Raw genomic sequence first — 225,059 nt, forward strand, 5'->3', positions numbered from 1 at the left:
CAGTCGAGCCGGCCGTTCGATGCCAGCCGATAAACCCGCCCGCTCGGATCATGCAGCCCGGTCTGGCCCTGATCGGTGAAGTAGATATCGCCGTTGGAGGCGAGATGCAGATCGTTGCAGCCGCGGAACGATTCCGAATTGCGCCCGGTCAGGACCGGCTTGACGCGGCCGGCTGCGGCATCGAGCTCCATGATGCCATGCCTGTAGTCGGCGACCAGGATGCGTCCGTCGGCTGCGATCTTCAGCCCGTTCGGCCAGCCCTCATATTCGATCACGAGCGACCATTCGCCATGGGGCGCGATGCGAAAGATGCGGCCGAACGGAATGTCGACGATATAGAGATTACCGTCCTTGTCGAATGACGGCCCCTCGATGAAGCTCTCGGTCGGTATGTTCGGCCGGTTGGCATCGGCCCAATCGGTTCGCACGCCCTTGCGGCGAAACTTTTCGGGCATGGCGGTGAACAGCCTGGTCTCGATCAGGCGCGGCGGCGTTTCCAGGTACATCATGGTTGTTGTGGATGTTGAAAGGAGCGCGGCACCATACGGCACATTAGCCGGCGCGTCGATTGGGGTGGTCCACATTGCAATGGTGCGGGCGCTGCGTAGGGTGGGTTAGCCCCCGGGGCTGCGCGAAGCGCAGTCCCTTGGCGTACCCCCCTCTTTCGCTTCCGCATTGACGAAGAGTGGTGGGTTACGCTGCGCTAACCCACCCTACGAGACCTATCCCGCCGCGCTCGCGACCTTCGCCTGCTGTGCAGGCACTTCCGTCATCGCAATCAGGCGTTTCAGCTCGGGGATGCAGGAGCCGCAATTGGTGCCGGCCTTGAGCTTGGCGCCGATGTCGGCGGCGGTGCGCGCGCCGCTGGCGATGCTGTCGCAGATGGTGCCGCGGCCGACGCCGAAGCAAGCGCAGACGATGGGGCCGGTCGAGGCCGCGCCTTCGCTTGACCTGCCCGACAGCAGCATGCGGCGCTGCTCGTCGCTGACCTGATCGGCCGCGAACAGGCTCTTCACCACCTCCCAGTCGCCGGCATCATGCGCGGGGCCGACGAACAAGCAGGTCTCGATTCGATCCCCAACAAACGAAGCCGCGCGAAAAACCCCGCCGCCGAAATCGCGATATTCGGCAACATCCTCGCCGGCGACGCTCTCGAGCCAGGCGGGCCAGCGGGCGAGATCCGCGTTGTCGGCGAAGAGATAGCCGAAGCCGCCGCTGACGGTGACGCGCGTCCACAACAGGTTCTGCGGCAGATCGAGCGGGTTGCGCGACAATGCAAAGCCGCGGAAGACAAATTCGTAAGGCGCGATCGCGGCCGGCGTCGCCTTGGCTTCCGGCTGCCCCGAGAACGGATCGGTGAACGGTGCGACCATCGCCCCGACGCGGCCGTGCGAGGCGTTCATCGCGCTCCAGTGGATCGGCACGAACAGGGTGCCGCGCTGCTGCCACTCGCTGACGACGACTTTCAGGATGCACTGGCCGTAATCGGTGGTGATGCGGGCATAGCCGTCATGGACGATGCCGTATTTGCCGGCGTCGTCGGGATGGATCTCGACGAAAGGCTCAGGCAGATGCGCGCCCAGGCGCTGGCTCAGGCCGGTGCGCGTCATGGTGTGCCACTGGTCGCGGATGCGCCCGGTGTTGAGCCTTAAGGGGCGCGACGGACCGGTCTCGCCGCGCAGCGCCGGCACCTCCGGCGCAACGAAGCGGCCCTTGCCGTCATTGGTGAAGAAGCCGCCGGCAGCGAAGAAGCGCTCGCCGGGCGTCCCGCCCTCGCGCACCGGCCATTGCACCGGCTTCAAACCATCGAAGGCATCGTCCGACAGCGAGGTCAGCGCGCCGATGTCGAAATCGCGGCTGCCATTGTTCTCGAATGCCGAGAGCGCGGCATGCTCGCGGAAGATATCGGCGGCCGATTTGTAGTTGAAGCTGTCGCCGAAGCCGAGACGCTTTGCAGTCTCGCTCAGGATCCACCAGTCAGGACGCGCTTCCCCCGGCGCCGGCAGGAACGCGCGCTGGCGCGAGATGCGCCGCTCGGAATTGGTCACCGTGCCCGACTTCTCGCCCCAGGCCAGCGCCGGCAGCAGCACGTGCGGGCCGGCCGCGACGGTGTCGTTGGAGAGCACGTTCTCGGACACCACGAACAGCTCGAGCTTCTTCAGGGCATCGCGCACCATGTCGGCATCGGGCAGCGACACCGCGGGATTGGTGCCCATCACCCAGAGCGCCTTGACCTCGCCGCGGTTGATGGCCTCGAACAGCTGCACCGCCTTCAGGCCTTCATGGGTGGCGATGCGCGGCGCCTTCCAGAACCGCCTGACACGGTCGATGTCGGGCGGCGTAAAGCCCATATGGGCGGCGAGCATGTTGGCGAGGCCGCCGACCTCGCGGCCGCCCATCGCGTTGGGCTGGCCGGTCAGCGAGAACGGCGAGGAGCCCGGCTTGCCGATGCGGCCCGTGGCGAGATGGCAGTTCAGGATGGCGTTGACCTTGTCGGTGCCCTGCGCCGACTGGTTGACCCCTTGCGAATACAGCGTGACGACCTTCTCGGTGTCGCGGAACATCCTGAAGAAGGCGGCGACGTCCTGCTCGGAGAGGCCCGTGGCGAGCGCGGTCGCAGTGACGCTGCCGGCAATGTTGCGCGCGCGCGCCAGCGCATCATCGAAGCCAGACGTGTTCTGCGCGATGTAATCCTGGTCCAGCACGCCATTGTCGGCGAGATGCACGAACAGGCCGGAGAACAGCGCGGTGTCGGTGCCGGGCTTGAGGCCGAGGAAAAGGTCGACATCGCTGGCGGTATCGGTGCGGCGCGGATCGATCACGATCATGCGGGCGCCGCGCTCCTGCCTATTCTTCAGCATGCGCTGGAACAGCACCGGATGGCACCAGGCCGCGTTCGAGCCGACGAAGACGAGCAGATCGGCCTGGTCGAGATCCTCATAGCAGCCAGGCACCGTGTCGGCGCCGAAAGCGCGGCGATGGCCCGCAACCGAGGACGACATGCAGAGCCGGGAATTGGTGTCGACATTGGCGGTGCCGACAAACCCCTTCATCAGCTTGTTGGCGACGTAATAGTCTTCGGTGAGGAGCTGGCCGGAGAGATAGAACGCGACCGCGTTGGCGCCATCGCGCGCCACGATGTGCTGCATGCGGTGGGCGACGTGGTCCAGCGCATCGCTCCAGGCAACGCGCTCCAGCACGCCCTTGCAGCGGATCATGGGATAGAGCAGCCGCCCTTCCAGGCCGACGGTCTCGCCCAGCGCCGAGCCCTTCGAGCACAGCCGGCCGAAATTGGCGGGATGATCGGGGTCGCCCGCGATTGCTGCACCACCCTTACCGTCGGGCGTTGCGAGCACGCCGCAGCCGACGCCGCAATAGGGACAGGTGGTCTTGGTAGTGCGGAGATTTGGATCGATCGCCGTCATATCACGCCGCTTTCGAAGGCTGCGCCAGCGCGCGGCCGAACATCATGTCGGTGCGGATCGAAGCGACCTTGTCGCGATTGCGGATCAGCTCGAGGTACCAGAGCGCATCGATCGTATCGCCGATCAGCACCGCCCCGGTGAGCCGACCGTCGGCGATGACGAGCTTCTTGTAAGTACCGCGCCTGCGATCCGACAGCACGAGGCTCTCGCTGCCCTCCCCGCCCACGAAGTCGCCAGCGGAGAACACGCTGACGCCGGAGACCTTCAGATTGGTCGAGACCACGCTGCCCTGATAGGCGGCGGGCCGGCCGGCCAGATGCTGCGCCAGCACGCGCGCCTGCTCGTAGGCGGGCTCGACCAAGCCATAGCAGGTGCCGCGATGCTCGGCGCATTCGCCAAGCGCAAAGATGTCGGACGCGGAGGTCTGCATCACGTCGTTGACGACGACGCCGCGGTTGACCGCGATCCCCGCCTCCTTCGCCAGCGCGACGTTCGGCTTGATGCCGGCGGCGAAGATCACCGCATCGGCCTCGATGCGGCTGCCATCGGCGAGCTCGACGGCCTGGACGTGGCCCTTGCCGTGGATGCGGGCCGTCGCGGCATTGAGCATGACGCGGATACCCTTGCGCTCGACTAGCGTCTTGAGCAGGTCGGCCGCGGGCGCGTCGAGCTGACGCTCCATCAGCCGATCCATCAGATGCAGCAGCGTCACGGGCGCGCCGGCCTTGGCGAGACCGTAGGCCGCTTCCAGCCCGAGCAGGCCGCCGCCGACCACGACGACGCGCTTCCTGGCCGCGGCCAGTGTCAGCAGCAGGTCGACGTCGCGGGTGTCGCGAAACGTGTGCACGCCGGCAAGATCGGCGCCTGGCACGTTGAGCCGCAGCGGCGTCGATCCCGTGGCGAGCACGAGCTTGGAATATTCCATGCTCTCCTCGCCCGCGATCTTGAGCTCACGGCGGCCGACATCGATCTCGCTGACGCGATAGCCGTAGCGCACCGTGACGCCGCGGTCTCGCCACCAACCGGCCGGCCGCAGCTCGATCTCGTGCGAGCCGGTCTCGCCCGCCAGCACGGAGGAGAGGAGCACGCGATTGTAAGCGAGCCGCGGCTCTTCGCCGATCACGGCGACCGCATAGCGGCCGAGCGCGGTCTTGGCGAGCTCGTCGACCAGACGCGCGGCCGCCATACCGTTGCCGACGATGACCAGCGGTTCACTCACAACGCATCTCCTATTCGGCGGCCTGCGCTTGCGCGCCGTAGGCCTCGGACATCATGTAGCCGGACAGCACGCCATAGGCGTCCCTCCAGGCTGCGGCGAGTTCAGGCGTCCAGGCTTCGCCAAGGCCCTTCTCGAGGGTCCACAGCAAGGTGGCGCCGACCACGGGGTAGTGCTCGGCCTTGGCGCCATAATCGACGTGACGCTTGGCGAGCGCGGAGGCCGCGGGAAGAATCGATTCCAGGTTCGACAAGCCGCCGACTACGGCGGCGAGCATGCCCATCAGCTTCTTGCGCTGCTCGGTCATGTCCTCGGGAAACATCGCGCGCACGGACGGCGCCACCTCGAACAGTCGGTCGTAGAACAGCACCGCGGCGGCTTCCGAAATCGGGGCGACCTTGGCGAAGCTCTGCTGAATGAGAGTAATCTGCTCGGGCGTCATGATGTTCTCCTGTCTGTTTCGGTCTGCCTTCGTCCGCGCCATTGCGGACAAAGTTCATGGATCAAACGTCATCAGAGAGACTTCTCCCCGCGTACGGGGAGAAGCGACATTCGTGCCAGTTTGTCGTGCTCACACACGCGCCTCGGCGAGGCTTGGCGCGCCTTCGCCCTGCGGGCTGCGACGCAGGTAGAACCACCAGGTCAGAGCGAGGCAGGAGGCGTAGAAGGCGAGATAGACCACGAGCGCGAGCTGCGGCCCGCCGGTCATGGCGATCGACTTGCCGAAGCCGCTCGGGATCAGATAGCCGCCGACGGCACCGACCGCGCCGATGAAGCCGACCGCCGCGCCGCTCTCGATGCTCGCGGTCTTCAGGGCAGCGCTGCGTGCCGCATCGCCCTTGCCGCGCACCTTGAACAGGTTCTCCTCGCGGAAGATCGAGGGGATCATGCGGTAGGTCGAGCCGTTGCCGATGCCCGTCGTCACGAACAGGATCAGGAACATCGACAGGAAGCCGATGAAATCCTTGTGCCCCACGAAGTAAAGCGCGCCGACCGTGGCGCCCGCCATCACAATGAAGTTCCAGAAGGTGATGATGGAGCCGCCGACCCGGTCTGCGAGCCAGCCGCCGAGCGGACGCGACAGCGAGCCGACCAGCGGGCCGAGGAAGGCGATCGAGATCGTCACGGTGGGGAATTGCGTCTTCAGCAGCAGCGGAAACGCCGCCGAATAGCCGATGAAGGACCCGAACGTGCCGATATAAAGATACGCCATGATCCAGGTGTGCTTGCGCTTGACGATCGCGAGCTGGTTCTTCACCGACGATTTCGCCGTGGTGAGGTTGTTCATGAAGAACACCGCGCCGAACACCGCGATTGCGATCGGCAGCACCCACATCAGGCCGGCATTCTGCAGGAAGATGCCGTCGACGGGCGTCGCCTGATACAGGTTGAGGACGGCGAGCGTCATCAGGATCGGGGTCAGGAGCTGCACGCTGGAGACACCGATATTGCCGCCGGCCGCGTTGAGGCCGAGCGCCCATCCCTTCATCCGGTCGGGAAAGAAGAAGGAGATGTTGGTCATGCTGGAGGCGAAATTGCCGCCGCCGAGACCCGCGGTCGAGGCGACCAGCAGCATGAGCCAGAACGGCGTGTCGGGCTGGCTGACGAAATAGGCGAGCGACAAGGTCGGGATGAACAGGATCGCCGCGCTGAAGATGGTCCAGTTGCGGCCGCCGAACGTCGTCACCGCGAAAGTATAGGGAAAGCGCATGAAGGCGCCGATCAGGCCCGGCACGGCGACGAGCTGGAACAGCTGGTCGGTGGTGTAGTGGAAGCCGGCCTGCGGCAGCTTGGTGGTGACGATGCTCCAGATCAGCCAGACCGAGAAGCCGATATGTTCGGCGACGATGGACCAGATCAGATTGCGCCGCGCGATCGACTTGCCGGTATTGTTCCAGAACGCCTCATCCTCGGGGCGCCAGTCTGAAATCCAGCTGGAGTTCAGGGTCGGATTCTTCGTCATTGCGTATCCCTTCCAGGCTCACCGCTGCGTCGTTGCAGGCTCTGCCTCCGGCCACGGAGGCGCGCTCCGAGGCTTCACCCCGGTGGCGAGATCACGATGCTGATTGATGATGTTGAGGGACGTCGTCGTTGGCGTCGCGCAAAGACGTTTCAATTTCCGTGCCAGTTGCGCGCACGCAGGAAACACAGGGATTTCAGGATGTTATTCGTATTGCCCGAATCGTTTGCAGGGCTTTTCCGCACGCAAAATTTGCGTTTCGCTCAATCCCTGTGCGACGCACAAGGATTGAGCTTGATGTCGATTAATTAAGCGCGGGCGTATCCCGCGTGAACGCGTGATCTACGCGGCTTCGACGAAGCGATGACGCTCGTAGAGGAATTCGAGCACGCGCTGGCGGCACTTCAGATAGGTGGCGTTGGTCGCGAGGTCGAGCCGCTTGCGCGGCCGCGCCAGCGGCACCTCCAGCACCTCACCGATGCGCGCGCTCGGTCCGTTGGTCATCATCACGATGCGGTCGGACAACAGCACGGCCTCATCGACGTCGTGGGTGATCATCAGGATGGTGTTGCCGAGCTTCTGATGCAGCGCCATCACCGAGTCCTGCAAGTGGGCGCGGGTCAGCGCGTCGAGCGCGCCGAACGGCTCGTCCAGCAGCAGCACCTTCGGCTCCATGGCCAGCGCCCGCGCGATGCCGACGCGCTGCTTCATGCCGCCGGAGATCTCCGATGGACGCTTGTCCCTGGCATGGGCCATCTGCACGAGGTTGAGATTGTGCATCACCCAGGCGTCGCGCTCGGCACGGGACTTGGTCTTGGCGAAGACCTTGTCGACGCCAAGCCTGACGTTTTCGTAGACGGTCAGCCACGGCAGCAGGCTGTGGTTCTGGAACACCACGGCACGATCGGGCCCCGGCGAGTTCACCTCGCGGTTTTCCAGCAGCACGCCCCCCATCGTGGCGCCGGTCAGCCCTGCGATGATGTTGAGCAGGGTCGACTTGCCGCAGCCGGAATGGCCGATGATCGAGACGTATTCGCCCTTCTCGATCGTCAGATTGATGTCCTTGAGCACCTCCGTGGTGGCGGTGCCGCGGGTGAAGACCTTGTCGATGTGGTCGAGTTTCAGGTAGGCGGTCATGTCCCCTCTCCTCAGTTCTGCGCGGTGCCGCGGGTGACGACCTTGCCGAGCCCCGCGATCAGGCGGTCAAGCACGAAGCCGATGATGCCGACATAGAACAGCGCCAGGATGATCTCGCTGATATGCGAGGAGTTCCAGGCGTCCCAGATGAAGAAGCCGATGCCGACGCCGCCGATCAGCATTTCGGCGGCGACGATCGCGAGCCACGACAGGCCGATGCCGATGCGCAGGCCCGTGAAGATGTAGGGCGCCGCCGCCGGGATCATGATCTTGGCGAAGAATTCCAGCGGATTGAGCTGCACCACCGCGGCGACGTTGCGATAGTCCTGCGGGATGTTGCGGATGCCGACCGCGGTGTTGATGATGATCGGCCAGATCGAGGTGATGAAGATGACGAAGATCGCGCTAGGCTGGCCGTCGCGGAAGGCCGCGAGCGAGAGCGGCAGCCAAGCGAGCGGCGGAATCGTGCGCAGCACCTGGAACAGCGGATCGAGCCCGCGCATCGCCCAGACCGACTGCCCGACCAGCACGCCGAGCGCGATGCCGGCGATGGCCGAGAGCGAATAGCCGAAGGCGACGCGCTGGAGACTGGCGGACAGATGCCAGAACAGGCCCTTGTCGATGCCGCCACGGTCGAAGAACGGATCGAAGATCAGCTCCTTGGTATCCGCAAACACTTTTGAGGGCGGCGGCAGCGCCGAGCCGGCTCTGCGGCAGACCAGCTCCCACACCAGCGTCAGCAGAGCGATCACGACCAGCGGCGGGATCACGCGCACGGCGGTCTCGCGTGCCATGCGTGCGTAAGCCTCAGTACGCGGGGGACGCTTCGGCGTCAGCGTGACGACCGGCGCAATCGTTGCGGCAGGCGTCGCGGTCTCAACCTCGATCTTCGTGGCAGTCATGTTCATCGCTATCTCTCTCCGGCGTGGCAGGGACGATGCGGCCGCCCCTAAAGGCGGCCGCAGGGCTCCATCAGACTTCGACGCGCTTGATCGCGAGCGACTTCAGATAGGCGGCCGGATTTTCGGGGTCGAACACCTTGCCGTCGAAGAAGGTCTCCTTTCCGCGCGAGGTGGTGGCCGGAATGTCGGCGGCGGCGACGCCGAGGGTCTTGGCCGCATCGCGCCACATGTCCTCGCGGTTGACCTTGGCAATCAGCGCCTTGGTATCGAAGTTCGGCTCATACTTGCCCCAGCGGATGTCCTCGGTGAGGAACCAGAGATCGTGGCTCTGGAACGGATAGGAGGCATAATCGCGCCAGTACTTCATGACGTGCGGCGAGTTCTCGACCACCTTGCCGGGGATGCCATAGTCGAACTTGCCGGCGGTGCGATCGTAGACGTCCTCGACCGGGCAGTTGATCCACTGCCGCTTGGCCATGATGGCGGCCAGCTCCTGCTTGTTTTCCGCCTTGTCGGCCCATTGCTGGGCTTCCAGCACGGCCATCAGGATCGCCTTGCTGGCCTTCGGGTATTTGTCGACGAAGGCCGCGCGCATACCGAAGGACTTCTCCGGATGCTTATTCCAGATCTCGCCGGTGTTGACGGCGGTGTAGCCGATGCCCTGGTGGATGAGCTGGAGATTCCAGGGCTCGCCGACGCAGAAGCAGTCCATGGTGCCGACCTTCATGTTCGCCACCATCTGCGGCGGCGGCACCACGATGGTCTCGATGTCCTTGTCGGGATCGATGCCGCCGGCGGCGAGCCAGTACCGGATCCACAGATCGTGGGTACCGCCGGGGAAGGTCATCGCAGCCTTCACGGCCTTGCCGGACGCCTTCTTCTTCTCAAGCGCCGCCTTGAACGGCGCCGCATCGGTGCCGAGCTTGAGGTCGGCATATTCCTTGGCGACCGAGATGCACTGCGCATCGAGATTGAGCCGCGCCAGGATGTACATCGGCGTCGGCTGGTTGTTCTGCGTCACCTTGCCGGCCGAGATCAGGTACGGCATCGGGGTGAGGATGTGCGCGCCGTCGATGCCGTTGCCTTCGGAGCCGAGCACGAGGTTGTCGCGCGTGGTGCCCCAGGACGCCTGCTTCTGCACGTCGGTGTCAGGCACGCCGTGCTTGGCGAACAGGCCCTTGTCCTTGGCGACGAACAGCGGGCCGGCATCGGAGAGCGCAATGAAACCGAGCTTGGCTCCCTTGACCTCGGGGCCTGCGTCCTGCGCGAAGGCGCCGGCGGGGAAATTCAGCTTGGCGGCGGCGAGCAGTGCGGCGGTCGAGCCGGTGGCTTTCAACAATTGACGGCGGCTGAGGCCAGTCTCGGAGGGCCGGCGAATGCGCTTGGTCATAGGTCGTGTCGTCCTTTTGCGTCGTTGCGGAATGATTGCGTCAGTGCGCACGAGCAGCCCGTCCGTCCGTGACGCCAGAAAAAGGCGCATGCGAACGCGCGACGGGGAGACCCCGTTTGGGTGCGTCAGCAATTCGGATGAGAAGTCTCGCGGGACGGCTTCAATGGCGTCGACCTGGAACTATTCAAGCTTCATGCCAAGCCCGCCACCGCCAAAAATGATGGATAATCAGACGCTTGGTAATTCCGCGCCTGACTAGCGCAGCCCTGTTCCGCACGCGAAATTTGCGGTCTGCTCAATCCTTGTGCGCCGCACAAACGTTGTGCAGTCGCTCAAGCAAGAGGCGGCGCAGTTCTGCCAATCATCCCCCTGCAGCTGACATCTAGATGAATTTGCTAGCTTTTTCGATCGACGCGCCACGGCACACAAATTGCTTCTAAGGTTGCGTCAACGACGACTGCGGCTTGGCCGCATTGATGCAGCCTCTGGCGGCTGCATCCCGGAAGCTCACCTGCTTCGCGGTCTCCGGCTTCAGAGTCCTCGTGACGCGATTCCCAAGGCTTCCAAACTTTCCATAGCCCTCGTGCGCGGCAGGCTGCCCGCACGGCCGATGACGTTCAGCCGCGCCCTCGTCGGGGGCGTGTCGATCTCACTTACGAAGCAAAGGAACCATTGATGTCGTATCTCGCGCCTTCGGAATTCGTCACCAAGATGGTGGATGCGGGCGAGTCCAAGATTTTCATGTCCACCCGGGATACCATTATCCGCGCCTACATGGCCGGCGCGATCCTGGCCCTCGCCGCCTGGTTTGCCGTCACGATCACCGTGAACACCGGCCAGCCGCTGGTCGGCGCGCTCTTGTTCCCCGTCGGCTTCGTCATGCTCTATCTCCTGGGCTTCGACCTCCTGACCGGCGTGTTCGTGCTCTCGCCGCTCGCGCTGATCGACAAGCGCCCGGGCGTTACGCTCAACGGCGTGCTGCGCAATTGGGGTCTCGTCTTCGTCGGCAATTTCGCCGGCGCCTTCACCGTCGCCTTCATGATGGCCTTCGTCACGACCTTCGGCTTCACGCAGGCGCCCGACAAGGTCGGCGCCGCCATCGGCAATATTGGCGAGGGCCGAACCCTTGGCTATGCCGCGCACGGTGCGGCCGGCATGGCGACGCTGTTCCTGCGCGGCATGCTCTGCAACTGGATGGTCTCGACCGGCGTCGTCGGCGCCATGATCTCGACTTCCGTCCCCGGCAAGGTCATCGCGATGTGGATGCCGATCCTGGTGTTCTTCTACATGGTGTTCGAGCATTCCGTCGTGAACATGTTCCTGTTCCCGTCGGGCCTGCTGCTCGGCGCGAAGTTCTCGATCATGGATTATCTGATCTGGAACGAGATCCCGACCGTGCTCGGCAACCTCGTCGGCGGCCTCGCCTTCACCGGCATGACCCTCTATGCCACCCATGTCATGACCCTGCCGAAGCGCCAGGCGGAGAAGCCCGCGAAGCCCCGCGTCGCGGCCTGATCGAATAGGTCTCGACAGGGGAGCCTCGCCCAAGCACGGTGAGGCTCCCCTCTCCCGGTGATGACGATGCCCCGCGGACTCCAGATTTCGGTCGGCCAGCATTCCGACAAGGGTCGCAAGCCCATCAACCAGGACTTTCACGGCGTCCTGATTCCGGAAGAGCCGCTGCTCAGCCTGAAGGGCATCGCGGCCGTTCTCGCCGACGGAATTTCCTCGAGCACGGTAAGCCAGATCGCCAGCGAGTCGGCGGTCAAGAGCTTCCTGATGGACTATTACTGCACGTCGGAGTCGTGGACGGTGAAGACCTCCGCCCGCCGTGTGCTGGAGGCGACCAATTCCTGGCTGCATGCGCAGACGCGCAAGAGCCAATATGCCTATGACCGCGACAAGGGCTATGTCTGCACGCTCAGCGCCATGGTCATCAAGGCAACCACCGCGCACATCTTCCATGTCGGCGATTGCCGCGTCTATCGCGTCGCCGGCAAGGCGCTGGAGCAACTGACCGACGATCACCGCATCATCGTCTCGTCCGAGCAGACCTATCTCGGCCGCGCGCTCGGCATCAATCCGCAGCTCGAGATCGACTATCAGGCGATCGAAATCGAGGCCGGCGACACCTTCCTGCTGGCAACCGACGGTGCGTACGAGTTCGTCGATGCGCGTTTCGTCACGAGTGCAATCGACGAGCACGCAGCCGAGCTGGACGGGGCGGCGAAGGCGATCGTGGAGGAAGCCTATCGGCGCGGCAGCGACGACAACATCACCGTGCAGATCCTGCGGATCGATGCGGTGCCGCAGCGCGATCCGGCCGGCATCTTCAATCAGAGCTCGGAATTGCCGCTGCCGACGCTGCCGGAGCCGCGGGCGATCTTCGACGGCTACCGGATCGTCCGCGAGATCCACGGCAGCAGCCGCAGCCATATCTACCTCGCCGTCGACACCGAGACCGAGCAGCCGGTCGCGCTCAAGCTGCCGTCGGTCGACCTACGCGACAACGCCGCCTATCTCAAGCGCTTCTTGATGGAAGAATGGATCGCACGCCGGATCGACAGCCCGCATGTGCTCAAGCCGCTGTCGCAGTCGCGGCGACGCGGCTATCTCTACGTCGCGACCGAGTTCGTCGAGGGGCAGACCTTGAAGCAGTGGATGACCGACAATCCGCGGCCCGATCTCGAAACCGTGCGCGGCCTCATCGAGCAGATCGCCGCAGGCCTGCGCGCCTTCCATCGCATGGAGATGCTGCATCAAGACCTCAGGCCCGACAACATCCTGATCGACAAGACCGGCACCGCCAAGATCATCGACTTCGGATCGGTCAGGGTCGCCGGCGTGGCCGAGGCGGCGCCGCCAGGGGAGGCCGACGAAATCCTGGGCACCGTCCAGTACACGGCGCCGGAATATTTCCTGGGGCAAGGCGGCTCGCCGCGCTCCGACATGTTTTCTCTGGCCGTGATCTGCTACCAGATGCTGACGGGAAAGCTGCCCTACGGCACCCAAATCGCCAAAATCCGGCGCAAGGCGGATGTGCGAAAGCTTAAATATCGCGCCGCCGACGATGACCGCAACGTTCCCGCCTGGGTCGACGGCGCGCTCCGGCGCGCGCTCCATCCCGATCCCTACAAGCGGCACGAGGATCTCTCGGAATTCATCTTCGAGCTTCGCACGCCCAACCCGGCCTATCTCGACACGCGCATCACACCGCTCCTGGAGCGCAGCCCGCTGATGTTCTGGAAGCTGACAACGGCGGCGCTCGCCTGCGCCCTCGTCGTGCTGCTGGCCTTGCTGCATGCGCGCTGATCAAGATTGCCGCTCGCCACATGATTAATAGCGAGCGGCGCAGCCAGCCCGCCTGCGCTTCTGCTCTGGCAAGCCTCAAACGGGGGCCGCGATCTCGGCGACGAAGTCGCGATAGGAGCGCAAGGGACGGCCCAGCATGCCGGTCAGACGCTCGACGTCGCCGGGCTCAGGGATCATTCCCTCGGTGAGGAAGCGCTCGCCCATCACCCGCATGTCGAAAGCCATCCAGGGCGGCATGAACTGGCTGAGGTTCTTCTCGAACCCTGCGGTGTCGTCTCCGCCGTAGGCGATCGCGCGGCCGAGCACCTCCGACCAGATCGCGGCGGCCTTCGCGCCAGTGAGTGTCTCAGGGCCAACAAGATTGATGCGTTCGAGCGGAAGCGGCGCTGCGGATGTCTCGCGGCGGATCAGTTCGATCGCAGCGATCTCGCCGATGTCGCGCGCGTCGATCATCGCAAGCCCCTTGCTGCCGATCGGCATCGGGTAGACGCCATATCCGGTCACGGCATCCTTGATCATGAGCTCGTTGTTCATGAAATAGGCGGGCCGCAGGATGGTCGCCTTGAAGCCCATCTGCTCGATCATGCGCTCGACCCCGAACTTACCGGCGAAGTGCGGCACATTCACGTAGAGGTCGCTGTGAATGACCGAAAGATAGACGAACCGCTCGATGCCGGCTTCGCGGGCAAGGTTGAGCGCAGTCAGCGCCTGAGTGAATTCGTCCGGCACCACGGCGTTGAGCAGGAACAGCGTCGAGACGCCCGAAAACGCAGCGCGCACGGAATCGACGTCCAGCAAGTCGCCTTGTGCGACGGCGACACCTGCCGGAAGGTTGGCCTTCTCGGGATTTCGGACGAGTGCGCGCACATCGGCGCCGCGCTTGACGAGTTGCTCGACGACGTTGCGGCCGATGGTGCCGGTGGCGCCGGTAACGAGGATGGTCATGGGATCACTCCGGTTGGGTTTTGGAAGACACCCGGAAACTAATGATCCACACGCGAGCCGATAGACGCTATATTTGGACAGACCGTCTCACTGGTGGAACAGATGGATTTGCTTGCGCTTGCCGATTTCAATCTCGTCGCCCGTCACGGAGGGTTCGGAAAGGCCGCGCGGGCAGCGGGACGTCCGAAAGCGACCTTGTCTCGACGTGTGTCCGAACTGGAGAGCAGTCTTGATCTGCGTCTGTTTGAGCGCGGCGGGCGCACGCTCAAGCTCACCCAGGAAGGGCGCGCGCTCTATGAACGGACGGGCGCACTTCTCACCGAGCTCGACGAAACCGCGGCCGCGATCGCCTCGGGCGGAGACAAGCCAAAGGGCAGGCTGCGGATCAGCGCACCCCTGCTCTTCTCGCAAACCGCGATGGGCCGTCTCGCGGCCGGCTTCGCCCTTCGACATCCGCAAGTCCGGCTCGAAGTTACGACCGATGACCGCTACGTCGACATGATCGAGGAAGGCTTTGATCTCGTGATCCGGGTCAATCCCGATCCGGATGAAAGCCTGGTCGGCCGCATCTTCTTGCGCGACCGAATGCTGGTCGTCGCCAGCCCCGCTCTGAAGCACCCGAGAGGAAACCTCGCCGTTCCGGCCATCGTGCGCGGCGATGACAAAGCTGCGGTTTGGGACATCAGACGGCCAAGCGGCCCATCGCACATCGCGATCGATCCCGTGCTTCGACTGTCATCCCTGATGATGGTTCGCGATGCCGTGAGAGCCGGTATCGGTGCCGCAAGGCTGCCGCTGTCGCTCGTCAGCCACGATCTTGCCGCCGGCACGCTCGTTCGATGGGGCGACGTCGAGGGAGCCGACATCGCCCTATGGACGCTCTATCCCTCGCGGCGATTGCTCAGTGCGCGCGTCTCCGCTTTCCTCGATTATCTGAGAGACGCCTTTCCAAAGGGAACGCCCGACGAGTTGGCAGCCTATATCGGGGGATGACTGAGATTTCGCATCCTCACGCCGGCTCGGTCGCCTTCATCCCGAGCGGCTTCGGTGCCATGCCGCCGCCCGGCTTGAGGTGGAATTCGTAAGTCATCAAATGCCACCGCCCGTTCGCCTTGGTACCGTCGGGCATCTCAAGGTCGTTGCGCGGCTCGACCTTGGCGACGAGGTCGTCCTTCACGCCGAACACCACGTCGGAGTCGAGATATTTGTCACCGTCCATGAAGACGTGCGTGATCAGCGGCTCATAGCCTCTGGCATTGACCAGGAAGTGCACATGCGCCGGGCGCATCGGGTGGCGGCCGGTCTGCACGATCATTTCGCCGACCGGACCATCGGTCGGGATCGGATAGCTGCACGGCAGGATGGTGCGGAAGAAGAAGCGGCCATCGTCATCGGTGATGAAGCGCGCCCGCGCCGAGGCGCCGACCTCATCGTAGTTCGGCTTCTGGGAATCGTAGAAGCCGTCGTCATCGGCGTGCCAGACGTCGACGGGAACGCCGGCGAGCGGCTTGCCCTCGAGATCGGTGACGCGGCTCTGCACGAACATCCGCTCGCCGGTCTGGTTGTTCGGCGAGATGTCGGCGCCGTGCGCAGTCACCTTGTGCTCGCCGACATAGAACGGGCCGAGCACTGTGGTCTCCGTGGCACCGTCGCGATCTCTGTGATTGACGGCGTCGACCAACATGGAGACGCCGAGCACGTCGGACAAGAGGATGAATTCCTGGCGGGTGTCGGTGCATTTCTGCCCGGTCCGGGTCAGGAAATCGATGGCATATTCCCATTCCGCGAAGGTGAGACCGGTCTTGCTCACGTAATCGTGCAGCGAGCTCACCAATTCCTGCAGCAGAAATTTCGCGCGCGCATCGGGCGTGTGGTCGAAGCTCCTGACGACGGCTTCGGTGAGTTCGGTCTCGGTGAACTGAGTCATGGTGCGTTTGCCCTCGCGTTCTTCTGGTTGGCCCTGGCGGGCTCCTTGCGTTCCGAGCCCGAGTCTACACCAGCCGGCCCGGCCTCGTTAAGCGCAACCGGCTTGGAATGCGGCCGTCATTTCGGTATCAACTTTCCGACAAAACGCCCCGGAGGAACTGATGCTCGCCCCCACCCCCGCTTCGCCCGAATCCGTCGGCATGTCCAAGGCCGCGCTCGACCGCGTCGATGCGCATCTCAAGCGCCGGTACATCGATGCCGGGCGTTTCCCGGGCACGCATCTCCTGGTCTACCGCCGCGGCAAGGTCGCGCACAGCTCGGTGCAGGGCTTTGCCGATGTCGAGCGCAAGGTGCCGGTGAAGGACGATACGATCTATCGCATCTATTCCATGACCAAGCCGCTCACCAGCGTCGCCTTCATGATGCTGGTCGAGGAAGGCCTCGTCGCCATCGACGAGCCCGTCGCGAAATATATTCCGGAGTGGAAGGACCTCGGCGTGTTCGTCGCCGGCACCTATCCGGCGTTCCTGACCCGGCCGCCGTCGCGGCCGATGCTGATCGTCGACCTCTTGCGCCACACCTCCGGCCTAACCTATGGCTTCCAGCAACGCTCCAACGTCGATGCCGCCTACCGCAGTGAAAAGATCGGCGAGGTCGAAAAATCAGGCACACTCCAGACCATGGTCGAGGGCCTGGCCAAGATCCCGCTGGAGTTTTCGCCGGGCGAGTCCTGGAATTACTCCGTTGCGACCGACGTGATCGGCTATCTCGTCGGCAAGATCTCCGGCATGCCGTTCGAGCAGTTCCTGAAACAGCGCATCCTCGATCCACTCGGCATGACCGACACCGACTTCCACGTCCCGGCCTCGAAGGCGCATCGCTTCGCCGCCTGCTATTCCGCCGATCCCGGCGGCGGCATGACCTTCCATGCGGGCCAGCGCCGCGAGGGGTTGACGCTCCAGGACGACCCGGCAACGAGCTCGTTCCTGTCGCCGCCCTCGTTCATCTCCGGCGGCGGCGGGCTGTGCTCGACCGTTGCCGACTATCTGACCTTCTGCCGTGCGCTGCTCAATGGCGGCGAGCTCGGCGGCGTCAGGCTGATCGGGCCGAAGACGCTGGCGCTGATGACCACCAACCACATTCCGGGCGGCCGTGCGCTGCCGGACGTCTCGCGCTCGCTGTTCTCGGAAGCGACCTATAACGGCATCGGCTTCGGTCTCGGCTTCGCCGTGACCATGCGCCCGGCCGAGACATTGATCGCCGGCAGCCCCGGCGAATACAATTGGGGCGGCGCCGCCACGACCTCGTTCTGGATCGATCCGGCCGAGGACCTGATCGCGATCTTCATGACGCAAGTGCTGCCGTCGAGCGCCTATCCGATCCGCCGCGAGCTGCGCAGCATGGTCTACGCCGCGATCACCGAAAGCAATCTGTAGTCCACCGCGACGACCCCGCGACGCCGGCCGCGGGATCACGCCATCGCCCCTCACTTGAGCATTTCCGGCACGATCAGGCGCGGCAGGAACAGCGACACGCTGGGCCAAATGATCACCGCCGCCAGCACGAGTAGCATCGGGATCAGCATGATGACCGTGTCCTTCAGGGCATAGCGCAGCCGCACGCCCGCGATCGAACAGGCGATCATCAGACAGAGGCCGTAGGGCGGCGTCACCAATCCGAAGGCCAGCGAGACGATGGAGATGATCGCGAACTGGACCGGATGCAGATCGACGGACCTGGCGAGCGGCTCCAGCACGGTGCCGACGATGATGATCGCGGGGATGGCATCGAGAAAGCAGCCCACCACCAGAAAGCAGAAGGCGATGAAGAAGCCGGCCGCGACGGGACCCATGCCCCATGTCGAAACGTTCGCCAGCAGTTCTTGCGGGATCTTGTAATAGGCCAGCAGCCAGCCGAACGCACTGGCGGTGCCGACGCAGAACAGCGCCACGCCGGCGAGGCGCCCAGTGTCGAGCAAGGCTCTGTACAATTCACGGATTCCCGTCTCGCGGTAGAAGAACGCCGAGAGCACGACGGAATAGAGCACGGCAACGCAGGCGGACTCGGTCGCGGTGAACCAGCCGAGCAGAATGCCGCCGACGATGATGAACGGCGTTATTAACGCGGGTATCGACCGCCAGATGGCGCATCGCATGTCGACCCAGGTCGACTTCGGATAGGTCGGGTAGCCGCGGCGCACCGCATAGACGTGCACCGTCGCCATCTGCGCGCCCGCGATCAGCAGCCCGGGCACGATACCGGCCAGATACATCGCCGCTATCGAGGTCGAGATCAGACCGCCCCACACGATCATCAGGATCGAGGGCGGAATGACGACCGCAAGAACCGCGGAGGCCGCCGTGATGGCAATGGAAAACGAGAGATCGTAGCCCTCCTTGGTCTGCGCATCGATGAAGATCTTCGATTGGCTCGCCGCATCCGCAGTGGAGGAGCCGGAGATGCCGGCAAAGAACACCGACAGCACGACGTTGATCTGCGCCAGCGACCCCGGCCAGTGCCCGACCATCGAGCGCGACAGCGCCACCAGGCGATCCGTGATACCGCCGATACTCATCAGGTTCGCCGTCAACAGAAAGAACGGCACCGCGAGCAGGATGAACGAGTTGTACGCGTTGAAAGTCTCCTGCGCGAGCGTCATCAGCGACAGGCGCGGCTCGATCAGAAGGATCGGCACGCAGGCAAGGCCCAGCGCGAAGGCGACCGGCACGCGCACGATCAGCAGGCCGACGAAGACCCCGAACAGCACCATGGCGGCCTGTCCGGCAGAAAGTACAGTGCCGTTCATTGCTGTGCCCCGACCAGAACGCGCAGTTCATCGAGCATCTGTTCGCCCGCAAACACGATCCAGGTCACGCCGGCCACCGGCCAGGCAACGTGGATCAGCCAGAGCGGCAGATCGGCCAGCTCCGAGGTCCTGTTCCAGGCGAAGCGTGTGAATTCGATGCCGGCCGACACGAACACGAGGGCAAGTGCCAGCACGCCGAGCCGCGCGATGATCCGCACTGCGGCCTCCGACCGCCGCGACAAATCGGGCCACACGTCGACCTCGAAATGCTGAGCCTCGCGGATGCCGACCATGGCGCCGATCATGATCGTCCAGATGAACAGGAATCGCGCCATCTCCTCGGTCCAGATGTAGGAGGGAATGAACGGCGTGTAGCGCGAGACGATCTGCAATGTGACGGGGATGACCAGGATGCCGACGCAGGCGGCAAGCAGGAATTCCAACAATTTCGCATAGGCCGCGGTGACGCGACGCCACAGCGACGGTGTGGACGGGACGTGCATTTCGGACATTGGAGCTCCGTACGGCGCTCATCCGCCATGTCCGGGCAGGAAGCGGGGCCTGCCCGGAATGCTGTCGGCGGACAGGGCGGCCTCAGACGACGTTGATCTTCTCGAAAATGCCCTCCGCGCCGATCTCCTTGGCGTAGGTGGCCATCACGGGGTCGGCGAGCTTCTTCATGGCGTCCCGCTCCTCGAACGGAACGCGCTTGAGCTTGCCGGCCTTCTCCAGCGTGTCGAGCTTGACGACCTCCTCGCTCGACTCGAGCTGGCGGCCGTAATCGCCGGCCTCCTTGCCCGCTTTCATGATCGCGTCCTGCAGATCCTTCGGCAGGGTCTTCAGCGTCTTGACGGAAAAGCAGATCGGCCGGATCGACACGGCGTGCTGGGTCAGGTTGAGATGCGGCGCCACTTCATAGAACTTCATCGCCTCGACGCCGGCCGCTTCGTTCTCGCCGGCTGATATCACCCCGTTCTGGATCGCGTTGTAGACTTCGTTATAGGCGATCACCGTGGGGCTCATGCCAACGGCCGCAAAGGTCTTCGACCAGATCGGCGCGCCCTGCACGCGCACCTTGAGGCCCTTGAGGTCGGCGAGGTTCTTGAGCGGCTTGTTGGCGAAGATGTTGCGGATGCCGCCGCCGGCATAACCGATCAGAACCACGTCCGCCTTGGCCGCGACCTCGTCGGCGACTGGCGCCAGGATATTGGCTTCGACCACCTTGTTCATGTGCTCGATGCCCTTGAACACGAAGGGCGCATCGATGAACGGGGCGGCCTTGGCGAAGGTCGACATGTGAGCCGGCGAGACGATGCCGTAATCGACTGCCTTGCCTTGCGACATGTACTCGAAATACTGCTTCTCGAGGCCGAGCGAGGAGTTCCTGTGCAGGGTGAAGTTGACGGGCTTGCCGTAATATTTCTTCACCAGCTCCTCGAACCGCAGCAGGGCCCGATTGAAGGCATGGTCGTCATTGAACTGCACGGCACCGTTCAGTGTGATCGGGGCTTGCGCCCTCAGGATCGACGGCATGCCGATGGCAGCTGCCGCAGTGGTTGCACCGATCCCAGCGAGAAATGACCTTCGCTTCATCGTCTCCCCTCCCTTTGATGCTCCGGCCCTGTCGCCGGGCCGTGAGCGCAGCCGTTATGCGGCTTGCGAGAGGCAAGCGTATGAAAAACCTCGGCGGGACGGAAGTCATTTCGCGTGGGCTGGAGCTACCCCTTCGTCGCAGGACTGCACGTAAACGCCTGCTGCACTGCAACTCGCCGCTTCGGTATGCGGCGGAGGCGCGAGGTCTCCGGCGATCAGGAGCGCGCTGGACGGACGGCGAAAATTCGTGGCGCAGCACAATTCCTGCGCCTATGGTCTCTTCAAAATCATTGTCCGGTGCTGCCGCGCCGGAACCGGGACGCCTGCGTTTGCCAAAGCTTACCCTGCCCGTTCGGCTCGCCTCCTTGTCGCCGGAACGACGCTACCGCTGATCGTTTTCGCGGTGGGCCTTGCCTATTACAACTACCATCAGGATCGCAGCGAGGCTGCGCGCCGTTTGCTGGAAACGGTGCGTAGCATGCGCATGGTGCTCGATGCCGAGGTGCAGCGGATCACGGGGGCTTGCCCTGCCGCGCGGCGTCGTCTGCACTGTGACCTGCACGCTGGAGGAGACGCTTTGATCCGCGGTCCACGCGCATATCGCAACGCAACACGGGGTGTGCTGCGACAATTGCGCTTGCACTCATCCATTCATCCGATGTTAAACATCCGATGATTGCAGCTGCCGGGGCGTGGCAGCCAAATGCAAACGAACCAGCCGCGACAGGCCGGACGGGAGAAACGTACGAGTGGCAAGAGCGCGCCCGAGCCCCGTCGACAAGCCGATCAAGCCCGGCCGCATTCGCGCCGTGCTCACGACGCTCGGCCGGGAGATCGCGCAGGATCTCATTCCGGTCGGGACAGCCCTGCCGCCGGAGCCTGAGCTCGAAGCCCGCTTCGGAGTCGGGCGCGGCGTGGTGCGCGAAGCCATCAAGACGCTCGCCGCCAAAGGTCTGGTCAGCGTGCGGCCGCGCCACGGCACGCACGTGCTGCCGCGCCACGAATGGAGCCTGCTCGACCGCGACGTGCTGAGCTGGCTGGTCGGTCAGGACGAGCCGGATCGGGACCTTCTGCTGGCAATCCAGGAGGTGCGCTCGATCATCGAGCCCGCTGCCGCAGCGCTTGCGGCCGAGCGTGCAACAAGGAACGACCGCTGGCGGATCGACACGGCCCTGGCGGCGATGCAGACTGCAAAGGACCAGGCCAGCGCCCTCGCTGCCGACAAGGCTTTCCATCTCGCCATCCTGGACGCGACCCACAATCCGGTCCTCCAGGGCTTTCGCGGCGCGATCGATACCATTCTGGGCACCGTCTTCACCGTTGCCGTCGGCGGCCCCGGCGGCTGGTTCAAGGACAATCTGCCGAACCACGTCACGGCGGCGCGGGCCATCGAGAGCGGCAACCCGGAGAAGGCGCGCGCCGCGATGGAACGGCTGCTGGGCTACACCCGATCGAAGCTGTCGAACCGAAAGACCATTATCGCCGCGGCGGCTCGCAAAGCGGACGGATCGACCCTGCGCGCCGTCAGGAAGCCGAGCCTCAACCGCAAGAGAAAGCGCCATGCACCGTGACATGAGGGGCTCGGCCCGGATCCCCGCTCCGCGCGGATCGCGAGGAGGATCGCAACCGATACAGATATGCGATTCCACGAGACGCGGCTACGATACCAGCAATGATCAGTGGGAAATGCCGGTACAGGCATAGCTGAGCGTCAGGGAGGTCCGAATGCAGCTGACGGGCAGTCTGAAAGGCCGATCGTCGCGGCTGATGCGCAGCGTCAACTCGCTGGCCGGCGCTGCAATGTTCGTCGCGCCGCTGCTTGCGCTGGTCGCGGTCTGGGCCGCCGTGATCCCGCTGTTCAACGTCAATCCGCGCGTGTTTCCCTCGGTCGGCGCGGTCGGCACCGCCGCGCTTGACTCGATCCGGGACGGCACGTTGTTCGCCCATGTTGGCGCCAGCCTCTTGCGCGTCGGCCTGGGGACCCTAATCGGCATCGCCACCGCGGTGCCGCTCGGTATCGCCATGGGCGTCAGCCCGACGGTCGCGGCCTTTCTCACGCCGCTGTTCCGGTTCTTCTCGGTGCTCGCCGGCATTGCCTGGATCCCGATCGCGACGCTGTGGTTCGGTTACGGTTTCGGCGCGATCGTCTTCGTGATCTTCAACGCCGTATTCTTCGTCGTCGCCTACAACACGCTTCTCGGCGTCAGGACCATCCCGCACACGCTGCGCAACGCTGCCGCCTCGCTCGGCGCCGGCCGCTGGGCGCTGCTGACCGAAGTACTGCTGCCGGGCGCGCTGCCCAATATCGTCACCGGCATTCGCACCGGCCTGGGCTTTGCCTGGCGCGGCCTGATCGCCGCGGAGATGATCGCGACCAATGTCGGGCTCGGCTACATGCTGTTCGTCGCGCGCGATTTCTACCGCACCGAGGTGATCGTGTTCGGCATGATCGTGATCGGCGTGCTCTGGCTTCTGATCGACCGTCTGTTGCTCGTCCCGTTGGAACGCGCGACCATCGAGCGCTGGGGCATGGTGAGGCGCGCATGAACGTCCTGCTGCAAATCTGGGCCGGCTATGCCCGCCTGACCCGGCGCTGGCCGGGCATCGCCGCGATCATTCCCTTCATCCCGGTGCTGGCGCTGTGGACCGCGGTCAGCGAGGCCGGGCTGTTTCCACGCGCGTTCTTCCCCGGCCCGGCCGACGTCATCCGCGCATTCTTCACGCTGACCTACAAGGGCATCCTGCCCGACTATCTCCAGGACAGCCTGATCCGGCTCGCGACCGGCGCCGCGGTCGGCATGGCGCTCGGCATACCCTTGGGCATCCTGATCGGCACCAGCCGCTGGGCGCATCGCATCTGCTGGCCGGTGCTGCTGTTCTTCCAGGCCATCGGCGACATCGCCTGGCTGCCGATCCTTCTGATCTGGTTCGGCTTCGGTCTGACGACGATGACCTTCGTCATCGTCTACACCGTGCTGTTCCCCGTCGTGCTCGACACCGTGCTCGGCGTCGAATCGGTACCGCGCGATCTGTCACGCGCCGCCTTGAGCCTCGGGGCTTCGCGGGCGCGCGTGCTCTGGGAGGTGACGCTGCCCGGCGCCCTGCCCAACATCATCACCGGCCTGCGCAACGGACTCGGCTACGGCTGGCGCGCGCTGATCGCGGTCGAGATGATCGTCGGCACGTCGGGCATCGGCTTCATGATGTTCGATGCGCGCCGCGCCGGGTCGACCGTCGAGATCATCCTCGGCATGATCATTCTCGGACTGCTCTGGTACATCGTGGACGCCTGGATTCTCGCCCCGCTCGAGCGTGCGACCGGCCAGCGTTGGGGACTGGTGACATCATGAAGACGCTCTCGCTGCGCAATCTCGGCAAGACCTATTTCGACCCTTATGCAGGCGCGCATGTCACCGCCGTCCACGACGTCTCACTCGACGTCGAGCCCGGCGAGTTCATCTCGGTGGTCGGCCCCTCCGGCTGCGGCAAGACGACGATCCTGAACATGATCGCCGGCTTCATTCCCTATTCGAAGGGGGACATCCTGCTCGACGGCAAGCCGGTGCACGGGCCCGGCCCCGAGCGCGGCGTCGTGTTCCAGTCGTTCGCGCTGTTTCCCTGGAAGACCGTGCTCGACAATGTCGGCTTCGGGCCGAAGATGCGCGGCGTGCCGAAGGCCGAGCGCGACCGCATCGCGCATGAATATCTCGCGCTTGCCGGGCTCTCGCATGCGGCGCACCGCTATCCCAACGAGCTCTCCGGGGGCATGCAGCAGCGCGTCGGCGTGGTGCGCGCACTCGCCAACAACCCCGACGTCCTCTTGATGGACGAGCCGTTCGCCAGCGTCGACGCGCAGACGCGCATGACGCTCCAGGAGGAACTGACCCGCATCTGGCAGGAGCGCAAGCCGACGGTGATCTTCATCACTCATGACGTGTCGGAAGCGGTGTTTCTCGCCAATCGCGTGGTCGTGCTGTCGAAGGGACGCGTGCTCGACGAGATCGCGGTCGACCTGCCGCGTCCTCGCATCTGGGACGATCTCGTCAGGGATGATGAGTTCAAGCAGCTCTCGGCGCGCGTGCTGCAGATGGTGCGCGCAGCATGAGCATCGCCTCCGAAGCCTTGCGATCACCCAAGCTGCGCATCGCGCTCGGCGCAATTGCGGCATGGGCGCTGTTTCAGCTCTGGCTGACCATCGCGGCGCCCGGAAAGATCTCGCCGCAGCTCACGGGCACGTCGGAAAAGGTGAACGTGCAGATCGAGCTGCCGTTCACGCCGGAGCGTTTCCACGTGCTCGCCTTCCAGCAATACGGACGCGTCTCGGGCACGGACGAGCATTCGATCGAGCTGCGCGGTGTCAAAAGAACGGACCTCAATGCCGTGGCCCGGCCCTATTGGGTGACGGCGGTGGGGCCGATAAAAGAGGGAGGCTGAGACTATGAAACGACTCTTGCTGCTTGGATTGGCGCTTCTCGCCGGCATGGTGCCGGCAAGCGCCCAAACCCTGACGAAACTCAAGGCCGGCATGGTCACTGGCATCGACCAGATTGGCCTGCCCATCGCGCTCGAGCGCGGCTTCTTCGAGAAGTACGGGCTCGACGTCACGATCGCACGCCCCTACGCCACCGGTGTCGACGCGCTGAACGCGTTGCAGGCCGGCGAGAGCGAGATCGTGCAGGTCGGCGTACCCATGATCGGCGCGGTGCTGCGCGGCATGGACCTCGTCGCGCTGGGCAATTACAGCGGCAACGCCACCAAGGCCGGCTCCGATGCCACGATGGCGATCATCGCGCGCGAAGGCTCGGGCATCGTCAAGGGCGACCTGTCGACGTTGAAGGGCAAGAAGATCGCGGCGTCGTTCGGCACGATCAACCATCTCTACATCCTGGCGACGCTGGAGAAGGCCGGACTGAAACCCGACGACGTAACATTGGTCAACACCCCGCCCCCGGACATGACCGTCGCCCTGCTCGCCAAGGGCATCGACGCGTTCTCGGGCTGGGACCCCTGGCCGATCGTCGCGGGCAAGGACGTGCCGGGCGCCGTCGAGATCATTCGGGGCGGCGACGTGATCTCCTATATCGGCTTCAACGTCGCGCTGCGCCCATGGGTGCAGGCCAACGGCGAGACGATCGAGAAATTCCTCGCCGCCGTCTCCGAGGCCGACCAATGGATGCGCAAGAACCCGAAGCTGGCGGCACAAGTCGCGACGCGCTGGATTCCAGGCCTGAAGCAGGAGGTCGCGGAGGCCGCGATGCAGTTCAACATCCAGCAGGCGGACCGCCGGCTGTCGGCGAACAATTACCGCGCGCTGTGGAGCGCCCAGGACCGGCTCACCCGGCTCGGCATCCTCAAATCGACCTTCGATGTCAATGCGCATATCGAGCCGAAGCACATTCTCAAGGTCATGAAAGACCGTCCTGAGCTGTTCGCCGACCTACCGCCGATCCCGGAGACGGCGGCGATCACGCCGGGCTACGTGTTCAAGCCCTGAGCATTGTTGCAAACGTCCAGACCGGCGCCATGCACGCCGGTCCGGCCTATCGTCTGCAACGCTGGCGGGCGTCTGGTCTAGACGGTCGAGATGCCGTCGATTGGGCTGATATCCCCGACGAAACGCAGCAGGTCGGCCATCGTGAATTCGCCCGGCACTTGCGACGGCAGCGTCGGCTTCCAGGTCTTGCCCTTGAGCCAGAGATACGACTGGTGGTCGCCATGGACGAGGCCGACGAAGACCTCGGCAAGCAGGGTCGCGCCGACCGGGCCGAGCCTTTCGCCGCTGCCCCGCTGCTCCGCCTCCTTGAGGATGTAGTACCAGAGCGGGGTGTTTTGGTGCAGGCCATGCTTTTTCGCCACGGCGCCGTCGCTCCCCTTCGAGATTTCTTCCGGCGTCAGCGGATTCTTGATCTTCATGGCCTTGGCGACGTCCTGCCCGGACGGCAATCCCAGCAACACGCCGCGCTTGAGGTTGCGGAACGGCAGGCTGCCGCCATCACCAGGCAGGGTATGGAGTTGCGGCACGATGAACGGGTCGATCTTGCGGGAGGGATTGAAGCCCACGCCGGCAGGATTGTTCGGCAACAGCTTATAGTAGCGCCGCCAGTCGATGATCCAGTTGCTCGAAAGCACCGGAAGCGGGAGCGGCGGCTGAATTGGGTTTGGTGCCAGATCGCCGATGATGCCGCCCGACAGCCCGGTGAACCTGAACAGCAGGTCCAGGGTCGCCGGCGCGAGGCCACCGGGCGTGAAGATCCGGTTGTGGCTATAGATCTGGCGCACCATGCTGTGGCCGAGACGATAGACGGCGCCCGAAAACTCGACGGGCATGTAGGGGATCTTCTTGAAGCGGTAGAAGCGCCGCCCCTGCTCGAGGATCTTCGCGACGATCCCCTTCTCGGTGATCCGCTCCACGAAATCGTGCAGGACCATCCATTGGTAGTGCCAGGTCACGATCCGGCGCGCTTCCTCGAAGATCTCGCCCGCCGGCTTGCCGGACGCCGCGAGCTGATCGCAGACCTTGTTGTGAAACTTCAGCATCGCAAGGTGGGTTTGCGCGACGACCAGGTTCTCGTCGTTGCGGTGATCGCCGATCAGGGCAAACCCCTCGGGATTGCGCGGCAGGTCGTTGCGATGATCGCCGGTGATGTCATCGACGTTGACGGTCTTGCCGATCAGCAGCTTGGGGCCCGGTGTCTTGCCGCTGTCGCTGGCCGAATTGCGCGCGTAGAGATGACGGCTGCCGTCGGGGCCGAGACCATAGACGCTGTCGAGATCGAGTGCGGGCGTGCGGAAATTCGTGACCGCCGTCGGATCGGCTTCCTTCTCGCCGAAGGAGGTCAGATCGAGCGTGATGTCGTGATCCACGAATTGGCCGAGATAGGTGAAACCCGCGGGGACGTTGAGGTTGTTGCCCGCGGCGTCGCCGGGGGCGGGATCCTTCATCGCGTCGGCGAGCTCGCGCAGCGGACCGTCGTCGACAGCCAGCGGCTCCAGGGTCGGAAACATCCGGCCAAACATGCCCGGATCGTCGTGTCCGGAGAGCGTATCCAGAAATTGTCGCGTCGGTTGACGTCCGGCCTTGCCGTGACCGGGATGAACATTCACGTCGGTTCCCATCGCTTGCTCCTGCTTAAAATGCTGTAAGGGAGAGGGGCGCCGAAGATGTCGATTGGCCTAAAATACTCGTTTCAGTATACGTTCTGAAGAATTGCCCCTCAGGGTGCAGTACGAGAGAATATTACCACAGATTGCATTCTGTGGATGGGCCCTGCCGCGAGGCCTTTTGCCCCACCGACGACACAGGCTTTTGATCGTCCGAAGCTCGAGCAGGACAGACTAAGGCGCGATCGACGCGTCGGCTGAATCTCTCAGCGCGTCACCGCTTGGCAGCGAACCGCGACCAGATTTCAGCGTCCGTGTAGAAGTCCACGCCGCCATCGAGATCTCTCACCAGCCACTCGCCGAGATAGACGATCTGGGTGCCGCTGCGCCGCTCGTGCCGAAGCTCGAATTTTCCGTCGGCATCCTTCTGCAGCGAGCAATTCGACTGAACCCAGTTCGGCCACTCCTGCAACGGCTGCCCCAAAAATTGCCAGGCAACCAAGGCCGCGTTGTCCGACAGGGGTTCTAAGCGCAGTGTCTTGGCCACGTGATCTCCACCATGCGAGTTGTCCTCCGATGAAACGCCTCGGGACCGGAAAGGTTTGGAATCGTCGTTCCGTGGCAGCATGCCTGACCGATTTCAACGGTTCCTCTACTTTTTCGTCCGTGAAAACCCGGTCCCCGCGCGCCCTAACCGATCGTCTGCAGCACCGGAAACGTCTCCAGCAGCCAGATGCTCACATTCGAGACCGCGCCGGTGAGAAAGCCGATGCCGGTGAGCACCATCAGGACGCCCATTGCGCGCTCGACGTTGACGAGGTGGCCCTTCATGCGCGCGAACAGCGCGGAGAACTGTTCGATCATCAGCGCGGCGATCAGGAATGGGATGCCGAGGCCCGCGGAATAGACCGCGAGCAGGCCGGCGCCCCTCGTCACCGTGGCTTCCGCCGCGGCGACCGAGAGGATCGCGGCGAGGATCGGGCCGATGCAGGGTGTCCAGCCGAACGCGAATGCGAGGCCCATGATATAGGCGCCCCACAGGCCGACCGGTTTGGGGATCGGCAGGCGTCCTTCCCGCATCAGAAAGCCGATCCGCGTCAGGCCGAGGAAGTGCAGGCCCATGATGATGATGACGATGCCGGCGAGGATCGACAGCTCCGCCGACCAGGCACGGATCAGCCCGCCGATCAGCGAAGCGCTGGCGCCGAGCGCCACGAAGATGGTGGAGAAGCCGAGCACGAACAGGAGCGCCGACATCATGATCGCGCGCTTGGAGGCCGCGACCGGCTCGTCGCTCTCGACATGCTCGATCGTGGCGCCCGTGAGGTAAACCAGATAGGGCGGAACCAGAGGCAGGACGCAAGGCGAGAGGAAGCTGACGAGGCCGGCAATCAGTGCGGCCGGAATCGAAACATTTTGCATGATGCAATCGGAGCCATCTCAGGCCCCGTCAGGGCGCGCAGGGAACGCGCCCGGCCCGGAGCCGAACCGGCTCTGGTGTAGCCCATGCCCGAGAATGCGCAACAGAGGCGCACAAAGCCAGGGCTCCGCCCGATGCCCTCCGTGATCACAGATGCGGCATCGGGACGCGCACAAACCTCGCCGGAAAGCGAGATTGGGCGGCGCGGCTACTTCACCACGCGGAGCAGCGGACGCCGGGGCTGGTCCTGCGTCTGCTTGGAAGGGGGCAGCGGCTCGCTGGCAGCGCTCCGCAGCATTTCGTCGCACAGCGCCTTGAGATCGGCACTGTCAATTCCTTTCAGTTTCATCCTGACGTCGAGGATGACGATGGACAGCATCTCGGCCGACTCGCGGCTGTTGCAGGCATTGAGAACCCTGCGGCACTCCTCGAGCGTTTCCAGCACCGACTGCAACTGTTCGTCTGAATGCGACACCGGCGTTCTTTCCGTTAATTCGGCCTGCGAGACGTATCTGTCACGCCCCCTTCGGCCCCCATGGAAGACGATAGATAGCACGAGGCGACTGTGCCTTCGAACCTGATTTCAGTGTGTTTCTGCTGTGGAACCGGGTTCCCGCTCGCATCGCCATGCGGCGCCTTTGGCGACCGCCGCAATGCTCCGGGAGCGAACGCCTGACGCGGTGCGATTGATCCAGCAACGGCGAAGAGCACCGACTCCTGCGCAAGACCGTTCATTGCAGTCAGCGCCGGCACTCCCGCAGCCATCTCGCGGCTCGCAACGGAACTCACGTCATACCCCTCACTCGAGCCGATTAGCCTCGCCCGAATTCCCAGCCCATGGGAGCATCCAAATACCGCCCTAAGGTAGTAAGGATGACGTTCAAAACTCGTCGTTCCCCAACCCGTCGTGGTTGTGGTTTGCGCCAGATTCTGCCAGTTTAGCGTTCCAAAGGGAATTGTATGCACTCCTTGGCGGAAAGGGGCGTTCCTCTGGAGGAACGCCCAAAGACAAATATCAGCGGCCTCTCCGACTGGGACGCCGCCCGCATATTTTTGGAAGTCGTCCGATGCGGAAGCTTTCGCTCGGCGGCCGAGCGCCTGTCTCTGTCGATCAACGCCGTGCGGCGCCGAATCGACGATTTCGAACGCCAGACCGGCACCACGTTATTCACGCGCGACGTCCACGGCACCCATCTGACCGATGAGGGCGCCTTGGTAGTCTCCGCTGTCGAACGCATGGAGGCGGCCACCTTCGACGTGCTGCGCGCCAGCGATTCGATGGCCAACGCGCTGTCGGGCGAGGTCCGCGTGGCCGTCACCGAAGGGCTCGGCACATTCTGGCTTGCCCCCCGCTTGGTCGAATTCCAGCAGGCCTATCCGAAGATCCTGGTGGACCTGCATTGCGCGATGCGCTCGGCCGACGTCTCGCGCCACGAGGCCGACGTCGCCATTCATCTGTCCCGTCCCTCGGCGCTGGACATCAAGCTGGTGCGGCTCGGCCGCATGCATCTGATGTTCTGGGCCTCGGAGAAATACATCGCAAAGCATGGCGCGCCGCGCTCGGCGGCGGAATTGATCAAGCATCGTCTGGTGCTGCAATTCGCCGACCAACTCGCCGCCAAGGAATCCTTCGAAAGCTTCTTCCCGGGCGTGTCCGAACGTGACCTTCTGGTCATGAAGACCAACGTCTCCAGCGCCAACTATTGGGCGGTCGCGAATGGCGCCGGCATCGGCGTCTTCCCGAGCTACGCCATTGCGCTCGGCGGGAAATTAATTCCACTGGAGGTCGAGCTGAACCGACCGCTGGATATCTGGCTGTCCTACCACCCTGGTAGCGGCCGTATCCCGCGCGTGCGGCACATGATTGACTGGCTGATCGAGGCTTTCAATCCGGCCCGCTTCCCGTGGTTTAAGGAAGAGTTCGTGCACCCGCATGAATTCAAGGACTCGTATATGGGCGAACCCCTGACCCAGCTCTTCGGGGGATTTTCAACCGAAGAACAAAGGTGAAAACAGAGATGAAAGCAGCGGCCAAAAGAATGAAGCAGCGCAGCGCGGGCAAGCCGGACATCGAGCTTGGCAAGCGGATCCGTCTGCGGCGCGTCGAGATGAAGATCTCGCAGGCCGAGCTCGGCGAGAAGCTCGGCGTCAGCTTCCAGCAGGTGCAGAAATACGAGAAGGGCGTCAATCGCGTCGGCGCGGCCCGGCTTCAGCAGATCGCCTCCGCCCTCGATGTGCCCGTGACCTTCTTCTACGACGGCGACAACAAGGCCCGCGAAGTCGAGAGCCTGCTCTTTCTCGATTCGGCCTTCAGCCTCCGCCTGCTGCGCGCCTACAGCAAGATCAAGGATCAGACGGTGCAGCGTCAGCTCGTCTCGCTGATGGAATCGATCGCGGCGAACGAGAGCTGAGGCCGGTCGACGGTCCGGCCTTCACGGCCGACGTTCAATCCGCCGCGTCACGGGGGCGCGGCCGGATTGCACGAGATCGGCCGAAAGATGTCTGCGCGCAACCGCGCGCGGCCGGTCTCGGGGCGGCATGGCCGCCCCTTTTTGTTGGCGGTCTTCCCCCGACCTTTCCGCCTCCGTCGAACGCCGCGCGCCATGCAATCGCAGCACAGGCGGATGCAGGCTCTGCTCTCCCGCGCCGGTTGACCGCGGCGGCGCCTGCGCCGCACATTGCGCCTCGCCACCGAGCAGCGAGCGCGCGATGCCAGACGTTATCAGCACGACCGGAACACCTTACGCCGACGGCAAGATTCTGACGCACACGGCCGATGGCGTCGGCGTGATCACCTTCAACAATCCCGACAAGCGCAACGCGATGTCGCTGGAGATGTGGGAGGGATTTGGCGAGGCGTTGACGGCCTTGCGCGACGACGACACGGTGCGCGTCGTGATCCTGCGCGGCGCCGGCGGCAAGGCGTTCGTCTCGGGTGCCGACATCAGCCAGTTCGAGAAGGTGAGGCACAATGCGGCGGCATCCGAGCAATACGCCAAGCGCAGCGCCGCCCAGCGCGCGCTGCTCGCCGATTATCCCAAGCCGACCATCGCCTGCATCGACGGCTATTGCCTCGGCGGCGGCATGCAGGTCGCCATGCTCGCCGACATCCGCCTCGCCTCGCATGAAAGCCAGTTCGGCATTCCCGCCGCCAAGCTCGGCATCGCCTATGGCTATGACGGCCTGCGGCATCTGGTGTCGCTGGTCGGGCCGTCCTGGGCGCGGCTGCTGATGTATACGGGCATGCGCATCGATTCCGCCGAGGCGCTGCGCATCGGCCTCGTCGAGCGCGTGTTTCCGCAAGGCGAGCTCTGGGGCGAGACCATGGCGATGGCCGAGACGATCGCGCAGAACGCCCCGCTCGCGATCAAGGCGGCCAAGATCACAATCGCGCAGGTGCTGAAGGACGAGAGCCGGCGCGACATGGAGGCGATCAAGGTGATCGGCAATGCCTGCATGGACAGCGCGGATTTCCGCGAGGGCCGGCAGGCCTTCATGGAAAAGCGGAAGCCGCAGTTTAGGGGGAAGTAATTTCGTCGTGGAGAGAGGCCAGGAGCACAGCCCCTACAGCGCTCCCAGCACCGCTTTCGTGATGTCAGCCGTGCCATTGCCGCCGCCGAATTCCATCGGCTTGATGCCGCCGGCATAGACCTGGTCCACCGCACGCTCGATCGTCTCGCCGGCTTCCGCAGCGCTCTCGATGCCGTGCTTGTCGGCGAGCCAATCCAGCATCATCGCGGCGGACAGGATCATGCCGGTGGGGTTGGCCTTGCCCTGCCCCATGATGTCAGGCGCCGTGCCGTGGCACGGCTGGAACACCGCGTACTTGTCGCCGATGTCGGCGGACGGCGCCATGCCGAGGCCGCCGATCAGGCTTGCGGTGATGTCGGAGACGATGTCACCGAACATGTTCTCCATCACCATCACGTCGAAATCCCAGGGACGCTTGACCAGCATCGCCGAGCAGGCATCGACATAGAGCCGGTCGGTCTTCACGTCAGGATGCTTCTTCTCGATCTCGTCGAAGATGCCGCGGAAGAACGCGAACGCCTTGAATACGTTCGCCTTATCGACGCAGGTGAGCGCGCCCGGCTTGCCGCGCGCCTTGCGCCGCTCGGCAAGGCGAAACGAGAACTCGAACAAACGCTCGGAGGTTTTGCGCGTGATCACCATGGTCTCGCGCGCGTCCTCGTGGGTGACGACGCCCTTGCCCATCGAGGCGAACAGGCCTTCGGTGGACTCGCGGATCACGACGAGATCGATGCCGCGCTGGTCCGCGCCGACGATCGGGCTCGGTACGCCCGGAATGAGGCGCGCCGGACGCACGCCGGCATAGAGATCGAAGATGAAGCGCAGCTCGATCTGCGGCGCGATCTCGGTGTTGTCGGGGTAGCGCACCGACGGCAGGCCGCAGGCTCCGAGCAGGATCGCGTCCGCCTCCTCGCAGAGCTTGATGGTGCTATCCGGCATCGACTTGCCGGTCGCGAGATAATGGTTGGCGCCGGCCGGCGCCTCGGTGAAGCGGAAGCCGAGGCCGGACTTCTCGCCGACCTTGCGCAGCACCTCCAGCGCCGGCGCCATGACTTCAGGGCCGATGCCGTCACCGGCGAGCACGGCAATGTGGAAGGCGTTGTTTGCGGACATTTAAGGCCTCAAGGGAGGTGTCAACCAGGTCGTCATTGCGAGCGAAGCGAAGCAATCCAGAACTGCATCCACGGAGACATTCTGGATTGCTTCGTCGCTTCGCTCCTCGCAATGACGAGGGAGAGAGCATTCGTTACGGCGTCAGCACCGTACGCCCGACCACCGCGCCCTGCTGCAATTGCAGCAGCGCGTCGTTGGCCTTGGCGAGCGGTTGCGGCGTCACCGGGATCGGCGGCACCTTCTTCGACCGCACCAGGTCGAGCAGCTCCTGCGTCTCGCGCAAGTTTCCGACATAGCTGCCCTGGATCGTCACCGCCTTGATCGGAATCAGCGGCAACGCCCAGGTCGCGCCGCCGCCGAACAGGCCGACAAGGACGAGCTTACCGCCCTTGGTCAGGCAGTCGAAGCCGAGCTGCGTCGTAGCAGCGTTGCCGACGAGGTCGATCACGGCGCGGATAGGGCCGCCCGCCTTCTTGGCAAGCTGCTCCAGCGCGTCAGGGGCCTTGGGATCGACGGTCGCAAGCGCACCGGCCTTCTCCGCCGCCTCGCGCTTCCTCGCGTCGATATCGACCATGATCGCGCCCTTGCCGCCCATCGCCTTGAGCAGCGACAACGCCATCAGGCCGAGGCCGCCGGCGCCGAACATCACGATCGGCGTGTCGAAATGCTGCTCGACCTTCTTCAGCGCGCTGTAGGTGGTGACGCCCGAGCAGGCATAGGGCGCGGTCGTCGCGGGATCGAGGCCCTTCAGATTGAGCAGGTAGCGCGGATGCGGCACCAGCATGTGATCGGAATAGCCGCCGTCGCAATAGACCCCGAGCGAGCGCGGCGTCAGGCACATGTTCTCGTCACCGGCGAGGCACGTTGCACATTTGCCGCAGCCGATCCAGGGATAGACCAGCCCGACATCGCCGACCTTCAGGTCGCCCTGGTCGGTCGGCTTCACGTCGGGGCCGAAGGCGAGGACTTCGCCGACCGTCTCGTGGCCCATGGTCAGCGGCAGGTTGATGCCGCGGTCCTTCAACGAGAGCGGCTTGCGGCCATGGCCGAGATCGTAGCCGCCTTCCCAGATGTGGAGGTCGCTGTGGCAGACGCCGGCGGCCTTCACCTTGATCAGCACCTGCGTGCCCGAGGGCTGCGGCGTCGCCTCGTCGACCTCCTGCAGCGGCGCCTTGAAATCGGCAACCTTGAAACTCTTCATCGGCGTCCTCCCGCATGCTTCTTGTTGTCGCGCCACCATGCCATGGTCGGCGCGACCAGACAAACCGGTCTTAGTTCAGGCCAGCGGATGATGGCAAGCCGCGAACTGGCCGGGTGCGACCTGGCGCAACTCCGGTATCTCCGCGCTGCAACGCTGATCCGCGCGCGGGCAGCGGGTGCGGAAGCGGCAGCCGGACGGCGGCGCAATCGGCGATGGCGGCTCGCCGGCCGCCACACTTTCGGCGGGTCGCACGTCCGGATCCGGCACCGGGATCGCCTGCAACAGCAGCGCGGTGTAGGGATGCGCAGGCCGCGCGAACAATTGCTCGGAGGGGGCGACCTCGCAGAGCCGGCCGAGATACATCACCGCGACGCGGTCGCTGACCGCTTTGACCACCGCGAGGTCGTGCGCGATGAACAGCAGCGTCAGACCGAAGCGCGCCTTCATCTCCTCCAGCAGGTTGAGGATCTGCGCGCGAATGGAGACGTCGAGGGCCGACACCGGCTCGTCGCAGACGATGAACTCCGGGTTGAGCACCAGCGAGCGCGCGATACAGATGCGCTGGCACTGGCCGCCGGAGAATTCGTGCGGCAGGCGGGTCGCCACGAGATCGGGGTCGAGCCCGACCGCGGAGAGCACCTCGTGAACGCGCCGTTTGCGCTCGGCGGCATCCTTGATCCCGGCGATGATCAGCGGCTCGGCGACGATGTCGCCGATGCGCCGGCGCGGATTGAGCGAAGCAATCGGATCCTGGAAGATCAGCTGCACGCGGCGGCGCATCCGGCGCAGCGCCTCGCCCTCCATCGCGGTGAGGTCCTCGCCGTCGAACATCACGCGGCCGGACTTGGCGCGGCGCAGTTGCAGCACCGCGCGCCCGAGCGTCGACTTGCCGCAGCCGGATTCGCCGACCAGCCCAAGCGTCTCGCCGCGCGCGACCTGGAGGCTGACACCGGAAACGGCATGAACAATCTTGTTGCCGAGGCCGTATTCGACCACGAGATTGTCGACGTTGAGAAGCGGCGCGGGGCGCGCGGCAAGCTGCATCATGCCTCGATCCCCTCCGTCATCCGGATCGGATGGAAGCAGGCATAGAGATGTCCCGACACCTCTGCGCTGGTCAGGACCGGTTTGGCCTCATGACAGCGCCCGCCGGCATAACTGCAGCGCGGCGCGAAGGAGCAGCCCTTCAGCGGGCGCGTCGGATCGGGTGGACGGCCCGAGATCGCCGGCAGCGGCGTATGCGGCGCGGTATCGAGCTTCGGGATCGCCGCCAGCAGTGCCTCGGTGTAGGGCATGTGCATGCGCTTGAACAAGGCTTGCGTCGGCGCGCGCTCCACCACCCGGCCGGCATACATCACCGCGACCTCGTCGGCCCGGCCGGCGACGACGCCGAGATCGTGGGTGATGATGATCATCGCCATGTGGCGGCGGCGCTGCTCGCGCGCGAGCAGATCGAGGATCTGCGCCTGGATGGTGACGTCAAGCGCGGTGGTCGGCTCGTCCGCGATCAGGAGCTTCGGCTCGCAGGACAGTGCGATCGCAATCGCGATGCGCTGGCGCATGCCGCCGGAGCATTGATGCGGATATTGCGCGAGCCGCTGCTCCGGGGCGGGAATGCCGACGGCGGCGAGCAGCTCGATGCTGCGGGCCTTCGCGGCGGGAGCGTCAAGCTCGAGGTGCTCCTGGATCGTCTCCATCAGCTGCGTGCCGATGGTGAGCACAGGGTTGAGCGAGGTCATGGGGTCCTGGAATACGACCGCGAGGTCGCGCCCGCGCAGCCGCCGCAGGCTTTCAGGCTCGAGCCGCACCAGATCCTCGCCGTCGAACATCACCCGGCCCGTCAGCTTCGCCTTCTTCGGCAGCAGCTGCAGCACGGCGCGCGAGAGCATGGTCTTGCCGCAGCCGGATTCACCGACGATTCCGAGCGTGCGGCCGGCCTGCAGCGAAAGGTCGACGTGATCGACCGCGCGCAGGTTTCCGCGCGAGGTCGGCAGCTCGACCGCGACATCCTCGATGGCCAGGAGCGGCGCGGTCACAGTGCCCCCTGACGTGGGTCGGTGAGAGCCCGCAAGGTGTCGCCGACGAGGTTGAACGCCAGCACGGTCGCAAACAGTGCTGCCGCCGGCAGAAAGGCGAGGCGCGGCGCGACGTCCAGACTGTCACGTCCCTCCCCGATCATGCTGCCCCAGCTCGGCATCGGCGGCGGCACGCCGAGGCCGAGGAAGGACAGCGCGCCCTCGACCACGATGGTGACGGCGACGCCGAGCAGGAAGAAGGCGAGCAGCGGCAGGATGACGTTCGGCAGCAGCTCGCGCAGCAGGATGCGCGCATGGCTAGCCCCTAACGCCTCGGCGGCGATCACGAACTCGCGCCGCGCCAGCGTCAGCGTCGCCGCGCGCGCCACGCGCATGAAAGCGGGAATGCCGAGCACGCCGAGGACAATAGTGAGGTTGGGGACCGACTGCCCGAGATAGGCGACCACCGCGAGCGCGAAGATCAGCGGCGGAAAGGCGAGCAACACATCCATGCTGCCGACCACCAGCGTCTCGAACCGGCCGCGGAAATAGCCGGCCAGCAGGCCGAGCGCGCCGCCGATGACGAGGCCGATCATGGGCGCGATCAGCCCGACCGTTAGCGACACCCGCGCACCAAAGATCAGCCGGGCGAGCTCGTCGCGGCCGAGCCCGTCGGTGCCGAGCCAATGTTCCCCGGAGAAGGCGGCGCGCCGTTCCAGCATGTCCATATCGGTCGGGTTCTGCAGCGGCAGCACCGGCGCCAGGATCGCTAGCGAAAGGATGATCGCAACCCAGGCGCTTGCGATCCAGAACAACAGGCCGAGCTTGGGCTTGCGGCCGACCGGCGCAGCTACCTCCTCGTCCTGGATCGACAGCTCAAGCGTGGCCATGGCGGATCCTGGGGTCGAGCACGGCATAGAGCATGTCGACGATGAAGTTGACGATGACGAAGCCGCAGGCGACCAGCAGCACCACGCCCTGGAGAATGACGAGGTCCCGGGTGTAGATCGCCCCGACCAGCAGCCGGCCGATGCCGGGCAGCGCGAAGATCGTTTCCACGATCAGCGTGCCGCCGAGCAGGCGACCGATATTGATGCCCGTCACCGTCACCAGGGTCAGCGAAGAAGGCTTCAGCGCATGCACCAACAGGATGCGCGATGGCTTGAGACCCTTTGCTTTCGCCAGCGCGATATAGTCCTCCTGCAACGTCGCGATCATGTCGGAGCGCAGCACCCGCATGATGCCCGGGCATTCCGCCAGCGCCAGCGTCAGCGCCGGCAGCACGAAGAAGCGCAAATTGGCCAGCGGCGCCTCGGTGAACGGCACATAGCCGGTCGCCGGCAGCCAGCGCAGCTCGACCGCGAACAGATAGATCAGCAGGATCGCAGTCAGGAACGACGGCATCGACAGCATCGCGAAAGCGCAGCCGGTCATGAAGCGGTCGAACGCACCGCCGGCGCGCGCGGCACAGGCGATCGCGACGGGAACACCGATCAGGAGCCCGATGAACTCGGCCATCAGCATCAGCTGCAGCGAGACCGGGATGCGTTCGGCCACCGCCTGCAGCACCGTCTGCCCGGTGCGAAACGAGCGGCCGAGATCGCCCTGCACCACGTGGCCGAGCCAGCTCAGGTAACGCCACCACAGCGGCTGGTCGAGTCCCATGTCGCGGCGCAGCGCCGCGACGTTCTCCGGCGTTGCCTGATCGCCCAGGATGACGAGCGCGAGATCGCCCGGCAGCAGCGAGGCGATCAGGAACGTCAGCAACGAGACGGCGAGCAGGACCGGCAGCATGGCAAGCAGCCGCCGCGCGACGAAGTTCAGCATCGCGCGGTCATTCCAGCCAGGTGGTCGAGACGTCGATCACGCCGTTGTAGATCTTCGGAAAGCCCTTCAGCTTGGCGCTGGACAGCGCGTAATAGGTATTCTGGAAGGTCCAGAACCAGATCGCCTCCTTGTTGATCAGACGGCTGATGGCGCAATAATCCTCGGTGCGCTGGCCGATGTCGGCGGTGACGCGCGCATGGTCCAGAAGCTTGTCGAGCTCGGGGTTCGCGTATCCGGCGAGCGCCAGCGGGCTGCCGCTGCGGAAATTCGCGTACATCTGCGGATCGGGATCGGCGAGATCGACGATGCGCCACGGCGTCAGCTGGAACTGCCGGGTGAAGGCGCGCGTCGGAATCGTGGCCTGGTCGACCTGCTCGATCTCCATGTTGGCGCCGACGCGCTTCCAGAATTGCTGCAGCACTTGGCCGACCATGCGGCCGCGCGGCGTCGCCGTCACCAGCATCTTGAACTCGACCGGCTTGCCGTACTCCTTGATCAGCGCCTTGGCCTTCTCAACGTCGAACGGCAGCGCCCCGTCGTCCTTGCACTTGACCCAGGAGCCGTCGCCGTAAGGATTGCTCGCGGGCCGGCTCAGGCCGTTGCTGATCGCTTGCGACATCTTGGGACGGTCGATCGCCATCACCAGGGCCTGCCGCACCCTCACGTCATCGAACGGCGCCACCTTGGTGTTGAAGGCGTAGACCTGCGCGCCCGAGCCCTTGTAGGTGTGCACGGTGAGCTTGGGGTCCTTCTGCGCCCTCATGATGTTGTCGGCGTCGTTCTCGTCATCCCAGATGATGTCGGCCTCGCCCGATTGCAGCGAGGCAAAGCGCGACTGCGCGTCGGGCAGCGGCTTCAGGACGATGCGGTCGAGATACGGGCGACCCTTGTCCCAGTAGTTCGGGTTCTTCTCCAGCACCATGCGGTCGCCGGCGGTCCATGATTTCAGGATGTACGGGCCGGTGCCGACGGGATTGCGGTTGTAATCGTCGCCCTTGGTCTTCCAGGCGGTCGGCGAATGGATGACGTTGTTCTGGCTCTGGATGGTGATCGTCGCCGGCAGGTTCACGGAAGGATCGGTGAGATTATAGACGATTGTGTATTCGTCCGGCGCCAGCACCTCCTTGACGTTGGTGATGTAGAAGGCGCAGCGGCACTTGTTGGCGGGGTCCTTCTGCCGGTCGAAATTCTCCTTGAAGGCCTGCGCATTGAACGGCGTGCCGTCGTGGAATTTGACGCCTTCGCGGAGCTTGAAGGTCCAGGTCTTGTAGTCCTCGGAATGGCTCCAGGACACCGCGAGCTTCGGCGCGGCCTCGCCCTTGTCATTCAGCGTCGTCAGCGTGTCGAAGATCGCGGCGGCAGCGGTGAAGGTCGAGGTGTCGTAGACGCCGACCTTGAGCGGATCGAAGCCTGCGATCTCCAGCTCCTGACCGACGGTGATGCTGCCGCCCGATTTCTGCGCCTGCGCTGGCGTAGCCAGTGCAAATGCCGCAACGAGGAAAATAGGCACGCGCCTGCGTGCCAAGGCCGCCGCGTTCGTCATGGTTCCTCCCGGGATCCCTCGTCCGATGTTTCGGATCGTGAATGACTCGGAGGCGAGCTTGGCGACAAATGCCCGTCTCGGCAAGAGGAACGAACGAGAGTTCGAACGCCGCATGTGGCGGCGATGAGACTCAGGATGTCGCGGCCGTTTTGCCTGGCGGAATTGCCGTACCGTCCGCAAGGCCGATCTCCTGGCGCAACGCGTCGGTGTGCTCCCCGAGCACGGACACGGTCTTGGCCGGCGCCGTGTCAGCCCCCGACATCCGAAACGGCAGGTTGAGCACCTGGAACGAGCCGCCCTCGTCCCGCACCTCGGAGAGTGCCTGGCGGTGCGCAAGCTGCGGATCGGCCAAGGCCTCGGACACGCTGCGATAGGCCGAGGCCGGCACGCCGGCAGCGCCAAGCACGCGCAAGCACGCATCGGTCGAAAGCTGCCGCGACCAGATTTCGACGCCGTCCATCAGCTCGGCCCAGTTCTCGCGGCGCGCGGCATAGGTGGCGAAACGCGGATCGGAGACCCAGTCCGGGCGGCCGATCACCCCCATCAGAGCCTGGAACGTCTTCTCGCTGGCGATCGTGATCATGACGTAGCCGCTTGCCGTCTCGGTCGGTCCGAACATCGGGCGTGGCGGCGGCGGCACCGCGAATTGCGAGCTCTGCAGCTCGGTCAGCGTCAGCGACAGCATGGTTTCCAGCATGGAGACGTCGATGTGCTGGCCGGCGCCCGTCACGCTGCGTTGATAGAGCGCCGACGCGATCGCGCCAAAACCATAGGTCCCGGTGACGACGTCGGCGTGGTAGATACCGCAATAGTCGGGACGGTTGCGGCCCGGCTGGTAGGCGAGATGGGCCATGTCATAGCCCGAAGCCGCGTGGATCACCGGGGCGTAGGCCGGCAGCTCGGCCGAAGGGCCGGTCTGGCCATAGCCCGAGATCGAGCAGTAGATCAGCCTCGGGTTGACCTGACGCAGGCTGTCGTAGTCGAGCCGAAGGCGGCGCATCACGCCGGGACGGAAGTTCTCGACCAGAATGTCCGACGTCGCGGCCAGCCGGCGCACCGCCTCCTTGCCGTCCTCGGACTTGAGGTCGAGTACCACGCTCTTCTTGCCGACATTGAGCTGGCCGAACGCGGTGCTGCAGCCGTTGCGGAGGGGAGGCCGGGTCCGCATCGTCTCGCCGCCATCGGTCTCGATCTTGATGACCTCGGCACCCATGTCGGCGAGCATCCGTGTACAATGGGGCCCGGCGATGGTGGTCGAAAAATCCAGCACCCGCAGGCCCGCGAAGGCCTTTGTCGTCGTCCCCTCATGCTTATCTGCTAGCTGCATGCCTGCCTGCGCCCTTGAACTCGTGGAACCATCGAAGATCTTTGTTGTTGATGCGGCGACCCTAGAGGGCGGCGGCTGAGTAGGAAAGTGTTTACCGAACAGACGTGCCGCGTGGGCGGGCTTTGGATTTCCAGCACAACTGGACCCGTTCTTGCATAGCAGCAAGCGGGGTCGAAAGAGGGCGGTTGTTCTTGAGGGTCTTGTTCGTCACCACGGAGATGGACGACTTCGTCCGCGTCGGCGGACTGGGCGCCGTTTCCGCCGCCCTCCCCCGCGCACTTCGCTCCTTCGCCGATATCCGGATCATGCTGCCCGGCTATCGCGACATCATCGAGCAACTCACGCATATTCAGGTCGTTGGCCGCTGTCCCGCATTCGCGGAGATGCCGGCCTGCTCGCTCGGCCGTGCCGCGACCAAGGACGGCCTGCCGGTCTATGTGCTGTTGTGCTCGCAGCTCTACGACCGACCCGGCAACCCCTATGGCGACGAGTTCGGGCGCGATTGGCCCGACAACGACATCCGCTTCGCGCGCTTCGCCTCGGCCGCCGCTGAGCTCGCCATGGGCAAGCTGGACAAGAATTGGGCAGCAGACCTGATCCATGCCAACGATTGGCAGGCCTCGCTGGTGCCGGCCTATCTGGCCTGGCAGGGCGCCAAGCTGCCGTCCATCCTGACCATCCATAACCTCGCCTATCAGGGCCTCTTCCCGAAGGACTCGCTGCGGCGGATCGGCGCACCGGAGAGCTCCTTCCACATCGATGGCGTCGAGTTCTACGATCAGGTCTCCTTCCTCAAGGCGGGCCTCGTCTACGCCTCGCACCTCACCACGGTCAGCGGCACCTATGCGCGGGAGATCACCACGGCCGAATTCGGCTGTGGCCTCGAGGGCCTGCTCCGCCTGCGCTCGGACGCCGCCGAGCTCACCGGCATCCTCAACGGCATCGACGAGAGCTGGGACCCGCGCTCCTGCGCCCAGCTCGCCCAGCAATTCGGCGCCGGCGACTGGGTCGGCAAGAAGGCGAATGCGGATTACGTCCGCAAGCAGTTCGGGCTGGCGGTCTCGCGCGGGCCGATGTTCGGCATCGTCGCGCGCCTCGTGCACCAGAAGGGGATCGACCTCGTGCTGTCGGCGGCGGACGAGATCGTCGATGCCGGCGGGCAGATCGTGGTCACCGGCTCCGGCGAGCCGGCGCTCGAGCAGGCCTTGATCGACGCGCACCGCCGCCGCCCCGACGCAATCGGGGTTGCGATCGGCTTCAACGAGGCCCAGGCGCGGCGCATCTTCGCCGGCAGCGACTTCACCTTGATGCCGTCGCGGTTCGAGCCGTGCGGGCTCAGCCAGATGTACGCCCAGCGCTTCGGCTCGCTGCCGATCGGTCACCAGACCGGCGGCCTCGCCGAGACCATCAGCGACGGCGAGACCGGCTTCCTGTTCTCGAGGCCGTCGCGCGAGTCCTTCCTCGGCGGCGTGCGACGGGCCTTCTCGGCCTTCATGGCCCACGATCAGCTCGACACCATGCGCCGCAGCGCCATGGGGCGCTCGTTCTCCTGGAGCATCTCGGCCGGCAGCTACAGCGCGCTGTACCGCAAGCTGGCGTCGGTGTGAGGCACCGCTGTCATTCCGGGGCGCGCCGTTTGGCGCGAGCCCGGAATCCATCGCTCCGCCGGAAATGCTGGGAGAAATGGATTCCGGGCTCGCGCTCCGCGCGCCCGGAATGACAAGCTGCAACGAGCTTGCCTCGAGTCCCTATTTCCCGCGCACATCCATCTGCGGACGGCCGATCCAGGCGCGATTAAGACACCGCGTCATCCAGTCGGGCCGCGCTTCGCCCCGCAGCCGCGCCTGCGCTTCCTGGTAGGGACCGACATAGCGCAGCCGGCCAGGCAATTTCGGATAGACGCGCCGGATCCACCGCAGCGCGTGATCGGCGGATCGGATCGCACGCGCGTCGAGCTCGAAGCCGAAGCCCGCGCGCAAGCGCTCGGGCAGCATGCTCGCGGAGAGCGCGCAATACCAGCGCGGCGGCCGCAGCCACGGGCGCGCGCCGCTGAATATCTGCGCGGCGATCTCGCGCGCCGCAGGGCCAACGGTTAGCGTCTCCGACTGCGCCATTGCCTTGGTGTAGGCGACGAAGCCGGACCAGTCCGCCGGCAAATCATCCCCCTTTAATCCGAAGAGGGCGCCGTACAGCCTGGCCTCGCTCCAATAGCGATCGCGCTCCTCCGCCGAGAGTGGCGGCAGCACCAGATCATGTGCCATGAGCGCGGTCTCGACCAGCGTGGCGTGGACCCAGCGCAGCGCGGGGATGTCGTTGGCGCAGTAGCGCGAGCCGGCCGCGAACGGCCCCACGGTCTCGGGCATCTCGCCGACGATCATGCTGTGACGCCGATGCAGCTGCCGGGACGACAGCAGCGCCCGGTCCAGCGAACCGAACACCATCGTAAAGACGATGTCGAAGGTGCGATGGAAGCGGCCGATCGGATCGGCAAGGGTGCGCGAATGCTCGGCGATCGCCGCCGCCACCCAGGGATGGGCCAGTTGCAGCAGCAGCGCACGGCCGGCGCCGAGAAAGAGCACGGCCTCCCGGTCGATCTGCCAGGTCAGTGAGGCCGGACCGAATACGCCCGCGACCGGTCCCGCCGCGTTGGCACGCAGCGTCTCGAGCGACTCCTCCAGATCTTTCTCAGCGACCAATTGCAAGCCTCGCGACGAAGATACGGCGACCATACTCCGGACCGCGCGCCTGCAAAATCGTCGTCGTGCGAGGCTATGACGGACAGAGCCTCACTCCGCCGCCATCGGCATCTCGTCCATATGCTCGTGCAGCACGACGCCGGCGAGCGGATCGAATTCGCCGACCCAGGGCTTGCGCGCCAGCACCGATTTCGTGTGCGCATAGCCGGCGTGCCAGCGCCGCGTGATCCCGGACGGACTGAAGTCGATATCCTTGGTATGGGTCTCGTGCTCGAGCTGCGGCGCCAGCAGCCGCACCACGTGCATGCGGGTCGGGCAGCCGTAGCTCGTCAGTTCCCTCACCGCGGGATCGTTGCGCTCGCTCTCGGGCAGCCGCGCCGCGAGCTGGTTAATGACGTGGCGCAGACGATGGGCCTGCTGCTGTCGCACGATCTGGCTGGCGATGCGGCTGGAATATTGCACGTCCTTGTGCCGGTTCAGCACCTCCGCCATCGTGGTCGGCTCCGGCCCGACCGGATTCCACAGATGCACGGAGAAGATCAGCGAGTTCCTGCGTGGATTGTCGTCGAACACGGCTTCGGTCGGCGTGTTCGACAGGATGCCGCCGTCCCAATAGAGCTCGCCGTCGATGCGCACGGCGGGGAAAGCCGGCGGCAGCGCGCCCGAAGCCATCACATGCTTCACCGTCAGCTCGCCGTCGCGGCTGTCGAAATAGCGCATTTCGCTGGTGCCGACATGAGCCGCACCGACCGTCAGACGCGGCGCGCAGCGGTTGGCGAGATCAAAATCGACGAGCTCGCTCAGCGTCTTCTCCAGCGGCGCGGTCGAATAATAGCCGGCGTGATCGGCGCCCAGCGGATAGGAATCGCCGGCATGGGCCAGCGGATTGGGCCGGAAGAAACCGGCAATGCCGTGGGTCACGGTCGACCAATAGGCCAGCTTCTCGTTGAAGCCGGGAAACGCGGTGCGCCAGTTCCAGACCGGCTGCTGCTCCATCCGCTTCCAGAACTCACGCAAGCGCGCGAGGCGGTGCTCGGGCGCGTTGCCGGCGATGAGGCTCGCATTGATCGCACCAATCGAGGTGCCGATGATCCAGTCCGGCTCGATGCCGGCTTCGTGCAAGGCCTGGTAGACCCCGGCCTGGTACGAGCCGAGCGCGCCGCCGCCCTGAAGCACGAGCACGACCTGACCCGGCAGGTCGAACTTCCTGTGCTGCGAATTGTCCTGCGTGCTCATGTCTCGCTCCTGGTGAGCTTGCGCCGTTCGAGTATTCGACTTGCTGCGCCGGCCCATGTCAATGCGCGGTCCAACCGCCGTCGACCGGCAGCGCAACGCCGGTGATCGAGGCCGCCGCGTCCGTCGACAGGAACACCGCGAGTGCGCCGAGCTCCTCGACCGCAACAAAGCGCTTGTTCGGCTGTTGCGCCAGCAGCACGTCGCGGATCACCTGATCGCGGGAGATGCCATGGGCCTTGGCCTGGCCGTCGATCTGCGCCTCGACCAGCGGCGTATGGACATAACCAGGGCAGATTGCGTTGCAGGTGATGCCCTGCTCCGCCGTCTCCAGCGCCGTCACCTTGGTGAGGCCGACGATGCCATGCTTGGCGGTGACATAGGCTGCCTTGAACGGCGAACCGACCAGGCCGTGCGTGGAGGCAATGTTGATGATCCGGCCGAAACCGTTCTGCCGCATTGCCGGCAAGGCGAGCCGCGTGGTGTGGAAGGCCGAGGACAGGTTGATTGCGAGGATCTGGTCCCACTTCTCGACCGCAAACTGGTCGAGCGGCGCGACATGCTGGATGCCGGCGTTGTTGACCAGGATGTCCAGCCGGCCGGATTGGGCCACCGTTGCCGCGATCATCTCGGCGATCGATTTCGGCCTCGTCATGTCCGCCGGCGAATAGCTGGCCTTGACGCCGAACTCGGCGGCGATCTGCTCGCGCGTTCGGCCGATCTCGCTGGCGACACCAAGGCCATTGAGCACGATGTCGGCGCCCGAGGCGGCGAGGGCCCGCGCGATACCGAGACCGATGCCGCTGGTCGACCCGGTGACAAGCGCCACCTTGCCGGCAAGCACGCGTGATGAAGCGGACGTCTGCGTCTTGATGGGAATATTCATGATCCAGACCTCTTCTCAGCGCGACACCGCGCCAGGCTGGAGCGAAATGTGCGGGATCTCCGGGATTTGCGGAAATGCCGGTTGGCTTCCGAGTCGATACGTCCGCGCTATCGCAGGCGGGATGTCATTTTTCGCCCTGATCGGCTAGATTTCCGGTCGATTTTTGCTGGGAGCCGATCCATGGAAATGCACCAGGTCCGCTATTTCCTCGCGGTGGCGCAGCTCTTGAACTTCACGCGCGCGGCCGAGGAATGCAACGTCACGCAGCCCTCGCTGACGCGCGCGATCAAGCAGCTCGAGGCCGAGCTGGGCGGCGACCTGTTCCGCCGCGAACGCCCCGCCGCGCAATTGACTGAGCTCGGCCAGCGCATGCATCCACTCCTGAAGCAGTGCTATGACGCGGCCATCGGCGCGCGCTCGCTCGCCTCCTCGTTCAGGAGCGGAGAGATCGGTGCGCTCCGCATTGCGCTGACGCATTCGATCGACCTCGCTTTGCTGATTCCGCATCTCAACGAGATCAAGCGGCAGTTCAACCGGCTCGAATTCCGCTTTCTGCGCGGCTCGGGCCGGGAGGTCGGCGACTTCCTGAAGAAGGGCGAAGCCGAGCTCGGCATTGCTGCCGAGATCGACGAGGCCTGGGACCGGCTGGATGTCTGGCCGCTGTTCACCGAGAGCTTCGAGCTCGTCGTCGGCGACGGGCATCGGCTGGCCGGCCGCAGCTCGGTCGAACTGGACGATCTGCGGTCGGAGCTGCTGCTGAGCCGAACTTTCTGCGAGCACGCGCGCCGCATCTCCGCGAGCCTGCGCGAGCACGGCATCGACATCGAACAGGGGCATGAGGTCTCGAACGAGCGCGACTTGATCGAGTTGGTCGAGGCCGAGATGGGCATCGCCATGGTGCCGCACACCTCGCCAGTGCCGGAGCGGCTGACGCGCGCCGCGGTCACGGGGCTGGACGCCCGCCGCACCGTCAATCTCTATGGGGTCGCCGGCCGGCAACGCACCGCCGTGGGCAACGCCGTGATGCGCATGCTACGCGGCGCCGACTGGCGCGAGATCGCGGGGTAGTCTTTACAGTGTCGACCGCCCTTCCCCTCTCCCCCTGTGGGAGAGGGTGGCTCGCCGCATAGCGGCGAGACGGGTGAGGGGTATCTCTCCGCGACTCCAATCCTCATTTGTGATTGCGGAGGCAACCCCTCATCCGGCGCTTCGCGCCACCTTCTCCCACAAGGGGAGAAGGAAGAAAGCGTAGCTCAATTCTCCCGGCTCGTGCGCTCCAGCGCTTCGATCAGATCGTCGATCTCCATGCGCTTGCGGAAATCCGGATCGACGAAGCGGGCCTTCACGATGCCGTCGCGTCCGACCACGAACACGGCCGGGATCGGCAGCATCCAGCCGTCATTGCCGTGGAATTTCGCCATGTCCTGATAGGACAGCAATTGCTGGATCTCGGCACCTAACCAGATCGCGAGGTCGAGCGACAGCGCATAGCCGTTGTCGAGATCCGTCAGGACCGGAAACGGCGCGCCGGATTCGGCCTTGAGCTGCCCGGTATATTCCTGCGTCTCCGGCACGATCGCGACGACCTGCGCCCCCATCGCCTTGATGCGGTCCAGCGCCTGGACCACGGCGCGGACATTGAGCCGGCAATAGGGACACCAATGGCCGCGGAAGAACATCACCGCGACGGGGCCTCCCTCCAGCAGCGAGGGCAGCGACACGAGACGGCCACCCTCGTCGGGCAGCATGAACGGCGGCATCGGGTCGCCCGGCCGCGGCGCGGTCTCGCCGCCGCCGTTGTCGCTCAATCGCGCGACCAGGCGATCGACCGCCTCGCCATAGGCCGGAAAGACCTCGCGGCTGGCATCTGCATAGGCGCGGAGCTGTTCGTTCAGCGTGCTGTCCATGTCGCGGCAGCGCTGGAACGCGAGCCTGAGCTGTTCGGCATCGGCTGGCGAGAGAGACGTCATCTTCCTGCTCCGGCTTCCTTGCGGGCGAATATTAGTTTCCCGGTTCGCCCGCCCGCAAGGGGCGACCGCAATCGGGCGTGCTGGCATCGGACGCCGGATGCTGCGAAAGCGGAAATGCCGATGCCCAATCGGTTCGATAGCTGCCGCCTATCGGCATAGCGCGGGGCTATCGCATCGAAAGCAAGCCGGCATTTCAACATGGAAAAGGTCTCGACGAAGCTCCTGCCATAGCCCGCGGCCGACAGGGCTCGCGGCCAACAGAGGAGACTTTCCATGTCTAGCCATCTCACAATGTCGCGCGTGGTTTGGACAGGCGTTGCCGTTCTCGGCGCGCTGACATTTGCGACGCCGGTTTTCGCCGGCGAATGTCCGGCCGGCAAGACCAAGCCGAATGCGCAGCCGATGGTCGACTACAAGCCTGTCGGCGTCACCGACGTGACGCTCGGCGCGATCGATCTCGGCAAGCAGCCCGCCCGTATTGAGGGCCGCGAGCTGCGCTTCCGCAAGCTGACCATCGAGCCCGGCGGCATCGTGCCCTGGCACAGCCATGAGGACCGTCCGGCCCTGATCTTCGTGCAGCAGGGCGAGATCGTCGAATACGCCTCCAACTGCGTCGACCCGATCGTGCACAAGGCCGGCGACATCCGCCCCGAAGTCCACGGCACCTCGCACTGGTGGAAGAACCTCGGCAAGGAGACCGTCATTCTCTATGTCGGCGACGTCCGCAAGGATCCCAACGACCGCCATATGTAATTCCGTGCGGCCATCCTTCGAGACGCCCGCTTCAGGCGGGCTCCTCAGGATGAGGACGGAGTGTGCGGCAGCAGCCTCGGCGGCCACGATGTCGCTTAGCCTCATCCTGAGGAGACCGCCACCGGGTCGGCGCAGAGCGCGGCCCGATGACAGGCTCCGCGGTCGTCTCGAAGGACGAGGCGCGCGCTCGGGGCATGCCGGGGCATGAGGGAGCGCAACGACATGACCGATCTTTCCGCATCGATCAAACCGATCGCGACGACGATGAATGCGCATTCCCCTGGCTTCGCGTTTCGCTCGCTCGTGATCGGCCTCACCGCATTCCTGACGGTCGTCGATCTCTTCGCGACGCAGGCGATCCTGCCCTCGCTGACACGGCACTACGGCGTCACACCCGCGGCAATGGGCTTTGCCGTCAATGCCAGCACCTTCGGCATGGCCGCAGCCAGCCTCGTCGTCGGCTTCTTCAGCCCGCGCATCGACCGGCGAACGGGCATCCTGCTCAGCCTGGCCCTGCTTGCGGTCCCCACCAGCCTGCTAGCTGTCGCGCCCACTCTTGCCGTCTTCACCGCGTTGCGGGTCGCGCAGGGCCTGTGCATGGCGTCCGCCTTCGCGCTCACCCTCGCCTATCTCGGCGAGCAATGCAGCGCCATGGACGCCGGCGGCGCCTTTGCCGCCTACATCACCGGCAATGTCGCCAGCAATCTCGTCGGCCGGCTGATCTCGGCCGCATTGGCCGATGGCCTCGGCCTCGCCTGGAACTTCTACTTCTTCGCGGCGCTCAATCTTGCCGGCGCGGCGCTGGTCTATCTCACCGTCAACCGCGTGCCGCCGATGCATGCGATGACGCCGGCGGCTTCGCCGCTCGCCGCCACCATCGCGCATTGGCGCAATCCGCAGCTGCGCGCCTCTTTCGGCATCGGCTTCTGCATCCTGTTCGCCTTCATCGGCACCTTCACCTACGTCAATTTCGTGCTGGTGCAGCCGCCGCTGTCGCTCGGCATGATGGATCTCGGCCTCGTCTATTTCGTCTTCCTGCCGTCGATCGTCACGACGCTTCTGGCCGGCAGGGTGGCGGCGCGGCTGGGAACGCGGCCCACGATCTGGGGCGCGCTCGCTGTTGCCGGGCTCGGCCTGCCCTTGATGCTGTCGCCGCGTCTGGGCGAAGTGCTCGCCGGCATGGTCCTGGTCGGGGTCGGCACATTCTTCGCACAGGCCGCCGCGACGGGTTTCGTCGGACAGGCCGCAGCCGACAATCGCGGCATCGCCAGCGGGACCTATCTTACGTGTTACTTCTGCGGCGGACTGGTCGGCACCGCCGTGCTCGGGCGCCTGTTCGACGCTTTCGGATGGCAGGCGTGCGTATTCGGCATGGGCGCGGCGCTCGCTGCCGCAGCCCTGCTTACATTCGCCCTGAAACGCTAGCGCTTGGCCGGCGCTTCCTGCGGCGGCTCGTCGTCGGCGATCGCGCGCCAGGCGGCGCCGTCGAGATCGTCGTACTGGCCGCTCCTGAGCGACCACAGGAAAGCGACGAGACCGGCACCTCCGAGCATCAATGCCAGCGGGACCAGGATGACCAGTATCTCCATTACACGATCTCCCGCGAGGCGCTGCGGGCGCGCAGCGAGTTCAGCATCACCAGGATCGACGATCCGCTCATGGCGGCAGCCGCGATCAGGGGCGTCACGACGCCGCTGATCGCAACCGGCACCGCGAGCACATTGTAGCCGATCGCAAGCCAGAGGTTCTGCCGCATCAAATGCAGCGCCTTGCGCGAGGCGTCGATGGCGGCGACGACGGGAGCCAGCGGCCGGCCGAGGAAGACGAGATCGGCGGTGGCCTGGCTGAGATGCGCGGCCGAGATCGGCGACATCGAGACATGGGCCGCCGCGAGCGATGGCGCATCGTTCATGCCGTCGCCGACCATCAGCACTTTCGCACCGCGCCGTTTCAGCTCCTCGATCCGCGCGATCTTGTCGGCCGGGGTGACGCCGGCGCGCCACTCGGGGATGTCGAGCGATTGGGCCGCGGCCTTCACGGCCGGCTCGCGATCGCCGGACAGGATCTCGATGCCGATGTTGCGCGCCTTCAGAGCCGCGATCACCGCCTTGGCATCGGGTCGCAGGCCCTGGCGAACCGAGAGGATGAATTTTTCGCTGCCCTTGCTGAACGCGACGATGGAAGCTTCGGGATCGACCAAGGCGCTGCCGACCAGCGCCTCGGCACCGCAGAAGGAGGGACGGCCGAGGCGAAGCTCGAGGCCGTCGACGGTCGCACGGACACCCTGCCCGGCCTCCTCCACCGCACTGAGGATCGGAGACTTCGCACCGGCAGCTTGCGCGACGGCGGCAGCCACCGGGTGATGGCTCGACAGTGCGAGCCGGCCGGCGAGTTCGAAGACATCGGCGGGAATGTCGGCGGCATTCATCACTTCGAGCTCGGGCAGCGTCAGCGTGCCGGTCTTGTCAAAGATCACATGGTCGGCTTCAGCCAGCCGCTCGATCGCATCGCCCGCATTGAGCAGCACACCGGCCTTGAACATCGCGCCCGAGGCCACCGTCTGCACCGTCGGGATCGCAAGCCCTAGGGCGCAGGGACAGGTGATGATCAGCACGGCGACGCCGGTCACGATCGCATCGTGCCAGCTCGCACCGGCGAGGACCCATCCGAGAATGGTCAGGAGCGCGGTCGCATGCACCACCGGCGCATAGAGCCGCGAGGCCCGGTCGGCAAGGCGCATGTAGCGCGAGCGCGCCTGGAGCGCGTTGTCGAGCAGCCGCGTGATCTCGGCGAGCAGCGTCGCCTCGGAGGCGGCCGAGACTCGCACCCGCAAGCTGCCGAAGATGTTCATCGATCCCGCATAGACCGGCGTGCCCTGCTCGGCCGTGACATAGAGCGTCTCGCCGGTGATCAGGCTCTGGTCGATCTCGGAACGCCCTTCGATCACGGTGCCGTCGACCGCGCAGCGCTCGCCGGGCCGGAGCAGCACGATGTCGCCCGGATTGATCGCCGCCACCGGCACCTGCGAGATCTCGTCAGGCCCGATGAACTTCGCGGCCGTCTCAGCCTTCAGCGCGGCGAGATTGCCGGCGACCGCGCGGGTCCGCCGCCGGATGTTCTGGTCGAGGAAGCGGCCGACCAGGAGGAAGGTCAGCAGCATGATCGCGGCGTCGAAATAGGCATGCTCGGCGTGGTGGATGGTCTCGACCACGGACATGCCGAGCGCCAGGATCACGCCGATCGAAATCGGCACGTCCATGTTGGTGGTCTTGGCCGACAGAGCGCGCCAGGCCGAGCGGAAGAACGGCTGGCCGGCATAGGCCGCCGCCGGCAGAGCGATCAGCGCCGACAGCCAGTGGAAGAAGTCGCGCTGCTCCGGCAGCATGTCCGAGACGTTGCCGGACCACACCGGGATCGACAGCATCATCACGTTCATGGTGGCGAACGCGGCGACCCCGAGGCAGCGCAGCAGGAAGCGGGATTCGGCGACCTCGGCCGCTTCCGCGCTCTCGGTCTCGAACGGATAGGCCTTGTAGCCGAGCTCCTCGAGCCGATCGATGAAGCGGCCGGGGTCGAGCGTACCCGCCTTCCATTCCAGCGCAACGCGGCGGTCGGTGAGGTTGACGCGGGCCAGAGTGACGTCGGGGATGGCCGAGAGCCCGCGCTCGATCTTGGCCATGCAGCCGGCGCAGTGAACGCCCTCGACGGCGAGATCGATGTGCCGGAGGCCCTCGCCCGCATCGCGGACGTAATGAGAGAAATCGCGCGTGACCCGCATGACGGAATCCTTCAGTTCAGGATCACGCGGTTGCGCGACATGAACACGCGCGTCCCCCGCGCCTCGCCCTCGATCACCAGGTCCCATTGGCCCGGCGCGACGGACGCCGCATTGCCGCGATAGAGGCCGATGCCGGCTTCGCTGAGCTCGACGGCGAGGTCGGCGCGCTTGTCGGTCGGCCGCTCCAGCCGGCCGCCGAACTTCAGCCCGGAGATCGGCTGGCCGCCGGCGTCGCGGGCCTCGACCTGGACCGAGGCGCCGCCGTCGTTGCGGCGCTCGACATGGGCGTTGACCTTCCACTTCCGCGCGGCCTGGTCCTGCGCCGCCGAGATCTCGCGATCGTAGACGAGGCCCGCGGCATAGGGGCTGTCGACGTCGGTGCCGGGCAGCGTTGCGATGGCGAGCTTCATCATGGTGGCGTTGACGCCGATAACGAGGCCGAAGAAAGCGACCAGCATCAGGAAGACCTTGGTTCCGGTCAGCGGCTTGGATGACATGGTGGTCTCCTGATCTTACGGCGCGACAAAATTGTCGGTGGCACTCGCGGCGACACCGAGCCCGATGTCCATGACGTGGAAGCGGACCGGAATCGATTTCTCCGGATTGTTTTCGGCCGGCGCGGTGACCAGCAGCCGCAGCTCGCTGGTCGCATCGCGCGGGATCACGATGATCGGACGGTCCGGCGTGACCGAATCGATGCCGACGACGTGCATCGTGGGGTTCACGGGCCCCTCGACGTCGATCGCGATGACGCGGTCGTAGCCGCTCTTGTTCAGCAGCCGCACCGTATAGGCGTTGCGGATCGAGCCGTCGCTCAGCTTGACCGCGACCGGGTTGCGGTCGTGCAGCACGTTGACGTCGAGCAGGCTGCGGGTCGCCAGCGTATAGATCATGAAGCCGCCGACGGCCGCGATAATGGCACTATAGACGACGGTGCGAGGCCGGACGATCCGGTAGATCGGCGCCTTGCCTTCCTGGCGGCGATGGATGTTGATGTCGTTGTCGTAGCCGATCAGCCGCTTCGGCCGGCCGATCTTTGTCATCACGTTGTCGCATGCGTCGATGCAGAGGCCGCACTGGATGCATTCCATCTGCGGCCCGTTGCGGATGTCGATGCCGGTCGGGCAGACCGCGACGCATTGGTAGCAGTCGACGCAATCGCCGACCTGCTGGCCGAGGGCGCGCAGCTCGGCGGCCTTTTTCACCGAGGTGCGCTTCTCGCCGCGGTCATAGCGATAGGTGACGTTGAGCGCCCATTCGTCGGTGAGTGCGGCCTGAATGCGCGGCCACGGACACATATAGGTGCAGACCTGCTCGCGCATGAAGCCGGCGAGCAGATAGGTCGTCGCGGTGAGGATGCCGATCCAGATATAGGCGAGCATCGGCCCCTGGAAGGTGACGAGCTCCTTCACCAGGGTCGGCGCGTCGTTGAAATAGAGCACCCAGGCGCCGCCGGTCCACCAGGCGATCATGAGCCAGATCGAATGCTTGAGCACGATCTCGGAGATGCGCTCCAGCTTCATCGGATCGGACGATTTGTCCTTCTTCATCCGCTCGCGCCGGTCGCCCTCGATCAGGCGTTCGACCGCGTAGAACAGGTCGGTCCACACCGTCTGCGGACAGAGATAGCCGCACCAGATCCGCCCGCCGATGGAGTTCATCAGGAACAGCGCCACCGCGGCGACGATCAACAGGCCCGTGAAGTAATAGACCTCCTGCGGCCACAGCTCGATGAAGAAGAAATAGAAGCGGCTGTTGGGAAGATCGATCAGCACCGCCTGGCTCGGCGCGCCGAGACCGCGATTCCAGCGCACGAAGGGCAGGAAGTAGTAGACGCCGAGGCAGAATGCCATCAGGCCCCATTTGATCCGGCGGAAAGTACCGGAGACGCTCTGGGGATAGACCTTCTTGCGGGCCGCATAGAGCGGCCCGACGTCGTCCGCGGGCTTCAGTTCGTTCGGATTGACGGTCTTGTTCATCGCCTCGAGCTTCTTCAAAGGTGCGATTAAACCTAGACCCGGCACCGCCGCGCAGGTTGATCCAACGCAAACGGGGGCGCTTTTCTTCGCCCCCGCCGGAAGTCGTCGCTCGCGGATCGGCCTATTTGCCGCCGCCGAGCGAGTGGACGTAGACCGCCATCGCCTTGATGGTGGCGGGATCGAGCCGGCCTTCCCAGGCCGGCATCACGCCGGCGCGGCCCTGGCCGATGGTCTCGATCAGGCTCGCCTCGTCGGAGCCGTAGAGCCAGATCTTGTCGGTCAGATCAGGTGCGCCCATCTCCTGGTTGCCCTTGCCGGCGTCGCCGTGGCAGGCGGCGCAATTCTCCGCGAAGATCTTCTGGCCCTTGGGGGCGTCATAGCCGTTGCGGGTCGACAGGCCCGACAGCGACCGCACGTAATTGGCGGCGGTGACGATCTCGTCGCCCTTCAGCACGCCATCCTTGCCGAAGGCGAGCATCTGCCCCTCATGGGTCTTGGCATGGCCCGACCGCACGCCGAACTGGATGGTCTGCATGATCTGGTCGAGCGAGCCGCCCCACAGCCATTCGTCATCGTTCAGGTTGGGATAGCCCTTGGACCCCGTCGCACCCGTGCCGTGGCACGGCGCGCAATTGTCGCCGAACACCGTCTTGCCCTTGGCGCGCGCAAGCGCCAGCAGAGCCGGATCCTTCTGGATGTCGGCGAGCGAGGCCGAGCCCAGCGCCGCCATCTTGTCACCCCGGATCTTCTCGAGGTTGGCGAGCTCGACCGCGACGTCGGCGCGCGAGGAGTAACCGAACAGGCCGGTGGTGTTGCTTTGGATCAGCGGCCAGGCCGGATAGACGATCCAGTAGCCGATCGACCAGACGATGGTGAGATAGAAGGTGATCACCCACCACCGCGGCAGCGGCGTGTTGAGCTCCTTGATGCCGTCCCACTCGTGTCCGGTCGTGGACTTGCCGGAGACGGAATCGATGTCGCTAGAATGATCGGTCATGGTTTCTCACTCCTCCCGCAAGGGCAGGTGCGCTGCCTTGTCGAACGCAGCCTTGTTACGGGGCCAAAATGCGTAGGCGATGATCGCGAGAAAGATCGCGACGAACACCGGTGTCCAGATCGTCGTCACGAGATCGGACGCAAGATTATGGACGGTCAGGATGGCTTTCATCGTTCATGCCTTCTCAGCGAAGATTGGCTTTCTCGTTGTAGATCTTGAAGTCGACCAGCGTGCCGAGCATCTGCAGGTACGCGACCAGCGCGTCCATCTCGGTCGGCGTGCCGGTCTTGCCGTCGAAATTGCGTACGACGGCCTTGGCGTAGCGCTTGGTGAAGGCGTCGGTGCCGGCATTGTCCGGATCGGCCTGGGCCTTCAGGTCGGCGGCGGCATTGGCGAGTTGCTCGTCGCTATAGGGGACGCCGACGGTCCTGAGGGTGCGCATGTCGCCGGCGATCGCATCCGGGTCGATCTCGGCCTTGCTGAGAAACGGATAGCCGGGCATCACGGACTGCGGCACGATCGCGCGCGGGTTGGCCAGATGGGTGACGTGCCACTCGTCGGAATATTTGGCGCCGACACGGGCGAGATCCGGGCCTGTGCGCTTGGAGCCCCACTGGAACGGGTGATCGTACATGCTCTCGGCGGCGAGCGAGAAATGGCCGTAGCGCTCGACCTCGTCGCGCAAGGGCCGGACCATCTGCGAATGGCAGAGATAGCAGCCCTCGCGGACATAGACATTGCGCCCCGCCAGCTCCAGCGGCGTGTAGGGCCTGACCCCATCGACCTTCTCGATCGTGCTCTTGAGGTAGAACAGCGGAGTGATCTCAACGAGACCGCCGATCGCAACCACGAGGAGGATACCGACGACCAGGATGATCGAGTTCTTTTCGAAGATTTGGTGGCGTGTCCAGAACGACATTGCTTGAGCTCCTCATTCCGCCGGCTGAAGAGCGACGGGCATCTGGACTTCCTGTTCGCCGACGCGAACCGTCATCCAGAGATTGTAGGCCATGATCAGCGAGCCGATCAGGAACAGGCCGCCGCCTGCGGCGCGGATGATGTAGAAGGGATGCATCGCCTCGACGGTCTCGATGAAGGAATATTCGAGGAAGCCGAGCGAGGTGTAGGCACGCCACATCAGGCCTTGCAGGATGCCGGACACCCACATCGCCGAGATGTAGAGAACGATGCCGAGGGTGGCGACCCAGAAGTGCCAGTTGACGAGCTTGAGGCTGTAGAGGCTCTTGCGGTTCCAGGCCCACGGCACCAGGCAGTACAGCGCGCCGAAGGAGACGAAGCCGACCCAGCCGAGCGCGCCGGAATGCACGTGGCCGATGGTCCAGTCGGTGTAGTGGCTGAGCGAATTGACCACCTTGATCGACATCATCGGGCCTTCGAAGGTCGACATGCCGTAGAAGGCGACGGAGACCACGAGCATGCGCAGCACGGGATCGGTGCGCAGCTTGTCCCAGGCACCCGACAGCGTCATCAGGCCGTTGATCATGCCGCCCCAGGAGGGCATCCACAGCATGATCGAGAAGGTCATGCCGAGCGTCTGCGTCCAGTCCGGCAGCGCCGTGTAGTGCAGATGGTGGGGACCTGCCCAGATGTAGAGGAAGATCAGCGCCCAGAAGTGGATGATCGAGAGCCGGTAGGAATAGATCGGCCGCTCGGCGCGCTTCGGGATGAAGTAGTACATGATGGCGAGGAAGCCGGCGGTCAGGAAGAAGCCGACCGCGTTGTGGCCGTACCACCACTGGAACATGGCGTCCTGGATGCCGCCCCAGGCGACGTAGGACTTCGAACCGAACACCGAAACGGGCAGCGCCGGGTTGTTGCCGAGATGCAGCACCGCGATCGTCACGATGAAGGCGAGATAGAACCAGTTCGCAACGAAGATGTGCGGCTCCTTGCGCTTGAAGATGGTGGCAAGGAAGACGAGCAGATAGACGACCCAGACGATGGTCAGCCACAGATCGGCGTACCATTCCGGCTCGGCATATTCCTTCGACTGGGTGACGCCGAGCAGATAGCCGGTGCCGGCGATCAGGATGAAGAAGTTGTAGCCGAGCACGACGAACCACGGCGCGAGGTCACCGGCAAGGCGCGCGCGGCAGGACTTCTGCACCACGTAGAAAGAGGTCGCGATCAACACGTTGCCGCCGAAGGCGAAGATCACGGCGGAGGTGTGCAGCGGACGCAGGCGGCCGAAGCTGATCCAGGGCAGATCGAAGTTCAGCGCGGGCCAGGCCAGCTGCGAGGCGATGATGAGGCCGACGAGGAATCCGGCAATGCCCCAGAACATCGCCATGAAGGCCGAGAACTTGATCGGCCCCATGCTGTAGTTCGGGCGGCCGTTGATCTCCTGGGCCGGCAGCGCCGCCGGCCGCTCGAAGTAGCGGTTGACGATGAAGAACACCGCAGCGAGACTCGCCGCCGCGCTGAGCGCAGCGTGGAACGCGAAGGGCGCATCGAGCGCCTTGGCCGAGGCGATCACGCAGAGGAAAGCGGTGACTGCGAATACGACAGCCAAGCCGCTTTCACCGATGGTCATGGATTTTGAGATGGAGGGCTGGCTCATGCGGATTCTCTCTGAAAGAACACGCTGCCAGAAACCACATCCACCCTCGCGGCGAATTGATTGAAATCAAGATAGATGGATTTCTGTTAATGTGAGCCGATGCAGTGCCAGTTGAAATGCCCTCTCCCCTTGTGGGAGAGGGCAGCGAGAAGGTGCGGCAAACTCACTTGGGTGAGGGGTTGGTTCCGCACGAAAAGTTTTTCCGTTGAAGCGGACCCCTCATCCGGCGCTTCGCGCCACCTTCTCCCGCAAGGGGAGAAGGGAAGAAAGATAGATAACCTCCGTGAAATCACGGAGGTTGGAACAGAAGGATCCAGACGTCACTCCCGCGCCGTCGCCTTGAGCGCCGCGATGACGTCCTCGCGCGCGATGATGCCGACCAGCTTCTGTGTGCCGTCCAGCACGATGATGCTCCTGATGCGGTGCTCGACCATGATCTGGAGCACGCGCGTCAGCCGCGTGTCGGGGCTGACATAGATGAACTCGGGCGTCATGACGTCGCCGATCTTGCGGCTCATCAGGTCGTCGTAGCGCGGCAACATCTGGCTCGGCGTAAAGGCGAAGCACTTCAGGATGTCGAACTTGGTCACGATGCCGACCACCTGCCCGTCGTCTTCGACCGGATAGGAATTGAAATCGTCGGTCTCGAACATCTCGCTGAGCTGGAACAAATCGAGGTCGCGCTGCACCGTCTTGACGTTGCGCGTCATGTAGCCGTCGACGGTCTGTTCAAGAAATTGGTACACGGCGCGTCCTCCTCGATTCCTCAAACTGGCCGGACGATGGTCAGTGCGACAGCAGCACGCTGCGGACGGTTTGCGTCACCAGATATTGCGTGACGCCTCCTAGGATCAGTTCGCGAAATCTCGAATGACCATAGGCGCCCGCGACGATCAGGCCCGCGCCGGTGTCGCCGGCGACTTTCTCCAACCGCGCAGCAGGGGTTTCGTTTCCTGCGGCCTCGAGGACCCGCGCAGTCGCGGTGATGCCGTGGCGGCCGAGCCAGGCGGCAACGTCGCTGACACCGGCCATCACGGCCGAACGGTCGTCGCCCCGCTCCGGGATTTCCACGATGGTGACGTCCTTCGCCTTGTGCAGCATCGGCAGCGCGCCCGCCACCGCCCGCCGCGCCTCCGGCGTGTCCTTCCACGCCACCAGCACGCTGCGCAGGTCGAGCCAGTTGGCCCGGTCGGGAACGACGAGCAGCGGGCGGCCGGTCTGCATCACCAGGTCCTTGGGACTCGCCAGCGAGAAAGCATCGGAGAAGGCCGGGCTCTGCCCGCCGCTGACGACGATGTCGGCGCAACGCGCCTGCGCCGTGACGAAGCGGGCCGGATAATCCATCGCGCTGCGCCACTCCGCGTGTCCACCGCGATTTTTCACGGCCGCGCGGAATTGCGCTTCGAGCCCGGCCAGCCGCCGCTTGATCGAAGCTTCGCCCTCGTCGATCAGCGCTTGCGCCTCTGCGCCGTCGGTGAAATAGAGCGGCGGGACGAACTGCGCCGCAGCGACCCCGACGATGGCCGCCTCGAATCGTTCGGCGAGCTCGCCTGCGACCTGAAGACGCGCTTCGTTGAGTTGATCGAGCGCCAGGCTGACCATGACGGTGGCGTATGTCATCGGGAAATCTCCAGCATTACAGAATTTTTTGAATCCTAGACCTGCTGCCGCGCAACAGGCTGAGCTAGATCAAATCGAGGTCTCTGGGTGCCCACTCTCCCGGAATGGGGAGTCCGGCAGTGGATTCAACGTCCGCGCTTGCCTCCGGCCGAGCCTTGGGCGACATTGCTGAAGCGGTAACGGCATCCTGCCGGTCCGCCGAGAATAGGAGCAGAACCTTGGCGCCGACCCGCGGGAACCATCCGGCAGACGATGGTCGGGGCGAGCATTTCCGAGTCCGCATCGAGGGATTCGGGGTCGGCACCTGGGACCTCGACCTGCAGACTCGCGAGCTCGACTGGTCGGACACGGCCAGGCGACTGTTCGGCCTGCAGCCGGACCGGGCCGTCAGCTACGATCTCTTTCTTTCCCTGTTGGAGCCGGGCGATCGGGACCACCTCCTGAAGGCGATCGGGCGCACATCGGAAGGTGGCGGGGGCCTCGACTTGTCCTTCAAGGTCAGCGGCGCGTCCGGAAACGGCCAATGGATCCGGGCCAGGGCCGGCGTGATCCGGGACGATGCGGGCATGCCGCGTCATCTCAGCGGGATATTCCTGGACATCAACGAGGAGAAGCAGCTCGAAGAGGCCCTGCGGTCCCAGGAGAATCATCTTCGCTCGATTCTCGAAACGGTGCCCGATGCCATGATCGTCATCGATTCACGCGGCATCATGCAGCTCTTCAGCAGCGCGGCGGAGCGGCTGTTCGGCTACAGCAGGCAGGAAGCCATCGGCCGGAACGTGAGCATTCTCATGCCGGAACCCGATCAGTCGCGTCACGACAGCTATCTCACGCGCTATCTCAGGACCAATGATCCGCACATCATCGGCATCGGCCGGATCGTGACGGGCAAACGCCGCGACGGCACGACCTTCCCGATGCACCTGTCCGTCGGGAAGACGCAACGCGCGGGCGAGCCCCATTTCACCGGCTTCGTGCGCGATCTCACCGAGCACCAGCAGACCCAGGCGCGGCTCCAGGAGCTGCAATCCGAGCTCGTGCACGTGTCGCGGCTGACCGCGATGGGCGAGATGGCTTCCGCGCTCGCCCACGAGCTCAACCAGCCGCTGGCGGCGATCAGCAATTACATGAAGGGATCGCGGCGCCTCCTCGCCGGCAGCACCGATCCCAACATGCCGAAGGTCGAAAGCGCGCTGGACCGCGCGGCGGAACAGGCGTTGCGCGCCGGCCAGATCATCCGCCGCCTGCGCGACTTCGTCTCCCGCGGCGAATCCGAGAAGCGGGTCGAGAGCCTGTCCAAGCTGATCGAGGAAGCCGGCGCGCTCGGGCTCGCCGGCGCGCGCGAGCAGAACGTGCAGCTCCGCTTCAGCCTTGATCCCGACGCCGACCTCGTTCTCGCCGACCGGGTGCAGATTCAGCAGGTGCTGGTCAACCTGTTCCGCAACGCGCTCGAGGCGATGGCGCAGTCGCAGCGGCGCGAGCTCGTCGTCGCCAACACCCGTGTCGCCGACGGCATGATCGAGGTGGAGGTCTCCGACACCGGCATCGGCTTCCGGGAAGACATCATTCCAAACCTGTTCCAGACCTTCTTCACCACCAAGGACACCGGCATGGGCGTGGGACTCTCCATCAGCCGCTCGATCATCGAGGCCCATGGCGGCCGCATGTGGGCCGAGAGCAACGCAGCGGGCGGAGCGACCTTCCGCTTCACCCTGCCGGCAACCGACGAGAGCTGATCCATGACGACCAAGGGAAATGTTTACGTCATCGACGACGACGCGGCGATGCGGGACTCGCTGAACTTCCTGCTGGATTCCGCCGGCTTCGCCGTCACTTTGTTCGACGACGCGCTCGCCTTTCTCGAAGCCCTGCCCCGCCTCGGTTTCGGCTGCATCGTCTCCGACGTGCGCATGCCCGGCCTCGACGGCATCGAGCTCTTGAAGCGGATGAAGGCGCAGCAAAGCCCATTCCCGATCGTGATCATGACCGGTCACGGCGACGTGCCGCTGGCGGTCGAGGCGATGAAGCTCGGGGCGGTCGACTTCCTGGAAAAACCATTCGATGACGACCGTCTCACCGCCATGATCGAGTCGGCGCTCCGCCAGGCCGAGCCCGCCGCCAAGAACGAGGCCGTCGCGCAGGACATCGCTGCCCGCGTCGCGTCCTTGAGCCCGCGGGAACGCCAGGTCATGGAGGGGCTGGTCGCGGGCCTCTCCAACAAGCTGATCGCCCGCGAATACGACATCAGCCCGCGGACCATCGAGGTCTACCGGGCCAACGTCATGACCAAGATGCAGGCGAGCAGCCTTTCGGAACTGGTTCGCCTCGCGATGCGCGCCGGCATGCTCAACGATTGAGGCAGGTCAAGGCGACTTCACGGCGCAGTGCTAGCCAGACAGCATGGTTGAGGTCAGCCCACATCGTGCGCGGCCGTCGTCCTCCCCACAACCCACCGTCTTTGTGGTCGATGATGATGCCGCAGTTCTCGGATCCCTGCGGTTCCTGCTGGAGACCGACGGCTTCGCCGTGCGGACCTTCAGGAGTGGCACGGCGCTGCTCAATCTCGGCGCCGCGCCCGGGCCGGACTGCTACGTCATCGACTACAAGATGCCCGACATCAACGGCATCGATTTGACCGGCCGGCTTCGCAAATCCCACCGCGACGCGCCCGTGATCCTGATCACCGGCTATCCCGACGAGAACATCTCGGCCCGGGCCGCGATGGCGGGCATTAAGGACGTGGTTTTGAAGCCGCTTCTCGACGAAAACCTGGTCAAGTGCATCCGCCACGCCATCCAGGACCGCCCCGGAGCGGGACCTAGGGACTCTACGTAGGTAAACATCCCTAAGATAACGCGCGAAATTTCCGGATTGCGTGTTTCATCGTAGCAGTGCTCCATCACAACGGAGATGGCGCAGATGCTAACCCAGACGCTCAACACCCAGGCGATCAACACCCAAATCGGTGGCAAGATTGCTCCTGCCCACCCCGTTACCGACCAGTTCGGCGCGATCGCGGGCCATGTCGGCCTGGTCGCCACCGAGTTCTCCTACGGCAAGGACGAGGAGATCTATGGCGAGGAGGAGGCGGCCGAATATGTCTATCAGGTCGTGACCGGCGCGGTGCGCAGCTACAAGCTTCTCTCCGACGGCCGCCGCCAGATCGGCGCCTTCCATCTTCCCGGCGACGTGTTCGGCCTCGAATCCGGTCCCACTCACCGCCTCGCCGCTGAAGCCATCATCGACACCACAGTCCGCCTCGTGAAGCGCGCCAGCCTGGAAAAGGCCGCCGGCACCGACGTGCAGGTCGCCCGCAAGCTCTGGGCCATGACCGCCGGCGAGTTGCGCCATGCCGAGGACCACATGCTGCTGCTGGGCCGTAAGACTGCGATGGAGCGTGTTGCGACCTTCCTGCTCGAAATGGACCGCCGCCTCGCCGTCGCCGGCATGATGGCACTGCCGATGTGCCGCCGCGACATCGGCGACTATCTCGGCCTCACCTTGGAGACCGTGTCGCGCGCGCTGTCGCAGCTTCACGCTCAGGGCATTCTCGGTTTCTCCGGTGCCCGCCAGATCGTGCTGCGCAACCGCCAGCGTCTGCACAATCTCGACGCCTGATCCTCAATCTTCCTCCCCACCCACTTCGGCCGGCTGAATTCGTTCAGCCGGCCATTTCTTTGGTGGCTGTCAGACCCGTGCGCCGCGTCTCCGGCATCACAAAGAAGATCAGTAGGAGCCCCGCTGCGGCAACGCCGGACAGCCCGATGAATGCGGTGGCATTGCCGAACTTGTCGCTGACATAGCCGCCAAGCACCGTGCTCAGCGACGCGCCGATGCCCGTTGCGGTGCCGACGATCCCCTGCGCCAGGTTGAAATGCCCGCTGCCGAACGCGACGTCGGCGACGATCAGCGGGATCATCACCGCGAAGACCGCCGCGGTGATGCCGTCGAACACCTGCACCAGCACCAACAGATACGGATCGCGCACGGTCGCAAACAACAGGCCGCGAATCGCCAGAGCACCGAATCCGATCAGCAGCAGCGGGCGCCGGCCCCACGCTTGCGCCTTGCGCCCGACCGTCGGCGACAGCAGCGCCACGATCGCTTGCGGAACGACGATGCAAAAGGCGACGAGCACGGTCGCCCATTGGCTCGATCGCGCCGTCACCGCGCTCGCCATCAGCGGCATCATCGCGGCGTTCGCGAGCTGCAGCAGCAGCACGCTGAGCGCGAACACGATGAGCGGGCGCTGCCGGATCAGGTGCCAGATATTGGGATCGCCGCGGTCGGCGGCTTCAGGCGGCAGCTCGCCGTGACAGCGCCTGATGTCGACCTCGTTCTCGCGGATGCGCGACAGAGCGATCAGGGTTGGAATCACGAGCAGGAAGGTGACCAGGAAGACCGAGCGGCTCGATAACAGGTAGCCCGCGGTGCCCATCACCGCCGCCGCGACGCCGTTGCCGAGCGAGGCGAAGCGCGCGTTGCGCCCGAGCCGCTCGCCGATCGCAAGCGGGCCGACGAGGCCGAGGCTGATCGCGGCGATCGCCGGCCCGAGCACGCAGCTCGCCATCGCATGCAGCGTGGCGGCGGTCACCACGACGGCGAAGATCGGCATCGCCGCATAGGCCAGCGCGCAGGCGCCGATGGTCGCGATCGCGAGGGCAGCGACGAGGCGCTCCGATTTCGCGGCATCGATGATCGCGCCGCCCGGCATCTGGCCGATCAGGGCGACGATGCCGCCGATCGACAGCACGAACCCGATCTCGACCTGGGTCCATTTCTGCGTCGTCAGATAGACCGCGATGAAGGGACCGAATCCGGTCTGCACGTCGGCGAGGAAGAAGATGAACCAGTCGAGACCGCGCAGGCTCTGGCGCGACGGCGCCGGAATGCCCGCAGCCGCCGGCTCCGCGACGTTGTCCTGCTCGACGACGCCGCCGCGATCTGCATGATTCGGCTTCCTCGACAACAGCACGGGCGGTCAGCCCTCCCTGCACCTCACTGAATCGCTTGCAGCGGCTGAAGGCTGCCGGACGCGCCGAGCACGACGATCGGCGTGTCCTCCTTGTATTCCGGTGCGGCCGCGACCTGCGCCTTGGTCAATTCCAGCGTGATGCTGTCCTTCTTGTTGGCGATCTTGCCGAAGCGCAGCGCGTTCCAGTCGACGACGATCTTGCGGCTGCCGACGCCGAGGAAGCCGCCGAAATCGATCGCCGCAGCGCGGACATGGCCGGTGCGATCGACGATGACGTCGACGATGCGACCCATGTCCTCGCCGGCGGCGCTGCGAACGTCGCGGCCGAGAACGCCGTGGGCCTCGCTCGCGCCGATGATGGTCACCGATGGCGGCGGCGCGGCGTCCTTGGGCGTGACGGGCACCGTGGAAGCCGGCGGTTGCACATTTGCCGGTGCCTTTGCCTCGCTCGGGGATGCAGGCGGCTCCTCGGCCGCGCGCGATTCGGCGACCGTCAAGCCCGCGACGATCGCCACGCCCAAGACCAACCTTCCGATCGCACGCATGACCTCCTCCTCGCGCCTCTAGCGCGCCAGCACGATCGAGACCTGGATCTGACCGCGCGTGCGCAACACTTCCAGCGCCACGTCGTCGCCGTGACGGCTGACGCGAAGATCGACGCTGGATTCGCCAAGGCGCAGATCGCGCAGGATCACCTCGTTGAGGAACGCCGGCAGATGCGGGTTGCGCAGGCGAATCTCGCCGCGCGCGACGTCGAACTCGAGGCCGAGCGCCGCCTCCAGCAACGTGAACGGCGTCGCGCTGGCCCAGGCCTGCGGCGCGCAGGCGACCGGGTACAGCGTCGGCCCGCGCCGCTTCTCGCGCCGGAAGCCGCAGAACAATTCGGGCAGCCGGCGCAAATCCATGTAGGTCGCGGCGTCGAACAGCCCCTTAAAGACATGCGCCACCGAATGCTTGAGGCCGTAGCGCGCCAGCCCCAGCGCGATCAGCGCGTTGTCGTGCGGCCAGATCGATCCGTCATGGTAGGACATCGGGTTGTAGCGCACCTCGCCTTGCGCGACGGTGCGGATGCCCCAGCCCGAGAAGAAATGCGGCCGCATCAGATCGGCAGCGACGAGACGCGCGCGGTCCTCGCGGACCATGCCGCTGAACAGGATCTGCCCGGCATTCGAGGTCCTGACCTTGCAGGGCCGCTTCTTGCCGTCGAGCGCGAGCGCATAGGTGCCGAGCTCCTCGCACCAGAACGCCTGCTCGAAGCGCTCGGCGAGCGCCCTGGCTTCGGCCTCGAGCTTGCGCACGCGGTCCGGCTTGCCGAGCCGCAGCGCGCAACGCGCCGCGAGCTGCTTGGCGGCGAAGACGTAGCCCTGGACCTCCGCGAGCGCGATATTGCCCTCGGCAAGCCGGCCGTCGGCATGGAAGATCGCGTCATAGGAATCCTTCCAGCCCTGGTTCGCCAGCCCTTTCTCGGTCGCGCGCTGGTATTCGACGAAACCGTCTTGGTCGGGATCACCAGGGCCGTCGATCCAGGCCAGCCCCGCCTCGATCGCCGGCCACAGCTCGATCAACGTGGCCTCGTCGCCGGTGCGCTCGAAATAGCTGCCTGCGAGCAGCACGAACAGCGCGGTCGAATCGACGCTGCCGTAGTAATGCGCGAACGGGACTTCCCCGAGCGCCGCCATCTCGCCGCCGCGCATCTCGTGCAGGATCTTGCCGGGCGCGGCGTCCGCGAGCGGATCGACCGCCGCGGCCTGGAAATGCGCGAGCCGGCGCAGGACGCCCTTGGCAATGCGCGGATCGACCCAGAGCATCTGCAGCGCGGTGATGAGGCCGTCGCGCCCGAACGTCGTCGAGTACCAGGGAATGCCGGCATAGGGATAGCGTCCCTGCGGCGTCTCGGTCATCAGCATGTTGAGGTCGGCCATGGCCTGGCACAGCACCTCGTTGAAGATGTTGTTGGAGGTCTCGATGCTGGCCGCGCCCATGGTCGACTGCCGCATCTCGCGGCGGTGCGCCAGCAGACCCGGGAAGAACCGCACCGGCTTCTCCGTCAGCGGCCGGTTGCAGGACACGGCCACGAACAGCGATTTGGCCTGGTGCGGCTCCAGGTCGAGCTCCCAGGTCGCAGCGTTGACCGAGAGCCGCGTCGGACGCGGATCGAAATGCAGGCCGGTGGTCCGCTCGGCGTCGTCAAGGCCGCGATACTCGAACAGGACGTCGGTCGGCCCGAGCAGCCGGCCGGTTCCGACGCCGCGGCGCGGCCGCCGCTCGCCGCGAACCTCGAACAGATCGGCGAAGTCGTTGCCGAACAGCAGCGTCAGCTCGAAGCTGGTGCGCCGGTCGCCATGGTTCTGCACGCCGATGCGCTGGTAGGCGGTGCCGCGCCACAGGAAGATGGTGCGCACGACGTGCAGCAGGTCCTTTTGCAGAACGAGGTTGCCCTGCCGGTAGATGTCCGGATTGGTGAGATCGACGGTCAACGCCGAATTGTCGTCGCGCAGATTCGAGCCGAGCAGCAGCGGCTGGAGATCGTCGAGCACGAGCTCCAGCCGCGCAAGATAGCGCGTGTCGTGATGGAACAGCCCGTCCGGCCCGCCAGCGGACGCGCCGATGTCGCCGTGGCTGTCGAGCACGATGAAGGTGTCGTCGTGCTTGAGCGAACGCCGCGGCCGGGCCGAGGGCCCGGTCATCGGAATGTAGAAGGGCTGTTCCGCGACCTGTTCCGGGGTCCGCGTCACGGAGACGAACTGGGTTACGGCTTCTGCCGACATGAGCTGCTCCCCTGCGCTTGATTCGAAACGCGACCGACTCGAGAACGCGACTGTTGGTTTACGCGGCGGCTTGCGCGAGCCGGCTCATTTCCTGCGTGACCAGCTCACGATACGGCCCGTGACCCTGCATCAGGCGCTCGGGCGAGCCGTCCTCGATGATCTTACCATTCCTCAACACCACGACACGATCGAAATTGCGCAGCGTCGCAAGGCGATGGGCGATCGCGATCACGGTGCGGCCGCGCATCAGGCGCGACAGCGCCTCGCGGATCGCCTCCTCGGATTCGCTGTCGAGCGCGGCGGTCGCCTCGTCCAGCAGCAGGATCGGCGCGTCCTTCAGGAAGGCGCGCGCGATCGCGATGCGCTGGCGCTGGCCGCCCGACATCTTGACGCCGCGGTCGCCGACCATGGTGTCGAGGCCCTCGGGCAGGCTCTCGACGAAGTCGCAGCGCGCTGCGATCGCCGCGCGCAGCACCTCGTCGTCGGTCGCGTTCGGCCGGCCATAGCGGATGTTCTCGCGAATGGAGCGATGAAACAAGGAAATGTCCTGCGGCACGACGGAAATCGCCTCGCGCAGGCTCAGCTGCGTCACCTTCGAGATGTCCTGGCCGTCAATGGTGATATTGCCCTCGTCGACGTCGTAGAAGCGCTGCAGCAGCGTGAACAGCGTCGACTTGCCGCCGCCGGACTGGCCGACCAGTCCGACGCGCTGGCCGGGCTGGAGGCGCAGGCTGAAGCGCTCGAAGATCTTGTCGCTGCCGGGATAGCCGAAGGTGACGTTGTTGTACGCGATGGCCGCGCCGCTTTTGACCAGGGGCTCGGCCTCGGGATGATCGCGGAGCTCGTGCGGCACCAGCAGCGTGGCGATCGCCTCTGTCAGACGCGCGACGTGCTGGGTGACGTCGACCAGCGCCACCGCGAGATCGCGCGTCGCGCTCAGGATCGAGATGCCGAGCGTACAGACCAGCACGACGTCGCCGGTCGTCGCTTGGCCCTTCTGCCAGAGCGAGATCGCCCAGGCCATCAGCGCAATGGTCAGAAGCACGGTGATGACGGCATGCAACAGCCGCAGCTTCTCCAGATAACGCAGGCTGCGGCTGCGCGCGGTCAGCTCCTGGTTCACGGTCGCGTCGAACCGCTCATGCTCGTGGCTGATGCCGCAGAAGGCGCGCACCAGCGGCATGTTGCTGATGACGTCGATCATCTCGCCGTCGACCAATGCGGCCTTGTCGGCGAAATCGTCATGCAGCGGCTTGCCGGCCGCGGCCAGACGAAACATCGCAACCACCATGCCGCCCGCGATCGCGATCAGGCCGAGCGCCATGTAGGGACTGACGGTTCCAATCAGGATGATTGCCGCAATTGTGGCAATGCACGGCGGCAACACATTCCAGACGAACATGTTCTCGACGGTGAACACCGCGTTCGAGGTCGCGGTGATGCGGCTCGTCAGCATGCCGGGCATCCGGTCCGAGAAGTAGCTCGGGGCGTGCCCGGTCAGATGACGAAATATGTCACGCCGTAAATCGCCCGTGACCCGGACGAAGGTGAAGCTCGCCGTCCAGCTTGCGATCCGCCACAGGAAGTTGTCGGCGGCAATCAGTGACATGAGCAGAATGAATGCCAGCCATACGCCACCGCCATACGAGGGACCGGCCGACAAGGCGTCGACCAGAGCTTTGACGCCATACTGGGTGCCTACGGAGCAGGCAACGGCCCCCACGACCGCGGTCAGGATCACCAAATGCGACGCGAGACGACGCCGGAGATAGCGCAGGACAAAGGCAAATGGCCTACGCGCGTACCCAGAAAGCTGATCCATATGGCTGTCGCCCCGTTATGCTGATTTTTCGTTTCGTTACTGGTCGAGTGAACATCGACCGCTTCGCCTCGGTTCCCGGGCAATCCCATCACGACATGCGGATGCGGACGATGTGCGAAGATGTAGTGGCAGCATCGCGACGCTCCGCCGACGTGTCGAATATGTAACGTTCGGGGGAAGGAACTTCGCAGGTGCGGGAACGTTCCCTCGTCTGGCATTGCCGGTGCCGTTAAGGCGGGGGTTTCAACTTCATGATCGCAGAGGAGATGGTGAGATGCGCATCGCGCAGGTAGCTCCGTTGACGGAGGCTGTTCCACCCAAGCTGTATGGCGGCACCGAGCGGGTGGTGCATTGGTTGACGGAAGAGCTGGTGGCCCTGGGCCATGACGTGACGCTTTTCGCCAGCGGCGACTCGCGGACATCGGCCAAGCTCGATGCATTATGGCCGCGGGCGCTTCGGCTCGACGGTTCCGTGCGCGATCCCAACGCGCTGCACATGGTGCTACTGGAGCGGGTGCGGCAAAAATGTGACGACGAGGAGTTCGATTTCCTCCACTTCCATCTCGACTATTATCCCTGGTCGTTGTTCCACCGCCAGCCGACCCCGTTCGTGACGACGTTGCACGGCCGGCTCGATCTTCCCGAGCATCAGCCGGTCTTCAACACGTTCACCAAGATGCCGGTCATCTCGATCTCCAATGCGCAGCGGCGGCCGGTGCCGCAGGCGAACTGGGTGACGACGATCCACCACGGCCTGCCGGAGAAGCTGCTGACGCCGAAGCCGGCGAAACAGGAATACCTCGCCGTGCTCGGCCGCATCGCGCCCGAGAAGGGCGTCGATCGCGCCATCAAGATCGCGACCCATTGCGGCATTCCGCTCAAGATCGCGGCCAAGGTCGACCGTGCCGACCAGGATTATTACGACGAGCTGATCCGGCCGATGATCGAGAACAATCCGTTGGTCGATTTCATCGGCGAGATCAGCGATCACGAGAAATCGGATTTCCTCAGCGGCGCGCTCGGCCTCTTGCTGCCGATCGACTGGCCGGAGCCGTTCGGCCTCGTCATGATCGAGGCCATGGCGTGCGGAACGCCGGTCGTCGCCTTCAACCGCGGCTCGGTGCCGGAGATCATCGACGAGGGCCTCACCGGCTTCATCGTCGAGGACGTCATCAGCGCCGCGGGCGTGGTGAACCGGCTTCCGCAACTCGACCGCGCCGCGATCCGCAAGCAGTTCGAAACGCGCTTCACCGCGCGGCGCATGGCCCTGGACTACCTCGCCGCATATCGCAGCCTGACCGAGGCGCAGGCACCGCGGATCAAGCTGGTGAGCAGCGCGGAGTAGGAAGGCAACTTAGGCGCAAACCTCATGGCCGGGCCAGTACCGGCCATGATTTGCGTAAGCGCCCGGCCCTATCAATTCGTCATTGCGAGCGCAGCGAAGCAATCCAGGATCTTTCCGCGGAGGGACTCTGGATTGCTTCGCTGCGCTCGCAATGACGGAGGACTTGGCGACGGCCTCCTACCCGACCCTCACCCGCTTCGGCTCGGCGATCTCGAACATCCTTCCTACGCCGCTCACCCCGCTACATCCCCAATAGCCGCGGCAGCCACAGCGACAGGCCCGGCCAATAGGTCACCACCACGAGGAAGCCCAGCATCGTCAGCAGCCACGGCCACACTGCGACCGTGAGCTCGGTGATCCCCATCTTGGCGATGCCCGAGGCGACGTAGAGATTGAGGCCGACCGGCGGATGGCACAGGCCGACCTCCATGTTGACCGTCATCAGGATGCCGAAATGGATCGGGTCGATGCCGAGCTTGACCGCGACCGGAAACAGGATCGGGGCCATGATCAGGATGATCGAGGACGGCTCCATCACGTTGCCTGCGAGCAGCAGCAGGATGTTGACGAGCAGCAGGAAACCGATCCAGCCCAGGCCCTGGTCGATCATCCATTGCGCCAGCGCCTGCGGCACGTTCTCGTAGGTCATCAGGAACGAGAACAGCACGGCATTGGTGATGATGTAGAGCAGCATCGCCGAAAGGTTGGCCGACGACAGCAGCACGCGCGGCACGTCGCGCAGCTTCAGGTCCTTGTAGATGAACACCGCGACGATGAAGGCGTAGACCGCGCTGACGGCGGCAGCTTCAGTCGGCGTGAACAGGCCGCTGTAGATGCCGCCGATCACGATCACGATCAGGAGGATGCCCCAGATCGACTTGCGGAACGCATCGAGACGCTCCATGAAGGTCGCCTTCGGCATCCGCGGATAGTCGTTGCGCCAGGCGCGATAGAACGTCGTCATGCCGAGCAGCGTGGCGAGCGCAAGCCCCGGCACGATGCCGGCGATGAAGAGCTTGCCCACCGAGCTGTTGGTGGAGACGGCGTAGAGCACCATCGGGATCGATGGCGGAATCAGAATGCCGAGCGAGCCCGACGTCGTGATCACGCCGGCGCCGAACCGCTTCGGAAAGCCTTGCGCGACCATCGCGGGCAGGATCACTGAGCCGATCGCCACCACGGTCGCCGGCGAGGAGCCGGAGATCGCGGCGAACAGCGCGCAGGCGACCACGCCCGACAGCGCGAGCCCGCCATACCAATGGCCGACCAGCGAGGTTGCGAAGGTGATCATCCGCCGCGCCACACCGCCATGGGTCAGGAAGTTGCCGGCGAGGATAAAGAACGGGATCGCCATGATCTCGAAATTCTCGATGCCGGTGAACAGCTTCAGCGCCACCGATTCGGTTCGCACGTCGGTCAGCGTGAACATGAAGCTGAGCACGGTCAGACCCAGCGCAATCGAGATCGGCATGCCGGTCAGCATCAGCGAGATCAGCAGCGCGAACACGATGAAGACGCGCAGGCCCTGCGGCAAGGTGATGACATGGGCCGCATGCGCGAAGCACAGCGCGACGATCAGGACCGGCAGCAGCATCAGGATCCAGCCGAGCGGGCTGCGCTCGTCCCGGACCACCTGGGTGGGCGTGACCGGCGCAGGATGCACCGGATCCGCCTCGACGCCCTCGACGCCCGCCATATCATGATGCGGCAGCTCGCCGGTGCGGTAGAACGACCAGGCGACCTGCAGGAAGCGGAAGCACATCAGGCCGGAGCCGATCGGAATGGTGAGATACACCACCCACATCGGCGCCTCGAGGTCGTTGGACTGTTGGCCGCTGTGCCACATGTGGCTGACGAAGGCGGCTCCGAAATAGCCCACGATGGCCGTGAACAGCGCGCCGCACAGGAGGCCGAAGGTGATGATGCGGCGGCGCGAGCCGCCCGGCAGGATGTTGACCAGCACGTCGACGCCGACATGGATGCCGGTCCGCACGCCGTAGGCGGCGCCGAACTTCGCCATCCAGATGAACATGTAGATGCAGAGCTCCTGCGCCCATGACAAATCGAGGGCGGCAAGCCAGGCGAACGTCGCGCGCGCGGGCACGGCGAGGACGGTGAGGTTGCGGGCTTCCGCCCATTTGGCGAGGTCGATCGACAGCCCGGCGCCGTAACGGTGCACCACCGCGACGAAGATGAGCGACGTCGCAGCCGCGATCATCGTCGCGATCAGCCATTCCTCGAGATGATCGAGAAAACGATTCAGCACACGCAGCAACTTGGTCCCCCCGGATTGGATCATTCAAGCGCAACGGCCGGGAGCGCAATTGCCCCCGACCGTTGGTATTGTTGTTATTGGGCCGCAGCCGTCGGTAACAACGAGAGCTAAGCGCTGCCAAGCTAACGTGATGACCGCCGGATGCGCAAGCCGGCATCCGCGCGTGTCCAAGGCAACGCGTGCTATGCCGCGTTGCGGCAGCGCCATCAGCCTTTCCGTTGCGCGACCATGAAGAGGCGCCGGAACGGGAACAGCGTCTGCCCCGCCGCATTCTTCGGATAGGCGCTCGCGACGCGCATCCCGTAGGCGGCTTCGAATGCGGCCTTCTCCTCGCCTTGGAGCACGTCGAGATAGCGCGTCAGCCAGGTGCCCTTGGTCCATTCCTTCACGGGATTGTCGCCTTCGAGCACCTGCAGGTATTCGGTCTCCCAGATGTCGATGTTGGCCGACATCGGCGCGAGCAGATCGTGATAGAAGGCCGGCCCTTCCACCGGCGGCCGGGTGACGAGATGCTCCACCTTGGACCGCCATGGGCCGTCGAGCGCAGTCTCGCCGATCAGCACATGCGAAGGCGCGAGGAAATTGCGCGGCATCTGCACCGCGAGCATGCCCCCGGGCGTCACCTTCTCCATCAGCGAGGGAAACAGTGCCGCATGATTGGGCAGCCAATGCAGTGCGGCATTGGAATAGATCAAGTCGTACTGCCCAGCGGGATTCCAATGGCCGAGATCCTCATGTGACCATTCCACGTCAGGCGCGGCCTTGCGTCCTGCCGCGACCATCTCCGTCGAGCCCTCGACACCGGTCACGCGTGCCTCCGGCCAGCGCTCCCTGATCAATTTGGTGACGTTGCCGGCGCCGGCGCCGAGATCGGCGATCGCGCGCGGGGCAAAATCGGGAATCCGCATCAACAGGTCGACGGCGGGCCGGAGCCGATGGCCGGAGAACTTCAGATATTGCTGCGGATCCCAGACCATCCTTCGACGCCTTTGTTCTTCGTATTTCCCTCGCCAAGGCTCTTGTCCTTCGGCAAGCCTCTTGGTTACCACTGCTCGTCCCGGTCGGGCAATTCGCAAGCCCGCGGGACAGAGCGGCAAACGAACAACAAAAAGCAGGCAGGACCAAGGGAGCGTGCGACCATGGACCTCGGGCTCAAATCGAAAACCGCTGTCATCACCGGCGCGAGCATCGGCATCGGCCGCGCCATCGCCAGGGGCCTCGCCGCCGAAGGCGTGCGCGTCATCGGCGTGGCGCGCCGTACCGATCTCCTCGCCGAGCTGGTGAAGGAGATTGCTACAAGGCAAGTGCACTCCCTCTCCCGCTTGCGGGAGAGGGCTGGGGAATGTTTCCGCAATGGGATAGCCCCGAGAGGAGAAAGCCCTGACCCGCGCCGGAGCCTGTCGTCGGGCGCGCCGTGGGCGCGAGCCGGTGGCGTGACCTCTCCCGCATCCGCCTTAAGGCTTCGGCTGACAAGAGCGGGAGAGGTTGCACCGAGCCCGTGGCAATCGATTCAACCTAAAGCCATTCCGCTCTAACTGCGCATCCGACAGCCTCATTGTCGCCGGACCTCACGGTTTGACGTAGCTCCAGCCCTGTTCCTGCAGCTCCATGACGCGGACGACACCCGATTTGACCACCGTCGCCTGCGGAATCAGATTGATGTCCTTGTTCTCCGCCTTCCGCATATTTTCCTGGGTGTTGCCGCAGGCTTTGAAGGAGATTTCGGGATTGCTCATCGCGAGCACCTCGATGCGTGGCTTTACCGGCGAGGTATCATCGCGCAGCATATGAAGACCGGGACCAAAGGTGACAATCTCGATTGAGACTGGTTCACCGAGATCGCGGTAATATTGCGCGACATTGGTGGCATTGTTGAGCGTGAGGTTCATCATCGCAGGTTCGTTGGAATTGACCTGCAATATCAGCTGGTGCGGCTTTTTGACGATCTCGGGTTTTGTCGCCTGAGCCATCGCCGCCCGTGTCGCAGCGGTTTGCTTGCTCGTGTGAGTCTGCCCCGGCTTGCTCACGTGCATCCGTCTAGTCGGTTGCTTCGGATCGCGTGCTTGATTCTTCTCGCTCATCTGCGGGATCAACTGGTTGTCCTGTTGCGCCTGCGCGCTTGGTTCGACCAGAAGCACCATCGCCAGGCCGCCGATGATTGCTATCGTCAACTTCGGATTGATCATCTCGTGTCTCCCGTTCCTTGACCATCACCTTCCCGGTCTGGCGACGCTATGTGGCCATTTGCATGCAGCCGCCATTCTCTTGCGCACGTTCTCGAATCCGCTGAGCAGGAACTGTCCGTCTTGCACCTGACCAGTGCGGGCGAAAAGGCGCACGACGATGTGACCCTCGTCGGGTAGCGCGTTCAGCAACTTTACGACGTCGCCCCCGAAAGCGACGCCGGAGCCGAATGACGGCGACGCCGCCGCGAGTTGCATCGGCGTGTCCGCATTCAGCCGAAAGGAGATGACGTATTCGTTGGCGCTCCGTGACAGCGCCGGTCCGGCGACCGTGACTTCCGTTCGGCCTTTGCGGCAGTGGATTGCGAGTTGCATCGTGGCTCCATCCGAGCCGCCAACCGAAAAGGTGGTGGCGGTGACGACGGGTGAATAGTCGACCGGCGAGGTGGTCTCGCTGATCAGCCAGCCGCCGTCTGACGCCCGCCGCCCGGGCGGCGGAATCTTACGTGAAAGTTCTTGCAGGCATTCCAGCCGGCCCCGCCCTTCCATCGCCGAACAAGCCCGAAGTGACTCGACGGCATCGCCCGTGTCTTGCGCGTAAGCGATTCCGCAGGCTACGTTCAAGGCGACGGCGAACGGAGGAACGGCACTCTTCATGGCCTCGCCTGTACGCTGCGTGCCTTGCGATCCAGCCATTCCTGCGCAGCCGGGAAGCGGGTGAGCCCGGGGACGGACGCCGCGAGATTGATGGACTGCCATTTCGGATCGAAGCCTGGTGCCTGCAGGCGGTCAATCCGCGAGAACAGGTACTCGACGAGGCGCGCCACGCGTTGATAGCGGTTTGAGCGTGGCGGCCAGTTGAATGCAACGAGAGCCGTCGGCACGGCAAGAGTCGCAACCCGCTCACCCTGTTTGATCAGATTGGGATACTCGTTGGCGTTCAAGGTCGCCGGCAGATAATAGTCCTCGAACTTCCTGTCGTAATGGACCGGCAGGAACTTGAATCCAGCTTCCCAGCGGCCTCGCACGAAGGCGTCCACGGGTTTCGACGTGATGAACACGACGGCCGACATCTCCCCCTTGCGCATCTGTTCCAGGGCAAGCTGATGCGGAATGAACGTCTTGTCGACGTCGATGCCGAGGCGGCTGAAGATCAGCGGACCGGAATAGGCGGCTGCGGTGCCCTGAGTATTGAAGTTCACCTTCTTGCCGGCAAGGTCCTGCAGGCTCGTGATCTCCGGCCGCACGAAGATGTGCAACTCGGACGGAAACAGATTGAGCAGATAAGTGATGCGGCTTTGGATCTGCGGAACCTGAAGCTTGTACTCCTCGAGCGCGTCGGAATTGATGATCGCCGTATCGACACCACGCAGATAGAGCAGCGCATTCAGATTGTCGGTGGCGCCCCGGGTGACGATCGGCAGGAGATGCAGCTCTGCTCCGTCGTCGACGACACGGGCCATTTCTGCCGCGAGGCGGATCGGCGCGCCCTCGAGCAGGCCGCCCGCGAGCCCGACGGTCCAGGCGTTCATCCGGCCCTTTTCGCTCTCCTGAGGGAGCGGCCGTCGGAGCATTTGTGCATCCGCCTTGGCCGATCTTGCGGTTTGTGCTTCCAGGCAAGTCGTTTGAAGCAGCACGGCAATCGGCACCAGCGCGGTGAGCACGAGCGACGAGAGCGACCTTGGCAGCTTGTTCATGTCGTTCCTTTCCGGATCGCCCACCGTCACCACCCTTCCCGGCATGAATGCAAAGCCCACTCTCAGTGATGCAATGCATCCAGTCGTTCCTTGGCTCCGCGGATGCCGCTCCTGTGTGCCTTCGCGTAGAGCTCGCGCGCCTTGGCCGCCTCGCCGCGCGTTCCATAGGCACCCCAAGCCGACAGAACCGCCGGATCATATGTCTCCGCGAGCATGAAGGTCGCCTGCGCACTGTTCTTCTCAGCCGCAAGCTCGAGCACAATCCGCGCTGCACCGATATTGCCCTGATCGAGCAACGCTCTGGCACGCGGGATCAATCGGGCCTCCACCTCGTCCTGGCCTGGATTCGTCGGCGGCTCCGTTGCGGTCACGTTCTGCGCCGTCGACAAGGTCGGGCCGCCGTTTCTTTGCGCCGCCGGGGCGTGCTGATCGATAAGGCGCGATACCGAGGCGATCTCGCTCTCCCTGGCTTCAGTCCTGCTCCGCTCCCGCTCCAGCGACTGTCGCAGTTCGGCGATCTCCCGGTTCGCTGCCTGTCTCTGCTGCGAGGCTGCATCGTTCGCCTCGCGCAGATGCCCGTTCAGCGATTCGATGACGCCGCGCGTTTGCGCAAGCTTGCTCTCCAGCGCGGCAGCATGAGCCTGGGCCTCTTCGAGGGCACGGCGTTGTTGCTCGGCGTTCGCCGTTGCCGACCGCGCGGCGTCCTCTTGTTGCGCGAGGGCTGCGTTCCTTTCGCGCTCCTGCTGCAAGGACTGCCGCAATTCCGCGATCTCCCCGCCCACCGCCTCGCTTTGCTCCGCCGTCGCACCGTCGGCCGTAGCCGATCCGCCAGTCATGCCGGCAAGCTCGCTCGCGAGGGCGGCGGCGCGTGACTGCGCCTCGTAGCGTTCTTGCTCAGCGCTTGCCGCTATCGCCTGCGCGGCGCTCACTCGCTTCGCCAGGACGGCGCTCTTTTCCCGCTCCTGCTGCAGGGACTGCCGCAGTTCAGCGATCTCCCACGCCGCCGCATCCCTCTGCTGTGCGGCCACCTCGTCCGCCTCGCGCGCCTGCGCGATACGAGCCTCTACTTCGCGGCGGGTTCCGGCAAGTTCGTCCGCGAAGGCGGCGCTGCGGGCTCGCTCAATTTGAAGAGACTGCCGCAGCTCCTCCGTGGCAGTTTCCGCTGCATGCGTGCGCTGGACCGCCTCTTCGAGCTCCCTGCGCGCGCCGGCCAGTTCACCGGAGAGCGCGTCACTGCGCCCGTCGGCGTCGAGCCGTGGTGGCGGGCCCGCCGCGCTTGCGGAGACCGCCTGAATCGGGGCCTCGGACATTTCGCTCTGAAGGAGTGCTGGCGATCCGGTCGCGAAGTCAGGCCGCTGGTCGAGGCCGGCGGCGCTCCCGCCGTCGATTCGAGTTGTTTCGGCAGTCGGTTGTGCGTTGAACGGGTCGAAAGCACCGAGCAGGGTCACCCCAGCGAAGATAAGGGCGACCAGAACGACAGCTGCAATGAGCGAACTACCCGTCTCCTCCGGATCGATATCCTCGGTCTCACCCCACCAATGGGTCCGTGAAGAGCGGAGCGCTGAGCCGTCCTTTGCGCCCCATCTGCCCGTCTCGGGCGACCCGTGACCGAGCTCCTCCGCCGCATCTTCTATTCGGGTGCTTTCTCGGTCCCTGGGTGCAGTATCGATTGATTGGCGCATGCATCACGCCTCTCTCAAGAGCAACTCCAATGGAGCGATCGCCCAGCCTGTTCGCATGGTTTCGGCACCCGATCAGAACACGCGTAGATAATGTGTTGCGGCGCGGCGACACGCCCAAATTAAATATAGCAATTAACTCAAATACATATAATTTTGACCATATTCAAAAGTCAAATTAAATATGCTCGTCGGATGCCGTTAAACACCTCATACATCGCATGGAATATAGGGCTGGCGCCCCGAATCTGCGTATCTGACCATGTTCTCGTCGCGTCTAGGCATGGAGGAATGACCATGCGCATTGCATTGCCGTATTTGGGAATTGGCGTCTGTTTGTCTGTTGCCAGCTGGTTGGTGCTCGGGCTTGTGCTCTAGCAGCGGTTTTCCGTAAGAACTCGGAATCGAACTGGGGTGGTCGCGCAAAATCACCGATCCAACGGCGCTTTGATCTTTGGCATGTTCCGATCGCGGTCGGCGACGTCCCTGCCGCGCGTGTCAATCAAATTTCATGAACCTTTGCTATGGTCATCAACACTCATAGGTTTAAGTCCATTCTGTTTCTTGGCCCAGCTGTTCATTTCCTGACAGTCATAGTTTAGGGCGCGTCATGAGTACTCGTGGTCAGTGCGACCGTATTGCGATTCTGCGTCAACGTGTTTTGTCGCTCAGCTCTCAACTGACGGAGCTTCAGAACCTTCGTACCCGCCTGGAAAAGGCTGAGGAACGACGAATGCGCAAACGTTCAAAAGTTACTGGTAGCTTGGCGATGCGGCGCCGATCTTGGCAGTAGGCGAGTCGACAGCCCAAGCCCGCGTTGGGAGCGCCTCAAATTTCGAGGATCGTAACTCCCGGATGCGGGTCCTTCACTTGCCTCATCGCGCCCATGCCCGTTACACACCCAGGCGTGTCCCTTCAGTTGTTCTCGTGCCACCACAGCTGGCTCGAGATCGCCGAAACGGCCCGGCTTGACCGCATGAGTGCGCTCGTAGTGTTTTGGGCCTCGCGGGTGCGATACATCACGGGAGCGGTGATCCCGGTGGATGGGGGGTTTGCGGTATCAGTTCTAGGAATTCATGCGATGCGTTCGACATTGAAGAGCGTGAGGGTTGGGGTCGGTCTCTTGATGCTCCTCGCCGCAGTTCACTTGACCTCCGCCGCGTTCGGCGAGGACAAGCAGAGCGCCGGCAGTCGAGATGAGACTGCCGCCTTCGATCCCATCCGGTTTGGAGGCAGAACGGATTTCCAGGTCTCAGCCCTCGCCGAGGTCCCACGGCAGGTGGCGCGCGCAGCACAACGCGAAAACTGCGACGTCGAAAAAGGCATGAAAGAGATTCCGCTTCGCTTCTTGGTCGAGAGAGAGCGCCGTTTCGTCCTCGTATATTGTCAGTGGATCGTGGGAAGTCATCTCGTCTTCGACCTTAAGGACGCGCGCCATCCGAAGCTCGTCGCGTTTCCATTCTTCGCACAGAACACCGGGTTCGGCACCACGCCGCGGCCGGGCCTCATCACCTGGCGAAAGGAGGCCGGCGTGTTCGAGGCTGAGACCGGAACAGACATGTGTCCGAGCTCTCGCCTTCGTCACGTCTACCGCCTGGGAACGACCGAAGGCTATACCAGTGGCACCAGCAGCTTCGTGCTCGTCCGCGTGGATGTCACGGCGCGCGGCTGTGGGGGTGACCAGCCGTGGTCGACGGTGTGGCAAGCACCGAACTGGCCGGAGTCGATGATCGTGCGGTGAGGACGAACGTGAGGGATGGCCAGGTTATCGCACATGACTTGGCCGGTGCGCACGCCTCGTCCTTCGAGACGGCGCTTACGCGCCTCCTCAGGATGAGGCTAATCGGCGTCAGTGTCTTCCGAGACTGCAGCCACACACTCCCTGCTCAGGAGCCCGCCTGAGCGGGCGTCGCGAAGGATGGCACAGAAAAAGGCTCTCGGCCCTTCGGTGGATGGCGGGTTGCGGTATCAGGTCTAGGAGCGAAGGCTCTCGTCCCAAGGATTGCTGCGCCGCGGAATAGTCGGGGTTACGGCAACGTTGATTTGCGTCAAGCGAGTGGTCGAGTCGTTGCGAGATCGTCGCGCGCTATCGGCGAGCCGACACGTGACTGCAGATATCCGTGTTGATCGTCTGTTGACCGGCGATCGCTTCGCATGGCGACCGGCCTTTGGAGTGCGCGCGGTGAACGTTTGGACGCGTTGGGTGCCCGGGATCGATACGCTTCGGTACTACGAAGCGGCCTGGCTTCGGCATGATGTCTTCGCAGGTCTCGTGCTGGCGACCATGCTTGTCCCGGTCGGAATTGCCTATGCCGTGGCGTCCGGTCTGCCGGGCATCCACGGCCTCTACGCGACCATCGTCCCGCTTCTGGCCTACGCGATGTTCGGTCCGAGCCGCATCATCGTGCTCGGACCGGACTCGGCGCTGGCAGCTGTCATCCTCGGCGTCATCGTCCCCCTGTCCGGCGGCGATCCGGTCCGCGCCGCAATGCTTGCCGCCATGATGGCGCTCGTTTCGGGAACGGTGCTCATTGTGGCCGGCATCGCACGGTTAGGGTTCGTGACGGAGCTGCTGTCCAAGCCGATACGGTACGGCTACATGAACGGGATCGCGCTGACCGTTTTGATCAGCCAGTTGCCAAAGCTGCTCGGCTTCTCGATCGAAAGCGAAGGACCGCTGAGAGACCTATGGGCGATCGCCGTTGGGATCGGTGATGGCAAGATCAATTGGGCCGCATTCGCAGTCGGATTTGGTACGTTGATCGTCATCCTGCTGCTCAAGGACAGCAAGCGACTGCCGGGAATCCTGATTGCCGTCGTCGGAGCGACCCTTGTCGTCTCACTCCTTGATCTGGGAACTGGTTATGGTGTGAAAGTCTTGGGGCCACTTCCACAAGGTCTGCCGGCCTTCTCCATTCCCAGGATCGGCTATGGCGATCTGATCCCCGTGCTGGCCGGCGGCTGCGCCATCGCTCTGGTCTCGTTCGCCGATACCAGCGTGTTGTCGCGAACCTATGCTGCTCGTCTGGGCGACAAGGTCGATCCGAACCAGGAGATGGTGGGCCTCGGCGCGGCCAACCTGGCGACCGGCTTTTTCCAGGGCTTCCCGATCAGCAGCAGTTCCTCGCGCACGCCCGTTGCCGAAGCCGCCGGCGCCCGCACCCAGCTCACATGTGTCGTCGGCGCGTTTGCGATCGCGTTCCTTCTGTTGGCTGCGCCAAACTTGTTGCAGCACCTGCCGAATGCCGCATTGGCCGCCGTGGTGATCGCAGCCGCAATCGGCCTGATCGAGATCAGTGATCTCAAACGAATCTACCGGATCCAGCGCTGGGAATTCTGGTTGACCGTGCTGTGCTTCGTGGGCGTAGCCGTGCTCGGCGCAATTCCCGGAATCGGCCTCGCCATCGCGGTCGCCATTGCCGAGTTTCTGTGGGACGGCTGGCGTCCGCACTCCGCAATTCTTGGGCGGGCGCAGGGCGTCAAGGGCTATCACGACATCACGAGATATCCCGATGCCCGCCTGATACCCGGACTAGTGCTGTTCCGCTGGGACGCGCCGCTGTTCTTCGCCAATGCCGAGTTCTTCAAGGAACGTATTCTGGCCGCGGTCGAGCAATCGCCGACACCCGTGCGCTGGCTGGTCGTCGCCGCTGAACCGGTCACGAGCGTCGACGTCACCGCCTGCGACACAATTGCCGAACTGGACGAGGCGCTCCACGTCAGGAGCATCGAACTTTGCTTTGCCGAGCTGAAGGATCCCGTGAAGGACAAGCTGAAGCGGTTCGGGTTGTATGCGCAGGTCGGCGAAGCCCAGTTCTTTCCGACCATCGGCTCGGCCGTCTCGAGCTACCTCCACATCAACAATGTCGAATGGGAGGACTGGGAGGATCAGGTCGAGGTCGGTCGTCACGTCGGGTCTTGACGAGCCGGCCAGCGCGACAACCAGCGCAGGGCCGCACCTGCGGCCATTTTCGGCGAGCATGGCGGCCAACCGCCAGACCGCCGCCGGCAATAAGCGAGTCATTGCTGAACCGCGGGCGCGCACTTCGTGCCCGTCTTCGGGGAACATGGGCCCAATCCAATCGTTGCCTCCGCTCCACTGGAGGAAAGTTCATGCCCAAGAAATCGCTCGCCGAAATCTCAAAGGAAATGGCCGGCATCGACATCGCCATTCTCTCGACGCACACCGAGAACGGCGAGATTGCCAACCGTCCGATGAGCAACAACGGCGACGTCGCCTACGACGGCACCTCGTACTACTTCACCTACGAACAGGCGCGAACGGTATCGGACATCCAACGAAATCCCAAGGTAGCGCTCGGATTCTCATCGGAGGCGGGCCTATTCTCGAAGGGAATCTACCTCGCGGCCGAAGGGACTGCCGAGCTGATCCGCGACAAGGCCGCCTTCCAACAGCATTGGACCAGCGACCTCGACAAGTGGTTCGACAACGGCATCGATACGCCGGGCATCGTCCTGATCAAGGTCAAAGCCAAGCGCATCACTTATTGGACGGGCCGCGAAGAGGGTGAGGTCGTGATCTGACCGACGCGGTGATCGTGCGCCGATTCCTCGATTGGTTCTTCAGGAGCCGCGAAACCGGTGCCATCACCATCGCGCAATGGCCTAACCTCATCCTATGGATCGTGATCGTCGCGGGCCTTCTGCTTTGGATCTGGCCTTCCGCGGGAAGAGCCAGCGTCGCCCTGACAATCGTCTTGAAAGGCGGACTGATGATTTGGGGCGCCGACGAGATCATCCGCGGCGTGAATCCCTGGCGGCGCTGCCTCGGCGCTGCGGTCGTCGTCTACGAGCTCATCACGCTTGTGCCGTAAGGTGGGTTCGACGAAGCACGCCTAACCTTCGTGGTTTGCTGCTCCCTGCGCATCGCGCCGCCATGCACCCGGGCTGACGCCGACGATCGCGGCCTGGAGCCGGCATTTTCTCGTACGACCAATAGCCTACCGGAGCGAGATCGAGGGGCACCGAACTTCACCCCTGCCCCGCCGGCGGGACCACGTAGAGCGTCAGCGCGAACACCGCATAGATGAAGATCAGCAGGGCGCCGACGAACCAGGCCGAGCGCCCGCTGGCCGTGATGAAGGCCGACGTCACCGTCGCGATCATCATCATGGTGACCGCGCCCGGCCAGAACTGCAGGTCCATCGGCTTCGGCCCCACGACATAGCTGAGCAGCACCAAAGCGGGTGCGACGAACAGCGCGATCTGCGAGGCGCTGCCGAGCGCAATGCTGACGGCCATGTCGAGCCGGTCCTTGCGTGCCGCGGCGAAGGCCACCGCGAATTCCGCGGCGGCGCCGACCAGCGAGACGACGATGAAGCCGACGAAGGCCGGGCTCATTCCGAAGGTTTCCGCCGCCTTCTGCACCGATTCGACGAAGATCTCGCTGACCAGCGCGACCAGCACGGTGACGACCAGCAGCGTGCCGACGGCTGTTCCGATCGGCCAGTGCGCCTCCTTGTCGCCGTCGCCGTGACCGGCGCTTGCAAACAATTCCTTGTGCGTTCGCAGCGAGAACAACAGGCCGAGCCCGTAAGCTGTGATGAGCAGGACCGAAATGCCGAGGCTGAGCTTGTTGAGGATGCCCCCGCCCTGCGGCAGGTGGTCGAGATCGGCGACCGCCGAAGGCGCAAGCAAGGCGACGGTCGCCATCAGCAACAGGCCGGACGAAAGCCGCGCACCGGCGCGGTTATATTCCTGCACATGATAGCGCAGGCCGCCGAGGAGCAGGCAGGCGCCCAGCATGAACACCGCGTTGGTGACGATCGCGCCCGCAATCGAGGCCTTCACCAGCATGTACTGGCCGGCGCGCAGCGCCGTGATGGCAATGATCAGCTCGGTCAGATTGCCGAGCGTTGCATTGAGCAATCCGCCCACGGCATCGCCGGTCTTGGCGGCAACCGCCTCGGTGGCGTGGCTGAGCAGCGCCGCGAGCGGAACGATGGCCAGCACCGCGAGCACAAACAGCAGCGTATGGGAATGCGGCGCCACCGCCTCGGCCACCAGCACGATGGGCACGAAGGCCAGCATCCAGAGCAAAGGGGTATTCCGGATTTCCCTGAGCAAAGTCTGCATGTGGCCGCCCTTCCATCGATGCGCTGATGGAAAGGTCAGGCGGCCGCGCAGGTCGAGTGTTGATCTGTCTCAAGGTCGGCGTGGTGGAGGCGGCGCGCGCAGGACGCGCATGCGGCCTGCTCCCGACCGCTCGCTGGCACGCTGGCATCCTGCCAGTGTTTTGCCCGACGGGTCAACCTGATCGCGGCTGCGACCGCCGTTTGCGACACGGCGGGAAAATGCCTTGTCGATCAAAGGGCCTTCTACTGTGCATGGGGTTGTTTTTCGACTTTCTTCATTTGGCCTCGCCCTGCGCTCGCAGCGCAGCCGCATCGCCTGACCTTCGCGCATACACAGCATGCAAGCTTGCGCCTGTGGAAGCCGGCGCCTCCGTAGTACATGCCGAACGTCCCCCATGGCTACGCCGCCGGAGCAGCGCGCCAACAAAAATGACGATCACGTTACCTGCCGCCGCGCGCGAGCCCGACAATCCCACCGCCGACGGTCTTCCGTCGACGCAGCGGCGCTGGGCGGTTGCCGCAATCTTCACTGCGCTCGCGATGGCCTCGCTCGACACTGCCATTGCCAACATCGCCCTGCCGGCCATCGCCGCCGACCTGCACGTCACGCCGGAGCAGTCGGTCTGGGTCGTCAACGTCTACCAGATCGCGCTGGTGGCGACGCTCTTGCCGCTCGGGGCGCTCGGCGAGATCGTCGGGCACCAGCGCATCTATCTCGGCGGCCTGATCCTGTTCACCATTGCCTCGCTGTTTTGCGCGGTGGCATGGTCGCTCGACAGCCTGTTGCTGGCGCGCACGCTGCAAGGGCTGGGCGCGAGCGGCATCATGAGCGTCAACACGGCGCTGGTGCGCTTCGTCTATCCCGGCCGCATGCTCGGCCGCGGCTTCGGTCACAACGCGCTCGTGGTCGCGACCGCCTTCACCTTCGGACCCTCGATCGCCTCCGCCATCCTCGCCTTCGGACCCTGGCCGTGGCTGTTCGCCGTCAACATCCCGTTCGGCCTCATCGCCATCGGCATCGGCTTTGCCATGCTGCCGAAGACCCCGCGCGCCGATCACGGCTTCGACTTGCTCGGCGCGATCCTGGCCACCGCCTGCCTCGGCCTGTTCATCACCGGCATCGGCAGCGCCGCGCACAATCTGTCGCCATTCGTGGTCGGCATCGAGCTGGTCACAGCCCTCGTGCTCGGCGTGATCCTGACCCGCCGCCACGCCGATCATCCCGCGCCGATGCTGCCGATCGACCTGTTCGCCAGGCCGATGTTCGCGCTGTCGGCGGCAACGGCGGTGTGCTCCTTCGCCGTCCAAGGCCTCGCCTTCGTCTCGCTGCCGTTCTATTTCGAGGATGTGCTCGGCCGCTCGCAGGTCGAGACCGGCTTCTTCATGACGCCCTGGCCGCTGGTGGTCGGCATCATGGCGCCGATCGCAGGCCGCCTCTCCGACCGCCATGCCGTCGGGCTGCTCGGCGGCATCGGCCTCGTCCTGCTGGGTCTCGGCATGGCGCTGCTCGCGACACTGCCGCCCAATCCCGCCATTGCCGACATCATCTGGCGGATGGTGATCTGCGGCATGGGCTTCGGCTTCTTCCAGGCGCCGAACATGAAGGCGGTGATGGCAAGCGCGCCGCCGCACCGCAGCGGCAGCGCCTCCGGCATCGTCGCGACCGCGCGCCTAACTGGGCAGACCACTGGCGCGGCGCTCGCCGCCGCCTGCTTCGCACTCGCTGGCCACGAGGGCGCGACGCTGGCGCTGGCGCTCGGCGCGGGCTTTGCCGCGCTCGGCAGCGTGATGAGCTTCCTGCGGCTCGCGGTGAAGTAAGGCCTCAGGCCGCCGTCACGCCGACAGCCACAGGAGAGACGGCCTCGTTGTCCAGCGCGGCCAGGCGCTGGTCGATCGCCGCGATGACCTTGCGCGAGTACGGTCCGAGATGCGCATAGGCCGCGATCATCTGCACGGCGATGCGTGCGGACGACGTGTCGCGCTTGGCGCAGTTCATGAAGGTCTGCCAGAGCGGCCCCCGCGCCTCAGGAAGCGCGGACACCACCTTGTGCACGGTCTCCATGGCTCCGAGCTTGGAGCGGATATCGCCTTCGGCAAGCTCGGAACGCTGCCTCGACCGGTCGAGCAGCGTCATCAGGCGGTCGACACGTGCTGCATAGGCCGCCGGGCTGTAGATGTGTTCCAGCACCCGCTTGTAGTCCGTCAGGATGTCGCGCAACGGGCGGACCGGATCGAAATTGATGCCCGCCGTGCACTGATCGGCGCCAATCGTCGGCGCCACGTCGTGCCCGGAATGCAGCCGGCCTTCGCGCTCCAGCCGGCGCGTGAGCTGCGTGTTGGGCAAGGCATAGAGCAGGCCGACCATGGCGACGGGGATTGCCGCCTCCTCGATGAAGTCGATCATCGCCTCCGCCATCGAGACCTTCTCGTTGTCGAAGCCAACGATGAAGCCCGCGGTGACGAGCATGCCGGCGGCGTAGATCTTGTGGATGCTCTCGGCGATGTTGCGCCGCGTGTTCTGCTTCTTGCGCATCGCGACCAGCGTCGCCGGGTCCGGACTTTCGATGCCGACGAAGATGCCGAAGAAATTGGCCGCACCCATCAGCTCCAACAGCTCCGGGTCGTCGGCGAGATTGACCGAGGCTTCCGTGGAGAATTCGAACGGATAGCCGTGCGTGCGCTGCCATTCGGCGAGCTTCGGCAGGAACTGCCGCAGCGACTTCTTGTTGCCGATGAAATTGTCGTCGACGAAGTCGAGATGACCGCGATAGCCCATCTTGTAGAGCGTCTCGAGTTCGACGAACATCTGCTCGATCGTCTTGGTCCGCGGCACGCGCCCGTAGAGCTCGATGATGTCGCAGAATTCGCAGGTGAACGGACAGCCGCGCGAATATTGCACACCGAGATAGAGATAGTCCTCGAACTTGAGCAGGTCGAAACGCGGCACCGGCGTCTTGGTGACGTCAGCCTGGAACTTCGGTGCGGTGAAGAGGCCGGATCGCGCGCCGCTCTCCCAGGCCGCGATGAATTCGTTCATGACGCTCTCGGCCTCGCCGAGCACCCGGAAATCGGCCCGTTCATAGATATGGGGGCTCGAGGTGGGGTCGGGTCCGCCGACCACGACCGGCTTGCCGGCAGCGCGGCAGAGCTCGATCAGACGCAACGTGTCGGCCTGCTGGGGCAACATTCCGCCGGTGAAGACGACGTCGGCCCAGGCGAGATCCTCCTCCCCGAACGGCGCGGTGTTGCAATCGACCAGCCGGACGGTCCAGCTCTCGGGCAGCATCGCGGCGACGGTGATCAGGCCCAGGGGGGCGGCCGGGCGCTTGACGCCCAGCACTTTGCAGGATTCGCCGAAGGTCCAGAAGGACTCTGCCGAGAACAGCGGGTAGAGCATCAGTACGTTGCAGGGACTCGGCACGTTCATGGAACTCCTTTTGCGTCGGCGCAGTGTACCAAAGCGCCCGCGACTTGCACCCCGGCAATAGGGACAAACTGTCGCCGCAGCGCAAGCCGCGCGGGGCCCTGGAACCGGCATTCACAGCCGGACGTCGCCTCAAGCCGCGGATTGGCGCCCTCGGAACAAGGCCTCAACCCGAATCGATTGCGAAGGGATGAGCCAAAACGGCGTCCCGGTCCATACCCAGAGCGGGGGCCATGCGCCCTGGTCGCGCTCGGTTTGTTGATTTGAACCTCGGACTGTTGATTTGAACCGTTCCAGTTTGCCGCACACATTGCGCCCCTGAGTTCAATCGGTGGATTGGGCCAATCAGGGGACTTGCGATGGCAAACCTAACAATCAACGGAAAACCCTTCACGCTCGACGTCGAGCCGGATACGCCGCTGCTTTGGGCGATCCGCGAGAATGCCGGCCTGACCGGCACCAAATACGGTTGCGGCATTGCACAATGCGGTGCCTGCACGGTTCACCTCGACGGCGTTGCGATGCGCTCCTGCGGCATCTCGGTCAGCGAGGCCGAGGGCAAGCAGATCACCACCATCGAGGGGCTCGCCTCGGGCAATACGCTGCACAAGGTGCAGGAGGCCTGGATCGCCCAGGACGTGCCGCAATGCGGCTATTGCCAGAGCGGCATGATCATGGCGGTGGCCGCGCTCTTGAACGAGAAGCCGAAGCCGACCGACGCCGACATCGACGAGGCCATCACGAATATCTGCCGCTGCGGCACCTTCCAGCAGGTGCGCGAGGCGATCCACACGATCGCGAGCGCGTAAGGAAATCCCCACATGAACAAGCATATATCGCCGCGGCTCAACCGCCGCGCCTTCGTCATCGGCACCGCTGCGGTCGGTGCCGGCCTTGCCATCGGCCTCGACCTGCCCTTCGGCGGCCCCGCCGTGGTCCGCGCCGCCGACGGCTCGCCGGAGATCGGCGCCTGGGTCGTGGTCAGGCCCGACGACACCGTGGTGATCCGCATCGCCCGCTCGGAGATGGGTCAGGGCTCGCTGACCGGCCTCGCCCAGCTCGTTGCCGAGGAGCTCGAATGCGACTGGACCAAGGTCACGACCGAATATCCGACGCCCGGCCAGAGCGTCGCGCGCAAGCGCGTCTGGGGCGATTTCTCGACCGGCGGCAGCCGCGGCATCCGCTCCTCGCAGGACTATGTCCGCAAGGGCGGCGCCACCGCGCGCGTGATGTTGATCCAGGCCGCAGCCGACGCATGGAAAGTGCCGGCGTCCGAATGCAGGGCCGCGAACAGCATCATCACCCATACGCCCTCGGGCCGGACCACGACCTATGGCAAGGTCGCCGAAGCTGCGGCGAAGCTGACGCCGCCGGCGGACGTCAAGCTGAAAGATCCGAAGGACTGGAAGCTGATCGGCAAGGGCGTCAATCGGCTCGACACCGCCGACAAGACCACCGGCGCGATGATCTACGGCGTCGACGTCAAGCTGCCGGGCATGCTGAACGCTGCGATCAAGGACTGCCCGGTGTTCGGCGGCAAGCTGAAGAGCTTTGACGAAGCCAAGATCGCCAACATGAAAGGCGTCAAGAAGGTGGTCAAGGTGGGCGATACCGCGGTCGCGGTCGTTGCCGACACCTGGTGGCACGCCAAGACCGCGCTGGAGGCGCTGCCGATCGTCTGGGACGAAGGCGACAACGCCAAGGTCTCCAGCGAGTCGATTGCGAAGTGGCTGGCCGAGGGCCTCGACAATGCGCAGCCGGCCTATGTCGGCAACAAGAACGGCGACGCGAAGGCCGCGATTGCCAGTGCGGCCAAGAAGGTCGAAGCCGTCTACTCCTATCCCTACCAGAACCACGCCACGATGGAGCCGATGAACGCCACCGCGCTCTACACGGCCGACAAATGCGAGGTCTGGTGCGGGACGCAGAACGGCGAGGCGGCGTTTGCAGCGGTGCTGGAAGCGTCCGGCCTGCCGGCCGAGAAGTGCGACGTGCACAAGGTGATGCCAGGCGGCGGCTTCGGCCGGCGCGGCCAGACCGACTATGTCCGCCAGGCGGTCATGATCGCCAAGCAGATGCCGGGCACGCCGATCAAGCTGCTGTGGTCGCGCGAAGAGGACATGGCGCACGGCAGGTATCACCCGATCACCCAGTGCAAGATGACCGGCGCGTTCGATGCCAACAACAACCTGATCGCGCTGCACTACCGCCTGTCCGGGCAATCGATCCTGTTCTCGCTCCGCCCCGAAGCGTTGCAGAACGGCATGGATCCCGCGGCATTCCAGGGCGTCGCCCAATCCGGCGAAGCCGCATTCGGCTATTCGGTGCCGAACCTTCTGGTCGAGCATGCGATGCGCAACCCGCACGTCCCGCCCGGCTTCTGGCGCGGCGTCAACGTCAACCACAACGCGATCTACATGGAATGCTTCATGGACGAGCTCGCCCATGCCGCAGGCCAGGACCCCCTCGAATTCCGTCGTAAGCTGATGGGCAACCACCCCAAGCACCTCGCGGTGCTCAATGCGGTTGCCGAGAAGATCGGTTGGACCACGCCGGCGCCGCAAGGCGTCTATCGCGGCATCGCGCAGGTGATGGGCTATGGCAGCTATGTCGCCGGCGCCGCCGAGATCTCGGTGACAGAGGGCAGCAAGATAAAGGTGCATCGCATCGTCGCCTCCACCGATCCGGGCTACGTCGTCAATCCGGCGCAAGTGGAACGGCAGGTCGCCGGCTCCTTCGTCTATGGCCTCTCCGCGCTGTTCTACGGCGGCTGCACGGTGAAGGACGGCAAGATCGAGCAGACCAACTTCGACACCTACAACTCGATGCGCATCAACGAGATGCCGAAGGTGGAGGCGGTGATGGTGCCGAGCGGCGGGTTCTGGGGTGGCGTCGGCGAGCCGACCATCGGCATCGCGGCGCCGGCGGTGCTGAACGCGTATTTCGCCGCGACCGGCAAGCGCATCCGCCATGTGCCGCTGCGCGACCAGAACATCACCTTCGCGTAAAGCATGATCCGGAGAAGCGTGGAGCGGTTGTCCGAAAAGATCATGCTCAAAGGACAAATCGCGGCGGCCGTATCGGCCGCCGCAGCATTTTCCGGACAGGTCTCATGAATGCGCCGGTGACGCGGCGGAATGCCGTCCTCGGCATCGCCGTCGCGGCTACATCGCTCGCCGCCCCTTCGATCCTGCGCGCGCAATCGGCGGGCCGCGTCGTCGTGGTCGGCGGCGGCTTCGGCGGCGCGGCTTGCGCCCGCGCGCTCGCGCGCGCCGATGCTAAATTGCAGGTCACCCTGATCGAGCCGAACCAGACCTACATCTCCTGTCCATTCAGCAACGAGGTGATCGCGGGCCTGCGCGAGATCGAGGCGCAGCAGTTCGGCTATGACAAGCTTGCCGCCGGGGGCATCAGCATCGTCATCCAGGCTGCGACGGGCATCGACACGCAAACGCGTCGTGTGACGACGGGGGATGGCACCACGTTCGGCTATGACCGCCTCGTGCTCTCGCCCGGCATCGACTTCCATCTCGAAGCCCTGCCCGGCTACGACGGTGCCGCGCCGGAGACGATGCCGCACGGCTGGAAGGCCGGCGCGCAAACGCTTTTGCTGCGCCGGCAATTGGAAGCGATGGCGGACGGCGGCACGATCGCCATTGCAATCCCGGCCAATCCTTCCCGGTGCCCGCCAGCGCCCTACGAGCGCGCGAGCCTGATCGCGCATTACCTGAAGTCGAGAAAGCCGCGGTCGAAAGTTCTGATCCTCGATGCCAAGGACGCGTTCTCTCAGCAGCGGCTGTTCGAGAAAGCGTGGAAGGAGCTCTATGGCGACATGATCGAGCGCGTCGCACTGTCGCAAGGCGGCCGCGTCACCTCGGTCGATCCGACGATGCGAACCATCGTCACGGAGTTCGGCAACTACACCCCTGACGTCGCCAACGTCATCCCGCCGCAGCGCGCGGGGCGCATCGCCGCCATCGCGGGCGCTGCGGACGCGACGGGCTGGTGCCCGATCGATCCCGTCACGTTCGAGTCGAAACTCGTTTCGAACGTCCACGTCATCGGCGATGCCTGCCTCGGCGGCGGCATTCCCAAATCAGCATCCGCTGCGAGCGCGCAAGGCAAGGCCTGTGCTGGAGCGATCATGAATCTCCTTGCAGGCCGCGCACCGGAGGCGCCACGCCTGACAGGCGTCTGCTACAACGTCGTCGCGCCCGGTTACGGCTTTTCGCTGGCCGGCAATTACGAGCCCAGGGGCGACATCTTCGCCGAGGTCGAGGGCGGCGCCACCAGCCCGGTCGACGCGCCGCGCGAATTGCGCGCCCGCGAGGCGGACGAGGCCGAGCGCTGGTTTGAAACCATCACGGCGGACACCTTTGGCTAGAGCACCGATCCATATCGCAGCGCTGATTTCTGCCAGCCTCGCCTGCAGCGCGAGCGCGGACGAGCTCGTGCCCTACACAATCGTCGGCGACGGCATTCCCGCCTCGCTCACCGGCTCGCCCAGCGATGCCACGCGTGGGCGCGCGCTGGTGCTCGCACGCACGACGACCTGCATCCTCTGCCATTCCGGCCCATTTCCGGAAACGCGGTTCCAGGGCGACCTCGCGCCTGATCTTGCCGGTGCCGGGAACCGGTGGTCCGCGAGCCAGTTGCGGCTTCGACTGGTCGATGCCTCGCGCTTCAATCCGGACACCATCATGCCGTCCTATTATCGCAACGACGGCCTCGTCCGCGTCGGACGCAACTTCGCCGGCAAGCCGATCCTGTCGGCTGCGGAGATCGAGGACATCGTGGCTTTTCTTGCAACGCTTCGGGACTAGGTTTCATGCCAACCACGCGACGACAATTCTTGAACCTCGCCGGAGGCGTGACAGTCGCCGGCACGGTCCCGATCGTGACGCTGCGGCCGCTTCAAGCGACGCCGGCGATGCTCAACGCTGCGATCCGTAACCTCGTCGGCGAAGCCCAGCTTCGCAGCGGCAGGATCAGGCTCGACATTCCGCCGCTGGTCGAGAACGGCAATACGGTGCCGATAACTGTCAGCGTTGCAAGCCCGATGACGGCGGACGACCACGTCAAGAGCATCCACGTCTTCAACGAGAAGAACCCGCAGCCGAACATCGGCAATTTCTATCTTGGTCCCTCCTCCGGCCGAGCCCAGGTCTCGACCCGGATCCGGCTCGCCGACACCCAGAAGGTGGTCGCGATCGCGCGCCTGTCCGACGACACGTTCTGGCAGGTTGCCGCCGATGTCGTCGTGACGCTGGCGGCCTGCACCGAGGAGATGAACTGATGGCCGCCCTCATCAACGTTCCCTCGAAAGCCAAACGCGGCGAGATCATCGAGATCCGCACGCTGACCTCGCACATCATGGAAACAGGATTCCGCCATACCGCGGACGGCAAGCTCGTGCCGCGCGACATCATCACGAGCTTCATCTGCCGCTACAACGGCGCCGAAATCTTTCGTGCCGACCTGTTTCCGGCGATCGCGGCGAACCCATATTTGTCGTTCTTCACGGTGGCCAAGGAGAGCGGCAAGTTCGAGTTCGAGTGGATCGGCGACAACGGCTATTCGTCCACCGCATCGGCATCGATCAGGGTCGAATGATTGTTTGGCGCGCGATAGCGGCGGCGATATTCCTCGTCACAGGCCCAGCCCTGCTCGCCGCAGAGATCCCGCCCGATGCGCGCCGCTCCGGCTATGCCTTCATGGGCCCGGACACCCGGGCGATGCAGGACGACGACACCGCCAATCCCGGCATGCTGTTCGTGCTCGACGGCGAGCAGCTGTGGAAGAAGAAGACCGGCAGCGCCGACAGGGCATGCGCCGATTGTCATGGCGATGCGCGCACCAGCATGAAGGGCGTCGCGGCGCGTTATCCTGCCTTCGACAAGGCCCTCGGCCGTCCCGTCACGCTCGACCAGCGCATCAATCTCTGCCGGGCCAATCATCAGCAGGCGACGCCGCTACCTTACGAGACCCGCGACCTGCTCGCATTGTCCGCCTTCGTCGCCCACCAGTCGCGTGGCAATCCGATCACGGCCGGCGACGATCCGCAGCTCAAGCCGTTTGTCGACCAGGGCCGCGACCTCTTCATGCAGCGCGAAGGCCAGCTCAACCTTGCCTGCACCAACTGCCATGACGACAATTTCGACAAGCGCCTCGCGGGCGCTCCGATCACGCAAGGACAGCCGACCGGCTATCCGCTGTATCGACTGGAATGGCAGACGCTGGGCTCGCTGGAGCGACGGCTGCGCAGCTGCATGAGCGGTGTCCGCGCCCAGGCCTATGATTACGGCTCGCCCGAGCTGGTCGCGCTCGAGCTCTATCTGATGTCGCGCGCGCGCGGCCTGCCGATGGAAACGCCGGCGGTGCGGCCCTGAAACAGCAACGGCCGGACCATCCGCCCGGCCGTTCCGCAACAATGAAGCCGGGCCTACTCCGCCGGTGCGGCCGACATCTCCGGATGCGCGGCATAGTGTTCGCTGGCGCCGAGCTTGCTGGCCGCGAACAGGCCGGCGGCCATCACGGCGTAGGCCAGCGCGACCGTGGGGGTCACGCCAAAGCCGCCGCCGATGCCGACGGCCTCGCCATGCATGAAGCCGAAATAGGTCAGGATCGCCCCGACCAGCGCAAAGGCGGAGGCCTTCTCGAAATCGCGCTCGATGATGAAGACACCGATAGCGCCGAGGATGAGGCCGCCGAGGATGGAGCCGCCGCCCATGACTTCGAGGCCGTGATAGAACACGCCCTGCTGCGGCAGCGCCGCCACCGCTGCGGTCTTGACCGCGTCGGCCTTGTCGGCCGCCATCCCGCCGACGGTTGCTGCCGCAGTCATGGTCGAGGCCAGCATCGTATCGATCTGGAGCTTGGCCCAGGCGGCAAGGTGCGGGGTCAGTGCCAGCACGATCGCAGGCGCGTGCTTGACCGGCGTGGTCTGGAACGCCTGCGCGCCGATCAGCATGCCGATGTAGAGCAGGATCGGAGAGATCGCGACCACGGGCACCAGCGCCAGCAGCACCGAGATGATGCCGAACCAGGACAGCACCACCACCATGATGCCGGTCGCAGCCGAATAGCCGATTCGGCCGCCCATCGCCTTCCAGCCGGGATGGCCGATATAGACCGCGTTGATGAAAGGATTGCCCATCAGGCAGCCGATCAGGCTGACGACGCCGTCGGCGGTGAGCACGCGCGTGGTCGGATAGTCGTCGCCGGCCGCTTCCGCGCTCTCGACATTGTCCATGGCCTCGACGAGGTCGTAGATGCCGAACGGAATGGCGGTGACCAGGATGATGCCGAGGAATTCAAAGCCGGAGAAGACGTAGCCAAGCGCCGGGATCGGCACCGAGAAGCCGAAGTTCGCAAAGGCCGCACCGACGCCCGCGATGCTCAGGCCGCCGAGGCCGAGCCCGAACAGGTTCGAGCCCCAGGCGATGATCATGCCGGCCGCGATTGCGACGAGGCCCGCGGGAATGCCGCGCCAATACTTCACGCCGCCGAACCAGCTCACCAGGATGATGGCGAAGCAGACGAGACCGATCTGCGGCGTCATGTACATCTCTAACGCTGGCCGCATCGAGATGAAGGTGACGGAGACCCCTGCGAGCGTGCCGAGCAGCGCCGCGCGCGGCGTGATCTTGCGGATGAACGGCGCGATGAAGCCGCCGATCATCAGGATGAAGCTCTGGAAGAATACCCAGACGAGGCCCGCCGACCACCCCTTGAGCGGATCGCCGGTCTTGAGCGTGATCGGCAGCATGATCACGAAGGTCACGATGAACATGTGCGGCACGCTGACGCCCGACGGCAGCGCGCAGACGTCGTTGCGGCCGGTCTTCTGGGCCAGGCGATAGGCGAGATAGGCGTAATAGAAGGTGGAGAGACACATCATCAGCCCGAGCGCGGGCAGGATGCGGCCGAACACGAGGCTGTCGGGCATCTTCAGCACGAAGCGCAACAGGCCCGTGAGCACCAACATGTTGACGAGGATGTTGGTGCCGAAGCCGAACAACGCGTTCCAGTCGCCCGACGTCCATAGCGCCGGCTTGAAGTCGGACTTGTTCAGATCAGAACTGCCGGCCGCCCCCGTCAATGTGCTCATGATAGTACCCCTATGTGGTCGAAACCTTCATTGCCTCCAGAACTGCGGCTGAATCCGCGACCCAACCGAAGATGCCGCCCTGGGCCTTGATCATCTTCAGGCCCATCTCGTGAAACTCGGGGAAGTAGGACGCGCAGCCGTCGGCGATGACGACGCAGCGATAGCCGCGGTCGTTGGCCTCGCGCACCGTGGTGTTGACGCACACTTCGGTGGTGACGCCGCACACCAGCAAATTCTCGATGCCGTATTTTTCCAGGACCTCGCCGAGCTCGGTCGCGTAGAACGCCCCCTTGCCGGGCTTGTCGATCACGATTTCGCTGTCGAGCGGATAGAGCTCGGGAATGATGTCGTGGCCGGCCTCGCCGCGAATGAGGATGCGGCCCATCGGACCGGGATCGCCGATGCGAAGGCTCGGCGCGCCGCGCTCGACCTTGGCCGGCGGCGCGTCGGAGAGATCGGGCAGATGCCCCTCGCGCGTGTGAATGACCAGCATGCCGGTGTCGCGCGCGGCCGTCAGCACCGCGCCGATCGGCTTCACCGCGCGCGCGAGCTGGCTGACGTCGTTGCCCAGCGTCTCGCCGAAACCGCCGGGCTCCATGAAGTCGCGCTGCATGTCGATGATGAGGAGCGCGGTGGCGGGCCAGTCGAGCGTTATCGGCTCAGGCTCGGCGCTGACGACGCCCCTTGTCGGCTTGGCTGAGTTCAACATGACGGCCCCGCGAGAACTCTCCTGAGCGGGAGTTCTGCAAGCGCCGTGCCATTGTGTACAATTGCGGTTGAGCGCGGGTAGCGAGGGAATTTGTCGTCTGGTCAGAAGGTTACGCCGGCGATCGGCGTCTGCTTATTCCCTGTGCGACGGCTTCGCGCCGTGCATCTGCTTAAAGGATGAGCGGCCTCCGCTCGTCATTCCGGGGCGACGCGAAGCGTCGAGCCCGGAATCCATCGGGCGGCAGTGCGCGAGGTGAGATGGATTCTCTGATGCGCAATTGCGCATCATAGCTCGCGCTGCGCGCGCCCCGGAATGACGGGAGTGGGACTACCGCCCCGCCCCATACAACTGCCGATGCTCTTCCTCATACGGGGCGTAAGACTCCTTCAGCGTCGCCATGTTCAGCAGCATGGCCGCCACCATCGTGCCCGCCTTGTCGAACACGCGCGTCTTGACCCAGGCGCTTTCGGTGCGGCGGCTGCCGGACAGCGCGACCACTTCGCGCTCGACCTCGTATTCCTCGCCCTCGAAAAGTGGACCCTTCAGCAGGCGGATCTCCTGGTCGGCGAACAGGCCGACGGCCGGGCCCTTGGCCGGCAGCGGATCGTCCTTGGAGCGGTACTGGAACAGCACGCTCAGCATCTCCATCGGGATGATGGGCTTGCCCCACGGATTATCCGCGCCCGAATAGTACGGCGAGCTTTCGGTGATGACGGCGAGCTTCTGCCTCAGCGAGAACGGATAGAGGTCGCCCATGTTCTGGTCGAACGCCATGCGCACCGACTGCCGCTTGCTGGTCTGCGCCACCTTCACATCGCGCAAGATCACGGGATCAGTGAGCGGCTTGAGCTCGCCAAGGCGCGCCTCGAGCGCCGTTGCAACCGGCAAATCGCCGACTGATGCCGTGCCGCGCAGCACCTCAGTGCCGTCGCGCTTGACCATCTGGATCTGGCACTGGCGGGTGCCGGGCAATGGCTTCGCCAGGATCGCCTGCACCTCTTCGCCCTCGTAGCAGACGCTGCGGTAATGTGCTGAAAGGCAGCCTATCTCGAACCAAGCCTGCCCCCACAGCCGCTCGCCGAGCGGAGCGAACTGGCTGAAATGCGTCGGGCCCTCGATCGTGCCGCCCTTGAAGCCGAGCTTCTGCGCGGTGGCGTCGTCATGGATCGAGGCGTGCGCGTCATAGGTCTGCGCCTGCAGCATCTGGCGTGGCTGACGCCACGGCCCGATCAGGGCCTCGGCCGTCTCCGTGATCTCGGTGTCGAATGCGTTTGCAGTCATGGCGCTCTCCGCGTGCAAGCCATGACTAGCAGGAGCGCCACGGATGCGGCCAGCGATATTGACTTCGCTGGCCCATCCTTTTGACTGTCACAATTCGCATCGCGCAGCCGCGATTCCTCCCGCAGCGCAAACCTCCCGCCGAACGAAAGACGAGGACTTCCGAATGACGCTGTTGCAGGTCGAGCTGGACGACAAATACCGGCTCGAATCGAAGCGGATCTTCCTGTCCGGCACACAGGCCCTGGTCCGCCTGCCCATGTTGCAGCGCGAACGCGACCGGCTTCAGGGCCTCAACACCGGCGGCTTCATCTCGGGCTATCGCGGTTCCCCGCTCGGCATGTACGACCACGCGTTGTGGCGGGCGAAGTCGCACCTTCAGCAGCACGACATCGCTTTCGTCCCTGGTTTGAACGAGGACCTCGCCGCAACTGCGGTCTGGGGCAGCCAACAGGTCGGCCTGTTTCCCGGAGCCAAGGTCGATGGCGTGTTCGGAATCTGGTACGGCAAGGGCCCGGGCGTCGACCGCTCGGTCGATGCGCTCAAGCACGCCAATGCCGCCGGCACCTCGCGCAACGGCGGCGTGCTGGCGCTCGCTGGCGACGACCACGGCTGCCAGTCCTCGACGCTGGCGCATCAGAGCGAGCAGGTGTTCGCGGCGGCGCTGATTCCCGTGATCAATCCTGCCACGCTCCAGGACTATCTCGACCTCGGCCTCTACGGTTTTGCACTGTCGCGCTTCTCGGGCTGCTGGGTCGGCTTCAAGGCGATCAGCGAGACCGTGGAGAGCTCCGCGTCGATCTATAGCGACCCTGAACGCATCCAGATCGTGGTGCCCGACGATTTCGAGATGCCGCCCGGCGGCCTCAACATCCGCTGGCCCGATCCGCCGCTCGAGGCTGAGAAGCGCCTGTTCGGCCCCAAGATGGCCGCGGTGCAGGCCTTCGCCCGCGCCAACCAGCTCGACCGCATGGTGCTAGATTCCAAGCCTGCGCGGCTCGGCATCGTCGCGACTGGAAAAGCCTATCTCGACCTGCGCCAGGCGCTCGTTGATCTCGGTATCACCGACAAGGACGCGCAGGACCTGGGCCTTCGCATATACAAGGTCGCCTTGACCTGGCCGCTGGAGGAAAGCGGCGCGAAACGTTTCGCTGAAGGTCTTCAGGACGTGCTGGTGGTCGAGGAGAAGCGCGGCTTCATCGAAGACCAGCTGATGCGGATCCTCTACAACGTCGATGCCTCAAAGCGCCCGACCGTCACCGGCAAGCGCGATGAGCGCGGCGCACCGCTGTTGCCGAGCGAGGGCGAGCTGACGCCGACCATCGTCGCTGGCGCGCTGGTGGCGCGCTTGCGCAAGCTCGGCCATCACAGTCCCGTGCTGGAGCAGCGCCTCGCCAGGCTCGAGGCCTTCGACAACCCGGTGACGACCAGCACGCCGATCAAGCTCGCGCGCACGCCGTTCTTCTGCTCGGGCTGCCCGCACAACACCTCGACGCGGGTGCCCGAGGGCAGCCGCGCCATGGCCGGCATCGGCTGCCACGGCATGGCGCTGAGCATGCCGACCCGCCGCACGGATCTGATCTCGCATATGGGCGCCGAGGGCGTGAACTGGATCGGCCAGTCGCCCTTCACGAACGAGAATCACATCTTCCAGAATCTCGGCGACGGCACCTACACGCATTCCGGCCTGCTCGCCCTTCGTGCGGCTTCGGCCGCCGGCATCAACATCACCTACAAGATCCTCTACAACGACGCCGTGGCGATGACCGGCGGCCAGCCCGCCGAAGGCGCCTTCAACGTCGCGCAGATCGCCCATCAAGTCTGGGCCGAAGGCGTCAAGCGGCTTGCGATCGTCTCCGACGATCCCACAAAGTATCCGCAAGGCGGATACTTCCCGCAAGGCGCGACCATCCACCACCGCCGCGAGCTCGATGCCGTGCAGCGCGAGCTGCGCGATATCAAGGGCCTAACGGTCATCATCTACGACCAGACCTGCGCCGCCGAGAAGCGCCGCCGCCGTAAGCGCGGGCTCTATCCCGATCCCGCCAAGCGCGCCTTCATCAACGAGCTCGTTTGCGAAGGTTGCGGCGATTGCTCGCAGGCCTCGAACTGCGTCTCGGTGCAGCCGCTGGAGACCGAATTCGGCCGCAAGCGCCAGATCGACCAGTCGAACTGCAACAAGGACTTTTCCTGCGTCGAGGGCTTTTGCCCGAGCTTCGTCACCGTCCATGGCGGCTCGCTGAAGCGGATGAAGACCTCGGCTGTGGATTCCGGCCAGCTGTTCGCGGATCTGCCGCTGCCGCCGGCGCGTGAGCTGGACGGGCCCTACAACATCCTCGTCACCGGCATCGGCGGCACCGGCGTCATCACCATCGGTGCCCTGCTCGGCATGGCTGCCCATGTCGACGGCCGCGGCTGCTCGGCGCTCGACTTCACCGGCCTGTCGCAGAAGAACGGCGCGGTGATGAGCCATGTCCGCATCGCCCCAAAGCCGGAGGACATCTCCGCCGTCCGCATCACCACCGGCGGCGCCGATGTCATCCTCGGCTGCGACATGATCGTCTCCGCGGGCCCGACGGCGCTGAGCCGCGCCGAGCGCGGCGTGACCAAGGCCTACATCAACGCTGATCTGCAGCCGACCGCGAGCTTCGTGCAAAACCCCGATCTCGATTTCGAGATGGGCGCGATGCAGACCGTGCTCCGCGACGCGATCGGCGACAACAACCTCGACATCATCGACGCAACAGGCATTGCCGCGGCACTGATGGGCGATTCCATCGCCACCAATCCCTTCATGCTCGGCTTTGCGTTCCAGAAGGGCGCGATCCCGCTGTCGCTGGAGGCCCTGCTCCGCGCCATCGAGATCAACGGCGCTGCGATCGAGATGAACAAGCTCGCCTTCACCTGGGGCCGGCTCGCTGCCCACGACATGTCGCGCGTGCGCAGCGTGCTCCAGTTCAAGGCAAGAGCGTCCGCGCCTGCGAAATCGCTCGACGATATCATCGCGACGCGCGCCGAATTCCTGACCTTCTATCAGGACAAGGCCTATGCCGACCGCTACCTCGCAGCCGTCGCCAAGGTGCGCAAGGCGGAGAGCACGGCTTCGGCGGGGTCAACCGAGCTCACCGAAGCGATCGCAAAGAACCTGTTCAAGCTGATGTCCTACAAGGACGAATATGAAGTCGCCCGGCTCTACACCGACGGCAGCTTCGCCAAGAAAGTCTCGGAGAAGTTCGACGGCGACTTCACGCTGAAGTATCACCTCGCACCGCCGATCTTCGCCAAGCGCGACAAGACGACCGGACATCTGCAGAAGCAGGAGTTCGGCAGCTGGATGATCCACGCCTTCCGCGTGCTCGCCAGGCTCAAGTTCCTGCGCGGCAGCGTGTTCGATCCGTTCGGCCGCACCGGGGAGCGCCGGACTGAGCGGAAATTGATCGCGGATTATCTGGCGATGATCGACCAGCGGATCACAGGGCTGAAGCCGGATCAAATCCCGCTGCTGGCAAGGCTTGCGCGCGTGCCGGAGACCATCCGCGGCTTCGGCCACGTCAAGGAAGCCAACATCAGGCTGGCGGCGGCCGAGACGGCGCGGCTGGAAGCGGAGCTGGAGAACAGCCGCTTTGCCGCCGCGGCGGAGTAGAGGCTAGGCGCCAGCCCCTCTCCGCGTCAGCCACACACTCGCTGTCATCGCCCGGTTCAGCGCGCCGGCCTGCGCTCGATCGGGTCGATGTCGATCGCCCGGAGGCGGCCGAGGCGCAGCACGTCCATGGGTAGCCGGCGGCCGATCCGGTCGCGGTCGAGCACGCGGATCAGATCGTCGACGCCGTTGATCTCGACGCCGTCGAGCCTGATCACGACGTCGCCGGGCAACAGGCCTGCCTTCGCCGCTGGTCCATCCGGCTCGATCTGCATCAGAAGCGCGCCCATCTTGTTCTCGACGCCGGCCAGCACCGCGTGCCGCCGCGGGACCGGCGCGGTCTGCCCGGCGACACCGATATAGGCGCGGCGGACATAGCCGTGGCGGATGATCTCCGACAGCACGAATTGCGCGGTGTTGCTGGCGACCGCAAAACAGATTCCTTGCGCGCCATTGATGATCGCGGTGTTGATGCCGATCACCTCGGCATGCGACGACACCAGCGGCCCGCCGGAATTGCCGGGATTGAGGGCGGCATCGGTCTGGATCACGTCCTCGATGGTGCGCCCGCTCACCGAGCGGATCGAGCGGCCGAGCGCCGAGACCACGCCGGCCGTCACGGTCGATTCGAAGCCGAGCGGATTGCCGATCGCGATCACGAGCTGGCCGCGCCGCAGGCTCTTGGAATTGCCGAGCGCGGCATAGGGCAAGTGCCGCACGCCATTGGCACGCAGCAGCGCCAGATCCGTATCGGGATCAACGCCGAGCACCTGGGCGTCGCCGACATGGCCTTCGACGTCGCGCAGCCGGATCTCCTTCGACGTGCCGACCACATGACTGTTGGTGAGCACGAGCCCATCCGGCGAGATCACGATGCCGGAGCCGAGCCCGCCGCGCTCGCGACCGTTCGACACCTTGGGGCCGGTCTCGACGCGCACGACCGCGGGCCCGACCCGGTCGGTCACGTCGATCACGGCATTGGAATAGGCGTCCAGCAGCGCCCGGTCATCGGCCGGGCCAGGCGCCGTCGTTCGCGGTGACGGTGCGTCATCGGCGATATCTGATGTGAAGTCCAACATGGCAAGAGTCCTTGAGGCTCACACAGATGGTGGCCTGTTCCCGTCGCCGCAAGGGCCCGCCTGGAGCGCAGCGCCGGGCTGCCCAGATGGCTAGGGCGGGCGCCTCAGCGAGCCACCTCTCGCCTTGACCGGATCGAGCAGTGACCAGTCCCCCTCTGGGAGCACATGGCCCTTGGGGAAAGGCGCGCGCAGCTCGAGCCCCAGCGAGCTCAGTACGCGGTCATCGCGGTAATAGCATTGCAGCACGACACGGACGAGGGTTGCGGCGGCAACGCCGCCGTTCTTCCGAAACTCGTGCACCACCGCGTCGCGTCTGGCGGCATCGAGCTCGGCGAGCGGGCCCCCGGCGAGCCGCGCCAAATGATCCAGCGCCGCCGCCACCAATTTGGTATCGCGACCGAGCGTTGCCAGCATGTCGGCCTGGATCGCGGGATCATCGGCGCCCGGCACCTTGTACTCGTCACTGGCCGGGATGATCATCGCGGCGACAGCGCGGAGGTCGTCGCGCTGCCTGCGTGTCAGTTGGTTGTCTGCGGACATCACACCCTCAATCGAACAGATTGGCGAGGCGCTGCTTCATCTGGTCGGCGATGTAGAGCGCGAGGGCCTGGATGGTGGAGGTCGGGTTCACGCCGCCCGAGGTGACGAAGATGCTGCCGTCGACGATGAAGAGGTTCTTCACGTCGTGCGCGCGGCCCCATTCGTTGACGACGGAACGCTCGGGGTCGGTGCCCATGCGCGCGGTGCCGAGCAGGTGCCAGCCGCCCCAGGGGATCGGCGAGTTGACGCAGATGTCGCTCGCGCCGGCCGTCTCGAGAAACTCGCGGCCGCGCGCCAGCGCGTGCTCCATCATCTTCCGGCTGTTCTCGCTGATGGTGTAGTCGACCTTCGGCGCGGGAATGCCGTGACTGTCCTTCAGCACCGGATCGAGCGTGACACGATTGTGCTCCTCCGGCAAATCCTCGCAGATTGCGGAGAAACCAAGCCGGTGGCCGTTCAGCTTGCGGAACACGCGGTGGTGATCCTCGCCCCACGGCAAGATGCCCTTCTGCTCGCTGACTACGGCCTCGAACACCGGCCCGGCCCCGCGCACGAACTGCACGCCATAGCCGCGCACGAAGCCGCGCGACAGGTCGGTGTCGTACCATTGCTTGCTCCACAGACAGGTCGGCGGCGCGCGGTTAGAGTCGGTCGGCTCCTTCACATAGCCGTAGATCTGCGCATAGGGGTGGAACATCAGGTTCTTGCCGACGAGGCCCGACGAATTGGCGAGCCCGTTGGGGAAGCGGCCCGATGCCGAGTTGAGCAGCAGCCGCGGCGTGCCGACGCCGTTGCAGGCGATGACGACGACATGCGCGGGCTGAAACTGCTCGACGCCGTCCTTGTCGTAATAGACCACGCCCGAGGCCATGCCGTTCTCGTCGGTGGTGATCTCGCGCACCCGGCAATGCGTGCGCAGCTCGACGCCGGCACGGATCGCATGCGGCCAATAGGTGATGTCGGTGGAGGATTTTGCGCCTTGCGCGCAGGCCGGCGTGCAATGCCCGAGATTGATGCAGCGCGCCCGGCCCTCGTAGTCCATCGTCGCGACCGTGGTGTCCGACGGCCACCAGTGCCAGCCGAGCTTGTTCATGGCCTTGGCGATGATGGCGCCGGACAGGCCCATCGGCTGCTGCGGCATCGGCGGATGCGTCAGCGGCGACAGCGGATCGCCCGATAGCCCCGACGTGCCCATCATGCGGTCGTTCTCTTCGAAGAACGGAGTCAATGCCTCGTAGTCGATCGGCCAGTCGTCGGCGACGCCGTCGAGCGTCTTCACCTTGAAATCGGAGGGATGCAGCCGCGGCCAGTGCGCGGTGTACATCACCGTCGAGCCGCCGACCGCGTTGTAGTTCACGACCTTGATCGGAGAGTTGTCGTCGTTGATCGGGTAGTCCTCGGGACGGCCGCGAACATTGGGGCTCGACGACCACTCGCCGTAGAACTTGGCCTCCCAGTCGCGGCCCGTGCTGGGATATTCCGCCGGGTTCATCCAGCCGCCCTGCTCCAGGCAGAGGATGTGCATCTTGGTCTCGGCCAGCGACCACGCCACCGCCGCGCCCGAAGCGCCGGCGCCGATGATCAGGACATCCACCGGGTCTTTCATCGCAACCTTGTCCTCCCCCTCGCCGCTTACCGGGCGATTCGGCCTTGCGCGGTCAGCGAGGCCGGCGAAACGATACGGGCAGAGCGCCGGCGGAGTAAAGCGGCGGGGCCGGAATGTCGCACTTCGCGAGGCGCAGACCATTGGTCTCGCCAGATCCGGATGCTAGGAACGGGGCGCACGAGCCATCGATAAGCGAGACCGTATGTCCTTCCAGAAATTCGTTGCCGCCACCCGCGCTTTTGCGCTCGTTTCGTTTCTCGCCTGGTCCGGATTTCTGGCCTCGTCCGGACCAGTTTCCGCGCTGACCGGCGCCGCGACGGCCCGTGACGGCAACTCGGTCCAGCTCGGCGACGTCACCTACCGGCTCGACGGCGTCGACGCGCCGGAGCTCGACCAGGTCTGCATCGACAATAAAGCCGATGCCTGGACCTGCGGCATCGAGGCCCGCGACCAGCTCGCGAAGCTCATCAACAAACGAACGGTGCGCTGCGACGATGTCGGGCCCGAGAAGAGCTTTGGCAAGCGGCACCGCGCCATCTGCACGGCCGAAGGCGACAAGGCCAGCCTGAACGAGCAGCTGATCAAGCTCGGCTTTGCCCTCGCACGCGAGCCGATGAAGGCCAACGTCAAGCCGGCAGCCACCGAGGCCAAGACGACGGCGGCGGGGATCTGGAAGGGCTGTTTTGTTGCACCGCAAGATTTCCGCAGCGGCAAGAAGGACGGCGCGCTGCTGGGCACCGCCTGCCGCCCGGACCGCGACAAGGAAATCCGCGCCGTGCTGTTTCCGGAGGAGCTGACCATGCCCCCCAACTGCAGCATCAAGGGCAAGCTCGCGGTGCGCGCCCGCGTCACCGGCAATATCGGCATCTACCATCTGCGCGGATGTCCGAGCTATCCCGCGACCACGACACCGGATCGCTGGTTCTGCTCGGAGGACGACGCCCAGGCGGCCGGCTTCCGCAAGGCCTACAATTGCCGCCGGCCAAGGTGAGCAAGCTCCCTCACGCACCCCTGAGTGGTAATCCGAGACCGTATTGATCCGGAATTGAACTTCGTCGGCGGTTGCTGCATTTGTATGCCAACGCAAGCGCCCTTGCGCGAGCGTTTCCTTGGCAGCAATCCGGCTCCGGCCGATTGTCTTTGCTTGGGCGTTTCCTCCCTAGACTTGGGCCGCTTGTCACAAGCAAGCGGCTCTTTCTTTTTGTGCGTCGCTCCAAACCGAGGCCGTCATGCCCGGGCTTGTCCCGGGCATTCACGTGCTTCGTGCGTGAAGCAAGGCGTGGATGGCCGGGTCAAGCCTGGTCAAGCCCGGCCATGACGATGCGGCGAGATCAACGCATCAAGCTCACGACTTGCTCTCTGCGATGCGCGCTACTGTCGCATCATGATCTGGTCCATCGGCGGCATGTTGGCGTTGAGATTCGCCATGATCCAGACCGTGCCGCCGACCACCAGGAACACCACCAGCAGCCCGAAGGCGAGCGCCAGCACGTTGTTGGTGTTATCGGGGCCGGTGGTGATGTGCAGGAAGAACACCAGATGCACGCCCATCTGTGCGATCGCGAGCACGATCAGCGCGACGGGAATCGAGGGCTGCCAGACCAGGTCCGTGCCGGCGATGAAGAACGACGTCGCCGTGAGCAGCAGCGCGAGCACGAGCCCGACGACGTAACCGAGGATCCTTGCGCCGACGCTATGCTCTTCTTCCTCGCCCGGCGCGAGGTCGCGTTTGACCATCCCATGCGTCTGCTCACTCATGGCGCGCTCCCGAGCAGGTAAACGACGGAGAACACTGCGACCCAGACGATGTCGAGCGCGTGCCAGAACAGCGCAAAGCACGTCATCCGGCGCAAGATGTCTGCGCGAAAGCCCTTGGCGAACACCTGGGCCATCATGGTGAGAAGCCACAGCACGCCGGCGGAGACGTGAAGGCCATGGCAGCCGACCAGCGAGAAGAACGCGGTCAGGAACGCACTGCGTGACGGGCCATAGCCGCGCGCGATGAGGTCGGCAAATTCGCGAAACTCGAGAACGAGGAATATCAGCCCGAGCACGCAGGTCACGGTCATGCTAAGATAAAACCAGAACCGGTTGCGCACGTCGGCGGCGATGCTGGCCATGCCGCAGGTGAAGCTCGACAACAGCAGGCAGACCGTCTCGATCGCCACGTTCCTCTGCTCGAAGATCTCCGCGCCCTTGGGGCCGCCGGCGGTCTGGCCTGACAGCACCGCATAGGCCGCGAAGAAGCAGGAGAACATCACGATGTCGGAGAGCAGGAAGATCCAGAAGCCGTAGGCGGTCACGATCCGCTTCGGCGCGGGGCCGGGATGCTCGATGACGAGGCCGATATGATGGGGATCGGCGTGCGCGTGGCTTGCGGTCGCGGTCATCGCCATCAGACTGCTCCCGCCATGCTGACGAGGTTGCGCCGTTCCTCGATGTTGCTGCGGTCGATGCGGGCGACCTCCTCGGCCGGGATGACGTATTCGTCATGGTCGCGCCAGGCGAACACGACGAAGGTCGCCCAAGCGCCCAAGCCGCCCAGGATCACCATCCACCAGATGTGCCAGATCAGCGCGAATCCCATGATGGTGGCGAAGAAGGCACAGACGAATCCGGTCGGGGAATTCCGGGGCATCTCGATATCCTGATAATCCGGCGTCTTATGCGCGAGCGATTGCTGCCTCGCGCGCGCCTTCATATCCCAATAGGCGTCCTCGCCGCGCACATCGGGATTGAAGGCGAAGTTGAACGCCGGCGGCGGCGACGAGGTTGCCCATTCCAGCGAGCGCCCGTCCCAGGGATCGCCGGTGCGGTCGCGCAACGCCTCGCGATTGCGGATGCTGACGACGAGCTGCACGATCTGGCAGATCACCCCGATCGTCAGCACCGCCACGCCGACCGCCGCAACGATCATCCAGGGCCGCCAGGCCGCGACGTCGTAGTGCTGCATGCGCCGGGTCATGCCGAGCATGCCGGCAATGTAGAGCGGCATGAAGGTTATGAAGAAACCGATGAAGGTGAACCAGAACGCGGCCTTGCCCCAGCGTTCGTCGAGACGGAACCCGAACGCCTTCGGGAACCAGTACTCGAAGCCGGCAAAAACACCGAACAGCACGCCGCCGATGATCACGTTGTGGAAGTGCGCCACCAGGAACATGCTGTTGTGGAGCATGAAGTCGGCCGGCGGCACCGCGAGCAGCACGCCGGTCAGTCCGCCGATGAGAAACGTCACCATGAAGCCGACCGACCACAACATTGGTGTCGCAAAACGGATGCGGCCGCCATACATCGTGAACAGCCAATTGTAGATCTTCACGCCGGTCGGTATCGCAATGATCATGCTGGCGATGCCGAAGATGGCATTGACGTTGGGACCTGCGCCCATCGTGAAGAAGTGGTGCAGCCAGACCATGAAGGAGACGACACAGATCGCCATGGTCGCGAGCACCATGGAGCGGTAGCCGAATAGCGCCTTGCCGGAGAAGGTCGAGACCACCTCGGAGAAGATGCCGAAGGCGGGCAGCACCAGGATGTAGACCTCGGGATGGCCCCAGGCCCAGATCAGGTTCATGAACATCATGACGTTGCCGCCGGCCTCGTTGGTGAAGAAGTGGAAGCCGAGATAGCGGTCGAGCAGCAGCATCGCGAGCGTCGCGGTGAGGATCGGGAACGCCGCGACGATGAGGAGGTTCGAGGCGAGCGTGGTCCAGCAGAACATCGGCATGCGCAGGTAGTTCATGCCCTTGGTGCGCAGCTTCAGCACGGTGGTGACGAGATTGATGCCGGCCACCAGCGTGCCGACGCCGGAGATCTGCAGCGACCAGGCGTAATAGTCGACGCCGACGCCGGGCGAATAGGACAGTTCCGACAGCGGCGGAAAGGCGAGCCAGCCGGTGCGCGCGAATTCGCCGACCACGAGCGAGATATTGACCAAGAGCGCACCCGTCGCCGTCAGCCAGAAGCCGACCGAATTGAGCGTCGGGAAGGCGACGTCGCGCACGCCGAGCTGGAGCGGTACGATGAGGTTCATCAGCCCGATCACGAACGGCATCGCCACGAAGAAGATCATGATGGTGCCGTGCGCGGAGAATATCTGGTTGTAGTGCTCCGGCGGCAGATAGCCCTGCGATTGATACGCCACAGCCTGCTGGATCCGCATCATGATGGCGTCGCTGCCGCCGCGCAGCAGCATGACCGAGGCGAGCAGGATGTACATGACGCCGATGCGCTTGTGATCGACGCTGGTGATCCATTCGTGCCAGAGATAGGGCAGATGTCCCTTCACCACGACCCAGCCCAGCACGCCGAGGATCGCGACCAGCACCACCGCGCCGGCGACGAGCGGAATCGGCTGGTCGAGCGGGATGGCCGACCAATCGAGCTTACCGAGCATCATGGCCTCCACTGTGCGACCGGCCTGCTTCGGACGCGAGGGCCGGCCCGGGCCCCGGCGGAATGTGCTGGGTCGCGATCAAATCGAACAGGCGCGGATCGTCGAGGCGGTAGACCGGCCTGCCCTTCTCAATGCCCTGCTGCATCAGCTTCTTGTAGCTGTCCTCGTTCAGCACCGCGTCCGTCTTCGCCGTGTTCGCCACCCAGTCCGGGAAGGCGAGCGGCGAGATCACGTTGACGTCGAACATCATGTCCGGGAAACCGTCGCCGGAGAAATGCGCGGACAGACCCTGAAGCTTGCCTTCGTTGTCGGCGCGCAGGTTCAGCTTCGTCACCATGCCGTTCATGGTGTAGATCATGCTGCCGAGCTGCGGGATGAAGAACGTGTTCATCACGCTCGATGACGTCAGCTGGAAATTCAGCTCGGCGCCGGCCGGCACCGTCAGCGTGTTGACGGTGGCGATGCGCTGGTCCGGGTAGATGAACAGCCATTTCCAGTCGAGCGAGACCGCCTGGATCCGCACTGGGCTGCCGGTGCCCGGAACGGGCGCGGCGGGATCGAGCTGGTGCGAGCCGATCCAGGCGACGCCGCCGAGCAGGATCACGGTGAGCGCCGGAATAGACCACACCACCATCTCGACGCGGCCGGAATAGACGAACTCCGGCTGGTAGCGCGCCCTCGGATTCGAGGCGCGAAACCAGAACGCGAAAGCCAGAATCGCGAAAATGGTCGGCACCACGATCACGAGCATGATGAAGACCGAATCGACCAAAATAGTTCTATTGGCCGCAGCCACGGGCCCTTGCGGATCGAGCAGATTCATCGGCAAGCCACTGGTGGTTGGGAAGCCCCGAGACTGAGCCTAGCGCGGGAAAGGCTCCGCGACAAACGCTGCGAGGCCGGAACGGTTCCTCGACCGCAACGGCCAGCCATGCGCGATGGACCGGCCGCCACATGCAATTCCGTGTGATGTCAATGACATGAACGCGGAAAGCGCGCTCTTCTCTCCCAGGAGCGCGATTGCTAGTCTGCACGAAAATAATGACAAGGACGGGAGTGAACCGAGATGCGCTTGAAGGACAAGGTCGCGATCGTCGTCGGCGCCGGGCAAAGCCCCGGCGAAGGCATGGGCAACGGCCGCGCGACCGCGCTCATCTTCGCGCGCGAGGGCGCCAAGGTCTTGTGTGTCGACCACCATCTGGAATCGGCGCAGGAGACGGTCACGATGATCACCGCGAAAGGCGGCACGGCGGCGGCCTTCAAGGCGGACGTGACCAAGGCTGCGGACATCAAGGCGATGGTTGCGGACGCGCAATCGCGCTGGGAACGTATCGACGTGCTGCACAACAATGTCGGCGTCAGCCTCGCCGGTGGCGATGCCGAGCTGCTGCAAATAACCGAGGAGGCATTCGATCGCGTCGTCGCCATCAATCTGAAGAGCTGCATTCTCGCGGCGAAGGAAGTGATCCCGATCATGCGCGCGCAGAGAAGCGGCGCCATTATCAACATCTCGTCGATGGCCGCGATCACCACCTATCCTTACGTCGCCTACAAAGCGACGAAGTCGGCGATGATCGCCTTCACCGAACAGCTCGCCTACCAGAACGCCGAATACGGCATCCGCGCCAACGTCATCCTGCCCGGCCTGATGAACACGCCGATGGCCGTCGACACCCGCGCCCGCGAATGGCACAAGACCCGCGCCGAGGTCGAAGCCGAACGCGACAGCAAGGTGCCGCTGCGCAGAAAGATGGGTACGGGCTGGGACGTCGCCAACGCCGCGCTGTTCCTGGCGAGCGACGAGGCGAATTTCATCACGGGCGTGACGCTGCCGGTGGATGGCGGTGCGAGCGTGAGACGAGGATGAGGTGCTCTTCTTCCTTCTCCCCTTGTGGGAGAAGGTGGCGCAAAGCGCCGGATGAGGGGTTCTCTCTACACCTGAGACTGATCGTGACGATAGATACCCCTCACCCGGCTTCGCGTTCGCGAAGCCACCCTCTCCCACAAGGGGAGAGGGTGCAGCGTCACCGCGGCGCGCTTGTCACCCGCCAGATCGTGCCGTTGCCATCTTCCGAGATCAGCAGCGATCCATCCTTCGCCACCGCCACTCCCACCGGCCTGCCCCACACTTCCGTATCGTTCACGACGAACCCCGTCACGAAATCCTCGTACTCGCCGGTCGGCTTGCCGTCCTTCATGCGGATGCGGATCACCTTGTAGCCGGTGCGTTTCGACCTATTCCAGGAGCCGTGCTGGGCGGCGAAGGCGTCGCCCTGGTATTCGGGCGGAAACTGCGCGCCCTGGTAGAAGGTCATGCCGAGTGAGGCCGAGTGCGGCTGGATCAGCACATCGGGCACCGTCACCTTGTCCTTGAGATCCGGCCGCGCGCCGGCATGGCGCGGGTCTTCATTGCCACCGATATAGAACCACGGCCAGCCGTAGAACGCGCCTTCCTTCACGCTCGTGACGTAATCGGGCACGAGGTCGTCGCCGAGACCGTCGCGCTCATTGGTCGAGCACCAGGGCAGACCGGTCTGCGGCTGGATCGCGAGGCCGACGCAGTTGCGGATACCGGTGGCATGGATCTTTCGCTCCTTGCCGTCAGGGTTGAAGGCCAGCACCGCGCCGCGCTCGAGCTCGCTGGCCCATGTGGCGCCGAGCGGCTGCGTCTTCGCCCACGCCTCCATCCCGCCGGGCGGCGTGCCCATGCCTTCGGCGACGTTGCTGAGCGAACCCACCGACACCAGCATACGCTTGTTGTCGGGCGTGAAGACGATATCGCGGGTGGAATGGCCCCCATCCGGCAGGCTTGCGACAACCGTCTCCGCCTTGCCGCGCGCCTTGAGATCGCCGGCCCGGTAGGGAAAGCGGACGACGCTGTCGGTGTTGGCGACATAGACCCATTGCGGATTGTCGCCATTCGGAAAGAAGGCGATGCCGAATGGCTGCCGCAGGCCGCTGGCGAACACCTCGTTGGTGGCGACCTTGCCGCCTTCGCCCGCGCGCAGCACCCGGACGGTGCCGGCGCGCATTTCCGCGACGAACACGTCGCCATTCGGCGCCACGCGGATGATGCGCGGCGCGCGCAGGCCTTCGGCGAACAGCTCGATCTTGAAGCCGGCCGGCACCTGGAGCTGGGCTTCCGGCGGACGCGGCACCACGCGCGACGAGCTCGCAACCGATCGCGTGGCGCCGGGCCTGACCAGATCCTGCGGCCGGATCAGCCTGACCGTGCCGGGCTTGTCGGCGCGCCAATCGCCATAGGCATCCTTGCCCTGCAACACGGGCTCGGCGTGTGCGCCGGCCGCAGCAGCAGCCAGCAGCGCTGCGAGCATCGCCACGAACCTTATCCTGTCGCTCAATTCGTCGTCCTCCGCCTTGGGCGTGTCGTGCGTCAACGCCGATCACCCGCAAAAGGTCTCTCGGCGAGTTTGGCGCCTGCCGAATCCCACGTCAGTTCATGCCCGCACGATGTGCATCAGCCGCAGTCCATCATACTGGAAAATGCGGTTGAACGGTGCGACACATTGTGAGGGCGGCGATCGCCGGTTACGGTCATGGAGGCTGCGGCATCCAGGTCGCGCCGGATGAGGAGATCATGTGGGGATCCGTCATATCGGAATGGGCGAGCCTGCTGCTGCGCTGGCTGCACGTGGTGGCCGCAATCGCCTGGATCGGCAGTTCCTTCTATTTCATCGCCCTCGACCTCAGCCTGAAGCCGAAGGCCGACCTGCCGGGCGGCGTGCAGGGCGAGGCCTGGCAGGTCCATGGCGGCGGCTTCTACCGGATCATGAAATACCTGGTCGCGCCCAGCCAGATGCCGGACGAGCTGACCTGGTTCAAATGGGAGGCCTACACGACCTGGCTGTCCGGCTTCGCGCTGATGGTGGTGGTGTATTATCTCGAGGCCGACCTGTTCCTGGTCGACAAGTCGATCCTCGACCTCACATCATTCCAGGCCGGACTGTTCAGCTTCTGCAGCCTGGCGCTGGCGTGGCTGCTCTATGAGGCCGCCTGCCGCACCGGGCTCGCCCAGCGCGAACTGCCCTTCGCCATCGGCGGCTATCTGTTCCTGGTCGCACTCACTTACGCCTTCACCCATGTGCTGAGCGGACGCGGCGCCTTCAACCAGATCGGCGCGATCATCGGCACCATCATGGTCGCCAACGTCTTCACGCTGATCATTCCGAACCAGAAGAAGATCGTGGCCAGCCTGATCGCCGGACAGGCGCCTGACCCCAAGCTCGGCAAGGCCAGCAAGGAACGCTCGGTCCACAACAATTACCTGACGCTTCCCGTCGTCGTGCTGATGATCAGCAATCACTACCCCCTGCTCTACGCCACGCGCTTCAACTGGATTATCGTCGCGATCGTCCTGGCGCTCGGGCCGGTGATCCGCCACTTCTTCAACGAGCGTCATGCCGGGCGCAAATCGCCCTGGTGGGTGTGGGGCGTGGCCGCGGCCGGCGTGATTGCGATCCTCCTCCTCTCCGCCGCCGGACCGCGCGAGGTGAAGACGGGCGCATTGTCGGCGCCCGTCACGGCCGCCAATGTCGAGGAGATCGTGATGTCCCGCTGCAGCATGTGCCACGCGGCCGAGCCGGTCTGGGCCGGCATCGTCACCGCACCGAAGGGCATTGTGCTCGACACGCCCGAGCACATCCATCGCAACATTCGCCTGATCGGGCGGGTTGCAGCCTGGTCCAATTCCATGCCGCCCGGCAACATCACCGAGATGACCGGCGAGGAGCGCGCCGTCCTCGCGGCTTACCTCGAGCAGGCGCGCTGAAGCGCGTCGGAGGATGCATCGCGCGGAATGAAATTCCGCATCTCTCGCCGAATTGAAAATGACTTGACGGCCCATCCGGCGTAGACATGGCCGACAGCCGCCGGCGCGGCGCAAAATCAGCTTGCAATCGGGGAATAGCAACAGTGGCCCTCAAGAACGTCATCGGTATCGACCACGCCGTCGTCATGGTGAAGGACCTCGACAAGGCCGCCGAGAATTATCGGCAACTCGGCTTCACGGTCTCGCCGCGCGGCACCCACAGCGCGCATATGGGCACCGGCAATTACACCATCATGTTCGACCCCGATTACATGGAGCTGCTCGGCGTGCTCGTGGCAACCGAGCACAATGCGCCGGCCCGCGCCTTCGTCGAGCGCCATGGCGAGGGCATCGAGCGCATCGCTTTCACCGCAGTCGATAGCACCGCCGGCGCCGAGGAGATCCGTGCACGGGGCCTGGAGCCGATCGGCCCGACCGATTTCGAACGCCCCGTCACGCTGCCAGACGGCACGATCTCGGCGGCGAAATTCCGCACCTTCATGTGGCCGACGGCTGAAGCGCCGGGCGGCGTGCGCATCTTCGCCTGCCAGCACAAGACCCGCGAGACTGTGTGGATCCCCGAGCTGATGACCCACGCCAATGCGGCCAAGCGGATCAAGCAGACGCTGATCGCAACGCCAGAGCCCGCCAAGGAGGCCGCGCATCTCGCCCGCCTGATCGACCGCGAGGCGAAGACCGACGCGGACGGCGCCATCATCGTGCCTTCCGGCGGCGATCGCGCCGACTTCGTCTATTTGACGCTGGACCAGCTCGCCAAGCGCTATCCCGGCGTGTCGCTGAATGGCCTCTCAGAGCGCGGTGGCGCCGCGCTGGTGCTGGTCAGCGGCGACCTCGCGGCGACCGAGAAGGCGCTGGGGCCAGCCGCGGTGCGGAGCGGAGCTGCGATCTGCGTGCCGCCGGCCAAGGCCAACGGCACCCTGCTCGCCTTCATTGCCGGCTGATTTGAGCCAATTCTTTAACGGGCGTTTACCCGGCGGCTGTAGACTTCCCGGCCATCAAGCCACCGGGGCCAAACGCATGTTCAAAGAGGGATCGCCGATCGCCTATGACGCGCCGGCCGAGCTGAAGAAATGGCCGTCGCTGAAGGGCGAGCGGCAGAAGGATCGCGGGCCGCCCTATCTCGTCTACAACGGCACGCTCGCCGAATGCGTCCGCGAGCTCATGGGCAAGCCGATCAAGGGCATCTCGCTCTACGACATCATGACGACGCCGCAGGCCGCCTTCGATCAAAACGTGCTGTCGCCCGGCGACGCCGCGGAGATCGCGATGCGGAAGGATTTTCCGAAGGACTAGTTCGCGGCACGCTTCGCAGCGGGCGTGCCCTGCCGCTTCGATGAGGATTCCGTCGGCGCATCGAGGAAGACGACGGGCATGCCGCGCTTCACGTTCTCGCCGAGCACACGCGCGTCCCAATTGGTGAGCCGAACGCAGCCGTGCGACGCCGACTTGCTGACCTTGTCGGGCTCTGCCGTTCCGTGGATGCCGTAGCCCTGCGCCGACAGGCCGATCCAGTATGCGCCCACCGGATTGTTCGGACCCGGCTTGATGTCGAACGGTCTCTTGGACTTGACGCTCTTGAACTTGTACTCGGGATTGTAGCGGTAGGTCGGCAGCTCGTGGCTGGCGGCGACCTTCAGCGTTCCGGTTGGCGTCGGGCGATCCGGACTGCCGACTGACGCCGGATAGAACGCCAGCAGAGCGCCGCTTGCGTCGAACGCTTTCAAGGTCCCGTTGGTCTTATCGACTTCGAGCCGGGCAATGCGCGGCAGCTCGCGCCGCGCCGGAACGTTTGTGACGACGATCGTCTCTCCGGCCTTGTCGAAGGTCTTGCCCGGATTGAGCGCCTTGAGCAGATCCGCGCTCATGTGGAATTTCTCGGCAAGTCCTTCGAGCGGGCTGGTGTAGCTCAGCGCGTCCAGCGACTTCATGTCATCGAGCTTGGCCGGCAGCTTCTTTAAGAACGGTCCCTTCACGTCGGCGTCGGTGATCTTGTAGTCGACGAGAATCGGGCCCTCGCTCGCCGCGGTCAGCTTGTCCCAGAGCTCCGGCGCCACAACCTTGTCGGATGCGATGCCGTTCTGCTCCGCGAACGCCTTGAGCGCCTTCTGCGCGTTCTCGCCGAACTTGCCGTCGATCTCGCCGGGCGAAAATTGCGCGCGATCGAGCAGCACCTGAAGCTTCACCACGGCTGCATTCAGCTTGTCGGTGGCCGGCGGCTTCGCAGGACGCGCAGCCTCGTTCACCGCAGCCCGATCGAGATTGCCTGCGAGCGCCGGGCCGGCGAGCCACAGCGACATCACCGCGCCTAGTATCCATCGCATCGTCATCGCGCATCCCATTCGCAAACAGCCCGCAAAGCCGCGGAGAGTTTCTCTTCGGGAACACCGTAGTAACACCGAAGGAACCGACGAGATCGCAGCTTTGCCGCAATCGGACGGTTAAGAACTTCCTATCGCCGGCGCATCGCTGGCCGTTCATCCCACAGTTCGAGGTTCTCCCAGCAAATGCGATTTGTCGTCGCGGCTTGCGCCGCGTTTCTGCTTCTGATGTGCGATCTCGATCCGTCGGCATCCCGCCAAGCATCACGTTTCGACACCACTGTTCTGAAGAACAATCATGCCTCGTCACTTGTTCCGGTGGTCGAGCTCTTCGTCGCCAGCGTGCAAGCGATCGAGCTTGCCAACGCGCACGCGGCTTACGAGCAGGTGATCGAGCCACCGCGCGCGGTCGAGCCGTTGGTGCAGGCGGAGCCCTCGCCAACCGAACGATTTTGTCACGCGCTGCGCGAGGCCGCCGAATCCAGCGGCATTCCGGTGCCGTTCTTCGCGCGCCTGATCTGGCAGGAGAGCCGCTTCAAGTCCAACGAGGTCAGCCATGCTGGCGCGCAGGGCGTCGCGCAGTTCATGCCGGGGACGGCCGCCGAGGTCGGGCTCGACGATCCCTTCGATCCGATGAAGGCGCTGCCGGCGTCGGCAAAATTCCTGCGCAAGCTGCGCGACGATTTCGGCAATCTCGGCCTTGCTGCCGCCGCCTACAATGCCGGTCCCGGCCGCATCCAGAAATGGCTTGCCAGGCAGAGCGAGCTGCCGCGCGAAACGCGTGACTATGTCCGGATCATCACCGGCACCAAGGCCGAAGACTGGACCGAACGGTCGGAGGCACTCGCGATCCGCATCGACCTGCCGCGCGAAGCGCCATGCGAAGGCATTGGCAGTCTTTCGAAGGCCAAGGACGTCGCCTGGGTTCCGGTGAACCTGACGCCTTCGGTTGCGAACATCATCCGCAAGGCGGAGCAAGTCGCGGCGCGCGTGACGACGAAGGGCGCCCGCAAGCGGCTCGCCACACTGTTGCGGAAGAATGTCACGGCTCCCGGCAAGGCCCGCAGCATGATCGCGGCACGCGCGGCCGGAAAGAGCGCGAAGGCTCGCGCCGTTCGTCTCGCATCGCGCGAACGGACGTCAGGCTAACGATCGGAGCCGCTCGCTTGCGGCGGCTCCGACCTAAATCGACCTAGTCGATCTCCTCGATCACCCGCCGCTCGCGCGGCTCGATGACATAGGTCCGGGTGTCGCGGTGGATGTAGCGATATTCACGCAAGCCCGGCGCATCGCGGTAGACCGTGGTCGGGAACTCCTCGACCTCGACGCTCTCGGGAAGACGGTCACCGACGCGGATCTCACTGCGCGCCGTGCTGCCGGTGGTCCGCACTTCCTTGCGCCCCTCGGTACGGGTTTTCGCATGCTTGCGGATCACCTCGCGATCGCGATCCGAGAACTTGCTGGCGCTACGCTCGCGCGTCGTCGTCGTTGTCGCCGTGGACTGGCCTGAATACGGCAGCACCGTCACGATCTTGTAGGTCGCCGGATCGACCACGACGATCTGATCTTTCACCAGCGCAAAGCTGTAGCCGCGATATTGCGGCACGATCTCGACGACGTCGGGCGGCAGCGTCGAGAGGTGCACGTCGCGCGGCACCACCGTGCCGACGTTCAGCGCGAAATTGACGTTGGTCAGCGGCCGCACGTTGAGGTGCGAGATCGACGCGCTGATCTTGGTCTCCTGCTGCTTGTTGAGGTTGACGTCGGTCTGGGCGGCCGCCTGGTTGCTCGTCGGCGCAGTCGGTGCCTGCTGGGCCTGGTTGGTTCCAGATGCGGCCGGTGCCTGCTGGGCTTGATTGCTGGCCGGCGGCGGATTGGACCGGTCCTGTGCCTGGTTGGTGTTCGCAGCTGGCGGGTTGGCACTCTGCTGCGTTGCAGGCTGGTTACCGGCTGCATTGGAATTCGCCGTCCCGCTCTGCGACTGCGCAGTCGAGCCCGTATTGGCGGTGCCGGAGCCGGACGATGGTGGGTTGGCCTGCGTGGTCTGGGCCGGCGTTCCCGACGACGGGGATTGCTGCGGTTGCGATGTGGTCTGCTGCTTGTCGGTCGCGCTCGACTGCGAGCTCGTGGATGGCGCGGTGGAGTTCGACTGGGACTGCGGCGTCTGCTGAGACGGCGGATTCGTGCTGGGCGATTGCGCATACGCGGCGCTCGCCAGCGCCACCCCCAATGCGGTGGTTGCCAACAGGCGGATCATGGTTCACTCCCTTTCATCAAATGAACATTGGCTACTAACCTGCGCTAGGACGCGCAGTTCCACTTTTTCCCGAGGGAAGGCCGCGGCTCTTTTTCTGCGGAACCTGCAATGCCATCGAAGAGTGCCGGGATCATCGCCTATCGCAAGCGTGGGAACATCGAGGTGCTCCTGGTCCATCCCGGAGGGCCGTTCTGGCGCAACAAGGATCTCGGCGCATGGTCGATTCCGAAGGGGGAATACGCGGACGGAGACGACCCAGAGATCGCGGCGCGACGTGAGTTCGCCGAGGAGCTGGGACTGGAGCTTTCCCTGCCGCTGACCCCGCTCGGCCAGGTCAGGCAGCGCGGGGGCAAGCTCGTCACCGCGTTCGCGGCCGAGCTCGATCTCGACGTGCGCAGCATTCGCAGCAACACGTTCGAGATGGAATGGCCGCCGCGCAGCGGCAAGCGGCAGGCCTTTCCGGAAGTCGACCGCGCCGAATGGTTCACGCTCGACGCGGCGCAGGAGAAGATCAATGCAGGACAGCGTCCGCTGCTCGACCGGCTTAAGCTGCTGATCGGCAGATAGCGCGTCGCGCCCTATTCCGCCTTGATGTTCGCGGCCGCAACCACCTCCGCGAGCTCCTTGGTCTCCTTGGCGATCTTCGCGGCGTAGTCGGCCGGGCTGAGCACGCTGACGACGCCTTGCGCGCCGAGCTTCTCCTCGGCCGAGGGATCCTTGGCGGCGGCGACGATCTCCCGATGCAGGGTTTCCAGGATCGGCGCGGGCGTTGCCTTCGGCATGAAGAAGCCGACCCAGAACGAGATGTCGAATCCGGGATAGCCGGCTTCCGCCACGGTCGGCACGTCGGGCAGCGCCGGCAGCCGCTCGGCCGAGGACACCGCCAGCGCGCGCAGCTTGCCGGCCTTGACCAGCGGCACGGCGGAGAGCGGATCGAACACTGCCAGCACCTCCTGCGCGAGAATGCCGACCTCGGCGGCCGAGCCGCCGCGATAGGGCACATGGATCAGCTTGATGCCGGCCTTCTGGCTGAGCAGCTCCATGGCGAGATGGGCGAGATTGCCGTTGCCGCCCGAGCCGTAGGCGAGCGCGCCGGGCGCGGCCTTCGCCGCAGCGACGAGATCGGCCACCGACTTGACGTTCGCCGTCTTGGGATTCTCGGGATTGACGACGAGGACGAGCGGCGCCGAGACCACCGTGGTGAGCGGCGCAAAATCGACTTGCGGATCGTAGCGGATGTCCTTGAACAGCGTCTTGTTCAGCGTGATCGTCGACGAGTTGCAGGCGAGCATGGTGTAGCCGTCCGCATCGGCGCGGGCGACGCCTTCGGCCGCGATCATGCCGTTGGCGCCGGCGCGGTTCTCGACGACGAAGGGCTGGCCGAGCTTGTTGCTGAGCCGATCGCCAATGATGCGCGCGACGACGTCGACCGGGCCGCCCGCACTGAAGCCGACCATGATCTTGACCGGCCGCGACGGATATTTCTGCGCGAGAGCCTCTGTCGCCGGCGCCAAGGCGCATAGAGCTGCGATGACTGCCAGCAGGCGGGCGGTTCGTTGCATTCGTTCTCTCCCAGACCTCTTGGCGTCGCTTGTGCATGCTTGTTGGTGCGACGCCGTAGAAGTCATGAATAGCGACCGTGCCCGATTTCGCAATCGCGTTTGAGCGCCGGCATTCCGCCGCACGGCACGTGCGTGCCGCTTCCAATACAAAAGTGCGAAAACAACCCCATGCACAGTAGACCGCCCCTTTCAGAACAAAGGCTTGCGCAGGGCCGAGGAAATTTTTCGGATTTACGAAATAAATTCTGTCGCGTCGGGCAAAACAGTGCCATAATGGCATCATCGCAACAGTCGCGAGCGTCACGGCCTGCCGGTCCGGACCCGTGCCGACGCGGTTGCGTCTAAACCCTTCATCGACATTCCGAAATCCGCATTCGCGCGCAGCGGCGAACGGCCGTTCGCGCTTGCGCGCTCAAAGGACACATGCCCATGACGACAGCTCTCGAACGCCACATCCCCTCGCCGCTCGCGGCATCCGATCGCAGCGTCCCCGCCGCGACCCCGCGCGTAAAACTCTACAAGCGGCGCATTGCGATCCGCCATCCCGACCCGCACACCGGCGAGCGGCTGCTGGCCGAGGCGCTCGGCGCCGCCGACCGCGACGCGATGCACGGCATATTGAGGCAATTGGTCAAGGCCAGCGTGGTCGGGCAGAAGCCGGATGAGGCCAATCTCGCCTTTATGATCTCGACGATCAGGAGCATTGCGCCGAAGGATTCCGTCGAGGCCTTGCTGGTGTCGCAGATGGTGTCAGTGCACATGGCGGCGATGCGCTGTGCCTGCCGTCTCGCCTGCACCGACGATCTGACGCAGCAGGAGGGCATCGCCCGCGCCTTGACCCGGCTCTCCCGCACCTTCGCCGCCCAGGTCGAAGCGCTGAACCGCCACCGCAACAGCGACGAGCGCGCGATCACGGTGCAGAATTTGTCGGTGCAGGACGGCGGACGGGCGATCGTGGGCAACGTCACGCAGCATGCCAGCATGATCATTGCGGAGGCTGGTGCAATGGAGACGACTTCGAATGCAGAAACGGGCGCAGGCCGCGAGGTCCATACGAGTGGCGCCTGCGTATGACCGGCGATCACATCCGTCATACCGATGCAATGCAGTCGAGCCCGCGCTGCGGGGCGCAGACGCGCCGCGGTCTCGCGTGCCGCGCGCCAGCCGTGCACGGCAAGCGCCGCTGCCGCATGCATGGCGGCGCGCCAAGATCGGGCGCTCCGAAGGGCAACCGGAATGCATATCAACATGGAATGTGCACACCGGACGCCCGCGCCGAGCGACACCGGATGAAGGCCTTGCTGGAGGACGCTTGGAAGCTGCTGATCGAGTTGAAATAGATTGCGGCCCAGGAGCGACGCGGATGACGCCATTCCGGCGCGAGACATGACCTCAAGAAAACGAAGCTCTGATGGAGCCTTAATCCAGAAAGCTCGGTGCCGCAGCCATAGAACTAGGGCCGTGTGCTCGCCGGAGCCACAGGGACAATCTGCAGCCCAGCTGCGTTCAGCGCTTCAGTGATTTGCTTGGCCAGCAGCTTGGCTTCCTCAGTGCCGATTTGAGCGTCGGGAAGCCGCTCGAAGAACGCACAAAGCGTCGTCGCTATGATGGTATTGACCTGGTGCGCATCAACCATTTGCTGCACGCGACATTAAGAATGACTTCACCGGCGCGGCGGTCGCCTGCCGGGCCGTGGCGGGTCATCGCAAGCCGAAGAACGAAAGAATGACGGCGATCACAACGATGAGCCCTATGAGGTAGATCAGACTGTTCATCGCAATTCTCCTTTCCCACGTGATGGGTTGGATTCATTCGAGGGTCGTCGCTGCGTCCCTGGCACTACCTTGCTGAACGGCCAGCTTTTCGAGCTCCACTTCCTTCTCGATGGCCGCCAGAGAGTTGCCGATCTTGTCGACGATCCTGACCAGATCGGCATTGGAGATGCGAAGCCGCCTGCGGACCGACTTGACCTGCTCAGCGTTCGAAAGATCGAGCGTCGTGCGAATGGGCCGTGGCGGTCTCGAGGACAGCATGATCAGGTCTCCCTAACCTAGGTAAGAGAGACGATGTCTCCTTTGTTCCTACGTTCGCCAACGGAAGCTCCCAAGAGCGAAGATGATGCAACCGTCGCGCGCACCGCGGAGACGCCCACAACACTTTATCCCCGCGGCGCAACGCCATGACTCCCTACCAGGCTGCGTGCCGTCTCAAAGGTGGTGCGTTGCAATGCGGCTAACCTCTCGGCAATGGCATTGCTCGAGAGGTCGAGTACCAGCCCGAGATCACATTCCGGCATGAGGGGGGCGCGCTGCCGCCATTGGCACCCGCCCCCTCAATCCTGTAACCCACCCTAAAACCTTCTCGGGACGGGACGCTCATGACCAATGCCGACGACGACGCGGGCACCGCCACCCGCGCGCTGATCTTCGCGCTGGTCGCGCTCGCCTGCGGCCACATGCTGTCGACCCTTCTGCGCACCATTCCGGCGGTGAGCCTCGACCTGATGGCGGCGGATTTCCACATCGAGCCGCAGGCGCTGGCGAGCCTCACGTCGGTCTACCACTTTGCCTTTGCAGCCTCGCAGATCCCGGTCGGCGCGGCGATGGACCGGTTCGGCGTGCGGCCGGTGTCGCTCGCCCTGCTGGCGGGAACCGTGTTCGGCGCGATGGCCTCGGGGTTTGCGACGGGGCCCGAGAGCTTCGCCGTCGGGCAACTGCTGCTCGGCGTCGCCACCTCGGGCATGCTGATGTGCCCGATGACGCTCGCAGCCAAGCAATTGTCGGCGGCGCGATTCGGATTGTGGTCGGGCGCCATCCTCTCGATCGGCAATATCGGCATGCTGCTGTCGGCGAGCCCGCTCGCTTTCGTGATCGATACTTACGGCTGGCGCACCGGGTTCTGGATCTCCGCAATCGGCGGCATCCTCGTCGCGCTGGCGGTGTTCGTACTGGTGCCGCACCAGCCGGCCGAGCACAAGGACGAGTCCTCGCCGCTGTCGCAGATGATCGATGTGGTCAGGCTCGGCCTGTCACGGCCGCTGCGCGGCGTGATCGCGCTGGCGATGGTGTCGCTGGCGAGCACGCTGGTGCTGCGCGGCCTGTGGGGAGGACCCTGGCTGATGGAGATCAAGGGCCTGACGCGGATCGAGGCCGGCAATCAGCTCGGCGCGTTCACGCTGGCGATGATCGCAGGCCCGCTGCTCGTCGGCATGATCGACCGCAGGCTCGGCCGCCGCCGCGAGCTGGTCGCCGGCACGCATGCGATCGCGGCGCTACTGCTCGCGCTGATGGCGCTGGGAGCGCCGCACTTTGCCGTTGCATGGCTGTTCGGCGTGAACGTCATGCCGCCCTCCTACGATCTGGCATTGTTCGTGCTCATCGGGCTCTTCACCTCGGCGCAGCCGCTGCTGTTCGGCATGTCCAGGCAACTTGTCGATGCGCAGGTCGCCGGCAAGGCGCTTGCGGCCGTCAATCTCGCCTTCTTTCTCGGCACTGCGCTGATGCAATCCGTCACCGGCGCGGTGGCCGCGCTCGCGGGGCTGCCGGCGGTGCTGCTGTTCATGGCGGCGGCACTGGCGGTAGGCGTGCTGATTTTCTTGATCTACACGCAGCGCGTCTGAGCCCCTTGCGAAATGCGGAAGCGCAGGAGATGCTGCGCCGCCATCCGCATCAAGGGAATTCGAGTCCATGCCTGTCGACACCAAAGCCGCCACCGATCGTCTCATGCGCTTCCTCGCCGTGGAGGGCGTCACCGGGCAGGAGGCGGCGATCGGGCGGGAGCTCACGGCTGCGCTGAAGGAGAGCGGTGTGCCGGCGAAGGCGATCCGGCTCGATGACGCCAACACGCGCATTCCGGTGCCGACCGAGACCGGCAACCTCATCGTCGACCTGCCCGGCCGCGGCGCGCTGCACAACCATCCACGCATCATGTTCATGACCCACATGGACACGGTGCCGCTGTGCGCCGGTGCCAAGCCAAAGTTGACGGGGCGCAAGATCGTCAACGACGCCAAGACCGCGCTCGGCGGCGACAATCGCTGCGGCTGCGGCGTGCTGGTGACGCTGGCCGCCGAGCTCCAAAAGCAGAAGCTCGATCATCCGCCGATCACGCTGTTGTTCTGCGTGCGCGAGGAGAGCGGGCTCTATGGCGCGCGGCACGTCAAGCTCGACGAGCTCGGCAAGCCCGTGATGGCGTTCAACTATGACGGCGGCTCGGCCTCCAACGTCGTGATCGGGGCCGTCGGCGCCGACCGTTGGACCGTCGAGATTTTCGGCCGCGCCTCGCATGCCGGCGTCGCACCCGAGCGCGGCATCTCCTCGACCATGATCATGGCGCTGGCGCTTGCGGACGTGAAGGCCGGCGGCTGGTTCGGCAAGGTCGTGAAGGGCAAGAGGCAGGGCACCAGCAATGTCGGCCCGGTCACCGGCGGCGAAGGCCGCCCCGCGGGCGATGCCACCAATGTCGTCACCGATTACGTGCATGTGCGCGGCGAGAGCCGCAGCCACGACGGAAAATTCTTCAAGGAGATCACCAAGGCCTACAAGGCCGCGTTCGAGAAGGCGGCCAAGAAGGTGACGAACGCGCAAGGCAAGTCCGGCAAGGTCAAGTTCAAGGCCGAGACAGACTATTATCCGTTCCGCATGAAGGAGAATCTGCCGGTGGTCAAACGCGCGATCGAGGCGGTGTCTGCGGTGGGGGGAAGCCCGAACGTGCGCGCCGCCAATGGCGGCCTGGATGCCAACTGGATGGTCCGCCACGGCGTTCCGACCGTCACCTTCGGTGCCGGCCAGAACGAGGCACACACGGTCGACGAATGGATCAATCTCGACGAATACGACCGCGCCTGCGCGCTGGCGGTGCAGCTGGCGACGATGCGGTGAGATGGCAAACGGCACGTCATCGCGCTTCAACACGGCTCTGATCTAACGGGTCGATCGCGGCTTCCGTGAAGTCCGCGCCTGTCCCGTGCTGCCATCGATGGCGAGCACCGTCACGCGGTTCCTCGGCCGCAATCAAACCGAGTCAGGAGCAAACCTCCGCCATCAACTCCAAGTAGATTCAGATCCAAGCGTGACCGCAGTGCGTCTCGCCGAGACCTCCGCTGTTTTCAGAGTCACGTGACTGACATGAAATGGGAGTGATGCGCCATGCGCACGATGCCGAACGACACCCTGATTCTCACCTTTCCGGACTTCAGCCAAACCGCGACCATCGTCGGGGATCCCAACTTCCCGATCGATGGCTGGGGCGGGAACGACACGGTGACGGCAACCATCCTCAACGCGGACGTGTTCGTTACGCTGATCGGCGAAGACACGGTCATGCAGGGCAATTCCCACGGCGGCAACGACACGCTCACGGCGAACGTGGATTATCCCTTCAGCGGCGCCACCATTATGGGCGACGCCGAGACCATGTTGGGCAATGCTGCAGGCGGCAGCGACACGCTCACCGCCGACGCCGGCGGCAATTTCCGCTCCAACATCTCCATTTACGGAGATGCCGGAGGCGACATGTCGGGCAACACGCAAGGCGGCAATGACACGCTGACAGGCGTGACCGGTGGGCGGGCCTTCGAGAACGTGTTCAGTGGCGATGCCGGGGGATCCATGAGCGACAACGCGCATGGCGGCAACGACACGCTGAACGTATTCGAATATGCATACGAAAGCACGGCGACCCTCAGTGGGGATGCCATCGGTGCCATGACCGGCAATACAATCGGTGGCAACGACGACCTCACGCTCGGCATCAGCAGCGGCATGGCGATCGGAGGTGGAACGCTGGCCGGCGATTCGCTCACGTCATTGACCGACAATGCCCAGGGTGGCAACGATACCCTGACCTTCGTGACGAATGGCGGCGAGCCGCCGCCGGCCGTCTACGGCTCCCAGCTGATTGGCGACGCCATGAACATGTCCGGCAGTGCGCGTGGCGGCAATGACATCCTCAATGGCGGAGAGTTCACTGATCATCTCTACGGCGATGCGCGGACTTATGCGCCATCTACCCCTGGCTCCATTACCGGCGGCACGGACACGCTCAACGGCGGCGCGGGTAATGATCAGCTGTGGGGCGGGCCGAACAACGATGTCTTCGTCTTCACGGCCGGCTCCGGCAACGACGTCATCAACGACTTCAATCAAGGCAACATGGCGGTCGGCAGCGCCGCGGGGGAACTCGACGTGATCAACCTGCACGACTACGGTTTTGCCGACTGGGCGACCCTGTCCGGCCTCATCAGCGATGACAGCTCGGGCAATGCGGTGATTCAGCTCACTGCCAATGACACCATCACCCTGAGCGGAGTGCATGCGGCCTCGCTGGAGGCGACTGACTTCATAGTCTAGCGTAAGGTGGGTTAGCCCCGCGGATTGCGCGAAGCGCAAACCGCGGGGCGTAACCCACCATCTTCGTATCCGCGGAGACAGAAGAGGTGGGTTACGCCGAGCATATGCGCTTTGCGCATCCGCTCGGCTAACCCACCCTACGAAGAACAAAAATCAGGGAGGCACCATGCCACGCATCGCAAACATCGAGACCGGGCTCTACCGGATCCCCCTCCCCATCACCCTGTCGGACTCCACGCATGGCGACATGACGGCGTTCGAGCTGATCACCTGCCGCATCCGCGATGCCGATGGCGCCGAGGGCGTCGGCTACACCTATACGGTCGGGCGCAACGGCGGGGCTGTGGCCGACATTCTCAAGCGCGAGATCCCGCCGCTGGTCGAAGGACGCGAGGCCGACGATACCGAGGCGATCTGGCATCATGTCTGGTGGGGGCTGCATTATGGCGGGCGCGGCGGGCCGGCGGTGCTGGCGCTCTCGGCACTCGACATCGCGCTGTGGGATCTGAAGGCGCGGCGCGCCAAGCTGCCGCTGTACCGCCTGCTCGGCGGCTTCGATGCGCACGTGCCGTGCTACGCCGGCGGCATCGACCTCGATCTCTCCGTCGATGCGCTGCTCAAGCAGACCGATGGCAACCTCGCCAAGGGTTTTCGCGCCATCAAGATGAAGGTCGGCCGGCCCGACCTCAAGTCCGATGTCGCGCGCATCTCCGCGATGCGGCAGCATCTCGGCGACGGCTTTCCGCTAATGGCGGATGCCAACATGAAATGGACGGTCGAGGAGGCGATCCGCGCCGCGCGTGCTTTCGTTCCTTTCGACCTCACCTGGCTCGAGGAGCCGATCATCCCCGACGACGTCGCGGGCCATGTGCGTATCATGCAGGCGGGCGGCGTGCCGATCGCAGCGGGCGAGAATCTGCGCTCGCTGTGGGAGTTCAAGAACTACATCGCCAGTGGCGCGGTGTCCTACCCGGAGCCCGACGTCACCAATTGCGGCGGCGTTTCCGCCTTCATGAAGATCGCGCGGCTGGCGGAGGCGTTCAACCTGCCCGTCACCAGCCATGGCGCGCATGACATCACCGTGCACCTGCTCGCGGCCTGCCCGAACCGATCCTATCTGGAGGCGCACGGCTTCGGGCTCGACAAGTATCTCGAGCATCCGCTGGTGCTGAAGGACGGGCTGGCGCTGGCGCCCGATCGGCCGGGTCACGGGATTGGGTTCGATTGGAAGGGGCTGGCGAAGCTGGCGTAACACCTATTGCTCGTCATTCCGGGGCGCGACGAAGTCGCGAACCCGGAATCTATTGGGCCGCGGAGCTCGCTGCACGATGGATTCCGGGTTCGCGCCAAGAGGCGCGCCCCGGAATGACGGAAAAAGCGCACATTGCTGCACGCGAGGCATTCCAAGGCGCAGGGTGCATGGCGGTGATAATCCTTTATGGTGACGGCAACCGACACCTTGCGAAAGGCCCCTGCCTTGTCCCCCGAACTGCACCAGAAACTGACCGCGTGGCGCCGGCATCTCCACGCCCACCCGGAGCTGTCGCTCCAGGAGAAAGAGACCTCTGCCTTCGTGCAGGACAAGCTCACCGAGCTCGGCATTCCCTTCGAGGCTGGAATCGGCGGCCACGGCATCGTCGCGACCTTGAGGCGCGGCCATGCGCAAAGGCGGGTTGGCCTGCGCGCCGACATGGATGCGCTGCCGATCACCGAGGACACCGGGCTGCCCTATGCTTCAAAGTCATCCGGCGTGATGCATGCGTGCGGCCATGACGGCCATACCGCCTCGCTCCTGGGCGCCGCGGCGCTGCTCGCCACTGATACCGATTGGAGCGGCACGGTCGATTTCATCTTCCAGCCGGCCGAGGAAGGCTTTGGCGGCTCGCGGGCGATGGTCGCGGCCGGACTGTTCGATCGCTTTCCGATGGAGCGGATATTCGGCTTCCACAACTGGCCGGGCCTTGCCGCCGGCACCATCGCCGTGCACGACGGCGTCGTGATGGCCTCCGGCGGGCGCATCACCATCAATATCGAGGGCCATGCCGGGCACGCCGGTATGCCGCATCTGACGCGTGATCCCGTGGTGGCGGCCGGGCACCTCATCGTCGCGCTGCAATCGGTCACCTCGCGCGGCGTCGATCCGCTCGACACCGCCGTGCTGTCGCTGTGTACGATCGAAGGCGGCACCGCGCCGAACCAGATCGCCGGACGCGTCACCATCCGCGGCACGCTGCGCTACCACCGCGAAGTGGTCAAGGACGTCATCCTCGATGGCATCACGCGTACCTGCGCCGGGATCGCAACCAGCTTCGGCGTCAAGGTCACGCCCGAGATCGTCTGGGGCGTTGGCGTGGTGATCAACACGCCTGATGAGGCTGACCTCGCGCGCATCGCCGCGGAGAAGGTGCAGGCACCGGTACGGCGCGATCTCGCGCCCAGCATGGCCGGCGAGGATTTCGCCCATTATCTGCAGCAGCGGCCCGGCGCCTTCGTCTGGATCGGCAATGGCGAGTTGCGCGACGGCGCGGAGCTGCACGGCCCGCGCTACGATTTCAACGACGCGATCCTGCCCGTGGCTTCACGCTGGATGGCGGAAGTGGCCAAGGCGGCGCTGGCGACGAACTGACTTAGGAGATCTCGCGCGGCAGCTTCCAGTCCGGCCGCGGCGCGAACGTCTCCTCCGTCTCTTCGATGCGCTCGACGTGATAGCCGGCCGGCAGAATGTGGCCGCCCTCCTCGTCCGCAATGGGGACGTCCGTGACGAGGCCCTCGATCAAGGCAGCTTCCCACACTTCCTTCTCGGTCGGAAAGGGATTGCCGATCTGCTTGTTGCCTTCGAACAGCGCGTACATCGGTTCCGGTCCTCGCGTTCACGCTCACGAGAAACGTATCGGCCGCACGGACGTTCCCTCCGGCAAATGGCAACGGATGGTACGTAAAACATGGCGCGCGTTCTGATCGGAACTTCGGGCTGGCACTACGCTTCCTGGCGCGGCCCGTTCTTCCCCGAGGGCGTGACGCTGAAGCAGCAGCTCAGCTACTATGCCGGGCAGTTCGACACCACGGAGCTGAACGGGGTGTTCTACCGCACGCCAACGCCGGAGGCGGTGACGGGATGGCGGGAGCAGACCGGCCGCGATTTCGTGTTCGCCTGGAAGGCGTCGAAATTCATCACGCACTGGAAGCGCCTGTCGGAGCGCTCCGTCAACAGCCTCGAGCTGCTGGAGGAGCGCATCTCCCGGCTCGGCGGCAAGGCCGGCCCGATCCTGTTCCAGCTGCCGCCGCAATTCGAGGCGAACGCGGACCGGCTCGCCTCGTTCTTCAAGCTGCTGTCGCGGAAACGCCGCTACAGTTTCGAATTCCGCCATCCGAGCTGGTATCAGCCGCGCATCCTGCGCATGCTGGCTGAGGAGAACATCTCGCTGTGCCTGTCCGATCATCACGACGCGCCGGCGCCGTGGAAGCGCACGGCGGATTTCGTCTATGTGCGCGGACACGGGCCAAGCGGGCGTTATCACGGGCACTATACCCATCCCACGCTGGCGCAATGGGCTAGGCGCATCAAGTCGTGGAAGCGGCAGGGCTGCGACGTCTATGTCTATTTCGACAACGACCAGAAGAGCGCAGCACCGGCCGATGCCAAGGCGCTGAAGCAGCTGCTGTGAGTTAGATGATGCCGCCTTGCCGGAGCGCCGCGATCTCGTCTGCATTGTAGCCGAGGTCGGCGAGGACGCGGTCGGTGTGCTCGCCGAGCGTCGGCGGACGGTGCGCGATCTCGCCCGGCGTTTCCGACAGCCGCACCGCGGCGCGGGCGACCGGCGCCTGCTTCGGCAGGCCCGGATAGTCGACGTCCTGCATGAAGCCGCCGGCGCGGATGTGCGGATGATCCAACGCCTGTTGCGGCGAGAGCACGGGACCGGTCGGAATCATCGCCTGGCCCAGCGTGTCGACGGCCTCCTGCGTGGTGCGCTCGGCGCACCAGCGCGCCATCCGCTCGCTGATGATGCGGCCGTTATTGCCGCGGCTGATGTCGTCGGCAAAGCGCGGATCGTTCAGCCACACATCCTCCTCGCCCATCAGCCGCGCCCAGCGCTTGAACAGCGGATGACCGGTGACCTGGCACAGCACCCAGCCGTCTTTGGTGCGGTAGATGTCGGCGGGCGCCGCGGTCTGGCCGAGATTGCCCGTCGGCACGCGGTTGACGTCGATGACGGCCTGCTCGATCAGCGTGGCATTGGTAAAGGACAAAGCTGTTGCGAGCAGCGCGCCCTCGACGATCTGGCCGCGGCCGGACTTGCCGCGCTCGATCAGGGCGGCGAGCGTGCCGAACGCGCAGTGCAGCGCAGTGCCGAAATCGACCCAGTTCACCGCGGCGCGGTACGGGGGATCTCCGCTGCCGGTCATGTACACCGAGCCCGACATCACCTGGCCGACGCCGTCGAAGCCGACGCGGTCGGACCACGGGCCCGGCCCGCCGAACGCGGTCGCCGTGGTCAGGATGATGTCCGGCTTGATCGCCTTCAGCGATTCGTAGTCGAGCTTCATCGCGCGCAGGGTCTGCGGCGGCAGATTGGCGACCACGACGTCCGCGGTCGCGATCAGGCGGCGCATCACCTCCTGGCCTTCCGCCTTCATTGGATCGAGTGTGATGCCCTTCTTGTTGCGGTTGATCTGGAGGAACAGCGCGCCCTCGCCGCCTTCGCCCACCGGCGCGACGAACCGATCCTCGCTGCCGTCGCGCTTCTCGACCCGGATGACCTCGGCCCCGAACTCGGCCAGCAATGTCGCGCAATAGGGCCCGGCGATATAGCGCCCGAAATCGAGCACGCGCACGCCCTCCAAGACTCCTCCCATCGCACCCTTCCCTGTTTTTTTGCAGATTACAGGGACTGGCCGCCAGGGCAAGTTGGGAAGCGCGCATGCGATTTTCATCGTCACATCGCGAACGCCCCGATGAAGCCGCAGTTCGTGTACCCGCCTTGAGGTTCCCGCTCGCTATTGCTGTGGGGCGGAGCCCTTGCTCCTGTGCATGAACGCCATCATCTCCTCGAAAGTGAGCTTGCCGTCCTTGTCGCGATCCATTGCCTTGAAAATGCGTTCATGGGCGACCTGAAACTCGGGCAGCGAGACGTTCCCGTCTCCATCAGCATCCATCAGCGCGTAGACGATGCGGAAGACGACCGGCGGCTCCATGGCGGCACCGCCCATCGCGCCATGCCCTTTCATTCCTTGTCCCATCATTCCTTGTCCCATCATCCCGCGCCCCATCATTCCCATCATGTCTCCACCGCGCATCGGGCTCTGCCGCTCGGCGGATGGGTTGGCAGGAGAACTCGACTGCGGGGATGCCGGCGTCTGCTCCTGTCCGGGATGATGACCTTGATGGTCCGCTGGCGATTGAGCCAGAGCTGGCTGGCCCAGGATGGCGAGCAGCAACGCTGCAGCAACGGTTCGACCTAGCATGACGCTTCCTCCGGCCTTGATGTCGGTCCGACGAGCTTGCCGAACGTCATCGGAATTATCTTGAGCCAAGTCAAAAAGGCGGGCTGGTGGGCCAGGTTTCACCCCGCCCGTGCGGAGGAAGCGGCGCGGTCACCGACGGAAACTCGACGGCCGGAGACTATGCGTTAAGATGCGACCGGTTCGTCCCCCAGCGAGAAGTGCACACCCATGCCGCAGCAATTCGATCGATCCGCAGAAGATCTCGGCAACGCTATTCATTTCGAGCACGTCAACATCCAGGTCCCGGACCAGCGGCTCGCCACGCTGTTCTACGTCGCCGGGCTCGGGCTCACCCGCGATCCCTACCTGATGGTGTCAGACACCAACATGTGGATCAACGCCGGGCGGAGCCAGTTTCATCTGCCGAGCGGCCGGCCGCAGGTGCTGCGCGGACATATTGGCCTCGTCATCGAAGGCCGCGAGGCGCTGCTGGCGCGGCTTGCATCGGTCGGGAAGAAACTCGAGGGCACGACGTTCGCGTTCAGGGAGCACAACGACCATGTCGAGGCGGTTTGCCCCTGGGGTAACCGCGTGCGCTGCTACGAGCCCGACGCGGCGCGGTTCGGCCGGATCGCGCTCGGCATTCCCTATGTCGAGTTCGACGTGCCCAAGGGATCGGCAGCCGGCATCTGCGCCTTCTACCCTGAAGTCATGGGCATGCCCGCGAGCTTGCGGAACGGCGATGGCACTGTGGCCGCCGTGAAGACGGGCCGCAACCAGCATCTGCTGTTTCGCGAGACCGACCGGCCGCAAGCCGACTATGACGGTCACCACGTGCAGATGTACATCACGGACTTCTCCGGCCCCTACCGCAAGCTGCTCGCGCGCAAGCTGATCTCGCGCGAGGACAATCAATACCAGTACCGGTTCTGCGACATCGTCGACCTCGACAGCGGCAAGAAGCTGTTCACGGTCGAGCACGAGGTGCGCTCAGTGACCCATCCGATGTTCATGCGTCCGATGGTCAATCGCAATCCGGCGCTCAACAACCGCAATTACGCGGTCGGCCACGACGAGTCGGCTTGGGCGATGGGGCCGGATCAGTACGAGGGGTAGTCCTCGCGCGGCGCTTCCGTGCGCTTCACGCTACGGCAAATTATCCCGCAGGAAGATGTCGATGCGGATGCGCTCCTGGTCGGGGCTGATCGGCTCGCCAGAACAATGCGCGAGCAGGACTCGCGCCGCAGACCGCGCCTCGTGGCCGGCATCCTGGTTGATGACGGCGTCGAGCGTGCCGCGCACCAGGAACCGCCTGGTGTGCTCGGTCAGCTCATGGGTGATCCAGACCACCTCGCGCGCGCGGCCCGAGGCCTCGAGCGCATCGGCGATGCCGCGGTTTCCGGCGCCGCAGCAATAGATGCCGCGGAGGTCGGCATGGCGGGCGAGCAGCGCGGCCGTAAGGTCCCGCGTGCGGTCGCTGTCGTCGCGCCCCTCGATGACAGGCAGTGCGGACAGATTCGCATACTCGCTCGACAGGATCTGGTGGAAGCCGAACTGCCGTTCGGTGTGGTCGCGCAGCGACAACGATCCCGCAATCACGGCGACGGTGCCCTCGCGCCCGGCGAGGAAGCGTCCCATCAGCGTGGCGGCGGTGCGGCCCGCGGCCGGATTGTCGATCCCGACATAATGCACCCGGGACGAGCTCGGCGCGTCCGACACCAGGGTGACCACGGCAACCCCGCGCGCGACGAGCTCGTCGATCGCGGCGCGAACCCGGGGATGATCGAGCGCGATGACGGCAACGCCCTGATAGGCCGGCGAGAGGTTCTCCAGCGCACGGGCAAGGACATCGGGGTCGAACACGTCGACATGGTGGATGTCGATGAAGCCGCGATGGCCGGCGAGCCAGTCCGCGGTGCGCACGACCTGCTCGCTGAGGTTGGTCATGAAGCTGTTGCTGCCGGTCGGCAGCACGAAAGCGAAACGGAAGGTCTGCCCGCGGGCGAGCCGCGCCGCGGCAAGATCGGCGCGATAGCCGAGCTTTGCCACCGCGGCCTCGACACGCGCGACGGTCTTGGCGCGGACACCCTCGCGCCGGTTGACGACGCGATCGACGGTGGCGAGCGAAACGCCCGCGGCGCGCGCGACGTCCTCGAGCGTGGCCCGAAGCACCGGCTGGGTCGCGCCTTCAGTCATTCGCGCGCGGCCCACAGCATGCCGCGGGTCATCAACGTCCGGATCTCCGGCACGTCGAGCTCGTAGGCGCGGTGGCCCAGCGAGGAATAGAATACCCTCCCCGCGCCATAGCGCTTCTTCCACACCACGGGCATCACCACGCCCTCGATCCAGGGCGCGTGCTCACCGGTGAAGGTCGTCGTTGCCAGGACCTCGATGGCGGGATCGACATGCATGTAATATTGCTCGGACCGATGCTCGAAGCTCTTCAGACCCGTCATGATCGGATCGTCCGGCTTCGTCAAGTCGACCTTGTAGTCGATGATGTTGCCGGGATGGGCGACCCATTGCCCGCCGCACAGGAACTGGTAATCGACCGATTCGCGGAAGGCATCGCACATGCCGCCATGATGGCCGGCGAGCCCGACGCCGCTGCGCACCGCATCGCAGAGGTTGAGCGCTTCCGCCTTCTCGATCTTGGACATCGTGTAGATCGGTATGATGAGCGACAGATCGTGGATCGCGGGATCGGCGAAGGCTGCCGTCGTGGTTTCGATCCGCACCTCGAAGCCTTCGGCCTTCAGCCAGCCACGGATCATCGACGCGCAGAGATCGGGATCGTGTCCCGGCCACCCACCCCATACAATCATTGCCTTGCGCATGGTCATTCCCTCAATCGATCTGTCCGGTTTCACGCCCCGCGGGCAGCATCGCCGGCCGCTCGACGCGGCTCTCGATCTTGACGCGACGGCCCTCGTCGGCGGAAGTCTGGAACGCCTCCATCACCTCCAGCACGTGGAGGGCGAGCGCGCCGCTGGCGCGATGCGGTCGGTCGTTCAGGATCGCGGACGCCATGTCGGCGACGCCGATCGAGCGGAACTCGCCCTCGACGTGGCCGTGCGTCAGCGGCATCGCCTCCCATTCGCCGCCGGTCTTCGCCACCTGCACCTCGCCGCCGAAGCGATTTGGATCCGGCACCAGCATGCTGCCCTTGTCGCCGTAGATCTCGATCGGCGCATGCCGATGTTTCGGCACGTCGAAGCTCATCGTGATCGACACGACGGCGCCGCTTTCGAACTCCAGCGTCCCGGCGACATGGGTCGGGACCTCGACCGGAATCAGCGCGCCGTTCATCGGCTGGCTGGTGACGAGGCGCTCGGTCTTGGGGCGCGCGGTCGAGCCCATCACGCTGGCGACCGGGCCGAGCAATTGCACGAGATCGGTGATGTAATACGGCCCCATGTCGAGCATCGGCCCGCCGCCGCGCAGGTAATAGAAGCCAGGCGCCGGATGCCAGCGCTCGTGGCCGGGGCAGCCGAAGAAAACGCTGCCCGCGACTGGCGTGCCGATCGCGCCGTCGTCGATCAGCTTGCGCGCGGTCTGATGGCCTCCGCCAAGGAACGTGTCGGGCGCGCAGCCGACGCGCAGGTTCTTCTGCGCGGCAAGCTCCATGACCTTGCGCGCCTCAGCGACATTGATGCCGAGCGGCTTCTCCGAGTGGACGTGCTTGCCGGCATTCAGCACCGCGAGGCTGACATCGGTGTGGGCGAGCGGCACCGTGAGATTGACGATTATTTCGACATCGTCGCGCTTCAACAATTGGTCGACCCGCATTCCCGGCAAGCCGAAGGCCGCGCTCTGGCGTTCCGCAATCTCGCTGCGCATGTCGGCGAGCGCCCTGACCTCCATGACCGGAAAGCGCTGGGCCGCCTTGAGATAGGCGGTGCTGATCACCCCGCAGCCGATGATTCCGATGCCGACTTTTCTCATGTTATCTCCTCAGAATACGGCTCATCCCTTGACCGCGCCCGCGGTGAGGCCGGCCACGATGTGCTTCTGCGCCAGCAGGAACAGAATGATCGTGGGCAGGATGGTGAGTGTGATGAAGGCCAGGATCAGGTGCCATTCGGACGAATATTCGCCCTGGTAGACCATGATGCCGAGCGGCCAGGGATACAGCGCGTCGGTGTTCAGCATCACCAGTGGCAGCAGGTAGGCGTTCCAGCTGTTGACGAAGGTGATGGTGCCGACCGTCGCCAGGATCGGACGCGACAAGGGCAGCGTCACATAGCGGAAGAACTTGATGTAGCTGCAGCCGTCGACCAGCGCGGCCTCGAGCAGCTCATAGGGAATGTCCTTGAAGAAGCGGCGTAGCAGCAGCACGCTCATGGCGAGGCTGAACGCCACCTGCGGCAGCGCGACGCCGAAATAGGTATCGAGCAGGCCGAGATCGCGCACCTTGATGAACAGAGGCAGCACGGCGGTCGCGGCGGGAAACAGCAGGCCCAGCGTCAGATAGCTGAGCAGCATCGATGAGCCGAAGAACCTGACATGGGCGAAGGTGAACGCGGCCATCGAAGCGGTGATAAGGGTCAGCGCCACCGCCAGCGTCGAGATGACAAGCGAATTGCGCAGCAGCTGCCAGTAGCGCGCCGAGAACAGGATGTCGGCGTAGTTCTGCCATTCCCATTGTGCGGGCAGGCCGAATGGATTGACACGGAGCTCGCCGAGCGACTTGAAGCCGCCGAGCAAGGTCGCGAGCAGCGGCACCAGGACGAAGATCGCGACCAAGCCGAGGAACAGCGCCTTGAACAGCGCTGCGGGATCGAATGCGCTTCTAGCCCCGACACTATTCATCGCGCATGAACCATCGCTTGTAAGTGAAGGCAAAGGTCACGCAGATCGCGAACAGGATGACGCCGATGGCGCTGCCATAGCCGACGCGCATGCGCGAGATGCCATTGTTGTAGAGAAAGCTCACCAACGTGTTGGAGGAATCGGCCGGTCCGCCGCGCGTCAGCGGCATGACGAGATCGAACAGCTGCAGCGATCCGATGATGGCGAAGAACACCGACAGGCGGATCGTCGGATAGAGCAAGGGGATCACGACGTGGCGCAGCGTCTGCGTCCGCGTCGCGCCGTCGATACGGGCGGCCTCGACCAGGTTTTTGTCGAGGCTCTGGAGCGCGGCGATGAACAGCATCATGTGGAAGCCGAAATATTTCCAGACCACCACGATCAGCACCGCCAGCATCGCCGTGTCGGTCGAGGCCAACAGATGCGGAGGCTCGGCGCCGAAGGTGCGCCAGATCGAGGCGACGAGGCCGTAGTCGCCGTCATAGACGAAGCTGAAGATCAGCCCGGTTGCGATCTCGGCGAGGATATAGGGCATGAAGAACAGCATGCGCAGCGCCACGGCGCCACGAAAGCGTTCGGCCAGCATGAGGGCGAGCGTGAGCGCAAGCGGCAGCTGGACGGCGAGCGAAACGGCGATGATCAGCCCGTTGTTGCGCAGCGCGAGCCAGAAGGCCCGCGTCTCCAGCACGAAGCGGTAATTGTCGAAGCCGATCCAGTTCGTCGGCCTGCCGAACCCGTTCCAGTTGAAGCCCGAGTACCAGGCGGCCTCGCCGATCGGCAGCACCACGAACAGCGTGAACAGCAGCAGCGCGGGCGGCAGGAACAGGATCAGGACCGTGAAGCGGCCATCCCAGCCTGGGCCACGAATCCCGACCTGGGGGGCCGCCTCACCGGCAACGCCGATCGGCGACGACATCGCGATCCGTCGCGCCACCGGTCAGTTACCCTGCTTGTACGCCGCTTCGATGGCTTTCGCTGCGTTCTGCGGGCTCATGCTGCCGCCGGCGATCTCAGCCGTGACGTCGTTGACGACGCGGCCGACCGACGGGCCAAGGCTCTGGTCATAGAAGTTCTGGTGATAGTTGGACTTCGCCAGATTGGCCGCGATCTGCTTCATGAAGGCGCTGTTGAGACCGGCTTCGCCGCCCTTGACGACGGGAACGATGAAGTTGCCGGCGGCAAGCCGCGCCTGCACGTCCTTGGAGATGAAGAACTTGAGGAAGTCGGTGGCTTCCTTGGGCGCCCCCTTGGTGATCAACCAGCCGGTGATGCCGCCGAGCGTGTCTGACGGCTCGCCCTTGCCGCCGGGTACGACCGGGAAATCGAACCAGCCGAGCTTGTCGTCGCTGAGACCAACCTTGTCGGCGGCAAGCGCGCGCTGGGTGTGATAGAAGGACGAGATGGCCAGGATCATCGCGGCCTTGCCGTCGCCGAAATAGCCGACGGCCTGCGGATTCTTGAAGCCGAGGAAGCCGTTCTGGAAGGGCTGCAGATCGACCAGCTGCTTGAACAGCTCACCTGATTTCTGGAAGGTCTCGCCGGCGAACCCGCCATTCTCGCCCTTCAGTGCTGCATCGAAGCCCGGCTTGCCGCCGATGCGCACTGCGAGATGCGTCCAGTAGAAATGCAGCGGCCATTTGTCGGCACCGCCAACCACGATCGGCGTCACGCCCGCGGCCCTCAGCGTTTTCACTGCGCCGAGCAGATCGTCCCATGTCTTGATCTTGCTCGCGTCGACATTGCCCTTGGCCATCAAGTCCTTGTTGTAGAGGAAGCCGACCTGCGAGAGCGCGGTCGGCAGGCCATAGACCTTGCCGTTGCTGGTGAAAGCCGCGAGCGCTGCCGGCGCGATCGTGTCGCTGTAGCCGCCGCTCTTTACGGAATCGGTGATGTCTTGCAGGACGCCGGCCTCGATTTGGGTCTTCAGCACTCCGCCTGCCCAGCTATAAATGATGTGCGGCCGATCCTTGGATTGCAGGATGGTCGGCAGCTTGGCCTTGTAGGCCTCGTTCTCGAGGAACTGCATCTCGACCTTCACACCGGGGTGCGACGCCTCATAGCTGCGTGCGACCTCCTCCCAGATCTTCACCTGGGCCGGGTTGACCTCGATGTGCAGCCATTTGACCGTGGTGTCGGCTGACGCGGAACTGGCCCAAAGCAGGCATGCGGCAGCGGCGAGTCCCAGTTTCCCGAGCAATCTCATCACATCCTCCCGACGACTTTTATTCTTTGAACGCAATCCTGCCCTCAATTTTTGAGGTACGCAACACAAAATCTGATCTATGCACCTCACCAACGGAATGGCTAAGGTTCGCAAAAGAGTCGGCTGCGGCGCGCCGCGCCGGCCGCAACAAACCGAGGTGCCCAATGGCTGCGATCTATTCCGACCTCGCCGGCAAGGTCGTGCTCGTCACCGGCGGCGCAGCCGGAATCGGCGCTGCGATCGTGCGGCGCTTTGCGGAGCAGAAATCCAAGGTGGTGTTCTTCGACATCAAGGTCGAGGAGGGACAGCGCCTGGCGCGCGAGCTATCCGAGCAGGGATTGGCTGCGCATTTCCAGCATGTCGATCTCACCGACATCCCTGCGCTGCGTGCCGGCGTCGTCGCGGCACGCAAGGCTCATGGCCCGATCAACATCCTGATCAACAATGCCGCGCATGACGAGCGGCACAACACCGAGGAGATGACGCCGGACTATTGGGACGACCGCATCGCGGTGAACCTGAAGCACCAGTTCTTCGCATCTCAGGCCGTGTTGCCGGACATGAAGGCGGCCAATGCCGGCGCCATCGTCAATTTCGGCTCGGTGTCGTGGATCGCAGGACAAGGCGGCATGGCCGCCTACACCGCGAGCAAGTCAGGCGTGATCGGGCTGACGCGCTCGCTGGCGCGCGACTACGGCCCCTACAACATCCGCGTCAATGCGATCGCGCCAGGCTGGATCATGACCGAGCGGCAGCTCGAGAAATGGATGACGCCGGCCGGCGAGATCGAGTTGCAGCAGCGACAATGCCTGAAGCGCCGGCTCATGCCGGACGAGGTTGCAAAGTTCACCGTCTTCCTCGCCTCCGACGAGGCGTCCGCCTGCACCGCCCAGCACTATATCGTCGATGGTGGCTGGGTCTGAGATGCCTTGAGGATCCAGTCGGAAAATCTGACCCGGGCGCGGCTGCGCGAAGCTCACGAAGTCAAGGACGCAATGGATCAGGCTGGTTGTGACCGGCTGGCGCCGTGGTCGCGCGTGGCCGACCGATGCCCTCGCTCAGGGTCTTGCCGCTGGCGACATTGACGAAGTGCAGCGAGGCGCAAGCGGGACACCGGACCGGGACGTGCGTGTCCGCGGCGTCGGAGCCTGTGCCGGAAATCCAGTGCTGCACGTTCACGCCCGTGCGGGGGCATTTGAAGATGACGTTGCGCTCCATGCTGGAGATATGCGCCCGTCGCGGCGACCTGGAAATTGCGGGCCAATACTTACGCAGATGTCCTGAACGGATTGACGCGAGCAGCGGTGAAGACATCGCGCAGCGCTTGTAAGCAGGTTGCCGATCGAGAAGCGTTCGGTCGAATACCGCCGCCTCCTTTGAGCTGGATCAAGACATGTTTGCGACGCCGGCGATAGTCTTGTGTCGGCATCGGGAACGCTTTTTCGAGGTCCCCTTTGCCGGAGCGAGCGACGTTTGGATTTCGAGGCCTTCCCGGCGCCGCTTTCACGGAGAGTGCAGAAGACCGCGAACATGGAGTCGGCCGGAGAGCGGCTCCGCCGGAGAGTTCGATGGAACGAAGATCGGCAGCGCGGGTTTGCTGGACGAGTTCAGACCCTGGATGGAAGAGCCACGCGAACAATCGGCCTCGGCGCTCCCATCGAGCCCGAGGCCGATTTTCGTCGAAGCCAGTGCATGGTCTGGACAAGGGAGGATGCCGATCAGGAGAACCGACATGCTTGCCGACATTGACACCGACGATCTCACCGAGGTCGTGCGCTACGCCCTGGAGACGACCCGCGCGACGACGGCCTGCCCGTTCCATCGGGACGTGATCGTCCGCATCGGCGATGACGCCGCCGAGAGTCACGCCTTCGAGCGCGCCAAGCGAATCGTCAGATGCGACGGCGCCGAATGGAACAAGGAGGCTCTCAGGGCCGAGCTCGGCCGCCAGCTCGGCGCAGCCGCCGACGGCCGCTGCCCGAAGTGCGATCCGACCGCCTCGTGCACCTAGCGCGCCGCGATTTGCAAAATGTTGCGGCGCCACGCGTCGGCGACGAGCCATGCAGATCGACCCGCTCCGGCGACTTAACTTGTGTGAAGGCCGCAGATGGAATTGGCACCTAGCCTGAACGACGCGCGTCGTGCATCAGAGGTCAGACTTCCCGTGAAAGTGACAAAGCCGATCGCCTCGATCATGCGCGGGAGTTCCAAGACGGATCCTCCGTCGCCGGACGGGAACGACGAATGTCAGCTGCCGCCATCGGCCGAGAGGCGTCAGGTCGTCGATGAGTACGCCGAAAACTTGCGGAAGATCATCCGAAGACTGCTTGGAAGGCTGAACTGACAGCGCTTGCGGTCGTCCTTGAGCGCTTTGCGGCAAGGGATCAACTTGTCCGGCCCTTTGGCGTGCGATCGTGCTGCCGGTTCGCCTTTCCGGGCGAGCGCTACGGCCAAACCCCGCCGCCCCGACGGGGCAAGGGTGATACGAGCTTGCCCATTGTCTCGATGACAAGGAAGCCGCATGCCTCAGTGCACCCCAACACCGAGCAGGCGCTCGACCATTTTGGGGTCGTCGCGCAAGTGCGAGCATTCACCACTCCAGACCGCTTTGCCGCGTTCAACCACCATGACATGATCGGCAAAGCGCAGCGCTCGTTCGATCTGCTGCTCGACCAAAACGATGGTCATCTCACCAGAACTCGCCAGCGCGGTGATGATTTCCATGATCTGATCGCAGATCACCGGCGCGAGCCCCTCGAGCGGCTCATCCAAGAGGAGAACTGAAGGCCTTCCCAGCAGCGTCCTGGCGAGCGAGAGCATCTGCTGCTCGCCGCCCGATAATTGCGTTCCGAAATGGCGTCGACGTTCGGCCAACCTCGGAAACATCACGTAGACCTCTTCAAGTGCCTCTCGACCTCGATCCTTGAGACCCGCGACCAGGTTTTCCTCCACCGTCAGCGACCGAAATATGTCGCGTGTCTGCGGTACGTAACCGAGACCTCGTTGAGCGCGTATCGATGCCTTGGTATCCGTGAGATCAGCCTCGCCCAGGAATACTTTTCCCCCATGATGGGTCGTCAGACCCATCAGCGATGCGAGCAAAGTCGTCTTGCCGACTCCGTTTCGACCAAGGATGCTGAGACGACCTCCGGGCAACACCTCGAAAGACATCTGATCGATGATACGGGTGGGACCATACCCGGCACTGAGACCTTTGACTTCAAGACGCGTGGCGGGCATCTGCGTAGCTACCTAGATAAGCTCGACGGACTTCCTGATGGTGCGTGACTTCTGCCGGATCGCCCTGGAAGATCAGCTTTCCGTTGGCGAGAACGAGCACACAGCGGGCAAATTTGAACACCAGGTCCATGTCATGCTCGATCATCAAGACCGCGATATCAGATGGCAATCTGTCGATCGCCTCGATGATCTTGGAGGACTCCTCCGACGGAACCCCTGCCGCGGGCTCGTCCAGGAGCAGGACCTTCGGCTCGAGAGCAAGCCCGATTGCCAGGTCAAGAAGGCGCTGCTGACCGTACGCCAGTTGCGAGACCTGCCTGTCGGCCAGATGGGCGATACCGAGCGTTCCAAGGGCCCGCTCCCACTCCCGACGAACGTCCGGCCGATCCATCGGGCAGGAAAACATGCTTCTCGTGAGCCCCTTTCGTTGCATCACGGCGAGCGCGACGTTTTGTGCGACCGTCAGGCTCTTGAAGAGCCTCGTGATCTGAAATGTCCGGATCAAGCCGGCGTCGACGCGATCGGAAATCGGTAGCGCGGTGACATCAACACCAGCGAGGTGGACGGCACCCTGTGAAGGGGTCAAGTCGCCGGAGATGACGTTGACGAGCGTGGTTTTGCCCGCGCCGTTCGGGCCAATCAACGCGACCCTTTCTCCCTTCCCGATACTGAAGGAAATATCATCGTTGACCCGCATCCCGCCGAAGGACATCGAAACGTTTCGCAGTTCGAGCAGCGGCCGGCTCACGGGCGCCTCCTCATCACCGAGGCGGTGAGACCAGCAAGCAAGCCTCCAAGGGACACCAGGCCTTTCGGGGCGAACAAAACGACCCCGATCAGCAACGCACCGACCATGGTCATCCAATGGAATGGATTCGCAGCCGAGACGTAGTGCTCGAACACTTGGAAGACGATGGATCCGATCAGCGCGCCCCAGAGACTGCCTGCGCCACCCAGGACCAGCATGACGAGAGCTTCAGCCGACCGCTCAAATCCGATGCTATCCAGTCCCACGACGCCCGTATTGATGGCATTGAGAGCACCACCAATTCCGCCAACAACCCCCGACACGCCATACATCAGCACGAGCCGGGGATACACGCGGGCACCGATCATCCGAGCTCGCAGGCTGTCATCCTTGATTGCCTGACAAAGCAGGCCGAACGGAGAGTGCACGATTCGAAGCAGCACCACGAACACGACCATAAGCACCGCAACGGAGAACACATAGCCGGTGCGACCATACATGTCGAACGCATAGACCCCGAAGATTCGTCCAGGCGAAATGCCGGACAATCCGTCGCTTCCGCCCGTCAGGCTGGACAGTTTGTTGGCCAGCGCCGCGACGAGCTGTCCGACGGCAATGGATAGCACGAGCTGGGGGAGACCCTTGAACCTCGTGACAAGGACGCCTGAGACCAGCCCCATCACGGCACCGGCCACCGCCCCCACGAGCAACAACAGCAGGGGGTCGGAATGTCCGGCAAGGCAGGCGTTACCCACGACGTAGGCGCTCACACCATAGATCGCCGCATGCCCCAGGGTGGCGACACCGCAATACCCCGTGACCAGATCGAGCGACAGCACCAGAAGCGTGATGCTGATCAGTCGCGTCAGAAACGCGAGGTCATCCGGAAAAAGCGCGTAACCGAGCGCTCCGAGCGCCAGCGTGATTGCGACAGCGCGCAGCTCAAGCGGCACGGAAAAACGCGGCGGGCTCACGCCATCGACGATGGCTCGATCGGTCACGTCAGTGCCTCCTGCCCAAAAGGCCGTTCGGGAACAGAAACACGACCAGGATGACCGCAAGATAGAAGAAGAACTCACCATATTCGGGCGCAAGGTACTTGCCGGTCGTGTCCGCAAGGCCAAGCAGTATCGATGCCGCCACGGCGCCCGGGATCGATCCTGCCCCGCCGACCGAGACAACGACAAGGAACGTCACCATATATCTGAGCGCGTAAAAAGGTTCGACGGGCAGCAGTTCGGCGCCCACCACGCCCCCGAACGCCGCCAGGCCGACCGCAAGCGCGAAGGTCGCGGAAAAAAGGATCTGCGTTTTGATTCCGAGCGACTCGGCCATGTCACCGTTGTCGACCGCGGCACGCAGCCGGATCCCGAACTCGGTGCGGTCGATCAGTAGCCAGAGCAAGCCCGCGGTGCACACTCCGCAAATCGTCACGAAAATCCGATGAGCCGGGATCATTCGGAAGCCGAGATCGACGGGACCGCTCAGCAGCGGAGGCAGCGGAATGGATTTGGTCGTCGGGCCAAGAATGTAGTTGGCAACGCCAATGATGACGAACGCGATGCCGATCGTGAGCAATATCTGGGTCAGCTCATCGGACTTGCGATAAATCCGGCGGTAGAGAAGAAACTCGAGCGGAAAGGCGATCGCGATGGTGCCGAGGACCGCCAGGACAATCGCGAGTGGATATCCAACTCCCGCGTTCTTGAGCGCAAAAGACGCGAGATATCCCCCGATCATCGCAAATGCGCCATGAGCGAGGTTCACTACCCTCATCAGGCCCATCATGATGGATAGGCCGATGGAGATGATGAAAAGCACCATGCCGTACGAGAGGGCATCTAGCCCGATGCTGAGACCCGTCCACGCCATTAGTTGAATGCTTCCGCGGCTTTTCGGATCTGGAGCCGCTCGGCAGCCAGCCCGAACAGGTGGATGTGCGCGTCCGTCAAGCCGGGTATCATCCGGTCGCTGGCATCGCCATAGATGCGACCGTTGACGAAGCGAATAGACTGCGACCGACCACTCATTCCGGGCCCTTATCCGACACGATGAAGAGATTGCTCGCGAGATTTACATCGCGAGCGATCCGCCCTAGTTCTTCGCCAGGCCCCAGTCCGGCTGCGCATCGAACGTTTGCAGTTCCTTGTTGAGGAGCTTGCCGTCCTGCTTCACGACTTCGCGCAGATAAACGTTCTGACGAATATGCCGGGTATCCGGGTCGATCGACACGGGGCCGCGCGGACTGACCCATTTCATGCCCTTCACGGCCGCAAGGGCTTTGTCCGGATCCTTTTGACCGTTCGTGGCCTCAACCATCTTGTAGATGAGCCGAGCACCGTCATAGGCCGCGACCGACGCCATGGTGATGTCGTCAGGCTTGGCGCCGGCCTTGATCAGATCGGCCAGGAAGGTTTTGTTCTCTGGAGAGTCGTGCGAGACCGCGTAGTGGTAGGTCGACAGGATGCCTACGCCGCTGTCACCGATAGTCGGAAGATCGGGCTCGGTCACGACATCACCCGTGGACAACAACTTCACGCCAGACGCTTTCAGCCCGTTGTCGATATAGGCCTTGACGAACCCCAGGGTCGGCGGACCGGCCGGCAAGAACGTGAAGATCATGTCAGCGCCGGAATCCTTGATCCTTTGCATGATCGGGCCGAAATCGGTGGTATTGAGCGGCATCCTGATCGATTGGACGATGGTGCCTCCATCTGCCTCGAACGTCTTTTTGAAGGCTGCTTCGGCATCGATGCCGGGGCCGTAATCGCTGACGGCGATCGCCACCTTCTTGGCCGCTCTGGCCTTCGCCACCTTTGCCGCGGGGACCGTGTTCTGCCACATCGTAAAGGACGTCCGCACGATGTAGGGGCTCTTCTCCACGATCGCGGACGTCGCGGCGTTCATGACGATCATAGGCACCTTCGCTTCCTCGAGAAGCGGAGCGACGGCCAGGGCGTCCGGAGTGAAGTACAGTCCCGCGATGTACTGAACCTTCTCCTTGACGATCAACTCCTGAGCCAATGATTTCGACTTGGCGGGGTTCGGCGATTCTTCGTCGCGATAGACAAACTCGATCTGATGATCGCCCACTTTCGATCCATGCTTGGCCACCCAGGCGTCAATGCCGTACTTGAAGTTCTGGCCGAACAAGGCATACGGACCGGACATGGTGCCGATGATACCCACCTTGATGGTGTCGCACTGCGCCGGCGACATCCAGGCAGTGGCAATCGCGACGGCCCCAACAAGTCCAAACCTCAAGCTCATATCTCTTTTCTCCCGCTTCGGTGATGCCGTTTCAGAACATTTCGAAATATTCTCGCTGCTCCCACTCGGTGACCGTCGATTGGAAGCGCTCGATTTCCGCGTTCTTGATGAAAACGTAGTAGTCGACGAATTTCTCTCCCAGAGCCTCGCGGAAGAAGGGGTCATCGCGCAACGCGAACACCGCCTCGCGCAAGGAGGTCGGCAGGAGGTTCGCCTTGGTCTCGTAGGGAGTGTCCGCCGACGGACCGGGATCGAGCTGGCGATCAATGCCGTTGAGGCCGGCCAGAATCTGCGACGCCATGTAAAGATAGGGGTTTGCAGCCGGCTCGCCGATCCTGTTCTCGAGCCGGGTGGCTTTATCGTCGGGACCGCCCAGCACGCGGATCATGACGCCCCTGTTGTCGCGTCCCCAGATCGCCCGATCCGGAGCCAGCGAATAGGAACGGTAGCGCTTGTAGCCATTGATCGTCGGCGTCGAGAAGACCGCGGATGCCCTGGCATGCTCCAGCAGCCCGGCCATATAGTGCTTGCCAAGGTTCGACAGGCCGGCCGGTTCGCTGGTCATGAACGCGTTGACGCCGTCTGTTCGGGAGACCAGCGATTGGTGAAGGTGCCACCCCGATGACATCACGTTCGGTATCCGCGGCCGGCACATGAAGGTCGCGTGATAGCCGTGGCGGTTGCAGATCTGCTTCACTGCCGTACGAAACAGCACCATGGTGTCCGCCGGCTCAATGCCGACGGTGGGCTGGAACACGAACTCGCACTGGCTCGGCCCGTATTCCAACTCGATCGACCGAAGCGGCAAGCCCAGCGCCACGATGTTTTGCCTGATCAGCTCGAGCGCAGGCTCCATCTGGTCGTAACGTTGCTCCGTCAGGTACTGATAGCCCTGCGAAAGCAGGCTGACCTCCGGAGGCTCACCCGGTTGGCCGGGACTGCCGGCGTCCCAAGGCGCCAGTCGGGGATTCTCGACTCTGAAGATGTGGCATTCGACCTCGAGGCCCGCTTTGAAATCATAGCCCCGGTCCTTGAGCTGCCCCAGCACGGATTGGTACAGGCCCCTGGAGGCGAAGGGCACGGGTCGTCCGTCGGAGAAGTAGAGGTCGCAAAGCACCCACCCGGTTTTTGGTGCCCAGGGGAGAAGCTTGAAGGTGGTGGGATCGGCGACCATCAAGATGTCGCCTCCCCCCTGCATCTCGTGCATCCCGAACCCGCCGCCGGCGGTGAAGACGGGAAACACCGTGCGGTGAGAGGTATCTTTCGCGAGCAATGTCGTCGTTATCGAGCAGCCGCTCTCGATCGACGAGAGCGCCTCGGAAGCGACCAGCGCCTTGCCGCGCAAGATGCCGTGCTGGTCCGGAAAGGAGAGCCGGATCGTATGCAACTCCTGCTCCTCCGCCATCCGCCGCATGCGGATGGCAGCCTCCTTCTGTTCGGCCGACCAGAGACCGTGCTTTTCGACGAAACTCAACGACATCTCCTTTGCTGAGCTGGGCGGCCTGGCTTATTCGGCGGCGGTCAGGTGAGGCACCTTCTTGGCGAGCTCGGCGGGCACCGGCGCGGCCCAGGGAGCGCCCCGACGACGCTTGACGTCCACTTCCATCCAGTAGGTTTCCCAGCCCTTCGTCGGACCGATGCCGTCCATTGTGGCCGGCCCCTGGATGCTGCGCGCGCTGGCAGCGTCGAGGAACAACAGCGGCTTGCCCCCGGAGGCCACCTTCTCGATCTCCTGGCGAAGCAGCCGGCGGTACTGAATGATCGCCTTGTCGGATTGCCCGAGATGCTCACGCGTCCGGTCCTGAATAGCGCCCATCGACTCGACGGCCCACTGGTCGTGGACGTTGATGTCCGCGCCCATGCCGGTGTAAGTCTCGGTCGCCTGCTCGTGCGGGTCGAAGCCGTAATCGTTCGACTTGTTCTTCCGCGAGCGGTATTCCGGCAACTCGTAAAGCTCGAGGCGCTGCGCGCGCATTTTCGCCTTGTCGACGGGCGCGGCGTAGCTGGTGAAAATCGCATACCAATAGCAATTCACGTCGTCGACGGGCACATGCCACTGGGTAATCGTCATCTCCGTGCTCATCGGAATGACGAACGCATGCGGGAATAGCTGGTTGGTGACGCGAACGTGGGTGCGCTGCTCGTCGATTTCTCGCAAGGCGATGAGCCGCAGGCCGTATTCGGTGTGCTCGACGTTGATGATCGGCCGGTCGTACTCGCGCAGGACCTTCGTCATGGGCATCTCCGAGTCGGCCGACGCACCGCGAAACTGCTTGCCATAGGCCGCCGATGTATCCTCATCCTCGAAGAACCGGTGAAGGAACGATGCGTGAGCCGGGTCGATGCCGACTTCCAGCGCTTGCAGCCAATTGCATTCGATCAGGCCCTTGAAGGCGAAGGTGTATTCGTCCGGCGCCGCGAAGCAGTCGATCTCCGGAAACGCGGGCGGCTCGCCTTCACCCAAATACGCCCACAGGATTCCACCCTTCTCCACGACGGGGTAGGACCGCTGCTTGATATTTTTGCAGAGCGAGGAGTTTGCAGGCTCGGCGGGCGTCTCGAGACACTGTCCCGTGACGTCGAACAGCCACCCGTGGAAGGCGCAGCGCAGGCCACCGTTCTCGAGCCGGCCGAAGGCAAGGTCGGCGCCCCGATGCGGGCAGTCGCGATCGAGCAGGCCATAGCGCCCCGTTTCGTCCTTGAACAGAACGAAGTTCTCGCCGAGAAGCTTGACGGCCTTGATGGGGCGCCCCTCCGCGAGTTCGTCGACGAGCGCAGCAGGCTGCCAATACATCCGCATCAGCTTTCCCGCAGGCGCCTTCGGTCCGATGCGGGTAATGAGGTCGTTCTGCTCTTGGCTCATCATGACTTGGATCTCCTCTCTCGGCTTCGAGATGCGTCCTCATGCTATCGGGACGCGGACTAACGCTGAAACACGATCTTGCCGCCGACGATCGTCAGGTCGGCTTTGATGTCTTTGATCTGCTCCTCGGGGACCGTCATGAGGTCCGCCGACAACACGGTCAGGTCCGCGAGTTTTCCGGCCTCGATCGTCCCCTTCTCGTTCTCTTCGAACATATAGTGCGATGCCGCGCTGGTGTAGAGGCGCAGCGCCTGCTCGCGGCTGACGGCTTCGTTCGCTCCATAAACGCGTCCGGCGAGATCCTTGCGGGTTACCATGACGTAGATGTTGATGAAGGGATTGATCGTGTTCACCGGGAAGTCGGTGCCTGCGCCGAGGCTGTTCAGCCCCACCTTCTCGATGAGAGTTTTCGTGGGCACGGCCCGATTGGCGACCGCCGCACCCAGGAAGCGCTCGACGGTGGCCGCCTTGTCCCACATGAAAACGTTCTGGAGGTCGACTCTGACACCGAGGCGTTTCGCGCGCTCCATTTGCTCGGGCACTATCAAGCTTCCATGGATCAGGACGAAACGCCGATCCTTGATCGATTTCTCCTTGTCGGCCGCTTCGAATGCATCAAGGACGTGGTCGATGCCCTTGTCGCCGACGGCATGGACACCCACGCGCCAATTGTGGCGATTGCAAATGGACACCAGATCCTTGAGGCGTTGCGGCGATTGCTGGGCAATGCCGTGGTAGCCATCATGCGAGTCTGGATAGGCCTCGCGCATGAGCGCCGTCTTGAGCGTCATGCCGCCGTCGTAAAGGATCTTGATTCCGGCGAACTTCAGCCAGTCATCGCCAAAGCCGGAGGAGGCGCCGTTGCCTCGCATGATGGCCTCCCAGGCCGCGTTCTCGGCGGGGGGTTCCGGGCGCCACATGAGACCGACCCGTAGCGTTGCTTCACCGGCCTGCGCCACGCGCTGCAGGGCCGCGATGTCCCTGGGCGAGGTGGCCCCTTCTACGGCGCTGGTGATCCCGAACGAGTTCAGCACACCTTCCGCGAGCTTGAATTGGCGAAACTCGTCGTCCGCCGTCCACTCCGGAACGGTCTTTTCGACCTGATCGATCGCCGTCTCGACCAGAACGCCGGTCAGGTCACCGGCACTGTCGCGCTCAAACGATCCGCCGCTTGGGTTTGGCGTGGCCTTGGTTACGCCAGCCTTCTCGAGCGCCATCGAATTGGCCATCGAGAAGTGGCCAACGGTCCGGAGATAGACCGGATTGTTCGGCGCGACGCCGTCGATTTCCTGGCGTGTCAGGTAACGCTTTTCCGCGAGCTGTGACGGGGGATGCCAGGCGCTTCCGATGATCCACTCGCCGGGCTTTTTCTTCGCCACGAACTGCTTGATGCTTGCGAGGGCATCCGCAACAGTCTTGGCGCCGCTCATGTTGACGACGTAGTCGGACAGACCGGCAGCCTTGAAATGCGCGTGCGTGTCGATCAGCCCGGGAACGACAGTCTTGCCCTGCAAGTCGATCGTGCGGGTGCGATTTCCGGCCAACGCCTTGATCGTCGCCGCGTCTCCTACGGCCAAGATTCTTCCGTCGCGAACGGCAAGCGCTTCCGCAACCTTTGACTGACCGTCCATGGTGAGAATCTTGCCGTTGATCAAGGCAAGCGAGGGAGCATTGGCCTCCTGCTGCTGGGCAAACGCCGCGCCTGATGTCAGCACCACTCCCACGATCGCTGTCGTCAGCTTCATTGCATCCTGCCCTGTCGTTCGGTAGTCGAACATTAGTCCGATATCGTTCAGAATGACTCCAATGTGACGCGCAAGCAAGCAAAATATTTCCGCATAACTTGCCTAATGGAACCGCAGCGGCGGCCAACAGGTCGGGATTGAGGGTCCGCCAGAACTGCTGTAACCGTTTAACGAACTTATGTTCTCAGATCGAACAAACTTAGGAAACGGAGGTCGGATGCCGCGAGTGAGATTTGTCCAGCAGGACGGCAGCGGAAAATCCATCGAGGTCGGACCCGACGTGAGCGTGATGCTCGCGGCCGTCCGCAACGGTATTCACGGCATCGACGGCGAATGCGGCGGCTGCCTCGATTGCGCGACCTGTCACGTCTACGTCGATGAAGAACAAGCAAGCTCTCTCCCTCAGCCGAGCGAAGAAGAGCTCGAGTTGCTGTCCGCCGTCTCGGGAGAGCGAAAGCCGAACAGTCGGCTGAGTTGCCAGTTGAAGGTGCCCGCCCCTCTCGACGAGCTGGTGGTCCATGTGCCGGCGAGGCAATCATGACAGGGCTGGTCATCATCGGCGCATCATATGCCGGGGTTCAAGCCGCTCTCACGGCTCGTGACGCCGGCTATTCTCAGCCCATCACCATTGTGTGCGACGAAGAGTGGCTGCCCTATCAGAGGCCGCCGCTATCCAAAGACTTCCTTCTCGGGCGCATCAGCGAGCAAAATCTGATCTTGCGCGACGAGACTTTCTTCGAAGGCAAGCAGATCAATCTCGTTCTTGGGCAGCGCGCCACGCTGCTCGATTTGCACGCGCGACAGGTCACTCTGGCCGGCGGCAACGCTTTGAAGTTTGAAAAACTCCTCTTCGCCACAGGCTCGCGCGCGCGGCGCATCGCGGTTGAGGGCGCGGACTTCGATGGAATTTTCTATCTGCGTTCGGTGACCGATGCGATCGACCTGAAGGCAGGTCTGGCCAATGCTGCGGAGATTGTCATCGTCGGCGGCGGCTTCATAGGGCTGGAAGTTGCGGCCTCCGCGGCAAAGCTGGGCAAGAAGGTCACCGTCGTGGAAGCGAGCAGCCGCCTGCTTGAACGTGCCGTCTCGCCGGTCTTGTCGACCTTTCTTCTTGATACGCATTTGCGGGCTGGCGTCGACGTGATGCTCGACGAAACGGTTGCTTCCTTCAAAGGAAACGATCGAAAAGTTTCCGCTGTCGTGCTGGGCAACGGTGCCGTTGTCCACGCCGACCTGGTGCTGGTGGGGATTGGTGGTGTCGCCAATGACGAGATCGCGCGCTCGGCGGGGCTTAGATGCACGAATGGAATTGTCGTTGACGCGCACGGACAATGCGAAACATCGGACATTTTCGCGGCCGGTGACTGCGCCAACCACTTCAACCGCTTTTGCGAAAGCTGGGTGAGATTGGAATCGGTGCAAAACGCCCAGGATCAAGCGAAGGCCGCTGGACTGGCGATCGCCGGCGCTCGAGCGCCCTATGAGAATGTGCCGAGGTTCTGGTCCGACCAATATGACGTCAAGCTGCAGATCGTCGGGCTGGCCGGACGATATGATCGGCAGGCGGTCCGAGGTTCGGTCGACGACGGAAGATTCTCGGTCTTCTACTATCGCCAGGGCCGATTGGTCGCGGTGGACAGCGTCAACCGGCCAGGCGAGCAAATGGCAGCCCGACGCCTGATTGCGGCGGGAATCTCCCCTGCACCGGAGCAAGCCGCAGACTCTTCCTTTGACCTCAAATCCCTGGTGACAGCCGGAGACAAGGCTGGCGCCTAGCGCGCGGATTTGTGATGGTTCTCGCTTTCGAGAGGCCACTGAGAGGGACCGCCCAATAGAATGCCGAGGCTGAAGCGTACGGAAGAAGAGGAAAAGGCGCGGGAGGGCAGCGAGTTCATCGAGACCCTGGATCGGGGTCTTCGCGTGATACAGTCGTTCGGTATCGATCGCCGTCCAATGACCCTCAGCGACCTCTCCAAGAGCGCGAATCTTCCGCGGGCGACGGTGCGCCGGATTCTGATGACCCTCGTAAAATCCGGATTCGTCGCGGGCAACGAGCGGTTGTTTTCGCTAACGCCCAGAGTGCTGCTTTTGGCTTCGGCCTATTTGGCGTCGAACCAAATCAGCACCGTGATGCAGCCGTTGATGGACGAGGTCGCCGGCAAGGCCAGGGAGGTCTGCTCCCTTGCGGTCCTGGATGGCGAAGAGGTCGTTTTCATCGCCCGCTCGAGTCCGGCGCGGGTATTTTCGACCGGACTGGACATAGGATATCGGCTGCCGGCTTTCTGCACGTCGGTGGGACGCGTTCTGCTGGGCAGATTGGCAAACGACGAGCTGACGAGAACGGTCGACGGCATGAAGCTGGCGGCTCTGACCCAGTCGACGCTGGTCGACAAATCGGCAGTGATTGCGACGATCATTGCCGACCGCACCAAAGGGTATAGCCTTGTCGATCAGGAAGCCGAAGAGGGCTTTCGGTCGATATCGGTGCCAATTCGCCGCTACGATGGCGCCGTCATCGCGGCCGCAAATATCGGCGCTCATGTCGATCGCATCACGACCGGTGAGATGATCGATCGCTTCCTGCCTCTCCTCAAGGAGATGTCCCTCGCCGCGCAGCCCCTGCTCGTCTGAGAAGCTGCCGTCTTTTGGCGAGCACCCGTCATTTTAGCCGTTTCTTGTAGGCGACCGGGTCCATGTCACGGACATCCACGCTTATGCTGGCCACATCCGGGCATCGCTCTGTCATCGTCCGTCGAAGGCTCGTACTCAGCTCGACCTTCTGGTCGGGCGATCGACCTTCGAGCAAATAGACAGACAGATGCACGAAGCTGTCACGCTTCCCGGCAACCAGGAAATCGTTGTAGACGCACGCGCGCACCTTGACGTCCTCCGCCTTCATGATACCCGTTCGCCAAGCGGCTTCAAAGAGCGCTTCCATCAAGCCTGTTACGTCGTCGCGAGCGAGCGCCCCTTCCGAATATTCGATCACCAAGTGCGGCATGACGTTGTTCTCGTTTTAGGTGGCGCTCATGAGATGACCTCACCGTCGTAGACCGTTCGCCCCTCAACGTCGCCATCTTTGTCGCGGCGGGTCATGGTTCGCATGGGGAAGGCCCGGTCGGCGGAACTTTGCCGAGAAACGCCCTGTGCAGCGCAGAGCTGTGCAGCAGCTCCCCAGCCGGGCCGGGTCCGTGGGTGATTTCAGGCTGGGCGGAAGATCTGGCTGGGGCGGGAGGGATCGAACCTCCGAATGGCGGAATCAAAATCCGCTGCCTTACCGCTTGGCTACGCCCCAACAGACGACGAACGGAACGGGCAGAACCGGCACCCGCAGATTCCCGTCGGTCGCAGCCGGTCTATAGGGAGCGGCGCGGCATTTCAACCGCCTGGAGGGGCAAAAAGGGCCCGGCGGCCGACACTCTATTCTGGGCTCCGACGGCCCTGCCCGTTCCGGCCAGCCCATCCGGCGTCCCGGCAGTTGAGACCGCTCCCGTTTCATGGGAATACGGCGCCAATATTTGTTCTCGGGGAGTGAGCCATGACCTACCGCGCGCCGATTTCTGACATGCTGCTGTCGCTCAACCATGGCGCGGGCCTCAAGGCCGCCCTGGAGGCCGGCCATTACGGCGATTTCGACGCCGACATTGCCGCGGCCGTGCTGGAGGAAGCCGGCAAGTTCGCATCCGACGTGCTGGCGCCGCTCAACAAGGTCGGCGACGAGCACGGCATCAAGCTCGAGGGCGCCAAGGTCACGACCGCGCCGGGCTGGCCTGACGCCTACAAGCGCTGGACCGAGGGCGGCTGGAATGCGGTGTCCGGCCCGGAAGATTTCGGCGGCCAGGGCCTGCCGCTCGCCATCAACGCCGCCTGCACCGAGATCTGGAGCGCGGCCAACGTCGCCTTCGGCCTTTGCCCGCTGCTGACGGCGTCGGCGATCGAGGCGCTGGACGCCCACGGCAGCGACGAGCTGAAGCAGATCTATCTCAAAAAGCTCGTCTCCGGCGAATGGACCGGGACGATGCAGCTGACCGAGCCGCAGGCCGGCTCCGACGTCGGCGCGCTGCGCACCCGCGCCGAAAAGCAGGCGGACGGCACCTATCGCATCAAGGGGACGAAGATCTTCATCACGTATGGCGAGCACGACATGACCGACAACATCGTGCATTTCGTGCTCGCGCGTCTGCCCGATGCACCCGCCGGCACCAAGGGGATCTCGCTGTTCCTGGTGCCGAAGTTCATGGTCAACGCGGACGGCTCGCTGGGGCCGCGCAACGACATCTATGCGAGCGGCGTCGAGCACAAGCTCGGCATGCATGCCTCGCCGACGTGCACCATGACCATGGGCGATCATGGCGGCGCCATCGGCTATCTGATCGGCGAAGAGAACCAGGGCATGCGCTGCATGTTCACGATGATGAACCAGGCCCGCCTCGGCGTCGGCCTGGAGGGCGTCGGCGTTGCCGACCGGGCCTACCAGCAGGCCCTGTCGTATGCGCAGGAGCGCCGCCAAGGCCGCGCGGTAGGCAAGAAAGGCGACGGCTCGGATGCGATCTTCGTGCATCCCGACGTCAAGCGCATGCTGATGCGGATGCGGGCCCAGACCGCGGCCGCCCGCACCATCTGCTATGCGACGGCTGTCGCGATCGACGTCTCGACCCGCGCCAAGGATCCGACGGTGCGCGCTGAAGCCGCCGCACGCGCGGCGTTGCTGACGCCGATGGCCAAGGCCTATTCCACCGATATCGGCAACGAGGTCGCCTATCTCGGCGTGCAGGTGCATGGCGGCATGGGCTTCATCGAGGAGACCGGCGCGGCCCAGCACTACCGCGATGCCCGCATCACCGCGATCTACGAGGGCACCAACGGCATCCAGGCGATCGATCTCGTCACGCGCAAGTTAGCTGCCAATGGCGGCGCGTCGGTGTGGGCGCTGCTCGACGAGCTCTCGGCGACCGTCAAGCAGGTGGAGGCCTCCAACGATCCCGCCTTCGGCACCACCGGCACCAAGCTGCGCGAGGCGCTGGAGGCGCTCACGCGCACCAGCAAATGGCTGCTGGAGCGCGTTGCCTCCGCGCCGAACGACGCGCTTGCGGGGGCGACGCCCTATCTGCAGCAATTCGGCTCCACGCTCGGCGGCTGCCTGCTCGCCTCCGAGGCGCTCGCCGCCAAGGCCGAAGGCCTTGGCGACGCGCCACGCTACGTCGCGCTGGCGCGCTTCTTCGCCGAGAACATCGCGGTGCAGGCGGGCGCGCTCGAGCGCACCGTGACCGAGAGCGCGGAATCGGTCGCAGCGGCGGATGCGGCGCTGCTGGGGTAAGGTGAGCGCCGCAAACGCGACATCGTAGCCCGGATGGAGCGTAGCGAAATCCGGGAAAGTCTCACCGCGGATACAGCGGTCCCGGATTGCGCTGCGCTCCATCCGGGCTACAAAGCTGCGACCTGAGCCCTTCTCCCCGGCCGCCACAGCACCACGCCCGCCGCGGCGAGATCGAGCACCACGCAGGTCGCAAACGCCGTCGTGTAATTGCCCGTAACGCTCCGCACGAGACCGACGACACCGGGGCCGAAGGCGCTGACGATGCCGCTGATCGAGGTGCCCAAGCCCACCGCGGTCGCGAAGGCCGAAGCACCGATCTCGCGCTGGATGATCAAGGGCGGGAACGTGATCATGTTCCCCATCGAGAAGCCGTAGACGGCGCAGCAGGCCAGCAGCACGGTCGGGCTCGTGCTTTGCAGAGCCACGAACAGCGCAGCCGCCTGGCTCGTCATCGAAACCGCACAGGCGAGCCGGGCATCGAGCCGGTCGACGAACAGGCCGAGCGAGAGGCGCCCGACGATCGCCATCGCCGCCATGATCGTGACGGCAAGCCCTGCGGCGGAGCGGCCGATCAGCGGCTCGAGAAACGTCACCTGGTGGACGATGAAACCCATCTGCGCCAGCAGCGCGAGCGCGATCGGCAGCACCATGGTCCAGAACGCCGCGTTGGCGAGCACCGCCTTGCGCGAGCGAACCGGCGCTGAGGAGCCGGAGGAACGTCCGCCGGCTGCAGGCGACATCCCTGCGGGCCATCCGATGAAGGTCACGACCGCCGGCAGCACCAGCACCATCATCGCGAGGGTCGCCGTCAGCATCGCAGACCGGAAGCCGATGCTGCCGGTCAGCGATAGCAACAGCGGAACGAGAATGATGCCGCCGCAAGTCGCGCCGTTGAAGGCAAGGCTGAGCGCGAGGCCGCGCCGCTGCTCGAACCAGGAATTCAGCACGGTCGCGATCACCACCGTGCCCATGCCGGTCCAGCCAACCGACATCAGCGCATAGGCGAGATAGAGCTGCCAGGGCGTCTGCACCAGCGCCAGCAGCACAGTCGAAGCGCCGAGCGCCGACAGGCCGCACAGGATCAGCGCGCGCAGCCCGATGCGCTCGAGCAGGTCATCGGTGAAGATGACGAGCACGGAGGTCAGGAGAAACGAGAAGGTGCTGGCCGCGGAGATCAGCGTGCCCGGCCAGCCGTGAGCGCGCTGCAACTCGGCGAGATAGACGCCTTGGCCGTAGAGGCCGAAGCCGAACATGAAGAAGGCCATCAGGAAGCACGCCAGCACGACCCGCCAGCCGCGATAATACGGTGAGGATTCGTCGATCCGGGGGGCGGCAATCATGAATCTGACGGTCTGTCTGAAGGGAACGGGGCCGGATCGTGCCCCACAACCAGCGGTTTTTCAAATGAAACATTGTAGCTAATTGTTGCGGCACGTAGCGGACCTGGCATTCATCGAGCGGCATGGCTCGTGCGATGATGGGCTGCGCGTGCCCCAAAAATGACGACAACAACCTTCGTGAAATCTTCGCGCCGAACGAATAGTCTAACTCCATGCGACATCTTCTCCGCCTGGCTTGCTTCGTCCTCGCTCTCACCGGCACCCTCCCCGCTGCGGCCCAGAGCGCAGCCCCCGTCGAGCTGCGCATTCTCGCGATCAACGATTTCCATGGCCATCTGCGGCCGCCGCCGGGCGGCATCCGCATCAACGACCCCGAGGACAAGTCCAAGAAGGTGACGGTGGCGGCCGGCGGCGCCGAGTACATGGCGACGCTGCTGAAGCAGCTGCGCGAAGGACACAAGAACGCCATCTTCGTCGCCGCAGGCGACCTGATCGGCGCGAGCCCGTTTCTGTCGGCGATGTTTCACGACGAGCCCTCGATCGAGGCGCTCTCGATGATGGGCCTTGCGATCAGCTCGGTCGGCAATCACGAATTCGACGAGGGCAACACCGAGCTTCTGCGCATGCAGAACGGCGGCTGTCATCCCGTCGACGGCTGCCAGGGGCCGCATCCCTTCACGGGCGCCAAATTCCGTTATCTCGCGGCCTCCACCGTCGAGACCGCGACCGGCAAGAGCGTGCTGCCGCCCTACGAGATCAGGGAGTTCGACGGCATCCCCGTCGGCTTCATCGGCCTGACGTTGAAGGAGACCGCCGGCATCGTCTCGCCAGCGGGCATCGCCGGGCTCGAATTCCGCGACGAGGCCGAGACGGTGAACGCGCTGGTGCCGCAGCTGAAGGCGCGCGGCGTCGAAGCGATCGTGGTGCTGATCCACCAGGGCGGCGAGCCCGCCGGCGACTACAATGAATGCCCTGCCATCACCGGGCCGATCGTCGACATCGTCAGGAGATTCGACCGTGCCGTCGACGTCGTCGTCAGCGGCCACACCCACCGCGCCTACATCTGCAATATCGACGGGCGGCTCGTCACTAGCGGCGACAAATACGGCACACTCGTCACCGCGATCGACCTCAAGCTCGATCCTGTGACTCGCGATATCGTCGCCGCCAAGGCCGAGAACGTCATCGTCGCCAATGCTTCGCTGGCCAGGGATCCCGAGCAGACCGCGTTGATCGACGCCTACGACAAGCTCTCCGCGCCGATCGCCAACCGGCCCGCCGGCTCGGTGACGCAGACATTGTCGCGCGTGCCGAACGAGGCCGGCGAAAGCGCGCTCGGCGATATCATCGCCGACGCGCAATTGCTCGCAACGCGCGATGCGAAGGATGGCAGCGCTGTCATCGCGCTCACCAATCCCGGCGGCATCCGCACCGACATCGTTCCAAAGGAGAACGGCGCGATCACGTTCGGCGACGTCTTCGCCAGCCAGCCGTTCCGCAACCGCCTCGTCACCATGACCCTGACGGGCAGCCAGCTCAAGGACTTGCTCGAGCAGCAATGGCTGGACCCGAAGCGGCCGCGGATTCTCCAGGTGTCGAACGGCTTCAGCTATACCTGGGATGCTTCAAAACCGTTCGGCGAGCGCGTCAGCCTGGAGAAGATGACACTCAACGGCAGGCCGATCGAGCCAGGAAGCGGCTACCGCGTCACGCTCAACGATTACCTCGCCGTCGGCGGAGACGGGTTTACCGTCGCCAAGCAGGGCACCGCGCCACAATACGGCGGTTACGATGCGGACGCGCTGTTCGCGTTCTTCCGGGCGCACGGGCCGGTCGGTCCGCTGCCGCCCAGGCGCATCCTGCGGGTGAATTGATCCGGATCAAGCGGGCAGCCCTTTGCCATTCCCGGCCAAGCGCTTAGATTGGATTTTGCATTGCGTTTTGGCGCCGGATGCGCCAACGACGGCAAAAGCCCGTTTTCCGTGAGGCCGACCTGATGAGCACGCTTCTCCTTTCCCACAAGGCCTGCCTCGACCATGTCACGCCGCCGGGACACCCTGAGAGGCCGGATCGCCTGCGCGCGGTGGAGGAAGCGTTGTCGCATGAGCGCTTCCAGTTCCTGGCCCGCGAGGAGGCGCCTGAGGGCGATCTCGATCTCGTCACGCTCTGCCACAACGAGCATTACGTCACCGAGCTGCGCCACATCGCGCCCACCAGCGGTCAGGTCTACATCGACGGCGACACCTCGATGTCCCCCGGCACGTGGGAGGCGGTGATGCGCGGCGTCGGCGGCGCGGTTGCGGCGACCGAAGCGGTGATGGCCGGCGAGCATCGCAACGCCTTCGTCGCGGTCCGCCCGCCCGGACATCACGCCGAGATCGGCAAGCCGATGGGCTTCTGCTTCTTCGACAACGTCGCGATCGCCGCGCGCCACGCCCAGCGCAAATACGGCATCAAGCGCGCGGCCATCGTCGACTTCGACGTGCATCACGGCAACGGCACGCAGGACATCTTCTGGTCGGACCCGACCGTGATGTACTGCTCGACGCACCAGATGCCGCTGTTTCCGGGCACCGGCGCCAAAAGCGAGCGCGGCGATCACGACACCATCGTCAATGCGCCGCTCGCCTCCGAGGACGGCGGCCCGGAATTCCGCGTCGCGTTCGAGAATCTGATCCTGCCGCAGCTCGAGAAATTCAGCCCGGAGCTCTTGATCATCTCGGCCGGCTTCGACGCGCATTATCGCGATCCCCTGGCTTCGCTCAACCTGCGCGCGGAGGACTATGCCTGGGTGACGCGCAAGCTGATGGACCTCGCCGACAAGACCGCCGGCGGCCGCGTTGTTTCGGTGCTCGAGGGCGGCTATGACCTGCAGGGACTGAAAGAATCTGTTACGGCGCATGTCGGCGCCCTGATGGGCGCTTGACCCACCCGCCACATTACGCCCGTAAAACTCTGCTTTCTCAAAGGTGAAGCGAATCGGGCAATCGGAAACGGATATGGCCGAAAACACTCAAGTCGACGTCTCCAGGCTCACCTTCGAGCGCGCGATCGAGGAACTCGAAACGATCGTGAAGCGGCTCGAGGACGGCAAGGTGCCGCTCGAGGAATCCGTGACGATCTACGAGCGCGGCGAGGCCCTGAAGCGGCGCTGCGAGGAATTGTTGCGCCAGGCCGAGGCGCGCGTCGACAAGATCACCACCGATGCCAGCGGCCAGGCCACCGGCACGGCCCCGCTCGACGTCCAGTAATAAGAGTGCTCTCCCGCTCAGTCTTTTGCCCCCGCAGGGCGGCGCAAGACCGCGACGCAGGTCCGCGTAGAATGTGTTCGCGGTAAGCGTGGCCGCTGCGTCCTTATCGCAGTGCGCAGCTCCCGGCCGGCATGCGATTCCCTGGCGGTGGATACGCCCCTGCCTTCGAATCGGGTCGTTGAGAGCTAGAAAAGCCCATACTCGGGCCAAAAAGCCTGCCAAGAACCGAGCAAGGCCGGAACCCCTTACCCCGCACCGAGGTTAACCACTTCTGGTCCGCGAGTTGCACCTGCATACCCCTAATCGGCCCAGCGGGTTGGCTTTGGCCTAAGCTTTGGTGTAAAGCTGCGCGGAGTGTGGCTTTTTGTAAGCCTTGCGTGGGCACCGATTACCGACGACAAGCGCTTCAAACTGCTAATGAAATTGGCTTGGGACGGACGAAGCCGATCTAAGTGACAGGGATCACAGAGACTGAACCGGAGCACACTTAAGCTTACCTAAGCTTGAAGGCGGGGCCTTGCCCCGTGCAGGTGGCTCCGACGGTTATAGGACTCGCGCTGCGCCGATATTGTGCAAACCCATCGCGCACCGGAATGACCTTCCGGTGCTGACAAATTGGAAATCGCCGTGAACGCATACAGTAAGACGCCGCTTCTCGACACCATCCGGACGCCGGAAGATCTGCGCAAGCTCAAGGTCGAGCAGGTTCGCCAGGTTGCCGACGAGCTGCGGCAGGAGACCATCGATGCCGTCTCGGTGACCGGCGGTCACTTCGGCGCGGGCCTCGGCGTGGTCGAACTCACCACCGCGATCCATTACGTCTTCGATACGCCGCGCGACCGGCTGATCTGGGACGTCGGCCACCAGGCCTATCCGCACAAGATCCTCACCGGCCGGCGCGACCGCATCCGCACGCTGCGCACCGGCGGCGGCCTGTCCGGCTTCACCAAGCGCAGCGAGAGCGACTACGATCCGTTCGGCGCGGCGCATTCCTCGACCTCGATCTCCGCCGGCCTCGGCATGGCCGTGGCGCGCGACCTCTCCGGCGGCAAGAACAACGTTATCGCCGTGATCGGTGACGGCGCGATGTCGGCCGGCATGGCCTATGAGGCCATGAACAATGCGGGGGCGATGAACTCGCGCCTGATCGTCATTCTCAACGACAACGACATGTCGATCGCGCCGCCGGTCGGCGCCATGAGCGCTTATCTGTCGCGCCTCTATTCCGGCAAGACCTATCGCACGCTGCGCGATGCGGCCAAGCAGATCAACAAGCGCCTGCCCAAGATCCTCGCCAACCGCGCCAATCGCGTCGAGGAATATTCCCGCGGCTTCATGATGGACGGCGGCACGCTGTTCGAGGAGCTCGGCTTCTACTATGTCGGCCCGATCGACGGCCACAACCTCGACCATCTCCTGCCCGTGCTGAAGAACGTCCGCGACATGGAGACCGGTCCGATCCTGGTCCACGTCGTGACGCAGAAGGGCAAGGGCTACGGCCCGGCGGAAGCCTCCGCCGACAAGTATCACGCCGTCGTCAAGTTCGACGTCGCGACCGGCACGCAGGCCAAGGCCAAGCCGAACGCGCCGGCTTATCAGAACGTGTTCGGCCAGAGCCTCGTCAAGGAAGCCCAGAAGGACGACAAGATCGTCGCCATCACCGCGGCGATGCCCTCGGGCACCGGCGTCGACATCTTCAACAAGGCCTTCCCCGACCGCACCTTCGACGTCGGCATCGCCGAGCAGCACGCGGTGACCTTTGCCGCGGGCCTTGCGACCGAAGGCTACAAGCCGTTCTGCGCGATCTACTCGACCTTCCTGCAGCGCGGCTACGACCAGATCGTCCACGACGTCGCGATCCAGAGCCTGCCCGTCCGCTTCGCCATCGATCGCGCCGGCCTCGTCGGCGCCGACGGTGCGACCCATGCCGGCTCGTTCGACAACGCCTATCTCGGCTGCCTGCCCAACATGGTGATCATGGCGGCGGCGGATGAAGCCGAGCTGGTGCACATGGTGGCGACCCAGGTTGCGATCGACGACCGTCCGAGCTCGCTGCGCTATCCGCGCGGCGAAGGCCGCGGCATCGAGATGCCCGAGGTCGGCATTCCGCTCGAGATCGGCAAGGGTCGCATGATCCGCCAGGGCAGCAAGATCGCCCTGCTCTCCTTCGGCACCCGCCTCGCCGAATGCGAGAAGGCGGCCGACGAGCTCGCCGCCCACGGCCTGTCGACCACGATCGCCGATGCGCGCTTCATGAAGCCGCTCGACACCGAGCTGGTGCTCAAGCTCGCGCGCGACCACGAGATCCTGATCACGATCGAGGAAGGCTCGATCGGCGGTTTCGGCTCGCATGTCGCGCAGTTCCTGACCGACCAGGGCGTGCTCGACAGCGGCATGGTCAAGTTCCGCTCGATGGTGCTGCCCGACGTGTTCCAGGATCACGACACCCCGGCCGCCATGTACGCCCGCGCCGGCCTCGACGCCAAGGGCATCGTCGCCAAGGTGTTCGAGGCGCTCGGCAAGGATGTGAAGACCGAGACGGTCAAGCTGGCTTGAGCTGGTTCACCTCTCCCGCTTGCGGGAGAGGTCGGTTCGCGAAGCGATCCGGGTGAGGGCTTTCGCCTCTTGGGGGTTCTCACTTGCGGAGACACCCTCTCCCCAACCCTCCCCCGCAGGCGGGGGAGGGAGCATAGCTCGCACCGTGGCATGCACCTCGATTCAAAATTCTTCGGCTTCACTCCATGAAAATCTATCTGGCAGGCCCCGACGTGTTCCTGCCGGATGCCGTCGAGATCGGCCGGCGCAAGGTCGAAATCTGCGCCGCGCACGGGCTTACCGGGCTCTACCCCCTCGACAACGCGATCGACCTCACCGCGCGCGACGCTTCGCGGCAGATTTTCTGCGGCAACGAGGCGATGATGGACGCGGCCGATGCCATCATCGCCAACCTCACGCCGTTCCGCGGCGCCGGCGCCGATCCCGGCACCGTCTACGAGCTCGGCTACATGGCCGGCCGCCGCAAATTCTGCCTGGCTTATTCCAACGATGGCGCCGCCTATGCCGACCGCCTCAGTCGCTTCATGGAGGTCACCTCCGAGAACGGGCGGCTGGTCGATGCCCAAGGGCTGACGGTCGAAGATTTCGGCCTCGTCGACAACCTCATGATGATCCATGCGCTGGAGCTGCACGGCTGCCCGCTGGTGACGCCGGCCACTATGCCGACCGACGTCTGGCACGATCTCACCGCGTTCGAGACTTGCGTCCGGATGGCGGCCGCGCGATTGATCGCTACATAAGCTTTTTAGTCGTCCGTCGGAGATCCGATGCCCCCTGCCCGCAAGCGCGCGGATGTATTGCTGGTCGAGCGCGGCCTGTTCGAGAGCCGGGCGCGGGCCCGCGCGGCGATCGAGGCCGGCCTCGTCACGGCCGACGACAAGCAAATCGCAAAGCCGTCGGAGACGATTGCCGAGGACGCGGTGATCCAGGCCGAGCCGGCGCACCCTTACGTCTCCCGCGGCGGCGTCAAGCTCGCCGGGGCTCTGGAGCGGTACCCGATCGAGATCGAGGACCATGTCTGCCTCGACGTCGGCGCCTCAACCGGCGGCTTCAGCGAGGTGCTGCTGGCGAACGGCGCGAGCCTGGTGTTCGCCATCGATGTCGGCACAAGCCAGCTGCATCCCTCGCTGCGCGATCATCCCAAGATCGTGTCGATGGAGGAGACCGACATCCGCAGCTATGAGGGCAAGCGCCTGCCGGCGCGGCCCGATGTCGTCGTCATCGACGTCAGCTTCATCTCGCTGAAATCAGTGCTGCCGGTAGCTCTGTCGCTGGCAGCCGCACCGATGAGCCTGCTGGCGCTGATCAAGCCGCAATTCGAGGCTGACAGGAAGCACAACAAGAAGGGCATCATCCGCGATGCCGCCGTGCACCGGGAGATCTGCGACGACATCGCAGCCTTCGCGGCTTCGCTCGGCTGCACCGAGATCGACATATTCCCCTCGCCGATCACGGGCGGCGACGGCAACATCGAATTCTTCCTGGGCGCGCGCCGTGGTTGAGCGCATCACGATCGATCATGTCGGCCATCGCGGCGACGGCGTCTGCCTCGACGCCGGCGAAGCAATCTATGTGCCCTATACGCTCGGCGGCGAGACCGTCGAGGTCGATCACGTCGTGGGCCATCATCCCGACCGCCGCAAGCTGCTGGCGGTGGAGGTCGCAAGCCCGGAACGCGTCGAAGCATTCTGTCCGCATTTCGGCGTGTGTGGCGGCTGCGCGATCCAGCATTGGGCGAACGAGCCGTATCGGGCCTGGAAGCGCAACATGGTGATCGAAACGCTGGCGCAGGCCGGCATCGATTGCGAGGTGGCGCCGCTGGTCGACGCCCACGGCGCCGGGCGTCGACGCATCACGCTGCACGGCCGGTTCGGCACGCACGACATCCTCAAGGTCGGCTTTTCGGCTGCGAGCTCGCACGACGTCATCCCGATCCATCGTTGTCCGATCCTCGATCCCGCGCTCGAGGGCGCACTCGATGCCGCCTGGGCACTCGCCGAGCCGCTGACGTCCAAGATGCCGGTGACCAAGCCATTGGACATCCAGGTCACCGCGACCGCCAACGGGCTCGATGTCGACGTGCGCGGCTCGGGCCCGCTGCCGACGGCGCTGGTCACGGCGCTGTCGCGCGTCGCCGAGCAGCACCGCCTGGCGCGGCTGACCCGGCATGGCGAGCTGGTGCTGCAACGCCTGCCGCCGACGGTGAGGATGGGCCGCGCCGAGGTGACGCTGCCGCCGGGCTCGTTCCTGCAGGCGACGGTGGCGGGCGAAGAGACGCTTGCGGCACTCGTCGCAGAGCGCATCGGCAAGGCCAAGGAGGTGCTCGACCTCTTCTGCGGCGTCGGTCCGTTTGCGCTCAGGCTCGCGGAGAAGGCGCGCGTTGCAGCCTATGACAGCGACGCCGGCGCCATCGCGGCGCTGGCGAAAGCTGCGCGAACACCTGGCCTGAAGCCGATCAAGTGCGAGCCCCGCGATCTGTTCCGCCGCCCGCTGGTGCCGCAGGAGCTGCGGGACTTCGACGCCGTGGTATTCGACCCGCCGCGCCAGGGCGCGCAGGCGCAGGCGCTGAAGCTTGCGGCGAGCAAGGTGCCGGTCGTGATTGCCGTGTCCTGCAACGCCGCGACGTTTGCCCGCGACGCACGGCTCTTGATCGACGGCGGCTATCGGCTGGAGTCCGTGGTACCGGTCGACCAGTTCCGCCACACGCCGCATGTCGAGCTGGTGGCGCGGTTCGTGCGGTAGGCTGCAAACTCGTCGCCGGCAGCCTTGATGTTGGTCAATCGCTCCGCCCTCGGCCGGCGCTAAGAATGCCCCGCGCAATCGAAGCGGAGCGGACAGGGGTGGCCAACCGGCGACAATTCATCACGACCGCGCTCGGGCTTTCTGCGGCAGTGATCGGCAGCCCTTCCGCCGCGCTGGCGGCGATGACCTATGATGAGGCCATCAACGCGTCACGGGCTCCGCTGCGAGCAGGCCTAAGGGATCGCGAGCTCGTCCGGTTTGCGACGCTTGCGGCCAACAGCCACAACACCCAGCCGTGGATCTTCGCCGTCCGCGGCAATGTCATCACGATTGCGCCTGACGTCGCGCGGCGCTGTCCGGCCGTCGATCCCGACGATCATCATCTCTTCGTCAGTCTCGGCTGTGCCGCCGAAAACCTCATCCTCGCCGCGGCCACGCTGGGCTGGCGCGCCGATCCGGTCGTCGACGGCGATCGCATCGTGATCACGCTCGACGAGGCCGCTCCTGCCGCATCGGCCCTGGCCGATGCAATTCCCGTCAGGCAATGCACCCGCGCGGCCTTCGCCGGCAAGCCTGCCGCGCCCGAGATGCTGCGCCAGCTCGAGAACGCCTGCCGGCAACCCGGCGTCGCTGCGATCCTGATCACCGAGCGTGCCGGGATGGCTGAGGTCGCCGACTATGTGCTCGAAGGCAATTCGGCGCAGATGCGCGACAAGGCCTTCATGCGCGAGCTCGTCGACTGGATCCGCTTCAACGAGGCAGAGGCGGTCGCGACCATGGACGGGTTGTTCGCGCCCGCATCGGGAAATCCTGCGCTGCCGTCCTGGATAGCCCGGCCGCTTCTGAAGCTGTTCTTCACCGAAAGCGGAGAAAACAAGAAATACCGCGAGCAGCTCGACAGCTCGGCCGGTGTCGTCGTGCTTGCTGCCGATCGCAGCGACACCTCGCACTGGATCGCGGTCGGCCGCGCCTGCCAGCGCTTCGGCTTGCAGGCGACCGCACTGGGACTGAAATATTCCTTCGTCAACCAGCCGGTCGAGGTCGCAGCACTGAGGCAGCAATTCGCGACCCGGCTCGGCCTCGGCGAACGACGCCCCGACATCGTGATGCGCTTCGGCACCGGCCCAAGCCTGCCGAAATCGCTGCGGCGTCCACCGGAGCTGGTGATGCGATCTTAGCGTCGCAGGCCGCTCAGCGCCGGCGATTCGCCGGGCAGCATGTTCGATCTGATATCGCTGTCCATGCGGCCCGAATCCTGCTGGGTGTAGCCGACGCCGAACGACAGGCTGAGATTTGAGGTCGGCTTGAATTCGACACCCGCAAACCCGCCATAGCCGGGCGCGGCGGTGGAGGTGAGCGGCGCCAGCGAGCTGCCGATGCCGTTGCCGTATTTCAGCGTGTCGAAGCCGGCGAAAAAGGTGACGGGCATGCCGCCGCCGGTCTTCATCTGATAGCCGAATTGCGTGCTGTCATAAGAAAGCGCGCTGAAATTGCCGAGCGAGCCCGCCTGGTTGAAGCCGCTCAATCCGAGATTGCCGCGTTCGCGACCGATGAAGAAGCCGTTCGCAGAGCTCGTACGCCAATCGGCCTCTCCGGCGTTGAAGCCCGCAAAGTTGCCATAGCTGTCGGAGCTCAGGCCGGCAGCGCCGCCAAGGCCGAAAGGCCCGCCGGGAATCCAATATCGCAGCGGCGCCACTTGCGCGTGAACCGGCGCTCCGTCGAGGCAGAACACGGCGAGAGCTGCAAGAGCGCATGAGCGTGCAAGGTCGAACATTCTGGCTACCGTCTGAAACACTGCAAAACTATACTCCTCGACCATCCTCAATGCCAGCGGAGCGACCGCGCCGGCCCTCGCGGCCGCAAGTCTTTCGGGGAACCGCACCTGATGCCGGACGATCCGCTGCTCACCCGCCTAGCATCCGTTGTTGCCGATGTACCTGGCGTTCAAGCTGTTGTGCTCGGCGGCTCTCGCGCGCGGGGCCGCGCGCACGCGGCCTCGGACTACGATATCGGACTCTATTTCAAGTCAGCGCTGGACACCGGACGGTTGCTGGCCGCCGCGAAGACGATCGCGGACGATCCCGCCGCCACGACGGTGACGCCCGTCGGAGAATGGGGGCCCAGGATCGTCGGTGGCGCCTGGCTTTCGGTGGAAGGCCGCAAGGTCGACCTGCTCTACCGCGACGCCGACGCGGTCGAGGCCGTCATGGAATCCTGCGGCGCCGGCGCGGTCACCATGGACTACCAGCCCGGCCATCCGCATGGCTTCTGCTCGGCGATCTGGATGGGCGAGATCGCATATTGTCAGCCGCTGCACGATCCGACCGGCCTGATTGCCCGGCTCAAGTCGATCGCGCTTCCCTATCCGGAGCCACTGCGCAGCGCCCTGATCCGGCGCTTCCAATGGGAAGTCCTGTTCAGTATCGAAAATGCCGAGCTCGCGGCCGCACGCAACGAGCGGACCCATGTCGCGGGCTGCCTCTACAGATCGCTCGCCTGCGTCGCGCAGGTGCTGTTCGCACTGAACGAGCGCTATCTGATCAACGAGAAGGGGGCGCTGCAGGAGGCAGCCAGCTTGCCGCTGACGATTCCGCACCTGGTGGAGCAGTCCGACCGGATCTGGCAATTCGTCGCCGACGGCGGCTTCGCACAGGCCTGCGCAATGCTGCGGCAGGTCGACCGAGAATTGAAGGCGCTGGCTCACCCCGGCGGAACAGCGCCGTAAAGGGTTATGCGGTCTTGTCGACCGAAGACGACGAATCCGCCGGCGGATATTTCGTCACCGGCACCATGAAGGATTTGGTGCCGACCTGGTAGATGATCTTGCCGTTCTGCCCGTCGTCGCTTGCGATCTGCGTCTGTCCGAACATGATGACGTTCTTGTAGACGAAGCCGGTGCCCTTGCGGGTGACGCCGTCGGTGGTGACGCTGACCTCGGCCTCCTTGCCATTGACGGACAGCACCTTGAAGCTCGCGCTCTTGCCGTTCTCGCTGGAATAGCCGCCCCAGCTTCCCATCAGGCGGCTGTCGGACGCGGGCGGGTCCTGCTTTTGCAGATTTGCAGTCTGCTTGCCGACGCCCCCGAACGAGAACAGCATCACCATGTTCTTGCCGTCCTTGGTGCCGACCGTGACGCCGCCGAAGGTGATGAGCGTGCCCTGAACCTCGCCAAAGCCGCGCTCGGTGCGTCCGTTGTGGGTGTACTCGACTTGCGCCCGGGCCCCGCGGATGTTGACGACCTTGAAACCGACGGGCTGGTTGTTGCCCACCCAATTGCCCTTCCAGTCACCGAGCAGAGCGCTCTGGCGATACAGCCGCTCGTTGGCGGGCGAAATCTGGCTGGTGCTCGATGTGACGATGGCCATTGGATTGCTCGGACGGGCCTCACAAACCCGCTTTCGCTGGCTTGGGCAGGTCAGGATGCCGGCGGGAACGAACAGTAACGATGCGATTAGGGCCACGCACCCGTTAACGAGCCGTTAAGCGCGCGCGTCGGCCGGGCGGGCAAAAGATCTCAGCCGGAACTGGCGTGATGCCACCGGAAAAAACCGCCCCCTCACCGCCCCCAGCGATCGGACCAGATCTTCTCGCCGATGAGGCAATTGACGCGCGGCTCCTTGTCGGCAACCGGCATCACGGGCCGCTCCGGGGTGCGGCCGGCGATTTCCATCAGCAGCTTGGTGCGGATCGCTTCCTTGAACTTGTCGCGCTCCTTGATCGTGATGACGAAGGACCCCGGCCCTCCGATGACGCAGTCCTCGTAATAAAGATCGAGATTGTCGATATCCATGGTCGAATAGGACGGCTCCTTGACCATGATCGGCAGGCCGTTGATGACGATGCCTTTCTCCAGCGCGGCGTCACGCGCCATCGTGACCGGGCCGCCATTGTTGTTCGGACCGTCGCCGGAAATGTCGATGACGCGGCGCAGGCCGCGATAGGGATCCTCGTCGAACAGCGGCATCGCGAAGTTGATCGCGCCTGAAATCGAGGTGCGCGAAGCGCGCCGGATCGGCGTCTTCATGATCTCGGCGGCAACCGCGTCCGCCGTCTCCGGACCATCGATCAGCCGCCAGGGAATGATGATCTTCTGGTCGCTGGAGGCGGCCCACTCGAAATAGGTCACTGCGATGCGGCCGTTCGGGCCGAGCTTCAGCGCCTGCAGGAACTCCTTCGACTGGATCGCCTGTGCATAGCCCTCGCGCTGGATCGCGAGCTCGTCCATGTCCATCGAGTAGGACACGTCGACCGCGAGGATCAGCTCGACATCGACGCTCTGCGCGTCCTTGTCGGCCGCAAGCCGCTGCGGTTGAGTTCTGGGCGATTCGAATTTGGGTCCTGGTGCCGCGATGCCCGCGACGTCCCCTCCGGCGAACATGCCGGCCACCAGCACAGCCCCGATCGAGAACAGCAAACGCATCGCAGTCTCCCGTCGTATGACGCGATGGTGACATGCAATCGGCTTGCCGCAAAGGCCGAAGATCGCTTGTGCTTCACATTCGAGTTAGGAATTCACACGTTACGCAAGTCTGCCGCCATGTTGCCGCGCTTGCGTCGGGAACACGGGCGATCTCAAGAGCCGTCGTTCCGGGACTCGCGAAGCGAGGGCCCGGAATCCAGCTGCCGGCGGAGGCACGCGACCCCGCCCACTTGTCCGGCACGATTTCCATGCTAGGTTGGTCGCACAGATGGGGATGGAGTCCCCCGACAACCGCCCGGCGGTCGATGACCTCATGGGCTGATGACTCCTGCTCGAGGAGAGGCAATCTTGGGCCTCTGCCTTTGGCGGGAGCATGGACACACCCGCCGATGGCGGGTTTTTTGTTGCCTGCTGGCGGCCGGCAGGCGAATGCGAGGGGACCACGAAGACGTGACGATGACGACACCGAATGCCGTACGTACCACACTGCCCAGAGGGATCTGGGTGCTCGGCTTTGTCTCGATGTTCATGGACATCTCCTCCGAGATGATCCACGCGCTGCTGCCGGTCTATCTCGTCACCGTGCTCGGCGCCTCCACCCTCACCGTCGGCTTCATCGAGGGCATTGCCGAGGCGACCGCCTCGATCACCAAGATCTTCTCCGGTGCGCTGTCGGACTGGCTCGGCCGCCGCAAGCTGCTCGCCGCGCTCGGCTACGGGCTAGCCGCCTTCACCAAGCCGCTGTTCCCGCTCGCGCCCAGCGTCGGATGGCTGGTAGCGGCGCGCTTCATCGATCGCGTCGGCAAGGGAATTCGCGGCGCGCCGCGCGATGCGCTGATCGCAGATATCGCCCCCGTCGGCCTGCGCGGCGCGAGCTTTGGCCTGCGGCAATCGCTCGACACGATCGGCGCCTTCCTCGGCCCGCTCGTGGCAATCGGCCTGATGTGGTGGACGGCAGACAATTTTACCCTCGTGTTCTGGGTGGCGGTGCTGCCGGCCTTCCTGTCCTTCGGGCTGATCGCGTTCGCGGTGAAGGAGCCGGAGCCCGATCCGAGCCGGAAACGTGCGGAAAATCCGCTCAATCTCGCCGCAATGCGCCAGCTCGGAGCGGTCTATTGGCGCGTCGTCGCCGTGGGCGTCGTGTTCACGCTCGCGCGCTTCAGCGAGGCCTTCCTAATCTTGCGCGCACAGAACATCGGGCTCGACGTGATGTGGGTGCCGGCTGTACTGGTGCTGATGAACGTCGCCTATGCACTGTCGGCCTATCCGGCCGGCGTGCTGTCGGACCGGATCAACCGGACCGGCCTGCTCGCGCTCGGCCTGGTCTTCGTCGCCGCGGCCGACCTCGCGCTGGCGCTGCTCCCGAGCCTTGCGGGCCTCGCGCTCGGAGTCGTGCTGTGGGGACTCCATATGGGACTGACGCAGGGCCTGCTCTCGGCCATGGTCGCCGATGCCGCCCCGCCAAGCCTGCGCGGCACCGCCTTCGGCTATTTCAACCTGTTCACCGGGCTTGCCTTGCTGGCTGCGAGCGTGATCGCGGGTGCGCTGTGGGACGCCTATGGACCGGCGGGAACGTTTCTTGCCGGGCTTGGATTCGCGCTGGTTTCGCTGGTGGGGCTGCTCGCCGTCGGCAAAGGTCTGGCCACCGAGGGCAAGTGAAGCAAATGGCGAAGTGGGGAACGAGACATTGAACATTCAATACATCCTCGCCGTTGCCGGCGGCGGAGCGCTCGGCGCGGTCATACGCTATCTCGTTGCGATCGGGTCGGGCCGCGCGTTCGGTACGGATTTTCCGTGGGGCACGCTGATCGTCAACGTCACCGGATCGTTCCTGATCGGCATTTTTACCGCGCTGTTCGCGACCAAATGGAACCTGCCGCAGGCCGCGCGGATCTTTCTGACGGTCGGAATTTGTGGCGGGTACACGACGTTCTCGACGTTCTCACTGGATGCCTGGTATCTGATCGAGCGCGGCCAGACATGGGCATCTGCCGCCTACATGATTGCGTCGGTCGTGCTGTCGGTGGGCGCTCTGATCGCCGCATTACAGCTCGTTCGCGCACTTCCGTAACTCACGCAGGGCGCAAGTCGTGCATTCCTGCCCAGCCGCGACGGCATAGTGGCGAGCGGCCGCATATCTTGGAGCGCTCCCCGCTCCTGCGGTATGATGTGTTGGCTGGTGGCTCATTCGAGCCAGGGCGTTTCGGGACACGATGAACGACACCGTCACCAAACCGAAAACCAGGACCAGGACCAAGGTCGAGCGGCCGAAGCTCCACAAGGTCATCCTGATCAACGACGACTACACGCCGCGTGAATTCGTTACCATGGTGCTGAAGGCCGAATTCCGCATGACCGAGGATCAGGCCTACAAGGTGATGATCACCGCGCACAAGCTGGGCGCCTGCGTGGTGGCCGTATTCACCAAGGACGTCGCCGAAACCAAGGCAACGCGCGCCACCGACGCCGGCCGCGCCAAGGGCTATCCGCTATTGTTCACGACGGAGCCGGAGGAATAGGCTTCATCCTGCGACGATGAATGTCCTTCAGCTCAGTGCACATCACGCCATCACCACCGGCGTCTCCTCCGCCAGCCCGTAGACGCGCTGCGCCTTGGAAAATCCTGCGATCGGAAACTCGCCGAGCTGGTGCCAATCATGGCGGCAGACATTGGCAAAACCTTCCGAGGCGACGACGGTCCGCCCCAGGCGCCCCGTGATCTTCTCCAGCCTTGCCGCGAGATTGACCGCCGGGCCGATGCAGGTGAAGTCGAGGCGGTTGCCGCCGCCGATATTGCCGTAAAGGATGTTGCCGACATGCAGCGCGACGCCGAAGCGGAAGCGCTCGACGGCCTCGCCGACCGGAAAGGCGAGCGCCTCGACGCTGGCGCGCGAGTCGCGCGCCGCCGCCAGCACCTGCGCGCAGACATGAGCGGCATCGCCGACATATTCGTCGATCGGGAACACGGCGAGCAGGCCGTCGCCCATGAACTTCAGCACCTCGCCGCCATGGTCTCGGATCGCCGTGACCTGGCAGTCGAAATAATGATTGAGGATCTGGACAACCGTCTCGGGCGGCAGCCGGTCCGACAGCGCGGTGAAGCCGCGCAGGTCCGACAGCCAGATCGCCGCCTGCATGGTGTCGTTGTGACCGCGGCGGATCTGGCCGCCGAGGATGCGCGCGCCGGCGCGATTACCGACATAGGTGTCGAGCAGCATCTCGGCGGTGCGGCGCATAGTGATGATCTCGCTGATGCGTGCGAGAGGCGCTATGAGAGCTCGGATGGCTGCGATGTCGTCGTCGCTGAAGCCGCCGGGCTGCCGCGTGATCCAGCTCGTCGCGTGAATGGAGCCGTCGAGAAAAGGCACCGGCACCGCGATATAATCGGTCGCGCCTTCGGCGTGCATGTCCTCGAGGAACGGAAATCGCTTGCTGTCGGGGTCGCCTGCGCGGCCCCTGACCTCGATGCCCTGCTCGAAAACCACGCGAAGCGGGCTGTGGGCGAATTGGGGCGTGTCCAGGATCTCAAAATCGACGCTGCCGATTTCAACTCCCTCGCCCTGCCGCCAGATGAAGTTGCGGCCGAAGACTTCGGGATGCAGCGTGCGGATGAAGATGCCGAACCGCCACAGTGGCAGGCCGGCCGCGACCAGACGTTCACAGAAATCGGCAATCCCTACGGCCGACTCCTGAGCCGCCCAAGTGCCGTCGATCAGCCAGTTGGAGATGCGCTGAAGCTCGGAGCTGTTCATGGCCGCATTTGCGGACGAAGTTGCAGGGCCGTCAAGCTGCGCGGTGGACTAGTACCGCGAGTTCAACGCCCGACCTGTCCGCGATCGCGCAGGAAGTGATCGGCCAGCACGCAGGCCATCATGGCCTCGCCGACGGGGACGGCGCGGATGCCGACGCAGGGATCGTGGCGGCCCTTGGTGAATATCTCGGTCTCGGTGCCTTGCCGATCGACGGTGAGACGCGGCTGCAGGATCGACGAGGTCGGCTTCACCGCGAAACGTACCACCACGGGCTGCCCGGTGGAGATACCGCCCAGCACGCCGCCGGCGTGGTTGGAGAGGAAGCGCGTGCCGTCATTGCCGGAGCGCATCTCGTCGGCGTTCTGTTCGCCCGTCAGTTCCGCCGCGCCAAAACCGGCGCCGATCTCGACGCCCTTCACCGCGTTGATGGTCATCATCGCGCCCGCCAGATCGGAATCGAGCTTGGCGTAGATCGGCGCGCCGAGACCTGCCGGCACGCCCTCGGCGACGACCTCGATCACGGCGCCGATCGAGGAGCCGCTTTTGCGGATGCCATCGAGATAGGTCTCGAAGAACGCGGCCTTGTCCTTGTCGGGACAGAAGAAGGGATTCTTGGCGACCTCGTCCCAGTCCCACTTGTCGCGGTCGATCTTGTGCGGGCCGATCTGCACCAGGGCGCCTCGCACCTTCACATCCGGCAGCACTTTCCGCGCGATGGCGCCTGCGGCAACGCGCATCGCGGTCTCGCGCGCCGAGGAGCGCCCGCCGCCGCGATAATCGCGCAGGCCGTACTTCGCCTCATAGGTGAAGTCGGCATGACCGGGACGAAACTTGTCCTTGATCTCGGAATAATCCTTCGAGCGCTGGTCGGTGTTCTCGATCAGAAGGCCGATTGGCGTGCCCGTCGTCACCTGAGCGCCGGTCTCGGGATGGGCCATCACGCCGGATAGGATCTTCACCTGGTCCGGCTCCTGGCGCTGGGTGGTGAAGCGCGACTGGCCGGGACGGCGCCGGTCGAGATCCCGCTGGATGTCGGCCTCGGTGAGCGGGATCATCGGCGGGCAGCCGTCAACCACGCAGCCGATCGCCACCCCATGGCTCTCGCCGAAGGTTGTGACGCGGAACATGTGGCCGAAAGTGTTGAAGGACATCGCTGCTCGCGGGTTCGTAAGTCAATGCTGACTTAACTCGCCCTGAAATAGGGGTCAAATATCGGCGAAGCCTTCATGGCCGGGCTTGTCCCGGCCATCCACGTTCTTGGTGGCTGCGAGCACGAAAGTCCGTGGATGCCCGGGACAAGCCCGGGCATGACGGCGGGGGCGAGGCAGCGCTCCGGGCTAACTAAACTTCTCCAACCGCCCGTCGCGGAACACGTAGACGGCGCCCTGCTCGATATAGAGCTCGGCGGCGCTGGCGGGCGTCTCGAGGCCCAAGGCCACCATCAGAGCTCGGCAGGTCCCGCCATGGGCCACTGCGACGGTGTCGGACAGGAGCTGGTCGTACCAGGTGCGCACGCGGATCTGCACGTCGGCGTAGGTCTCCCCGCCCGCAGGCCCCACGGTCCATTTGTCGGCGAGGCGCCTTGCATAGATGTCCGGATCCCTCGCCTCACTCTCGGCCAGCGTCAGCCCCTCCCAGGTGCCGTAGCCGATCTCGCGCAGACGATCGTCGAGCGCGTAATCGGCAGGCGGCAATTCGAGCTTGCCGCGCGCGAGCTCCATGGTCTGGCGCGCACGGCCGAGCGGGCTCGACACGTAAGCCAGCGCGGCCTTGTCGCGCCCGTCGCGCTTGAACAGTTCGGCGAGAATGCCGCCGGCCTGCACGGCCTGGCTGCAGCCGCGCGCGTTCAGCGGAATGTCCCTGGTGCCCTGAAGCCTGCCGAGCGCATTCCACTCGGTCTCGCCGTGGCGAAGATAGTAGATCGTAGGCTTGGGCATTTCAGTTAGAGGCTAGTCCTTCCCGCCAAGCGAGATATCAGGCGCATCCGGCCGCTTCATGCCGAGCACGTGATAGCCGGAATCGACGTGGTGCACCTCGCCGGTGACGCCGCGCGAGAGGTCGGAAAGGAAATACAGCGCGCTGCCGCCGACGTCTTCGGTGGACACGTTGCGCCGCATCGGCGCGTTGGTCTCGTTCCACTTCAGGATATAGCGGAAGTCGCCGATGCCGGACGCCGCCAGCGTCTTGATGGGACCTGCCGAGATCGCGTTGACGCGAATGTTCTTCTCGCCGAGATCGGCAGCGAGATAGCGCACGCTGGCTTCCAGCGCCGCCTTGGCCACGCCCATGACGTTGTAATGCGGCATCCACTTCTCGGCGCCGTAATAGGAGAGCGTGATCAGCGAGCCGCCATCCGTCATCAGCTTCTCGGCGCGCTGCGCCACCGCCGTGAACGAATAGCAGGAGATCAGCATCGACTTCGAAAAATTCTCCTGCGTGGTGTCGACGTAGCGGCCGTCGAGTTGCTCGCCATAGGCGATCGCATGCACCAGGAAGTCGATCTTGCCCCATTTCTCCTTCAGCACCGCGAAGACGGCATCGATGGTTGCGGCATCGGTGACGTCGCAATGGCCAAGCACGAGGCCGCCGATCTCGGCGGCGAGCGGCTCGACGCGCTTCTTCAGCGCATCGCCCTGATAGGTGAAGGCGAGCTCGGCGCCCGCGGCGTGGCATGCCTTGGCGATTCCCCAGGCGATCGAGCGGTTGTTGGCGACGCCGAGGATGACCCCGCGCTTTCCTTGCATCAGACCCGAATTCTGCGCCATTTTTGCACGTCCCGTCGAACTCTCGTTGAGGTCTGGAGGTACACCAGCCCTCCCCTGCGGTACAGCCCTAATCCGCAGCATTAACGCTGTTTCGAGTGCCGGAATAGCCGTTCCGCTTGGGTGTTATGATCGCTATAGGCGCGCGCCGAACGCCAGGGATGTCAGGACCGCAATGAGTGCGTTTCGCCAGAGTGTGGAAGCCATGATCCCGGCGTTGCGCCGCTACGCCCGCGCGCTCACACGCGATGCGGATGCGGCCGACGATCTGGTCCAGGATACGTTGGTACGCGCGCTGCGTTCGGAGCGGCTGTTTCTCGGAGGCGACGTCAGGAGCTGGCTCTATACGATCCTGACCAACCTCAACAAGAACCGGCGGCGCTCGCTGGCAAGGCGGCCGCAATTCATGCCGCTGACGGACAACAACCCCGATGCCAGCGGGACCGAGGCCGAAGGACGCGACATCGAGAAGGCACTGGCTACTCTCGTCGAGGAGCAGCGTTCGGTGCTGCTGCTGGTGATGCTAGAAGGCATGAGCTACCGCGAGGTTGCCGACATCCAGGGTGTCCCGATCGGCACCGTGATGTCGCGCCTGGCGCGCGCAAGAGCCCACGTCAAAGCCTCGCTGGAGGGCGAGCGTACGGCGCTCAGGCGGGTGAAATGATGGCCGGGTCGATGCATCGAACGATCTCCGCCCGCAGCCGGATAGTGAGCTGCGCGAAGCTAACTCGCAGAAGGCATTTTGGGCCGCAGAGCCAGAGACGACCGATATGAACGACCGCAAGATTCCAGTAACCGAGGACGAACTGCACGCCTATGTCGACGGCGAGTTGCCGGCCGAGCGACGCGCCGACGTCGAGGCCTTTCTTGCCGCCCACCCCGAGGACGCCGAGCGGGTGCAGTCCTGGCGGACCATGGCCGAGATGCTGCACGCGCGTTACGATTCGATTGCCCATGAACGGGTGCCCGCACGGCTCGAGCTCGAGAGGCTGGAGCGCCGCCCGCGGCAATGGTTTTATGGCGCCGCCGCGGCCGTGCTGGTCGCCTTCGTCGCCGGCGGCACCGCCGGCTGGGTGGCGCATGGCGCCGCCAACGCGCCTTCGACCTTCCGGAGCTTTACGGCGGACGCACTCGACGCCCACCGCCTCTATGTCGTCGAGGTCCGCCACCCGGTTGAGGTCGGCGGCAACGAGCGCGATCACTTGCAGGCCTGGCTGACCCGGCGCTGCGGCTGGACCGTGTTCGCGCCGAACCTGGAGGCGAGCGGGCTGAAGCTGGTCGGCGGCCGGCTGCTACCGGGACCGAACGGTCCGGCGTCGTTCCTGATGTACGAGGGCGCCTCGGGCGAGCGGTACACGATCTACAGCGCCAAGACCGAGAATGGTGCAACGCAAATGCGCTACGCCAAGACGGACAAGGACGGCGCGTTGTTCTGGTCCGAGCGCGGCGTCGGCTACGTCGTCAGCGGCAGCAGCGATCGCGAACGGCTGACCAAGGTGGCGCAGGCCGTCTACGACCAAGCAGAGAAAAACGGCACCTAGACAACCGCGCAAGGCCAGTGCCCAGATTCCGTCATCGAAAATTTGGAATCAGGACATCGACACGTCTCATTATCGCACCGGGTGCTCACGCGATTATGAGTGGCGTTCGATCCGCCGATCGACGCGGGCGGCCTCGATTGGGGTTTTTGGTACCGCGCTGGTCCCCCTCTCGAGGCCGCACCTTTTTATCGGCTGCCCCGCCGGACAGCCGACACGTCGAGACCATGAAGCGCTACCACGCCTCAGGCGTATGATGGGCATCATCTCCAGGACGATGCCGTGGTCCTTTAGGAGAACCCCTTCAGTTCGCTCTCGCCCTAAAGCGCGATGGCTCGCGCTTTAGCTCTTTGTTTGCGCATGATCTTTCCGGAAAACCGCTCCACACTTTTCCGGACATGCTTTAGCCGACACCGCTACGTGGATTGTAGGGGTGTTGGTCCCGCCACTTCTCCATCAATGCTTCAAGCTCGGCGTCGTTCCCGTCCGGTAGCATAATCCTGATGATGACGAAGAGATCCCCGGTTCCGCCGGCTTTCGGCAGGCCCTTGCCCTTGAGGCGGAAGGTCCGGCCGCTGGACGTGTTCTTGGGGACCGAGAGCTCCACGGCATTGCCGAGGGTCGGCACGCGGACCCTGCCGCCGAGCACCGCCTCGTAGAGCGTGACCGGCAGGTCGATCCTGAGGTCTGCGCCCTCGACCTTGAAGAACGGGTGCGGTGCAATGTTGATGGTGATCAGGAGATCGCCGGGCGGATGGCCCTGCGCACTTTCTCCCTGCCCCCGCAGCCTGATCTGCTGGCCCTCGGTGACCCCGGCCGGAATCTTGACGTTGAGCTCCTTGCCAGTCGGCAGCCGCACACGCTTCTCGCCGCCCTTGACCGCCTCTTCCAGCGAGACGCTCATGGCGACGTTGACGTCGAGATCGAGCCCGATGCCGCCAGTGTCGAACTCGAACTGGGCGCCGCCGCCGGCTCCGGGCCGTGCGCCGCGCATCCCGCCGCCGAACATGCTGTTGAGGATGTCCTCGAACGCACCGCCGCCCGGGCCGCCCGCACCGCCGCTTCGGAACGTATAGCTTTCGAACCCGCCAGGGCCCGCGCGGCCGCGAGGACCGCCGCCGCCCGGAAAACCCTGGAAGCGCGGCTTGCCCTCGGCGTCGATCTCGCCCCGGTCAAACTGCTTGCGCTTGTCCTCGTCGCCGAGGATCTCGTTGGCCGAGTTGATCTCGGCGAAGCGTTCGGCAGCCTTCGGATCACCCTTGTTGCTGTCAGGATGGTGCTTCTTGGCCAGCTTGCGATAGGCGCTTTTGATCGCGGCAGCGCTGGCGCTCCGCGGCACCCCCAAGACCTCATAGGGGTCGCGCATTCGTCACGTCTCCTTCAAGAAATCGAATTGTTCAAAGGGCTCCCCGCCCCACCTGCGGGTGATGTGGGAAGAGAGTGGCATTTTTGCAACTAGGAACGCGAGCTGAAGCTCTATCTTTGGAGCATGGTCTGATCGGAAAACCGGTTCCCACGTTTCCGGATCATGCTCAGCTCCGCCACGGCTTTAGCGTATGAATCTCCCAACGGCCACGACCGCTTTGGCAGCCGGCGCCCTGGAGCCAGCTTTCGGTATTGCCGTTGACGTAGCTCGCCAGGAAGTCGCGGCATTTGCGCCCGTCCTCGGCGGCATAGGACTGGGCGATGGGCGTCACCGAGCCGCGCGCCCCTGTCTCCGGATTCTCCCAGTGCTGGCTGGAATCCTTGTCGCCCTTGCTGAGGACGTCAGAGGCGGCGTTGCGGGTGAAGGCGAGATCGGTCTCGGTCGGGGGAGCGTCCTTCGCCGGCCGCGCGATCGAGCCGGTGAGGTCGCTGTCCTCGGCCTTGGCATAGGCGCTGCCGTCGTTGCGGGAAAAGCTGCAGCCGCCGGCACCAAGCCCGATCAGAATCATCGTCATGACGAAGCCGGACGGCCGGATCGCCGATAGGCCAACGCGTCCCCATGCCCTATATAGGGCGGTAGCGGACAACAACGCGTTTTGGGCCGCGGGACGCAACTCGGACTCCGGACATGACCGACACGACCTCGATGAAACACCAGACACCCTTAACATCCGGTGATTTCACCGCTGCCGACGAGCCATTTGCGTTGTTCGAGGCCTGGCTCAACGAAGCGGTCAAGAGCGAGCCGAACGATCCGAACGCCATGGCGCTCGCAACGGTCGATCCCGACGGGCTGCCTGATGTGCGCATGGTGCTGATGAAGGGCTTCGATACCGAGGGTTTCGTCTTCTACAGCCATATCGCCAGCCAGAAGGGCCGCGAACTCGCCGCAAATCCTAAGGCAGCGTTACTTTTTCACTGGAAGTCGTTGCGCCGTCAGGTGCGCATCCGCGGCAACGTGACGCCGGTGACCGACGCGGAGGCCGACGCCTATTTCGCGACGCGACCGAAGCAGGCCCAGATCGGCGCCTGGGCGAGCAAGCAATCGCAAGAGCTGGAGAGCCGGTTCGCGTTCGAGCAGGCCATCGCCAAGGTCGCGGCCAAATACGTCATCGGCGAAGTGCCGCGGCCGCCGGGCTGGAGCGGCTGGCGCATCACGCCGGTGCGGATCGAGTTCTGGCACGACCGCCCGTTCCGCCTGCACGACCGCATTGAATTTCGCCGTGACGCGGCCGGCCAACCGTGGTCCAAGACGCGAATGTATCCGTAAGCTTTGGGCCGACCTGAAAGATGTCCATGCCGCATTCGTCCAATGCGCCGCGCCGTACGCTGCTCCTGACCGGAGCCAGCCGCGGCATCGGCCACGCCACCGTGATCCGTTTCTCCTCGGCGGGCTGGCGCGTCATCACCTGCTCGCGGCATCCTTTCCCGGAGGACTGCCCCTGGGACGCAGGGCCGGAGGACCACATCCAGGTCGACCTCGGCGATCCCAAGGACACCGCGCGCGCGATCTCGGAGATCCGCAACCGGCTCGAGGGCGGCACGCTGCATGCGCTGGTCAACAACGCCGCGATCTCGCCGAAGGGCGCCGGCGGCTCGCGGTTGGGCTCGGTCGACACCGACCTCGATACCTGGACCCACGTTTTCCATGTCAACTTTTTCGCGCCGATCATGATGGCGCGGGGGCTGATCGAGGAATTGAAGGCCGCCAAGGGGTCGGTCGTGAACGTCACCTCGATCGCGGGCTCGCGCGTGCACCCCTTCGCAGGCGCGGCCTACGCCACCTCGAAGGCCGCGCTCGCAGCGCTGACGCGCGAGATGGCCTCCGACTTCGGCCGCATCGGCGTCCGCGTCAACGCGATCGCCCCGGGCGAGATCGACACCTCGATCCTGTCGCCGGGCACCGAGAAGATCGTCGAGCAGCAGATCCCGATGCACCGCCTCGGCACGCCCGACGAAGTGGCAAAGATCATCTACGTGCTGTGCACGGACACCAGCTCCTACGTCAACGGCGCCGAGATCCACATCAACGGCGGCCAGCACGTGTAGGCGGGCACTGTCATTGCGAGCGAAAGCGAAGCAATCCAGACTGCCTCCGCAAAGACAGTCTGGATTGCTTCGTCGCGGAGCCTGTCATCCGGCCCGCCGGAGGCGGGACCGGGTGGCTCCTCGCAATGACGGAAGGGGAAATGGCCGCTCAGGGAAGCAAGGCGATCCAGACAACGCCGCCGCAAGACCTGGATCGCCCTTACCTTCCGTTCCTCAATCGAGTCGAATCCGACGTGAGCGCTCGCGCGGCCGCGGAGCGGCCGTGCTGAATGCAGTCGAGCAGTCGTCGTCGTTCTCACCATCGAGCAGCGGAGCACCACAGTGCCGGCACATGCGTGCCGACATCGACGGCGCCTTGCCGCTCGCCAGAACCTGACGGTAGTTCGCCAGATCGATGACGTTGCGGGGCGACGTTATGTGTTTCTCAACCATGGCTGTTCCTCGCGGCTACGCCCTGCTTATCGCAGACAAGTTTCGCGCAAACGTTCAGCCCACCGCTCAAATTTTACCGGAGGAATTGCGGCATGACACACGCGTCACCGCGTCGCCGCAATCCCGATCGATTCTGCGACACGATTGATCGTGTCTATGCGAGCGGCGTAAGGTCTCGGTAGGTATCTTTGCTCGCGCACGATTCCTACAGCCACTTCTTCCACTTGAAGATCCAGTAGGGGACGATGGCGGCGATCAGCATCATCACCAGCGCCATCGGGTAACCGTGCACCCATTCGAGTTCCGGCATCACCTTGAAGTTCATGCCGTAGATCGAGGCGATCAGGGTCGGCGGCATCAGGACAACGGCCATGACCGAAAACAGCTTGATGATGTTGTTCTGCTCGAGATTGACGACGCCGAGCATGGCGTCGAGCACGAAGGTGATCTTGCTGGAGAGATAGGAGGCGTGATCGGTCAGCGAGGCGACGTCGCGCTGCATGGTCTTGAGCTGCTCGCGCATGTCCTTCGACCACTTCACGCCCTCGACCACGGCGGACAGGAACGTCACGACGCGGCCGATCGACACCAGGCTCTCGCGAACCTTCGAGGTCAAGTCGCCCTTGCGGCCGATCGAGATCAGGATCTGGGAATATCGCTTGGCGTGGCCGTGGCGCTCGCTCTCCGGCTCGAAGATCTCGTGGGAGACCTGGTCGATCTCGGCGCCGCAGCGCTCCAGAATGTCGGCGCAGCGGTCGATCACGGCGTCCAGGAGCTCCATCAGCACCATCTCGCCGGTGATCGAGGGCGTGCAGGAGCGGGCGAGCTTGGCCTCGACCAGCGCAAAGGGCTTGGGCAGGTCGTAGCGGACCGTCACCAGGCGGTGGTCGCCAAGGATGAAGGTCACCGCGGTGGTCCGGGGCATGTCGGTATCGGAGTGGCACATCAGCGTCGCGGTCATGTAGCGCGCGCCGTTCTCCATATAGAGGCGACTGGAGATCTCGATCTCCTGCATGTCTTCCCGGGTCGGGATGGCGATGCCCGCCAGCCGCTCGACCGCCTTGTCCTCGGCAGCCGAGGGGTTGACGAGGTCAATCCAGACTGCGTTCTCCGGCAGCGCTGTGAGATCCTCGACAACCGCCTTCTTGAGGGAGGTCTCGGAGAGAACGAACACCGAAAACATCAAAAGCTCCAGAGATCCTACGACAGAACGACAGCCCTTAGCGCGATTCTGACAGGTTCACGATGACAACAACATTAACGGAGCGTTTGCATCTGCGGCGGCCCTAGGGCTCAACTGTGGCGCCGGAGGAACAGTCTGGCGCGTCTTACCAAAAAAACCCGCACGACACCCCCAAATTTGCGGCAGAAAAGCCACAGCTGGGGTCTTACAGCCCTGGAAAACGGCTTTGGCGCTGGAATTGTGGCAGATTTCAACCATAATGGGCTTAACGGAGTCGAGGAACTTGGGCGCTACGCTCAGGTCCCTTCCGCACGGTATTGTTTTGATTGGAACCAAACCATGTCGTCGCTGAAAATTATGTTTGGGATTTTGGCCGCTGGCCTGATGCTGTCGGGCTGCATGCAGGCCACGACGCGTTACGAGGCGACGGACACCAAGGCGTTCAAGCCCAAGGACAAAGAACTCCTTGCCAAGGTGAAATACGAGAATACCGCGGTCGCAGAACCGTTCCGCCGCGCCATTGTCGAATTCCACCGCAAGGAAGCGCCGGGCTCGATCGTGGTCGATTCCGACAACCATTACCTCTATTACGTGCTGGAGGGCGGCAAAGCGATCCGCTACGGCATCACTGTCGGCGAAGAGGCCATGGCCTGGTCGGGCATCGCCAAGGTGGCCAGCAAGACCGAGTGGCCGGCCTGGCACCCCACCCCCGGCGAAATCTCGCGCTTGGGCGTGCCGACCTATGTCGCACCCGGACCGGACAATCCGATGGGCTCCCGCGCGCTGTACCTCCATTCTGGGGGCAAGGACACGCTGTTCCGCATCCACGGCACCAACCAGCCGGAATATATCGGCGCCTCGATCTCGTCAGGCTGCATCCGCCTGACCAACGAGGACGCGATCGATCTCTATGATCGCGTCAAGCTCGGCACCCTCGTCGTGGTGCTCGAGCCCAAGCACGGCGATTCGCCCTACAAGCCGCGCCTCGCGCTCCAGGGTGGTTCCAGTTCACCCTACTAAGCAGGCCTTGCCCGAGGCCTTTCAAAGGCGCCGGTTTCACCGGCGCTTTTTTGTTGCCGGCTGGTGCGATCGGGCTTTGTTGCCATCCGCCGCCGGCTTGTCCGCAGGTGCAGCAGGCTTTTCCGCCTCACCGCCGTCGGCGCCCTCCTTTGCCTCGGGCCTGGCCGCGACCTCGCGCGGCGGTGCCTCCTCGGGACGCGGCGCCGGCAGCAGCGGTGCGACCTGAGGCAGCGGATCCCACACGTTCCATTGGCAAATCCGGTAGTCGTTGCGTCGCTGCGCGAGATCGAGATGGATGTGGTCCTCGTGGTACCAGTCCGAACCCGGGCCGAGCACGGTGGAAAAGCGAGTGCAGACCGAGTGCAGCACGCGCTCGCGCACCTCGCGCGAGGTGGTGCGGTCGGTCAGGCCGATCGACTGCCCATTGGCGAGCTTGACGGCGCGGATGTCGATGGCATTGGCCTTGCCGTGCTCGGACAGCATCGCGCCGGCCACGCGGTTGCGGCCGCGGCACTCGAAGCTGTCGAAATTGTCGAGCTCGCTGACGGCGGAGCCGAGGCTGGTCGCCAGCGGCGCCATGTCCTTGCGCACCCAATCGGCGAGCGCGGACGCCATGGTGCAGCGGAGGATGGCCGCCGGCTTGACCGTCACCTTGCGCTTGTCCGGCAGCACGATGGCCTCCAGTCGCACCAGATCCTCGCCGCCGCAGGCACCGGGACCGCGGATATCCGGAATGGACGGCGCGATCGCGATCTCCTCGGTCAGCGCCAGCCGGCAGGCCGAGGCCTGCTTCTCGGGCGGCGGCGCGGCCTCGGCGGGCTTGTCCGCACCTGGCTTGTCGGGGGACGGCTTGCCGTCTGCCTGCGCCGCCCCCTCATCCGACGCTTTGGGGGCCTCCTCGGGACGCGGCTTCGGCAGCGGAATCCTGGCGGCGCGAACGGTTGCGCGGGGCTTCGGTGCTCCAAGGTTGAAGATATCGAGCGGCGCAGGATATTTCCGCGCCTCTGCCCTTTCGGCGAGCAGCAACAGCCCCGCCGCAGCGGTAACCATTGCCGCCCCGGCGGACATATAGCCGCGACAAGACCATTTGCGACGAAAGTCCGGCAGGCTAAAACTCATGGCAATTCTTTGGCCCAACGCTGAGAGCGATAACGCGCCCAGCGACTTCTCGGAGGAACGTCGGAATGCTTGGTTTGATGCAAGATTGGCCCCTGCTCTGCCACCGGATCATCGAACACGCCGCCAGGATTCATGGCAAGCAGGAGGTGGTCACACGCTCGGTCGAGGGACCGATCCATCGCACCAACTACGCCGAGATCCACAAGCGCGCGCTCAAAGTGTCGCAAATGCTGGAGCGCGACGGCATCAAGCTCGGCGATCGTGTCGCAACGATCGCCTGGAACACCTGGCGCCATCTGGAGGTCTGGTACGGCATCATGGGGATCGGCGCCATCTGCCATACCGTCAATCCGCGCCTTTTCCCCGAACAGATCGCCTGGATCATCAATCATGCGCAGGATCGCGTCGTGATGACCGATCTCACCTTCATTCCGATCCTGGAGAAGATCGCGGACAAGTTGCCCAGCGTGGAGCGCTACATCGTGCTCACCGACAAGGCTCACATGCCGGAGACCACGCTGAAGAACGCGGTCGCCTACGAGGACTGGATTGCGCAGGCCGACGGCAAATTCAAATGGAAGGACTTTGACGAGAACACGGCGGCGGCGATGTGCTACACCTCCGGCACGACCGGCGATCCCAAAGGTGTGCTGTATTCGCATCGCTCCAACGTGCTGCACGCGCTGATGGCCAATAACGTCGACGCGCTCGGCACCAGTGCGTCCGAGACAATGCTGCCGGTCGTTCCGCTGTTCCATGCCAACAGCTGGGGCATCGCCTTCTCCGCGCCCTCGCAGGGCACCAAGCTGGTGATGCCGGGCGCCAAGCTCGACGGCGCCTCGGTCTACGAACTGCTCTCGACCGAGAAGGTGACGCACACCGCCGGCGTGCCGACGGTGTGGCTGATGCTGCTCCAGCACATGACGGCCAACAATCTCAAACTGCCGGATCTGAAGATGGTGATCTGCGGCGGCTCGGCGATGCCGCGCTCGATGATCAAGGCCTTCCTCGACATGGGTTCGAACGTCCGCCACGCCTGGGGCATGACCGAGATGAGCCCGATCGGAACCGTCGCGGCGCTGAAGCCGCCGTTCCAGAATGCGACCGGCGATGCCAGGCTCGACGTGCTGCAGATGCAGGGTTATGCGCCGTTCGCCGTGCAGATGAAGATCACCGACGATGCCGGCAAGGAGCTGCCCTGGGACGGCAAGACCTTTGGCCGCCTCAAGGTCTCCGGGCCCGCCGTCGCCAAGGCCTATTACCGCGTCGATAGCAACATCCTCGACGAGGACGGCTTCTTCGACACCGGCGACGTCTCGACCATCGACGAGGACGGCTATATGCGGATCACCGACCGCTCCAAGGACGTGATCAAGTCCGGCGGCGAGTGGATCTCCTCGATCGACCTCGAAAACCTCGCGGTCGGCCACCCCGCCGTGGCGGAAGCCGCCGTGATCGGCGTGTTCCACCCCAAATGGGACGAGCGGCCGCTGCTGATCGTGCAGCTCAAGCAGGGCCAGCAGGCCACGCGCGAGGACATCCTGAAGTTCATGGAGGGCAAGATCGCCAAATGGTGGATGCCCGACGACGTCGCTTTCGTCGACGGCATTCCGCACACCGCCACCGGCAAGATCCTGAAGACGGCGCTGCGCGACCAGTTTAAGGATTACCGGTTCCCGAACGCGGCGGCGTGACGGGCTGGGTGCGCCCCTCCTTGGAGGGGCGTCAGCGTCCGACTTGTTGAAGCCTCCACGACGTCATGGCCGGGCTTGTCCCGGCCATCCACGCCTTGCCCCACGGTGCAGTGAACGTGGATGGCCGGGACAAGCCCGGGCATGACGGCTTGGGCGTAGCCGGAACCCTTGAATTTGCTCCCGCGCCGTGGTCTCAACTGCGCATCGTCGCGCCAAATCGGCCGGCATCGCCAACCCCGGCAGAGCTCACCCGATGGCCCGCAGGTTTTCCGCTCCCTACCAGTCGGAGCCCGTGTCCAGCCTCGCGAGCTGGGCGCGCAATCTGGCCGTGTTCGCGGTTCTGGCGGTGGTGGTGTCGATCATCGTCGTCCGTTTCGATTTCCTGGAGCCCAAGCCGGCGCTGGCGACGTTCATCGGCGGGCTCGCGATCGCCGGCCTCTCGATCCTGTTCGGGCTCGCCGGCTTTGCCGCAATCTGGCAGAACGGCTCGCGCGGCATGGCGCGCATCCTGCTCGCCTTCCTGATCGACGGGGCGATCCTCGCCTATCCCGCCTATCTGGCCTTTCAATATCGCAAGCTGCCGTCGATCTACGACATCACCACCAATCCGATTGATCCGCCGCGCTTCGATGCGCTGGCGCGCCTGCGCACCGGCGAGGGCACCAACACCGCGGTCTATGCCGGCCTCTATTCGGCGGAGCAGCAGCGCCATTTCTATCCCGAGATCGAGCCCGTCGAGCTCGAGATCTCGGCCGACCGCGCCTATGCGATCGCGCTTCAGCTCGTCCACAAGCGCAAATGGATCGTGATCGACGAGCGCGCACCGCAGCCGCCGCGCCGCATCGGCCGCATCGAGGCGGTGGCGCGCACGCCGATCATGGGTTTCCGCGAGGACGTTTCGATCAGGGTCGTGCCGGATGGCGATGATTCCCGCGTCGATATCCGCTCTGCGTCGCGCAATTTCGACAGCGACCTCGGCAGCAACGCCGCACGCGTCAAGGCATTCATCGACGACCTCAACACCGCCGCCGACGCCGATGCACTCAAGCCGGTGAAGAAGACGCCGGTGACGCCGCCCAAGGCGCCGGCGAAGACGGTGAAGAAGTGACTTGGCGAATGGGGAGTAGCGAATAGCGAATGGAGCCGCCCATTCGCTATTCCCCATTCGCTATTCGCCCCCTAGGCCATCCGATAGGTCCCGCCGATCACGGGATCGCCATCCGTCGCCACCACGCCGCGGGCGACCAGATCTTCCAAATGCGCCAGCACGGAATAGCCGGCAGCTGTCGTCAGGCGCGGATCGATACCGATATAGATCGCGCGGACCATGGTCGGGATGTCGGTCTCGCCCTTGGCGAGGCGGTGCAGGATCGAGGCCTCGCGTGCCTTGCGGTGGCGGATCAGGAAGCGCACGAAGCGCTGGCCCTCGGGAATCTCGGGGCCATGGCCCGAGAAATAGAGATCCTCCTCGCGGGTGGCGAGCCGGTCGAGCGAATCCATGTAGTCGATCATCGAGCCGTCCGGCGGCGCCACGATCGAGGTCGACCAGCCCATCACGTGATCGCCGACGAAGTTGAACTTCCGCTCCGGCCAGGCGAATGCCAGATGGTTGGCCGTGTGGCCGGGCGTCGCGACGGCTTCGAGCCGCCAGCCGTCACCTTCCACGACGTCGCCGTGCGCGAGATTGACGTCCGGGGCAAAATCGCGGTCGGCGCCGGATTCCGGATTGTGCTTCTCGCTCTCGAATCGCGGCCGCGAGGCGCGATGCGGGCCTTCGGCATAGACCGGCGCCGCCGTCGCCTGCTTGATCCGCGCGGTGTTCGGCGAATGGTCGCGATGGGTGTGGGTGACGAAGATGTGCGTCACGGTCTCGCCGCGCACGGCATCGAGCAGCGCCGCCGCATGCGCCGCATCGTCTGGACCGGGATCGATGATCGCGACATTGCCCTTGCCGACGATGTAGCTGACCGTGCCCGTGAAGGTGAACGGGCTCGGATTGTTGCAGAGCACGCGCCGCACGCCGGGGCGGACCTCCTCGACGATGCCGGGCTTCAGCGGAAAGTTGCGGTTGAACGGGACGTCGTCGTTGTCGGACATGGGACTTCCTGTGCCACACTCTCTGCCGTCATACCCCGCGAAGGCGGGGTATCCAGTACGCCGCAGCGCCAGTGACAAAAGCGAAGTCTCTGGGATACTGGATCGCCCGCCTGCGCGGGCGATGACAGTTGAGCAAGCTAGCCGCGGCGGAAAAACACAGTGACTAGAAAAACGCCTGAATGCCCGTGATCGCGCGGCCCAGGATCAGGGCGTGGACGTCGTGGGTGCCCTCGTAGGTGTTGACCGTCTCGAGGTTATGGACGTGGCGCATCACGTGATACTCGATCGAGATGCCGTTGCCGCCGTGCATGTCGCGGGCGGTGCGGGCGATGTCGAGGGCCTTGCCGCAATTGTTGCGCTTCATGATCGAGATCATCTCGGGCGCGAACTTGCCCTCGTCCATCAGGCGGCCGACGCGAAGCGAGCCCTGCAGGCCGAGGGCGATCTCGGTCTCCATGTCGGCGAGCTTCTTCTGCACCAGCTGGGTCGCGGCGAGCGGCTTGCCGAACTGCTTGCGGTCGAGCGTGTATTGACGGGCGCGGTGCATGCAGTCCTCGGCGGCGCCAAGCGCACCCCAGGAGATGCCGTAGCGGGCGCGGTTGAGGCAGCCGAACGGGCCCTTGAGGCCGGACACGTTGGGCAGCAGGGCGTCCTCCGGGACCACGACGCCGTCCATCACGACCTCGCCGGTGATGGAGGCGCGCAGCGAGAGCTTGCCGCCGATCTTCGGCGCGGACAGGCCCTTCATGCCCTTCTCCAGCACGAAGCCGCGGATCTGGTTGTCGTGCGCGGCCGACTTGGCCCAGACCACGAAGACGTCGGCGATCGGCGCGTTCGAGATCCACATCTTGCTGCCGGTGAGGCGATAGCCGTCCGACACCTTCTCGGCACGCGTCTTCATCCCGGCCGGATCGGAGCCGGCGTCGGGCTCGGTCAGGCCGAAGCAGCCGACCCACTCGCCGCTGGCGAGCTTGGGCAGGTACTTCTTGCGCTGGTTCTCGTCGCCATAGGCGTAGATCGGGTACATCACCAGCGAGGACTGCACCGAGTTCATCGAGCGATAGCCGGAATCGACCCGCTCGATCTCGCGCGCGACGAGGCCATAGGCGACGTAGCTCGCATTGGCGCAGCCATATTCTTCCGGCAGCGTGATGCCGATCAGGCCGAGCTCGCCCATCTCGTTGAAGATCTCGCGGTCGGTCTTCTCTTCGAGATAGGCCTTGGAGACGCGCGGCAGCAGCTTGTCCTGCGCATAGGCGCGGGCGGTGTCGCGAACCATGCGCTCGTCTTCGGTGAGCTGCTCGTCGAGCAGGAACGGATCGTCCCACTGGAAAGAAGCCGCAGCCGGCTTGTCCTTGGCCTGAGGGCGCACGCTCATGAAACGTCCTTTCGCGTCTGGTTCCGTCGATAATTGCCCGACAAAGTAAAGCGCCGCGGCAACAAGTTCAATTGCATCCTGGCTTGGTCGTTCCGGGGTGGCGCTTTCAGCGCGACCGGGAGAAAGACAATGCGTGTCAGCTTTCGAGCTGCTCGTTGGCGACGATCTCGATGCCGAAGCCCGATAGGCCCTTGTAGTCGTGCACCGACGAGGTGAGATGCCGGATCGAAGTCACGCCGAGGTCGCGCAGGATCTGCGCGCCGACGCCGACCTCGCGCCACTGGCGGTTGCGGTCGGCCTCCGTCGACGTCTCGTCCGGCAGCGGCGAAACGGGCACGCCGGCCGCGCCGTCGCGCAGGTAGACCAGCACGCCGCGGCCGGTCTTCTTGAAATGCTCGAGCACGGCGGCCATGCGCTTGTGGCCGGTGAAGGTGTCCTTGACGATGTTCGGCTTGTGAAAGCGCGTCAGCACGTTCTTGCCGTCGCCGACCCCGTTATAGACGAAGGCGACGTGGGCGATGGAATCGAACGGCGAGCGGTAGGCATAGCCCTGCAAGGGACCGATCGGGCTGTCGGTGACGAAGGTCGAGACCCGCTCGATCAGCTTCTCGCGCGCCTGGCGGTAGGCGATCATGTCCGCGATGGTGACGTGCTTGAGCTTGTGCCTGACCGCGAATTGCGCGACCTGCTCGCCCTTCATCACGCTGCCGTCGTCGTTCATGAGCTCGCTGATGACGCCGACCGGCGGCAGGCCGGAAAGCTTGCAGAGGTCGACCGCGGCCTCGGTGTGGCCGGAGCGAAGCAGCACGCCGCCGTCCTTGGCGATCAGCGGGAAGATGTGGCCGGGCCGGGCGAAGTCGTTGGCGCCGACATTGGGATTGGCGAGCGCGCGGCAGCACGAGGCGCGCTCCTCGGCGGAGATGCCGGTGCCGCCGTCGGGCTTGTAGTCGATCGAGACCGTGAACGCGGTGGTGTGCGCGGAATCGTTGTGGGCGACCATCGGATCGAGCCGCAGCCGGCGCGCGTCCTCGGTCGTCACAGGCGCACAGACGATGCCGGAGGTATGGCGGATGATGAAGGCCATCTTCTCGGCGGTGCACAGCGAGGCGGCGACGATCAGATCGCCCTCGCCCTCGCGGTCCTCGTCGTCGGTGACGACCACGAGCTCACCCCGAGCAAAGGCCTGCAAGACTTCCTGAACGCTATCGGGCATTTCCCAATCTCTATCGGTTATGGCCGGGAGGCTTAGCCGGACTTGGGTCGGGGCGCTAGTCTCCCCAGCGCAACCACATATGCCCGAGGGCGGGCCGGCCGGATGGGTTTCAGGCTTGCACCGGGCATACCAGCGATATAGGCGCAGATTGCCCGCAAGGAAGGCGGGCAAGGAAGGCGGCCCTACGCTGTCAGGGCAGCACCTCGCGGCGCTCGCCGAGGCGCTGATCGAGCTCGGCGCGCTTGTCCGCGAGCAGGCCGGCCTGGGCGGCTTCGATCACAGTAAACAGCTCATGTGCATCGCTGAGCCGGGTCACGGTGACGTAGCTGGCGCCGGCCTCGTAGAGCGCGCCGACGTCGGCCAACAGGTCGGCCGTGGCGACGATCAGGGCGGTCGGATTGAGCGCGCGGACGTGACGGACCAGCTTCTCGTTGGTGGCGCCCTTCAGCAGCGAATCCGGCACGCTGAGGATGATCATCTCGGACTTGCCGACGCCGGCATGGAGCAGCGTGTCGGCGCTGCTGATGTCGCCATAGATCACGTGCAGACCACGTGAAAGCAGGGTCTGGTACACATTGGGGTTGAAATCGACCACGGTGATCTGCTCCAGCAGCACCGGTGCCTGCCGTTCGATCTCGGCCAGCAGCGCACTCGCCGCACGGAAAAAGCCGAGGATGACGATGCGGCGGGCCTCGCCATGGCCGCCCCCGTGGCCCTCCTCGGCATGGCCGTTGCCATGGTCGAGATCGCGCAGGCCGATCCGCTTCAAGGGGCCGATCGCCCAGCGGGTGATCTCGTCGCTGCGGGTCATCACGAAGGTCGAGAGCACCGCCAGCACCACGAAGGCGAACGAAGCCGCATTCGCCGTCTCGGCTGCGATGTGGCGGTCCGCGACGCCGGTCTGGATCACGACCAGCGAGAACTCGGAGATTTGCGCGAGGTTGAGCGCCGGCAACAGGCTGGCGCGCAGGCCCTGCTTCATCAGATAGAGCGGGGTGAAGGTGGTGACGAGGCGGCTCACCACCGTGAACGCCGCGATCATCAAGGCGAGGCTGATCACCGAGAGGCCGGGCACGGGAATGGTCATGCCGAGCGCGACGAAGAACAGCGTGATGAAGAAGTCGCGCAGCGTGGTGACCTTGGCGGTGACATCGAGCGCATAGGGGAAGGTCGAGAGCGAGACGCCGGCGATCAGCGCACCCATCTCGCGCGACAGCGACAGTTGATAGGCGGTCTCGGCGACGAGAAAGCACCAGGCGAGCGCACCGAGCAGGATCAGCTCGGGCCGCCGGGCGATCTGGTGGAAGACGCGCGGCAGCACGTAGCGGCTGACCAGAAGCGCGGCCGTGACCAGCACCGCGACGCGGCCGATCGAGAGCAGGATGACGCTGACCTGCAGATTGGCGAGACTCGGCTGCACCGCCAGGAACAGGATGGCAAAGATGTCCTGGAGCACCAGCACGCCGAGCGTGATGCGGCCCGGCAGCGTATCGAGCTCGCGCTTCTCGTAGAGCACCTTGACGATGATGACCGTGCTCGACAGCGCGCAGGCGACGCAGAGATAGACCGCATCGAAATGCCCACCGCCGAGCGACAGGCCGATGCCGACGAAGAACAGAAGCCCGAGCAGACAGCCGCCCAGCAGCTGGCTGCCCGCCGCGAACAGGATCACCCGCCCGGCCCGAACGATCTTCTTCAGATCGATCTCGAGCCCGATCATGAACAGCATGAAGATCAGGCCAAGCTCGGAGATGACGCTGATCGATTCCTGCGAATGGACCCAGCCGGCGCCGAATGGACCTATGCAGAAGCCGGCGATAAGGTAGGCCAGGATCAGCGGTTGCCGGGAGAAATGGGCGAGAAGCCCCAGCATCCAGGCGAACAGAATAGAGAGTGTGATATCGCGAATGAGCTCATGCATGCCAAATTGGTCCGTTTTGCCGCACCCTAGAGGTGGGTTGCGGTGCGACAAGCGAGCAATTCGTCACATGCGGAATGGGCTCTTCGCAGCCATGCTGCTCGCTCCCCTCGCCTTTGCCGTGCCCGCCGCCGCGCAATCCAAGGTCAGTATCGAACAAAACTTTGCCGATTCGCTCACCACGCCGCTGAAGGAGGACCTCGCCGTATCCGGCGGTTTCTACGTGCCCGCCTATTCCAGCGTCGCGATGAGCCAGGGCAAGCTGCGTGTCGACTTCTCGGTGACGCTGAGCGTACACAACGCCTCCGAGACCCAGCCGCTGGTCATCAAACGCATCGCCTATTTCGACACCGCAGGCAAGCAGGTCGAGAGCTATCTGAAGACGCCGGTGGCGTTGAGGCCGCTCGCCACCGTCTCGATCTTCATTCCGACCGACGACGTGCGCGGCGGGACCGGCGCCAATTTTCTGGTCGACTGGGCCGCCACGGGCGAGATCGCAGAACCCGTGGTCGAAGCCTTAATGGTTGGCGGCATCGCCAACGCGCATTACGCTTTCATCAGTCAGGGCCGTCCGACCAGGACGGCCGGCAAGAAGTAAGGCGGCCGGTGCAAAGCCGACGCTCAACAAGAACAAAACGAGGAACGCTCCCATGACGTCCAGCTTCGATTTCGCGCCCCTGTTTCCAGCAGGGCTGCCGGCCCCGTCTGCGCGTTGGACGGGCCTTGCCAAATACAGCTTCGTCGGCGGCAACAACGATTCCGAACAGGTGCCGCTCGACGAGCTGATCGAAGCGGCCGACACGGTGCTGCGGCGCGAGGGCCGCTCGCTCGCCACCTACGGTCTGGCGCATGGTCCGCAGGGCTACCTGCCGTTGCGCGAATTCCTGGTGACGAAACTCAAGCGCGACGCCGGCATCAGCTGCACGGTCGACGACCTCCTGATCGTCTCCGGCTCGCTGCAGGCGCTCGACCTCGTCAACGCCACCCTACTGACGCGCGGCGACACCGTGATTTTCGAGCAGGAGAGCTATCAGGGCTCCCTGACACGGCTGGCGCGGCTCGGCGTCAACGTCGTCGGCATTCCCCTCGACCAGGACGGCATGCGCATGGATCTGCTGGCCTCCGCGCTGGCCGACCTGAAGCGCCGCGGCATCCGGCCGAAATACATCTACACGATCCCGACGGTGCAGAATCCGACCGGCAGTATCATGCCCGAGAGCCGCCGCACCGAGCTGGTGCGGCTCGCGACCGAATATGGCGTGCCGATCTTCGAGGACGATTGCTATGCCGACCTCATCTGGTCGGGGCAGCGGCCGCCCGCGATCTACGCGATGAGCGAGAGCGGCGGCGTGATCCATATCGGCTCGTTCTCCAAGTCGATCGCGCCGGCGCTGCGCGTCGGCTTCGTCGTGGCGCCCTGGGAGGTGATGTCGCGGATGCTGTCGCTGAAGACGGATGCTGGCTCCGGTGCGCTGGAGCAGATGGTGCTCGCCACCTATTGCAAGCCGCATTTTTCAACTCACGTGCCGGCCCTGACCAAGGCGCTGCGCACCAAGCTCGACACGCTCATGGAAGCGCTCAACGAGCAGTTCGGGACCGCCGCTGAGTTCGAGGAGCCCAAGGGCGGCATCTTCCTCTGGGTGAAGCTGCCCGACCAGGTCGATACGCTGAAGCTGTATCAGGCCGCGCTCGCCGCCGGCGTCTCGATCAATCCGGGGCCGGAATGGTCGACCAGCAAGGGCCATTCCACCTCGCGGCTGCGGCTGTGCTTTGCCAGCCCCACGCACCAGCAGATCCGCGATGGCGTCGCCGTGCTAGCCGAAGTCTGCCGCAAGGAGTTTGGCGTGCCCGCCCGCAGCGCCAATGTGGAGAAGCGAGCCTGAGGCCCAGTCCGGACGTCTCCTCACGCCGCCTGTGGCTGACTGCCGTGAATCGCGGAAGCCAGCCGCAGCAACAGGACGATGGAGACGTTGCCTTTGCCGGCCTCGATCTGGGCGATGTAGCGCTCGGAAATCCCCGAGCGCCGGGCGAGCTCCCGGCGCGACAGATCGCAGCGCATGCGTGAGGACCGCAACCGATCGCCCAGCTCGCTCAGAAACGCGGCCTCGGAATAAGGCGGTACGGCACAGCTCCCCGGCAGTACTTCGCCCGCAAAATCCATGACTTGATTCAGCATTGCTCTATCCACGTTCGCCTTCGGGAAACGCCATCTTATCTTCGAACCGCCCCGCCTCATTGACGCGGATCAAATTCGCGGGCGATCGGCAGCCGCCGTGGCAGGGCCGCGCGCGGGATGCTAAACTTTGGAATTGTTCGAGGCGGGGTTTTTCAGGACATGATGCGTTGTTCGGGCCGCTGGATCGCGGCTGCGGTGCTGTGGGTCGCGTTCACCCCCACGGCTGGTGCCGAGACGCTGGCCGTGACCGTGGAGCAATGGGGCCTGCTCGGCTCCTGGGCGGTCGATTGCTCGGGTAGGCCCGACCGCGACCAGGGCGCGCGCTTGACTTACGAAATCCGGAAAGACGGCCGTGTGATGTACCGGCGCGATTTCGGCGAGGCCAGGGACGAGAACGAGGTGGTGTCCGCCACGGTCAATGCCGAGGGCCTGCTCAATGTCATGGTGTACTTCCCCTCGCTGCATCAGGCCCGCGAGTTCGGGTTGCTGTTGCAGAAGGACGGCAGCCTGCGCGCGATCTACAATCGCAGCGAGCGCGGCGAGTACACGATCAGGAACGGCAAATACGTCGCCAGCGGTGCGCCGACGCCCGCGCAGCAGCGCTGCGACTAGCACGCCTTCGTCTGAACATCCGTTCAGAATTCTCTTCCCGCTCCTCCGGAACGTTCGCGCAAATCTGCGGTTTAGATGTGCATTCGTTTGGAGGAGGACATCATGAAGAAGCTTGGTTATGTGGTTGCGGCTCTCGGTGCGCTCGTGATCGCGGCGCCAACGCTCGCAAGTGCGGAGACGGTGGTGATCAAGCGCAGCGGCGGTTATCATCATCATCATCACCACGGCCCGTACGGCGCCCGCGCCGAATTCCGCGGACATCGTCATCATGGCTGGCATCGCCACCATCGCGGCGACAAGGTCGTTGTGATCAAGCGCAGCCATCGCCATCACCACTGGGACTAATGCGCAACGCGACAAGGAAATGGCCCCTCACGGGGCTATTTCTATTGTGTTCTTTTCCTTCTTCCCTTGTGGGAGAAGGTGGCATAGGCGGCCTTCGGCCGCCGTTCTTGAGAACGCCGATAATGCGCATCGGCTATTGCGCCGGATGCGGGGTTGCGTCAGCAAGTCCGAAAGTGAAAGACTCATGCGCGGAGAGGACCCCTCACCCGTCTCGCCGCTTTGCGGCGAGCCGCCCTCTCCCACAGGGGGAGAGGGTTAAGAGCGCCTAATCCCAAGCCGGCGCAAAGCCCGGACTGACGCAGCGTCTGTCCTTCGCCAGCGCCGCGATCTTCTCGCGGTCGACATCGTCGAGCGTGATCTTCAGCGCGTCGAGATTGGCCTGCTGGCTCTCGCGACGCGAGGCCTTGGGGATCGCGGCGACGCCGTCCTGGTCGAGCAGCCATTTCAACGCGACCTGCGCGGCGGTGGCATTGTGCCGGGCGCCGATGTCGGCCAGCACCGGATCGCTCGCGAAACGCCCTTGCGCCAGCGGACAATAGGCAACCAGCGGAATCGACAGCGGCTGGAGATAGGCCAGCACCTTCGATTGATCGAGCATGGCGTGATATTCGACCTGGTTGCAGGCGATCGGCGCCCTGATCTCCTCCACCGCGATCTTGAGCAGCGCGGTGGTGAAATTGGCAACGCCGATGGCGCGCGTGCGCCCCTCCTCCTTGAGCGTCATCAGCGTTTCGAACACCGCCCCCCAGTTCGCGGCCTTCGACGGCCAATGCACGAGATAGAGGTCAACATGGTGGAGCTGGAGCTTCCTAAGGCTGGCGTCGAAAGCGCGGCGGATTGCATCGCGGTTGAGGTTCTCGTGCCAGACTTTCGTGGTGACGTGCAGCTCGCCGCGCGGCACGCCGGACGCGGCGATGGCCGCACCGATCGCCTCCTCGTTGGCGTACATCTCGGCCGTGTCGATGTGGCGATAGCCGATCGAAATCGCGCTCTCGACCGCGGCACGGCAGGCATCGCCCTGCATGCGGAAGGTGCCGAGGCCGAGCTTGGGCATGCTGATGCCCTGGGTTTTCAGATGATCCATGCAACAGGCTCCTGAGCAATTCAGCCCACCGGATCGCGCGGCGATGCCGCGTGAGCAGACTTTTCGGTGATGGAAAAGAAGTGGCGGGACCCCTCACCCTAGCGCGGGAGGAGCACAGCGGCCAATCAAGATCGGGTTAGCAATGCCTCTCCATCGTCATGGCCGGCTTGTCCCGGTCATCCACGCATTGCCACGCGGCACGAAGAACGTGGATGCCCCGGACAAGCCCGGGCATGACGACTGGCGCGCCGCAACCTCACCAATGCTGCGCCACGACCGCGGGTTGCACCTGCGGCTGCGGCACGATGTCGACCGACCAGAGGTCGCGATTGTCGACGTCCTTCAGGGTCACCGTCATCACGCCGCTGTGGCCATCGATGTCGACCCGCCCGAAGAACTGCAAGCCGAAGCAGGGCGCGAGATTCTCGCCTTGCGCAGCGCTGCAGCCATGCTGGTACATCGCGACCGGGCCGAAGGTGTCGTCGAGCTCGCCCGGTCCCCAGCTGCCGGCATGCAGCGGGCCGGAGACGAACTCCCAGAACGGCTCGAAATCCTTAAATTGCGCCTTGTTCGGATCGTAGTAGTGCGCGGCGGTGTAATGCATGTCGGCGGTGAGCCAGACGATGTTGCGGATACCGGCGCGCGTGATGAATGCGAGCAGATCGGCGATCTCGTGCTCACGCCGGTCGGGCGGCCCATCGCCGAGCGCAACGGCATCCAGGCTGATCAGGCCAATCGGCAAGTCGGCCGCGATCACCTTCCAGGTCGCGCGCGAAGCGGCGAGCTCGCGCTTGAGCCAGGCGAGCTGCTCGGCGCCCAGGATCCAGCCGCGGTGATCATCGCCCTTGTTCCAGCTCTCGTCGCGGTAGCTGCGCATGTCGATCATGAAGACGTCGAGCAGCGGGCCATAGGCGATCTTGCGATAGACGCGGCCGTGCCGCGCGCCGATGTCGCGGATTGGCATGAAGTCGAAGAAGGCCCGGCGGGCTCGCGCGACCAGGCGCGGGGTGCCGTCGTCCTCGTGTCCGGACTCGTCATAGGTCCCGATCGGCGACCAGTCGTTGGTCACCTCGTGATCGTCCCATTGCGCGAACATGGGCACCTGCGCATGGAAGGCGCGAAAGTGTTCGTCGAGATGGTTGTATTTGTAGTTGCCGCGGAACTGCGCCAGGGTGTGCGCCACCTCCGACTTCTCTTCGGTGACGAGGTTGCGCCAGGTCTCGCCGTTCGGAAGCTTCTGTTCGGAAGGGATCGTGCAGTCCGCATAGATGTGATCGCCACAGTGGATGAAGAAATCCGATTTGTTATCGAGCATGGTGCGATAGCTGCGATAGCCGCCGCGGGAGACGTCGATGCCCCAGCCCTGGCCCGCGGTGTCACCGGACCACAGAAACGAGATCGACTGGCGCGCTGCCGGCGCGGTGCGGAAATGGCCGACGCGGCTTTCGCCGACGAGTCCGGTGGCGATGTCGTCGAAGCGGACGCGGTAGAAGATGTCCTGCCCGGGCGGCAGATCCGCCAGCAGGAGTTTTGCAGTGAGATCGGCAGCGGGCAGCGCATCGCCCGAGGCCGAGGCGATGACGGTCTTGAAGCTCTCGACCGTGGAGCATTCCACCTGCATCCGCGCGGGACGGTCGGCGCGCGCCCAGATCACCGCGGAGCCGCCGGAGACGTCGCCGGACTGGATGCCGCCTGTGATCTGCGGTCGATCGGCGGCGCGGCTCACATGAGGCTTCGCGAGCGAGGCGATGGCGAGACCGGAGGCGGAGCGGACCAGGAACTGCCGCCGGGTCCAGGCGCCCGAGGCGCGGAGCGTTGCCATTCAGGAGACCTTCGTCGAATCGCGACGGAAGGTGCCTGCGCTCCTTGACTGCCAGCTTACGGTTTCTTGACTCCGCGCCTACGGTTTTGCGACGCGGGGATGACGGCTGTGATCACCGCTTCCAGTTGCAAATGCCGCCAGAGCGGCATGGCCAGGTCTGGATGCGGGTGTCCATCGCCTGCGCATCGAGCGGGTTGCCGCGGCGTGCTAGCTTGGCGCGGGCCGCCCCGCGCGACGGTGCGCTTCTGGCATGCGCGCTCTTCGGCTCGGCCACACGAACACGTTCGGCGGCAACCTTCTTCGGCACATCGACCGGCTCAGCACGCGCCTGCGCTTCGTTCGCGCCACGCGCTTCGAGCGCGACCGGCGCGAAGTGCGTCTCCGGCCCGAGACGTTTCGGCGACAGCACCGCCTTGGAGAGATCGAGACCAAGATATTCGCCGGGCTTGTAGTCGTCGGCGCGCGCAACACCGGCCCCTGCGACCACGAGGGCGAAGGCAATTGCGAAGGGAACGCTTTTCAGGACCACGGACGCCTCCTGAAATCGATTTATGAAAGGGGCAATTTACCCCTATCTAGGAGGCGCCGCGCGTAATTCCAGCGGTCAGATGCCGCCGTGGTTAAGAAGTTTGACGGTGTCAGGCGACCTTTCGCGCAGCGTCCGTCCCGTCCAGGAACCCCAGCAGGCGGCTGCGGATGATGGTTTCAGCCTCGCCCATGATGCGATCGATCAGCTCCTTGCAGGACGGGATGTCGTGGATCAGGCCCGCGACCATGCCGCAGCTCCAGGCGCCGGCATCCATCTGGCCGTCCAGCATGATCTTGGGATAGACGCCCGCGACCTGGTCGTGGATGTCGTCGATCGTGAGCTTGGCGCCCTTTTCGCGCTCGATCTCGAGCAGGCGGTCGACATTGGCGTTCTTCAGGACGCGCTCGGTATTGCGCAACGCCCGCATGATCAGGCGGGTGTCGAGCTCGGTGGCTGCGACCAGCGCGTTCTTGACGTTCTGGTGCACCGGCGCTTCCTTGGTGGCGATGAAGCGCGTGCCCATGTTCATACCGGCCGCGCCCAGCGAGAGCGCCGCGACCAGGCTGCGCCCATCGGCCATGCCGCCGGAGGCGACGAACGGGATCTTCAGCTCTTCCGCCGCACGCGGCAGCAGGATCATGTTGGGAATGTCGTCCTCGCCGGGATGGCCGCCGCACTCAAAGCCGTCGACGCTGACGGCGTCGCAGCCGATGCGCTCGGCCTTCAGCGAGTGGCGCACCGATGTGCATTTGTGAATCACCTTGATGCCGGCGGCCTTCAGCGCCGGCATGTAGGCTTCCGGGCTGCGGCCCGCGGTCTCCACCGCCTTGATGCCGCCCTCGACGATGGCCGCGATATATTCCGGATAAGGCGGCGCCGAGAAGGCCGGCAGGAAGGTGAGGTTGACGCCGAACGGCTTGTCCGTCATGTCGCGGCAGCGCGCGATCTCCTTGGCGAGCAGCTCGGGTGTCTTCTGCGTGAGACCGGTGATGATGCCGAGCCCGCCGGCATTGGAGACGGCAGCGGCCAGCTCGGCGAAGCCGACGAAATGCATGCCGCCCTGGATGATCGGGTGCTCGATGCCGAACAGTTCGGTGATCGCGGTCTTCACTGAAGGTCCTCCCGGTTTTGCTTGATGTTGAGCTCAGTCTAGCCGGACTTTCTCGCGGCGGTCACCATTTCTCTCCGAAGGGGCGGATCTCCATCTCGAAGGTCCAGGCGCTCTTCGGCTGCTGGTAGAGCTGCCAATAGGCGCTCGCGACCGATGACGGCGGCATCAGGAGATCGGGATTATCGAGCGCATTCGGCCCGAGCGCCTCGAGCCGGCGCTGGCGCACCCATTCGGTGTCCACGCCGGAATCGATGATGAGATGGGCGACGTGGATGTTCTTCGGCCCGAGCTCGCGCGCCATCGCCTGCGCGACCGCGCGCAGGCCGAACTTGGCGCTGGCGAAGGCGGCATACCCGCTGCCGCCGCGCAGGCTTGCAGTCGCACCCGTGAAAAAGATGTTGCCGCCGCCGCGCGGCAGCATCAGCCGCGCCGCCTCACGGCCCGCGAGGAAGCCGGAATAGCAGGCCATCTCCCACACTTTCCGAAACACGCGCTCGGTGGTGTCGAGGATCGGGAAATTGACGTTGGCGCCGACGTTGAAGATGCAGACTTCGAGCGGTGCATGCTTGTCGGCGTCGTTGAGGAAGGCGATGACCTCGTCTTCCTTCCGCGCGTCGAGTGAGCGGGCGTGGATCTCGCCGCCGGCGGCTTCGATCTCTTGCACCAGCGGCGCCAGCTTATCGCCATTGCGGCGGCCGGCGAAAATCGAGAACCCTTCGGCGGCAAACTTCTTGGCGATCTCGGCGCCGATGAAATCGCCGGCTCCGATGACGGCCGCAGTGGCGTTTCGCTTGGACAAGACCGCCTCCTCCCATGGGCCGCGCTGCGAGCGCGCGGCATTTATGTGCCGGAGGCTATAGTTCAAAAATAGAACTGTCAAACTGAGCGGCTGAATGTTAGCTTCTAGTGAAAATCTCTCTGATCGATCAACTTAGTTCCTTTTTCAGACTGACGACTTGCAGGAACCGCATCATGAAATGGGACACGCTGGAGGAAGAGCCCTGCTCGCTCGCGCGCACCGTCGCCGCGATTGGCGACCGCTGGACGCTGCTGATCCTGCGCGAGTGCTTCCTGCGGGTACGGCGGTTCGAGGCGTTTCAGTCCTCGCTGCAGATCACACGCCATCTGCTCTCGGAGCGGCTGAAGAAGCTGGTCCGCTTCGGCATCCTGCGCCGCGTCCCCTATTCCGAAGCACCGAAGCGTTACGAATACATCCTCACCCAGAAGGGGCTCGACCTCTACCCGATCATCATGGCGATGGTGCATTGGGGCGACGCCCATATGGGCGACGAGCGCGGCCGCCCGCTGCTGCACGAGCACAAGAGCTGCGGCAAGCTGTTCGATCCCGTAATGGTGTGCTCGGAATGCGGCGAGGTGCTGCATGCCAAGCAGGTGCATGTGCATGCGGGCCCGGGGCGGAGAGAAGCGGCGGAGTGAGTGAGGCGCCGCGCCTCTCAAAGCTCAAGCGAAGGGAACACCGTAATAGGAGTTGATGCCGCGCACGGCGGCGTCGTCGCTCCAGTTCCAGTCGGTCTTCTCACCGTATTTCGGCGCGCCTTCGAGATCCTTGGCGGTGATCGCAGTCACGTAACCGCCGAGCTCGGTGTCGTACTTCAGCGACTGCCAGGGCAACGGATAGTGATCATTGCCGAGGCCGAGAAAGCCGCCGAAACCAAGCACCGCATATGAGACCTTGCCGCTGATCTTGTCGATCATGACCCGTTCGATTGAACCGATCTTGTTGCGATCAGCACCGTAGACCGCGGTTCCCTCGACCTTGTCGCTTCCGATCAGCCGGCCCATCTCGTTACGGTCCAGTTCGCTCTGATTGAGCATCGTTATTCTCCACTCGGCTATTTGTGAATCAACCGAACGGGGTGCGTGATCGTTCCGGCGCGTGTTCCGGAAATGCTTGGGAACATCGCCACAAAGAACCGGTTCTCTGAGGCTATCGAGGCCGCAACAGAGAAAGCCGCCCGCAATGTCCCAGACCGTCTCCGACTTCATCATTCAGCGCCTGCACCAATGGGGCGTGCGCCACATCTTTGGCTATCCGGGCGACGGCATCAACGGCGTGTTCGGTGCGATGAACCGGGCGGGCGGCAACATCGGCTTCGTGCAGGCGCGGCACGAGGAAATGGCGGCATTCATGGCAACCGCCTACGCAAAATTCTCAGGTCAGCTCGGCGTCTGCATTGCGACCTCCGGTCCCGGCGCCTCGCATCTCGTCACCGGGCTGTACGATGCGCTGCTCGATCACCAGCCGGTGCTGGCGATCGTCGGCCAGCAGTCGCGCAACGCCCTCGGCGGTCAAAATCAGCAGGAACTCGACCTCCTCTCGATGTTCAAGGACGTCGCCGGCGCCTATGTCATGCAGGCCTCCTCGCCTGCGCAGGTGCGGCACCTGATTGATCGGTCGGTGCGGATCGCACTGGCGCGGCGGACTCCCACCGTCATCATCTTGCCCAACGACTTGCAGGAGGAGAATTACGAGGACCCGCCCCGTGCGCACGGCACGCTGCATTCCGGCGTCGGGTACAGCCCACCTAAAGTCGTCCCTCGTGATGCCGATCTCGACCGCGCCGCGGAGATCCTCAATGCCGGCAAGAAGGTCGCAATGCTCGTCGGCGCCGGAGCGCTCGGTGCAACCGACGAAGTCATCGCGGTCGCCGACCGATTGTCGGCCGGCTGCGCCAAGGCGCTGCTCGGCAAGGCCGCGCTGCCCGACGACCTGCCATGGGTCACCGGCTCGATCGGCCTGCTCGGCACCGAGCCCAGCTACAACATGATGATGGAATGCGACACGCTGCTGATGGTGGGCTCGGCCTTTCCTTACGCCGAATTCCTGCCGAAGGAAGGCAGCGCGCGTGGCGTGCAGATCGACATCGACGCCGGCATGATGTCGATCCGCTTTCCCATGGAAGTCGGCCTCATCGGAGATGCCGCCGAGACGCTGCGCGCATTGCTGCCGCGGCTGAAGCCCAAGAGCGACGGCGCCTGGCGCCAGGGCATTCAGGACGACGTTACGACGTGGTGGAAGACTTTGGATGGCCGCGCGCATCAGCCCGCCGCGCCAGTCAATCCGCAGCTCGTCGCCTGGGAATTGTCGCCGCGCCTGCCCGACCGCGCCATCATCACCAGCGATTCCGGCTCCTGCGCCAACTGGTTCGCCCGCGACCTGAAGATGCGGCGCGGCATGACGGCCTCGCTCTCCGGCGGGCTCGCCTCGATGGGCGCTGCGGTGCCTTACGCGCTCGCGGCCAAATACGCCCATCCAGACCGCCCCGTGATTGCACTCGTCGGCGACGGCGCCATGCAGATGAACAACATGGCCGAGCTGATCACCGCGGCGAAGTACTGGCGCGACTGGAACGACCCGCGCTTCATCGTCTGCGTCTTCAACAACGAGGACCTCAACCAGGTCACCTGGGAGCAACGCATCATCAACGGTGATCCCAAGTTCGAGGCGTCACAGCGCATTCCCGACGTCTCCTATTCGCGCTTCGCCGAGCTCGTCGGCCTGCGCGGCATCTTCGTCGACAGCCCACAGCTGCTCGGCTCGGCCTGGGAACAGGCGCTGACAAGCGAGATGCCCGTCGTGCTGGAAGTGAAAACCGATCCCGAGGTGCCGCCGCTGCCGCCGCACATCACCTTGCAGCAGGCGAAGAACTTCTCGCTCGCCCTGATGAAGGGCGACCCGAACGAGAGCGGGATGATCAAGGGAGCAGCGCGGCAGGTGCTGGAATCGATCCTGCCAGGAAAGCAATGAGGCGAGCCATGAGTGATTTCCGCGACATCCGGCACGGCGTCAACGATCCGGTCGACGGTCTCGACGTCAAGCGCCGGATCAGTGACAACCCCACCTCCCACGAGCAGGCGCAGCACCACGCGGACGTACGGGCCGACGCGACCGCCACGGCGGCCGAACCGTTCCTGCCCGAACGGCTTCGACGCAAGCCGACAGATCCCATCAATCCGCGCACCGGACGGAATCGCGCGGATTAGCCGTTAGGAACCTCGGCCCCGGCGGCGTGTTGGTCGCCGCACGTCGCCGGCAAGCGGCCACGCGACCTTTTCGGAAGGATTTGACCATGAAACGCACAATCATCGCTCTTGCCTGCATGATTCTCGCAGGCCCTGCCCTCGCCCAGTCGCTGGGCGAAAAGACCGGCGTGAATTCGGCGCTCGGCGTTGCGCCTGCGACCGCGGACTTCGTGACGCAGGTCGCGATCAGCGACATGTTTGAGATCGAATCGAGCAAGCTCGCCCAGCAGAAGGGCAACGCGGAAGAGAAAGCCTTCGCGCAGCAGATGATCACCGATCACACCCAGACGAGCAACGAGCTCAAGGGACTGGTCGGCAATGGCAAGGTGCAGGCCAAGCTGCCGACGGCGCTCGACAGCTCGCATCAGAGCAAGATCGACAAGCTCAAGAATGCGAGCGGCAGGGATTTCAGCTCGGACTACAATTCCTATCAGGTCAGCGCGCATGAAGATGCCGTGTCGCTGTTCGAGCGCTACGCCAAGGGCGGCGACAATGCCGAGCTCAAGGATTGGGCCGGCAAGACGCTCCCGGCGTTGAAGCACCACCTCGAGATGGCCAAGAACCTCGGCCGGGCGCCGAGCGTCGGCCAATCCAACAAGTAACGCATTGCTGAGGGATGCCGGCCCTGCCGGCGTCCCTTCTCGCGCGCGATGAGAACGTCATCGCGCTGCCGCTGGGCGGTGCCTGCCGGTTGAGCCAGGAACCTTCTTTGTTTCCAGGCTTTACAAAACTGTCACGGAGGAACAGTCGCCGACGGACCGATGGCCCTTGTAACAGTCAAACCCACCCGGATCGATACGGCGATCGCCAACGAGATCGCGCACAATACCAACTCGGGGCTCGAGCATGCCGCCCAGGCCATGACCTGGGGCGCCGACGAGCATGTCCTGGTTGCGCTCGCGGCAGCAGGATGGCTCTACACCCGCTTCCGGCACCCGCAGCAGCGCCCCGTTGCTGATCATGTCCTGATCGTGTTCGCTGGCGACGGCCGTGTTACCGCATGTCTTGAAATCCGTGTTCGATCAGACGAGGCCCGACCGGCTGACGGTGAGCGGCCATGGGCGCGGTGTTCCCTTTTCGGGACGCGCGCACGATGCATTTCCCTCAGGTCACGCCGTGCATATGGGCGCCCTTGCCTCGGCCGCAGGCCTGTTGCCGCCGGTCCCGCGCAACCTGGCGCGCTCCTTTGCGGTGGCGCTGTCCCTGACGCGCGTCGCGCTGCTCGCGCACTGGGCCAGCGATGTCGTGGCAGGTTTCATGCTGGGCATCGTTGTCGAGCGCCTGTTCCGGCCGTTCACGATGGCGAAGTCACGGCAGCGGCAGCGCAAGGCCGGGGGACAGCCATGACTGAATATCTCGTGCGCTTCGTCGCCGGCGGCCTGATCGTATCCGTCTTCGCGATCCTCGGTGACATGCTGCGGCCGAAGAGCTTTGCCGGGCTGCTCGGCGCCGCACCGTCGGTGGCGCTTGCCACCCTCGCCATCGCAGTGGTCCAGCACGGCCCGCAATATGCTGCGGCCCAGAGCTGGACGATGATCTATGGCGCCGTCGCGCTCGCCTGCTACAGCGTCGTCGTCTGCCACCTCCTGATGAGGTTCCGTTTCGGCGCGCTTCCAGCCACGATCCTCGCCTTTGCCGCATGGCTCGTTGTCGCCTTCGGCCTGCTCGCCGGCCTGGGAGGTGCCGCCTGATGCTGGTGAAGCTATCGACATCGGCGCTGAAACAGACGCGGTGGTACGAGTACGCCATTCGCTTCGTGCTCGGCGGCGGTGCGACGGTGCTGGCGGGCGTTATCGGCTCGAAGTTCGGCCCGTCCGTCGGCGGGCTCTTTCTTGCTCTTCCGGCCATCTTCTGCGCCAGCGCGACGCTGATCGAAAGCCACGAGCGTCACGCCAAGGAGAAGGCCGGCCTGAGCGGGCGGCGTCGCGGACAGAAGGCCGCGGCGCTCGATGCTGCCGGCGCCGCGCTCGGCAGCATCGGCCTCGCCGCGTTCGCCGCTATCTTCCATTTGATCGTCGGGGCAAGCGTCGCGCTCGCTTTTTTCGCCGCGCTGACGGTCTGGGCCATCGTGTCCGTGTCGGCCTGGTGGCTCAGGCGCAAGCTTCGCAATGTCTCCCACAAATCGCGCCGATCAGGCCATTCGCCGTCGGCAACGGGCTCTCGCTTCGCAAAGCCTTAAAGCGCGATGAGATTTGGACGTCATCGCGCTTTAGATTGTTGTTTACGCATGATCTTTGCGGAAAACCGCTTCACACTTTTCCGGATCATGCCCTAGCTCGCTTTCGCTCCCGTCGAAGGCTGCGATTGCGGCGGCTGGAGGCCCGGGCTGTTGGCCCAGCGCTCGACCTCGTCGATGATCTTCTGCTGGCTTGGCCGCACCGGCTCGGGCGCTGCACGTTCTTCGGAAAGCTTGCGAGGTAACCTGACTTCGTCGGTCATGGTCTCTCTCCCTTACGGGAACAATGCCTTACGGCGGCATGCGTTTCAATAAATTATTGATTTTATTGGATTTCCTATTCACTTGCAGACTTCGTCGGCTTTCACGGAACTCTCATCAAGTTGGTTCGTTGAGTAAGCTACTCAACCTACTCAATTTGCGTGATCGCCATGAACGACCTTCGCGCCGAGCGCCTTCAGGTCATGCTCTCGCCGGAAGAGTTGGCCGCCATTGACGATTTCCGGTTCAAGCACCGCATGCCGACGCGGGCAGCAGCAGTCCGCGAACTCCTGAAGTTCGGACTGGCCGCTGTGGGCGTCGATGCCGCTGCGGGCGTGAAGTCAAGCAGCTTCGGCGTATTCGGCCGCGGGCCTGAAGGACATACTCAGGGGGATCCGGAGAGCGGCGCCGAATGACGCACGGAAAGCCCCCACCAAAAGCAAACGACCCCGGCACGGTGGGTGCCAGGGCCGTCCTTGGAGATTGCTTCCGGCGCACCGGGGGCATGACTGCCGGAAGCAATCCGTCGACACTTCCCGCGGAAATTCGTTCCTGGTGAGAGCTAGCCCGTGGCGTCGCTCGAGCCGTCCGGCATGGCGCCGGAACCCGGCGTCTTGATGTTGTCGTTCAGCTTGGGATCGCGCGTCGCTTCACGCGAGGGGGAGCCTTTCGGATCCGCCTTGTGCACGGATTGCGCACGTTCCTTGTCGCGGGGCTGCACCTCCCCCCGCTTGTCCTTGACGATGCCTTGGTCGGAATGGGCCATGATGCGCTCTCGCTTCTGCTGATGTGTCGGAGCGCTTACGCATAGCGGCGTCAAATGTTCCGCTGCGGCAATCAGCTGCGCACGGCGTGGACGGGAGATGCGCTCTCGAGATGCACCTGTCGCACCGTGGTCACCGTCGCGAACGCGACGGAGACGCCAAAGGCGAGAATGAGGGAGAGAAGAGCCAGACGCGGAGCCATCGCCAAACCTCCTTCTGCAATTGGAAATCTCCGCGATCGACGTTCCCGGATGATCCCAAATCAGTTGTGCGCCTTCCGTGAGCGGTCTCACATGCAGATTCTTGAAGACGAGCTCACCCGTTCCGCTTTGGAGCTGCATGGACGGGAACGGGCGAAATTTCGCCGTCGAGCCAATCCTGCTCGTTGGCGAGTGCCGTCCAGGCGTCGGCCATGCGCGAATAGCGCTTATGGGCGGGCTGTCCGTCAGCGCGCTCGGCAAGCTGAAGACAATTGTCGGCGTTGTCTCTGAAGACGTCAGACTGTTTCATCTAGAGGACGTGGGGACGGAACTCTTGCGCCGCAACCCGCTTACCGGATCGTAATGGTCGGGGAACTTTCGCATGCGGTTCGTCATTGAAGATCGATGCGAGTTGTCGCCGCAATCATTCTGGCATTGATCAGCGCCTCGGCGCTTGCCGACAGCCTTGGCGAACGAAAGCCCGGCGCACGGGCGCCCTCCGCGATCGAGGTGATCAGCGGTGCCTACAATTTCAGCCGGTTTCAACAGGGGCTGCTCGAGAACACCGACCTCAAGGGCAACGCCGAGGTCAAGAACCTCGCCGCCCTGCGCGCCGAGGAAGCGGCTAAGCGCGACAAGCGGCTGAAAGAGGTCCAGCAGGCGATCGGCGCCGAACTGCAGCTCGGCAGGGCAACATCCTCGAGCGCGAGCCTCGTCGAGCCCGAAATGTCGGATGGTCCGGCCTATGTCAGAAGCTTCTATGCCGCGCAGATTCCCGAGTATGAGTCGATCATCAGCCTGCTCGAACGCTATCTGACGGCACCCGACAATGCGGCGCTCGCAGCGTTCGCGCGCGAACAACTGCCGCTGCTGCGCGCGCAGGTCAGGGACGCCGAGCGCACCATGGCGGACAAATAACCTCTACTTGTCGCTCGGACGTTGCTGGCTCTGCGGCCGCACGGTGCGGTCGCTCTCCGGCATCTTGTCGCGACCCGCATCGCCGTTGTCGTCCTTGCCGCCGGACGAGGACGTGCCGCTTCCGCTTGGATTCGAGCGGGTGGCCGCTCCGGTGGTCGGCGTGTCCGCCTGCGGGTTGGCGGAGCTTGCGGCGGGGTCGCCCGTCACCGAGCCGCGCCCACTTGGCGCACCGCCCTGCGCCAGAGCCGACCCCGCGGCAAGCGCCGTGATGGCGATGGCGAAAATTGCTGCCTTCATGTCCGTTCTCCCTGTCTGCGCTGGCTAACCGTCAGGCTCGGCGCTCCGTTCCGAAGGAGGGCTGCGGACGACGGACGCGTGGACAACCCGCACTTGCGGGCCTTTTTCCTTCTGAGGCCATGGAACCAAACCGGCCGGACCGCCGTTAGTGTGCTTGGGCTGAGCAAAGCGGGTTCCAATTCCTGGCGCCGTACGTTGGCGCTTGATTTCGAATTTGGCTGACGCTCTTATTTCGTCGAACGCGTCTTGCCTCAGATTCGGCCGACGCCTGCGGGGGAAACAGTATGAGCGACCTCGATTCCGGAACTGCATCACGCTCCGGTCGTCGCGTCCCAAAGCCAAAAATCAACGGTACGTCCGAGTCAGATTCCCGAGCGGAACTGCTGCTCGCCCTCCAAGCGATGCGCAGCGGTGACTTTTCGGTGCGCATGAGCGGCGACTATCTCGGTATCGACGGCAAGATCGCCGACACTTTTAACGAAATTATCGCCGCGAACCAGCGCATGGCACAGCAGCTCGAGCTGGTGGGCCAGGTGGTGGGACGCGAAGGCAAGACCCGCCAGCGCGTGAAATTCGGCCTCGCCTCCGGCTCCTGGGCCGACATGGAAGGCTCCGTCAACACGCTGATCGACGACCTGTTGTGGCCGACCCGCGAGGTGACGCGTGCGGTCGCCGCTGTGGCGCAAGGCGACCTGCTTCAGACCGTCAAGCTCGACGTCGATGGCCGTCCGCTCCGCGGCGAGTTCTTGCAGTCGGCGACGATCGTCAACACCATGATCAAGCAGCTCGGCGTGTTCACCTCGGAGGTGACGCGCGTGGCGCGCGAGGTCGGCACCGAAGGCAAGCTCGGCGGCCAGGCCCAGGTGCCGGAGGTGACCGGCGTCTGGAAGGACCTCACCGAGAGCGTCAACTCGATGGCGAACAACCTGACCAACCAGGTTCGCAACATCGCCGAGGTGACGATCGCGGTCGCCAACGGCGACCTCTCCAAGAAGATCACGGTCGACGTCCGCGGCGAGATCCTCCAGCTCAAGGAAGCCATCAATACGATGGTGGACCAGCTGCGCTCCTTCGCCTCCGAAGTGACGCGCGTGGCGCGCGAGGTCGGCACCGACGGCAAGCTCGGCGGCCAGGCCATCGTGCCCGGCGTCGCCGGCACCTGGAAGGACCTGACCGACTCCGTCAACGCGATGTGCGGCAACCTGACCGCACAGGTCCGCAACATCGCCAACGTCACCACCGCCGTGGCGCGCGGCGACCTCTCGCGCAAGATCACCGTGGACGTGCGCGGCGAGATCCTGGAGCTGAAGGACACCATCAACACCATGGTGGACCAGCTCAACTCGTTCGCCTCGGAAGTCACGCGCGTCGCGCGCGAGGTGGGCACCGAGGGCAAGCTCGGCGGCCAGGCCCAGGTGCCGGGCGTCGCCGGCACCTGGAAGGACCTCACCGACAACGTCAACTTCATGGCCTCCAACCTGACCGCGCAGGTCCGCAACATCGCCGACGTCGCGACCGCCATCGCGAGCGGTGACTTGTCGAAGAAGATCACGGTGAACGTCTCGGGCGAGATCCTTCAGCTGAAGGAAACGCTCAACACCATGGTCGACCAGCTCAACGCCTTCGCCGGCGAAGTGACGCGCGTCGCCCGCGAGGTCGGCACCGAGGGCCGGCTCGGCGGCCAGGCCAACGTGCTCGGCGTCGCCGGCACCTGGAAGGACCTCACCGAGAGCGTCAACTCGATGGCCTCGAACCTGACCGCGCAGGTCCGCAACATCGCCGAGGTGACCACCGCGGTCGCCGGCGGCGACCTCTCGAAGAAGATCACCGTGGACGTGCGCGGCGAGATCCTCGAGTTGAAGGACACCATCAACACGATGGTGGACCAGCTCAACGCCTTCGCCGGCGAAGTCACGCGCGTGGCGCGCGAGGTCGGCACCGAAGGCAAGCTCGGCGGTCAGGCGGTGGTGCGCGGCGTCGGCGGCACGTGGAAGGACCTCACCGACAGCGTCAACTCGATGGCCTCGAACCTCACCGGCCAGGTCCGCAACATCGCCGAGGTCGCAACCGCGGTGGCGAAGGGCGACTTGTCCAAGAAGATCACGGTGAACGTCTCGGGCGAAATCCTTCAGCTGAAGGAAACGCTCAACACCATGGTCGACCAGCTCAACGCCTTCGCCGGCGAAGTCACGCGCGTGGCGCGCGAGGTCGGCACCGACGGCAAGCTCGGCGGCCAGGCCGACGTGCCCGGCGTCGCCGGCACGTGGAAGGACCTGACCGACTCCGTGAACTCGATGGCGGGCAACCTCACCGCGCAGGTCCGCAACATCGCGGAAGTTGCCACCGCCATCGCCGGCGGCGACCTGTCGCGCAAGATCACCGTGGACGTGCGCGGCGAGATCCTTCAGCTCAAGGACACGCTGAACACCATGGTCGACCAGCTCAACCGCTTCGCGGGCGAGGTGACGCGCGTGGCGCGCGAGGTCGGCACCGAAGGCCGCCTCGGCGGTCAGGCCAACGTGCCCGGCGTCGCCGGCACCTGGAAGGATCTCACCGACAGCGTCAACTCGATGGCGGGTAACCTCACCGCCCAGGTCCGCAACATCGCCGAGGTGACGACCGCGGTGGCGCGCGGCGACCTCTCGCGCAAGATCACCGTCGACGTGAAGGGCGAAATCCTCGAGCTGAAGAACACCATCAACACCATGGTGGACCAGCTCAACGGCTTTGCCGGCGAAGTCACGCGCGTGGCGCGAGAGGTCGGCACCGAAGGCAAGCTCGGCGGCCAGGCCGAGGTGCCCGGCGTCGCCGGCACCTGGAAGGACCTCACCGACAACGTCAACTTCATGGCCTCCAACCTGACGGCGCAGGTCCGCAACATCGCCGAGGTCGCAACCGCGATCGCCGGCGGCGACCTGTCGAAGAAGATCACGGTGGACGTACGCGGCGAGATCCTTCTCCTGAAGGACACGCTGAACACCATGGTCGAGCAGCTCCGCTCCTTCGCCGCCGAAGTCACGCGCGTGGCGCGCGAGGTCGGCACCGAGGGCCGGCTCGGCGGTCAGGCCGTGGTGCCCGGCGTCGGCGGCACCTGGAAGGATCTCACGGACAACGTCAACCTGTTGGCTGCGAACCTCACCACCCAGGTCCGCAACATCGCCGAAGTCACCACGGCGGTCGCGCGCGGCGACCTCTCGCGCAAGATCACCGTGGATGTGAAGGGCGAAATCCTGGAGCTGAAGAACACCATCAACACCATGGTGGACCAGCTCAACGCCTTCGCCGGCGAAGTGACGCGCGTCGCACGCGAGGTGGGCACGGAAGGAAAGCTGGGCGGCCAGGCCCAGGTGCCCGGCGTCGCCGGCACCTGGAAGGATCTCACCGACACCGTCAACTTCATGGCGGCGAACCTGACCGAGCAGGTGCGCGGCATCGTCAAGGTGGTGACCGCGGTCGCCAACGGCGATCTGAAGCAGAACCTCACGGTGAAGTCGAAGGGCGAGGTCGCGGCGCTCGCCGACACCATCAACAACATGACCGAGACGCTCGCGACCTTCGCCGATCAGGTGACGTCGGTGGCGCGCGAGGTCGGCGTCGAAGGCCGGCTCGGCGGCCAGGCCAACGTGCCCGGCGCTGCCGGCACCTGGAAGGATCTCACCGGCAACGTCAACCTGCTCGCGGCCAACCTGACCTCGCAGGTGCGCGCGATCGCGGAAGTCGCAACTGCGGTGACCAAGGGCGACCTGACGCGGTCGATCCAGGTCGACGCCCGCGGCGAAGTGGCGGAGCTGAAGGACAACATCAACACGATGATCACCAACCTCCGTCTCACGACGGACGTGAATACCGAGCAGGACTGGCTCAAGACCAACCTCGCCAAGTTCACCAACATGCTCCAGGGACAGCGCGATCTCACCACGGTCGGCCGATTGCTGCTCACCGAATTGTCGCCGCTGGTGAACGCCCATACGGGCGTGATCTACCAGGTCGAGAACGAGAACGATCCCCAGCTCCTGCTGCTCGCCTCCTACGCCAGCGACGGCGTCTACCCCTATCAGCCGGTGCTGCAGTTCGGCGAAGGCCTGATCGGCCAATGCGCCTTCGACAAGCGGCCGCGCGTCGTCTCCGACATTCCCTCGGACGTGGTGCCGATCAACTCGGCGCTGTTCCGCGTCGCCCCGAAGAACCTCGTCGTGCTCCCGGTCCTGTTCGAAGGCCAGGTCAAGGCCGTGATCGAGCTCGCCTCGCTGGTCTCCTTCACGACCTCGCAGATGACGTTCCTGGAGCAGCTCACCGACTCCATCGGCATCGTGCTCAATTCGATCGAAGCCACGATGCAGACCGAAGGCCTGCTCAAGCAGTCGCAGCAGCTCGCCGGCGAGCTGCAGACCCAGCAGCGCGAATTGCAGCAGACCAACGACCAGCTCGAGCAGAAGGCGCAGCAGCTCGCCGAGCGCAACGTCGAGGTCGAACGCAAGAACCAGGAAATCGAGCAGGCCCGCCGCGCGCTCGAGGAGAAGGCGACCGAGCTCGCGCTGACGTCGAAGTACAAGTCCGAATTCCTCGCCAATATGAGCCACGAGCTGCGTACGCCGCTGAACTCGATCCTGATCCTCGGACAGCAGCTCAGCGACAATCCCGATGGCAACCTCTCGGCCAAGCAGGTCGAGTTCGCCCGCACCATCCATGGTGCCGGCACCGACCTGCTCAACCTCATCAGCGACATTCTCGATCTCTCCAAGATCGAGTCCGGCACCGTGACGGTCGACGCCGAGGAAATCCTGACCGCGAACCTGCTCGAGACCGTCGGCCGGCCGTTCCGGCACGAGGCGGACAACCGCAACCTGTCGTTCAAGATCGACGTCGATCCGAACCTGCCGCGCAGCATCGTGACCGACTCCAAGCGGCTGCAACAGGTTCTGAAGAATCTGCTCTCCAACGCCTTCAAGTTCACCGCCGACGGCGAAGTGCGCCTGAAAGTCGCCGGCGCAATCGGCGGCTGGGGGTCGGATCATCCGGTGCTGAACTCGGCGCCGGCCGTGATCGCCTTCGAAGTGTCCGACACCGGCATCGGCATTCCCCTGGAGAAGCAGAAGCTGATCTTCGAGGCGTTCCAGCAGGCCGATGCCGGCACCAGCCGCAAATATGGCGGCACCGGTCTCGGCCTTGCGATCAGCCGCGAGCTTGCCAGCCTGCTCGGCGGCGAGATCCACCTGCGCAGCGCGCCGGGCAAGGGCTCGACCTTCACGCTTTATCTGCCCTTGAAATATTCCGGCCCGACCCTCGCGCCGCGGGCGCCGGCGTCACAGCAATACGGCCAGCCGCCGGCGCTGCAGCCTGCCGCGCCTGACCAGCAGCGCGTTATCGAGCAGCTGCCCGACGACCGCCTCAACCTCGAGCCCGGCGACACCATTCTCCTGATCGTCGAGGACGACCCGCATTATGCCCGCGTGCTGGTCGATCTGGCCCGCGACAAGGGCTTCAAGGTCCTGGTCGCCGCGCGCGGCGCCGAGGCCCTCGAGCTCGCCAAGCAATACCAGCCGACGGCCGTCTCCCTCGACGTGTTCCTGCCCGACATGCTGGGCTGGACCGTGTTGAGCCAGCTCAAGCACAATCCGCTCACCCGCCACATCCCGGTTCAGATCATCACGCTCGACGAGGACCGCCAGCATGCGCTGGCGCGCGGCGCCTTCTCCTTCGTCAACAAGCCGACGACGACCGAGGGCGTCTCGGCCGCGCTGACGCAGATCAAGGAATATGCGCGGCCGCGGCGCAAGCGACTCTTGATCGTCGAGGACAACGAGGCCGAGCGGCTCTCGATCCGCGAGCTGCTGCACCACGACGACATCGAGATCCTGGCCACGGATACCGGGGCCGGTGCGCTCACGACGTTGCGCGAGCAACCCTGCGATTGCGTGGTGCTCGACCTCAGGCTGCCCGACATGAGCGGCTTCGAGGTGCTCGATCAGATCCGCAACGACGAGGCGTTGTCGAACATCCCCGTCGTGGTGTTCACCGGCCGCGAGCTTTCCGCCGAGGAGGATGCCGAGCTTCACACCATGGCACGCAGCATCGTGGTCAAGGGCGTGGAATCGCCCGAGCGCCTGCTCGACGAGACCGCGTTGTTCCTGCACCGCGTGATCACGGAGCTGCCGATCGAGAAGCAGCGCATGCTGGAGAAGCTGAACAGTTCCGACGAGGACCTGATCGGCAAGACCGCCCTGCTCGTCGACGACGATGCCCGCAATATCTTCGCGCTCTCGAGCGTGCTGGAACGACGCGGCATGAAGGTGCTGACGGCCACGACCGGCAGCGAGGCGGTGACACTGGTCGAATCCAATCCGGAGATCGCGATCGTGCTGATGGACATCATGATGCCGCAGATGGATGGCTATCAGACCATCGGCGTGATCCGCGAGAACCCGGCCTTCGCCCGTCTGCCGATCATCGCGTTGACCGCGAAGGCGATGAAGGGCGACCGGGAGAAATGCCTCGAAGCCGGCGCGTCCGACTACCTCGCCAAACCGGTCAACACCGACCAATTGCTGCTTGCGATCCGCATGTGGCTGCATCGCTGAGTTGGACCCGCGTATGGATCAGGAAAAGGTCAACATCCTGCTCGTCGACGATCAGCCGGCCAAGCTGCTCGCCTACGAGGTGATCCTGAAGGATCTCGGCGAGAACCTCGTGATCGCCTCCTCGGGCCGCGAGGCGCTGGAGGTGCTGCTCAAGACCGAGATCGCGGTGATCCTGGTCGACGTCTGCATGCCCGAGCTCGACGGCTTCGAGCTCGCCGCGATGATCCGCGAGCATCCGCGTTTCCAGAAGACCGCCATGATCTTCATCTCGGCGATCCAGGTCAGCGACATCGACCGGCTGCGCGGCTACGAGATGGGCGCGGTCGATTACGTGCCGGTTCCGGTCGTGCCGGAGGTACTGCGCGCCAAGATCAAGGTGTTTGCCGAGCTCTACCGCAAGACGCGCGAGCTCGAACGGCTGAACCACGAGCTCGAGGATCGCGTCCGCGCCCGCACCGCGGAACTGGAGGCTTCCACCGCGAAGCTGCGCGAGAGCGAGCAGCGGCGCAGCATGGCGATCGCGGCTGGCAAGATGGGGTCCTGGGACTGGGACTGGATCAGCGGCGATTGGATGTGGGACGAGGGGCAATACAATATCTTCGGCGTCAACCCCGACAATTTCGAGATCAATCCGGCCAACGTTCAGGCCCTGCTGCACCCCGACGACGTCGACCAGTTGCGCAAGGCGATCGCCGAGTTCAACAAGGGCACACGCGCCTATGAGACGGAGTTCCGCATCATCCGGCCCGACGGCGAGGTGCGCTGGTGCGTCGGCACGGCGGCCGCAACCACGGACGAGAGCGGGCGCGTGGTGCGCGTCAGCGGCGTGACCGTCGACATCACCGAGCGCAAGCGCGCCGAGGAGCGGCAGAACCTGCTGGCGCGGGAAGTCGATCATCGCGCGAAGAACGCGCTGGCGCTGGCGCAGTCGATCGTGCGCCTCACCCGGGCCGACGAGGTCAAGGCCTATGTCAACGCCGTCGAGGGGCGCATCAATGCGCTGGCGCGCGTGCACACCATCCTGTCGCTGTCGAGCTGGCAAGGCGCCGAGCTCTCCAGGCTGATCGACGAGGAGCTTGCGCCCTACTCGCTGGGCGACCAGATCAAATTGGCAGGGCCCGAAGTTCAGTTGCTGCCGGCGACGGCCCAGACGCTGGCGCTCGCACTGCACGAGCTCTTCACCAACTCGGCAAAGTACGGCGCGCTATCCACGCGAGCGGGGCGGCTCGCGATCGATTGGCAGGTCGACGAGGAGCTGCTCACGCTGAGCTGGGAGGAATCCGGCGGTCCCCTGGTCAAGACCCCGAAATCGCGCGGCTTCGGCACGCGAAGCCTGCTTGCGAGCATCGAGTCCCAGCTTGGCGGACAGGCGCAGTTCGATTGGCGCGCCGAGGGCCTGCTGTGCCGTCTTGAGGTGCCGTTGACACGCAAGACCGCGGCGGCTGCACCAAGCAAGTTCGACACCGCCGGCGCTGCCGAATTGCAACGCGCATCCGGTTAACCTGACGCTGCGCTGCTCATGCGCTGCGCCGTGCGTGGTTCGCGCGCGACCCGCCCTTCGAGCCAAGCTTCCGTTCGGGCGAGATCGCGCAGCGCCCTCGCGTAGCGGCGGGCCGCGCTTCGCTCCGCGCCAAGCGGAAGCTTGCGCGCCTTGCGCAGGATGTCCGCGGCCGCGTTGCGATAGGCCAGCGAGCGGTAAAGAAAGACGACCTTACCCATATCGATGTTCCCGTTTTGCTGGCGCCCATCTTGGCAAGCCCGGCATGAACGCCGGATGAAACGGGCGGTAACAATTCCTTCAGCGGAACGGAACCCGGCGATAACATGCGCGTTGGCGTGGCAAGTTCGGGATGCCGTCCCATGCGCACCAAGAAGTCGTCTGAGCTGATCTCTGCCAGCGGCCTTATCAAGCTGATGACGCATGCAATGATGGGCGCAGCGCTAGGCCTCATTTTCAGCCTCACGCTCGTCCTGTCCAATCCAGCCGTCGCCAACCTGCTGAACAATGGCGGAAGCCAGGCCGCGATGGTCTTCGCCCTCACCTTGGTGACGACCTTTGCGATCGGCGCGACGCTCACCGGCGCCGTGTTCATCCTGGCCGAGGACAAGCAAACTTGAAGCGTGCGTGACGTACGGAAAGATACTTCGCCGGGAACTCCTGCCGCGACGCGCGGTTTGCTGCCTGCGTCAATTTAACTCAGGGGGTTTCCCCGCATGAGACGACCAAGCTCGCTCTCGCCGTAATATTGGCAACCGGCCTTGCCGCCGCGGCCGTTTGCCGCCCAAGCCAAATCGCACAAGGCTAAGCATGGATCCTCGATGTCGTCGGCACAGACCACCGGCGCCAACACCAAGTCCTCCACGGGCGCTGATCCGTCCGGCCAAGGCGGCGCCGGTCCCGGCTCTGATCAGGGCGGCACCATGACCAACAAGGGCGGCATGACCGACACCAAATAGGCGCTCCCTGGAATCATGAAGGGCTCCGCATTGCGGAGCCCTTTGTCTTCTATCTTTGGTTCGGCACTCGGCCTTCAGTATCCGGCGCCAAGGATCTCAGCGGCGCTCGGCTGCGCGCGCGGAATTGCCGCCTGTCTTCACGGCACGAAGCCGCACCCGATCGCGAACGTTCGGCAGTACGTCGCTGCCGCCGGCCGCCTTCCATTCGGCAATCAAGAGAGTGATTTTCCGGCGCAGGTCCATCTGCGCCAGGGCCCTTTCCGTGCAGTCGTGATCGCGCTCGACGAGGTCGCGCACCGACGCCTCGACGTCGGCCATCTCGAGCCTCAAGGCTCTGATTTTACGTCGAATTTCATTAATTCTGTTGTCCATGCCTTGTTAGAACAAAATAAGAACATATAGTCAAGTCACGATTTCAGGACGGAGACGCCAGATGCAGGTTCAAGGTAAATACGACGCCAGATTTTTCCTGGGCGAGCAGATGACGCGGGCGCAGGGTCTCAAGCTGAAGCGGCTCAGCGAAGAGGCCTACCAGCCCGGCCAATATGCGCGGGATCTGTCCTTCAGCGAGGCCGCCCGGCGCATCCAGGTGCTGGAAGCGGAGATCGAGCTGGCAAACTCCTTCTAGAGCATCGCATCGCGCTTTAGGCCTGCGCCGTTCCACGCTCCCGGAACCATGGCTGTGCAGAATGGTTCTCCCCGCCGAGGGAGAATATGCATGGCACGCAAGGCAAAAAAGCGCCGCTACTCACGCAGCTCGGGAAGCGATGTCGCCACCGAGATGCGGCGTTACAAGAAGGGCACCGCGAAGAGCGGCCGTGGCGGGCGCGGCGGCCGCGTCAAGAACCGCAAGCAGGCCATCGCGATCGGACTGTCGAAGGCACGCAAGAAGGGCAAGAAGGTCCCGAAGAAGGCTTCGAAGCGCAAGAGCGCCAAGAAGACGTCCAAGAAAGCATCCAAGAAAACGTCCGGGACGTCGTCCAAGAAATCGTCGAACAAGAAATCATCGAAGCGCAAATCCAAGCGGTCGCGCTGACCCGCCTCAGATCATGCTCCCCGGCATGAAGCAGCGGATCGAAATCCCGAACGCAGTCTTGACCGGCCACACCATCGTGCGGCCGGCCCGGTTGGGCTCGGTGATGACGGCCTCATCCGGCACATCGATCCACTGTCCGTCGATGCGGACACGGTAGCGCCCGTTGTGCGACTCCCAGTCGAGATCGGCAAGGGCGAAACCGTCCGCGTCCGAGCAGCACGGACCGAGATGGCTGCGCAAACTGTCGAACCATGGCTTCAGAGGAGAATTCGCGTAGCGGCCGTCGTCGCGCCCGAGCGCGTTTCCCCCCGAGAGCACCAATGGCGCCACGAGCAGCGCACTCCTGAGCGAGAGCTTCAATCGATCCATGTCGGCACCGATCACTTGCGAACCACCGGCGAGTTCCACAAAGCGCCGGGAGGCTCGAAGTTCCACGCTTGCAACCCCTCTCAGCGGCGACATTGGCGCAGAGCACCGAGGCGCCCTGCGAGTGTGATCAGCGAACACGGCTTTTTCGGACGCACCAGGTCATCATCCCTGCCGTTAACGAGAATGTGACCGGCCTGGTGCGGACGTGACGTGTGTGCAAAAGGCGGCCCGAAGGCCGCCTTCCTGGATTGGTAAGGGTCGAGTTGACGTTATGCGAGTGGCACCGCAACGAAGCGGGTGGCCTCCGCGCTTCTGACCTGAAGCAGCACGCTGCGCTTGCCCGACGATTTGGCCTGCGCCAGCTCGGAGCGCACCTCGCCGACATTGCTGACAGCCTTGCCGCCGACATTGAGGATGACGTCGCCGGTCCGGATGCCGCGTTGCGCGGCCGGGCCTTGCGGATCAACCTCGGTGACGACGACGCCGTTCTGGCCTGCGCCCTGAACGTCACCGGCGGGCGCCAGGCTGAGGCCGAGGCGCGGCGTGCCGGCACCCGGCTGTCCGCTGCCCTCGTCGGCATTGCCACTGCCATTGCCCTTGGCCTGCCGCTCGTTCGGCAACTCGCCGAGCGCCAGCGTCACCGTCTTGCTGTCGCCCTTGCGGAAGACATCGAGCTTCACGGACGTGCCCGGCGTCAAGCCGGCGATGGTGCGGGCGAGGTCGCGGGAGTCCTTGATCGTGGTGCCGTTGACGGCGGTGATGACATCGCCCGCCTGGATGCCGGCCTTCGCCGCCGGGCTGCCATCCTGCGGATTGTCGACGATCGCGCCGCGCGCCTCCTTGAGCCCGAGGCTGTCGGCGATATCCGATGTCACCGGCTGCACCTGCACGCCGAGCCAGCCCCGGGTGACCGCGCCCTTGTCCTTCAATTGCGCGACGACGAGCTTGGCGGTCGAGGCCGGGATATCGAAGCCGATTCCGACCGAGCCGCCCGAGGGCGAGAAGATCGCAGTGTTCACGCCGATCACGTTGCCGTTCATGTCGAAGGCCGGGCCGCCGGAATTACCCTTGTTGATCGGCGCGTCGATCTGGATGAAGTCGTCATAGGGACCGTTGCCGATGTCGCGGCCGCTGGCCGAGACGATGCCGGCGGTCACGGTGCCGCCAAGACCGAAGGGATTGCCGACCGCGACCACCCAGTCGCCAATGCGCGGCTTCTGGTCGGAGAACTTGACGAACGGAAAGTCCTTCTTGCCGTCGACCTTGATCAGCGCGAGATCTGTCTTCGGATCGGTGCCGACCACTTTCGCGGTGTAGGTCGTGCCGTCGTCCATCGTCACCTGCACGGACTCGGCGCGATCGACGACGTGATTGTTGGTCACGGCGTAGCCGTCGGCGGAGATGAAAAAGCCGGAGCCTTCGCCCGTGATCATCTGGTGGCGCTGGCGCGGCATGCCGTTCGCGCCGCCCGGAAAGCGGAAACCGAACTGTCGCGAGAACTGGTCGAACGGCGTGTCCTCGTCCGAATCCATCCGGTTCTGCTGCAGCATCGCGCTCTTGTCGTTGTCCTGATCGATTTTGACCCGCACCGAGATCACAGCGGGTTTGACCCTGCTGACGAGATCGCCGAAGCCGGGCGGCGTCGCGGCGGCTTCGGCCGCCTGAGCCGGCGCAATCAAGGAGTTGATGCCGTACGGCGAGGCGCCTGGCGCAACTGCCAGGGCGGCCACGCCCAGCGCGGCCACGGTGCCGAGCAGCGCGAGCCGCCGCGGCCGCAAGATCTTGCGAGACGTGGTGATGTCGGAATTGACGCGATCGTTCATGTCGAAATGTCCATGTTGAGCAGGTGTCGCCTTGCCCGCAACATGGTCGCTGCCACCTTACGGCGTCCCGTCCGTCCGATTAAATCTCGGCAAAGAATGGATGAGCGGTCGCAGCAGGCAATCCGGACGTTTGATACAGCTCAACGCGCCGCCTTCGCGCAGTGAAAAACTGCGACCATCGGATGATGCTCAGCGGAGGCGCGCCATGTACAAAGACATTCTCGTCCACATCCCCACCGAACGTCCCATGCGTCCCGCGATCGAGGGCTCGGTCTCGCTCGCGGCGAAGCTCAACGCGCATCTCGACGCGGTCGCGGTCGGCTATGTCGCCACCAGTACGGCTTACGTCATGGAAGGCGGCGCGGCGGTGGCGGCCGTGTTCGAGCTGGAGCGCGAGCGCGCCGTGGAGCGGGCCGAGGCGGCGCTCGCGGTATTCAAGAGCGAGGCGGCGAACGCCGGCATCGCCTATACCTGCCACGCACTCGGCGCGATCCCGGCAGATGCCGCCGGCTCGCTCGGCGAGATGGCACGGCTGCACGACCTCAGCGTCGTGCTCCAGCCCGATCCGGCGCAAGGCTCGTTCGACAACGACATGCCGAGCGAGATCCTGTTCCGCGCGGGCGGCCCGGTGCTGTTCCTGCCCTACACTTTCCGCGGAGCCTTCAAGGCGAACCGGATCGGCATCTGCTGGGATGGTAGCCGCCTCGCTGCCCGCGCCGTGCGCGACGCAACGACGTTCCTGGCGCGCGCCGCCGAGATCGTGATCATCACGGTGAACGAGACCGAGGCGGTCTCCGGCGAAGCCTCAGCGAGCGGTCTGGCCAGACATCTGGGCCGGCGCGGATTATCGACCCGCACAGTCAGCCTGACCGCCACGCGCGCCGACATTCAGCCGACGATCCTGTCGCTGGCGGCCGACGAGAGTCTCGATCTCCTGGTGATGGGCGGCTACGGCCATTCGCGGTTGCAGGAACGCTTTCTCGGGGGCGTCACCCGCGCCATGCTGGAAGCCATGACGGTCCCGACGCTGATGTCGCATTGATGAGCCGGCCTGGCGCCGTCACGCCGCGACGGGAGCCTCCCAAGTCGCCGGCGCGGCGGCATCCTTGTCGCGATGCACATTGCACGCGTCGAAATGCGCCTTGAGCTCGATTTCGGCAAGATGTTCGAAATGTTCGGCCTGGCCGAGGAGTTCCCAGTTCTGGAGCGGCCGGTAGGCCGCCTGCTGACGGCAGAGGGACGCCAGCGCCCGGTAGCGACGTACGTTCTCCATGAGACCCTCCCTCGCGTTCACCGGCTTATTGCCCTGATTTGCGTCAGGCCGATGGCGTTTATGCAAAACATTTGCTGCGCGCTCAACGCGCCTGAACCAAGTTAATTTTCGAGAAGTGCCGGTAAGGATTTTAGTTCCAAACGTCCGCTCGGAACTCTGTGCCCAATGCTAGGCGTAGAGGCGGCGCTCCACGGCGAGGCCCACCAGGTCGAGGTAGCGCTCGATCAAGTCGGGACGGCCGACGAGATAGCCTTGCATCTCCTCGCAGGCCTCGCGGGCCAAGAAGGCACGTTGGGCTTCCGTCTCCACCCCCTCGGCAATGACCGGGATCTTCAGCGCGTGCGCCAGGCTCAGGACGGCGCGGACAATCTCGGCCGATTGCGGCGTCGCCTCCAGGTTGGAGATGAAACTGCGATCGATCTTGATCTTGTCGAACGGGAACGACTGCAGATACGACAGCGAGGAATAGCCGGTGCCGAAATCATCCATGGCGATGCGGATGCCGAGCGCCTTCA

The 225,059-nt window shown here is 64.6% G+C and carries 215 protein-coding genes, 1 tRNA gene, 5 pseudogenes and 1 riboswitch (2 of these 222 running past the window's edge); of the genes and pseudogenes, 98 read left to right on the forward strand and 123 right to left on the reverse strand.

Features of this window, described 5'->3' with window-relative positions; genetic code table 11:
- The 8 genes from I6F28_RS07555 to I6F28_RS07590 form a co-directional block, all read right to left on the reverse strand.
- A protein-coding gene (locus I6F28_RS07555) for an SMP-30/gluconolactonase/LRE family protein (RefSeq protein WP_225139721.1) crosses the window boundary here: on the reverse strand, positions 1-506 show its 5' portion. It extends 391 nt beyond the left edge of the window; only the first 506 of its 897 coding nucleotides appear in the window; its start codon is at positions 504-506; its stop codon lies off the left edge, out of view.
- A gap of 216 nt (positions 507-722) precedes the next feature.
- Positions 723-3,425 carry a nitrate reductase gene (locus tag I6F28_RS07560; RefSeq protein ID WP_225139613.1) on the reverse strand — a complete coding sequence of 901 codons (2,703 nt, stop codon included), beginning with the start codon at positions 3,423-3,425 and terminating at the stop codon, positions 723-725.
- 1 nt (position 3,426) lies between these two features.
- On the reverse strand, positions 3,427-4,644 hold the full coding sequence (locus I6F28_RS07565) for an NAD(P)/FAD-dependent oxidoreductase (protein WP_225139614.1): 1,218 nt from the start codon (positions 4,642-4,644) through the stop codon (positions 3,427-3,429).
- A gap of 10 nt (positions 4,645-4,654) precedes the next feature.
- On the reverse strand, positions 4,655-5,083 hold the full coding sequence (locus I6F28_RS07570) for a globin family protein (protein ID WP_225139615.1): 429 nt from the start codon (positions 5,081-5,083) through the stop codon (positions 4,655-4,657).
- Between the two features lie 129 nt (positions 5,084-5,212).
- A complete protein-coding gene (locus tag I6F28_RS07575) occupies positions 5,213-6,604 on the reverse strand; it encodes an MFS transporter (protein ID WP_225139616.1) in 1,392 nt (463 codons plus the stop codon).
- 339 nt (positions 6,605-6,943) lie between these two features.
- Positions 6,944-7,738: an ABC transporter ATP-binding protein gene (locus I6F28_RS07580; protein ID WP_036004558.1), complete on the reverse strand. Its 795-nt coding sequence runs from the start codon at positions 7,736-7,738 to the stop codon at positions 6,944-6,946.
- An 11-nt stretch (positions 7,739-7,749) separates the two neighbouring features.
- Positions 7,750-8,646, reverse strand: a complete 897-nt coding sequence (ntrB, locus tag I6F28_RS07585) for a nitrate ABC transporter permease (protein WP_074447510.1) — start codon at positions 8,644-8,646, stop codon at positions 7,750-7,752.
- 64 nt (positions 8,647-8,710) lie between these two features.
- A complete protein-coding gene (locus I6F28_RS07590) occupies positions 8,711-10,030 on the reverse strand; it encodes a CmpA/NrtA family ABC transporter substrate-binding protein (RefSeq protein ID WP_225139617.1) in 1,320 nt (439 codons plus the stop codon).
- Between the two features lie 675 nt (positions 10,031-10,705).
- Here I6F28_RS07590 and I6F28_RS07595 point away from each other — a divergent pair.
- Both I6F28_RS07595 and I6F28_RS07600 read left to right on the forward strand, forming a co-directional pair.
- Positions 10,706-11,545, forward strand: coding sequence for a formate/nitrite transporter family protein (locus tag I6F28_RS07595; RefSeq protein ID WP_036004575.1), 840 nt, complete (start codon positions 10,706-10,708; stop codon positions 11,543-11,545).
- A gap of 60 nt (positions 11,546-11,605) precedes the next feature.
- Entirely contained in the window at positions 11,606-13,342 is a 1,737-nt protein-coding gene (locus I6F28_RS07600) for a bifunctional protein-serine/threonine kinase/phosphatase (RefSeq protein WP_225139618.1), read from the forward strand.
- A gap of 75 nt (positions 13,343-13,417) precedes the next feature.
- Here the strand turns inward: I6F28_RS07600 and I6F28_RS07605 are convergent, their stop codons facing one another.
- Positions 13,418-14,287, reverse strand: a complete 870-nt coding sequence (locus tag I6F28_RS07605) for an SDR family oxidoreductase (RefSeq protein ID WP_225139619.1) — start codon at positions 14,285-14,287, stop codon at positions 13,418-13,420.
- Positions 14,288-14,389: 102 nt separating this feature from the next.
- Between I6F28_RS07605 and I6F28_RS07610 the strand changes: the two genes are divergently transcribed.
- Positions 14,390-15,280 (forward strand): LysR family transcriptional regulator, encoded by an 891-nt coding sequence (locus I6F28_RS07610; protein WP_225139620.1) that lies wholly within the window; start codon positions 14,390-14,392, stop codon positions 15,278-15,280.
- Between the two features lie 16 nt (positions 15,281-15,296).
- Here the strand turns inward: I6F28_RS07610 and I6F28_RS07615 are convergent, their stop codons facing one another.
- Entirely contained in the window at positions 15,297-16,214 is a 918-nt protein-coding gene (locus I6F28_RS07615; RefSeq protein WP_225139621.1) for an intradiol ring-cleavage dioxygenase, read from the reverse strand.
- A 160-nt stretch (positions 16,215-16,374) separates the two neighbouring features.
- On the opposite strand from I6F28_RS07615, the gene I6F28_RS07620 reads away from it, so the two are divergent.
- The gene (locus I6F28_RS07620; protein ID WP_225139622.1) at positions 16,375-17,649 is read left to right on the forward strand and encodes a serine hydrolase domain-containing protein; all 1,275 of its coding nucleotides are present in this window, start codon (positions 16,375-16,377) and stop codon (positions 17,647-17,649) included.
- Between the two features lie 50 nt (positions 17,650-17,699).
- Here the strand turns inward: I6F28_RS07620 and I6F28_RS07625 are convergent, their stop codons facing one another.
- From I6F28_RS07625 to I6F28_RS07635, 3 genes are all read right to left on the reverse strand, one after another.
- Positions 17,700-19,019: a TRAP transporter large permease gene (locus I6F28_RS07625; RefSeq protein WP_036025880.1), complete on the reverse strand. Its 1,320-nt coding sequence runs from the start codon at positions 19,017-19,019 to the stop codon at positions 17,700-17,702.
- Entirely contained in the window at positions 19,016-19,531 is a 516-nt protein-coding gene (locus tag I6F28_RS07630; protein ID WP_036004532.1) for a TRAP transporter small permease, read from the reverse strand. Before I6F28_RS07630 ends, I6F28_RS07625 begins: the two co-directional genes overlap by 4 nt.
- An 82-nt stretch (positions 19,532-19,613) precedes the next feature.
- Positions 19,614-20,612, reverse strand: a complete 999-nt coding sequence (locus tag I6F28_RS07635) for a TRAP transporter substrate-binding protein (protein WP_036004529.1) — start codon at positions 20,610-20,612, stop codon at positions 19,614-19,616.
- A gap of 329 nt (positions 20,613-20,941) precedes the next feature.
- On the opposite strand from I6F28_RS07635, the pseudogene I6F28_RS07640 reads away from it, so the two are divergent.
- From I6F28_RS07640 to I6F28_RS07670, 7 genes and pseudogenes are all read left to right on the forward strand, one after another.
- Positions 20,942-21,132 (forward strand): annotated as a pseudogene (locus tag I6F28_RS07640) (sensor histidine kinase); the annotation flags it as partial.
- Between the two features lie 229 nt (positions 21,133-21,361).
- Entirely contained in the window at positions 21,362-22,183 is an 822-nt protein-coding gene (locus I6F28_RS07645) for a FadR/GntR family transcriptional regulator (protein WP_036004523.1), read from the forward strand.
- A gap of 154 nt (positions 22,184-22,337) precedes the next feature.
- Entirely contained in the window at positions 22,338-23,159 is an 822-nt protein-coding gene (locus tag I6F28_RS07650) for an ABC transporter permease (RefSeq protein WP_225127429.1), read from the forward strand.
- Positions 23,156-23,962: an ABC transporter permease gene (locus tag I6F28_RS07655; protein ID WP_225139623.1), complete on the forward strand. Its 807-nt coding sequence runs from the start codon at positions 23,156-23,158 to the stop codon at positions 23,960-23,962. Before I6F28_RS07650 ends, I6F28_RS07655 begins: the two co-directional genes overlap by 4 nt.
- Complete coding sequence (locus I6F28_RS07660) at positions 23,959-24,717, forward strand: ABC transporter ATP-binding protein (protein WP_036025889.1); 759 nt, start codon at positions 23,959-23,961, stop codon at positions 24,715-24,717. Before I6F28_RS07655 ends, I6F28_RS07660 begins: the two co-directional genes overlap by 4 nt.
- Positions 24,714-25,046: a hypothetical protein gene (locus tag I6F28_RS07665; RefSeq protein WP_036025891.1), complete on the forward strand. Its 333-nt coding sequence runs from the start codon at positions 24,714-24,716 to the stop codon at positions 25,044-25,046. The genes I6F28_RS07660 and I6F28_RS07665 overlap by 4 nt, the downstream gene beginning before the upstream one ends.
- A 4-nt stretch (positions 25,047-25,050) precedes the next feature.
- Positions 25,051-26,106, forward strand: coding sequence for an ABC transporter substrate-binding protein (locus tag I6F28_RS07670; protein ID WP_036037747.1), 1,056 nt, complete (start codon positions 25,051-25,053; stop codon positions 26,104-26,106).
- A gap of 77 nt (positions 26,107-26,183) precedes the next feature.
- Here the strand turns inward: I6F28_RS07670 and I6F28_RS07675 are convergent, their stop codons facing one another.
- From I6F28_RS07675 to I6F28_RS07690, 4 genes are all read right to left on the reverse strand, one after another.
- A complete protein-coding gene (locus I6F28_RS07675) occupies positions 26,184-27,728 on the reverse strand; it encodes a peroxidase family protein (RefSeq protein ID WP_225139624.1) in 1,545 nt (514 codons plus the stop codon).
- A gap of 259 nt (positions 27,729-27,987) precedes the next feature.
- A complete protein-coding gene (locus tag I6F28_RS07680) occupies positions 27,988-28,260 on the reverse strand; it encodes a hypothetical protein (protein WP_225139625.1) in 273 nt (90 codons plus the stop codon).
- A gap of 143 nt (positions 28,261-28,403) precedes the next feature.
- The gene (locus I6F28_RS07685; protein ID WP_036004503.1) at positions 28,404-29,135 is read right to left on the reverse strand and encodes a cytochrome c biogenesis CcdA family protein; all 732 of its coding nucleotides are present in this window, start codon (positions 29,133-29,135) and stop codon (positions 28,404-28,406) included.
- Between the two features lie 206 nt (positions 29,136-29,341).
- Positions 29,342-29,608, reverse strand: coding sequence for a hypothetical protein (locus tag I6F28_RS07690; protein ID WP_225183001.1), 267 nt, complete (start codon positions 29,606-29,608; stop codon positions 29,342-29,344).
- A 485-nt stretch (positions 29,609-30,093) separates the two neighbouring features.
- Between I6F28_RS07690 and I6F28_RS07695 the strand changes: the two genes are divergently transcribed.
- The 3 genes from I6F28_RS07695 (at position 30,094) to I6F28_RS07705 (ending at position 32,664) form a co-directional block, all read left to right on the forward strand.
- Entirely contained in the window at positions 30,094-31,143 is a 1,050-nt protein-coding gene (locus I6F28_RS07695) for a LysR family transcriptional regulator (RefSeq protein WP_036025896.1), read from the forward strand.
- Between the two features lie 29 nt (positions 31,144-31,172).
- On the forward strand, positions 31,173-31,544 hold the full coding sequence (locus tag I6F28_RS07700; protein ID WP_020608151.1) for a helix-turn-helix domain-containing protein: 372 nt from the start codon (positions 31,173-31,175) through the stop codon (positions 31,542-31,544).
- 298 nt (positions 31,545-31,842) lie between these two features.
- Positions 31,843-32,664 carry an enoyl-CoA hydratase gene (locus tag I6F28_RS07705; protein ID WP_225112665.1) on the forward strand — a complete coding sequence of 274 codons (822 nt, stop codon included), beginning with the start codon at positions 31,843-31,845 and terminating at the stop codon, positions 32,662-32,664.
- A 33-nt stretch (positions 32,665-32,697) separates the two neighbouring features.
- On the opposite strand, the gene I6F28_RS07710 is transcribed toward I6F28_RS07705, so the two are convergent.
- From I6F28_RS07710 to I6F28_RS07745, 8 genes are all read right to left on the reverse strand, one after another.
- Positions 32,698-33,777 (reverse strand): isocitrate/isopropylmalate dehydrogenase family protein, encoded by a 1,080-nt coding sequence (locus tag I6F28_RS07710; RefSeq protein WP_057026781.1) that lies wholly within the window; start codon positions 33,775-33,777, stop codon positions 32,698-32,700.
- Positions 33,778-33,910: 133 nt separating this feature from the next.
- Complete coding sequence (locus tag I6F28_RS07715) at positions 33,911-34,978, reverse strand: alcohol dehydrogenase (protein ID WP_036025902.1); 1,068 nt, start codon at positions 34,976-34,978, stop codon at positions 33,911-33,913.
- 75 nt (positions 34,979-35,053) lie between these two features.
- The gene (locus I6F28_RS07720) at positions 35,054-36,025 is read right to left on the reverse strand and encodes an ABC transporter ATP-binding protein (protein ID WP_074447511.1); all 972 of its coding nucleotides are present in this window, start codon (positions 36,023-36,025) and stop codon (positions 35,054-35,056) included.
- A complete protein-coding gene (locus I6F28_RS07725; RefSeq protein ID WP_225139626.1) occupies positions 36,022-37,014 on the reverse strand; it encodes an ABC transporter ATP-binding protein in 993 nt (330 codons plus the stop codon). The genes I6F28_RS07720 and I6F28_RS07725 overlap by 4 nt, the downstream gene beginning before the upstream one ends.
- Positions 37,011-37,883 (reverse strand): ABC transporter permease, encoded by an 873-nt coding sequence (locus I6F28_RS07730; RefSeq protein ID WP_036004454.1) that lies wholly within the window; start codon positions 37,881-37,883, stop codon positions 37,011-37,013. The genes I6F28_RS07725 and I6F28_RS07730 overlap by 4 nt, the downstream gene beginning before the upstream one ends.
- Entirely contained in the window at positions 37,870-38,820 is a 951-nt protein-coding gene (locus I6F28_RS07735; protein ID WP_225139627.1) for an ABC transporter permease, read from the reverse strand. Before I6F28_RS07735 ends, I6F28_RS07730 begins: the two co-directional genes overlap by 14 nt.
- A gap of 7 nt (positions 38,821-38,827) precedes the next feature.
- Positions 38,828-40,363: an ABC transporter substrate-binding protein gene (locus tag I6F28_RS07740; RefSeq protein WP_109144553.1), complete on the reverse strand. Its 1,536-nt coding sequence runs from the start codon at positions 40,361-40,363 to the stop codon at positions 38,828-38,830.
- Between the two features lie 130 nt (positions 40,364-40,493).
- Positions 40,494-41,690, reverse strand: a complete 1,197-nt coding sequence (locus tag I6F28_RS07745; RefSeq protein ID WP_225139628.1) for a CaiB/BaiF CoA transferase family protein — start codon at positions 41,688-41,690, stop codon at positions 40,494-40,496.
- A gap of 191 nt (positions 41,691-41,881) precedes the next feature.
- Here I6F28_RS07745 and glgA point away from each other — a divergent pair, with 191 nt between their 5' ends.
- On the forward strand, positions 41,882-43,297 hold the full coding sequence (glgA, locus tag I6F28_RS07750) for a glycogen synthase GlgA (protein ID WP_225139629.1): 1,416 nt from the start codon (positions 41,882-41,884) through the stop codon (positions 43,295-43,297).
- 141 nt (positions 43,298-43,438) lie between these two features.
- On the opposite strand, the gene I6F28_RS07755 is transcribed toward glgA, so the two are convergent.
- From I6F28_RS07755 to I6F28_RS07765, 3 genes are all read right to left on the reverse strand, one after another.
- Entirely contained in the window at positions 43,439-44,386 is a 948-nt protein-coding gene (locus tag I6F28_RS07755; protein ID WP_225139630.1) for an oxygenase MpaB family protein, read from the reverse strand.
- A gap of 90 nt (positions 44,387-44,476) precedes the next feature.
- Positions 44,477-45,622 carry a DUF3734 domain-containing protein gene (locus I6F28_RS07760; protein ID WP_225139631.1) on the reverse strand — a complete coding sequence of 382 codons (1,146 nt, stop codon included), beginning with the start codon at positions 45,620-45,622 and terminating at the stop codon, positions 44,477-44,479.
- Positions 45,623-45,680: 58 nt separating this feature from the next.
- Positions 45,681-46,505, reverse strand: coding sequence for a 3-hydroxybutyrate dehydrogenase (locus I6F28_RS07765; RefSeq protein WP_225139632.1), 825 nt, complete (start codon positions 46,503-46,505; stop codon positions 45,681-45,683).
- A gap of 180 nt (positions 46,506-46,685) precedes the next feature.
- On the opposite strand from I6F28_RS07765, the gene I6F28_RS07770 reads away from it, so the two are divergent.
- Positions 46,686-47,573 (forward strand): LysR family transcriptional regulator, encoded by an 888-nt coding sequence (locus I6F28_RS07770; RefSeq protein WP_036004434.1) that lies wholly within the window; start codon positions 46,686-46,688, stop codon positions 47,571-47,573.
- Positions 47,574-47,758: 185 nt separating this feature from the next.
- Here I6F28_RS07770 and I6F28_RS07775 read toward each other — a convergent pair whose 3' ends face one another.
- A complete protein-coding gene (locus tag I6F28_RS07775) occupies positions 47,759-48,475 on the reverse strand; it encodes a peroxiredoxin-like family protein (RefSeq protein WP_225139633.1) in 717 nt (238 codons plus the stop codon).
- 273 nt (positions 48,476-48,748) lie between these two features.
- Here I6F28_RS07775 and I6F28_RS07780 point away from each other — a divergent pair, with 273 nt between their 5' ends.
- Positions 48,749-49,228: a cupin domain-containing protein gene (locus I6F28_RS07780; protein ID WP_225139634.1), complete on the forward strand. Its 480-nt coding sequence runs from the start codon at positions 48,749-48,751 to the stop codon at positions 49,226-49,228.
- A 222-nt stretch (positions 49,229-49,450) separates the two neighbouring features.
- Positions 49,451-50,653: an MFS transporter gene (locus I6F28_RS07785; RefSeq protein WP_225139635.1), complete on the forward strand. Its 1,203-nt coding sequence runs from the start codon at positions 49,451-49,453 to the stop codon at positions 50,651-50,653.
- Here the strand turns inward: I6F28_RS07785 and ccoS are convergent.
- The 10 genes from ccoS to I6F28_RS07835 all read right to left on the reverse strand — a co-directional run bounded on the left by ccoS (position 50,650) and on the right by I6F28_RS07835 (position 60,183).
- Positions 50,650-50,817 carry a cbb3-type cytochrome oxidase assembly protein CcoS gene (gene ccoS / locus I6F28_RS07790; protein WP_008550618.1) on the reverse strand — a complete coding sequence of 56 codons (168 nt, stop codon included), beginning with the start codon at positions 50,815-50,817 and terminating at the stop codon, positions 50,650-50,652. The genes I6F28_RS07785 and ccoS overlap by 4 nt on opposite strands.
- Complete coding sequence (locus tag I6F28_RS07795) at positions 50,817-53,006, reverse strand: cation-translocating P-type ATPase (protein ID WP_225139636.1); 2,190 nt, start codon at positions 53,004-53,006, stop codon at positions 50,817-50,819. The genes ccoS and I6F28_RS07795 overlap by 1 nt, the downstream gene beginning before the upstream one ends.
- 11 nt (positions 53,007-53,017) lie before the next feature.
- Positions 53,018-53,503 carry a FixH family protein gene (locus tag I6F28_RS07800; RefSeq protein WP_057026793.1) on the reverse strand — a complete coding sequence of 162 codons (486 nt, stop codon included), beginning with the start codon at positions 53,501-53,503 and terminating at the stop codon, positions 53,018-53,020.
- A gap of 15 nt (positions 53,504-53,518) precedes the next feature.
- A complete protein-coding gene (gene ccoG, locus I6F28_RS07805; protein ID WP_036037795.1) occupies positions 53,519-54,985 on the reverse strand; it encodes a cytochrome c oxidase accessory protein CcoG in 1,467 nt (488 codons plus the stop codon).
- Positions 54,986-55,106: 121 nt separating this feature from the next.
- On the reverse strand, positions 55,107-55,982 hold the full coding sequence (gene ccoP / locus I6F28_RS07810) for a cytochrome-c oxidase, cbb3-type subunit III (protein WP_225127461.1): 876 nt from the start codon (positions 55,980-55,982) through the stop codon (positions 55,107-55,109).
- A 6-nt stretch (positions 55,983-55,988) separates the two neighbouring features.
- The gene (locus I6F28_RS07815; protein ID WP_025034779.1) at positions 55,989-56,153 is read right to left on the reverse strand and encodes a cbb3-type cytochrome oxidase subunit 3; all 165 of its coding nucleotides are present in this window, start codon (positions 56,151-56,153) and stop codon (positions 55,989-55,991) included.
- Positions 56,154-56,166: 13 nt separating this feature from the next.
- Positions 56,167-56,901, reverse strand: coding sequence for a cytochrome-c oxidase, cbb3-type subunit II (ccoO, locus tag I6F28_RS07820; protein WP_036004413.1), 735 nt, complete (start codon positions 56,899-56,901; stop codon positions 56,167-56,169).
- Between the two features lie 12 nt (positions 56,902-56,913).
- The gene (ccoN, locus tag I6F28_RS07825) at positions 56,914-58,563 is read right to left on the reverse strand and encodes a cytochrome-c oxidase, cbb3-type subunit I (RefSeq protein ID WP_225139637.1); all 1,650 of its coding nucleotides are present in this window, start codon (positions 58,561-58,563) and stop codon (positions 56,914-56,916) included.
- Positions 58,564-58,883: 320 nt separating this feature from the next.
- On the reverse strand, positions 58,884-59,309 hold the full coding sequence (locus I6F28_RS07830) for a CBS domain-containing protein (RefSeq protein ID WP_197947488.1): 426 nt from the start codon (positions 59,307-59,309) through the stop codon (positions 58,884-58,886).
- A gap of 40 nt (positions 59,310-59,349) precedes the next feature.
- Positions 59,350-60,183, reverse strand: a complete 834-nt coding sequence (locus tag I6F28_RS07835; RefSeq protein ID WP_225127463.1) for a universal stress protein — start codon at positions 60,181-60,183, stop codon at positions 59,350-59,352.
- Positions 60,184-60,401: 218 nt separating this feature from the next.
- Between I6F28_RS07835 and fixL the strand changes: the two genes are divergently transcribed.
- The 4 genes from fixL (at position 60,402) to I6F28_RS07855 (ending at position 63,801) form a co-directional block, all read left to right on the forward strand.
- Positions 60,402-61,919 (forward strand): sensor protein FixL, encoded by a 1,518-nt coding sequence (fixL, locus tag I6F28_RS07840; RefSeq protein ID WP_225139638.1) that lies wholly within the window; start codon positions 60,402-60,404, stop codon positions 61,917-61,919.
- A 3-nt stretch (positions 61,920-61,922) separates the two neighbouring features.
- Positions 61,923-62,540, forward strand: coding sequence for a response regulator FixJ (fixJ, locus tag I6F28_RS07845; RefSeq protein WP_225139639.1), 618 nt, complete (start codon positions 61,923-61,925; stop codon positions 62,538-62,540).
- Between the two features lie 43 nt (positions 62,541-62,583).
- The gene (locus tag I6F28_RS07850) at positions 62,584-63,018 is read left to right on the forward strand and encodes a response regulator transcription factor (protein WP_036004393.1); all 435 of its coding nucleotides are present in this window, start codon (positions 62,584-62,586) and stop codon (positions 63,016-63,018) included.
- An 84-nt stretch (positions 63,019-63,102) separates the two neighbouring features.
- Positions 63,103-63,801: a helix-turn-helix domain-containing protein gene (locus tag I6F28_RS07855; RefSeq protein ID WP_036004466.1), complete on the forward strand. Its 699-nt coding sequence runs from the start codon at positions 63,103-63,105 to the stop codon at positions 63,799-63,801.
- Between the two features lie 43 nt (positions 63,802-63,844).
- Here the strand turns inward: I6F28_RS07855 and I6F28_RS07860 are convergent, their stop codons facing one another.
- Genes I6F28_RS07860 through I6F28_RS07875 form a run of 4 tightly spaced genes read right to left on the reverse strand, consistent with a single transcriptional unit; the run spans position 63,845 to position 69,748 of the window.
- A complete protein-coding gene (locus tag I6F28_RS07860) occupies positions 63,845-65,158 on the reverse strand; it encodes an MFS transporter (RefSeq protein ID WP_036004390.1) in 1,314 nt (437 codons plus the stop codon).
- Positions 65,159-65,181: 23 nt separating this feature from the next.
- Positions 65,182-65,703 carry a PRC-barrel domain-containing protein gene (locus I6F28_RS07865; RefSeq protein ID WP_036025949.1) on the reverse strand — a complete coding sequence of 174 codons (522 nt, stop codon included), beginning with the start codon at positions 65,701-65,703 and terminating at the stop codon, positions 65,182-65,184.
- An 18-nt stretch (positions 65,704-65,721) separates the two neighbouring features.
- A complete protein-coding gene (locus tag I6F28_RS07870; RefSeq protein ID WP_036004384.1) occupies positions 65,722-67,926 on the reverse strand; it encodes an amylo-alpha-1,6-glucosidase in 2,205 nt (734 codons plus the stop codon).
- Between the two features lie 58 nt (positions 67,927-67,984).
- On the reverse strand, positions 67,985-69,748 hold the full coding sequence (locus I6F28_RS07875; protein WP_036004382.1) for an ABC transporter ATP-binding protein: 1,764 nt from the start codon (positions 69,746-69,748) through the stop codon (positions 67,985-67,987).
- Positions 69,749-70,022: 274 nt separating this feature from the next.
- On the opposite strand from I6F28_RS07875, the gene I6F28_RS07880 reads away from it, so the two are divergent.
- Positions 70,023-71,093, forward strand: a complete 1,071-nt coding sequence (locus I6F28_RS07880) for a glycosyltransferase family 4 protein (RefSeq protein ID WP_036004379.1) — start codon at positions 70,023-70,025, stop codon at positions 71,091-71,093.
- A gap of 241 nt (positions 71,094-71,334) precedes the next feature.
- On the opposite strand, the gene I6F28_RS37605 is transcribed toward I6F28_RS07880, so the two are convergent.
- The 3 genes and pseudogenes from I6F28_RS37605 to I6F28_RS07895 form a co-directional block, all read right to left on the reverse strand.
- Positions 71,335-72,615 (reverse strand): TRAP transporter large permease, encoded by a 1,281-nt coding sequence (locus I6F28_RS37605; protein WP_036004463.1) that lies wholly within the window; start codon positions 72,613-72,615, stop codon positions 71,335-71,337.
- A 216-nt stretch (positions 72,616-72,831) separates the two neighbouring features.
- Positions 72,832-73,392: pseudogene (locus I6F28_RS37610) on the reverse strand (TRAP transporter small permease); the annotation flags it as partial.
- A 182-nt stretch (positions 73,393-73,574) separates the two neighbouring features.
- A complete protein-coding gene (locus I6F28_RS07895; protein ID WP_225139640.1) occupies positions 73,575-74,345 on the reverse strand; it encodes a methyltransferase domain-containing protein in 771 nt (256 codons plus the stop codon).
- A gap of 162 nt (positions 74,346-74,507) precedes the next feature.
- On the opposite strand from I6F28_RS07895, the pseudogene I6F28_RS07900 reads away from it, so the two are divergent.
- Positions 74,508-74,666, forward strand: a pseudogene (locus I6F28_RS07900) (SDR family NAD(P)-dependent oxidoreductase); the annotation flags it as partial.
- A 270-nt stretch (positions 74,667-74,936) separates the two neighbouring features.
- Here the strand turns inward: I6F28_RS07900 and I6F28_RS07905 are convergent.
- The 4 genes from I6F28_RS07905 to I6F28_RS07920 form a co-directional block, all read right to left on the reverse strand.
- On the reverse strand, positions 74,937-75,554 hold the full coding sequence (locus I6F28_RS07905; RefSeq protein WP_081494513.1) for a DsrE family protein: 618 nt from the start codon (positions 75,552-75,554) through the stop codon (positions 74,937-74,939).
- A gap of 24 nt (positions 75,555-75,578) precedes the next feature.
- Complete coding sequence (locus I6F28_RS07910) at positions 75,579-76,208, reverse strand: hypothetical protein (RefSeq protein WP_074447514.1); 630 nt, start codon at positions 76,206-76,208, stop codon at positions 75,579-75,581.
- A complete protein-coding gene (locus tag I6F28_RS07915; RefSeq protein ID WP_225139641.1) occupies positions 76,205-77,248 on the reverse strand; it encodes a TAXI family TRAP transporter solute-binding subunit in 1,044 nt (347 codons plus the stop codon). Before I6F28_RS07915 ends, I6F28_RS07910 begins: the two co-directional genes overlap by 4 nt.
- 62 nt (positions 77,249-77,310) lie before the next feature.
- Positions 77,311-78,930, reverse strand: coding sequence for a coiled-coil domain-containing protein (locus I6F28_RS07920; RefSeq protein WP_225139642.1), 1,620 nt, complete (start codon positions 78,928-78,930; stop codon positions 77,311-77,313).
- Positions 78,931-80,008: 1,078 nt separating this feature from the next.
- On the opposite strand from I6F28_RS07920, the gene I6F28_RS07925 reads away from it, so the two are divergent.
- The 4 genes from I6F28_RS07925 (at position 80,009) to I6F28_RS07940 (ending at position 83,762) form a co-directional block, all read left to right on the forward strand.
- Positions 80,009-80,668: a hypothetical protein gene (locus I6F28_RS07925; protein WP_225134175.1), complete on the forward strand. Its 660-nt coding sequence runs from the start codon at positions 80,009-80,011 to the stop codon at positions 80,666-80,668.
- A 441-nt stretch (positions 80,669-81,109) separates the two neighbouring features.
- Positions 81,110-82,849 (forward strand): SulP family inorganic anion transporter, encoded by a 1,740-nt coding sequence (gene sulP, locus I6F28_RS07930; RefSeq protein WP_225127480.1) that lies wholly within the window; start codon positions 81,110-81,112, stop codon positions 82,847-82,849.
- 191 nt (positions 82,850-83,040) lie between these two features.
- A complete protein-coding gene (locus tag I6F28_RS07935) occupies positions 83,041-83,472 on the forward strand; it encodes a pyridoxamine 5'-phosphate oxidase family protein (protein WP_225139643.1) in 432 nt (143 codons plus the stop codon).
- Positions 83,473-83,486: 14 nt separating this feature from the next.
- The gene (locus I6F28_RS07940) at positions 83,487-83,762 is read left to right on the forward strand and encodes a hypothetical protein (RefSeq protein ID WP_225139644.1); all 276 of its coding nucleotides are present in this window, start codon (positions 83,487-83,489) and stop codon (positions 83,760-83,762) included.
- A 157-nt stretch (positions 83,763-83,919) separates the two neighbouring features.
- Here I6F28_RS07940 and cax read toward each other — a convergent pair whose 3' ends face one another.
- On the reverse strand, positions 83,920-85,023 hold the full coding sequence (gene cax / locus I6F28_RS07945) for a calcium/proton exchanger (protein ID WP_225139645.1): 1,104 nt from the start codon (positions 85,021-85,023) through the stop codon (positions 83,920-83,922).
- A 428-nt stretch (positions 85,024-85,451) separates the two neighbouring features.
- Here cax and I6F28_RS07950 point away from each other — a divergent pair, with 428 nt between their 5' ends.
- On the forward strand, positions 85,452-86,840 hold the full coding sequence (locus I6F28_RS07950) for an MFS transporter (protein ID WP_036004335.1): 1,389 nt from the start codon (positions 85,452-85,454) through the stop codon (positions 86,838-86,840).
- A 4-nt stretch (positions 86,841-86,844) separates the two neighbouring features.
- Here I6F28_RS07950 and I6F28_RS07955 read toward each other — a convergent pair whose 3' ends face one another.
- On the reverse strand, positions 86,845-88,449 hold the full coding sequence (locus I6F28_RS07955; RefSeq protein ID WP_225139646.1) for a B12-binding domain-containing radical SAM protein: 1,605 nt from the start codon (positions 88,447-88,449) through the stop codon (positions 86,845-86,847).
- 356 nt (positions 88,450-88,805) lie between these two features.
- On the opposite strand from I6F28_RS07955, the gene I6F28_RS07960 reads away from it, so the two are divergent.
- The 7 genes from I6F28_RS07960 to soxA all read left to right on the forward strand — a co-directional run bounded on the left by I6F28_RS07960 (position 88,806) and on the right by soxA (position 94,835).
- A complete protein-coding gene (locus tag I6F28_RS07960) occupies positions 88,806-89,255 on the forward strand; it encodes a (2Fe-2S)-binding protein (protein ID WP_036004329.1) in 450 nt (149 codons plus the stop codon).
- A gap of 12 nt (positions 89,256-89,267) precedes the next feature.
- Positions 89,268-91,454 carry a xanthine dehydrogenase family protein molybdopterin-binding subunit gene (locus I6F28_RS07965; protein ID WP_225139647.1) on the forward strand — a complete coding sequence of 729 codons (2,187 nt, stop codon included), beginning with the start codon at positions 89,268-89,270 and terminating at the stop codon, positions 91,452-91,454.
- 104 nt (positions 91,455-91,558) lie between these two features.
- On the forward strand, positions 91,559-92,830 hold the full coding sequence (locus I6F28_RS07970) for an NAD(P)/FAD-dependent oxidoreductase (protein ID WP_225139648.1): 1,272 nt from the start codon (positions 91,559-91,561) through the stop codon (positions 92,828-92,830).
- Positions 92,823-93,269, forward strand: a complete 447-nt coding sequence (gene soxX, locus I6F28_RS07975; RefSeq protein ID WP_036004323.1) for a sulfur oxidation c-type cytochrome SoxX — start codon at positions 92,823-92,825, stop codon at positions 93,267-93,269. Before I6F28_RS07970 ends, soxX begins: the two co-directional genes overlap by 8 nt.
- Before the next feature lie 5 nt (positions 93,270-93,274).
- The gene (locus I6F28_RS07980; RefSeq protein WP_036004321.1) at positions 93,275-93,742 is read left to right on the forward strand and encodes a SoxY-related AACIE arm protein; all 468 of its coding nucleotides are present in this window, start codon (positions 93,275-93,277) and stop codon (positions 93,740-93,742) included.
- Positions 93,742-94,059, forward strand: a complete 318-nt coding sequence (gene soxZ, locus I6F28_RS07985) for a thiosulfate oxidation carrier complex protein SoxZ (RefSeq protein WP_036004317.1) — start codon at positions 93,742-93,744, stop codon at positions 94,057-94,059. The genes I6F28_RS07980 and soxZ overlap by 1 nt, the downstream gene beginning before the upstream one ends.
- Positions 94,056-94,835 (forward strand): sulfur oxidation c-type cytochrome SoxA, encoded by a 780-nt coding sequence (gene soxA, locus I6F28_RS07990; protein ID WP_225139649.1) that lies wholly within the window; start codon positions 94,056-94,058, stop codon positions 94,833-94,835. The genes soxZ and soxA overlap by 4 nt, the downstream gene beginning before the upstream one ends.
- Before the next feature lie 53 nt (positions 94,836-94,888).
- Here soxA and I6F28_RS07995 read toward each other — a convergent pair whose 3' ends face one another.
- The 3 genes from I6F28_RS07995 to I6F28_RS08005 all read right to left on the reverse strand — a co-directional run bounded on the left by I6F28_RS07995 (position 94,889) and on the right by I6F28_RS08005 (position 98,546).
- Entirely contained in the window at positions 94,889-96,556 is a 1,668-nt protein-coding gene (locus I6F28_RS07995) for a regulator (protein WP_225139650.1), read from the reverse strand.
- Between the two features lie 10 nt (positions 96,557-96,566).
- The gene (locus I6F28_RS08000; protein WP_225139651.1) at positions 96,567-97,265 is read right to left on the reverse strand and encodes a cysteine hydrolase family protein; all 699 of its coding nucleotides are present in this window, start codon (positions 97,263-97,265) and stop codon (positions 96,567-96,569) included.
- 327 nt (positions 97,266-97,592) lie between these two features.
- Positions 97,593-98,546: a hypothetical protein gene (locus I6F28_RS08005; RefSeq protein ID WP_057026814.1), complete on the reverse strand. Its 954-nt coding sequence runs from the start codon at positions 98,544-98,546 to the stop codon at positions 97,593-97,595.
- Positions 98,547-98,709: 163 nt separating this feature from the next.
- Here I6F28_RS08005 and I6F28_RS08010 point away from each other — a divergent pair, with 163 nt between their 5' ends.
- Entirely contained in the window at positions 98,710-102,186 is a 3,477-nt protein-coding gene (locus tag I6F28_RS08010; protein WP_225139652.1) for an indolepyruvate ferredoxin oxidoreductase family protein, read from the forward strand.
- Positions 102,187-102,242: 56 nt separating this feature from the next.
- On the opposite strand, the gene I6F28_RS08015 is transcribed toward I6F28_RS08010, so the two are convergent.
- The 3 genes from I6F28_RS08015 to I6F28_RS08025 form a co-directional block, all read right to left on the reverse strand.
- On the reverse strand, positions 102,243-103,262 hold the full coding sequence (locus tag I6F28_RS08015) for a S1C family serine protease (RefSeq protein WP_225139653.1): 1,020 nt from the start codon (positions 103,260-103,262) through the stop codon (positions 102,243-102,245).
- Between the two features lie 90 nt (positions 103,263-103,352).
- Positions 103,353-103,802: a gluconate 2-dehydrogenase subunit 3 family protein gene (locus I6F28_RS08020; protein WP_225139654.1), complete on the reverse strand. Its 450-nt coding sequence runs from the start codon at positions 103,800-103,802 to the stop codon at positions 103,353-103,355.
- 7 nt (positions 103,803-103,809) lie between these two features.
- Entirely contained in the window at positions 103,810-105,408 is a 1,599-nt protein-coding gene (locus I6F28_RS08025) for a GMC family oxidoreductase (protein WP_225139655.1), read from the reverse strand.
- Between the two features lie 202 nt (positions 105,409-105,610).
- On the opposite strand from I6F28_RS08025, the gene I6F28_RS08030 reads away from it, so the two are divergent.
- Positions 105,611-106,399: a thermonuclease family protein gene (locus tag I6F28_RS08030; RefSeq protein ID WP_036004291.1), complete on the forward strand. Its 789-nt coding sequence runs from the start codon at positions 105,611-105,613 to the stop codon at positions 106,397-106,399.
- A gap of 380 nt (positions 106,400-106,779) precedes the next feature.
- Here the strand turns inward: I6F28_RS08030 and cyoD are convergent, their stop codons facing one another.
- Genes cyoD through I6F28_RS08050 form a run of 4 tightly spaced genes read right to left on the reverse strand, consistent with a single transcriptional unit; the run spans position 106,780 to position 110,627 of the window.
- A complete protein-coding gene (gene cyoD / locus I6F28_RS08035; RefSeq protein WP_225139656.1) occupies positions 106,780-107,166 on the reverse strand; it encodes a cytochrome o ubiquinol oxidase subunit IV in 387 nt (128 codons plus the stop codon).
- Entirely contained in the window at positions 107,163-107,804 is a 642-nt protein-coding gene (locus I6F28_RS08040) for a cytochrome (ubi)quinol oxidase subunit III (RefSeq protein ID WP_036037890.1), read from the reverse strand. Before I6F28_RS08040 ends, cyoD begins: the two co-directional genes overlap by 4 nt.
- A complete protein-coding gene (gene cyoB / locus I6F28_RS08045) occupies positions 107,804-109,804 on the reverse strand; it encodes a cytochrome o ubiquinol oxidase subunit I (RefSeq protein ID WP_225139723.1) in 2,001 nt (666 codons plus the stop codon). The genes I6F28_RS08040 and cyoB overlap by 1 nt, the downstream gene beginning before the upstream one ends.
- Positions 109,794-110,627 carry a cytochrome ubiquinol oxidase subunit II family protein gene (locus tag I6F28_RS08050; RefSeq protein WP_036026020.1) on the reverse strand — a complete coding sequence of 278 codons (834 nt, stop codon included), beginning with the start codon at positions 110,625-110,627 and terminating at the stop codon, positions 109,794-109,796. The genes cyoB and I6F28_RS08050 overlap by 11 nt, the downstream gene beginning before the upstream one ends.
- Before the next feature lie 243 nt (positions 110,628-110,870).
- Here I6F28_RS08050 and I6F28_RS08055 point away from each other — a divergent pair, with 243 nt between their 5' ends.
- Entirely contained in the window at positions 110,871-111,671 is an 801-nt protein-coding gene (locus I6F28_RS08055; RefSeq protein ID WP_036004277.1) for an SDR family NAD(P)-dependent oxidoreductase, read from the forward strand.
- Between the two features lie 157 nt (positions 111,672-111,828).
- Here the strand turns inward: I6F28_RS08055 and I6F28_RS08060 are convergent, their stop codons facing one another.
- Positions 111,829-113,139, reverse strand: a complete 1,311-nt coding sequence (locus I6F28_RS08060; RefSeq protein ID WP_225139724.1) for a PQQ-dependent sugar dehydrogenase — start codon at positions 113,137-113,139, stop codon at positions 111,829-111,831.
- Positions 113,140-113,402: 263 nt separating this feature from the next.
- On the opposite strand from I6F28_RS08060, the gene I6F28_RS08065 reads away from it, so the two are divergent.
- The 3 genes from I6F28_RS08065 to I6F28_RS08075 all read left to right on the forward strand — a co-directional run bounded on the left by I6F28_RS08065 (position 113,403) and on the right by I6F28_RS08075 (position 115,946).
- On the forward strand, positions 113,403-114,593 hold the full coding sequence (locus I6F28_RS08065) for a urate hydroxylase PuuD (RefSeq protein ID WP_036004266.1): 1,191 nt from the start codon (positions 113,403-113,405) through the stop codon (positions 114,591-114,593).
- A gap of 143 nt (positions 114,594-114,736) precedes the next feature.
- Entirely contained in the window at positions 114,737-115,594 is an 858-nt protein-coding gene (locus tag I6F28_RS08070; RefSeq protein WP_036004257.1) for a VOC family protein, read from the forward strand.
- A gap of 76 nt (positions 115,595-115,670) precedes the next feature.
- A complete protein-coding gene (locus tag I6F28_RS08075; protein ID WP_036004252.1) occupies positions 115,671-115,946 on the forward strand; it encodes a hypothetical protein in 276 nt (91 codons plus the stop codon).
- Here I6F28_RS08075 and I6F28_RS08080 read toward each other — a convergent pair.
- Entirely contained in the window at positions 115,943-116,980 is a 1,038-nt protein-coding gene (locus I6F28_RS08080; RefSeq protein ID WP_225139657.1) for a L,D-transpeptidase family protein, read from the reverse strand. The two genes, I6F28_RS08075 and I6F28_RS08080, sit on opposite strands and share 4 nt — an antisense overlap.
- Positions 116,981-117,157: 177 nt before the next feature.
- Between I6F28_RS08080 and I6F28_RS08085 the strand changes: the two genes are divergently transcribed.
- Positions 117,158-118,120, forward strand: coding sequence for a lytic transglycosylase domain-containing protein (locus tag I6F28_RS08085; protein WP_074447519.1), 963 nt, complete (start codon positions 117,158-117,160; stop codon positions 118,118-118,120).
- Between the two features lie 43 nt (positions 118,121-118,163).
- Here the strand turns inward: I6F28_RS08085 and I6F28_RS08090 are convergent, their stop codons facing one another.
- On the reverse strand, positions 118,164-119,228 hold the full coding sequence (locus I6F28_RS08090) for a DUF1236 domain-containing protein (RefSeq protein WP_225139658.1): 1,065 nt from the start codon (positions 119,226-119,228) through the stop codon (positions 118,164-118,166).
- Positions 119,229-119,336: 108 nt separating this feature from the next.
- On the opposite strand from I6F28_RS08090, the gene I6F28_RS08095 reads away from it, so the two are divergent.
- Positions 119,337-119,795, forward strand: a complete 459-nt coding sequence (locus I6F28_RS08095) for an NUDIX hydrolase (RefSeq protein WP_225139659.1) — start codon at positions 119,337-119,339, stop codon at positions 119,793-119,795.
- Positions 119,796-119,806: 11 nt separating this feature from the next.
- On the opposite strand, the gene I6F28_RS08100 is transcribed toward I6F28_RS08095, so the two are convergent.
- On the reverse strand, positions 119,807-120,790 hold the full coding sequence (locus I6F28_RS08100; protein WP_225139660.1) for a Bug family tripartite tricarboxylate transporter substrate binding protein: 984 nt from the start codon (positions 120,788-120,790) through the stop codon (positions 119,807-119,809).
- A gap of 429 nt (positions 120,791-121,219) precedes the next feature.
- Here I6F28_RS08100 and I6F28_RS08105 point away from each other — a divergent pair, with 429 nt between their 5' ends.
- Both I6F28_RS08105 and I6F28_RS08110 read left to right on the forward strand, forming a co-directional pair.
- A complete protein-coding gene (locus I6F28_RS08105) occupies positions 121,220-121,864 on the forward strand; it encodes a hypothetical protein (RefSeq protein ID WP_225139661.1) in 645 nt (214 codons plus the stop codon).
- Complete coding sequence (locus tag I6F28_RS08110) at positions 121,861-122,130, forward strand: HGGxSTG domain-containing protein (RefSeq protein WP_036026046.1); 270 nt, start codon at positions 121,861-121,863, stop codon at positions 122,128-122,130. The genes I6F28_RS08105 and I6F28_RS08110 overlap by 4 nt, the downstream gene beginning before the upstream one ends.
- A gap of 113 nt (positions 122,131-122,243) precedes the next feature.
- Here I6F28_RS08110 and I6F28_RS08115 read toward each other — a convergent pair whose 3' ends face one another.
- Together I6F28_RS08115 and I6F28_RS08120 are read right to left on the reverse strand one after the other, a co-directional pair.
- Complete coding sequence (locus I6F28_RS08115) at positions 122,244-122,426, reverse strand: hypothetical protein (protein WP_036004233.1); 183 nt, start codon at positions 122,424-122,426, stop codon at positions 122,244-122,246.
- 172 nt (positions 122,427-122,598) lie between these two features.
- Positions 122,599-122,823 carry a DUF3606 domain-containing protein gene (locus I6F28_RS08120; protein WP_036004230.1) on the reverse strand — a complete coding sequence of 75 codons (225 nt, stop codon included), beginning with the start codon at positions 122,821-122,823 and terminating at the stop codon, positions 122,599-122,601.
- 344 nt (positions 122,824-123,167) lie between these two features.
- On the opposite strand from I6F28_RS08120, the gene I6F28_RS08125 reads away from it, so the two are divergent.
- From I6F28_RS08125 to I6F28_RS08145, 5 genes are all read left to right on the forward strand, one after another.
- Complete coding sequence (locus I6F28_RS08125) at positions 123,168-124,409, forward strand: MFS transporter (protein WP_225139662.1); 1,242 nt, start codon at positions 123,168-123,170, stop codon at positions 124,407-124,409.
- Between the two features lie 67 nt (positions 124,410-124,476).
- Positions 124,477-125,670, forward strand: coding sequence for a M20/M25/M40 family metallo-hydrolase (locus I6F28_RS08130; RefSeq protein ID WP_057026830.1), 1,194 nt, complete (start codon positions 124,477-124,479; stop codon positions 125,668-125,670).
- Between the two features lie 267 nt (positions 125,671-125,937).
- Positions 125,938-127,140: a calcium-binding protein gene (locus I6F28_RS08135; RefSeq protein ID WP_225139663.1), complete on the forward strand. Its 1,203-nt coding sequence runs from the start codon at positions 125,938-125,940 to the stop codon at positions 127,138-127,140.
- 166 nt (positions 127,141-127,306) lie between these two features.
- On the forward strand, positions 127,307-128,392 hold the full coding sequence (locus tag I6F28_RS08140; protein ID WP_225139664.1) for a mandelate racemase/muconate lactonizing enzyme family protein: 1,086 nt from the start codon (positions 127,307-127,309) through the stop codon (positions 128,390-128,392).
- A gap of 225 nt (positions 128,393-128,617) precedes the next feature.
- Positions 128,618-129,766, forward strand: a complete 1,149-nt coding sequence (locus I6F28_RS08145; protein ID WP_225139665.1) for an amidohydrolase — start codon at positions 128,618-128,620, stop codon at positions 129,764-129,766.
- A 1-nt stretch (position 129,767) separates the two neighbouring features.
- Here I6F28_RS08145 and I6F28_RS08150 read toward each other — a convergent pair whose 3' ends face one another.
- Positions 129,768-129,992 carry a hypothetical protein gene (locus I6F28_RS08150; RefSeq protein WP_036026065.1) on the reverse strand — a complete coding sequence of 75 codons (225 nt, stop codon included), beginning with the start codon at positions 129,990-129,992 and terminating at the stop codon, positions 129,768-129,770.
- 90 nt (positions 129,993-130,082) lie between these two features.
- Here I6F28_RS08150 and I6F28_RS08155 point away from each other — a divergent pair, with 90 nt between their 5' ends.
- The gene (locus tag I6F28_RS08155) at positions 130,083-130,805 is read left to right on the forward strand and encodes a DUF72 domain-containing protein (protein WP_225139666.1); all 723 of its coding nucleotides are present in this window, start codon (positions 130,083-130,085) and stop codon (positions 130,803-130,805) included.
- A gap of 1 nt (position 130,806) precedes the next feature.
- Here I6F28_RS08155 and I6F28_RS08160 read toward each other — a convergent pair whose 3' ends face one another.
- Both I6F28_RS08160 and I6F28_RS08165 read right to left on the reverse strand, forming a co-directional pair.
- Positions 130,807-131,994, reverse strand: coding sequence for a CaiB/BaiF CoA transferase family protein (locus tag I6F28_RS08160; protein ID WP_225139667.1), 1,188 nt, complete (start codon positions 131,992-131,994; stop codon positions 130,807-130,809).
- A gap of 141 nt (positions 131,995-132,135) precedes the next feature.
- Positions 132,136-132,603 carry an EF-hand domain-containing protein gene (locus I6F28_RS08165; protein ID WP_036004194.1) on the reverse strand — a complete coding sequence of 156 codons (468 nt, stop codon included), beginning with the start codon at positions 132,601-132,603 and terminating at the stop codon, positions 132,136-132,138.
- Positions 132,604-132,810: 207 nt separating this feature from the next.
- On the opposite strand from I6F28_RS08165, the gene I6F28_RS08170 reads away from it, so the two are divergent.
- Positions 132,811-133,698: a VOC family protein gene (locus I6F28_RS08170; RefSeq protein ID WP_225139668.1), complete on the forward strand. Its 888-nt coding sequence runs from the start codon at positions 132,811-132,813 to the stop codon at positions 133,696-133,698.
- Positions 133,699-133,728: 30 nt separating this feature from the next.
- Here the strand turns inward: I6F28_RS08170 and I6F28_RS08175 are convergent, their stop codons facing one another.
- The 6 genes from I6F28_RS08175 to I6F28_RS08200 are packed head-to-tail and all read right to left on the reverse strand — an operon-like array spanning position 133,729 to position 139,597.
- A complete protein-coding gene (locus I6F28_RS08175) occupies positions 133,729-134,778 on the reverse strand; it encodes a LacI family DNA-binding transcriptional regulator (protein ID WP_225139669.1) in 1,050 nt (349 codons plus the stop codon).
- Positions 134,775-135,419, reverse strand: a complete 645-nt coding sequence (locus I6F28_RS08180; protein WP_036004213.1) for a ThuA domain-containing protein — start codon at positions 135,417-135,419, stop codon at positions 134,775-134,777. Before I6F28_RS08180 ends, I6F28_RS08175 begins: the two co-directional genes overlap by 4 nt.
- 10 nt (positions 135,420-135,429) lie before the next feature.
- On the reverse strand, positions 135,430-136,527 hold the full coding sequence (locus I6F28_RS08185; RefSeq protein ID WP_225139670.1) for a Gfo/Idh/MocA family protein: 1,098 nt from the start codon (positions 136,525-136,527) through the stop codon (positions 135,430-135,432).
- A gap of 21 nt (positions 136,528-136,548) precedes the next feature.
- Positions 136,549-137,394, reverse strand: a complete 846-nt coding sequence (locus I6F28_RS08190; RefSeq protein ID WP_225139671.1) for a carbohydrate ABC transporter permease — start codon at positions 137,392-137,394, stop codon at positions 136,549-136,551.
- Positions 137,387-138,328 (reverse strand): carbohydrate ABC transporter permease, encoded by a 942-nt coding sequence (locus I6F28_RS08195; RefSeq protein WP_225139672.1) that lies wholly within the window; start codon positions 138,326-138,328, stop codon positions 137,387-137,389. Before I6F28_RS08195 ends, I6F28_RS08190 begins: the two co-directional genes overlap by 8 nt.
- A gap of 3 nt (positions 138,329-138,331) precedes the next feature.
- Positions 138,332-139,597: an extracellular solute-binding protein gene (locus I6F28_RS08200; protein ID WP_225139673.1), complete on the reverse strand. Its 1,266-nt coding sequence runs from the start codon at positions 139,595-139,597 to the stop codon at positions 138,332-138,334.
- A gap of 164 nt (positions 139,598-139,761) precedes the next feature.
- On the opposite strand from I6F28_RS08200, the gene I6F28_RS08205 reads away from it, so the two are divergent.
- Together I6F28_RS08205 and I6F28_RS08210 are read left to right on the forward strand one after the other, a co-directional pair.
- Positions 139,762-140,520, forward strand: a complete 759-nt coding sequence (locus I6F28_RS08205) for an SDR family NAD(P)-dependent oxidoreductase (RefSeq protein ID WP_225127522.1) — start codon at positions 139,762-139,764, stop codon at positions 140,518-140,520.
- An 809-nt stretch (positions 140,521-141,329) separates the two neighbouring features.
- Positions 141,330-141,608 (forward strand): hypothetical protein, encoded by a 279-nt coding sequence (locus I6F28_RS08210; protein WP_036026108.1) that lies wholly within the window; start codon positions 141,330-141,332, stop codon positions 141,606-141,608.
- 515 nt (positions 141,609-142,123) lie between these two features.
- On the opposite strand, the gene I6F28_RS08215 is transcribed toward I6F28_RS08210, so the two are convergent.
- The 9 genes from I6F28_RS08215 to I6F28_RS08255 form a co-directional block, all read right to left on the reverse strand.
- The gene (locus tag I6F28_RS08215; protein WP_036026081.1) at positions 142,124-142,837 is read right to left on the reverse strand and encodes an ABC transporter ATP-binding protein; all 714 of its coding nucleotides are present in this window, start codon (positions 142,835-142,837) and stop codon (positions 142,124-142,126) included.
- Positions 142,818-143,549, reverse strand: a complete 732-nt coding sequence (locus I6F28_RS08220) for an ABC transporter ATP-binding protein (RefSeq protein ID WP_225139725.1) — start codon at positions 143,547-143,549, stop codon at positions 142,818-142,820. Before I6F28_RS08220 ends, I6F28_RS08215 begins: the two co-directional genes overlap by 20 nt.
- 32 nt (positions 143,550-143,581) lie before the next feature.
- Entirely contained in the window at positions 143,582-144,538 is a 957-nt protein-coding gene (locus tag I6F28_RS08225; RefSeq protein WP_225139726.1) for a branched-chain amino acid ABC transporter permease, read from the reverse strand.
- A 49-nt stretch (positions 144,539-144,587) separates the two neighbouring features.
- A complete protein-coding gene (locus tag I6F28_RS08230) occupies positions 144,588-145,457 on the reverse strand; it encodes a branched-chain amino acid ABC transporter permease (RefSeq protein ID WP_036004151.1) in 870 nt (289 codons plus the stop codon).
- Entirely contained in the window at positions 145,457-145,615 is a 159-nt protein-coding gene (locus I6F28_RS08235; protein WP_225139674.1) for a hypothetical protein, read from the reverse strand. The genes I6F28_RS08230 and I6F28_RS08235 overlap by 1 nt, the downstream gene beginning before the upstream one ends.
- Positions 145,616-145,679: 64 nt before the next feature.
- A complete protein-coding gene (locus tag I6F28_RS08240) occupies positions 145,680-146,804 on the reverse strand; it encodes an ABC transporter substrate-binding protein (protein ID WP_225139675.1) in 1,125 nt (374 codons plus the stop codon).
- A gap of 82 nt (positions 146,805-146,886) precedes the next feature.
- On the reverse strand, positions 146,887-148,329 hold the full coding sequence (locus I6F28_RS08245; protein ID WP_225134209.1) for a glutamine synthetase family protein: 1,443 nt from the start codon (positions 148,327-148,329) through the stop codon (positions 146,887-146,889).
- A gap of 33 nt (positions 148,330-148,362) precedes the next feature.
- Positions 148,363-149,721, reverse strand: coding sequence for an aromatic ring-hydroxylating dioxygenase subunit alpha (locus I6F28_RS08250; RefSeq protein ID WP_036004148.1), 1,359 nt, complete (start codon positions 149,719-149,721; stop codon positions 148,363-148,365).
- A gap of 56 nt (positions 149,722-149,777) precedes the next feature.
- Positions 149,778-151,463 (reverse strand): amidohydrolase, encoded by a 1,686-nt coding sequence (locus tag I6F28_RS08255; protein WP_109145895.1) that lies wholly within the window; start codon positions 151,461-151,463, stop codon positions 149,778-149,780.
- A gap of 217 nt (positions 151,464-151,680) precedes the next feature.
- On the opposite strand from I6F28_RS08255, the gene I6F28_RS08260 reads away from it, so the two are divergent.
- From I6F28_RS08260 to I6F28_RS08270, 3 genes are read left to right on the forward strand one after another with little or no spacing between them, the layout of a single operon-like run.
- The gene (locus tag I6F28_RS08260) at positions 151,681-152,004 is read left to right on the forward strand and encodes a 2Fe-2S iron-sulfur cluster-binding protein (RefSeq protein WP_109144607.1); all 324 of its coding nucleotides are present in this window, start codon (positions 151,681-151,683) and stop codon (positions 152,002-152,004) included.
- Entirely contained in the window at positions 152,001-153,239 is a 1,239-nt protein-coding gene (locus I6F28_RS08265) for an NAD(P)/FAD-dependent oxidoreductase (protein WP_225139677.1), read from the forward strand. Before I6F28_RS08260 ends, I6F28_RS08265 begins: the two co-directional genes overlap by 4 nt.
- 60 nt (positions 153,240-153,299) lie before the next feature.
- Positions 153,300-154,094 carry an IclR family transcriptional regulator domain-containing protein gene (locus tag I6F28_RS08270; protein ID WP_109144609.1) on the forward strand — a complete coding sequence of 265 codons (795 nt, stop codon included), beginning with the start codon at positions 153,300-153,302 and terminating at the stop codon, positions 154,092-154,094.
- Between the two features lie 28 nt (positions 154,095-154,122).
- Here I6F28_RS08270 and I6F28_RS08275 read toward each other — a convergent pair whose 3' ends face one another.
- Positions 154,123-154,464, reverse strand: a complete 342-nt coding sequence (locus I6F28_RS08275) for a 5-carboxymethyl-2-hydroxymuconate Delta-isomerase (protein WP_036004140.1) — start codon at positions 154,462-154,464, stop codon at positions 154,123-154,125.
- 219 nt (positions 154,465-154,683) lie between these two features.
- Positions 154,684-154,758 (reverse strand) — tRNA-Gln (locus tag I6F28_RS08280).
- A gap of 243 nt (positions 154,759-155,001) precedes the next feature.
- Between I6F28_RS08280 and I6F28_RS08285 the strand changes: the two genes are divergently transcribed.
- Positions 155,002-156,780: an acyl-CoA dehydrogenase family protein gene (locus I6F28_RS08285; protein WP_225139678.1), complete on the forward strand. Its 1,779-nt coding sequence runs from the start codon at positions 155,002-155,004 to the stop codon at positions 156,778-156,780.
- Between the two features lie 107 nt (positions 156,781-156,887).
- Here the strand turns inward: I6F28_RS08285 and I6F28_RS08290 are convergent, their stop codons facing one another.
- Complete coding sequence (locus I6F28_RS08290; protein WP_225139679.1) at positions 156,888-158,120, reverse strand: MFS transporter; 1,233 nt, start codon at positions 158,118-158,120, stop codon at positions 156,888-156,890.
- A gap of 212 nt (positions 158,121-158,332) precedes the next feature.
- Between I6F28_RS08290 and I6F28_RS08295 the strand changes: the two genes are divergently transcribed.
- From I6F28_RS08295 to I6F28_RS08330, 8 genes are all read left to right on the forward strand, one after another.
- Positions 158,333-159,994: a bifunctional metallophosphatase/5'-nucleotidase gene (locus tag I6F28_RS08295; RefSeq protein WP_225139680.1), complete on the forward strand. Its 1,662-nt coding sequence runs from the start codon at positions 158,333-158,335 to the stop codon at positions 159,992-159,994.
- Between the two features lie 122 nt (positions 159,995-160,116).
- Positions 160,117-161,046 (forward strand): histone deacetylase family protein, encoded by a 930-nt coding sequence (locus tag I6F28_RS08300; RefSeq protein ID WP_036004131.1) that lies wholly within the window; start codon positions 160,117-160,119, stop codon positions 161,044-161,046.
- Positions 161,047-161,119: 73 nt separating this feature from the next.
- On the forward strand, positions 161,120-161,371 hold the full coding sequence (locus tag I6F28_RS08305) for an exodeoxyribonuclease VII small subunit (RefSeq protein ID WP_008132970.1): 252 nt from the start codon (positions 161,120-161,122) through the stop codon (positions 161,369-161,371).
- Between the two features lie 627 nt (positions 161,372-161,998).
- Positions 161,999-163,927, forward strand: a complete 1,929-nt coding sequence (dxs, locus tag I6F28_RS08310; RefSeq protein WP_225112641.1) for a 1-deoxy-D-xylulose-5-phosphate synthase — start codon at positions 161,999-162,001, stop codon at positions 163,925-163,927.
- Positions 163,928-164,112: 185 nt separating this feature from the next.
- Positions 164,113-164,667 (forward strand): nucleoside 2-deoxyribosyltransferase, encoded by a 555-nt coding sequence (locus tag I6F28_RS08315; protein ID WP_225136514.1) that lies wholly within the window; start codon positions 164,113-164,115, stop codon positions 164,665-164,667.
- Positions 164,668-164,694: 27 nt separating this feature from the next.
- The gene (locus I6F28_RS08320; RefSeq protein WP_225139681.1) at positions 164,695-165,429 is read left to right on the forward strand and encodes a TlyA family RNA methyltransferase; all 735 of its coding nucleotides are present in this window, start codon (positions 164,695-164,697) and stop codon (positions 165,427-165,429) included.
- The gene (locus tag I6F28_RS08325) at positions 165,422-166,669 is read left to right on the forward strand and encodes a class I SAM-dependent RNA methyltransferase (protein ID WP_225139682.1); all 1,248 of its coding nucleotides are present in this window, start codon (positions 165,422-165,424) and stop codon (positions 166,667-166,669) included. The genes I6F28_RS08320 and I6F28_RS08325 overlap by 8 nt, the downstream gene beginning before the upstream one ends.
- Positions 166,670-166,734: 65 nt before the next feature.
- A complete protein-coding gene (locus I6F28_RS08330) occupies positions 166,735-167,847 on the forward strand; it encodes an Acg family FMN-binding oxidoreductase (RefSeq protein ID WP_225139683.1) in 1,113 nt (370 codons plus the stop codon).
- Here the strand turns inward: I6F28_RS08330 and I6F28_RS08335 are convergent.
- Entirely contained in the window at positions 167,844-168,443 is a 600-nt protein-coding gene (locus tag I6F28_RS08335) for a hypothetical protein (RefSeq protein ID WP_225123788.1), read from the reverse strand. The genes I6F28_RS08330 and I6F28_RS08335 overlap by 4 nt on opposite strands.
- Positions 168,444-168,554: 111 nt before the next feature.
- Between I6F28_RS08335 and I6F28_RS08340 the strand changes: the two genes are divergently transcribed.
- Positions 168,555-169,394, forward strand: coding sequence for a nucleotidyltransferase domain-containing protein (locus I6F28_RS08340; protein ID WP_225139684.1), 840 nt, complete (start codon positions 168,555-168,557; stop codon positions 169,392-169,394).
- Positions 169,395-169,398: 4 nt separating this feature from the next.
- Here the strand turns inward: I6F28_RS08340 and I6F28_RS08345 are convergent, their stop codons facing one another.
- Positions 169,399-170,034 (reverse strand): hypothetical protein, encoded by a 636-nt coding sequence (locus tag I6F28_RS08345; protein WP_036004087.1) that lies wholly within the window; start codon positions 170,032-170,034, stop codon positions 169,399-169,401.
- A 191-nt stretch (positions 170,035-170,225) separates the two neighbouring features.
- Positions 170,226-171,089: a DUF1194 domain-containing protein gene (locus tag I6F28_RS08350; RefSeq protein WP_036004084.1), complete on the reverse strand. Its 864-nt coding sequence runs from the start codon at positions 171,087-171,089 to the stop codon at positions 170,226-170,228.
- Positions 171,090-171,350: 261 nt separating this feature from the next.
- Positions 171,351-171,427: riboswitch (Fluoride riboswitch) on the forward strand.
- A gap of 118 nt (positions 171,428-171,545) precedes the next feature.
- On the opposite strand from I6F28_RS08350, the gene I6F28_RS08355 reads away from it, so the two are divergent.
- The 3 genes from I6F28_RS08355 to clpS all read left to right on the forward strand — a co-directional run bounded on the left by I6F28_RS08355 (position 171,546) and on the right by clpS (position 173,608).
- Positions 171,546-172,748 carry an MFS transporter gene (locus I6F28_RS08355; RefSeq protein ID WP_225139685.1) on the forward strand — a complete coding sequence of 401 codons (1,203 nt, stop codon included), beginning with the start codon at positions 171,546-171,548 and terminating at the stop codon, positions 172,746-172,748.
- Positions 172,749-172,776: 28 nt separating this feature from the next.
- Positions 172,777-173,160: a fluoride efflux transporter CrcB gene (gene crcB, locus I6F28_RS08360; protein WP_036004076.1), complete on the forward strand. Its 384-nt coding sequence runs from the start codon at positions 172,777-172,779 to the stop codon at positions 173,158-173,160.
- Positions 173,161-173,302: 142 nt separating this feature from the next.
- Positions 173,303-173,608 (forward strand): ATP-dependent Clp protease adapter ClpS, encoded by a 306-nt coding sequence (gene clpS / locus I6F28_RS08365; protein WP_036004073.1) that lies wholly within the window; start codon positions 173,303-173,305, stop codon positions 173,606-173,608.
- A 42-nt stretch (positions 173,609-173,650) separates the two neighbouring features.
- Here the strand turns inward: clpS and I6F28_RS08370 are convergent, their stop codons facing one another.
- From I6F28_RS08370 to fabI, 4 genes are all read right to left on the reverse strand, one after another.
- Positions 173,651-174,841, reverse strand: a complete 1,191-nt coding sequence (locus tag I6F28_RS08370; protein ID WP_225139686.1) for an adenylate/guanylate cyclase domain-containing protein — start codon at positions 174,839-174,841, stop codon at positions 173,651-173,653.
- Positions 174,842-174,903: 62 nt separating this feature from the next.
- Positions 174,904-175,992, reverse strand: coding sequence for a chorismate synthase (gene aroC / locus I6F28_RS08375; protein ID WP_036026145.1), 1,089 nt, complete (start codon positions 175,990-175,992; stop codon positions 174,904-174,906).
- A 186-nt stretch (positions 175,993-176,178) separates the two neighbouring features.
- Entirely contained in the window at positions 176,179-176,778 is a 600-nt protein-coding gene (locus I6F28_RS08380) for a histidine phosphatase family protein (RefSeq protein WP_225139687.1), read from the reverse strand.
- A gap of 12 nt (positions 176,779-176,790) precedes the next feature.
- Positions 176,791-177,606 (reverse strand): enoyl-ACP reductase FabI, encoded by an 816-nt coding sequence (fabI, locus tag I6F28_RS08385; protein ID WP_018648668.1) that lies wholly within the window; start codon positions 177,604-177,606, stop codon positions 176,791-176,793.
- A 172-nt stretch (positions 177,607-177,778) separates the two neighbouring features.
- Here fabI and I6F28_RS08390 point away from each other — a divergent pair, with 172 nt between their 5' ends.
- The gene (locus I6F28_RS08390; protein WP_036004059.1) at positions 177,779-178,267 is read left to right on the forward strand and encodes an RNA polymerase sigma factor; all 489 of its coding nucleotides are present in this window, start codon (positions 177,779-177,781) and stop codon (positions 178,265-178,267) included.
- Between the two features lie 106 nt (positions 178,268-178,373).
- Positions 178,374-179,144 carry an anti-sigma factor family protein gene (locus I6F28_RS08395; protein ID WP_036004055.1) on the forward strand — a complete coding sequence of 257 codons (771 nt, stop codon included), beginning with the start codon at positions 178,374-178,376 and terminating at the stop codon, positions 179,142-179,144.
- A 400-nt stretch (positions 179,145-179,544) separates the two neighbouring features.
- On the opposite strand, the gene I6F28_RS08400 is transcribed toward I6F28_RS08395, so the two are convergent.
- Together I6F28_RS08400 and I6F28_RS08405 are read right to left on the reverse strand one after the other, a co-directional pair.
- Positions 179,545-180,507: a DnaJ C-terminal domain-containing protein gene (locus I6F28_RS08400; protein ID WP_225112631.1), complete on the reverse strand. Its 963-nt coding sequence runs from the start codon at positions 180,505-180,507 to the stop codon at positions 179,545-179,547.
- A 166-nt stretch (positions 180,508-180,673) separates the two neighbouring features.
- Entirely contained in the window at positions 180,674-181,081 is a 408-nt protein-coding gene (locus I6F28_RS08405; RefSeq protein ID WP_036004044.1) for an RT0821/Lpp0805 family surface protein, read from the reverse strand.
- Positions 181,082-181,194: 113 nt separating this feature from the next.
- On the opposite strand from I6F28_RS08405, the gene pdxH reads away from it, so the two are divergent.
- Both pdxH and I6F28_RS08415 read left to right on the forward strand, forming a co-directional pair.
- A complete protein-coding gene (gene pdxH, locus I6F28_RS08410) occupies positions 181,195-181,836 on the forward strand; it encodes a pyridoxamine 5'-phosphate oxidase (protein ID WP_036004041.1) in 642 nt (213 codons plus the stop codon).
- A gap of 26 nt (positions 181,837-181,862) precedes the next feature.
- A complete protein-coding gene (locus tag I6F28_RS08415; protein ID WP_036004050.1) occupies positions 181,863-182,615 on the forward strand; it encodes an SDR family NAD(P)-dependent oxidoreductase in 753 nt (250 codons plus the stop codon).
- Positions 182,616-182,828: 213 nt separating this feature from the next.
- On the opposite strand, the gene I6F28_RS08420 is transcribed toward I6F28_RS08415, so the two are convergent.
- Together I6F28_RS08420 and I6F28_RS08425 are read right to left on the reverse strand one after the other, a co-directional pair.
- Positions 182,829-183,047: a hypothetical protein gene (locus I6F28_RS08420; RefSeq protein WP_035696491.1), complete on the reverse strand. Its 219-nt coding sequence runs from the start codon at positions 183,045-183,047 to the stop codon at positions 182,829-182,831.
- Between the two features lie 205 nt (positions 183,048-183,252).
- Positions 183,253-184,230, reverse strand: coding sequence for a magnesium transporter CorA family protein (locus I6F28_RS08425; protein WP_036004038.1), 978 nt, complete (start codon positions 184,228-184,230; stop codon positions 183,253-183,255).
- 339 nt (positions 184,231-184,569) lie between these two features.
- On the opposite strand from I6F28_RS08425, the gene I6F28_RS08430 reads away from it, so the two are divergent.
- Complete coding sequence (locus I6F28_RS08430; protein WP_036031037.1) at positions 184,570-185,250, forward strand: L,D-transpeptidase; 681 nt, start codon at positions 184,570-184,572, stop codon at positions 185,248-185,250.
- A 36-nt stretch (positions 185,251-185,286) separates the two neighbouring features.
- Here the strand turns inward: I6F28_RS08430 and I6F28_RS08435 are convergent, their stop codons facing one another.
- Positions 185,287-186,369 (reverse strand): extensin family protein, encoded by a 1,083-nt coding sequence (locus I6F28_RS08435; protein ID WP_225139688.1) that lies wholly within the window; start codon positions 186,367-186,369, stop codon positions 185,287-185,289.
- 65 nt (positions 186,370-186,434) lie between these two features.
- On the opposite strand from I6F28_RS08435, the gene I6F28_RS08440 reads away from it, so the two are divergent.
- Together I6F28_RS08440 and I6F28_RS08445 are read left to right on the forward strand one after the other, a co-directional pair.
- Positions 186,435-188,063 carry a fatty-acid--CoA ligase gene (locus I6F28_RS08440; protein ID WP_036004029.1) on the forward strand — a complete coding sequence of 543 codons (1,629 nt, stop codon included), beginning with the start codon at positions 186,435-186,437 and terminating at the stop codon, positions 188,061-188,063.
- Positions 188,064-188,316: 253 nt separating this feature from the next.
- Positions 188,317-189,171, forward strand: a complete 855-nt coding sequence (locus I6F28_RS08445) for a DUF1499 domain-containing protein (protein WP_057026863.1) — start codon at positions 188,317-188,319, stop codon at positions 189,169-189,171.
- Between the two features lie 71 nt (positions 189,172-189,242).
- Here I6F28_RS08445 and I6F28_RS08450 read toward each other — a convergent pair whose 3' ends face one another.
- From I6F28_RS08450 to I6F28_RS08465, 4 genes are all read right to left on the reverse strand, one after another.
- Entirely contained in the window at positions 189,243-190,160 is a 918-nt protein-coding gene (locus I6F28_RS08450; protein ID WP_036004017.1) for an MBL fold metallo-hydrolase, read from the reverse strand.
- Positions 190,161-190,323: 163 nt separating this feature from the next.
- Positions 190,324-191,538: an acyl-CoA dehydrogenase gene (locus I6F28_RS08455; RefSeq protein WP_036004014.1), complete on the reverse strand. Its 1,215-nt coding sequence runs from the start codon at positions 191,536-191,538 to the stop codon at positions 190,324-190,326.
- A 136-nt stretch (positions 191,539-191,674) separates the two neighbouring features.
- Complete coding sequence (ribB, locus tag I6F28_RS08460; RefSeq protein ID WP_036004011.1) at positions 191,675-192,751, reverse strand: 3,4-dihydroxy-2-butanone-4-phosphate synthase; 1,077 nt, start codon at positions 192,749-192,751, stop codon at positions 191,675-191,677.
- Between the two features lie 190 nt (positions 192,752-192,941).
- Positions 192,942-194,672, reverse strand: a complete 1,731-nt coding sequence (locus I6F28_RS08465; protein WP_036004008.1) for a cation:proton antiporter — start codon at positions 194,670-194,672, stop codon at positions 192,942-192,944.
- A 67-nt stretch (positions 194,673-194,739) separates the two neighbouring features.
- On the opposite strand from I6F28_RS08465, the gene I6F28_RS08470 reads away from it, so the two are divergent.
- The gene (locus I6F28_RS08470) at positions 194,740-195,267 is read left to right on the forward strand and encodes a DUF3124 domain-containing protein (protein ID WP_225139689.1); all 528 of its coding nucleotides are present in this window, start codon (positions 194,740-194,742) and stop codon (positions 195,265-195,267) included.
- A gap of 52 nt (positions 195,268-195,319) precedes the next feature.
- Positions 195,320-196,552 (forward strand): aminotransferase-like domain-containing protein, encoded by a 1,233-nt coding sequence (locus tag I6F28_RS08475; protein WP_225139690.1) that lies wholly within the window; start codon positions 195,320-195,322, stop codon positions 196,550-196,552.
- 20 nt (positions 196,553-196,572) lie between these two features.
- On the opposite strand, the gene I6F28_RS08480 is transcribed toward I6F28_RS08475, so the two are convergent.
- Entirely contained in the window at positions 196,573-196,845 is a 273-nt protein-coding gene (locus I6F28_RS08480; RefSeq protein WP_036031024.1) for a helix-turn-helix domain-containing protein, read from the reverse strand.
- A gap of 159 nt (positions 196,846-197,004) precedes the next feature.
- On the opposite strand from I6F28_RS08480, the gene I6F28_RS08485 reads away from it, so the two are divergent.
- Together I6F28_RS08485 and I6F28_RS08490 are read left to right on the forward strand one after the other, a co-directional pair.
- Complete coding sequence (locus I6F28_RS08485) at positions 197,005-197,457, forward strand: hypothetical protein (protein WP_074447526.1); 453 nt, start codon at positions 197,005-197,007, stop codon at positions 197,455-197,457.
- A 102-nt stretch (positions 197,458-197,559) separates the two neighbouring features.
- A complete protein-coding gene (locus I6F28_RS08490; protein WP_036031049.1) occupies positions 197,560-197,802 on the forward strand; it encodes a hypothetical protein in 243 nt (80 codons plus the stop codon).
- Positions 197,803-198,067: 265 nt separating this feature from the next.
- Here the strand turns inward: I6F28_RS08490 and I6F28_RS08495 are convergent, their stop codons facing one another.
- The 5 genes from I6F28_RS08495 to I6F28_RS08515 all read right to left on the reverse strand — a co-directional run bounded on the left by I6F28_RS08495 (position 198,068) and on the right by I6F28_RS08515 (position 203,147).
- Positions 198,068-198,886: an aldo/keto reductase gene (locus I6F28_RS08495; RefSeq protein ID WP_225139691.1), complete on the reverse strand. Its 819-nt coding sequence runs from the start codon at positions 198,884-198,886 to the stop codon at positions 198,068-198,070.
- 256 nt (positions 198,887-199,142) lie between these two features.
- Complete coding sequence (locus I6F28_RS08500) at positions 199,143-200,708, reverse strand: alkaline phosphatase D family protein (protein ID WP_225139692.1); 1,566 nt, start codon at positions 200,706-200,708, stop codon at positions 199,143-199,145.
- A gap of 112 nt (positions 200,709-200,820) precedes the next feature.
- Complete coding sequence (locus I6F28_RS08505) at positions 200,821-201,237, reverse strand: hypothetical protein (protein WP_225127571.1); 417 nt, start codon at positions 201,235-201,237, stop codon at positions 200,821-200,823.
- A 109-nt stretch (positions 201,238-201,346) separates the two neighbouring features.
- Complete coding sequence (locus I6F28_RS08510) at positions 201,347-202,348, reverse strand: NAD(P)H-dependent flavin oxidoreductase (RefSeq protein ID WP_036031011.1); 1,002 nt, start codon at positions 202,346-202,348, stop codon at positions 201,347-201,349.
- Positions 202,349-202,409: 61 nt separating this feature from the next.
- Complete coding sequence (locus I6F28_RS08515) at positions 202,410-203,147, reverse strand: SDR family oxidoreductase (RefSeq protein ID WP_036003972.1); 738 nt, start codon at positions 203,145-203,147, stop codon at positions 202,410-202,412.
- Positions 203,148-203,320: 173 nt separating this feature from the next.
- On the opposite strand from I6F28_RS08515, the gene I6F28_RS08520 reads away from it, so the two are divergent.
- Complete coding sequence (locus tag I6F28_RS08520; RefSeq protein ID WP_036031008.1) at positions 203,321-203,785, forward strand: winged helix-turn-helix transcriptional regulator; 465 nt, start codon at positions 203,321-203,323, stop codon at positions 203,783-203,785.
- Positions 203,786-203,809: 24 nt separating this feature from the next.
- Here the strand turns inward: I6F28_RS08520 and I6F28_RS08525 are convergent, their stop codons facing one another.
- Positions 203,810-204,184, reverse strand: a complete 375-nt coding sequence (locus I6F28_RS08525) for a PRC-barrel domain-containing protein (RefSeq protein ID WP_036003959.1) — start codon at positions 204,182-204,184, stop codon at positions 203,810-203,812.
- A 145-nt stretch (positions 204,185-204,329) separates the two neighbouring features.
- On the opposite strand from I6F28_RS08525, the gene I6F28_RS08530 reads away from it, so the two are divergent.
- The 6 genes and pseudogenes from I6F28_RS08530 to I6F28_RS08555 all read left to right on the forward strand — a co-directional run bounded on the left by I6F28_RS08530 (position 204,330) and on the right by I6F28_RS08555 (position 208,571).
- Positions 204,330-206,117 (forward strand): thiamine pyrophosphate-requiring protein, encoded by a 1,788-nt coding sequence (locus tag I6F28_RS08530; protein ID WP_225139693.1) that lies wholly within the window; start codon positions 204,330-204,332, stop codon positions 206,115-206,117.
- 8 nt (positions 206,118-206,125) lie between these two features.
- Positions 206,126-206,353, forward strand: coding sequence for a hypothetical protein (locus tag I6F28_RS08535; RefSeq protein WP_036003954.1), 228 nt, complete (start codon positions 206,126-206,128; stop codon positions 206,351-206,353).
- An 86-nt stretch (positions 206,354-206,439) separates the two neighbouring features.
- Positions 206,440-206,994 carry a DUF4142 domain-containing protein gene (locus I6F28_RS08540; protein ID WP_225139694.1) on the forward strand — a complete coding sequence of 185 codons (555 nt, stop codon included), beginning with the start codon at positions 206,440-206,442 and terminating at the stop codon, positions 206,992-206,994.
- 159 nt (positions 206,995-207,153) lie between these two features.
- Positions 207,154-207,739 (forward strand): annotated as a pseudogene (locus I6F28_RS08545) (phosphatase PAP2 family protein).
- On the forward strand, positions 207,736-208,083 hold the full coding sequence (locus I6F28_RS08550) for a DUF3147 family protein (RefSeq protein ID WP_036030998.1): 348 nt from the start codon (positions 207,736-207,738) through the stop codon (positions 208,081-208,083). The pseudogene I6F28_RS08545 and the gene I6F28_RS08550 overlap by 4 nt, the downstream one beginning before the upstream one ends.
- Positions 208,083-208,571 carry a DUF3147 family protein gene (locus I6F28_RS08555; protein WP_225139695.1) on the forward strand — a complete coding sequence of 163 codons (489 nt, stop codon included), beginning with the start codon at positions 208,083-208,085 and terminating at the stop codon, positions 208,569-208,571. The genes I6F28_RS08550 and I6F28_RS08555 overlap by 1 nt, the downstream gene beginning before the upstream one ends.
- 92 nt (positions 208,572-208,663) lie before the next feature.
- Here the strand turns inward: I6F28_RS08555 and I6F28_RS08560 are convergent, their stop codons facing one another.
- Positions 208,664-208,831, reverse strand: coding sequence for a hypothetical protein (locus I6F28_RS08560; protein WP_193375057.1), 168 nt, complete (start codon positions 208,829-208,831; stop codon positions 208,664-208,666).
- Positions 208,832-208,999: 168 nt separating this feature from the next.
- On the opposite strand from I6F28_RS08560, the gene I6F28_RS08565 reads away from it, so the two are divergent.
- Positions 209,000-209,245, forward strand: coding sequence for a hypothetical protein (locus I6F28_RS08565; RefSeq protein ID WP_036003940.1), 246 nt, complete (start codon positions 209,000-209,002; stop codon positions 209,243-209,245).
- A gap of 146 nt (positions 209,246-209,391) precedes the next feature.
- Here I6F28_RS08565 and I6F28_RS08570 read toward each other — a convergent pair whose 3' ends face one another.
- From I6F28_RS08570 to I6F28_RS08575, 3 genes are all read right to left on the reverse strand, one after another.
- Complete coding sequence (locus tag I6F28_RS08570) at positions 209,392-209,595, reverse strand: hypothetical protein (RefSeq protein WP_036003938.1); 204 nt, start codon at positions 209,593-209,595, stop codon at positions 209,392-209,394.
- Positions 209,596-209,666: 71 nt separating this feature from the next.
- Positions 209,667-209,795 (reverse strand): hypothetical protein, encoded by a 129-nt coding sequence (locus I6F28_RS37455; RefSeq protein ID WP_260346296.1) that lies wholly within the window; start codon positions 209,793-209,795, stop codon positions 209,667-209,669.
- Between the two features lie 113 nt (positions 209,796-209,908).
- On the reverse strand, positions 209,909-210,103 hold the full coding sequence (locus I6F28_RS08575) for a hypothetical protein (protein WP_074447527.1): 195 nt from the start codon (positions 210,101-210,103) through the stop codon (positions 209,909-209,911).
- A gap of 95 nt (positions 210,104-210,198) precedes the next feature.
- Here I6F28_RS08575 and I6F28_RS08580 point away from each other — a divergent pair, with 95 nt between their 5' ends.
- Positions 210,199-210,711 (forward strand): DUF4142 domain-containing protein, encoded by a 513-nt coding sequence (locus I6F28_RS08580; RefSeq protein WP_225139696.1) that lies wholly within the window; start codon positions 210,199-210,201, stop codon positions 210,709-210,711.
- 3 nt (positions 210,712-210,714) lie between these two features.
- On the opposite strand, the gene I6F28_RS08585 is transcribed toward I6F28_RS08580, so the two are convergent.
- Positions 210,715-211,008 (reverse strand): hypothetical protein, encoded by a 294-nt coding sequence (locus tag I6F28_RS08585; protein ID WP_225139697.1) that lies wholly within the window; start codon positions 211,006-211,008, stop codon positions 210,715-210,717.
- A 284-nt stretch (positions 211,009-211,292) separates the two neighbouring features.
- On the opposite strand from I6F28_RS08585, the gene I6F28_RS08590 reads away from it, so the two are divergent.
- Positions 211,293-217,586: a HAMP domain-containing protein gene (locus tag I6F28_RS08590; RefSeq protein ID WP_225139698.1), complete on the forward strand. Its 6,294-nt coding sequence runs from the start codon at positions 211,293-211,295 to the stop codon at positions 217,584-217,586.
- 13 nt (positions 217,587-217,599) lie between these two features.
- Complete coding sequence (locus I6F28_RS08595) at positions 217,600-219,087, forward strand: HWE histidine kinase domain-containing protein (protein ID WP_225139699.1); 1,488 nt, start codon at positions 217,600-217,602, stop codon at positions 219,085-219,087.
- Here I6F28_RS08595 and I6F28_RS08600 read toward each other — a convergent pair.
- Complete coding sequence (locus I6F28_RS08600) at positions 219,084-219,305, reverse strand: hypothetical protein (RefSeq protein WP_036029983.1); 222 nt, start codon at positions 219,303-219,305, stop codon at positions 219,084-219,086. The two genes, I6F28_RS08595 and I6F28_RS08600, sit on opposite strands and share 4 nt — an antisense overlap.
- 141 nt (positions 219,306-219,446) lie before the next feature.
- Here I6F28_RS08600 and I6F28_RS08605 point away from each other — a divergent pair, with 141 nt between their 5' ends.
- Positions 219,447-219,704: a hypothetical protein gene (locus tag I6F28_RS08605; RefSeq protein ID WP_036029986.1), complete on the forward strand. Its 258-nt coding sequence runs from the start codon at positions 219,447-219,449 to the stop codon at positions 219,702-219,704.
- Between the two features lie 125 nt (positions 219,705-219,829).
- Positions 219,830-220,043 (forward strand): annotated as a pseudogene (locus I6F28_RS08610) (hypothetical protein).
- Positions 220,044-220,139: 96 nt separating this feature from the next.
- Here the strand turns inward: I6F28_RS08610 and I6F28_RS08615 are convergent.
- On the reverse strand, positions 220,140-220,361 hold the full coding sequence (locus tag I6F28_RS08615) for a hypothetical protein (protein WP_128263661.1): 222 nt from the start codon (positions 220,359-220,361) through the stop codon (positions 220,140-220,142).
- A 115-nt stretch (positions 220,362-220,476) separates the two neighbouring features.
- Here I6F28_RS08615 and I6F28_RS08620 point away from each other — a divergent pair, with 115 nt between their 5' ends.
- Positions 220,477-220,671 (forward strand): DUF3072 domain-containing protein, encoded by a 195-nt coding sequence (locus tag I6F28_RS08620; protein ID WP_057026883.1) that lies wholly within the window; start codon positions 220,477-220,479, stop codon positions 220,669-220,671.
- Positions 220,672-220,761: 90 nt separating this feature from the next.
- Positions 220,762-221,079, forward strand: coding sequence for a DUF6496 domain-containing protein (locus I6F28_RS08625; protein WP_036003905.1), 318 nt, complete (start codon positions 220,762-220,764; stop codon positions 221,077-221,079).
- Positions 221,080-221,085: 6 nt separating this feature from the next.
- On the opposite strand, the gene I6F28_RS08630 is transcribed toward I6F28_RS08625, so the two are convergent.
- Together I6F28_RS08630 and I6F28_RS08635 are read right to left on the reverse strand one after the other, a co-directional pair.
- Positions 221,086-221,448 carry a hypothetical protein gene (locus I6F28_RS08630; RefSeq protein WP_036003965.1) on the reverse strand — a complete coding sequence of 121 codons (363 nt, stop codon included), beginning with the start codon at positions 221,446-221,448 and terminating at the stop codon, positions 221,086-221,088.
- 269 nt (positions 221,449-221,717) lie between these two features.
- A complete protein-coding gene (locus I6F28_RS08635; protein WP_225112616.1) occupies positions 221,718-223,271 on the reverse strand; it encodes a Do family serine endopeptidase in 1,554 nt (517 codons plus the stop codon).
- A gap of 205 nt (positions 223,272-223,476) precedes the next feature.
- Here I6F28_RS08635 and I6F28_RS08640 point away from each other — a divergent pair, with 205 nt between their 5' ends.
- Positions 223,477-224,313 (forward strand): universal stress protein, encoded by an 837-nt coding sequence (locus I6F28_RS08640; RefSeq protein WP_225139700.1) that lies wholly within the window; start codon positions 223,477-223,479, stop codon positions 224,311-224,313.
- A gap of 18 nt (positions 224,314-224,331) precedes the next feature.
- Here I6F28_RS08640 and I6F28_RS08645 read toward each other — a convergent pair whose 3' ends face one another.
- Both I6F28_RS08645 and I6F28_RS08650 read right to left on the reverse strand, forming a co-directional pair.
- Entirely contained in the window at positions 224,332-224,544 is a 213-nt protein-coding gene (locus I6F28_RS08645) for a hypothetical protein (protein ID WP_225139701.1), read from the reverse strand.
- 168 nt (positions 224,545-224,712) lie between these two features.
- Positions 224,713-225,059 carry the final stretch of a putative bifunctional diguanylate cyclase/phosphodiesterase gene (locus I6F28_RS08650; RefSeq protein WP_225139702.1) on the reverse strand. The gene runs 1,036 nt beyond the window's last position, so 347 of the gene's 1,383 nt are visible here — the last part of the coding sequence; the start codon falls outside the window, past its right edge; it ends in the stop codon at positions 224,713-224,715.

The sequence above is a fragment of the Bradyrhizobium sp. NBAIM14 genome, from assembly GCF_020193895.1.
GTDB classification, from domain to species: domain Bacteria; phylum Pseudomonadota; class Alphaproteobacteria; order Rhizobiales; family Xanthobacteraceae; genus Bradyrhizobium; species Bradyrhizobium yuanmingense.

Coding starts and splice junctions, on each gene's coding strand:
- I6F28_RS08470 (WP_225139689.1), top strand. CDS start 194,740: ATGCGGAATGGGCTCTTCGCAGCCATGCTGCTCGCTCCCCTCGCCTTT.
- I6F28_RS07935 (WP_225139643.1), top strand. CDS start 83,041: ATGCCCAAGAAATCGCTCGCCGAAATCTCAAAGGAAATGGCCGGCATC.
- fabI (WP_018648668.1), bottom strand. CDS start 177,606: ATGGCGCAGAATTCGGGTCTGATGCAAGGAAAGCGCGGGGTCATCCTC.
- cax (WP_225139645.1), bottom strand. CDS start 85,023: ATGCAGACTTTGCTCAGGGAAATCCGGAATACCCCTTTGCTCTGGATG.
- I6F28_RS07800 (WP_057026793.1), bottom strand. CDS start 53,503: ATGTCATCCAAGCCGCTGACCGGAACCAAGGTCTTCCTGATGCTGGTC.
- I6F28_RS08580 (WP_225139696.1), top strand. CDS start 210,199: ATGCGAGTTGTCGCCGCAATCATTCTGGCATTGATCAGCGCCTCGGCG.
- I6F28_RS08370 (WP_225139686.1), bottom strand. CDS start 174,841: ATGAACAGCTCCGAGCTTCAGCGCATCTCCAACTGGCTGATCGACGGC.
- I6F28_RS08085 (WP_074447519.1), top strand. CDS start 117,158: ATGCGATTTGTCGTCGCGGCTTGCGCCGCGTTTCTGCTTCTGATGTGC.
- I6F28_RS08535 (WP_036003954.1), top strand. CDS start 206,126: ATGAGTGATTTCCGCGACATCCGGCACGGCGTCAACGATCCGGTCGAC.
- I6F28_RS08605 (WP_036029986.1), top strand. CDS start 219,447: ATGCGCACCAAGAAGTCGTCTGAGCTGATCTCTGCCAGCGGCCTTATC.
- I6F28_RS07605 (WP_225139619.1), bottom strand. CDS start 14,287: ATGACCATCCTCGTTACCGGCGCCACCGGCACCATCGGCCGCAACGTC.
- I6F28_RS08570 (WP_036003938.1), bottom strand. CDS start 209,595: ATGGCCCATTCCGACCAAGGCATCGTCAAGGACAAGCGGGGGGAGGTG.
- I6F28_RS07735 (WP_225139627.1), bottom strand. CDS start 38,820: ATGCTGAACTTCGTCGCGCGGCGGCTGCTTGCCATGCTGCCGGTCCTG.
- ccoN (WP_225139637.1), bottom strand. CDS start 58,563: ATGAGCCAGCCCTCCATCTCAAAATCCATGACCATCGGTGAAAGCGGC.
- I6F28_RS07660 (WP_036025889.1), top strand. CDS start 23,959: ATGAAGACGCTCTCGCTGCGCAATCTCGGCAAGACCTATTTCGACCCT.
- I6F28_RS08465 (WP_036004008.1), bottom strand. CDS start 194,672: ATGCATGAGCTCATTCGCGATATCACACTCTCTATTCTGTTCGCCTGG.
- I6F28_RS08430 (WP_036031037.1), top strand. CDS start 184,570: ATGTCGTCGCTGAAAATTATGTTTGGGATTTTGGCCGCTGGCCTGATG.
- I6F28_RS07995 (WP_225139650.1), bottom strand. CDS start 96,556: ATGAGCACATTGACGGGGGCGGCCGGCAGTTCTGATCTGAACAAGTCC.
- I6F28_RS07745 (WP_225139628.1), bottom strand. CDS start 41,690: ATGCAGCTAGCAGATAAGCATGAGGGGACGACGACAAAGGCCTTCGCG.
- I6F28_RS08635 (WP_225112616.1), bottom strand. CDS start 223,271: ATGAACGATCGCGTCAATTCCGACATCACCACGTCTCGCAAGATCTTG.
- I6F28_RS08030 (WP_036004291.1), top strand. CDS start 105,611: ATGTCCTTCCAGAAATTCGTTGCCGCCACCCGCGCTTTTGCGCTCGTT.
- I6F28_RS07595 (WP_036004575.1), top strand. CDS start 10,706: ATGTCGTATCTCGCGCCTTCGGAATTCGTCACCAAGATGGTGGATGCG.
- clpS (WP_036004073.1), top strand. CDS start 173,303: ATGAACGACACCGTCACCAAACCGAAAACCAGGACCAGGACCAAGGTC.
- I6F28_RS08250 (WP_036004148.1), bottom strand. CDS start 149,721: ATGATGAGCCAAGAGCAGAACGACCTCATTACCCGCATCGGACCGAAG.
- I6F28_RS07835 (WP_225127463.1), bottom strand. CDS start 60,183: ATGACATACGCCACCGTCATGGTCAGCCTGGCGCTCGATCAACTCAAC.
- I6F28_RS08420 (WP_035696491.1), bottom strand. CDS start 183,047: ATGGTTGAGAAACACATAACGTCGCCCCGCAACGTCATCGATCTGGCG.
- I6F28_RS08170 (WP_225139668.1), top strand. CDS start 132,811: ATGCCGCAGCAATTCGATCGATCCGCAGAAGATCTCGGCAACGCTATT.
- I6F28_RS08395 (WP_036004055.1), top strand. CDS start 178,374: ATGAACGACCGCAAGATTCCAGTAACCGAGGACGAACTGCACGCCTAT.
- I6F28_RS08485 (WP_074447526.1), top strand. CDS start 197,005: ATGATGCGTTGTTCGGGCCGCTGGATCGCGGCTGCGGTGCTGTGGGTC.
- I6F28_RS08615 (WP_128263661.1), bottom strand. CDS start 220,361: ATGGCCGACGTCGAGGCGTCGGTGCGCGACCTCGTCGAGCGCGATCAC.
- I6F28_RS07850 (WP_036004393.1), top strand. CDS start 62,584: ATGGTTGAGGTCAGCCCACATCGTGCGCGGCCGTCGTCCTCCCCACAA.
- I6F28_RS08000 (WP_225139651.1), bottom strand. CDS start 97,265: ATGTTGAACTCAGCCAAGCCGACAAGGGGCGTCGTCAGCGCCGAGCCT.
- I6F28_RS08315 (WP_225136514.1), top strand. CDS start 164,113: ATGAAAATCTATCTGGCAGGCCCCGACGTGTTCCTGCCGGATGCCGTC.
- I6F28_RS07765 (WP_225139632.1), bottom strand. CDS start 46,505: ATGAATATTCCCATCAAGACGCAGACGTCCGCTTCATCACGCGTGCTT.
- I6F28_RS08435 (WP_225139688.1), bottom strand. CDS start 186,369: ATGAGTTTTAGCCTGCCGGACTTTCGTCGCAAATGGTCTTGTCGCGGC.
- I6F28_RS08165 (WP_036004194.1), bottom strand. CDS start 132,603: ATGCTAGGTCGAACCGTTGCTGCAGCGTTGCTGCTCGCCATCCTGGGC.
- soxZ (WP_036004317.1), top strand. CDS start 93,742: ATGGCCGCCCTCATCAACGTTCCCTCGAAAGCCAAACGCGGCGAGATC.
- soxA (WP_225139649.1), top strand. CDS start 94,056: ATGATTGTTTGGCGCGCGATAGCGGCGGCGATATTCCTCGTCACAGGC.
- I6F28_RS07795 (WP_225139636.1), bottom strand. CDS start 53,006: ATGCGGGTCACGCGCGATTTCTCTCATTACGTCCGCGATGCGGGCGAG.
- I6F28_RS07575 (WP_225139616.1), bottom strand. CDS start 6,604: ATGACGAAGAATCCGACCCTGAACTCCAGCTGGATTTCAGACTGGCGC.
- I6F28_RS08040 (WP_036037890.1), bottom strand. CDS start 107,804: ATGGCGATGACCGCGACCGCAAGCCACGCGCACGCCGATCCCCATCAT.
- I6F28_RS08415 (WP_036004050.1), top strand. CDS start 181,863: ATGCCGCATTCGTCCAATGCGCCGCGCCGTACGCTGCTCCTGACCGGA.
- I6F28_RS07920 (WP_225139642.1), bottom strand. CDS start 78,930: ATGCGCCAATCAATCGATACTGCACCCAGGGACCGAGAAAGCACCCGA.
- I6F28_RS07865 (WP_036025949.1), bottom strand. CDS start 65,703: ATGCGTGCGATCGGAAGGTTGGTCTTGGGCGTGGCGATCGTCGCGGGC.
- I6F28_RS08305 (WP_008132970.1), top strand. CDS start 161,120: ATGGCCGAAAACACTCAAGTCGACGTCTCCAGGCTCACCTTCGAGCGC.
- I6F28_RS07875 (WP_036004382.1), bottom strand. CDS start 69,748: ATGGATCAGCTTTCTGGGTACGCGCGTAGGCCATTTGCCTTTGTCCTG.
- I6F28_RS07855 (WP_036004466.1), top strand. CDS start 63,103: ATGCTAACCCAGACGCTCAACACCCAGGCGATCAACACCCAAATCGGT.
- I6F28_RS08575 (WP_074447527.1), bottom strand. CDS start 210,103: ATGAAACAGTCTGACGTCTTCAGAGACAACGCCGACAATTGTCTTCAG.
- I6F28_RS08500 (WP_225139692.1), bottom strand. CDS start 200,708: ATGGCAACGCTCCGCGCCTCGGGCGCCTGGACCCGGCGGCAGTTCCTG.
- I6F28_RS08640 (WP_225139700.1), top strand. CDS start 223,477: ATGTACAAAGACATTCTCGTCCACATCCCCACCGAACGTCCCATGCGT.
- I6F28_RS07720 (WP_074447511.1), bottom strand. CDS start 36,025: ATGATGCAGCTTGCCGCGCGCCCCGCGCCGCTTCTCAACGTCGACAAT.
- I6F28_RS08425 (WP_036004038.1), bottom strand. CDS start 184,230: ATGTTTTCGGTGTTCGTTCTCTCCGAGACCTCCCTCAAGAAGGCGGTT.
- I6F28_RS08445 (WP_057026863.1), top strand. CDS start 188,317: ATGGCCCGCAGGTTTTCCGCTCCCTACCAGTCGGAGCCCGTGTCCAGC.
- I6F28_RS07785 (WP_225139635.1), top strand. CDS start 49,451: ATGACCGATCTTTCCGCATCGATCAAACCGATCGCGACGACGATGAAT.
- I6F28_RS07570 (WP_225139615.1), bottom strand. CDS start 5,083: ATGACGCCCGAGCAGATTACTCTCATTCAGCAGAGCTTCGCCAAGGTC.
- I6F28_RS08260 (WP_109144607.1), top strand. CDS start 151,681: ATGCCGCGAGTGAGATTTGTCCAGCAGGACGGCAGCGGAAAATCCATC.
- I6F28_RS07560 (WP_225139613.1), bottom strand. CDS start 3,425: ATGACGGCGATCGATCCAAATCTCCGCACTACCAAGACCACCTGTCCC.
- I6F28_RS37455 (WP_260346296.1), bottom strand. CDS start 209,795: ATGGCTCCGCGTCTGGCTCTTCTCTCCCTCATTCTCGCCTTTGGCGTC.
- I6F28_RS08400 (WP_225112631.1), bottom strand. CDS start 180,507: ATGCGCGACCCCTATGAGGTCTTGGGGGTGCCGCGGAGCGCCAGCGCT.
- I6F28_RS08270 (WP_109144609.1), top strand. CDS start 153,300: ATGCCGAGGCTGAAGCGTACGGAAGAAGAGGAAAAGGCGCGGGAGGGC.
- I6F28_RS07780 (WP_225139634.1), top strand. CDS start 48,749: ATGTCTAGCCATCTCACAATGTCGCGCGTGGTTTGGACAGGCGTTGCC.
- I6F28_RS07915 (WP_225139641.1), bottom strand. CDS start 77,248: ATGAACAAGCTGCCAAGGTCGCTCTCGTCGCTCGTGCTCACCGCGCTG.
- I6F28_RS08240 (WP_225139675.1), bottom strand. CDS start 146,804: ATGTCGCCGGCGCAGTGCGACACCATCAAGGTGGGTATCATCGGCACC.
- I6F28_RS08105 (WP_225139661.1), top strand. CDS start 121,220: ATGACGACAGCTCTCGAACGCCACATCCCCTCGCCGCTCGCGGCATCC.
- I6F28_RS08495 (WP_225139691.1), bottom strand. CDS start 198,886: ATGGATCATCTGAAAACCCAGGGCATCAGCATGCCCAAGCTCGGCCTC.
- I6F28_RS07925 (WP_225134175.1), top strand. CDS start 80,009: ATGCGTTCGACATTGAAGAGCGTGAGGGTTGGGGTCGGTCTCTTGATG.
- I6F28_RS08135 (WP_225139663.1), top strand. CDS start 125,938: ATGCGCACGATGCCGAACGACACCCTGATTCTCACCTTTCCGGACTTC.
- I6F28_RS07625 (WP_036025880.1), bottom strand. CDS start 19,019: ATGAACGGCACTGTACTTTCTGCCGGACAGGCCGCCATGGTGCTGTTC.
- I6F28_RS08340 (WP_225139684.1), top strand. CDS start 168,555: ATGCCGGACGATCCGCTGCTCACCCGCCTAGCATCCGTTGTTGCCGAT.
- I6F28_RS08075 (WP_036004252.1), top strand. CDS start 115,671: ATGTTCAAAGAGGGATCGCCGATCGCCTATGACGCGCCGGCCGAGCTG.
- I6F28_RS08350 (WP_036004084.1), bottom strand. CDS start 171,089: ATGCGTTTGCTGTTCTCGATCGGGGCTGTGCTGGTGGCCGGCATGTTC.
- I6F28_RS07895 (WP_225139640.1), bottom strand. CDS start 74,345: ATGGTCTGGGATCCGCAGCAATATCTGAAGTTCTCCGGCCATCGGCTC.
- I6F28_RS08285 (WP_225139678.1), top strand. CDS start 155,002: ATGACCTACCGCGCGCCGATTTCTGACATGCTGCTGTCGCTCAACCAT.
- I6F28_RS08560 (WP_193375057.1), bottom strand. CDS start 208,831: ATGACCGACGAAGTCAGGTTACCTCGCAAGCTTTCCGAAGAACGTGCA.
- ccoP (WP_225127461.1), bottom strand. CDS start 55,982: ATGACCGATCATTCTAGCGACATCGATTCCGTCTCCGGCAAGTCCACG.
- I6F28_RS07710 (WP_057026781.1), bottom strand. CDS start 33,777: ATGTCCGCAAACAACGCCTTCCACATTGCCGTGCTCGCCGGTGACGGC.
- I6F28_RS07960 (WP_036004329.1), top strand. CDS start 88,806: ATGGCAAACCTAACAATCAACGGAAAACCCTTCACGCTCGACGTCGAG.
- I6F28_RS08645 (WP_225139701.1), bottom strand. CDS start 224,544: ATGGAGAACGTACGTCGCTACCGGGCGCTGGCGTCCCTCTGCCGTCAG.
- I6F28_RS07695 (WP_036025896.1), top strand. CDS start 30,094: ATGCACTCCTTGGCGGAAAGGGGCGTTCCTCTGGAGGAACGCCCAAAG.
- I6F28_RS07600 (WP_225139618.1), top strand. CDS start 11,606: ATGACGATGCCCCGCGGACTCCAGATTTCGGTCGGCCAGCATTCCGAC.
- I6F28_RS08300 (WP_036004131.1), top strand. CDS start 160,117: ATGAGCACGCTTCTCCTTTCCCACAAGGCCTGCCTCGACCATGTCACG.
- I6F28_RS08530 (WP_225139693.1), top strand. CDS start 204,330: ATGTCCCAGACCGTCTCCGACTTCATCATTCAGCGCCTGCACCAATGG.
- I6F28_RS07980 (WP_036004321.1), top strand. CDS start 93,275: ATGCCAACCACGCGACGACAATTCTTGAACCTCGCCGGAGGCGTGACA.
- I6F28_RS08595 (WP_225139699.1), top strand. CDS start 217,600: ATGGATCAGGAAAAGGTCAACATCCTGCTCGTCGACGATCAGCCGGCC.
- ribB (WP_036004011.1), bottom strand. CDS start 192,751: ATGCCCGATAGCGTTCAGGAAGTCTTGCAGGCCTTTGCTCGGGGTGAG.
- I6F28_RS08295 (WP_225139680.1), top strand. CDS start 158,333: ATGCGACATCTTCTCCGCCTGGCTTGCTTCGTCCTCGCTCTCACCGGC.
- I6F28_RS07630 (WP_036004532.1), bottom strand. CDS start 19,531: ATGTCCGAAATGCACGTCCCGTCCACACCGTCGCTGTGGCGTCGCGTC.
- cyoB (WP_225139723.1), bottom strand. CDS start 109,804: ATGCTCGGTAAGCTCGATTGGTCGGCCATCCCGCTCGACCAGCCGATT.
- I6F28_RS08005 (WP_057026814.1), bottom strand. CDS start 98,546: ATGACTGCAAACGCATTCGACACCGAGATCACGGAGACGGCCGAGGCC.
- I6F28_RS08380 (WP_225139687.1), bottom strand. CDS start 176,778: ATGCCCAAGCCTACGATCTACTATCTTCGCCACGGCGAGACCGAGTGG.
- I6F28_RS08275 (WP_036004140.1), bottom strand. CDS start 154,464: ATGCCGCACTTGGTGATCGAATATTCGGAAGGGGCGCTCGCTCGCGAC.
- I6F28_RS08590 (WP_225139698.1), top strand. CDS start 211,293: ATGAGCGACCTCGATTCCGGAACTGCATCACGCTCCGGTCGTCGCGTC.
- I6F28_RS08200 (WP_225139673.1), bottom strand. CDS start 139,597: ATGAGATTGCTCGGGAAACTGGGACTCGCCGCTGCCGCATGCCTGCTT.
- I6F28_RS08600 (WP_036029983.1), bottom strand. CDS start 219,305: ATGGGTAAGGTCGTCTTTCTTTACCGCTCGCTGGCCTATCGCAACGCG.
- I6F28_RS08140 (WP_225139664.1), top strand. CDS start 127,307: ATGCCACGCATCGCAAACATCGAGACCGGGCTCTACCGGATCCCCCTC.
- I6F28_RS08440 (WP_036004029.1), top strand. CDS start 186,435: ATGCTTGGTTTGATGCAAGATTGGCCCCTGCTCTGCCACCGGATCATC.
- I6F28_RS08205 (WP_225127522.1), top strand. CDS start 139,762: ATGGCTGCGATCTATTCCGACCTCGCCGGCAAGGTCGTGCTCGTCACC.
- I6F28_RS07590 (WP_225139617.1), bottom strand. CDS start 10,030: ATGACCAAGCGCATTCGCCGGCCCTCCGAGACTGGCCTCAGCCGCCGT.
- I6F28_RS08155 (WP_225139666.1), top strand. CDS start 130,083: ATGGCGCGCGTTCTGATCGGAACTTCGGGCTGGCACTACGCTTCCTGG.
- I6F28_RS08265 (WP_225139677.1), top strand. CDS start 152,001: ATGACAGGGCTGGTCATCATCGGCGCATCATATGCCGGGGTTCAAGCC.
- I6F28_RS08095 (WP_225139659.1), top strand. CDS start 119,337: ATGCCATCGAAGAGTGCCGGGATCATCGCCTATCGCAAGCGTGGGAAC.
- I6F28_RS08345 (WP_036004087.1), bottom strand. CDS start 170,034: ATGGCCATCGTCACATCGAGCACCAGCCAGATTTCGCCCGCCAACGAG.
- I6F28_RS08330 (WP_225139683.1), top strand. CDS start 166,735: ATGCCCCGCGCAATCGAAGCGGAGCGGACAGGGGTGGCCAACCGGCGA.
- I6F28_RS08090 (WP_225139658.1), bottom strand. CDS start 119,228: ATGATCCGCCTGTTGGCAACCACCGCATTGGGGGTGGCGCTGGCGAGC.
- I6F28_RS07950 (WP_036004335.1), top strand. CDS start 85,452: ATGACGATCACGTTACCTGCCGCCGCGCGCGAGCCCGACAATCCCACC.
- I6F28_RS08130 (WP_057026830.1), top strand. CDS start 124,477: ATGCCTGTCGACACCAAAGCCGCCACCGATCGTCTCATGCGCTTCCTC.
- I6F28_RS07580 (WP_036004558.1), bottom strand. CDS start 7,738: ATGACCGCCTACCTGAAACTCGACCACATCGACAAGGTCTTCACCCGC.
- I6F28_RS08525 (WP_036003959.1), bottom strand. CDS start 204,184: ATGCTCAATCAGAGCGAACTGGACCGTAACGAGATGGGCCGGCTGATC.
- I6F28_RS07740 (WP_109144553.1), bottom strand. CDS start 40,363: ATGACGAACGCGGCGGCCTTGGCACGCAGGCGCGTGCCTATTTTCCTC.
- I6F28_RS08625 (WP_036003905.1), top strand. CDS start 220,762: ATGGCACGCAAGGCAAAAAAGCGCCGCTACTCACGCAGCTCGGGAAGC.
- I6F28_RS08390 (WP_036004059.1), top strand. CDS start 177,779: ATGAGTGCGTTTCGCCAGAGTGTGGAAGCCATGATCCCGGCGTTGCGC.
- I6F28_RS08220 (WP_225139725.1), bottom strand. CDS start 143,549: ATGTCCTTCGGCGGGATGCGGGTCAACGATGATATTTCCTTCAGTATC.
- I6F28_RS08185 (WP_225139670.1), bottom strand. CDS start 136,527: ATGAGAAAAGTCGGCATCGGAATCATCGGCTGCGGGGTGATCAGCACC.
- I6F28_RS08450 (WP_036004017.1), bottom strand. CDS start 190,160: ATGTCCGACAACGACGACGTCCCGTTCAACCGCAACTTTCCGCTGAAG.
- I6F28_RS07905 (WP_081494513.1), bottom strand. CDS start 75,554: ATGATCAATCCGAAGTTGACGATAGCAATCATCGGCGGCCTGGCGATG.
- I6F28_RS08100 (WP_225139660.1), bottom strand. CDS start 120,790: ATGCAACGAACCGCCCGCCTGCTGGCAGTCATCGCAGCTCTATGCGCC.
- ccoG (WP_036037795.1), bottom strand. CDS start 54,985: ATGAACAAGACCGTCAATCCGAACGAACTGAAGCCCGCGGACGACGTC.
- I6F28_RS08110 (WP_036026046.1), top strand. CDS start 121,861: ATGACCGGCGATCACATCCGTCATACCGATGCAATGCAGTCGAGCCCG.
- I6F28_RS08015 (WP_225139653.1), bottom strand. CDS start 103,262: ATGTTGGACTTCACATCAGATATCGCCGATGACGCACCGTCACCGCGA.
- I6F28_RS07715 (WP_036025902.1), bottom strand. CDS start 34,978: ATGAAGAGTTTCAAGGTTGCCGATTTCAAGGCGCCGCTGCAGGAGGTC.
- I6F28_RS07685 (WP_036004503.1), bottom strand. CDS start 29,135: ATGCAAAATGTTTCGATTCCGGCCGCACTGATTGCCGGCCTCGTCAGC.
- I6F28_RS08565 (WP_036003940.1), top strand. CDS start 209,000: ATGAACGACCTTCGCGCCGAGCGCCTTCAGGTCATGCTCTCGCCGGAA.
- I6F28_RS07760 (WP_225139631.1), bottom strand. CDS start 45,622: ATGAGCACGCAGGACAATTCGCAGCACAGGAAGTTCGACCTGCCGGGT.
- I6F28_RS08455 (WP_036004014.1), bottom strand. CDS start 191,538: ATGAGCGTGCGCCCTCAGGCCAAGGACAAGCCGGCTGCGGCTTCTTTC.
- I6F28_RS07770 (WP_036004434.1), top strand. CDS start 46,686: ATGGAAATGCACCAGGTCCGCTATTTCCTCGCGGTGGCGCAGCTCTTG.
- I6F28_RS07705 (WP_225112665.1), top strand. CDS start 31,843: ATGCCAGACGTTATCAGCACGACCGGAACACCTTACGCCGACGGCAAG.
- I6F28_RS08120 (WP_036004230.1), bottom strand. CDS start 122,823: ATGCTGTCCTCGAGACCGCCACGGCCCATTCGCACGACGCTCGATCTT.
- I6F28_RS08585 (WP_225139697.1), bottom strand. CDS start 211,008: ATGAAGGCAGCAATTTTCGCCATCGCCATCACGGCGCTTGCCGCGGGG.
- I6F28_RS07650 (WP_225127429.1), top strand. CDS start 22,338: ATGCAGCTGACGGGCAGTCTGAAAGGCCGATCGTCGCGGCTGATGCGC.
- I6F28_RS08490 (WP_036031049.1), top strand. CDS start 197,560: ATGAAGAAGCTTGGTTATGTGGTTGCGGCTCTCGGTGCGCTCGTGATC.
- I6F28_RS07955 (WP_225139646.1), bottom strand. CDS start 88,449: ATGAACGTGCCGAGTCCCTGCAACGTACTGATGCTCTACCCGCTGTTC.
- I6F28_RS07635 (WP_036004529.1), bottom strand. CDS start 20,612: ATGAAGCGAAGGTCATTTCTCGCTGGGATCGGTGCAACCACTGCGGCA.
- ntrB (WP_074447510.1), bottom strand. CDS start 8,646: ATGAACATGACTGCCACGAAGATCGAGGTTGAGACCGCGACGCCTGCC.
- I6F28_RS08230 (WP_036004151.1), bottom strand. CDS start 145,457: ATGGCGTGGACGGGTCTCAGCATCGGGCTAGATGCCCTCTCGTACGGC.
- I6F28_RS07670 (WP_036037747.1), top strand. CDS start 25,051: ATGAAACGACTCTTGCTGCTTGGATTGGCGCTTCTCGCCGGCATGGTG.
- ccoS (WP_008550618.1), bottom strand. CDS start 50,817: ATGGAGATACTGGTCATCCTGGTCCCGCTGGCATTGATGCTCGGAGGT.
- I6F28_RS07675 (WP_225139624.1), bottom strand. CDS start 27,728: ATGGGAACCGACGTGAATGTTCATCCCGGTCACGGCAAGGCCGGACGT.
- I6F28_RS08190 (WP_225139671.1), bottom strand. CDS start 137,394: ATGAATAGTGTCGGGGCTAGAAGCGCATTCGATCCCGCAGCGCTGTTC.
- aroC (WP_036026145.1), bottom strand. CDS start 175,992: ATGTCCTTCAACACTTTCGGCCACATGTTCCGCGTCACAACCTTCGGC.
- I6F28_RS08025 (WP_225139655.1), bottom strand. CDS start 105,408: ATGAAAGACCCGGTGGATGTCCTGATCATCGGCGCCGGCGCTTCGGGC.
- I6F28_RS07615 (WP_225139621.1), bottom strand. CDS start 16,214: ATGACTCAGTTCACCGAGACCGAACTCACCGAAGCCGTCGTCAGGAGC.
- I6F28_RS08405 (WP_036004044.1), bottom strand. CDS start 181,081: ATGACGATGATTCTGATCGGGCTTGGTGCCGGCGGCTGCAGCTTTTCC.
- I6F28_RS08080 (WP_225139657.1), bottom strand. CDS start 116,980: ATGACGATGCGATGGATACTAGGCGCGGTGATGTCGCTGTGGCTCGCC.
- I6F28_RS08540 (WP_225139694.1), top strand. CDS start 206,440: ATGAAACGCACAATCATCGCTCTTGCCTGCATGATTCTCGCAGGCCCT.
- I6F28_RS08520 (WP_036031008.1), top strand. CDS start 203,321: ATGAAATGGGACACGCTGGAGGAAGAGCCCTGCTCGCTCGCGCGCACC.
- I6F28_RS08020 (WP_225139654.1), bottom strand. CDS start 103,802: ATGTCCGCAGACAACCAACTGACACGCAGGCAGCGCGACGACCTCCGC.
- fixJ (WP_225139639.1), top strand. CDS start 61,923: ATGACGACCAAGGGAAATGTTTACGTCATCGACGACGACGCGGCGATG.
- I6F28_RS08115 (WP_036004233.1), bottom strand. CDS start 122,426: ATGGTTGATGCGCACCAGGTCAATACCATCATAGCGACGACGCTTTGT.
- pdxH (WP_036004041.1), top strand. CDS start 181,195: ATGACCGACACGACCTCGATGAAACACCAGACACCCTTAACATCCGGT.
- I6F28_RS08055 (WP_036004277.1), top strand. CDS start 110,871: ATGCGCTTGAAGGACAAGGTCGCGATCGTCGTCGGCGCCGGGCAAAGC.
- I6F28_RS07775 (WP_225139633.1), bottom strand. CDS start 48,475: ATGACGTCTCTCTCGCCAGCCGATGCCGAACAGCTCAGGCTCGCGTTC.
- I6F28_RS08550 (WP_036030998.1), top strand. CDS start 207,736: ATGACTGAATATCTCGTGCGCTTCGTCGCCGGCGGCCTGATCGTATCC.
- I6F28_RS08255 (WP_109145895.1), bottom strand. CDS start 151,463: ATGAAGCTGACGACAGCGATCGTGGGAGTGGTGCTGACATCAGGCGCG.
- I6F28_RS07610 (WP_225139620.1), top strand. CDS start 14,390: ATGGATTTGCTTGCGCTTGCCGATTTCAATCTCGTCGCCCGTCACGGA.
- I6F28_RS08180 (WP_036004213.1), bottom strand. CDS start 135,419: ATGCGCAAGGCAATGATTGTATGGGGTGGGTGGCCGGGACACGATCCC.
- I6F28_RS08175 (WP_225139669.1), bottom strand. CDS start 134,778: ATGACTGAAGGCGCGACCCAGCCGGTGCTTCGGGCCACGCTCGAGGAC.
- I6F28_RS07655 (WP_225139623.1), top strand. CDS start 23,156: ATGAACGTCCTGCTGCAAATCTGGGCCGGCTATGCCCGCCTGACCCGG.
- I6F28_RS08160 (WP_225139667.1), bottom strand. CDS start 131,994: ATGGGAGGAGTCTTGGAGGGCGTGCGCGTGCTCGATTTCGGGCGCTAT.
- I6F28_RS08010 (WP_225139652.1), top strand. CDS start 98,710: ATGACGCTGTTGCAGGTCGAGCTGGACGACAAATACCGGCTCGAATCG.
- I6F28_RS08210 (WP_036026108.1), top strand. CDS start 141,330: ATGCTTGCCGACATTGACACCGACGATCTCACCGAGGTCGTGCGCTAC.
- I6F28_RS07730 (WP_036004454.1), bottom strand. CDS start 37,883: ATGGCCACGCTTGAGCTGTCGATCCAGGACGAGGAGGTAGCTGCGCCG.
- ccoO (WP_036004413.1), bottom strand. CDS start 56,901: ATGTCGTTCTGGACACGCCACCAAATCTTCGAAAAGAACTCGATCATC.
- I6F28_RS07620 (WP_225139622.1), top strand. CDS start 16,375: ATGCTCGCCCCCACCCCCGCTTCGCCCGAATCCGTCGGCATGTCCAAG.
- I6F28_RS08475 (WP_225139690.1), top strand. CDS start 195,320: ATGACGTCCAGCTTCGATTTCGCGCCCCTGTTTCCAGCAGGGCTGCCG.
- I6F28_RS08150 (WP_036026065.1), bottom strand. CDS start 129,992: ATGTACGCGCTGTTCGAAGGCAACAAGCAGATCGGCAATCCCTTTCCG.
- I6F28_RS08050 (WP_036026020.1), bottom strand. CDS start 110,627: ATGAATCTGCTCGATCCGCAAGGGCCCGTGGCTGCGGCCAATAGAACT.
- I6F28_RS08215 (WP_036026081.1), bottom strand. CDS start 142,837: ATGCCCGCCACGCGTCTTGAAGTCAAAGGTCTCAGTGCCGGGTATGGT.
- I6F28_RS08335 (WP_225123788.1), bottom strand. CDS start 168,443: ATGTTCGACCTTGCACGCTCATGCGCTCTTGCAGCTCTCGCCGTGTTC.
- I6F28_RS08065 (WP_036004266.1), top strand. CDS start 113,403: ATGTGGGGATCCGTCATATCGGAATGGGCGAGCCTGCTGCTGCGCTGG.
- I6F28_RS07970 (WP_225139648.1), top strand. CDS start 91,559: ATGAATGCGCCGGTGACGCGGCGGAATGCCGTCCTCGGCATCGCCGTC.
- I6F28_RS08320 (WP_225139681.1), top strand. CDS start 164,695: ATGCCCCCTGCCCGCAAGCGCGCGGATGTATTGCTGGTCGAGCGCGGC.
- I6F28_RS08125 (WP_225139662.1), top strand. CDS start 123,168: ATGACCAATGCCGACGACGACGCGGGCACCGCCACCCGCGCGCTGATC.
- I6F28_RS07870 (WP_036004384.1), bottom strand. CDS start 67,926: ATGTCGGCAGAAGCCGTAACCCAGTTCGTCTCCGTGACGCGGACCCCG.
- I6F28_RS08630 (WP_036003965.1), bottom strand. CDS start 221,448: ATGGATCGATTGAAGCTCTCGCTCAGGAGTGCGCTGCTCGTGGCGCCA.
- cyoD (WP_225139656.1), bottom strand. CDS start 107,166: ATGAGTGAGCAGACGCATGGGATGGTCAAACGCGACCTCGCGCCGGGC.
- I6F28_RS08290 (WP_225139679.1), bottom strand. CDS start 158,120: ATGATTGCCGCCCCCCGGATCGACGAATCCTCACCGTATTATCGCGGC.
- I6F28_RS07700 (WP_020608151.1), top strand. CDS start 31,173: ATGAAGCAGCGCAGCGCGGGCAAGCCGGACATCGAGCTTGGCAAGCGG.
- I6F28_RS08555 (WP_225139695.1), top strand. CDS start 208,083: ATGCTGGTGAAGCTATCGACATCGGCGCTGAAACAGACGCGGTGGTAC.
- I6F28_RS07815 (WP_025034779.1), bottom strand. CDS start 56,153: ATGAAAGCCATCCTGACCGTCCATAATCTTGCGTCCGATCTCGTGACG.
- I6F28_RS07965 (WP_225139647.1), top strand. CDS start 89,268: ATGAACAAGCATATATCGCCGCGGCTCAACCGCCGCGCCTTCGTCATC.
- I6F28_RS07910 (WP_074447514.1), bottom strand. CDS start 76,208: ATGAAGAGTGCCGTTCCTCCGTTCGCCGTCGCCTTGAACGTAGCCTGC.
- I6F28_RS07880 (WP_036004379.1), top strand. CDS start 70,023: ATGCGCATCGCGCAGGTAGCTCCGTTGACGGAGGCTGTTCCACCCAAG.
- I6F28_RS08480 (WP_036031024.1), bottom strand. CDS start 196,845: ATGCTGAATCAAGTCATGGATTTTGCGGGCGAAGTACTGCCGGGGAGC.
- I6F28_RS08620 (WP_057026883.1), top strand. CDS start 220,477: ATGCAGGTTCAAGGTAAATACGACGCCAGATTTTTCCTGGGCGAGCAG.
- I6F28_RS08060 (WP_225139724.1), bottom strand. CDS start 113,139: ATGCTCGCAGCGCTGCTGGCTGCTGCTGCGGCCGGCGCACACGCCGAG.
- I6F28_RS08355 (WP_225139685.1), top strand. CDS start 171,546: ATGACGACACCGAATGCCGTACGTACCACACTGCCCAGAGGGATCTGG.
- I6F28_RS08235 (WP_225139674.1), bottom strand. CDS start 145,615: ATGAGTGGTCGGTCGCAGTCTATTCGCTTCGTCAACGGTCGCATCTAT.
- I6F28_RS07665 (WP_036025891.1), top strand. CDS start 24,714: ATGAGCATCGCCTCCGAAGCCTTGCGATCACCCAAGCTGCGCATCGCG.